This window comes from Flavobacterium sp. KH_035, from assembly GCF_057839565.1.
Window position 1 is genome coordinate 633180 of the sequence record NZ_CM174492.1, and the last position, 230686, is coordinate 863865.

A 230686-nucleotide genomic window follows, 5' to 3' on the forward strand; every position below is an offset into this window, starting at 1 on the left:
TTCCCAATTATTTTTTTGCTGCGCCAAAGTATTAGCATTTTCCTGTTTTTTAATTCGGTCAAATTCGGCACGCAATTCTGTTGGCGGAATAATATCATAAGAAATATAATCACGAATATCTTCCAGAACAATCAACGAAGTATTCTTTGTAATGATTCCGTATTTCTTGCCCAGAAGCTCGATTTCATCTGCATTTTTGTCATATTGAAAATCAAGATTGGCAATTTTTTTCTGTGCCCAAAGTTTCTCAATATTTACTTCTTTTGTATTTTGAATACTGCCATCTAGAATTATTTTTCGTTCTAAAACAGCTTCGTTATTATAACCAAACAACAACGTAATTTCATTTTTTGGTTTTAAAGAAATCCCTGAGAAACTAAAACTTCCGGAGGCCGAAGTTCCCGGCATCGGAAACAAATCAGTCACTGTATAATTCTCTTTTATTCCTAAAAACTTTAAATTTGTATTCACCAATTTATCTAAAGCATTTTCCGGATTAACCTGATTTAAATTGATAAAACTACCGCCTGTTTGCATCGCCGAATAATTCAGGAAAGAAAAATCAGCAGAAACAGATGATGTAATCGTATAAATTGGCTTTTTAGTTTTTGGCAAAACATTGTCGCTTAAAGATGATAATCCATCCGAAAAAAGCAAAAACTCATCATGAGGCAAAAGATTTATTTTAGAAAATCTTGTTCCTCCATCGTACTTGGCATTTTCTAATACGGTTTTTAATTCAGACCAATTTCCGCTTGTAATGGTATATTCTTTTTGTTTTTCGAAAGTATAATTCAAAAAGTATAAGATTACTTTTGTATTTTTTATTTTCTGAAAATAAGCATTAAGCAAAGCCATTTCCTTTTTTAAGTCTCTCGTTTTACAACTCAACGAATTATCCCAAATTAAACCAATCGAAGCTGGATTTTTCTTTGCTCTTTTATTGCCTTCTATAAAAGTATTTCCGTAAAAATAATGCTGACCGCTAACATCCTGCATCAACACACTTGGAATGTTCTGCTGAATTGGAATTTTAAAAACTAATTTCTCAGTAGGCTGATAATTTTCTTTTTTGATAGAAGTCTGAAAAGATTGATTCCATTTTGAAAAAGCAATTTCATCACCTGAATTTTCTGCCACAATTGGAGCAGATTCAGTTCCTAAAATCGAAACATTCATCTCAAACTGATCCAGTTTTTTAGGATAACGACTTACTAATTGATACACCAAATTATTTTTATCGAATGCCGAAAGTTCTTCTTCGTAACCTATTATAACAGTTCGTTCTCCGTTTGGCATCAACGGATAAATTCTGGTTCTAAAATTATTCCCATCTACTTTCTCCAGTAGTCCCGGATCAACACGACGGTGTTCGATAGCTTCGAAAACCTGTTTGCCTTTATTTTTATTTACCGGAACAGCTTCACGCATTTTTCCGTTAATATCAATAGCATATCTGGAAACGGAGACATTCTCTGGTAACGGAAAAATAAGTTCCGCTTCCATCTGACGGGTTCCTGAATTAAAAAAATGCATTTCGGCAGTAGTGTAAGCAATATTACCCACCACTTTTACATTAACAATTAATTTATTCATTCTCACTTTTTCAGCTTCATCGCCTTTCACCGTTAGTTCGGGACTTTGCGCAAAAGATTTTGCTCCTAAAAACAACAAGAAATAAAACAATACATTCAAATTAATTTGAAGAATATTCGGTACAGACAAAAACAATTTTGACTTCATGATACGAAAATTTAGGTTTATACTTTTATAGAGAACAAAAAACATCAAAAGGTTGGGAAGGTACTATTTATTTCAAAAAAAAATCTCCAAAGCCCGAAAGCAAAGGAGATTTAATGTAAAAAAACAATCTATTTTTAAAATGATGACATAAGACAGTCATAGAATAGAGTTAAAAAAAACTCCAATTAACTTATATCACTTATATGTTTTTAGAAAAAACTATGCATTGAATACTTTTTCCTGATGACCAATACTTTCCTGGTGGATTGCCTTAAACATTCTCAAAACAAACTCTTCTGTAAGTCCTTTTTTCTCACCTTCCAAAATCATTTTTCCAAGGATTTCATTCCAACGGTTGTTTTGAAGAATTGCAACGTTTGCATCTTTCTTCACCTGTCCAATTTCATCCGCTACTTTCATACGTTTTCCTAGCAACTCTAATAAGTTAGCATCTAAAACGTCGATATTCGCTCTTAATTTTTTCATTTTTTGGTTGTACTCATCTGTAGTATCATCCGTTTTTCTGATTGTCAAATCTTTAATGATCTGTTTCAATGCATCTGGAGTTACTTGTTGAGCAGCATCAGACCATGCGTTGTCCGGATCGTAGTGCGTTTCGATAATCATACCATCGTAATTCAAATCTAAAGCCTCTTGCGTCACTTCAAAAATCATGTTACGATTTCCTGTAATATGAGACGGGTCGATGATTAATGGCAGATCAGGGAATTTATTTTGCAATTCGATAGCAATTTGCCATTCCGGAATATTTCTGTATTTTGTTTTTTCGTAAGTCGAAAATCCTCTGTGAATCACTCCTAACTTCTCAATTCCGGCCATGTGTAAACGCTCAACACCACCTAACCATAAAGCTAAATCAGGGTTTACAGGATTTTTAACCAAAACGATTTTATCAGTCCCTTTCAAAGTATCAGCAATTTCCTGAACTGCAAAAGGGTTTGCAGTTGTACGGGCACCAACCCATAAAACGTCTATATCATGTTCTAAAGCCAATTTACAATGTGCTGCAGTTGCAACCTCAGTACCCATCAACAAACCGGTTTCTTTCTTTGCTTTTTGCAACCATTTCAAACCAATTTCTCCAACACCTTCAAATCCTCCCGGACGTGTTCTTGGTTTCCAGATTCCTGCTCTGAATACACTAACTTTTGAATCTTTCAATTCGTGTGCAATCTTCAATACCTGATCTTCTGTTTCTGCGCTGCATGGCCCTGCGATTACAAGTGGGTGATTTAAATTGAAATCTTCTAACCACTTTCTCATTTCTTTTTTATTTTCCATCTTTATTATAGTTTTATTTTTTAATTGTTAATCCGTTTAGTATCTCTTTAATTTTATTGGTGCTTTCCATTTCATCAAAAATGGCACTGTAATCTTCTTCTTTTAGCAAATCCCTAAACCGACTGAGATTTGAAATGTATTCTTCTAATGTTTCCAGAACATATTCTTTGTTTTGCTTAAAAATTGGCGTCCACATTGCAGGCGAGCTTTTAGCTAAACGAACGGTACTTTCAAATCCGCTTCCCGCCATATCAAAAATATCCTGTTCGTCTTTTTCTTTATTCATTACCGTTTTTCCCAGCATAAATGAGCTAATGTGTGACAAATGCGAAACGTAAGCAATATGTTTGTCATGTGAAATTGGATCCATATAGCGTATCCTCATTCCTATTTCGGCAAAAAGCTTTAACGCCTTTTCCTGCAATTTAAAAGTGGTTTTTTCCACTTCGCAGATAATATTTGTTTTTCCCTTAAACAAACCTTTAATCGCCGCCGAAGGCCCTGAGAACTCTGTTCCGGCAATTGGATGCGTGGCAATAAAATTCCGCCTTTTTGGGTGGCTCGCTACTACATCACAGATTGGTTTTTTCGTCGACCCCACTTCAAAAACGATTGTTTTGTCGCCAACTAAATCCAATACTTTTGGCAAAACTACAAGTGCCACATCTACAGGAACCGAAACAATTACAAAATCAGCTCCCGACAGATCTTCAAAACTTCCTGCTTCGTCGATAACTCCTAAATCAATGGCTTCCTGTAAGTGTTTTTCGTTACTGTCAATTCCAAAAATGGTCGAATCAGGATGTTGATCCTTGATGTCCAGCACCATCGAACCGCCTATTAATCCTATTCCTATTACGTATACTTTCATATTTCTTTTTATTAGAAGCTATTTCCTGCTATCCGCTGTATCTTTTTATGGTCTCGTTAGAAAAAAAAAGAGACCATAAAAGGATGCCGCTTCTATCAGGGCTAGGGCTTCTCGTTTTTTAAGACCTTTATCGTTTTCCGTCTTTTTTATCATTTCGACGAAGGAGACTCGAGCGATAGCGAACAGACGAAGTAAATCTTCGCAAGTAACTCCGCGACGAAAATCCAATCTTTGTAGAGCTTCTCGTGGAGATTTCTCCTTCGTCGAAATGACAAACTGTTGAGAAAAATCTAAAATCGCTCTATCGCTTCCTGTATTTTTTCTTCTTTCACACACAATGAAAATCTGATATAACCTTCACCGTTGCTTCCAAAAATGGTTCCCGGCGTGATGAAAATATGTTTCTCATATAATATCTCGTCAATGAACTTTTCTGATGATTCAATTCCTTCCGGAAGTTTTGCCCAAACAAAAAGTCCAACTCCTTCTTTATATACTTTGCAGCCTAATTTTTCCGCTAACTTTTCCGTTAGTTCTCTACGACCTCTATAAATTTTGTTTTGATCTTCGAACCATGATTTATCACAATTTAGAGCCGCGATTGCACCTTTTTGAATTCCGTAGAACATACCGCTGTCCATGTTACTTTTTACTTTTAGAATTGCATCAATAATTTCAGGATTTCCTAAAACCATCCCCACTCTCCAGCCTGCCATGTTGAACGTTTTACTTAATGAATTCAATTCTAAAGCTACATCCTTTGCACCTTCAACCTGCAATAAACTCATTGGATTATCATTCAAAACAAAACTATACGGATTATCGTTAACTAATAATATCTTATGTTTTTTAGCAAAAGCAACCAATTTTTCAAATAATGCCAGACTTCCCCTTGCTCCTGTTGGCATGTGCGGGTAGCCCAACCACATAATTTTTACTTTCTCCAGCTCTAATTTTTCTAAAGCTTCAAAATCCGGCTCCCACGCATTTGCTTCTGTCAAATCATAATAAACCGGAACTGCCCCAACCAAATTGGTTACCGAAGTATAAGTTGGGTAACCCGGATTCGGAATTAAAACATGATCGCCTTCATTTAAAAACGCCAACGAGATATGCATTATTCCTTCTTTCGAACCCATCAAAGGTAAAATTTCATTATTCGGATTCAACGCAACACCAAACTGGTTCTGATAAAAATCAGCCATTCCTTTTCTCAATTCCGGCAATCCCTGATAACTCTGATAGCCATGTCCATTTTCATCCTGAATTGCTGCGGCTACCGCTTCAATTACTGCTTTTGACGGACTCAAATCAGGGCTTCCGATTCCCATATTGATAATAGGTTTTCCTTCAGATTGCAGCTGACGAACTTCTCTTAATTTTGAGGAGAAGTAGTATTCTTCAACTGTATCTAATCGTTTTGCTGTTGTTATCATTTTTTTTATTGCTTTAGACTTTAGGTTCTTATAAACTTTTTACTTTGCTTTCTACTTTTTGGACTTTAAGACTTTCCAACTTTAAGACTGACTTAAAGGCTTGGTATTTTTATATTCTCCTAATACTTTAAAATATTCTGCCATAATGTTTAATAACGATTTGGCTTTTGCAAAATCTTCGTATTTCTCGAATGTTACGTCTACGAAAAACGAATATTTCCAGGGTGTTTCAATTTTTGGCAACGATTGAATTTTTGTCAAATTCAGTTTGCAGTCGCTCATCACATTTAAAACTGCTGCCAGACTTCCTCTTTTGTGATCCAGTTCAAATTTGATTGATGCTCTGTTGATTTCGTTTTCCGGCAGAAATGAATTCTGTTTTTTAATAATCACAAAGCGGGTCATATTATTCTTGATCGTTTGGATCTCAGGAGCGATAATTTCTAAACTGTACATTTCAGAAGCCGTTTTACTGGCGATTGCCGCAATTCCTGTCAATTGTTTTTCCTGAATTCTTCTCGCAGTCTCGGCCGTATCTTTGTCCTCAACCAACTTAATGTTTGGATATTGTTTCAGGAAATCCATACATTGCAATAAGGCCATCGGATGTGAATGAACCTCTTTTATATCTTCAATTTTCTGCCCTTTTAAAGCCATTAAGTTTTGATGAATGTTCAAATAATGCTCTCCAATAATGTGTATATTATTCTTATCAATCAAAGCATAATTCGGAATAATTGGTCCTGCAATCGAGTTTTCAATCGCCATTACAGCCTGGTCCGATTTTCCGGAAAGCAGACTATCGATTAATTCTTCAAAAGACAAACATTCATCAATATCCACATTTTCAGAGAAATACTCCTTCACTACCTGATGATGAAAAGATCCTTTAATACCTTGTATTGCAATTTTCGTTGTCATATATTCAAAAAAAAATCCTGATTTGCATCAGGATTGTATATTAGTTTTATTTGTATTTTAATTTTCTCAAATAACCATAGCACAATCCTCACTTCTACTAAAGAAGAAATAAAAAGAGTTGCTAAAATAAAAACGGTTATTAGTCATTTTGTTTGTGTTTTTCAATAAATTCTTTGCGAATGTATAAATTATTTTTACTGTACCAAAAAAAATAATACATTTTATGAAACAAAAAAGGATTTCTTAACAAATTTATGATGTTTTGTATGATAATACAAAAATATCTCCTTAAAATGAGATATTTACAATGGGGATTTGAAAGTTCTGAGATTGTGAGTGGCTAAGATTCTATTTTTTTTTCGCCACGAATTAACGAATTAACGCAAGTCATTGTCATTTTACAATCCAATTTCTCGAATTAAATCAATGTATTCCTTACTCCTTGTCATTCCGAGGAACAACAAACTAGACGAAAATATTGTTATGTAAATAATTAGCCTAGCCCCGATTGAAGTGGAAATCCTTTTGTGTCCGCCGCGGCGGACACAAAAGATTGTAACGAAAAGCGGGAATAGCTTCTAAAAAACTAAAACAGCCCAGAAACCGGTTTGTTCACAATCCCAATTTTAGTATAATCGAAGTTCATTTTTTGCTGTAGTAATGAAGCATAAACACTTCTGAAATCAATTTCATATTTTAAATCCCCATTATCCAAATTAGATAAATCAGGATTGTTGCCTAAAATTGTTCCTTTATTACTTCCGCCAATTATAAACATTGGCGCGGCAGTTCCATGATCTGTACCGTTTCCATTATCTTTTACACGTCTTCCAAATTCAGAAAACACCACAACTGTTACATTCTCTAGCAACTTTGACTGTTTCAAATCCTGGTAAAAACTGTACAAAGCGTCGTTCAAATCCGCTAATTTCTTTTCGTGTATAGCAAGTTGATTGTCATGCGTATCAAATCCGCCTAACGAAGTATAATACACTTTTGAATTTAAGTTTCCTTTGATCAGTCGACCAATCCATTCCAGGTTCTTAGACAATTCTGTCTTAGGATAACTAATTTCCGACTTGGATTTCGCCAATGCTTTCTGAATTTCATCAGATCCTTCTGTAACCGAATTGGCTATTTTTCGAACAAAATCCAATTGCGGATTATCGGACAAGGTTACATTTTCTTCTTTATCAGATTTCACTTTAAATCGATTTGGATCTTTTACCGTGATAAAATTGGGTTCATTACCTTTCAACGCCAGATTATCGATCGAATCCAGATTTATTCCTGCGGTGGCCTGATGCCCATTGCACTGCAAGTCTAAATAACGTCCCAACCAGCCTTCATTAATGTATTTATTAGAATCTGTGGCCGTTTGCCAAATTTCCTGACTTCTAAAATGTGATCGAATGGGTTCGGGATATCCAACATTCTGAATTACGGTCAGATCACCATTTTGCTGCATTTGAGCAAAATCCTTTAAAGCCGGATGAAAAGCCATTCCTTTATTTTTCCCAATGACAGTATCCTTATTCAAAGCTATTTTAGTACGTAAATCATAATACAATGGATTATCATACGGAATGAAAGTATTCAAACCGTCATTTCCTCCATTTAACTGAACAAACACAACACATTGCTCGCCGATTATCAAATTACCCTGCGAACCAAATGCATGTAAAAAATCAGGAAGCACCAGCATTCCGCCAGTAAGAGTTCCTGTAAGCGTTAGAAAATTTCTTCTGTTCATAATTACAGCTTTCTAAATTAATTGATATTCGGGCAGTTTGGTTATATAATTAAAGAGTCGGATTACAGCAAAATTGGCATGTGCCTCTTTTGGATCAAAATCGTATTTGAGTAAGTTCTCCATGTCTTTTTGCACCGAATCATTTACTTTAAACAATAATCTGTTTGACAGATCAGTGATGATCGTTTTGTTATTTCCGTTGGTATCAAAGTCAATTTTTACTTCAACTTTTTCAAATTCTGATTTTGGTTTTTCAGCTTCGGAAGCCATCGTATTCAGAACTTTACGGGTAATACTTCTCCCGCTGCAAAGCAAATCGGCGGTATTGTTGCGCTGCAGGTAAATTTGAGAGGTCAGCCAGGAATTGCCCCCATCCCAACCTTTTACATTAACTTGGTTGTATAAATCCATTCCTTGCTGCTTCAGAAAGAACAGAATCATCCCATCGTCAAGATCATCGATATGCAACTCATCCAGTAACTGCAAAATATAAACTAAAGGATCTTTGATTTTTGTTCCTGAATTTTCTTTCTTATACTCTTCGGTAAAGATCTTGGTCAATAAAGGCTGAATTTCAAATTTCACTTTTCTAAAATAATCCCCATAATAAGTCACCAGATCTTCGGGTGGATTGTCATACACAAACCATTCGAGGATTTTTCGGGTAATCAGATACGGAATGTTTTTCTGTTCAAAAATAATATCGACCAGATCATCTGCTTTCCAATTTCCGGTTTTACCAAAATAGGTTTTATCAGTGTCATCTTCAGCAAACTTCCTGTAAGCAGCTCTGTTGTCTCCATAATTTAGCCCTGCCAAAGCTCTTGCTCCATTTTTAATATCGCTTTCGGTGTAGTTTCCAATTCCGATGGTGAACAGTTCCAATAATTCGCGACTGAGGTTTTCGTTGTATTTCCCTTTTTTGTTGTCGACATTATCAAGGTACTTCACCATTGCATTCGATTTCAAGATTTGCTTGGTGAGTTCTTTAAAGTTCCCAAAAGCATGTTCCCGCAAAATCATATTGTGCTGGTAAATCCAGTAATTGACTTTTACCTTCTGCGTGGTGGATACAAAGTGATTGTGCCAGAAGCAAACCATATTTTCACGTAGCGGAAATTCATCATTACGCATTTTGCCAATCCACCACTTTTTTAGTTCTACTGCGGAGTAGATTTCTTTTTTGAGGACTTTCTTTTTTTCCTCTGAATCTGCAGCTTTAATTGACTCCCGAAGCTCTTTGAGTTCTAATAATGTCTTAGGATCATCCTCTAAAAAAGCGGGGAGCTGTGTGTCAAATTTGGATTCATAGGAATGCTTTAGAAATTTTTCTAATCCTAGTTTTTCAATTGCATCGGATTCTTTGCCGGAAAAACCCAATCGTAACGACCAAAGATTACTTTTTTTCATAATTCAGAAATTATTACAATAAGACTTGACTTTCTCTTAAAGGTTTAATGAAAGGTTCTGAGGTACTTAGATACTAAGGTGCTAAGTTTTAAAATCTTTGGTAACAATTAAACGGGTTTTTTTTTTGGGATATTGCTTTACTCGTTTTGACACGAAACAGACAGAATTATCCAAATAAAAAACTATAGTAAATATCCACTTGTAAAACCTTAATTTTTATTCCAAACGATATCATGACATAGCCAGAGGTTTCAACCTCGGGTTACAGATTGGATCAGAATCAAATTACATGGCATTGTATTCCACAGGTTGAACCTTGGGCTACAATAAAAGATTGAAGACTGCTTGTTGCTGGTATTGATAACAAAAAAAAAGCAGCTATCGAAATGATAACTGCTTTCTATAAACTTTAAGAATAAAAAAATCTCTACTCTATTTTCTTTCTTCTGAAAATCATTAAGATCCACACATTTCGCAATCTTCAGGGTCTGCTGCTTGTGCTTTTAAAAGCATTGCTTTATAATCCTCAACGCTGATTGCTTCCGTTTCTGCAACTAATGTTGGAGCTGTTTCTTCTTTTTTATCATTGTTTAGCGTGAACTTAATGGCATCAACTGCCGATTTTGTTCTTAGGTAATACATTCCTGTTTTTAAACCTGATTGCCAAGCGTAGAAGTGCATTGATGTTAATTTAGAATAGTTAGCATCTTGCATGAACAAGTTCAAAGACTGTGATTGGTCAATGAAGTAACCTCTTTGACGTGACATATCGATAATGTCTTTCATCGACATTTCCCAAACTGTTTTATAAAGATCTTTCAGCTCTTGCGGAATAATATCAATATTTTGAACTGATCCGTTATGACGCATAATTTCCTGTTTCAAATCTTCGTTCCATAAACCAAGTTTTACTAAATCTTCCAGTAAGTGCTTGTTTACTACGATGAATTCTCCAGACAATACACGACGTGTGTAAATGTTTGATGTATAAGGTTCGAAAGCTTCGTTGTTTCCAAGAATCTGTGAAGTCGAAGCAGTTGGCATTGGCGCTACTAACAATGAGTTACGAACCCCATGCTCCATTACTTCTTTTCTTAAAGACGCCCAGTCCCAACGACCTGATAATTCTTCATCTTTCAATCCCCACATATTGTATTGAAATTCCCCTTGAGACATTGGAGAACCTGCAAAAGTTGAATACGGTCCTTCTTCTTTCGCCATTTCCATAGAAGCGGTTACGGCTGCGAAGTATAATGTTTCGAAAATTTCCTGATTTAATGCTTTTGCCTCATCACTTGTAAAAGGCATACGCAACATGATAAAAGCATCTGCTAAACCTTGCACCCCTAATCCTACCGGACGGTGACGAAGGTTAGAGTTTTCGGCTTCTTTAACAGGATAGTAATTTCTGTCGATTACTTTGTTTAGGTTACGAGTTACACGTTTGGTAACATTGTAAAGTGCTTCGTGATCGAATTTACCGTTATCAATAAACATTGGCAACGAAATAGAAGCCAGGTTACAAACTGCAATTTCATCTTTAGAAGTATACTCCATAATTTCAGTACACAAGTTAGACGAACGAATAGTTCCTAAGTTCTTGTGATTTGATTTACGGTTTGCCGCATCTTTATACAGCATATAAGGTGTTCCTGTTTCGATTTGTGATTCCAGAATTTTCTCCCATAACTCACGTGCACGAATCGTTTTTCTACCTTTTCCTCTAAATTCATAATCCAGATATAGTGCTTCAAACTCTTCTCCATAAACATCATACAGACCAGGACACTCGTTAGGACACATTAAAGTCCAGGTAGTATCTTCCTGTACACGTTTCATGAATAAATCGGAAGTCCACATTGCGAAGAATAAATCTCTTGCACGCATTTCTTCTTTTCCTGTATTTTTCTTTAAATCCAAGAATTCGAAAATATCAGCATGCCAGGTTTCGATGTAAATCGCAAAACTTCCTTTACGTTTTCCACCACCCTGATCTACATAACGAGCAGTATCATTGAATACTCTCAACATCGGAACAATTCCGTTTGAAGTTCCGTTTGTACCGCGAATGTACGATCCTGTCGCACGAACGTTATGAATTGAAAGACCAATTCCTCCCGCTGATTGCGAGATTTTAGCAGTTTGTTTTAAAGTATCATAAATACCATCAATACTATCATCCTGCATAGCCAAAAGGAAACAAGAAGACATCTGAGGTTTTGGAGTTCCTGCATTGAACAACGTTGGTGTTGCATGCGTGAAGAACTTTTTAGACATTAAGTCGTACGTCTCAATTACCGATTTTAAATCATCAAGGTGAATACCAACCGAAACACGCATCAACATATGTTGTGGTCTTTCAACGATTTTACCATTAATTTTCAGCAAGTAAGAACGCTCTAAAGTTTTAAAACCAAAATAGTCGTAATTAAAATCTCTTGTATAAATGATATGAGAATCTAAGAAAGCTGAGTTTTCCTGAATTACTTTAAATACTTCATCCGAAAGTAACGGAGCATCCTGTCCATTTCTTGGATTTACGTAATTGTACATATCTTTCATCGTTTCTGAGAACGATTTCTTGGTATTTGAATGTAGATTTGAAATTGCCACACGCGCTGCCAGTTGTGCATAATCAGGATGCGCAATAGTCATAGAAGCCGCCGTTTCTGCTGCAAGATTATCTAATTCAGAAGTCGAAACCCCGTCATACAATCCCTCGATAACTCTCATGGCTACCTTAACAGGATCTACAAGTTCATTTAAACCGTAACACAATTTTTTGATTCTTTCTGTAATCTTATCAAACATTACCGGCTCTTTATGGCCATCTCTTTTTACTACATACATAAGCTTACTATTTAAGTTATTGAAAAAATGAAAGACTCTGGAATAACGATTTCCAAAGCTTAAACATTGTGTGTTTCCTAATTATTTTTTGAGAATTGTAGGATTCTCAATAGTTGTCTGTTTCCAATCCGAAAAACAGATTGAAAGGCATTAAAAATTGTTCTTGAATCAACGATTTGGGATGAAGATTCAATCTTAAAAATGATTTATTTTTTTAGTGTTTTTTAGTGTCCACTAAAACTATTCTTGTTGTCTAAAAATCTGCATCAAATGAAATTTTTTGTGCATCACTGTCTGTGTTCATTACACCTGACTTTTGATACTCCGCAACACGTTTTTCAAAGAAATTGGTTTTTCCCTGAAGAGAGATCATGTCCATGAAATCAAACGGATTCGCTGATCCATACACACGCTCACAACCTAATTCTACTAATAATCGATCTGCAACAAACTCTAAATATTGCGTCATTAAAGTAGCATTCATTCCTATTAAACTTACCGGAAGAGATTCTGTTACAAACTCTCTTTCGATATTTAAAGCATCAACAATGATTTCTTTAATTCTGTCTTTTGGCACTTTATTAACCAGGTGATGATTGTGCAGGTGTACTGCGAAGTCACAGTGTACACCTTCATCACGTGAAATCAACTCGTTCGAAAAAGTCAAACCTGGCATTAAACCACGTTTTTTTAACCAATAAATAGAACAGAAAGCACCTGAGAAAAAGATCCCTTCCACTGCTGCAAAAGCAATTAGTCTTTCAGCAAATGAATCAGATTCGATCCATTTTAAAGCCCATTCCGCTTTTTTACCAATTGCAGGAAAAACTTCCAAAGCATTAAACAATTCTGCTTTCTCTGCTTCATCTTTTACATAAGTATCAATTAACAAAGAATACGTTTCACTATGTATATTTTCCATCATGATCTGGAAACCATAGAAAAATTTAGCTTCAGCATATTGAACTTCATTTACAAAGTTCTCAGCAAGGTTTTCATTTACAATTCCATCAGAAGCTGCAAAGAATGCTAAAATGTGTTTGATAAAATATCTTTCGTCGTCACTTAACTTATTATTCCAGTCCGTCAAATCCTGGTGCAAATCGATTTCTTCTGCAGTCCAGAAACTAGCCTCCATCTTTTTGTACCATTCCCAAATATCATGATGTTTAATAGGAAAAATAACGAAACGATTTTTATTTTCTTGTAATATTGGCTCGACTTGTGACATGAAATTTTGCTTTAATTTTTATACTAAATTTTTGCTAATTCAGTAGACTACAAAGATTGTCATTTGTTGCCAAAAATAAAAGCCAAACTTATTCACAATCGGGCGTAGTTTTTAACAACAGCAGAAAATTGAGATATTTTTCATACAACAATTAAAATACTGTAAATGAGTAAATTAATCCTTACATTTACTGCTCATTTTGCTGTAGAATATAGACTTTTTAAAATAAAAAGCAAGAAATTTTTAAATGTTTTTAAAAGTTTTTTCCCGGCTTCTTCTCTCTTTTTTTAATCAAATCTTGAGTACTTCCCAGCAACGGTAATAGCTACCGATTTTTTAAGATTTTTTAAGATTTTTTAAGTTCTTCTGCGACTTTTTCAAGCTCCAAATACCAGTCTTGCCCAAAGCGGCGAATTAGCGCCTCTTTGACAAATTTATACACCGGAACCTCCAACTCTTTACCTAACGAACAGGCATCGTCGCAAATATCCCACTTATCGTAATTCACTGCAGCGAACTCTGTAAAGTCTTTCACTCGTATTGGATATAAATGACAGGAAACCGGTTTTTTCCAATCTACGATTCCCTGATTATATGCCTGCTCAATTCCGCAAAGCGCAGTCTTGCCATCAAAAATAACGTAGGCACAGTCTTTATTATCAATCAAAGTCGTTTCAAGATCACCATCCGTCCCCTTTACCCAGGTTCCCTGAGCTTCGATCGCGGCAATTCCTTCTTTTCGCAGGAAAGGTTTAACTTTAGGATAAATTTCTTCCAGAATTTTAGTTTCCGCTTCACTCAAAGGCGCACCGGCATCTCCATCAACACAACAGGCTCCTTTACAAGCTGACAAGTTGCACACAAATTCTTTTTCAAGAATATCTTCTGAAATAATGGTTTTTCCTAATTGAAACATGATACTTAAATACTGTAATTTATAAAGTGCAAAGATACGCAAAGAAAGCAGATATTCCTTTTATTCTTTCTACGCACTTATCCGACAAGATTCTGCACAAGCGGCATTTATGAATCTTTTGTAAAAAACCGTTGCAATACTTTAGCCCAAACGCCTTGCAAATATGCAAAACAACCGACTTATTGTTACAAAAATCATTTTTTTAAGCAGATATACGTGTTTTTATAACAAAAATACTCTCCGTTTTATATATCATAAAAAAGCATTAACTTTATTATCTACTTTTGCACATCTCTAAACTCTAAATAAAAAAAATTATGTTAGAAATTGATTTTAAGGAAATTATCACTGTTGGAATGGTACTTTTTGCCGTAATCGATATTGTAGGATCAATTCCGATTATTATCAATTTAAGAACAAAAGTAGGACATATCGAATCTGAGAAAGCTTCAATCGTTGCCGGTTTGATTATGATTACTTTTCTTTTTATCGGAGAGGGCTTCCTGCAGCTTATCGGAATTGATGTACACTCCTTTGCTGTTGCAGGCTCATTTGTATTATTCTTTTTAGCGCTGGAAATGATTTTAGGCATTCGGATTTATCGTGACGAAGAACCGGGATCGGCTTCTATTGTTCCTTTGGCTTTCCCTTTGATTGCGGGTGCCGGTACGATGACTACTTTGTTATCGCTTCGATCTCAATTTCACACGATTAACATCGTCATTGCAATTCTACTGAATATTTTTCTGGTATACCTTGTTTTAAAATCTTCTAAAAAAATAGAAAATTTATTAGGAGAAAACGGACTCGGTGTAGTTCGCAAGACATTTGGAGTCATACTTTTAGCAATTGCTGTTAAATTATTTGCTGCGAATGTTAAAGGTTTGTTTGTCTAACATTTATTTTTATAAATTTACCCCATAAAATTTCTAAAATACAACTTTAAGATATTTTTCACATCTCAAGGTTCTACTTTATTATTTTAGACAAACAAACAACCATTATGAAAATCTTTACTTCCATCTTAGTGCTTCTGGCATTAGCTTTAATCGTTTTTAATATTACGTTGCTAGACTTCAAAAATCCTTTTCAAGGAGACAGTGTAGTAGCTTTTATTGGAATCGCAGCTTCATTTTGTGCCGTTTTAATTCTTTTGATTTTTAGAATCTCAAAAAGAATTGAAGAAAAAACAAACGGACGATAACAATATGTTTGACGTTTTAATTATTGGCGGAGGTGTTTCAGGCATGTCTTGCGCCCTCGTCTTGGGATCAGCTAAAAACAAAGCTTTTGTAACCGATAAAAAAATCGGAATTTTTACTCACCAAAAAAACTCTTCACTTCAAGAAGCCATTTTTTACAATGCTTATGGTATTACACCTGGCAAACTAGGATCTGATTTACTTCTGGAAAGCACCAAGGATTTATCCAGTAGTTATCCGCACATCATTCAGATCGAAAATGAAAAAGTAGTTAAAGTCGAAGGTACTTACCCCGATTTTACAGTAACTACGAACAAAAACTCTTATAAAACAAAAAATATCGTCATAGGAATTGGCTCTGCGAATACTTTTGACATAGAGGGCTTAATACAGTATATTGAACCTCACAAAAAAGCACTTCCCGAAAAACAACGCATCCAGCTTAAAAACGACGACCACAAAGTAGCCGACGGTATTTATGTTATTGGAACTTTAGCAGGCTGGAGAAGCCAGTTAGCGATTGCAGCCGGAAGCGGCGCCGCTGTAGCTACAGATATTCTGACTTTATGGAACAACGGCGTGCAGACTCATGCACACGACAGCATTCGATAAAACAAACCTATCTACTAAACAAAATAAAACCATTAAGAAATCCTCTTAATGGTTTGAAACTTTTATACTTTCTTATTCCACCGAAATAATCTGCGTTACCTTAATGTGGCTTTCATCTTCGGTTTTCCAGATTTCTCCTTTTACCGAGACAACATCACCTATTTTTAAGGTTTTGTAATTTTGTGGGCCACCCACATTTACAATGCTAATTGTTGCAAAATACACTTCTTTAGCAGCTGTTGAGATTTTTGCCGTATAACCATCCTTTCCCGACTCGATTGCATCTACTTTACCAGTAATCGTACTATTATTATTATTTTTCATAGAAGCACAGGAAATCACTAGAACCAACACAACAAACAGCAAGCTTATTCTTTTTAGATTTTTCATATAGATAGTTTAACTCCGGACTTAAGGAGATTTGATTAAAACTACATTGTGATGCTTTTATTGCAATTGAGTACAACTACCTGCAATTACTTTCAAATTCTCTTCAAATTGTTTCCAAACCCTGATGTATCGAAAAGTTCCGCTTACGGGATTGTGATTAAAATTTCCTTTCAATAAAATTGTTACCGCGACTACAGCCGAATCATTAATTACAGTTATAATCTGATCCGAAGCTTCTAATACCTCAATTTGCATTTTACCTGAACGATACGTATTCAAATCAAACTCTTTGGTAATCGTTTGTCCGTCCGGTAAATTAAAAAGCAAATCATCATGCAATACATTTTCCAGCGTTGGAAGATCCGCATTTTTCATGGCTGTCAACAGTTCAATCTCAGCATTTACAATAGTTTCTATTTTCATCTGATAAAGGAATTAAAGATTACTTTTTTGGACTCAAAACAGCCCTGATCATGGCATCGTCTTTTAAAATAACATCGTAGTAATACAATTCGCCATATAATTGTCTGGCAAATTCAGCAGTGATATAACGATTAACCAAAGTTTTGGTTTTGTCAAATTTCAAATCCAAACCGGTTAACAAAACATACGTTTTAAACTTTTTAAAATACAAATCAGAGCCTTTCATCTTTGCTAAAAATTCATTAAAATGAAGTCCGGCAAAAGCCTCTCTGTTTTTATCCAATTCTTCAAAAACAAAATGCCCTACAATTCCGGTCTGCAATAGATAGGCTACATTTTCATTCCCGTGTTCAGCCTCTATCGGCACAAAAACATCGGGCACAATTCCACCGCCACCATATACAATTTTTCCTTTAGGTGTCTTAAACTTTAAAGAATCGGCCACTTTTATACTGTCTTTCGCATAAAGTTCCCCCGATTTTATACGGGCTTCAGATTCTTTAAAATACTCTTCATTTCCTTTTTTATAAGGTTTTTGAATCGATCTTCCAGTTGGCGTATAATATCGCGCCACCGTTAATCTTACCGCCGATCCATCGTTAAAATCCATTTCACGCTGTACAAGACCTTTTCCAAAAGAACGTCGGCCTACAATCGTTCCACGATCATTATCCTGTAATGCTCCGGCAAGAATCTCACTGGCCGACGCACTGTTTTCATTAATCAAAACATACACTTTCCCGGCTTCAAAACTACCCGCGTTTGTTGCATAAGTCTTTTCAGTCGTACCGTTTTTATTTTTAGTAAAAACGATCAGCTGTTTGTCTTTTAAAAATTCATCTGCAATTGCAATGGCTTCTTCCATATAACCTCCGCCATTATCCCGAAGGTCGATGACAAGTGACTCGATTCCTTTTTGTTTCAATCTGGCCAAACCGCTTTTAAATTCATTAAAAGTTGTTTCCGCAAAACGATTGATTTTGATGTATCCGGTATTATTTCCAAGCAATAAGGAGACATCGACGCTTTTTATCGGAATGACATCTCTTTTAACTTTAAATTTGAGTTTCTTCTGTTCTGATTTTCTAAAAACGGTTAATTCAATCTCAGAGCCTTTTAATCCTTTTAACTTCGAAAACAAACTATCAGAAGGCAATCTACGGCCAAACAATTTTGTTTTTCCGGCAAATAGAATTCGATCTCCTGGCTTTATTCCCGCTTTCGCTGAAGGTCCGTTTTCGATTGGTTTTATAATCGCAACAGAGTCTTTATACATATAGAAATTAATTCCTATCCCCACAAAATCACCTTTCATACTTTCGGCTACCTCAGCTTGTTCTGTTGGAGGAATATAAACGGAATGCGGATCTAATTTTGATAAAATATTGTCGACTGTAAGATTAACAATTGAATCGGTATTGATGCTGTCGACATATTCATTATTGATAAAGTCGATCAGTTTATTCAATTTTGTTTTTGAGTAATTTTTAGCCAAAAGCTGATCGTCTGCGGGAGCATTCATCAGGCTTCCGAGAACTATACCCAGAGCTAAGGTCGCTCCGATAACGAGTGGTAAATATTTTGAATTAAATTTCATTTACTCTTCTAAAACAGGAATATGTTCAACTTCAACACCTGCTTTTATTAAAAACTGAATTCCGGAATCGTCACGATATCCGTCATGATACACCACTCTTTTTATACCAGATTGGTGTATTAACTTGCTGCATTCTTTACAAGGTGAAAGTGTAATATACAAGGTCGCTCCCTCACAGGATTGTGTTGACCTTGCTACTTTCAAAATTGCATTTGCTTCTGCATGAAGAACGTCCCAGCGGGTTAGCCCTTCTTCGTCTTCACAGCAGTTTTCAAAACCAGATGGCGTACCATTGTATCCATCCGAAATAATCATTCGGTCTTTTACGATGATAGCCCCTACCTGCTTTCGTTTACAATACGACAGTAAACTCCACTCTTTGGCAATCCTCAGATAAGCTTTGTCGTATTTATTTAATTTTTTTTTCTTCATTTATTTTATCTGTTCCAAATAGGACTTTCAATAATCATTGGCACAACCACTCCGATAATAAAAGCCGACATTACAAGTGCCCAATCGCGTTTTGAAAAACGAAATACGGTTTGTACAACATAAGATAGTATCAAAACTACAAACACCACAACTAGTTGTGCCGCTTCAATTCCTAAGGCAAACTCGCCTAAAGGTAGTAATTTTGAACCAGCCGACCCTCCTAAAATTGTTTTGAAATAATTCGAAAATCCAAGTCCGTGTATAATTCCAAAAAATAAGGTCACAAAAAACACTAAATTCAAACCGTCATTCTTAGAATTCTTTCCGGCAGTAAAGAGATTAAAAACCGCAGTTATTAAAATCGTTATCGGAATTAAAAATTCGACAGTATTGACTTTTATCGCAATAATTCCGTAAACCGAAAGCAATAAAGCCAGGGTATGACCAATTGTAAAAACAGAAACCAGCAACAAAATGCGTTTCCAGTCTTTAAACAAATATGGGGTTGTTAAGGCAATTAAAAAAAGAACGTGATCGTAAGCGTTAATATCTAAAACGTGCTTCAATCCTATTTGAAAATAAATCCAAAATTCTGACATAAGGGTACTATAATTATAATGATTAGGGGTTGTAAACTTACGATTTATTTTGAAAAATCATTGCGGTCTTAAACTAAAACAACACATAAAAATTAAGTTAAATTTTATGAGAACTTTAAAATTAATAATTTAAAATAAAAATTATCTTTGTAGGATAAAAAAACCATAATTATGTCATTTTCAGATTTATTTGATAGCGAATTCAAACAAAGAAATAAAGGTCACTTTTCAGCTATTGTTCGTGTAGCATTAGCCGATGGCATTGTGCATCCTGAGGAAAAAAGTTTCTTAGACAAATTGGCTGCACGTTTAGAAATTTCAGAAACTGAATACGAAGAAATTCTTAACGACCCATTAAAATACCCTATCAACCCTCCTTATTTGCACGTACAGCGTTTAGAGCGTTTGTATGATCTAACAAGAATGGTACACGTTGATCACCATCTTGAAGACCAACAAGAAGTGATGTTAAGAAAATTAGGTATCGCTTTAGGCTTTACTCCAAGCAACGTAAATTATATCATTGCAAAAGCATTATCATTAGTCGATAAAAAAGTAGACGGTGACACTTTTGTTTACGAAATGCAACACATGCATAAATAGTATTCAGTCGCAGTTTTCAGTTTTCAGACTGATAGCTAAAACTAAATAAAAAATAAACCCGACAGTTTTGAAACCTGTCGGGTTTGCTGTTTCTAGTCCTACCTTAAACTGCCACTAAAAAAATTGTTGGCTACAACTGAAAAAACCTGACAGATTTTTGAAACCTGTCAGGTTTAAACTCAACTAAAAACTGTGACTGTAACTAAAAACTAAAGCGCTTCCGCCATAAATTCTTCTGCTTTTTCTACCATATTGTAGCTTCCGCAGAAAAACGGAACTCTTTGATGTAATTCAGTTGGCTGTATTTCCATAATTCTTCCAAAGCCGTCCGTTGCTTTTCCTCCCGCCTGTTCTGCAATAAAAGCCATCGGATTACATTCGTACAACAATCGCAACTTCCCTTTTGGTGCTTTTGAACTGGTTGGATAAATATAAATTCCGCCTTTGATCATATTTCGGTGAAAGTCAGAAACTAAACTTCCAATATATCTTGAAGTATAGGGTCTGTCCTCTTCTTCCCTCTGACAATATTTTATGTAATTTTTTACACCTTGTGGAAAGTGTACATAGTTCCCTTCATTTACAGAATAGATATTTCCATTTTGTGGAAATTTCATATTAGGATGTGAAAGATAGAATGTTCCAATCGCAGGGTTTAAAGTAAATCCGTTTACACCATGACCTGTTGTGTATACCAACATTGTTGATGTTCCATAGATTACATATCCTGCTGCTACCTGATTGACTCCCGGCTGTAAAAAATCCTCGCTTGTAACCGGAGTTCCGATAGGTGTAATTCTTCTGAAAACCGAAAAAATGGTTCCTACAGATACATTCACATCTATATTTGAAGATCCGTCAAGCGGATCCATTAAGATCACGTACTTATTGTTATGACTGTTGTCGCTCCCCTGAACAGTAATAAAATCGTCGTTTTCTTCTGAAGCAATACCACAGACAATCTCACGGTTAATTAACGTCTGAATAAATACTTCGTTTGCATACACATCTAATTTTTGCTGGTCTTCACCCTGAATATTCTGTTCGCCTGCAGCGCCAATGATATCCACTAATCCAGCTTTGTTTACTTTATAGTTTACGACCTTAGCCGCCAAACGTATAGAATTGATAATTCGGGAAAGCTCCCCCGACGAATATTGAAATGCTTTTTGGTTCTCAATAATAAACTCTCCCAGTGTTTTATTGCGTTCTTCCATTACTAAATCGTTGTAGTTTTGTTTTTAAGTCACAAATATCGTTTTTTTTGTGAGAATGGTTTAAAAATTATTTCGTTAGTTTGCCACTATTGTATATTTGCTAAACAAAGCCCTAAAGTACTGAGCAAAAGAATACTTTTTTAGCTAATAAACGCTTAATAATAAGAATATATGAATATTAGAAAAGGGAATCCTGAAGACATGAAATCGGTTCTGGGATTAATACAGGAGTTGGCAATATTCGAAAAAGAACCGGATGCCGTAGTGATCACAGAAGCAGATTTAATACGTGACGGTTTTGGTGAAAAACCACTGTTTCATGTGTTTGTTGCAGAAATTGATACTGACGAAAATCATAAAGAAATTGTTGGAATTGCCTTGTACTATTATCGATACTCAACCTGGAAAGGAAAAACAATACATCTTGAAGATCTGATTGTAAAAGAAAAGATGAGAGGAACTGGTTTGGGGTCAGCACTTTATGCCGAAATAATGAAACAGGGAAAAAGAGACAATGTTCGCAGAATCGACTGGAATGTACTGGACTGGAATACTCCTGCCGTAAAGTTTTATGAAAATTCGGGCGCAAAGATTCTTGAAGGCTGGCAAGTTGTTCAAATGGACGAAACGGGAATGAATTCGTTTTTAGAAAAATTATAAAAATATATTTATCCACAGACTAAAATGATTTACACAGATTTTTTCAGCCACGAATTAGCACGAATTAATTAGTGTAAATTTGTGAAATTCGTGGCTAAAGAAGACAAAGATTTTATAATCTGTAACAAAAAAAAGAAGCACCGCAGTGCGCCTCTATAAATTACGATTCCATGAAAATTGGAATTTGGAACTTAAAAAATTGGAATTTTATAAAAAAACAGCATATATAACAAAATGAGAGTATTTAAATTTGGTGGAGCATCTGTTAAAGATGCCGAGGGAATTAAAAACGTATACGACGTTTTGCAAAAAGTAGGTTATCAAGATGTCATTTTGGTCGTTTCGGCAATGGGAAAAACCACAAATGCTCTTGAAGTGGTCATTAAAAATTATTTTGACAAATCATCAGAGCTGAACTCTTCTGTACAGGAAATAAAAAAATACCACAATCAGATCTTACTGGATTTATTTGAAAACGAAGAACACGCTGTTTTTGCTGCGGTAAAAGCATTGTTTTCTGAATTAGAATATTTCCTGGCACATAATAAATCGCCAAACTACAATTTTGTTTACGATCAGGTTGTGAGTTTTGGAGAACTGATTTCGACTACTATCTTAAGTCACTTTATGAATTTCATGGGAATTCAGACGCAATGGCTTGATGTTCGAAATTTCATAAAAACCAACGCCAATTACCGTGATGCTGAAGTAGACTGGGAAATTACACAACAAAACATCAGTAAAAATGTACCACGTAAAATTTTAAACATCACTCAGGGATTCTTAGGTGCCGATGAGAACAACTTTACTACCACTTTGGGCCGTGAAGGTTCTGATTACACTGCAGGAATTTTTGCATACTGCTTAAATGCCGAAAGTGTTACGATCTGGAAAGACGTTCCCGGGGTTATGAATGCTGACCCTCGCTATTTTGAAAATGCAAGTTTATTAAACCAGATATCCTACCGTGAGGCGATCGAACTGGCATTTTACGGAGCAACTGTAATTCACCCGAAAACGTTACAGCCGTTACAGAAAAAGGAAATTCCATTATATGTAAAATCATTTATCAATCCGCTTTTAAAAGGAACCTGTGTTTCTAAAGGTGTTGATCTGGAACCACAATATCCTTGCTTTATCGTAAAAAGAAACCAGCTTTTGATTTCTTTATCTTCGATCGATTTTTCTTTTATAATGGAAGAAAACATTAGCGAGATTTTTGCGTTGTTTCACCAATTCAAAATAAAAGTTAATCTGATTCAGAATTCGGCGATTAGTTTTTCGGTTTGTGTCGAAGATAAATTTGAAAATTTCAATGAGTTGAATGCGATTCTTTCGAAAAAATTCAAAGTAGATTTTAGTGAGAACGTAACTTTGTATACTATTCGTCATTTTACAGAACAGGCAGCTCAAACAGTAGAAGAAAACAAAGCCGTTTTATTAAAACAGGTAAGCCGCGAAACGATGCAGATTGTAACCAAAGAAATCAACTAAACTTTCTTTAATACGTTAATTATACAATTCAACTATATTCAGAAAAGGCTTCCCGTATTGGTGAAGCCTTTTTTACTTTTATCTTGCCCTGTTATTTTCGCTTTGTTCGATCTCTGTTTTCTTAAATGCCTGTTTCTTTGAATTTCCGAAGCTATATGTTGCTATCAACCTAAAATAATTTGTTGTATAGGTTCTGTGATAATAGATTTCGGTTTGTCCAACATTGTAATTTCCTGAAACCATAAATTTATGAAAGATGTCATTGGCTGTAAAATTGAGTTTTAGAGCCTCTTTAAAAAAGTTTCTTTCAATTCCAATAGTTACTGTCGACCGATTATTATCATGGCCCAATCCGTAGCTTCTATCTCCCAAATACCAGGCAAGCAACTGAATTTTGAAAAGATTTGGGATTGTAAACGTATTGTTCGAATACAAATAGACCTGTGGTTTTACCGCACCTAACACGTACGAGTAAACATTATCAAAGGCTTTGCTATAATTAATACTTATGGTATTGGTAGAGTTCCACCATTTATTTGCAAATGACCTTGAAAGCGAACCGAAAAAACCATTTTCTTTTTCTAAATTTAAGGATCTCAAAATATAACTATTTGGGTTATCTCCTCGCAAAGCAGCTCCTGAAATAGGATCGATTTTATAGGTATAACCTACTCTAAAATCAAACTTTTTATATAGGGCATCAATTTCAAAAGCATGAACTTTTTCGGGTACTAGATTAGGATTTCCTTCTATGGTCGTAAACGGATCCTGATAAATAACAAACGGATTCAAGGCCTGATATCTGGGTCTTGTTATTCTGGAAACGTAAGACGCATTTAACTTTAAATCATCTGAAACGGCGACATTTAAGAGAACATTCGGGAAAAAATTAAAGTAGTTTTTACTAAAACTCTGACTTCCATTTGCACTTGTATATAAATTATAACTTGTGTTTTCGGTTCTTGCACCAATCGAAAAATTGATTTTCTCTCCTAATGTGCTTCCGTAATTAAAATAGGCTGCACTAATTTTTTCTGTATAACTAAAATCACTCGAAAGTTTATCATCAGACTCAAAATCCATACTATTCCCGTCTGTCACTAAAAAATCTGTACCTGATTTTATAGTCGCGTAACTCACTTTTGCTCCAATTTCAAACTTTGTTTTTTCATTTATTTTTTTTGAATAATCCGCTTGCGCTGCAATTATGTTAATGGTATTACCAACATTATTTTTCAAATATTTCTCTCCATCAATTTCATCAACAATACTATTCTCTTCGATAAAATCTTTTACGGTTCCGTTATAATTAGAATATTGTGTCCCTATAAATACTGACGAACCGCGATCATCGGTTATTAAATTATAGTTTAAATTGAGGAATTGATTGAGTGAGACATCGTTTTTAGCAATATCGGTCGCATAAAAAGCAGTATCCGCATTATTTGTTATCGCATTCTTGCTTTCAACTGTTCCTCCCAAATCCCCTATATTGCCACTATATACGAATGACAAATAGTCTTTTTCAGAAAAATTATATTGTAATCCTAGTCCATAATTAGAATAATTATTAAAGCGTCTTTTCCAATCTGTCGTTAGTTCTGATCTCATATATTCATCCGGATTTGGTCTTACTCTAGTGGTATATAATAATTCTCTGTTTCGGCCCAATTGCAATCCGTAATTGGTTATAAACGAAAATTTTCCTTTTGTATAATTAAAATCGAGAAGCGTATTCGTACTCATTCCTCCAAATTCTGAAATCGTAATTTGCTGACTTGCGCTTCCTAATATTCCGTTTTCGATACTTTTTTTGGTAATAATATTAATAACCGCTTTTCCTTCGGCATCATATTTTGACGATGGGTTTGAGATTACTTCGATCTTTAGAATTTGCGAAACCGGGATTGCCGCGAAACGTTCGTAATTAATCAAAATTCCGTTGAGATAAATAATAGCTTCTCCTTTTCCGAGAACACTTATTTGTCCTTCGGCAACAATAACATTGGGAACCCTGCTCAATAATTCGTTGACCGAACTACTTGTCGAAAGCAACGTGTTGGCAACGTTTACATCAAGCGTTCCATTTGCTGCATATTTTACTAAGGACGCCTGTCTTTTGATAACCACTTCGTTTAATTCATTATTAGGTGTTGCAACCTTTTCCTGAACTGATTTTGAAGATTGGGCGTTTGCAGTAATAGCATAAGGAATCATGCAATACATGTAAATAAAAATGGCAACTGGAAATCTCATGAATTTTGGCGATTAAAATTTGACTTATTTTTGAAGCAAAAGTCAGCTGTTAATCACAATAAGAGGTAACCAAAATAGATATCAGGAGTACAAATTTATAAACTCACACTTTCCATTAAGGTCGTAAAGCCTGATTTTGATAATTAGAAGGGGTTGTTCCGGTATACTTTTTAAAGGCAGCAAAAAAAGTCGATTTAGAATTAAACCCCACATCGTAGCCAATAGATTCTAAGGTAAGTTTATCGTTTAAAGCTATAATTTCGCAAGCTTCTTTTATTCTAAACTCATTTACAAAACTGGTAAAGTTCTTACCAAGATTATTATTTAAAAGTTGGGATAATTGATGACTTGATATATTTATTTCTTTAGACAAATCCTGTAATGTAAGATTAGGATTTTTATACAATACTTTTTCATTCATTACACTTTCAAGTTTTTGTGCAAAGATCTCGGCTTCGACCGAATTTATTTTTTTACCTGAATTCTTTGATCCGTTTAATAAAAACAAATCATCGGTTTTTTTGCGATATAAAAGGATAGAAATAATTAAATAGAAAAGAAGAGAAAAAACAATTGCTCCACTAATATAAGTAGCAGCCGGACCATGCATTATGGCAAGAAAATAAAAAAAGAACAAAAGAAAATTTCCCAGAAAAAGCATCCCAAACCACATTTCTGACGGAGTTGCTTTGTGTTTCCTACTTATGATTTTTTGTAGAATGCCTTTAATCATAAATCCGGAAACAACAACATAAACAAACCATTGAAAATAAATCGCTTTTACAAAATACTTTCTCCACAGTTCGGGATAATATTCGTAAGGATATAAAAATCCGATTGTACCTATAAACAAAGCCCAAAACAAAAGGGTGAGTTTCCAGGATTTTGGCATTATATTAATTTCAGCAACGGCTGATTTCAGGAAATAATACAAACACGGACCAATAAAGAAACAAGCGGTTAACCCAATTTGTAAATACATTTTTGGCAACGTGGGATGAAAATACACAAACACCGATTTTCCAATTCGGATGCTTAGTGCGAATAATAATGCTCCCAAAAAATAATTGGTCAGGAACTTTTTCGTGGTAAAGAAGAAGAAATACACACTTAAAATAACTCCATTAAAAACTCCTAATGCACTAAAAAAAAATAAAAGTTCCTTACCGGTGTCCATAATTCAAGTTTGTTTTATTCCCACAAAGCTAAAAAAAATTATGTCTTTAATGTCTTTTATCCCTCTTCAGATTCTTAATTACTTTTCTCAGTTCTTTTATTCGTTCTTCATATTGTTTGATTACTTTATCAGATAATTGAACCCCGGTTTCTACGGAAAGTTTTTCTTTACGATCTACATCCAATTTTAAATCTTCTACTTTCAATAATTCTTCCGGTGCTATTTTGAAAATCTCGCAGATTTTTAGAATATGATTAGCCCATGAACTACTTTCACCACTTTCCATCCTGGCATAAGCCGATTGCGAAATATGAAGGCAATCTGCCACTTCTTCCTGCGACAGTTTTTTATTCCTCCGAAGTATTTTAAGCTTGTTTCCTACAAGAATATTCATGGTTAAGCAAAGTTTTCCGTCCAAAACAATAGAGGACACTTTTATAAATATATACTCACAAAAATTACATTTTTTTAAAACAAAAAAAATAGCCTCTAATTTCTTATTAAAAATACCCGAAAATCACATAATATAAAACCTTATAAAATACTAAATTGGTCCCACCAAAAAACAAATAAATAACACTATGTGTACAATCGGAATAACCATCTGATCAACACTAAAACCAAAAACTATGACCCGTCCTGTCTTATTCCTGTGTCTTTTAATCATTATTATTGCTTTAGGGTATCGCTTTAGCAAAAAAAACACCTAGACTATTTTATCACAGTTGCCCCACCTGATAAAAAAACTTAGACTTTTAAAATAATGGATTTCAATACTAAACCTACAAAAGAGACCCGAAACAAATGGAACCGTGATCCAAACAATTGGATTTTGGGAATTTTCTATTACAATCCTCAGGACAAAAGATTGTTCCCTTCAAAAAGAATCAAACTACTTGGATGGACGATAAATTTTGCAAACCCTAATTCAATATGCGCTGTTATTGCAGTAATCGCCTTCATATTAATTCTCATAGGAGATTCTAAACCATAATCTCAAAACAACTAATTGCCGTTTTTTAAACCCTTCATTGAAAACATGAAATTCTTTATCTTCAAATATAGCATTGCAATTGCAAGCTGTCTTTATCTTGCCTACTTTTTCTACAATCCGGAGCGTATGGGCAACATGATCAAAATGGGCACTGCGCTTGTTTTGGCGCTTTCTATTTTTATTACGATGTGCAATCAGATCAAAAGCAGAAGATAGTGCCTGGACACAAGTATAAAAAGTAACATGTATTACACAAATTGCCACTAATTTGATTGTGGAATTAATTTCACAATCAAGGTTAGCCTATTAAAACTTGTGCAAATTAATGGAATTTGTGCTCAGCCAGTAGTACCAATTGCCATCTTTTACAATTGAACTGACAACCTCTGGGGCTGAATCACAGACGCATTATTTCCCAATTATAAATACTACTTTTGATTTTTGAGAGTTAAAGTATTTATGTTGAAAAAATTACTGGTTCTAACATTTTTTATTTGGTTTTCCGGGCTTCAGGCTCAGGAAACAATATCATCGTACAAAACCAAAAAAATAATTGCCAGCCGCGATACTATTCATCTCGAAGAAGTAAGTATCAATTCGGGATTCTTTCAGCTTTTCAATACCAAAAACGAACCTCTAGATTCCTCCTTTTATAAAGTTGATTTTAAAAGAGGAACACTACTTCTAAATGAAAAACTGGCGACAACCACAGATACTTTAATCGTAAATTATTTAAAATATCCTGATTTTCTAACCCGGGAATATACCTTATACAAATCAAATCAGGTCGTATCAAATGACATTGGCTCTGAAAAGTTGTATAAAATTGATAACGCTGTGGTAAAAAAAGTAACTCCTTTTGATGGTTTAAATACTTCGGGAAGTATTACAAGAGGACTCACCGTTGGAAATAACCAAAATACAGTTTTAAACTCCAATCTGGATTTGCAGATTACGGGAAAAATATCAGACAAAATCAGTTTGCGGGCTTCACTGCAAGACAGTAATATTCCGCTTCAGGATGGTGGTTACTCTCAAAAACTGGATCAGTTTGACAATATATTCATGGAGCTTTTTACGGATGACTGGAACATCCGGGCAGGAGATGTTTTTTTAGAAAACAGAAAAACCCAGTTCTTAAATTTCAATAAAAAAGTTCAGGGACTTTCTGCCAGCTTTAATTTTGGTACAGAAGAAAGTAAAACCAATATTTTCGCTTCAGTGGCTTTTGTAAAAGGACAATATGCCAAAAGTACTTTTACTGGTCAGGAAGGAAATCAGGGCCCTTATAAATTAAAAGGACAAAATGGGGAATTGTATGTTCTTGTAATTTCGGGTTCAGAGCGTGTTTATGTAAATGGCATTTTATTGAAACGCGGAGAAAACAACGATTATGTGATCGATTATAATGCCGGAGAGATTACTTTCACCTCTCTTTTTACGATTACTTCCGAAATGCGAATCAATGTAGAATATCAATATTCTGAGCGAAACTACAACAGGCTCGTGACCTACGCGGGCGGAACACATGAAAACAAAAACTGGAGTTTTGGCGGTTATCTCTATTCGGAGAATGACATGAAAAACCAGCCTTTACAACAAAACCTCTCAACAGCTCAGGTTCAGGTTTTGAGCCAGGCCGGAGATGATCCAAATCTAATGAAAGCACCATCAGCATATGAAGATACTTATGCCGACAATAAAATACTGTATAAAAAAACACTTGTCAGTTCCGTTGAAATTTATGAGTACTCTAAAGATCCGACTGCAGTTTTATACAATGTAAAATTTAGTCTTGTCGGAAACAATGCCGGCAATTATATCATCAAGAACAACAATTCTGTAGAACGTATTTACGAGTATGTGCCTCCTGTTAATGGAGCCCTACAAGGAAATTATGAGCCGATCGTGAATCTGATTGCACCAATCAAATTACAGGTAGCTACTTTTTTAGGAAAATACAATCCGGACGAAAAAACTCTGGTTGACTTTGAAATTGCAATAAGCAACAATGACAAAAACCTGTTCTCGAAAATAGATGACGCTAATAATGACGGTATCGCCATTAAAACCAATATTAAAAAACGTCTTTTTACACGAGACTGGACATTAGATGCCTTTGCCAACTATCAATTTGTTCAGGAAGATTTTAGATCTGTAGAACGTTTGTACAATATCGAGTTTAATCGCGACTGGAACTTAACCGAAACTCTTTTAGGAAACCAAAGCATGTTAATCACTGGATTAAATTTTGATTTATTTACTAAAAAGGAAACGTCCAATATTGGCTTGTTTACCTACCAATTTGAGAAATTAGATTACTCAGAGAGTTATTCCGGATCGCGTCATACTACAACGGCATTGTTTAAGCTGCAACACTGGACCATCGAAAATCAGGGTAGCTTCCTGAATTCAGATGCCACAAATTCTACTTCAAAGTTTATACGAAACCAAACCAGAACCAAATATCATTTTGGCAAAAACTGGGTTGGGGCAAGTATGCAGTTAGAAAACAATCAGCAGAGAAATAAAATCACCAATCAATTTTCGGCATTAAGCCAAAGATTCTCAGAATATGGCGCCTTTATTGGTCGTGGTGACAGTACCAAGGTTTTTGTTGAAATTGGCTATCTGCAACGTCGAAACGATAGTTTGCAAAATGGACTGTTGCAGCACGTAAACAACTCTCAAACCTATTTTTTAAAATCGAAATTAATACAGAATAGAAAAACAGATCTGGCAATATATGCCAGCTATCGCAAATTAGATTTCACTGATGCAGCCCGAAAAAATGAGCCCTCATTAAATTCCCGAATACTTTATAACGATCGTTTTTTTAATCAGCTGCTGCAAATTGGTACCGCTTATGAGACCAGCTCCGGAACAATTGCCCAACAGGAATTTACGTATATTGAAGTTCCAACGGGGCAGGGAGTTTATACCTGGAACGATTACAACGGAAATGGAATTCAGGAACTCGAAGAATTTGAAATTGCGGCTTTTCCTGATCAGGCGCGATTCATCCGAATCTTTCTGCCCAATCGGATTTACATCAAAACCAATCAAAATAAATTCTCTCAATCTATGGCCTTAAATCCATTGCAGTGGCAGAATGAAACCGGTTTTAAAAAACTCCTCTCCTTCTTTTACAATCAGACTTCCTTTATTATGGACCGAAAAGTAAAAAGTCAAGGAGAACGTTTGGAACTCAATCCTTTTAATTCTTTAGAAGAAAATATACTCGGACTCAATTCGAGTTTCAGAAATAGTTTATACTACAATCGTGGCAAACAAAAACATTCCGTTACCTACACCTATCTTGTCAACAAAGGAAAAAACCTGCTTTCAATTGGGTCGCAAAATGTTCAAAACAATTCTCATCAATTGCAATACACCCACCTCTATCAAAAAAGCTGGCTGTTTAATTTCTTCACTAAAACGGTTAAAACCAATTTGGTTTCTGAAGATTTTGTCGAAAAAAACTATGACATAACAGGATATCAGCTAGCGCCTAAAGTGAGTTATTTGTTTTCGAAAAACACCAGTCTGGATTTCTTTTTTGAATTTCAGAATAAGGAAAATCAAATCGGAAATTTTGAAACTCTGGTTCAAAACCGACTGGGGACTTCCTTTTCATTTGCGGGAGAAAAAAAAGTTACCCTGAACGGAGAATTTTCTTTTTACCAGAATAAGTTCACAGGGAATGAATTTTCATCTGTCGGTTTTCAAATGCTTGAAGGACTTCAGGCAGGGCAAAATCTGGTATGGAAATTCCTTTTACAAAAAAACATCACTCAGTTTTTAGATGTGAATTTAAATTATCAGGGAAGGAAAAGCGAGACAGGAGCAGTGGTTCACACCGGAAACATACAGCTTCGCGCTTATTTTTAACACTTTACCAAAAACCTATTTAAAAATTGTTTAATTTTAATTGAAATTTAAACTTGTAACATTATGAAAAAATTATTAGTACTTTGTTTTGTAGTTCTTCTGTCTTCTAATTTCTATGGACAAGAGTCAATTACAAAAGCAGCGAAAAGTAAAACGGAAGCCGCTGCTAAAAAGAAAAAAGCGGAAGCTGATAAGGCAGCAACAGCTGCAAAAAAAGAAACTGCAAAATCTAAAAAAGCAGCTAAAGAGGCCAGCGATGCGGCAGCAAAAGCCACAAAGGAATCTGCAAGTGCTGCTAAAAAAACGGCCGACAAGCAGGCTACTAAAGCAAAAAGTGAAGCCGCAAAAGCAAAAAGTGATGCTGCCAAAGCAACAAAAACTGCTGACAAAGCTGCCAGTACAAAAGCCGCAAGCACAAAAGCGGATGTAACAAAAGCAGCAGCAAAAGCGACTGAAGCATCAAAAACAGCTAAAAAAGAGGCTACAGCAGCTAAAAAAACAGCCACCAAAACCATAAAAGAAACGAATGAAAAAGCTCCAAAAGTAGCCGACAAAGTAACGGGCGAATACAATGGAAAAAAAGTATATACCGGACCTAAAGGCGGTAAATACTACATTAATAAAAATGGTAATAAAACCTATATTCAGGAATAAGTCTAATCTTACTTACCCCTATAAAAAAAGGAGTGGCTTTATAGTCGCTCCTTTTTTATTGAAAAATACTCATGAAGTCCAAATATTCGTTAACACAACAGTAACGTATCTTTTCAAATGTCGCTTTCCCTCAGATTCTTAGGGCGATTTACAAGGCCTGCGCGTCATTATAGAGTTAATAATTTAGTAATACGTACGAAATATCATAAAAAACATATTTCTTTATCTTCGTTTTTAAAAAGCGTTACACCATGAGCATTGATTATTCTGCGAACAAAACAATTTTAGTTGCTCCACTAAACTGGGGATTGGGCCATGCTACAAGATGTATCCCCATTATAAAAGCGCTTCAAGAAAACAATTATATTCCTATAATCGCTTCTGACGGTATTGCGTTAGCATTGCTGCGAAAGGAATTTCCATACATTCAAACCCTTGAATTGCCGTCTTACCATATAGAATATGCGAAGAATGCTAAAAACTTCAAATGGAAGCTGATTAAAAACCTGCCAAAAATGATCATCGCTATTCTTGACGAGAAAAAAATAGTAAAAAACTGGATCAAAAAACATGGAATAGACGGAATTATCTCGGATAACCGACTGGGGGTTTTTAGTAAAAAAGTTCCCTCTGTTTTTATGACGCATCAATTGAATGTAATGACAGGAAACACAACCTGGTTTACCAGTAAATGCCATCAGCATATTATAAAAAAATATACCGAATGCTGGGTTCCGGATACTAATGATTCCGTTAATCTAACCGGTGATTTAGGCCATCTGAAAACGAATGATCTAAACTTAAAATATATTGGTCCGTTAAGCAGAATGCGCAAAAAGGATACTCCGAAAGTGTACGATTTGATGATTATCCTATCGGGGCCTGAACCTCAACGTACTTTTTTGGATGAAAAACTACAGAAAGAAGTCGTCAATTATAAAGGCAAAGTAGTGTTTGTACAAGGCATCGTTGAGAAGACACAAAACAAATGGCAAGCCGGAAATGTTACCTATTACAATTTCATGAACTCTAAACAACTGGAACAGACTTTTAACGAAAGTGAATTTGTGTTATGCCGTTCGGGTTACACCACCGTTATGGATCTGGCTAAATTAGGCAAGAAGGCCTTTTTCATTCCAACTCCAGGGCAATACGAACAGGAATATCTGGCGATAAAACTTCAGAAAGAAAATTTGGTACCCTATGCAATGCAAGACGACTTTACCATTGAAGATCTTTCAAAAGTAAAGTCGTTTAAAGGTTTGACTCAATTTAACGATACAATAGACTGGGATTCTTTATTTACCGTTTTTGAGGATGAAGTCTAGAAGTTAAACTGCGCCTGTAAACGCAATAAATTTCCTTGCTGTCTGTTGATCGGAAGTGCACTGTCCTGGAAAGTTCTGTCGGCAATAACATATTCGGCAGTAAGTTCAAAGGCTTTTAGAGGCTGCCATTCTATACCAAATTCATAATCTCTAACGACATAACTTCTGGCATCTTTCTCATATTTCTTCCCTCCGTCGTAATATTGAAATTTGGCGAAAGGATAAATATGCTGCTTTTTAATATCTAATTTGTAATTCAGTAATACATAACCACCATCCAAATCTGTTTCATCGACTGCGTTAGTTACTGAATTGTATCTTGGTCCTTTTCCGATATTGTACTCAGTCTGAATTCCAAAAGGTCTTGGATATAGTACGAATGTTGCTCCTACCCTTTGATCTTTTATGTGCTGTGAATTGTTCACTTTAACTCCTGATGAAATTTCACCTGAAAAAGCCCATTTTCCGGCATAAGCCTGAATTCCGGGTTCGATAATCTGACTTCCAATTACAAATGGGTACGTTACTCTTGCCACCACATTCAAATCTCTGTTTCCATCTAATCTATTCGCAATTTGACCATTGTAAACTCCAAAAGCGAAAACACCATAATCACCTGATCCTTTATAACCGTCTTTTACCAACATTTCAAAACGCTCTCTAATTTTAGCCGGTGCCCAGTAAAAGAACATTCCTAAATCACGTTCATTTAATATTGCACTGTTCAACGCATCGTTTCGATCTAAAGTTAAACGCTGTCCACTTGACTGCATATTCTCGAAACCGTATGGTATTTTACTCTGCCCGACACGTAATCTGTACTCTCTCTTCTTATCAAAAGAAAGATCAAAATATAAATCCCTAACCTGAACAAAATTCTGAACTCCTGTAACCGGAGAACTCGCAAAATCAGGTTGAAAATAGAAAAATACATTTGGATGAACCTGACCAGAAAATACTAAACGTGCACGTCTGATAAATAAACCATTGTTTGCTTTTGCATCCGGGGCTGTAGAAGTTGTCCCCCAAGATCTGTCGCACTGGTCACAGGAGACTTTATCGTTTGTAGAAAACAAACCGTTGTATCGTATCTGTGCATAACCTCTTAAAGAAATCTTGTCGTACCAACGGTCCTTATCCTTTTCATCATCACCATTCCCGGATTCCGTATCCGGTAACTTTGCTTTGTTGATTGAATCAAGAAGACGAATTACTTCTTTTTTTACATCTTCTTTCTTTAAGTCCTGTGCATTTGACACACAAGTAATTAGCAAAAAAACTGCTATTAGCTTTACTTTCATTCTTTCTATTTTCTTATGCCTTATTTTTCGAATGCAAAGATCTGCCACCTATGTTAAGATATCATTAACAAGGTGTTACTATAATAAAAAGGAATTGTTGCGAAATAGTTACGCAAATTGAGTTAGTGTTAAAACACTCTGTTTTACGGTACTTCGCTCAAACAAGCTTACAATTATTTAACTTCAGCTTTTACTGTTTTATTTGCTTTTTCAAGCGTAAAAGAAAATTCAGAACCAATTCCGAACTCACTTTCTACATATACTTTCTCTTTATGTGCTTCAATAATATGTTTTACAATGGCCAATCCTAATCCGGAACCGCCTTCTGAACGGGTTCCACTTTTATCCACTCTGTAAAAACGCTCAAAAAGTCTTGGGATATTTTGTTTTTCAACACCTTCCCCATTATCACTAATACGGATTAAGACTTTTTTCTTGGTCAGATTAACCACTCCTACTTCCGTCAAACCACCTTCTTTACCATACTTAATAGAGTTTACAATCAGATTTTCTAAAACCTGTTGAATTCTGTCCTTATCTCCGCGAATGATCACTGATTTAATATTCTTACTTTCAAAAGCCAATTTAATTTTCTTCTTGTCGGCTTTCATTTCCAGTAAATCGAAGACATTCTGAATCAGTTCTACAATATCAAAATCAGTCATGATTAAATCCAGATCTCCTGATTCCAACTTGGTGATCATATCCAGGTCTTCGACGATATAAATCAATCGTTCCACTCCTTTTTCAGCACGTTTTAAATATTTTTTTCGAATATTTTTATCTTCCATTGCACCATCTAGCAAAGTCGAAACATATCCCTGAACGGTAAACAAAGGCGTTTTCAGCTCGTGTGATACGTTTCCAAGAAACTCACGTCGGTATTGTTCCCTGATTTCCAGCATTTCAATTTCCAGCTTTTTATCTGTAGCAAACTTTTTCACTTCACGTGAAAGCGTTTCCATATCCGTAGTTATAGGCTGATTGATAAGTGTTGTGGATTCTAATAACGAAACCTCATCGTATATTTTTTTAACTCTTCGATAAATAAAACGTTCTACACGATATTGCAAAACCAGGAAAGAAAAAGCGTAAATTGATATTATAAAAATTATTCCAAATGCAACTTGATGCTTCAATTGGTTTTTATAAAATAAAGACAATAGTATCATTACAAATCCTGTTGCAAAAAGACTTATATATAATGCTGACTTTACAGCAAACTTGTATGTTTTTTTAAAATTAATTTTCATTTGAAATTATTGAACCATTAAGAGATTAAGAAAATTAAGTTTTGTTTTGAGCGCTATTCTTTTGGGCAAAAGCAAAAAAGGAATAACTCAAAAACCATATAAGAAAATGAAGATTGCACAAACTTCAATTCTTATATGGTTTAAATGTATTGAATACTTTTAAAGTAATTGGAATGAATTTAAATTCTTAACTAAAATTCTTAGCAACTTAGCTTCTAAAAACCTCAGCATCTTAAAAATCTAAACTTCAAATTTATAGCCTACTCCTTTTATGGTTTTAAAAAGGTCTTCTCCTATTTTCTCACGAAGTTTTCGAATATGAACATCAATAGTTCTTCCTCCTACTACAACCTCGTTTCCCCAAACTTTATCCAGAATTTCATCTCTTTTAAAAACTTTCCCTGGTTTTGAGGCCAATAAGTAAAACAATTCAAATTCCTTTCTCGGCAAGGCGATCTCCACGTTTCCTTTGATTATTTTATATTCTTCGCGGTTGATCTCGATTCCTCCCACATTTAAGGTGTCACTTACAACTTCTTGTTCTTTTAACCTTCTTAACAGCGCCTTTACTTTGGAGACCAATAATTTCGGCTTTATTGGTTTTGTGATATAATCATCTGCACCTGCATCAAAACCAGCTACTTGTGAATAATCCTCACTTCTTGCCGTAAGGAATGTTATGATAACATTATTTAATTCAGGAATTTTTCTAATGTGTTCGCAGGCTTCCATTCCGTCCATTTCTGCCATCATTACATCCATAATAATCAAGTCCGGCAATTCTTTCTGAGCCTTTGCTATTGCTTCTTTTCCGTTAGAAGCAGTTACAATCTGGTAGCCCTCCTGAGCAAGGTTATAGCCAACGATTTCTAAGATATCTGGTTCATCGTCAACTAGTAAAATCTTGGTTTGTGTTTTTTTCATAAATAGCAAAAATTGAGATTTTTACATCAAATTTTCTTTATTATACATTCGATGATTTTCATTTGAGATGGTAAATATACTAATAAAACAACCGTTAAAAATTGCGGTTAACGGTAATTTAATCTGGTAACAATTTGATAATCTACGCAACACGAAAACATAACAAGTGCCTAACATGAACTTTACACAGCGTTTCTTTCTTTGCACAAAAATAAATTAAACACAACACTGAAATGAAATTCAATTTAAAATTTCTATTTATCACATTATTCATCTGTACGATTTCGATCGCACAAAACAAAGGTACGATTTCTGGTGTATTAACCGACAAAGAAACCAACAATGAAGCTTTACCTTTCGCAAATGTTTTATTAAAGGGAACTAACATTAGCGCGAACACTGACATTGAGGGAAAATATTCCTTAAATGTAAATCCGGGAAATTATATCATTATTTTTAGTTTCGTTGGATATGAATCTATAGAAAAGCCAGTAACTGTTAAAGCAAATGAAACTCTTACGGTAAATCAGGTACTTTCATCAGGAAGTTTTACACTTAAAGATGTTGTTGTAAAATCGTCTGCAGTAAACAAAGAAAAAGAAACCGCATTATTACTCGATCAAAAAAACGCTGTCGTTATCAAACAAAGTATTGGAGCACAGGAAATGTCAAGAAAAGGTGTTAGTGATGTTGAAGAAGGTTTGACAAAAATCACCGGAATTACAAAAGTAGGATCAAGAGGTTTATTTGTTCGTGGATTAGAAGACCGATACAACAATTTATTAATCAACGATCTTGCCGCTCCAACAAACAATCCTTTTTTAAAGATTATCCCATTGGACTTATTTTCAACTGATATTGTTGGTGTTATAGAAGTATACAAAACTTTCAACCCTAATATATATGGTGACTTCGCTGGAGGAACATTTAATATTCAGACTTCGAAAAACACAAAAAGCATTACAAAAATTAATATCGGAACTAGTTATATTGCAAATAGTAATTTTAAAAGATTCTCTCTTTCTAAAGATGCAGACTCAGCAGAAGGCTTCTTTGGAATGACAGGAGACAATAGAAAACTGCCTTCATTATTAGGAAGTACTCCTTCCGGACATGTTTTTACTCCTGAAGAATCGTTAAATTCATTTCAAAGTGGTTTTGATGTTTCACCTATAAGAAGTCCACTAAACACAAGTATTGGATTCTTACATTCAGAAAAATTCGACTTAGGTAAAGACAGAAACTTTTCTTATATATTTTCGATAAATGCTGAAAACAGCTATGGAATTCAAGAAGGAGTAGACAGAACTTTTGCCTATCAAAGTACCGGAATCGCTTACAAAACTGACTTTGTTACGACAGACAACCATTATAAAACTTCTTTAACTGGTTTATTAGGCTTAAATTATAGTACCAGAAGATTCAAATTAGCTTACAATAGTCTTTTTATAAGAACTACTGACAATTTAATCAAAGATCAATTTGGTGTTGCAAATGCCGAAACAGGAACAGGGACAAACAAAACTCTTATCCGCACGAATCAATTAGACCAATCAAATTATTGGAATAATCAACTATTAGGAGAATACGCATTAACTGAAGACAAGAGTCAGACTGTAAAAGCCGGTATCTCTTATGCAAAAACAAAATACGATCAGCCTGACAGAAAAGCTTTCTCAGGTGTAAAAACTGAAAATGATGGAATTATAGCTTCAATTGCCGGAAATAACTTTATCAAACAATATCTGGAAATTACCGGAAATTCATACTTCTCTGGATTAGCAGAATACAACTTAAAGTTTGGATCAGACAAAAACCATAAGCTTACAGTTGGATATAACGGAAATAAATCAGATATGGAATCTTCTTATCGTTTTATCTCACCAACTACAGGTCCAAATGTTGATGCTCCTTTGAATAGTATTGACAATCAATTGAACGGCTACATAGCTGGAGGTGCTTTTAACTACAGAGAAAGTTCTAACTCAACTTACAAAGCAATCCTAAAAGAAGGAACCAATGCCGGATATGCAAATTTACTTTATAAGTTCAATGAAAAACTTGAGGTGAATGGTGGAGTAAGAGTAGAAAATGCAAATAGAACCACTAAGTACAGACAACAAGGTTCATTTGACGAACCATTCATAACTTTAAATTACGATAAAGTTTATTTTCTACCTTCGGTAAATACCAAATATAGTATTAATGAAAAATCAAATATTCGTTTAGCTGGTGGTGTAACTTATACAAAACCTGTAATAATGGAGGCCTATCCAATTGAATACATCAATGCCGATGGAACTTCTATGAAAGGAAACCCATATTTAGTAAATAGTGATAATTACAATGTTGATTTAAAATACGAGCTTTTCCCAACAGCAAAAGAAATGTTTGCAGTTGGTCTTTTTGGAAAGAAAATGAAAAATCCAATTGAAAGAACATTAACCGCTAATGCCGCAGGTTCTACAATCATTACCTATTTAAATTCAGACAATGCCGTTCTATACGGTGCAGAAATTGAATTCATATATGATTTAGGAAGACTTACTAATACTTTTAAAGATTTCTCACTAGGATTCAACACTTCATTAATGAGTACAAAAGCAGAAGTAAAACCTTTTATCACAAATCCTGACGGAAGTACCTCACAATCAATAGAAACTCATAGATCAAGAGATTTACAAGGTGCTTCAAAATGGTTGATTAATTCTGATTTAAAATATCAATTTGACATTAATAAGAACTGGAATAATACTCTTTCATTAGTATATTCAGTATTTGGAAAGAGAATCTATGCGGTAGGAACAAATGGTTTAGATCATATTTACGAACTACCAGTACAACAATTAGATTTTGTATGGAGCAGTAAAATAAATGATCATTTTGATGTAAAATTCTCAGCAGACAACTTAATTGACCCTGCTCGTAAATTTGAAATAGGAGATAACAGCGTAACTCCTGTTGTAGGAGATCCGATAACAAGAAGTTACAAAAAAAGCCGAGGGTTTTCTTTAAGCCTGGGATACACATTCTAATCCTATTTACTTTTATAAACACAAAGCTCTATTTCGATAGGGCTTTTTTTATACTCCATTATAAATCAACTTAACATTAAATTCATATTTAAGAGATTTTATAATAACAGTATTGTAATACTTAGCTAACACACATGAAGTATTCTCATCCTAATTTTGTCAGCAAAGAAATAAACTATTAAAACACAACTATGAAAACTAAATTTTTCGCTTTAGCCCTTTCTATTGGCTTATTATTTTCATCATGTAGTAGCGACAACGATCCGGCTCCATTTACTGTAGCTCCTTTAACAGGAACTGAAAGTATTGTTGTAGGAGCGACTACCACTTTTAGCAGTACAACTACTGGCGGTACTTACACAAGTGCTACACCTGCTGTTGCAACTGTTGCGGCTTCAACTGGGGTTATCACAGGAGTTTCTGTTGGTACTTCAGTTATTACTTATACAGTACAATCTGTTGCTGTTACAAAAACTGTAACTGTAACTGCTGTACCTGTGGCAACTGGAGAAATTACAGGTCCAATTACAGCTGATAAAACTTATGCTTTAGGAAACTATACTATGAAAGGTATGGTAAAAGTTAATTCAGGTGTAACATTAACTTTTGAAGCTGGTTCAACTATTACAGTTGATAAAACTACCGGAGATAATGCATTAGTAGTTTTAAATGGTGGTAAACTAATTATCAATGGTACTGCTGATAAACCGGTTGTATTTACTGAGAAATCTAAAATAGCTGGTTCTTGGGGAGGTATCATCATGTATGGTGACGCGCCAATCAATGCTATCAACGGTGTAAAAACTTCTACTTCAGAAGACGGAAATGCTTTACCATATGGAGGAACAAATGCTGCTCATAACGGTGGTTCATTAAAATATGTAAGAGTAGAGTATGCTGGTTCTAAATTAGCTGACGGAACTAAAGAATTAAACGGATTCTCTTTCTACTCTGTAGGATCAGGAACAACTTTAGACCACTTAGTATCTTACAAAGGTGCTGATGACGGATTCGAATTTTACGGAGGAACTGCAAGTTTAACAAATGCGATCTCTTACGAAAATACAGATGATTCTTTTGACTGGCAAGATGGATGGCAAGGTCAAGCCAATTCAAATTGGTATGCACGTCAAAATGTAAAAGGAAATTTCGGAATTGAAATCGAATCTTCTAAAAACAATAACGCTTACTTCCCTAAAGTTACAAATATCACTCTAAGAAGAATTGCTGGTACAACTCCTGAAGCAGTTGGAGATGTTCAAGTAGATGCTTTCCAATTCAAAAATGAAGGAAATGGTGATTTCAGTAACATTATCATCGATGGTTATGGTGACTATACTGAAGCTGGTAAAGTTTACACTGGTGCAGCTGTAAAAATACAAGATGCTTCAACAAACACAAACCAAGTAAACGGTGGTAAAATTAAAATTACTAAAGTTAAAATTACTAACACTTCTAAAAACATCTTAGGTGTAGTAGTAGCTCCTTGGGACGGTATTGTTGCATTCCCAGCTGGAAATTTCGTAACAGATGATACTGCTACTGGAGCTTCGATAACTGGAGGTGCTTGGGCAACAGTTAATGGTGTTGATTTGACTAAATAAAAGTTTAAAAAATAATATTGTTAAAAACATCCTAAAAATTTAGGATGTTTTTTTTTGGTGTAATTTTTGTACTTTTTTTTGTATATTTACAGTAACCAAAATAACGCGATGGCAAAAAATTACTTTTATATTACTTTCTTATTGGCTTTTTTCTTTACTGTAAGTGTTTCAGCACAAGACAGTAAGCAATTACCAAAACCTCAACAGACCGCAACCATTGAGGGTTTAAGCTTGTACCCTAATCCAGTGACTGGTGGAAAAGTAACTATCTCCTCTAAAAATGATTTAGAAAAAGAGATTATCATTTTTGATGTTTTGGGTAAAAAAGTACTTCAAACACATTTAAGTTCACGAGAATTAAACGTTTCTGATTTGGTTCCTGGTGTTTATATCATCAAAATAAGTGAAGAAAACAATTCGGCAACACGAAAACTCATTATTCGATAAAAAAAGCTCCTTTTGGAGCTTTTTTAGTTTTCAGTCGCGGTCTCGGTTTTCAGTTTGGGCGGAACTATAAAAACGACAGCCGAAAACTGCAACCGAAAACCGAGAGTATATACTAAAAACAATATCTTTGCACAAAAAAAGTTTTGATCACAGCCAACGATATCTTTACCATTTCGAGTCAGAAACAATTTGAAAAAATAGCACTAAAAGTGTTTCGTTTTCAGCATGAAAATAACGTTGTGTATCGTGACTTCTGCGATTTTTTAAAAATAAATCCGCAACAGGTAAAAGCATTAGAACAAATTCCTTTTTTACCCATTCAGTTTTTCAAAAGTCATAATGTAGTTTCCAATACTGATCCGGCTCAGGTAACTTTTACAAGCAGCGGAACAACCGGCATGATTACCAGCAGGCATATTGTGACCGATGCAACCCTTTACGAAGAAAGTTATCGTAACGGATTTTCACAATTCTATGGCAACATAGAGGATTACGTTGTTTTAGCGCTTTTACCGTCCTATCTCGAACGCGATGGGTCTTCACTAATCTATATGGTCGAAGATTTAATAAAGCTCTCCAATCAGCCTGAAAGTGGGTTTTACCTGCACAATCATGATGACCTGATTAAAAAGCTTACTGCTTTAGACGAATCCGGTCAAAATGTAATCTTAATTGGTGTTACTTATGCCTTACTGGATCTGATTGAAAAACATCAATTCAATCTTCAGAACACTATTATTATGGAAACTGGTGGTATGAAAGGCAAACGTAAAGAAATGATTCGCGAAGAATTACACGAACAGCTTTGTGCAGGTTTTGGCGTTTCGGCCATTCATTCAGAATACGGCATGACCGAACTTCTGGGACAAGCTTATTCCCTGGGCGAAGGTATTTTTGAGTGTCCGTCGTGGATGAACATTTTGGTTCGTGATCCCGAAGATGCACTCACTTACGTCAAAGACGGAAAAACCGGTGGGATCAACGTTATCGATTTGGCCAACATCAATTCGTGTTCTTTTATTGCTACCCAGGATTTAGGCAAAAAATATCCCAACAACTCTTTCGAGGTATTGGGACGTTTTGATAATTCTGATATTCGTGGTTGTAACCTGATGGTACTTTAAATGTTGAATCGTTGAACCGCTCAATTGTTCTCTAAACCGATTAAACAATCTAAACCACTCTAATTACAAAATAGTTTTTCTTTCCGCTTTGTAATAACACAAACTGATCATTGATTAAATCATTTACTGTTAACACAAAATCTTCTTTTATTTTTTCTCTGTTTACTGAAATTGAATTTGCAGTCAAGGCACGTCTTGCTTCTCCGTTTGACTTAAAGAAACCTGTTTTTTCATTTAAAACCGTGATAATCTCTAAACCGTTTTCTAAATCAGTTTTTGCGATTTCTGCCTGAGGAACACCATCGAAAACTTCCAAAAAAGTAGCTTCATCCAATTTCTTCAAATCTACAGCTGTAGAATTTCCAAACAAAATATTCGACGCCTGAATAGCTTTTTCCAATTCTTCTTCAGAGTGAACAAAAGTGGTAATTTCTTCCGCCAGTTTCTTTTGCAAAACTCTTAAATGCGGAGCTGCCTTATGCTCTTCGATTAAAGCTTCAATTGTAGCCTTGTCTAAGAAAGTAAAAATCTTAATATATTTCTCCGCATCTGCATCAGTTGCATTTACCCAAAACTGGTAAAATTTATACACCGATGTTTTATCAGCATCCAGCCAGACATTTCCACCTTCAGATTTTCCGAATTTAGATCCGTCTGCTTTTGTAATTAATGGTGTTGTTAACGCAAAAGCTTTAGCATTCTCTCCCCCCATTCTACGCACTAATTCTGTTCCGGTGGTAATATTCCCCCATTGATCAGAACCTCCCATTTGCAAAAGACAGTTGTTGTTTTTATATAAATGATAAAAATCGTATCCTTGAATTAATTGATAAGTAAATTCTGTGAAAGACATTCCTTCACCTTCTCCGTTAATTCTTTTCTTAACAGAATCCTTCGCCATCATATAATTTACCGTAATACGCTTTCCAACCTCACGGGCAAAATCAATAAACGAGAATTCTTTCATCCAATCGTAGTTATTTACCATAATTGGAGCGTTTGGTTCATTTGAATTAAAATCTAAGAAACGAGACAGAACACTTTTAATTCCAGCAACGTTTTTAGCCAAAGTTTCTTCATTCAGCAAATTTCTTTCGTCAGATTTCCCAGAAGGATCACCAATCATTCCGGTCGCACCACCCACAAGAGCAACTGGCTGATGCCCAAAATTCTTTAAATGAACCAATAAAATAATCTGAACCATGCTGCCAATGTGCAGTGAATCTGCCGTTGGATCGAAACCAATATAAGCAGCAGTTACTTCTTTTAGCAATTGTTCTTCCGTTCCTGGCATGCTATCATGATATAACCCGCGCCACTTTAATTCTTCAACTAGATTCTTCATTTTTTAAATAATTTGTGCAAATATAATCAATGGCAATGGCAATGACAAAAAGCAGTTCCAATATCAATACTAAAAAGCAATTTCAGCATTAAAATCCATAGCCACAAAGAGGACACACCTTAGAACTTTAGCTCTTCAAAAAAAACTCCAATTAAAACATATATAACTTTTACATTTTACATACAACCTATAACTTTTTATTTATTTTTACCTCAACTAATTAATAACCATCCAAAAATTACCTTTATGAAAAAACTTTTGCTTCTTGCAATCTTACTTTCTTACTCCTTTATTAACGCCCAGATCTCTTTTGAAAAAGGATATTTCATATCTAATAATGGAATCCGGACAGAATGCTTCATCAAAAACATAGACTGGAACTACAACCCAACAGATTTCAAGTACAAAATAAATAGCGAAGACACCGATACTAAAACCGAAACAATTACAAATATTCAAGAGTTTGGAATTGAAAACCATACGACATACAAAAGAGCAAAAGTCAATATCGACATTTCAAGTGATGTATTGGAAAGCTTTTCCACAGACAAAAATCCGATTTGGAAAGGGCAGCTCGTTTTCTTAAAAGTTCTGGTGAAAGGCGACGCCTCTTTATACTACTATGCCAATAACGACATAACACGATTTTTTTATGAGACTGCCGAAAGACCTCTGGAGCAACTTGTACGCAAAGAATACCTTGCTCAATTAGACAACTCCAAGGCAACAGTGGAGAACAACTACTTCAGGCAACAATTATTCAACAATGTAAAAACCAATAACACAACCGAAAATGACGTCAAAAATTTACCTTATAAAAAAGACGCTTTGATGAAATACTTCCTGAAGCACAATAATGTTCCATCGAGTGACATCGAAAAAACAATTACTTCAGCAAACAAAAGCATTTACCTCTTAAAAGTAACTTCCGGTATCGGTTTTTCTTCGATCTCAATCGATGGCACAAATAGGGATGGATACAATAGTGTAGACTACTCTCAGAAAGTAACTTTTAAAATAGGCCTTGAAGGTGAATTTATACTTCCATTCAACAAAAACAAATGGAGTCTTTTTGTAAACCCAACCTATCAACAGTACGAAAACAAGAGCGAAACCGGAGTAATAAGTCACATGAATGATGGTATGAAAATCGATTTCCCTTCAGAGGTTAAATATACTGCCATCCAAGTTCCTTTTGGAGTACGTTACTATTTTTTCTTAAACAACAATTCCAAAATCTTTACTAACGCCGGTTATGCCATTGATGTAAGCGGTAAATTAAAAATCACCAGCAAGCCAACCAACCTGGAAAGTTCAACAAGCGGTAATTTCCTGTTTGGACTTGGTTACAATTTCAAAAACAAACTAAGTGCGGAAGTCAGAGTAAGCACACGTAAAGAAGTTCTTAACGCATATACCTTTTATGGTGGTGGTTACCGGTCATTAGATTTTATACTTGGTTACACCATTTTCTAAAAAGCCCTTCTAAAGCCAATAAGTCAATGAAAAACTTGCACCTTTAAACCTGTCTCTCTTTGCACCTTTAAACCAAAGTACTATCTTTACAAGATGGTATTAGTAACTGGAGGTACAGGTTTAGTTGGCGCACATTTATTGCTTCATTTGATTGAAAATGGAGAAAATGTCCGGGCTATTTACCGAAATCTGAATAATATTAAGAAAACCAAATCGGTTTTTGAATTGTATAAAAAAGGAGAACTGTTTGAAAAAATCGCATGGGTCGAAGCGGACATTTTGGACGTCCCTTCTTTAGAAATTGCTTTTTCAAACATTGATTATGTGTATCACTGTGCAGCACTAATTTCATTTGATCCCAAAGATGAAGAAGCACTCCGAAAAATCAATATCGAAGGAACTGCTAATGTGGTTAATTTCTCTATTACCAGGGCGGTAAAGAAGTTCTGCTTTATAAGCTCTATTGCAGCTTTAGGTGATTTAGCAGCTCATGAAACTTACATTACAGAAGAAACAGACTGGAACCCCGAAAAACCTCATAGTGATTACGCAATTTCTAAATACGGAGCCGAAATGGAAGTTTGGCGTGGCTTACAGGAAGGCTTAGACGTAATTATCTTAAATCCGGGTGTTATTCTGGGGCCAATCCCGAAGAACAAAACAAATGTACAAGGAAGTGCAGAACTCTATGCCAAAGTTGCCAACGGACTTTCTTTTTATACTCTTGGAAGTACCGGTTTTGTTGCTATAAATGATGTGACAAAAATTGCCAATGAATTAATGAAAAGCGACATTAAAAACGAACGCTTTACTTTAATTGCCGACAATATTGTTTTTCAGGATATCCTAAACACGATTGCTGATACTTTAAAAGTAAAAAAACCAGGCATTCATGCTACACCGGTATTCATGAATTTCCTTTGGATCGTCGATACGATTTTTTCGACTTTATTTTTTCAGAAAAGACGTCTTACAAAAGCAACTGCAAAGGCCTCCTATTCCAACAATCTGTATTCTAATGAAAAAATAAAAACCGCTCTGGGAACGGTTTTTCAGGATGTACATGAGTACATAAAAAATATTTCAAAACTTTAACAACTATCGATCTAATCGTTTTGTTTTTCGGATAGAATCCAGTTTCACCTTTGTTAGATTATTCCCTACTGTATCTTTAAGTTTGGTTTTCTTTGCTTTTGCTGCATTTTTCTCTTCAATTTTTAATATAGAATCTACAGCTCTTTGATTAACAGCCAAACGTTTTCCAACTTCGTCAAACATGCTTTTGTAATTCTCATAATCTGCCGCATAATAGCGGTTACTCTGTGAAAATTGCAAACTATCAATTTTGTACTTTTTCAGAATAAACACTGTAGGGCTTGTTTCAACTGAATCTACCGAAACAGGATGCTGATATTTCATAGCTTCAATAAGAGACAGATCATACATAATATCGACCATTTTATCTTTCTCGATAAGCTTTGCAGGCTGTTTGACCAGCTCTTTTTTACAACTTACAGAAAGAAACAACACCAATATTATTACTATAAAATTTTTCATCTCAGCTTTTTATCTGTCAAACAATAAACGTTTTCCTGCGCGAATATCTTTTACTTTAAAGTTATTGTAAACCATTTCACCGTTTACAAAAGTATGAGTAATTCTAGACTTAAAGGTAAAATTCTCAAAAGGTGACCATCCGCACTTAGCTAAAATATTCTCCGGTTTCACGCTCCATGGCAAACTTGGATTTACAATCACTAAATCGGCATAATAACCTTCTTTTATAAAACCTCTTTTTTCTATTTTGAAAATTTTAGCCGGATTGTGGCACATTTTCTCTACAATTTTCTCTACACTGATTTTCCCTTGATGATGTGCTTCAAACATGGCCACAACAGCATGCTGTACAAGCGGCCCACCGGATGGTGCATTCAGATAAGGCTGCATTTTTTCTTCTTTAGTATGTGGCGCATGATCTGTAGCAATTACATCGATACGACCATCATTTAGAGCTTCCCAAAGCACTTTTCGGTCGTTTGCTGTTTTTACAGCAGGATTCCATTTAATAAAATTCCCTTTGGTTTTATAATCTTCGTCTGTAAACCATAGATGATGTACACAAACTTCAGCGGTAATTTTTTTATCTTCCAATGGAATTTTATTGGTAAACAATTCCATTTCTTTCGCAGTCGAAAGGTGAAAAATATGCAAGCGCGCTCCTGTTTTCTTAGCTAGTGCCACTGCTTTTGAAGAAGAAATATAACACGCTTCTTCGCTGCGTATTAAATGATGCGCCGTAACCGGAATATCATCACCATACTGTTCTTTAAACTCCTTTAAATTATTCTGTATAGTGGTTTCGTCTTCGCAATGTACCGCGATTAACATTGGCGTACTGGAGAATATCTTTTCTAAAGTAGCTTCATTATCTACCAGCATATTTCCGGTTGAAGAACCCAGAAAGATTTTTACTCCCGCAACATTCTTTGGATTTGTTTTTAGAACTTCTTCGAGGTTATCATTGGTAGCTCCCATCATAAACGAGTAATTCGCAAATGATTTTACTGCCGCAACCTGATATTTGTCTTCAAGTATTTCCTGAGTTACAGCATTTGGAACTGTATTAGGCTGCTCGATAAAAGAAGTGATTCCACCAGCAACTGCAGCTCTTGATTCTGACTCAATGTCTCCTTTGTGCGTTAGTCCAGGCTCTCTAAAATGTACCTGATCATCAATAGCCCCCGGAATTAAATAATTTCCTTCGGCATCTATTACTTTACAATCAGATGTTTTTAAACTGATACTGTCTGCCACTTCAACAATCAGGTCATTTTCGATCAAAACATCTCCTTCAAAAATAGACCCTTCGTTTACAATCCTGGCATTTTTTATTAGAATCTTATTCATTTTCATAACTTTATAAAGTATTGACTAGTTTTTTCAATCGAAGTGAAATTACTCCCAGTATAGCTTCTTTAATAATAGCATTGCTCATTTTAGAAACTCCCTTTGTTCTGTCTGTAAAGATAATTGGAACCTCCTTAATTTCAAATTTAGCACAATAGGTTCTGTACTTCATTTCAATCTGAAAGGCGTAACCCACAAATTTAATTTTATTAAGGTTGATTTTTTCCAACACTTCTCGTTTATAACAAACAAAACCAGCTGTTGCATCATGTATCTTCATCCCGGTAATAAACTTCACATATACCGAAGCGAAGTAAGACATTAAAACACGGCTTAACGGCCAGTTAACAACGTTTACACCTGTTACATAACGAGAACCAATTGCTAAATCTGCTCCACCAAAATGACAGGCATCAAACAATTTTTCGAGATCATTTGGATTATGTGAAAAGTCGGCATCCATTTCAAAAATGAAGTTATAGTGACGCTCTAGTGCCCATTTAAAACCATGAACATAGGCCGTTCCTAAACCAGATTTTTTAGCCCTTTTTTCTAAAAACAACCGGTCCGGAAACTCTTCCTGTAAAGCAACTACTTTATTGGCAGTATGATCAGGCGAATTATCGTCAATGATTAAAAGATGAAAAGGTTTGTGTTGCGAAAGTACAGCTCTAACTATACTTTCAATATTTTCGATTTCGTTGTAAGTGGGGATTATGACAATACAATCATTCATTTTTCTGAGTAATTTCACCGCAAAAGTAAACTTTTTATAGCATTTGATTCATAATAAATATATAATAAAAGTATTGATACAAAAAATTACTAATTTTGCATCGCTATGATTGAACAACTTCATCCCCGAATTCTGGAAAACAAAGACTGGGCAACACTTTTATTTGTGTTGACCTTTGCGGTTGTTGCTATGACTAAATCAGCTTACGAAACAAGATTTAGCGAATTCAGCAAGCTTATTTTTTCAGACAAATACGCCAAAATCTATCGTGACAATAATCATTTAAGAAGCAGCTTTACTGTTGGTTTATTTTTTGTACAAATTGTTTCGTATGCTTTTTTCATACAACTTACGATGCATATCTTCGGATATGCTTCTAAAACAGACTGGGTTTTATTCATTCAGCTTGCCACATTTTTACTTTATTTTATTCTGGGGAAATTTTTAATTGAGAAAATTGTAGCAACTTCATTCAATATCGACGAATTTGCAGACCTTTTTAACTTACAAAAAGTAACTTATAGAACTTATATAGGCGTTTTAATCCTTCCCATCAATGCTGTTTTGTTTTATTATGACAATATTCCGAAAATTGTACCCCTAGCAATAATAGCCATTTCGCTGTGTATAAGCCTATACTCATATTTTATTTCAATAAAAACGTATCAAAATGCAATAATCAGCAAGTTATTTTATTTTATTTTATATCTTTGCGCTCTTGAAATAGCCCCTTATTATTTCATGTATTATTGGATTACAAAAGAGGCGGCTTAGTAAATGTTTATAATATGAAAGTGAAAACAATTTTGGTGTCACAGCCTGAACCTAAAGTGGAAAATTCTCCTTACTTTGAGCTCCAACAAAAACACAAAATAAAAATTGATTTCAGACCATTTATTCATGTGGAAGGGGTTAATGCAAAAGAGATACGATTACAAAAAATCGATCTTAATCACTATACTGCAATCATTTTGACGAGCCGTAATGCGGTAGATCATTTTTTTAGAGTAGCAGATGAAATGCGTTATAAAGTTCCTGAAGGATTGAAATATTTCTGCCAATCTGAAGCTGTTGCATTTTACCTGCAAAAGTATGTTGTGTATAGAAAGCGTAAGATTTACGTAGGAGCAAAAGATTTTGCAGATTTATCTCCTCTTATCAAAAAGTATAAAGACGAAAAATTCCTGTTACCTGCATCTGATCAATTGAATGCTGACGCACCTATAACTTTAAACAATCTAAAAGTAGACTGGGCACAAGCTGTTTTTTACAAAACAGTTATGAGTGACTTATCTGATTTAGCAGATGTTTACTATGATGTTTTGGCCTTTTTTAGCCCAACCGGAATCAAATCTTTGTTTAAAAACTTCCCTGATTTTAAACAAAACGATACCAGAATTGCTGTTTTTGGAAGCACTACTCAAAAAGAAGCGCTTGATCATGGCTTAAGAATCGATATTCTTGCTCCAACTCCTGAGACGCCTTCAATGACTATGGCTTTAGAAAAATACATTAGCGAAGCAAACAAAGGAAAATAAAACCTTTTAGGAAATAACAATATTTAAATTCCAAATTCCAACTTTAGAGTTGAAATTTGGAATTTTTCTTTTTTGTCCTGTCGCTTTTTTTTACGTATAATCTACCGTTTCAGCCCTTGCTGATAATTTCATTATTATCTCCAGTACCCCCCCACGATCGAAACCAAACCATAACTTATTCCAGATTTGAAAGTTGAAGTTTGGGATTTGAAAGTTGAAAGTTGGAAGATGTAATTTTCTTTTTCAAATCATTATGAGTACATTTGATTTACATCTAAAAGCAGATCACTAAATTTAGTTTCAAATCACAACTCCAATGAAAATCAACTCCCTTATAATTGAAATTGACGGCATCGATAAAGAAATCCTACGCTACCTAATGGATGATGCCAGAAAACCCATTTTACAAATTGCCAACAAAATAGGTATTTCAGGAGCCGCAATTCATCAGCGTTTAAAAAAATTAGAACAGTCGGGGGTTATTTCAGGCTCTAAATTCACTGTCAACCCAAAAGTACTAGGATACAATACCATGGCATTTGTTGGTGTCTATCTGGATAAAGCCTCCAGAAACTCCGAAGCCGTAAAAGATTTAAAGAAGATTCCCGAGGTTTTAGAGTGCCACTACACCACAGGAAACTGGTCGGTTTTGATTAAAATCATCTGTCGTGACAACGAACATTTAATGCAACTTTTAAACACTAAAATTCAGGCAATAGAGGGTGTTTCAAGAACAGAAACATTTATTTCGCTGGATCAGCAAATCGATAGACAAATTCAGCTTTAGAAACTCTTTAATGTGCCAATTAGAAAATAAGATAATTCTTCTACCCTTATAAACAATTAGACCCGACAAGTTTTAAAAACCTGCCGGGTCTTGTTTCTATCAAAAATTACCTAATTGACAAATTACCTAATTAATTCCTTCTGCTTCCGGAATAAATCGAAATATAATACAACAACGTCGCAATTGATCCGATTGCCGCTACAACATACGTTCTGGCAGCCCATTTTAAAGCATCTTTAGCCCCTGCCTGTTCTTCTTGTGTTAACATATGTTTATTTTCCAGCCAGGCCAACGCTCTGTTACTCGCATCGTATTCTACCGGCAAAGTAATAATCGTAAACAATGTTGTCGCTGCAAAAATGATGATTCCAATCAGCAATAACCAAGGAAAGGTTCTGATCATCAAAATTCCGGCTAACAGGATCCATTGCACATAATTTGACGCTACACTTGCAATTGGCACTAATTTAGAACGCATTGTAAGCCATTCGTAACCTACTGCATGTTGCACAGCATGACCACACTCGTGCGCCGCCACCGCAGCAGCAGCAGCATTACGCTGGTTATAAACTGCCTCACTTAAATTCACTGTTTTATCTGCAGGATTATAATGATCCGTCAACTGACCCGGTGTCGAAATAACACGAACATCTCTAATGCCATTATCAGCCAGCATTTTTTCGGCGATTTCAGCACCGCTCATTCCGTTTCTCAATTGCAGTTTAGAATACAACTCAAATTTACTCTTGAGTCTTGAACTCACTAACCAGCTGAACAACATAATTGCCCCAGCAAGAATTAAATATCCACTTCCCATATCTTTATTTTTTTTGATTGATTATTAAATTTACAAAACAAACTGCAAATTCTGAACCAAATTCAAAAAATGTCATTTTGACATTTAAAGTCAGGACATTACTGTAATATTTTCATAAACATCACTAGCTTTTTTTTACAACTCCAGTTGTTTGTTAACCTCATCAAACTTGTCGATCAGGCTGTTTATTTTTTCCTGTTGTTTTTTAATTTGTTTCGGACGAATATAAAACCAGTTCACTCCCATCCAAACTAGTGTTAGCCCATAAGTTAGCCCTGCATAAACAAGAGTCATTCTCGAAGCGTATTCATACATGTACAAGCAAATTCCAACACCCAGCAAAACAAAGTACAAGTTCAGAACCGTAGACTGCAGGTATTGCTGTTTTTTTCGAATTAAAATTAGTCGTTGTAGGTAGTCCTGATTGGATTGTGTCGCATCAATATTTTTATAACCCGCCAACAATCTATTGTAAACACCTACATACATAATCATAGCCAAAATCACCAGTACGATTCCTATTTTGGTCGAAATGAATTCCGGTTGATAATAGTACCAAATAAAAATAATAAAAGCAGTGGTTGCCAGGAGCAGTATATTGGTGATCCACAATTGACGTAAACCGGCAGCTTTAAATTGTTTCAGTCTCAGCAGCAAATCCTTCATATCAGGCTGACTTACGGTTTGTTTTTTCCATAAATCTTTAAAGTCTATATTGTTATTGTCGTCCATTTTCTTTAATTTTTTGAGTCAGTTTTTCCTTTATCCTGTGAATTTTCACTCTTGTATTCGCTTCTGAAAGCCCTACGATTTTGGCAATTTCTGCCTGCTTAACCTCTTCAAGTTCGAGCGAAATAATAATACGTTCTGTTTCCGGCAGTTCAGCAATACACTTGTACAAAAACTGGATTTGCGGCTCTAACGATTGTTGTTTTTCTTCCTGCAAATTAACCGGAAGATCTGACTTAAGAAAACGTTTGTCTTTTTCAATTTGCCGCAAACAGTTATTAGAGGCTATCCTAAAAATCCAGGTCCCAATACCCGACTCACTTCTAAAAGTATCCAATTTTTGCCATACAATAACAAAAGTCTCCTGAGCCAGATCCTGTGCGATATCATAGTCGTTTACAAAACCCATGCAAAGCCTGAAAATTCTATCCCAATATTTTTTATAGATAACTTCAAATTCCATTATTACGATTTTACGAAATTACTCACCTGATTTAAATACCATGCTGCATCATCATACATGATAAAATGTAGTCCTTTAGCAGCATATTGAAAGTTTGCATTTTTTAAATTCTGATACTGTCCTTCAATAGCAGGTTTTAAATTTACAAAATATGACTCCAGTAAAATTAATGATGGACATTTTACGTTCGAAATTTTTTCTCTCAAATCGGTATTAGAAAAATCACAATACATTTCAGCAAATGTTTTTCGGTCTGATTTCACGCTCCAGTCTACAATCATATCTATTTTTGAAGCATCCTGAACAAGACGTGGCATTGTTTTTTTCTGCATGTCCTGAAACTGAGTATCTGTCATTGTCGTCATTTGATTCACCATTGACGAACAGTCGTTATTTTCTTTTGCTTTGAAAGCAGGATCCATTAATGCCGCCATACATGGAAGCGCATCAACTACAATAATTTTACCAACCAATTCCGGATAATCTGCTGCTAAAGCCAATGCAAATCCTCCACCCATACTATGACCAACTATGATTGGTTTTTCGATTTTATTTGTTTTGATAAAACTGGCAATTTCGGTTTCCCAGTTTTTAAAAGAGGCATTCGGTTGTGGTTTTACCCCTGCAAAACCAGCCATTGTAAGTGTATAACAGGTAAACTCTTTTTCAAAATTAACTCTGGTATCCTTCCACACATCTCCTGAAGAAGCAAATCCAGGAATGAAGAGGATAGCTTGTTTTCCTTTTCCGGTTTTAAGAACTTCAAACGGATAGGCTTTTGTTTGTGCAAATACATTTAAACATACAGCTGAAAATAATAAGGCGATAACTAGGATGATATACTTTTTCATTTTTAATAGATTTAAGTTGTTAAATGGTTTATTAGTTAAATTCGCCTTTTGGATACGAGAAGTTTCAAAATGTTACAAATCATTTTAAAAAAAAATAAAAATTAATCTTCAAATTCCAAATTCCAACCTTCAAGAATAAGCCAGAACTCCAATATCCACAAGGGATGAAGAATACTGAGACGTCGATTATTTTTTTTAAAATTGTTTCAAGTTTTTTTTTTCGCAACTAACATTTTGACCATCCATTTAAAAAATGAAGCAGCAGCAAATGCAATAGAAAAATCCCAAATCTCAAATCCCAGCAAAAAAACCGAAACAACTACACCCTATTGTCATTTTGACCGAAGGGAGAAATCACATAAGAAACTCCGCAAACTATGTCGACAATCTTTGTCGATTCACTAATGCGATTTCTCCCTTTGGTCGAAATAACAAACTAAACGCAAAAAATCAATTCATGTAAATTCGTGTAATTCGTGACTGAAAAATAAGTGCAAAAAAAAATCCCAAACCCCAATCGTAAAATTGGAATTTGGAATTTATAATATTGAAAAATTTATTTACCCTACAAGATTGATAATCTTACCAGGAACAATAATCACTTTATTTGGAGTTCTTCCCTCTAACTGACGTAAAGTTCTTTCGTCTTTCATGACAATTTCTTCGATTTGCTCTTTGGTTAAATCCAAAGGCAATTCGATGGTGAAGCGCATTTTTCCGTTGAAAGAAACCGGGTATTCTTTGCTCGTTTCTACCAGATGTTTTGCTTCAAAAACCGGGAAAGAAACTTCTGAAATCGAAGTTGTATTTCCTAATTGCTGCCATAATTCCTCAGCAATATGCGGTGCATAAGGCGAAACTAAAATAGCTAACGGCTCTAAAATGGCTCTTGAATGGCAATTTTGAGCAGACAACTCGTTCACACAAATCATAAACTGAGAAACAGAAGTATTAAAAGAGAAACTCTCGATGTCTTCTGCTGCTTTTTTAATAGTTTTATGCAATGATTTTAAGTTGTCTTTTGTTGGTTCGTCGTTGTTTACGATTAAGCCATTATTTTCATCAAAATACAATCTCCATAACTTTTTCAGAAAACCAAAAACTCCAGAGATTCCGGCAGTATTCCAAGGCTTAGCTTGTTCTAATGGCCCTAAAAACATTTCGTACAAACGCAAGGTATCCGCTCCGTATTCATTACAAATATCATCCGGAGTTACTACATTATAATACGATTTTGACATTTTCTCCACCTCACGTCCAACGATATATTTTCCGTTTTCATCAAGAACAAATGCTGCAGTATTAAAATCTTCTCTCCAGTTTTTGAACTTTTCGATATCTAACTCGTCCGAAGAATTCACAAAATTTACATCTACGCGTAATGGTTGTACATTTTGATCTCCAATTTTATTTTTAGACACAAAAGTATTCGTTCCTTCCAATCTGTAAACATAGGCAGTCGTTCCCAAAATCATCCCCTGATTGATCAGTTTTTTGAATGGTTCTTCGGTTGGAGCAAAACCTTTGTCTTTTAAGAATTTGTTCCAGAAACGGGAGTACAATAAATGTCCGGTCGCGTGTTCGCTTCCTCCAATATACAAATCAACACTTTCCCAATACGCTAGCGCTTCTTTGCCTGCAAACTCAGTTTCATTGCGCGCATCCATATAACGCATCCAGTACCATGAACTTCCTGCCCAACCCGGCATGGTATTCAATTCTAAAGGAAAAATCGTTGCATGATCTACTAAATCGGTATTAACGACTTTATTGTTTCTTGTATCCCAGGCCCAAACCGCTGCGTTTCCTAATGGAGGCAAACCGTCTTCGGTTGGTAAATATTTCTCTACCTCAGGCAAAATGATTGGCAAATGTTGTGCCTCGATCATCTTTGGCAAACCATTTACATAATATACCGGGAAAGGCTCTCCCCAATAACGCTGACGGGAGAAAACTGCATCACGCAAACGATAATTGGTTTTTCCGACACCTTGCCCTATTTTTTCCAACTCAGCAATAGCGACCTGAGTGGCTTTTTTATAATTTAATCCGTTTAAGAAATCAGAATTAGCGATCTCCACATTGTCTTTTGAACCGTATGCTGCTTCTGAAATGTCAACGTTTGCAAAAATATTTTTGATCTCCTGCATTCCGTTCTGACCCTTAAAGAAATTCGCAAAAGCATAATCTCTTTCGTCTCCGCAAGGAACCGCCATTACAGCACCTGTTCCGTAACCTGCCAAAACATAATCGCCAATCCAAACCGGAATTGGCTCTTTTGTAAACGGATGTTCTGTATAAGCACCGGTAAATACACCCGATATTGTTTTTACATCGGCCATACGCTCACGCTCTGAACGTTTCGCTGTTTTTTCGATATACGCCTCAACCGCTTCTTTTTGCTCCGGACTTGTAATTTTAGCCACCAAATCATGCTCGGGTGCCAAAGTCATAAAAGTAACTCCAAAGATGGTATCAGGGCGGGTTGTGAAAACGTCAATTACTTCATCGTGATTTTTCAATTTAAAAGTAACCATTGCGCCTACCGATTTTCCAATCCAGTTTCTTTGTGATTCTTTTATCGATTCACTCCAGTCGATCTCGTTTAAACCCTGCAACAAACGCTCCGCATAAGCCGAAATACGCATGCTCCACTGGGTCATCTTTTTACGGATTACCGGATAACCTCCACGTTCTGACACTCCGTTTACGATTTCGTCATTAGCCAAAACAGTTCCCAAACCAGGACACCAGTTTACTTCGGTTTCTGCCAAATAAGTCAATCTGTACTGCAAAAGAATTTTCTCTTGTTTGTCAGCTGAAAAAGAGTTCCATCCCTCAGCCGAAAAAGCTTCGATATTATCATCAGAAACCGCATTTACAGTTGTATTTCCTTCTTTTTCAAAAAGAGCAATTAAAGTTGCTATATCTTCTGCTTTATCAGCATTTTTGTTATACCATGAGTTAAACAACTGAATAAAAATCCATTGTGTATGTTTGTAATAATCCGGATTTGAAGTTCGCACTTCACGGCTCCAATCAAATGAAAACCCAATTTTATCCAACTGCTTTCTATATCCTGCAATTTGCTTTCCTTCTTTGTCTACTCCTCCGTCAATATTTACGCGTGTTGTATCTTCAGGACGTTGCCCCGTTTGTATCGCATATTGTTCAGCAGGCAATCCAAAACTATCGTAACCCATTGGGTGCAAAACATTGAATCCCTGATGTCTTTTGAAACGAGAATATACATCTGAAGCTATGTAACCCAGGGGATGTCCTACGTGCAATCCCGCTCCTGAAGGATAAGGAAACATGTCTAACACATAATGTTTAGGTTTTTCAGAATTGTTTTTCGCCGCAAAAGTTTGGTTTTCTGCCCAATACTTCTGCCATTTCGTTTCGATTTCGTTTGGATTGTATTTCATTTCTTTGAGTTGCTGAGTTACCAGGTAACCTAGTTGCTAAGTTTTGTTGTACTGAATTATTAAGTCCGCAAATTTACATTTATTGTACGAAAGTTAAAACTTTGAACGTTATTAACTTCATTTAAAGAAATTCTTTATTATTTTTACCCCATAATTTAAGCAAACTATGAGTTCTAACTTTGATAAATTTCAAAAGCGCAGGTTAATTTCCTCTTATTTTTCGGTTGTATTAAGTGTATTTCTGGTTTTATTCCTTTTAGGAGTACTGGGATTATTCATTATCAACTCTAGAAAACTGGCTAATGATTTTAAAGAAAAAATCGCGATGACGGTTTTCTTTAAAAACGAAGCCAATGATAGTGTGATAAAAGCTTTCAATACCGATTTAAAAAGAGCTCCTTTTGCAAAATCATTCGCTTATGTAACAAAAGAGAAAGCGGCAAAAGAACACACTGACATTATTGGAGAAGATTTCCTGACTTTCCTGGGAGAAAACCCATTATTGAACTCTTATGACATTCACTTAAAAGCGGATTATGTTGAAAGAGACAGCATCCTTAAAATAGAAAGCAAACTGCGTCAAAACACTATGATTGAAGACATTGTTTACGACAAACAATTGGTGAATCTGGTAAATGACAACATCAAAAAAGTAAGTATGTGGATTTTGATTATTAGTGGTTTCCTTGCGATAATTGCAGTTTTATTGATCAACAGTTCATTACGATTATCCATTCACTCTAATCGTTTTATCATCAAAACCATGCAAATGGTTGGGGCAACAAAATCGTTTATTCGTAAGCCTTTTGTAATGCGTAGTGTAAAACTGGGAATGTTGGGTGCCGGTTTGGCCATTATAGCTCTAATTGGACTTTTATTTTATGTAGAAACCAATTTCCCGGGATTAGGTATTATAGAAGACAAAGCCTTAATTGGATTGGTATTAGTCGCCGTATTCGGATTAGGGGTTTTGATTACCTGGGTAAGTACTCACTTTGCAACACAACGTTTCCTGAATTTAAGAACCGACGATCTTTATTAATTTCAGGTTACAGACTGTAGATTTTAGATTTAAAAAAACACCTCCGACTATACTGAGACTTACAAAAGAAATAAAATGAAAAACAACAATAAAGAAGAACAAGCACCAAAACAAGAATTCCTTTTTGACGGAATCAACTACAAAATTCTATTAATCGGAATTGGAGTTATAGCTTTAGGTTTTATCTTAATGTCCGGCGGAGGAAGTAACGATCCGAATGTTTTTAATGAAGATGTTTTCAATTTCCGACGCATTCGTCTGGCACCAACAACCGTTTTAATCGGCTTTGGAATTACTATTTACTCAATTTTCAAAAAATCTAAATAGACTTTATTTAGACTCCTTAGACTTCTTAGACCTTTAGATTATTTTGATAATCTTTTATAAAATCTAAGAAATCTAAGGAGTCTAAAATTCTAACAATCTCATAAATGAATACATTACAAGCTATCGTTCTTGCTATTATTGAAGGAATCACCGAGTTCTTACCCGTTTCTTCAACAGGTCACATGATTATTGCATCTTCCTTTTTTGGAATTGCTCACGAAGATTTTACCAAACTTTTTACAATTGTCATCCAGCTTGGTGCTATACTTTCAGTAGTTGTTTTGTATTTCAAACGTTTCTTTCAAACACTTGACTTTTACTTTAAACTTTTAGTTGCCTTTATTCCGGCTGTAGTATTAGGTTTATTGCTAAGCGATTTTATAGATGGCTTATTAGAAAACCCTGTTACAGTTGCTATTTCTCTTTTAATAGGAGGATTAATTTTACTAAAAGTTGACGAATGGTTCAACAACCCAAATGCCACCGAAAGTTCTTCGGAAATTACGTATTTACAAGCTTTTAAAATTGGTTTATTCCAATGTATTGCCATGATTCCGGGGGTTTCAAGAAGTGGAGCCAGTATTGTGGGGGGAATGTCTCAAAAATTATCCCGCACCACAGCAGCGGAATTCTCTTTCTTTTTAGCCGTTCCGACAATGTTGGGGGCAACGGTAAAAAAATGTTATGATTATTACAAAGCCGGATTCGAACTCTCTCACGATCAGATTAATTTATTGGTGATTGGAAATGTCGTTGCTTTTATTGTAGCGCTTTTGGCAATCAAATCCTTTATTGGATTTTTGACCAAAAACGGTTTTAAAGTTTTTGGTTACTACCGAATTATCGCAGGAATCGTTCTCTTACTGATTCACTTTTTCATTCATCCTCTTACGATTATATAATGACTCCTGAAGAATATTTAGACGGACAGGTTTTATTGATTGACAAACCTTTAAAATGGAGTTCGTTTCAAGCTGTCAATAAATTAAAATACCTCTTAATTAATAAAGTTGGACTTCCTAAAAAGTTCAAAATTGGTCATGCGGGAACTTTAGATCCGTTGGCAACAGGGTTATTACTCATTTGTACCGGAAAGTTTACCAAAAGAATTTCGGAGCTGCAGGGTCAGGCTAAAGAGTATACAGGAACTTTTTATATTGGAGCCACCACTCCATCTTACGATTTAGAAACCGAAATCGACCAAACTTTTCCAACCTCTCATATTGACGAAGCGTTGATTCACGAAACAGTGAAACAGTTTTTGGGCGAAATCGATCAGAAACCGCCTATTTTCTCTGCGATCAAAAAAGATGGTGTTCGTTTGTACGAGCATGCACGTGCCGGAGAAACGGTAGAAATTGCCAGCAGAAAAACGACTATTCACGAATTCGAAATCACCCGAATTGCTTTACCGGAAATCGATTTTAGAGTCGTTTGCAGCAAAGGAACCTACATTCGTTCTTTGGCTTTTGATTTTGGAAAAGCAATGAATTCAGGATCTCATTTAACCGTTTTACGCCGAACTAAAATCGGTGATTACGACGTAAAAAACGCAATCGACATTACTCTTTTTGAAGAAAGCCTTCAGACGGAATAAAGCTTAACCTTTTTTAGCAACATTTAGCAAACCTGTATCTTTTCATTTTTTTGTATTTTAGGCGGAGATTAAAATACCAAAAAAATGAAAAACCACCTTTTGTTATCATTCTTTGCCTTTACGATATTCACTTATAGTCAAACCGGCAATCAGAAAATTGTTTCCTTTGATATTGATAATTTTTGGAATGCCTACGACAAAATTAGCTCTGAAAAAGACAGTATAAAACAGTACTCCCTTTTAAAAGAACTATACATCGACAAAGCCTCTCCAGGCTTAAAAAGCTTAATTGAAGTTCGCAATTACACCTCTAAAGACTTTATCGATGGGATAAACAAGTATCCCAAATTCTGGAATTCTTTAAAACCAAATACTTTAAATTCCAGCGAACTTTACCCGGAAATCGATGTCGACATCAGCAAGCTGAAACAAGCTTATCCCGATTTAAAGCCATCGACCCTTTATTTTTCGATTGGAGCATTCAGAACAAACGGAACGATTCAAGATGATCGGATTTTAATTGGGAGCGAAATGAGTCTCGCAGATGAAACCACTATTATTGACGAACTGCCTGTGTGGAGACAGCCTTTTTATAAAGAATACAATCCGAGAAAAAACATAGCACTGCTCTGCACACATGAATACGTACATACACAACAAAAAGAATTGGTAGAAAATTTACTTTCGATGTGTTTGTATGAAGGTGTAGCCGAATTTATTTCCTGCAAAGTAACCGGTAAAAAACCCAATACTCCTGCAATCGAATTCGGAAAAAGCAATCAACAAAAAGTAATCGATCAGTTTATTACGGACTTATACCTTAGAAGCAACAATTACAATTGGATCTGGGGTGAAAACAAAAACAGCTTAAAAGTTAGAGATCTGGGTTATTATGTGGGTTATGAAATTTGCGAACGTTACTACAATGCAACCAAAGACAAAGCAAAAGCGATAAAAACGCTTATCGAACTGGATTATCACAATGAAAAAGAGGTTGCCCACATTGTCGATGGCACAAAACTATTCCCCCAAAGTCTGAAAAAATTGCATCAGAATTACGAAAAGCAAAGACCAACTGTTCTCTCTCTATCCGCATTTAAAAACGGCAGTCAAAAGGTAAAACCAGGAGCTGTGGAAATTACCATTACCTTTTCGGAACCACTAAACGGGCGCAGTACTGGCGTCGACTTCGGTCCTCTTGGTGAAAACTTTTTTCCAAAAATAAATACGGAAAGAATCTGGTCCTCGGATATGAAATCGTGGACTATCAAAGCTGATTTAGAACCCGATCATCATTATCAAATTCTAATTTCAGACAATTTCAGAAAGCAAAATGGTACAAGATTGAAGCCTTTTTTAATCGATTTTAAAACAGCTAAGTAATACAGAGAAAAAATTACAACATTATTTTTACAGGAAAAGAAAGCGCTTGTTTTTAAATTCTCCTGTTTAACAAGCTCAATACAAATAAATATGAAATGTTGCGGGCTGATAAAAACCATTCCGTTTATCATACAAAATGAAAGAAATCTTTATGGATTAGGCTTTCGCCCTTACAGGGCTTAAATATTCATCATCATTATTCATGATGCTTCGCACCATGCTATTGCCAAAGCTCTTTCAGAGCAACGGGATTCAATCCTTTTATATCTTACCGATAATTGGTTGCATATTAAATCTTTTACAACAAGTGATTTTAAAAATGATAAAGGTTTTTAGGTATAATAAAAAGATCTGGTCCGCATCCTTAACGTTCTTCACAGTAAAAAAGAAAGAGTATGTATTTTATCTCTTTGCTACTTCTGAATCTGATACCTCAATGCGATAAGGTTAAAAACAAAAAAGCACATTACATCATGAATATCCATAGTAATGTGCCAACTTCTTGCAAAGTAGTTCTATTTCATAAGCTCTCGTTTTTTGAAGTTAGTAATGAGATACATTCTTTCCTCCAAACAACAAGCCCGAAACAAAATCGTAAAATCTTTCGAATAACTTTTTCATGATAGTGTATTTTTTAATTGTTAAACATTAAATAAACACCAATAAAAAGAGTAAATAAGAAAATGAATAATAGAAGTGGGATTACTCTGGCAAGATACAAAAAATTAAAATAGTACAAAATATTTTAATATATTTTTTATTACTAAAATTCTTATTTACAGCGCATTACCCGATAAATAAGGGTTTCAACGGTTTATTTTTAAAAATTTCAATTATTTGTTTTGCTATCCGTCACCACCCTAAAAGAGCTATAAGAAATCAAAAAAATGCTTGTTTTTAAGTGTCTCGAGTATTTCCGCTGATGGCAAATTGCCTCTGTCAATAAAACTCTTCATTTCGGAAATGTTATCACAGAAAATGATATCTAGAGAAAATCGATCATTTCCATAAATTCCGCGATGAATCATATTGGCAGAAAAAATCAATAGATCTCCCCGATTCAATTTTATAATTTTTCCCCGTTCCAAATCATCACTTTGGTGGTAGCCGTTTAAAGAATTCCGAACATCAAACTCTTTTGGCAAATCCCATTCTCGATGCGTTTGTGGGATCAGTTCGACCCCGTGTTCGCTTTTCATCGGAATCCTGAAATGCACCACATTCTGAGTTTTAATTGCTTTCTTTTGATCTTCAATTGACATTCCTGTATATTGAATATCGCGATGCCAATAATTTTTTTGGTCTGCATTCTTTGGATCAAAAAAAAGCTGCGTGTTCAAGAAGATAGGAGTCTCTGGAAAGATCGTTTTTAGCAATTCTGCAAATTTGTTCTGAGAAATAAATTCAAAAAGAGCTGTTTTTTCTTCTCCATTGAGATATTCCCCAGAAGTAAGACTATAACTGTTTAAAATTCCATTTTCATAATGCGCTGCATTGTCAAGCAACCAAAGTTCATGAAATTTAATCAGTTTTTCTTCAATATCGACAAGTTCCTCTTCAGAGAAAAAATACTCCAGATAGGCATATCCGGTTTGTTCATACCCATCCATCATTCACGAATTTCGAGCAAACGCATTATTTCCATAAGCTCGTTTTGGGTACTCAGTCCTTTATCAGCCAAATACCACAATTGCAAATCGGTTTTGATTTTTTCATCAATTACACCAAACTCCTTTTTATAGTTTGTCATTAATTCACTAGCTCCTCTTGGTCTTGGTCCCCAGTCAGCGCGAGCGATACCTGTTTCTTTACAAATCACAATCACTTTTGGAATTGCTCTTCCGCCATTCGTTAGATACTGATTCATTAGCGCTTCATTTTCATCGCGGAAAACAATTCGGAGATCGATCTTTTTGTGAGAGGCCAAAGCCATTTTATTAATAATAGGTAATATTTGCGCTGCATCACCACACCAGCCTTCCGAAATTACCAGCCAGATATAGTTGTGCTTTAAATTTTCTAATTCTAAAAGTACCTCATCGGAAACTTTCATGGTCTTCTCCAGTCGGTTCATTCTGGCTTCATTCAGCTTACTGTAATTGGTTAAGCTTTCAGATTGCTCATTGCCGGTTGATTTCCCTTCTAACAGTAAATCTGTGACTATTTTTCGATATTCGGCATACGAATGACTGTTGAATAATGCTTTGGCTATAGTACTTTTCATATTTAAAGTTTTTTTGAATTGTCTAAAATTACAACTTTTAAGAAAACTTAAAAAATGACTTTTGTCACATTCGTAGAAATCCCGAAGATCTACATCAATTTAAAACGAAAAGAACTATTATTTTTTTTAAAACATTATTTCTAAAAATCAGAATATGTCTATATTTGCACAAATTAACGCAACACAGAAATGAAATATAAAAGAATTCTTCTAAAACTTAGCGGCGAAGCCTTAATGGGTGATTTACAATACGGTATTGACCCTAAAAGATTAGCCGAATACGCTGAAGAAATTAAGCAAATTCACAACAAAGGAGTAGAAATTGCTATTGTTATTGGCGGAGGAAATATTTTTAGAGGCGTTGCAGGTGCAAGTGCCGGTATGGATAGAGTACAAGGTGACTACATGGGGATGCTTGCTACCGTAATTAACGGAATGGCTTTGCAAGGTGCACTTGAAGACAAAGGAATGAAAACACGTTTGCAGACTGCTTTAAAAATGGAATCTATTGCAGAACCTTACATCAAAAGAAGAGCAGACCGCCATCTAGAAAAAGGAAGAATTGTAATCTTTGGTGCCGGAACCGGAAATCCATATTTTACAACCGATACAGCAGCCGTTTTAAGAGGAATTGAAATCAATGCAGATGTAATCTTAAAAGGAACCCGTGTCGATGGTGTTTATGATTCTGATCCGGAAAAAAATGCATCAGCTGTAAAATTTGATTTTATCTCGTTTGATGATGTCCTTAAAAAAGGATTAAATGTAATGGATACTACAGCTTTTACATTAAGCCAGGAGAATAAATTACCAATCGTTGTTTTTGATATGAACAAAATCGGTAATCTTTTGAAAATCTGTGAAGGTGAAAACGTTGGAACAGTAGTGAACATTTAGACTACTTAGATTGTTAGATTTTTATAAATTTTGACAATGTTTACAAAGTATTCATAAAAATAAAATAAATTAGTTAGTAAATTAGAGGAGTATTTTCTTTAAAACTTGAAAACCCAATCCTCTAAAATCTAAAAATCTAAAAAAAATGACGGAAGAAATAGAATTTATATTAGATAGTACTGAAGAATCTATGAATGGTTCGATCGCACATTTAGAGAAAGAATTTCTTAACATTCGTGCGGGAAAAGCTTCTCCGGCAATGCTGGGAAGTGTTTTTGTAGATTATTACGGATCTGCAACACCACTTTCACAAGTGTCAAAAATCAGTGTTCCTGATGCCAGAACCATCACTTTGCAGCCTTTTGAAAAAAACATGCTGCAAGTTATCGAAAAAGCGATCATGGTAGCCAACATTGGTTTTAATCCAATGAACAATGGAGACGTTATCATCATCAGTGTTCCGCCTTTAACAGAAGAACGTCGTAGAGACTTAGCCAAACAAGCAAAATCTGAAGCCGAAGATGCTAAAATTGGTGTTCGTAATGTACGTAAGGATGCTAATACTGATATCAAAAAATTAGAAAAAGAAGGAACCTCTGAAGACATTTGCAAATCAGCCGAAGAGCAGGTTCAGAATTTAACTAATACTTACATCAAAAAAATCGATGAATTACTGGCAGCAAAAGAAGCCGAAATCATGAAGGTGTAATCTATTCAACACAAAATAAAAATCCGTTTAGTTAAATTATACTGAACGGATTTTTTTTATTCTTATTTTTGCATACCATTTTTACATTTTGTCCGTTTTTGAAACTATAACATTCTCTATGAAGCTACTTTGTTTGTTGACTTTGTTTTTCACGCTTACCATTCAGGCGCAATTTCAAATAAACGGAATTGTAACGGACTCCAATAATAAACCGCTTCCTTTTGCAACCATTACAACCTCCGACAGCAACAATACAATTACAGATGTTGACGGAAAGTTTATTCTGAAAATGTCTGTAAAACCAGCCAATTTTACTGTTTCGTATATTGGTTTTCAAACAAGGATCATCGCAGTTACTGATCATAAAACTTTTTATCCCATCTCTCTTTCTCAAAAGACCGACGATTTAAAAGAGGTGGTGGTTTCAAACGAAAATCCAGCCTTAACCATAATTAAAAAGGTAATTGCGAATAAAAACAAAAACAATCCGCAAAAAAAACTCAACAGTTTCGAATACAAAAGTTACAATAAGCTTATAGTAACCGCCAATCCTGACTCGATTGACGGCAGAATCGACTCGACTGCTACTTATAAAAATTTAGACAAAAAACGCATCAACATTGATTCTTCTGATTACAAATTCAAAGAAATAATCAGCAAGCAGCATTTATTTCAAACCGAAAAAGTTTCCCAATATCAATTTGGCAATCATAAATTAAAAGAAACTATTCTGGGGACCAAGATGGCGGGGTTTAAACAGCCTATTTATGAAATTATTGCTTTTAATCTACAGTCGATTTCGATTTATGATTCGAAGTACGAGCTGTTTGAAACGAAATACGAAAATCCAATTTCAGACAACGCTCCTCAAAGTTACAACTACAAGATCCTGGATACCGTAAATATAAAGGGCCGCGAAACGTATATGATTTACTTTAAAAACAAACACAGAAGGAAATCATCGGGACTAGAAGGCGTTTTCTACATCGATCAGGAAAATTTTGCTGTTGCCAAAGCCGTAATGCGTATCAAAGGAGTTCTGGACATTAGCGGAATTCATGAATTTGAATATGTACCTAACGAAAAAATATGGTTTCAGAGTAATACTACCTTTAAAATTGTAAAAGGAAAGAACGATGATGACATTAAGATCTTAGGAGGAACGATTCAGTTTGACGGAGACGTTGAAGATAATTTCGAACCCAGAAAAAAATCGGCTTCTGACTTTACCTATCTGCTTTCTGAGAGCAACAATTTTGACATTCGTTACAATACGACCGCACCTATAAAAAACCCGGCACTTTACATCGAAATTAAAGACGACGCCAATAAGAAACCGGAAACTTTCTGGGAAGAATACCGAAAAGAAAGCCTAGATCTAAAAAGCCAAAAAACGTATCAGCTAATAGATAGTCTTTCGATAAAAAAAAGAATTGAAAATCGTTTAGGATTAGGACGTAAAATAATCAACGGGTATTTCCCGATTGGTCCGGTCGATCTGGATTTAAAGAAAATCATCAGTTACAACAATTACGAGGGTTTCAGACTCGGGCTTGGCGGTATTACTAACGATCGTTTTTCTAAAAATTTCAGAATCGAAGGATACGGTGCTTACGGAACAAAAGATGGTGCCTTCAAATACAGTCTGGGAACAGGAATTTTATTGGACAAAAACACCAATACGTGGGTAAACGGATACTATACAGATGACGTTAGGGAAATTGCGAGTACCGTTTTTGCAGTTGACAAACGTGTTTTTAAAATTTACGACCCACGCCCCATCAACATTAGTACTTTTTATAAGTACGTAGGCTGGAAAGCAAATATTCAGACCAAAATCATTCCGAAAACAGAAGCAATTCTGGAATTTTCAAGAACCTATATAGAACCTAAATTCGATTATCTTTTTAATTACAATGGAAAGTTATATTCGGATTATGTCATGACTACCGCAATGGTTTCGATTGTTTGGGCACCCTTTAGCCCTTTTATGCAAACCCCGACCGGAAGAACTGAGACAGATAAAAAATTTCCAAGATTTACTTTTCAATACACGCAGTCGCTACCCAATGTTATGGAGAACGATTTTACTTTTGGAAAAATAGATTTCAAAGCGGAATATGAAAAGAGTTTTTTAAATGGTCAGAAAACGAGTTTACTGCTGCAGGGCGGTTATGCTACTGGTGATGTTCCAATTACTCACCTGTACAATACAATGCCTAATAACTTGACAAAGGAAACCGTGATTCAGCGTATTACTTTTGCCGGACGAAACAGTTTTGAAACTATGTTTTTTAACGAATTTTTTTCCAGTCAATATGTATTTTTCCAAATCAAACACGGTTTCGACCGAATCAGAATACTCAAAAAAGTTCGTCCATCTTTAGTACTAGTTACAAGAATGGCTTGGGGGAATATGGAGAATCCACAACAACACGTAGGTCCAACTTATAAAACTCTGGACAAAGGTTTTTTTGAATCTGGAATCGAACTCAACAAGATTTACAAAGGTATTGGTTTAGGCGGTTTCTATCGATATGGTCCAAACCAACTACTGAAATTTGAAGACAACATTGCCGTTAAGATTTCTTATGTGCTGGATTTGGGATTGTAGGATTCCAATTCCGACAAATTTAACCGCAAAGTTCACAAAAGTTTTACGCAAAGATCGCAAGGCCTTTTACCTCATTTTTTATCTTCCTGAGCAAAGTTGAAAGATTGGCATACATTCTACAAAGGCAATCTGTAATAATTAGAAACGTTCTATTTGTCATTCCGAGGAACGAGGAATCTCCGCAAGTAACTCCGCAACGAAAATACAAGTTTTGTCGAGTTTCTCGTGGAGATTCCTCGTTCCTCGGAATGACAAAAATGCGAACAAAACTCAAATAAAAAATCCCAAACCCCAACAAAATTGGAATTTGGAATTTTAAAAGAATTGTAATCTTAAAAAAAATGTAATTTAATCCCTTATTATGGTTTCAAAATCAATACAGAAGGTGTATTGTTCAGCCAGGTACTTTGAGATTCTATTAATTTCTTCCAGCTGTCTAAACTAATAATCATTAAGTTCTGATTCTCCAAAAACTCTTTTTTAATTGTTCTGTCGTGCATAATCATAATGTGATTCGGTGCAATTTGCTCGATAGAACGAATAGTTTCCTGAATGTCTCTGGTGTTTTTAACTTCACCGCTGGCATCCAAAACGGTAATCTGAGATCCGTTATTGTTGATTAGTTTTTTGGCATAATCAATTAAAAAAGCATCTTCTTTACTAAAAACCGGCATAAAAACCTGATTGACTTCTTCTAGCTTTTTATCGATAAAAATCCCAACTGGCATTTTACTTTTTGCGATAATATGGCGCGTCCTTTCGTCAAAAGGAGAATTTTCAAACAGTCCCTCCTTACCTGTAAACTTATCGATTAAACGATCCGGATTTACGATTCTGGTTGTAAACCCAAGAATTTTACCCAACAAGGTTCCTTCAAAAATAGACTGCCCTAATCCAACTAACAATAAATCATATTCGCCCTGATTTGCCGTATCAATAATATCAGTATCGATATCATTTGTCACTTTAAAAACACTCACCATATTCTGATTCAGGCGTTCTGATTCTTCAATAACCGGTAATAACATTTTGCGTTCATGATCTTTTACATCAAACGAGTGTATTTCGGTACTCAATGATAAATGCATCGCGGTTACTATAGAATTATCTGCTTGTTTTTTAACCAGGCTATTGGCCAGTTTAAGTAATTTTTTTCCTTTTTCAGGTGTAGCGAAAGAAAGCAGGATTTTATATTTACTTTTATTTCCAATTTCCTGCGGAATGGCGGTTATCTTATCTTTAAAAACAAAACCTATCAAATCCAGCGCTGGACCAGTCATGAAGGTGGTTACCAAAGCCATGATCACCATCATCGTAAAAATTTCTGTGGATAAAACGCCTAAATCATAACCGATATTTAAAACTACCAGTTCCATCAAACCACGGGTATTCATTAAGGCCCCGATTGCCAAACTGTCTTTCCAGCTTTGTCCTACGAATTTTGCAGCAAAGGCACTTCCGAAGAATTTTCCTGCTACGGCTACTCCAATAATTACAGCAGTTACTTTCCATAAATATGGGTCGTTCAATAAGCCAATTTGTGTACGCAAACCAGTAAATACAAAGAACAATGGCAGTAAAACGATAATCGCAACGTCTTCTACTTTTTCGATAAAAATATTTCTGAATTTATTGTTTTCAGGCATAATTGCTCCGGCTAAAAAAGCCCCAAACAAAGCATGAATTCCAATAAGTTCAGCGGCATAAGCAGAAAACAAAAGTGTTAAAAAGAAGATCGCAACAACCGGTTTGTTCAGACTCTCACGTGTTGAGTTTAAATCACCCACACGTTTCAGGAACGGACGAACTACTTTCAGCATGATAACTACATACAATAAAGCCAAACCAATTACATACAAAGCACTCGTAAACGAACCTGCTTTTACAATCGCAATTACCAGAGCCAAAATACACCAGGCAGTAATATCATCGGCGGCAGCACAGGTAATGGCTATGGTTCCGAGTTTTGTTTTTTGCATTCCGCGTTCCTGCACGATACGAGCCAGAACTGGAAATGCTGTAATACTCATCGCAATTCCCATAAACAATCCGAAAGAGGCAAACTCGACACCAACCGGTGCAAAAGTATGGTAGATAAAATAAGCTAATGATAGACCCAGGGCAAAAGGGATTACAATACTTGCGTGACTTATAACTACAGCATCATGTGCTTTATTTTTCAAGACTTTCAAATCCAATTCCATTCCAATTACAAACATGAAAAGAATCAAACCAATCTGACTTAAAAATTGCAGGTTTCCTAAAGATTCTTTTGGGAACAGAGCCGCTGAAAATTCAGGGAAATACATTCCGACCAAAGAGGGCCCTAAAACAATTCCGGCAATCATTTCTCCAATTACAGATGGCTGTCCTATTTTTCTAAAAACCCATCCGAACAAACGCGCTACTAAAATAATCGTCACAATCTGTGCTAACAAAATAGCCAAAGGATGTTGAAGGTTCTCTACCATCGAATGGAGAAAATCATTCCAATGATTACTTTCTATTTTTTTATGAACGATTCCGCGTCCGGCCTCAAGCGAAGCCCCTTTTGAGATTACCCAATATATCAGGGCCGTAAAACCTCCAATAACAGTAACGTAAAACAAGGAGTTTTTAATATTATTCATAACTCGTTTTTTTGATTTATTGCTGCAAATATCAACACTCCAACCGTAGTGCAAAAGTAAATTTACCGCTAATTTTCAATCCATGTAACAAGTCCGAAAAACTTTGTAATAACTTATTTTATTCCACAATAACCAACTGGCATTCTGAGATAAATCGACTGCTTAATTACAATAATCAGGGGGTTTTGACACTGTCGGTCTTACGTGTACTAACTGAGATATAAATGTTAAATTTTTACTCTTTTCAAAAAATCGGCACGGTAGGTTTCGCTTAAAATTAAAGAGCTGTTTTTACCGTCTTTTTCTAAATGATGTAATACAATTTCGTTATGATTAAAATACTTTATCGCTTTTACTGCCACAATTTCTTTTTTGTTGACACGGCAAAAATCAGTCTCGGGAAGTTCCTGTAAAAGAGTATCAAATTTCACGTTCTTTAAGTTCAGCAAGCTACCATCAACAAGCAGTACGGTTTTATCACGACTGTCACTAACTGCCGTTTTGATATACTGAATCTGATTAAAATAAAGTAACGTTTTACCTTTATCGGTATTTAACTGAATGAATTTTTTAGCGGTATCCGGTTTATCGAAACGTTCAAAAGCTTTTGAGATCGCTTTTTGCAAACGTTCGAGTTTTACCGGTTTTGTAATATAATCTACGGCATCAATATTAAAAGCATCAGCGGCATACTCTTTATAAGCGGTGCAGAAAATAACCAGCTTATTGTCGAGGGTTTCTGCCAGATGCAAACCGTCGATTCCGGGCATTTCGATGTCTGAGATCAACAAATCAAAATCGAGATTCGGGATTTCAGCGAGGAGTTTTTCGGGATTGTTAAACGTTTTTACAATTTCTACCTCGGGAATCTGTTCGCAAAGCATTTTCAGATACGTTAAGCCCGGCAGCTCATCGTCCAGCAGCAAGCATTTCAGTTTTGTATTCAAGTAAATCTATTTTTAGATGAGCAATATAAATGTCATTTTCGACAAACCGGTCGAGTTTGAAGTTGTTTTTGTAAATAATTCGCAAGCGGTGTTCTAAGGTGGCGTGACCAAAACCGCTTCGTTCTTTTTTCAATACTTTCTTATCCGATATTTTATTGGAAACTGTCATAGAAAAAGCATTATCCCTGAACTCAAATACAACCGAAATAAAAGCATCGGCACTCTGTAAGTCGGCATGTTTAAAAGCATTTTCGATTAAATCAATCGAAATTAACGGTGCCAGTAAAGGCTGCTCGTACAACTTGTCTTCTTTATTGATGTTTGTTTTGATTTTCAATTCAAAAAGCGGACTGATTTTGATTTTATTGATTTCGATTAAATTGAGTGCAAAATCAATTTCTTCTTTTGCCGTCACAAATTTTTTCTTACTCTCGTAAAGAATATAGTCCAGTACATTCGCCAGTTTATCTAAAGCAAAATAAGTTTGATAAGCATGTGACTGAATCGAATTTAAAATATTTTTAAACAAATGCGGATTCAGTTTTGACTCTAAAGTTTCCAACTGCAAATCGTTCACCTTCATTTCGAGTGCATAAAAGCTTTTCTCGGCATCGTCTTTTGCTTTTTTGAACTGCAGCAGCTGATACATCAAAAAACAAATGATAGCGATAAGCAATAAGAGAATTGCCAGAAATATAAAAGTGATCGTATTGTCTTGCATTGTTTATGTAAAGTTTAAAAGTTTTTTTGCCCACAGATTTTAGGGATTAAAGTGGTTATCACAGATTTTTTTAAGATTGGATTGTGTTTTAAATCGTATAAAAAATAAACCATTCAGTGTAAATCTGCAACCCGAGCGATAGCGAATTGGCAAAGCAAATCTGCATGCTATTTTTTTCGCCACGAATTTACTCCGTCTGTTCGCTGTCCCTCGAGTCACGAATTAGCACGAATTAATATCAAATCAATCAGTGTAAATCCGTTTAATCTGTAAAATCCGTGTGCCAACATTCTTTAATGACTAGAAACGAACTTCAATCCAATAATCGAAGCAATTAAAGTCGAAAGAAAGAAAATTCTCCAGAAAGTGGCCGGTTCTTTAAAAACCAATATTCCAACCAAAACAGTCCCAACTGCTCCAATTCCTGTCCAAACCGCATAAGCAGTTCCAATAGGCAATACCTGAGTGGCCTTATACAACAAAAACATACTGATGGAAAGACAAACAAAAAAACCAATCATCCAATAGGTCGAAACCATTCCTGTCGTTTCTTTGGCTTTGCCCAAACAAGAGGCAAAAGCAACTTCAAAAAGTCCTGCGATTATTAATAGAATCCAATTCATTTTCTACCTCTTTTTAAATTAGATACAAATATGAGAAAAGCTAACGTAGAATTCTATAAAATATCACATTTTTAAACATTGGCATCGTTTCAATTGTGTTAACAAACCGTAAAAACCAAGCCGAATATTTAAGATTTCGAGCACTTTTCACTACATTTGCATCCATTTTACAAATTTTATGAAAAACGTCACACAAGTTGGATTTTGGGAGAAATTAGCCAGAATCATACTTAAAAACAGAATTTCTATACTCGTTGGGATCGCTGCCCTGACTATTTTCCTTGGTTACCAATGGAAAAACCTCTCTATGACTTATACTGAAGCAAATTTGCTTCCTAAAAACCATATTGCCAATAAAGATTATCAAAAATTTCTGGATAAATTTGGGGAAGAAGGAAACCTGGTTGTGATTGGTTTTCAGGATAAAAAATTCTTCACGCCAAAAAATTATGCTGCCTGGAATGAGCTCATGACGGGTCTTAAAAAATCGAAAGAAGTAGACTTAGTGGTTTCCTTAAACGATTTGAAGAAACTGGAAAAAGACACGGTTAACGAAAAATTTGTTCTGGCTCCGTTTATCGATCAAAGCAAAGCAACTAATCCTGAATATTTGAAAAAGGTGCAATATGATTTATTTCATAATTTACCTTTTTATGAAGGATTGCTTTATAACAAAGAAAGCGGTAGTATCCGTTCAGCAATTTACATCAACAAAGCGCTTGTAAACACTGCTGAAAGAAAGACATTCATTCTGGAAAATCTGGTTCCGAAAATTGATAAATTCGAAAAAACCACAGGAATTGATTTGCGTGTATCGGGAATGCCCTACATCAGAACGATCAATGCGGACAATATGAAAGGCGAAATCGGACTTTTTATTGGTGCGGCCTTACTGACGGTTTCTTTGATTTTCTTTTTCTTTTTCCGTTCGTACCGAGCAACCTTTATTTCGATCTGTATTTTAATTGTGGGGGTAATCTGGTCATTTGGGACTTTAGGATTGTTTCATTACAAAATCACAATTCTAACCGCTATTATTCCGCCATTAATTATTGTAATCGGAATTACAAACTGTATTTTCCTGATCAACAAATACCAGCAGGAAATTAAACTGCACAACAATCAGGCAAAAGCATTGCAGCGAATTATCTCTAAAATTGGAGTTTCGACTTTAATGACCAACCTAACCACCGCAATTGGTTTTGCAACGTTTATGATCACCGGAAATGATTTACTTTTTGAATTTGGTCTGGTTACCTCGATCAATGTAATTTCTGTGTATTTACTGACGCTTTTAATTGTGCCGATAGTGTACAGTTTCATGTCGGTTCCGGGAGAAAAACATTTGTATCATTTAACCAAAACTTACATTTCTACCTTACTGGATTTTGTTGAATATGCGGTAAAAAGCAAACGAAAAGTAATTTATACAATTTATGGCTTACTATTGATTTTTAGTGTTATTGGAGTTACTCAAATGAAAGTTTCGGGAAGTTTGATTGGTGAGATGCCAAAAAGCGCCTCTTTCTTTAAAGATATTCTCTTCTACGAAAAAGAATTCAATGGTGTAATGCCACTTGAGATCATGATTGATACCAAAAAGAAAAAAGGTGTCATGAAAGCATCGACCATTCGTAAAATGGATGAATTGCAAAACACAATCACAGAAATGCCTGAACTGGCAAAACCGGTTTCGATAGTAAATCTGGTTAAGTATTCGAAACAGGCTTTTTATAACGGAAACCCTGAATATTACCAATTACCCACTTCACAGGAACAAACTTTTATTTTATCCTATGCTAAAAATGCAACCAAAAACAGCAAGGAAAACCTAATGAAAGCCTACGTAGATTCGACTGGGCAATATGCACGTATTACCACTTTTATGAAAGACATTGGTACGGATGAAATGGCTAAAGTGGAAAAAAAGCTTCACAGCAAGATTGATGAAATTTTCCCGAAAGATCGTTACGAAGTTACGATAACCGGAAAAGCACTGGTGTTTCAAAAAGGAACCTCTTACCTGGTTGACAATTTAATCGAGTCTTTGATTTTTGCGATACTTGTAATTGCTGCGCTGATGCTTTACTTGTTCCGATCGTTTAAAATGGTTTTTGCCTCGGTAATTACGAATATTTTACCGCTTTGTATCACTTCAGGACTGATGGGATATTTTGGAATTCCATTAAAACCTTCGACGATTTTAGTGTTTAGTATTGCATTTGGTATCTCGGTAGACAATGCGATTCAGTTTATGGCGAAGTACCACCATGATTTATTGCAGAATAACGGAAAGGTAAAAAAATCCGTTTTCAGTGCTTTAAGAGAAACCGGAATCAGTACTTTTTATACTTCTGTAGTTTTGATTCTTGGATTTGCCACTTTCACGCTTTCAAGCTTCAGCGGAACCATTGCATTAGGAGGTCTAATCTCCTGTACATTGGCCTTTGCGATGTTTGCTAACTTATTGGTTTTACCGGCCTTGGTCTTGACTTTCGAGAAAAAGAAGGCTAAGAGAGAGGAAATGGAGGGATTGGAAAAGTAAGGTTTCATAAAGTACACTAACAAAAGTCACTCAAAAGTATGAAAAAGATAATCCTGTTAATTCTTATATTGAATATCAACTCAACATTCTCTCAAAATTATGTTGCGAATCTAAACTTAATGTCTTCTCAAAATTATTTTGAGGGAAAAAATTTATACTGCAAATCTGAGAATTCTGAATCAATCAGACTTTTTAATCTCGGAATTGAAACTCTTTATCTAAATAGATCTTTAGATAAAAAATATCTTAAGATTACGTCAAAAGTTTTTTTTGATGCATATAAGAAAGACACAACATTTTGTGACGCTTTGTTTTTTACCGGATATACATTAAGATTATTAGGAGACAAGAATGCATTGCCCTTGTATATAGCAGCAGATAGCTCGTATAATAAATCGCTTGAGTTTAAAACAAATTTAGCTGCTGAATGTTTAAGATATGGCAATGAAAAAACCGTCAAAATTGCCAGAAAAAAATATACTGAAATAATAAAGCTATTTCCTGAAAACCCTGAGGGTTATTACGGATTCGCAATTACTTCACCAATTCTTGGAGATCACGAAAAAGGATTAGAAAATATAAATATTGCCATTGAAAAATACAAAAATGTAAATCAAAAATTAAAGGATGATGTAATTTTCTTACAGGAAATTTTACTTTCAATGAACAATAAGCATAATGAGGCCTTGGAAAACTTTGACAAAGTTTATTCTTTTTATAAAAAAGACTTTAATTTCAAGGTTTATTATTCTTTGTCACTTTTAAAAGTCTCCGAAGAAAAGAAAGATGAAAAAATGAAAAAGAAGGCATTAGGTATCTATGAAAAAATAAAAGAGAAAGATCAAATTCCGAAGGAAATAAAAGATCAATTAGTTTTTTCTTCTTAATTGAAGAAAAAATAATTCCACGAGAAGTCCGACAACGATTAGCGAATTTCTTTACAGACTTTATAGTGCGATTCCTCTTTCCTGGGAATGGCAAAAAAGAGAATAACTAACTTTATAAAAACGATTGCCCTAGCCCTGATAGCAGCGGTATCCTTTTTCTGACTTCTTTAGGAAGAAAAAGATATAGCGGATAGCAGGAAACAGCTTCTAATTTTAATTATTATCGTTTATATTTGCAGTTATTACACAACAAATAATTTAATTTCAATAGTATATATAAAATGAAACACACAAAAGTTAAAGACTTATTAAACAGTACGACGACGCTTCAGGAGGTTAATGCAAAAGGATGGGTGAGAACTTTTAGAAATAATCAGTTCATCGCGCTTAATGACGGTTCTACCATTAATAATATACAATGTGTTGTTGATTTTGAAAATACACCTGACGAAACTTTAAAAAGAATCACTACTGGTGCTGCGATTTCTGTAATTGGAACCTTGATCGAAAGTAAAGGTGCTGGTCAGAAATATGAAATTCAGGTGAATAAATTGGAAATCTTAGGAGATTCTGATGCAGAAAAATTCCCAATACAGCCAAAAAACAAACCTAGTTTAGATTTCTTACGCGAAAATGCACATTTACGTGTTCGTACTAACATGTTTGGTGCAATTATGCGTGTGCGCTCAGTATTGTCGTTTGCGGTTCACAATTATTTTCAACAAAAAGGTTTTGTGTATGTAAATACGCCAATCATTACAGGTTCTGATGCTGAAGGTGCAGGAGAAATGTTTAAAGTTACGGCTTTACCTTTTGACAACACGCCAAGAACTGAAGACGGAAAAGTAAACTATAAAGAAGATTTTTTCGAAAAAGAAACAAACCTAACGGTTTCAGGACAATTAGAAGGCGAAACGTATGCGATGGCTTTGGGTCAGATTTATACTTTTGGACCAACTTTTAGAGCTGAAAACTCAAATACTTCTCGTCACCTTGCAGAATTTTGGATGATCGAGCCGGAAGTTGCTTTCAACAATCTTGACGACAACATGGATTTGGCTGAAGATTTTATTCAGTACGTAATTAAATATGCTTTAGACAATTGTCAGGATGATTTGAAGTTTTTAGAAGGAAGACTTTTAGACGAAGAAAAATCAAAACCTCAGGCAGAAAGAAGCGAAATGGCTTTGTTAGAAAAATTGAACTTTGTATTAGAGAACAACTTTAAACGTGTTTCTTATACAGAAGCTATTGACATCCTGAGAGATTCTACTCCAAACAAAAAGAAAAAATTCCAATACCTCATCAACGAATGGGGAGCTGATTTACAGTCAGAACACGAGCGTTATTTGGTTGAAAAACACTTTAAATGTCCGGTAATCTTGTTTGATTACCCAGCAAATATTAAAGCATTTTACATGCGTTTGAACGACAACACGGAGCCAGGAAGAGAAACGGTTCGTGCCATGGATATCCTTTTCCCTGGAATTGGAGAAATCGTTGGTGGATCTGAAAGAGAAGAGCGTTACGACGTTTTGATCGAGAAAATGAAAGCCCTGGAAATTGACGAAGAAGAATTATCATGGTATTTAGATACTAGAAGATTTGGTTCAGCAACTCACGCAGGTTTCGGACTTGGATTTGAGCGTTTGGTATTGTTTGTAACCGGAATGACAAACATTCGTGACGTAATTCCTTTCCCAAGAACTCCTGGGAATGCAGAGTTTTAAAAAAAGGTTCTAAGGTACTGAGATACTGAGGTTCTAAGTTTTTAAATATAATAAAATTTGTTTCAAGTTTCAAGTTTCAAATTGTGGCACGTTCTACAACCTGAAACCTGAAACTTGAAACTTTTAACAAAATCAAATGCTAAAGCAATTTTTAAATTTAAAATTATCCCAAAAATTATCTCCACAGCAAATTCAGCTGATGAAGTTAATTCAATTGCCTACGCAAGCTTTTGAGCAACGTTTATTAGAAGAAATGAACGAAAATCCGGCACTGGAAGCCGGTAAAGAAGACGAATACGAAGCCGATGAATTTGCTAATGAAGAATACGACGATTATGACGATGCAGAAGGTGACAGAATCGAAGCAGACGACATTAATATCGACGAATATTTAAGCGACGACGATACGCCCGATTATAAAACTCAGGTGAATAACTATAGTGAAGACGAAGAACGCGAAACTCCTTTTGCTTCACCAATTAGTTTTCATCAAGACCTAATCAATCAGCTGAATACTTTTATTCTGAATGATGAAGAACGTGAAATCGCCGAGTTCCTTGTTGGAAGTATTGACGATATGGGTTATATCCGCAGAAGCGTTCCCGATATTGTAGATGATATGGCTTTTACTCAGGGAATTTATACCGATGAGAAAATGGTCGAAAAAATGCTTCAGGTCATTCATGAACTCGAACCTTCGGGAGTTGGAGCTCGTGATTTACAGGAATGTTTATTGCTTCAATTAAAACACAAAACACCAACAGAATATATCGATTTAGCCATTGATATCATCGAAAATCAGTTTGACGCTTTCACCAAGAAACATTACGACAAACTTTTACAGAAATACGGAGTTTCGAACGAACAGCTTAAAAAAGCCATTCACGAAATCGAAAGACTGAATCCAAAACCGGGTGGATCTTACACCGGAAACAATAAAGTAACGGAGAATGTAGTTCCCGATTTCGCTATTAGAATTGTAGATGGCGAACTGGAACTAACCTTAAACGGGCGAAATGCTCCTTCCCTGCACGTTTCTAAAGACTATCAGGAAATGATGCAAACGTATAAAGATTCGCGCGATAAGTCGTCGGCACAAAAAGATGCGGTTCAGTTTATCAAACAAAAACTGGATTCGGCCAAATGGTTCATTGATGCAATCAGACAGCGTCAGGAAACACTTTTTGTTACGATGAATGCGATTATGCATTATCAGGAAGAATATTTCTTAGATGGCGACGAAACCAAACTAAAACCAATGATCTTAAAAGACATTGCAGACATGGTTGGCTTAGATATTTCGACCATTTCACGTGTTGCCAACAGTAAATACGTTGAAACACCATACGGAACAAAGCTGATCAAAGAGTTTTTCTCTGAAGCCATGAAAAATGACCAAGGAGAAGATGTATCAACTTTAGAGATTAAAAAAATCCTTCAAAACACCATTGAAGAAGAAGATAAAAAGAAACCTCTACCTGACGATCAATTGGCCGAAATTTTAAAAGAAAAAGGCTATCCAATTGCCAGAAGAACCATTGCAAAATACCGCGAACAATTAGATATTCCGGTAGCAAGAATGAGAAAGAAAATCTAACAAACAAACCTAACAGTACTTTAAAAAAACTGTTAGGTTTTTTTATATCCCATAAACAAAAAAACCGACAAGCTTTTGTGAAGCTGTCGGGTTTAGTTTATAGTATTGTTAAATTATTTGTATTGATTCGGCGTAATGGTAATCTGAAACAAATAATTTTCTTTTTTATCATCGTAATTATAGATCAGGGTAAAATCACTGTCCCGAAAAGCTTTAAGCCCCGGATTTGCCTTAACCGTACTCAGAAGACTTGCTTCAATATTTTGTTTTATTGTTTCAATTTCTGCAGTCTCTTTTTCAACATTTAACAGAGTCAAATTGTACTGGACCACTTTATCTTTAGGCAAAGTAACATTATCCAAACGAATTCCCTCCTGAATGACTAAAGGACAATTTTCATTGTATTTAGCAACCAATTCGATCATTCCTTTATCTGTCACAGGTTCTTTAAAAGAACGATACGAAATTAAAGCCAGCAATAATGCCGCAATTGCACTTACTATTAAAATAGTTGAATTCTTTTTTTTAGTTGGTTGCTGCATCTTTTAATTTGTTTTGTTAGAAAGAAAAAAATTTTATTTGTCCTGAATCTTTTTCATTGCATTATAATAAGCAGCACGACTTAGCGGCTCATACTCTTCGGTTTCACCCAGCATTACTAACTTATCGTTATCTGTTTTGCGAAAACTATAGTTGGCAAGATTTCCTGTACGGGTGCACACTGCATGTACTTTGGTTACATATTCGGCTGTTGCCATAAGTGCCGGCATAGGACCAAAAGGATTTCCTTTAAAATCCATATCAAGTCCTGCAACTATCACACGTATTCCCTGATTGGCCAGATCGTTACAAACCGTAACAATTTCATCATCAAAAAATTGTGCTTCATCAATCCCGATAACATCACAGCCTTGTGCTAGAATAGAGATATTGGCAGCTGCCGGAACCGGAGTAGAACGAATTTCATTGGCATCGTGAGATACCACCATTTCGTCATGATAGCGGGTATCAATAGCAGGTTTAAAGATTTCGACTCTCTGTTTGGCAAATTGGGCGCGTTTTAATCTGCGGATTAATTCCTCGGTTTTACCCGAAAACATTGATCCACAAATAACTTCAATCCAACCAAATTGTTCTTTGTGATTTACTGTATTTTCGAGAAACATTTTGTATTTTTCTACCTTTAAAAATGAATAGTTTTTATTACTTTGTACTGGTAATAAATCGACGTGAAAATTTGCGGTTTTACACTTTTTCAAAAGTAGAAAATTTTTATCAAATCGAAGATTCGCAAACGCTTATTAACAGAAATAAAAAAATATCTTTCAGATTTCGATCACGAATAAAGACATTCAAATACAAAATATACTAAAATACCGTATTCACTATAATTTCAACAGTTATGAAAAAAAAATTGGAAGCCGATTTAATCAGCATTGCACATCGAATTTTAAAACTTAAAAACAAATCCGATATCAATCAATTGTATCTTGAAACGCAGAAGTTATATGAGAAATTAGCGGTTTTAAAATTTGTAGACGAGAATTTCGATACTCTGAAACCAACAATTGGTCACAACCAAATCCATTCTGAAATTGAATCTATCTTTAAAAAAGAAGAAACAATCGCAACAGAAGTTAAAATTGAAACTCCAATAGTAACGGAAGAAATAGCAACAGAAGAATATATAGTTGCTGAAGAAATTGCGGCTGAAGAAATCGCTGCAGAACCTGCAGAAAATCCAAATCCGGAACCAGAAGCTCCCGAAGAAGTAATTTCTGAGCCTACGGAAGATGCAAGTCCGGAGCCAGAAATTCTTGAAGAAGTAACAGCTGAAATTCCTGAAGAAACAGCAGCAGAACCAATTGCTGAAACGATTCCGGAAACTGTTGCCGAAATCACAGAAGAACCGGTTATCGAAGAAATCGAAGAACCGATTTCAGAAACTACAAAAAAAACCGAAACTGCCGAAGAACTTTCATTCAGAACTGTTAGTGATTTTAAACCGATTCCAGATTTTATCCCGGCTTTCGAATTAGATAAACTAGAAGAAGTGGAAAAAGAGGAAGAACCGAAAAAAGAAGAACCAAAAACGGAAACTTCTTCAAAACCGGGTCCTGTTCACATTTCTTTTGAAGAAATATTAGGTATTAACTACGCTGATGCTCATTTTGTAAAAGTAGACAGTTTCGAAGCGGTTTCTTCTACTCCAACACCATCGATCAGTGAGTTAAAAGAACAGAAAACTATCGAAACAACGGTATTAGAAACTCCTGTTGAACCCAAAGCAGTTACGTTAAATGAAAAACTGGCAAAAGGTTTCCACATTGATTTAAACGATCGTATTGCTTTTACCAAAAATCTTTTCGGAAACAGTTCTGAAGATTACAGTCGTGTTTTAAATCAGTTATTAACTTTTGATTCTTATGGTGAAGCCAAAGAATTTATTGAAGATATGGTAAAACCGGATTACAACAACTGGGACGGAAAAGATGATTATGCCGAACGTTTCTTAGATATTGTAGAAAAGAAATTTTCATAAAAAGTAAAACACAAATTACACGAATTAGCACGAACTTTTTTGTTTACGAAATTTGTAAATACCCTTAAAATTTGTAAATCAATTAATGAAACTCGTGTCTCATAACTACATTTAGAATTCAGAAAAATTATGTCTAAATTATATATCGTTCCTACGCCAATTGGCAATCTTGAAGACATGACTTTTCGTGCCATCCGGATTTTGAAAGAAGTCGATTTGATTTTGGCCGAAGACACCCGTACCAGCGGCAAATTGTTAAAGCATTTTGAAATTGGTACGCACATGCACAGTCACCACATGCACAATGAGCATAAGACCACCGAAAACTTAATCGCACGTCTGAAAGCCGGCGAAACCATTGCTTTAATTTCTGACGCCGGAACTCCCGCAATTTCAGACCCTGGTTTTTTACTCACACGTTCCTGTGTCGAAAATAAAATTGAAGTCGAATGCCTTCCCGGAGCAACAGCTTTTGTGCCCGCCTTAGTCAACAGTGGATTACCCAATGATAAATTTATCTTTGAAGGTTTTCTCCCTGACAAAAAAGGGCGTCAGACCCGTTTCCTGACTTTAGCCGAAGAAACCAGAACTATGATTTTGTATGTTTCACCACATAAACTGGTAAAAACATTAGCCGAATTCATTCAATATTTTGGAGAGGACAGACAAGTTTGCGTTTCGAGAGAATTATCGAAACTGCACGAAGAAAACGTACGCGGAACAGCAAGAGAAGTTCTGACTCATTTTGAAAAAACAGCACCACGTGGCGAAATTGTCGTGGTCGTGGCCGGAAAAACCATAACAAAAGAACCTAAGAAAAGTAAATTTTCGAAGGATGATGACGAAAAAGAAGAAGATTAATTTTCGCCACGAATTTTACTAATTTCCCGAATTAGAGCTCGAACTTAAATTAAAATTCGTGGCAAAAAAACTAATACACAATAACATGAGCATACAAGCATTTTTAGAAAAAGTAAAACAAACTCCAAACGAAATAACATTCCCGGAAACTATTGCCGTAATCGAAGAGAATTACATTTTTACTCCAACAGCTTTCCAAAACGGAACGCAACATAATGCAGCCGGAGAGAACTCCGGTTCATGCAAATTATTTTCTTTCGCAAAATTGCAAAACTTGACTAAAGACGAAACTTTGACTTGTTTTGGAGCTTTCTATTTTGATGAAGTTCTAGGAGATCCAAACGGAACAAACCATCAAAACATTAGAAATTTCATCAACTTAGGCTGGGACGGAATTCAGTTTCAAGGAAATCCTTTAGAAGCGAAATAAATACTAATTTCTTTTTAAAAGTTGCTAAATGAAGGAAAGATTAAAAGAAATCCCAGTTATAATATTTCTGCTTATAATTGGCATTCCTTTGGCTATATTATTTATTCCTTTAATTATGCTTTTCTTAGTATTTGAATTTTTTCGAAAAAAGCGATTCAAAAAAAGATATAATAATTATTTATTATCGATTGAAGGAAAGAAATTCTTCTGTTATAACAATCGAAAAAACAATCATCATTATTTAGAAAAGAATATTATTCCAAATCTTAAAGATAATATTGAATCTGTTTTTGTTGAGGGTAAACGCATTAGAAACGAAGACAATCGAGAATATATTTCACATATGTTATTAAATGTTTCCGAACGAAAAGGATTTCCATATTTAATCAAAATTAGCAATGGAAAGGCAGTAGATAAATCAATAAATAATGAATTTTATAACTTCAAAAGTCAAAATAAAAATCCTGAAGATTTACTAATTTTAATAAACATTATTTTCGACACTCTAAAATCAACACTCTAAAATCTAAAATCAACCATGCGTTGGACCTTAAAACCAAAACCTTCTGAAGAAAAAATCAAACATTTGGCTCAAGCTTTAAATGTAGAAGACTTTGTAGCAACGCTTTTGATTCAACGCGGCATTGAAACTTTTGACGAAGCAAAGGATTTCTTTCGTCCTTCACTAGAACAACTGCATGATCCGTTCTTAATGAAAGACATGGACAAAGCGGTTTCCAGAATAGAACTGGCCATTAAAAATCAGGAAAACATTTTAGTTTTTGGTGATTATGATGTCGACGGAACAACCGCCGTTTCCTTGGTTTCATCCTATTTGAAATCACATTATCCCAATATCGCAACTTATATACCCGATCGCTACGATGAAGGTTACGGAATTTCTTTTAAAGGAATTGACTTCGCCGATGACAACGGGTTCTCATTAATCATTGCTTTAGACTGCGGAATAAAATCCATCGATCATATCGCTTACGCGAAAGAAAGAAGCATAGATTTTATCATCTGTGACCACCACAGACCTGGGGAATTTCTTCCCGATGCCGTTGCTATTTTAGACCCAAAAAGAAACGACTGCTTCTATCCCTATGATGAATTGTGCGGCTGTGGTGTTGGTTTTAAATTGATTCAGGCTTTAGGAACAAACCGGAACGAAACCATTCAGGATCTCTTGCCATACCTCGATTTAGTTGCAACAGCAATTGCTGCCGATATTGTACCAATAACAGGCGAAAACAGAATCCTGGCTTTTTACGGTTTGCAGGTAATCAATTCAGATCCGAGACCCGGAATTAAAGCTTTAGTGCATCAGGTAAAAAAGAAAACGTTAGACATAACCGATGTCGTTTTTATCATTTCTCCCCGAATAAATGCCGCAGGACGAATCAAACATGGTAATCACGCTGTTGAATTACTTACAGAGTTTAATTTTGAACAGGCCCAACAATTTGCATCAGAAATAGAACAATACAATGCAGACCGAAAAGATCTGGATAAAAAAATAACCAAAGAAGCTTTTCAGCAAATCTCAGAAAACAACGAACAAGACCGGTTCTCCACCGTTGTTTTTCAGGAAGACTGGCACAAAGGGGTCATTGGAATTGTAGCTTCCAGATTAATCGAAACTTACTATCGCCCGACTCTAGTTTTTACCAAAAGCGGTGACAAATATGCGGCATCCGCAAGATCTGTAAAAGGTTTTGACGTTTACAACGCTCTTGATGCCTGCTCAGAACATTTGGAACAATTTGGAGGTCACATGTACGCTGCCGGAATGACCCTGAAAGCAGAAAACTACCAAACCTTTAAAGAAGCCTTCGAAACACAGGTATCTTCCACCATCCTTCCGGAAATGCGAACTCCGGAAATAGAAATTGATGCCGAAATAAATTTCAGCGACATCACTCCAAAACTAATCCGCATTTTAAAACAATTTGAGCCTTTTGGCCCTTTAAATATGACGCCCGTTTTTATGACTAAAGACATCAAAGACACGGGATACGCTAAAACATTAGGAGCAGAAGAGGAACATTTGAGGCTTTTTGTAAAACAAAATAATTCAGATGGAATCGCTGCGATAGGCTTTGGACTTGGAAAAAAATTAGGCATCGCAAAAAATCAAACTCCGTTTCAGCTGGCTTATTCACTAGCTGAAAACGAATGGAACGGAACTGTTTCTAACCAACTTATGCTTAAAGACATCAGAACAAATGAAAACTAAACCACACAAGCAAGATCCTTATCAGGCGTTGCGCTACAGAGAATTTAATGTATTTCTTATTTTGCGTTTTGCGATGGTTTTTGCCTGGGCAATGCAGTTTATTGTAATCGAATGGGAAGTTTACAGTATCACTAAGAATCCATTATCCCTCGGAATTATTGGTTTAATGGAAGTTATACCGGCTGTTTCAATGGCCTTATTTGCGGGACACATAGTCGATCAGAGAGAGAAAAAAGGCTTATTAGTAAAATGTATTTTAGGCTTCTCCGTAATCAGTTTTGGATTATTTTTAGTAACCTGGCCTAAAGTTGTTGGTGGCTTATCTTCCAATGTGATCTTATATTCCATCTATACTTTAGTCTTTTTGGGTGGATTAGTCAGAGCTTTTCTGGGACCTACTATTTTTTCTCTTTTATCACTGATAATTCCTAAAAAAGTATACCCAAATGCTGCAACCTGGAGCAGTTCTGTTTGGCAAATTGGAGCCGTATTAGGTCCAGCAGTTGCCGGTTTTTCGATCAATTGGATTGGAGTTCACTGGTCAATGTGTCTTGTTTTCGGATTCTCTATACTTTCCTTAATTGCGTTATCACAAATCAGTAAAAAGCCAATTATAAATCCAAAGATTGGGGAATCGATAAAAGATAGTCTAACAGAAGGTTTAACGTTTGTATTTCGAAACCAAATTGTATTAGGGGCTTTATCTCTCGATATGATCGCGGTACTTTTTGGCGGTGCCGTTGCTTTATTACCAATCTTTGCACAGGATATTCTAAAAGTTGGCTCAGAAGGTTTTGGTATCTTAAGAGCTGCTCCGGCAGTGGGTTCTTTTATAACGATGCTCATTTCTGCCTATGTACCTTTGTATAAAAACGCCGGAAAAAAACTTCTAATTGCCATATTTATCTTTGGATTATCCATTATTTTATTTGGCTTCTCTACCTATTTCTGGCTCTCCGTTTTTGCTTTATTTTTAAGCGGACTTGCCGATGGAATTTCAGTAGTAATCCGCCAAACCATTTTACAGCTTAAAACTCCGGATCATATGCGTGGCCGCGTGGGGGCTGTAAACTCAATCTTTGTTGGATCTTCTAACGAACTAGGAGCCTTTGAAAGTGGCGCAACTGCCAAACTAATGGGAACCGTAACTTCCGTAATTTTTGGAGGTAGTATTACACTCCTGACCGTTTTAGGTTTCGGGCTAATATCCCCTACGTTTAGAAATTTGGACCTTCAAAAAGACATGGACGATCATCAAAATATGGACTAATGAAACATTTGCTATTAACTTTCTTTCTTGTTACATGCTCTTTAGTGAGCGCGCAAAATCTCTATATTAAAACATATGGCAACAAAAAGGACAAAACAATAATTTTTATTCATGGCGGCCCAAGTGGAAACGCAACATTGTTTGAAGGTACAACTGCTCAAAAATTAGCTGATTTAGGTTTTTATGTAATTGCCTACGATCGCAGAGGCGAAGGAAGATCTAAAGACACTACTGCGACATTTACTTATGATGAAGCTTTCCGCGATTTAAATACCATTTATAAAAAATACAATATCAAAAAGGCAACACTTCTTGCCCATAGTTTTGGAGGTTTAGTAGCGACTCTTTACACAGAAAAATATCCTCAAAATGTTAGTGCACTTGTACTCGTCGGGGCTTTATTTTCACAGCAGGAAACATACGATCACATCTTAAACTCTCTAAAGATAAGCCACAAAGGTGATTCTAAAACCCTCAATAAAATAGCTTATATAGAAAGTCTGAACAAAAATTCTGCCGGATACCGAAAACATTGCTTTGATTTAGCAAGTGATAACGACTATTTTAAAATGCCAAATCCAACCAAAGAATCAAAAAAATTGTATGCAAATTACGAAAAAGGTGTTTTTTTTAAAACCAATATTCGAAACAAAAATGCTCCTCTCCTTTTCTATCAAAATGAAAAGCAAAATAATATAGATACAAGATCATCTCTAAAGAAAATAAAAGCTAAAGGAATTTCTATTTTTGCAATTTACGGAAAAGATGATGGTATCTTTTCAACTTTTCAAATCAACTCAATCAAAAACTTAGTAGGAGAAAAGCATTTTGACTTACTACAAAATTGCTCCCATTATCTTTTTGTAGATCAGCAAGTATCGTTTCTTTCTCAAATCAAAAGATGGATTAAGTAAAACTTCAAATTGCAATAAATTTATGTGACTTATAGCCAATTTATTTTTTCCAAATTTTAAGACTTTTTTATTTAGAATTAATATAAATAATATTTATATTTGTTGAAATAAAAGGATCTGTAATGAGAGAAATAGAACAATTATACCACAATAACTTTGGAATTGCCTTTTACTGGAAAAAGGAAAACGAAACCATCACTGACAAAATACAATTGGTTTTTAAAGAAACCGGATTTTACTTCACGGTTCAGGAACTCAATTATTTTTGTGATTTAATTGAAGACAGTATGATTGAAAATGCCTGTTGCGAAGCTTGCGAACTAAAAAACTCTTGTCACAAATTCTTACTTAAAACCCCATACGCAGCAATAGATTTAGCCGTTTCTATCAAAGAGTTAAAATCGCTAAAAGATTTAGTTGAAGGTTCTTTATTTAGAATTGAGCTAGACGAATATGTTTATGGAGTTGGTCTAAATTAAGAAGCATTCTAAATATTTTAACAACATCTTTTCATTATTGAAATATATTTTGATTGTATTCAAAAAAAAGTATATTTACAACAATGAAAAAAATACGCATTCTTTTTGCTGTTGCTGCATTACTCTTTTTTGTAACGGGTTGCAAGAACGAATCTGACAATTACATTGACCCAAGAGGAACTGATTATGCAGGTTCTGAAAGCTGTATTCAATGTCATAAGGTGCAATACGAAACTGCTTTTCACAGTTCACATTTCAAAGCAACCTCACCCGCTTCTAAAGAAAACATATTGGGCCATTTTACAGAGGGGCACAATACTTTCGTGTATGACAAAACCACCAAATTAGTCATGGAAGAACGCAATGACAGTCTGTACCAGGTACTTTACAAAAACGGAAAAGAAATCGAAGCCTATCCGTTTGATATTCTTTTTGGTACTAAACATGCCCAAACAAGCGCATTCTGGAAAAACCATACTACTTACGAGCTGCCAATATCGTACTACAAATCACTAAACAACTGGGCAACAAGTCCTGGTTATCCTGCTGACGCAGCTAACTTTACCAGAGAAATCCCCAAAGATTGTTATGCTTGTCATAGTTCAAATATTGCAGGCAGTTTTGTAACCACAAGTTCGGATCGGGTTAAAGGCATGGCAATGGAAACGGAGCCTTTCCTGAATAAAAAAACTTTGATCTTCGGAATCGACTGTGAACGTTGTCACGGACCCGCTAAGCAACACATTCAAACCCATTTGAAATTTCCTGATTTAAAAAACAAAACCCAAAGTATTATTTCTTTTAAAAAGCTGACCAGACAACAAAGATTAGATGCCTGTGCACTCTGCCACTCCGGGAACGACAAATTAAAAATGAAATCCCGTTTTCAATTTAAACCCGGGGATAATATTACCGACTATTTCAGAGCTACTCATGCCTCAAATGACAGTATTCATTTTGATGTACATGGCAATCAATTAGGCTTACTTGCTCAAAGTAAATGTTTCCAGAAGAGCGAAACTATGGATTGCATGACCTGTCATAATCCACATGCAAATGCTTCGTCGAATCTTGTGAGTTATTCTAAAATATGCATGAGTTGCCATCAGGACTTAAAACACAACGCAACAACGCTAAAAAACAGTTCCGAACAGTTATTGGCAGACAATTGTGTAGCTTGTCATATGCCAAAGCAGCTGTCGAATGCCATTACATTCCAACTTTCCAACAACAAACAAAAGTCAAATTACGTTTTGAGAACACACAAAATCGGAATTTATCCAGGTAATAAAAAATAGCTGCTATTCGAACTTTTTAAGCTCAAAGGTCTCTCCGTCAAAAACTCCGTAGGTAAAATAACCAATCCAGTCGCCCAAATTAGCATATTTGGAGTCTTCTCCAACCGGAATAACCATCGGTAAATGGCGATGGCCAAAAATAAAATAATTGTAGTGTTTGGTCTCCAGTTTGCGTTTGGCATACAAAACCAGCCACTCGTTTTCTTCTCCCAGGAATTTCACATCTTCATCACCCGAAATCAATTTGTTTTTGACTGATAAATACTGCGCTAAACTTACGCCAACATCAGGATGAAGCCATCTAAACAGCCATTTTGAAAAAGGATTTGTAAATACCTTTTTCATTCGTTTGTACCCCTTATCACCAGGCCCTTTTCCGTCACCGTGACCAATTAAAAATGTTTTTCCGTTAAAAGTAAATTCCTTATTGTCATGATACACCGGAATATTCAATTCGGTTTCAAAATAATCATTCATCCATAAATCATGATTACCCACGAAAAAATAAATAGGAACACCGCTATCCCGAATTTCCGCCAGTTTCCCTAAAATACGAACAAAACCTTTTGGAACGACCGTTTTATATTCAAACCAAAAATCAAACAAATCTCCTAATAAAAAAATAGCTTCGGCATCACCTTTCACCTCGTCCAGCCATGCTACAAATTTCTTTTCACGCGGTAAGCTCAACTCTGGCGTTGGAGCTCCAAAATGCTGATCAGAAGCGAAATATACTTTTTTCATTTATTTTTTTGTGAGATATGAGATGTTATTTGTGAGATACCAAATGTAAAATGTGAAACGTCTAACTTTTTACATCTCACAATTTACTTTTTTACAAATTATCTGAAGCGTACCATTCTGCAAATGAAGATTCAGTTTCCTGAAGTTTTAAAGAGAAAAGAGAAATTTCTTTAGGTAAACGTGCCGTGATTCTATCGGCAAAGTCTACGACCATATTTTCACTAGTTGGCTGGTAATCCACTAAAATAACATGATGTCCACGATTTTTTAGTTCATTTGCCAATTCGATATGTGGTGTTGTTTCATTAAAAACCGTAGCATGATCAAACTGATCGACGATTTCTTCTTTTACAATTTTCTTTAGATCCGAAAAATCAATCACCATCCCGAATTTCACATTCGATCGGTCTGTAATTGGCGAACCAATCACCGTTACCGATAATTTATAACTGTGACCATGAACGTTCTTGCATTTTCCGTCGTAACCGTATAAAGCATGTCCGGTTTCGAAACTAAATTGTTTTGTAATTCTGATATTACTCATCGATTTGAATTTTAGGTTGCAAATTTACAAATTAATAACCGTTCTCGTCTCTTTTTTTGGCTCTGTTATACATCCAATACGCAATTCCGATTAAAACTACGAAAGGAATGAAGGATCCGATTACTACTCCAATCTGATAACTGCTGTCCGGAGCAGTCTTAATTTTCTCTGCAACATCAATTTGTTGCAACAACGAAATAATTCTCATCTTGATTTATTGTTTATGTTCAACCGTAAAAAAAAACTCAAAACCTAAAAAAATTAATCTCGATCGGTGCCTGAAACCTTTTTAACAGTTTTCAAAATTATACTTCTTCGCCGCTGCGACCAATGACAAATATCATAATCCGAATCTCAATAAAGAACCTAATACTATTAAAGTCTCTACTATTTCTTAAACTGCTCTAGAGCTTTTCTGCTAAAATCAGACAAAACCAATTTTCCTGTTATTCCTGCACGCTCGATAAGCAATGATTCCCAATGTTCTGTTCCTTCCCAAATAATTTTCTTCATTTCGTACAAAGCATCGGGATTATAAGAACTTAATTGTTGCGCAAAATTTACCACTGCGGTATTTAAATCTTCCGCATTATGAATTTCCGTAAACAATTTGTTCTCTAATGCCCACGCTGCCGATTTCCATTCGTGTGCTGCCAAAGTCATTTCGGCCATTGCTGCTTTTCCAATCTTACGCGAAACGGCGGGTTCAATCACAAAAGGACCAATTCCGATTGCCAACTCTGACAATTTAACCGCACTTTCAGTAGTCGCCAAAACATAATCACAAGCCGAAATAATTCCAACACCGCCACCAACTGCTTTTCCCTGAACACGAGCGACAATAATTTTAGAACAGTTTCTCATTGCGTTTAACAAATGAGCAAAACCAGAGAAGAAGTGTGTTCCCTGCTGCTCATTCTTCACTGCCAACAGCTCATCAAAAGAAGCACCGGAGCAAAAGACCTTAGCCCCTAAACTTTGCAAAACAATAACCGAAACTGTTTTGTTCTCACTTAAAGCATTAATTTCTGAAGTTAAACGATCTAATAATTGTCTTGGGAAAGAATTGCTGGCCGGATGCCCAAATTCAACCGTTGCAACAGCATTATGAAAAGTAGTTTGTAAAGAACCGTCTTGTTTTTCTGCACTCATAAAAAATAAATTTGATCGTAAAGTTACGGTTTTGAAAAATATTTTCGGTTGAAGTGATTTGAAATTTGCTTTTTGAAAATTAATTGACTTAATTTGCTCTCGCTTTTGGGGGATTAGCTCATTTGGCTAGAGTACTTGCCTGGCAGGCAAGGGGTGACCGGTTCGAATCCGGTATTCTCCACAAAAAAACCGTATTACTTTATTGAAATACGGTTTTTTTTATTTTTAAAGAAAACTTCTTAATGTTCATTCGCAGAATCTTCGGCATCTACTCTTTCTTTCTCCGCTTTCTTAAAATCGTTATTTAATAAGTCTGTCAGTTTCTTTTTCTCTTTCTGATTTTTCTTGATTGTAAATACGATCACGACTATTACGACGGCTGCTACAATTCCTATTACTACCCAATTGATTTCCATAACTTTAATTTTGAGTTAAAAATAAAGATTTAGATTTTTTGCAACATTACCAAAAGGTTAAACCTTAATACTCCATTTTTTATCATTTTAATTCAAAAAATCACCTTTATAAACTCAACCGGAATTTATCGAATTATACCCTTAATGTTTTAAATAAAAAAAACATCCAAAATTGAATTCTTACAAAAAAACAAGCTTGTTACAGTCAGACACTAAAAAAACAACTTCCAATTAGTTTAATCATTATACAAATTCAACCATTTTAAAACTACTTACAAACTATTGATCTTTAATTAATTGATCTTTACTAAATCACATCCTTACCTACCAAAATTGTTCTATTACAAAAACAGAATCATACAAGATTAAATCTTCAAAAATTCTTTTTTGTTAAAAAAAAGCAACATTTTTTTTGTAAGTAAAAATTACGGGATTCCGTAAAATAGCTATTAATTTGACGAATTAACAACAATAAATGTCGCAACAGTCTTAAAAAATTAAGAATTCAATAAAATAAATACAAGAATTTTCTTTGTTAAGAAAAATAAAAAACTACTTTTACGGAAAAATTTAACAAGTCTTTCCATGGTAAAAAATAAGAGCAGTTTGTTGCTCATTTTCAATTCCTTACTAATTTTCGCACTAATTTTTTATGTAATTTTTACTCATTTTACATCTAGAATAAAAATAGTCTATGTTAGCAATGTAGAATTATTTGATGGTTTTGCAATGACCAAAGAATTAAAACGAACAGGGGAAAAGGAATTTAATACCCGAAAAACGGCTTTAGATAATTTATACGCAAAAATACAATCAAAATCTATCAGCAATTCTGAGAAAGAATCTTTGATGAAAGAATTTATAAAAGCGAAAGAAGAACTTGAACAGTTCAATCAAGTATTCGCTTCAAATGAATCTCAAAAGATCTGGTCGAGAATTCATAACTACACAGAAGACTTCTCTAAAGAAAATGGTTATCAGTTAATCATCGGCTCAGATAACAAGACAAATGTTTTGTATGCCGATGAGAAAATTACAATAACAAAAGAATTACTTACATACATAAATAAAAGATATGAAGGACTTCAGTAAGTTACTTTGTATTTTTTGCTTTATTATTAGTTTTTCCTGCAAAAAGGAAGATAATAATAATTCTAAAGACTCTGAAATCAGAGACCGCTACTTCAACTTAGAAAAAATAGGTTGGAAATCTCGCGCCTATACCCAAAAAGCAGACGATATAGGCTTTACTGCCATTGAAGTCCCAATTCAATATTACTTATTAAAAGATTTAGGAAGTGAGAACCTGGTTCCTGTCGATTCTCTCTACGAAGCCAACAAACGAGAACGTATCATTGAATTTACTTTCCAGCAAGACGAAGAAAAAGATTTACTGGCAAACGAATTTACAAGCATGGAATATACCGACGCTGTAAAATATATGTCGTTTGGTTTAGAAAAGGATTTCTATGTTGTTACTTCAAAGAAAGACACCATTACCTGTTCAGGAGTTACCTATGAACGCAATTACAAAATTGCGCCTTACCAAAGAGTCCTATTATTTTTTTCAGGCATTGATCCCAACGAAAAAATACAATTAATCTATAGTGATTACCTTTTTCAAAAAGGAACATTAAAATTTCAATTTAAAGACACCTATACTCAGATAGCCTTATGATTCAGTCAAAAACCAGTAAGTTTAAAAAAACTGTTGCCATTTACTTAGCAATGATGATTCTTTTGGAAACCTTTCAGCCTATGCAAATTTATGCATTGACTGGTGGTCCATCGCAACCGGAGTTTGAATCCTTTACTCCTATTGGAACTTCAGACATGGTTGATTTGGCGAGTGGTGACTTTAATTATAATATTCCAATAATGGATGTTGGCGGATATCCGCTCAATCTGGCTTATACTTCAGGAGTAAGTATGGATCAGGAAGCGTCATGGGTTGGATTAGGATGGGATCTGAACGTAGGACAAATCACCAGACAAATGCGTGGTTTACCTGATGATTTTAATGGTGATGAAATGACCTATGAAAACAGCATGAAACCTAATGTAACTGTTGGATCAAACTACAATTTTTATGTTGCTGCTTTTGGAGTTAATGAAATCACACCAAGTGTTGGAATGAATATCAAATATAATAATTATGACGGATTTGGCGCCACTGCAACTGGTGGAATAAGTGCTCAAATTGCTGGAAATCTTGGCGTTGGAGTGGATTTTTCCTCTTCAGCATCTGAAGGTGTTTCTGTCTCACCAAGTATAACGTTTGATACTAAAATTAAGGGTAGTAAAACAAGAGACAATACTTTAACAGGTAGTCTTGGTGTGAGTTACAATAGTAGAAAGGGGATAGAATCTACAACTTTATCTGCTTCCGTAAAACGTAAAGAAGGTAAAGTTGCAGCCTATAAGATGGATGCAACTTCATCTTATATTGATGCCTCTTACACCCCAACAAAAAGAGCAGCAATGGTATCCTCAAATTTTATGTTTAATATGAATATAGGACTCGAATTTTGGGGTGTTGAGCCAGGAATGAAATTTTCGGGATACAGAACCAGCCAGGGAATCAAAGAATCTGAAAAAAACAAAACAGAAAAAGCATATGGTTATGAAAATACTTACAATGCCTCTGATACGGACATCTTAGATTTTAACAGGGAAAAAGACAGAACGTTTAATAAAAATACAACTTCTTTACCTATTACTAACAATACTTATGATTTGTACAACATTCAGGGACAAGGTATTTCCGGAGCATTCAGACCTTACAAATCTCAGGTAGGGTATGTATTTGACAAAGAAACAATAGACGACAGCCACGGAGGAAATCTTGGTATAGAAATAGGTGTCCCGTCATTAACTCACTGGGGATTTAATGCCACAGTAACTTTAGGCAAAAGCCGTTCGTCAGTTTGGAGTACTTTAAATCCAGCTTTAGGAAGATTCAGAGAGAAAAAAACAGGTAACAGGCCTGATTATGAAAAAGTATTCTTCAAGAATATCGGAGGAAATCATGTAGATAAGGAACTCGACTTGTTCGACACAAAATTAGGCCGTTATGACGCTATAAAACTTGGATTAAATGGTGGTAAGTTCGCCAGAAGTACCGATATAAACTATTCCAAAAATAGTGGCTTAATAGCATACACCGGATTAGTAAAAAGAGAAGCGTCACGTTTATCGAGAAATCAATCTATTCAAAAATTAACGAAAGTTGAAGCAAAAAGATTCGGCTCAAAAAATCAGCCAAGTCAATTTTCAAGAGACCATCATACCACTGAAATAAGAATTACAAAAGAAGGGGGTGAGCGCTATATTTACGGCAAAGCTGCTTATAATAAGATCAAAAGAGAAGTAACATTTGACGTTAGCGACAAAAACAGAGATCCAAAAGATCTGGACTATAAAAACGGACTAATCAACTATAGTCCTGGCGTTGATAATTCGATAAAAAATAATAAAGATGGTGATCAATATTTTAATAGAGTAACAACACCTCCGTATGCACACTCTTATTTACTAACATCAGTATTATCTTCAGATTATCAGGATTTAAGTAATGACGGCCCGACAGATGACGATTTAGGATCTTATACAAAATTTGAATACGAAAATAAAACTACTGACCAATTATACAAATGGAGAGTGCCTTTTAAACAAAACAAAGCCAACTATGATGAAGGCCTACGTTCGAGTAAAAAAGATGACAAAGGAAATTATCAATATGGGGAGAAAGAACTTCATTATATCAAAAAAATAGTAACTAAAACACATATAGCAATCTTTCATCTCTCAGAACGAAATGATGCTTTGGGTGTTATTGATGAAAATGGAGGAACAGGGGTAGCAGGAGCAGGTTCCCAAAAGATGTATAAACTGGACAAAATTTCGCTGTATTCAAAACCGGAATATCTTGCAGCTGAAGACAAAGCAACTCCAATAAAAGAAGCCCATTTCGAATACAATTACAGCTTATGTCCAGGTATTGACAATTCTGTAAACAATGAAGGAAAACTTACTTTAAGTAAAGTTTACTTTACTTATAAAAACTCTAATATGGGGAAATACACCCCGTATGTTTTCAACTATGGATTCAACCCAAAATACGACATGAAAGCTTATGACGTGTGGGGGAATTACAAAGAAGTGAAAGAAGGTGTAAATGAAGCTACAACAGCACAACTATCAAATGCGGAATTTCCATTTGTAAACCAAAGTAATAGAGCTCAGGCTGATGAATATGCAAGTGCCTGGCTTCTTAAATCTATTCGTATGCCTTCCGGAGGTACTATGGAACTCAATTACGAATCTGACGATTACAGTTCTGTACAAAATAAGGATGCTATGCAAATGTTTAAAATTGTTGGAAGCGGTACGAAAGAAGAACTTACAGCTGCCAATATTTCAAGCGGAATTGAAAAGAAGGCACTTGATAAGTATATCTATGTTGAATTAGACCATAAAATTGATAATCAATTGTCTATAACTGATCCTAAAATCCCTCAGCTGTTTTATGATAAGTATTTAAAAAATATCGGAGGCGCTGAAAATCCGTTGTATTTCAGGTTTCTGCTGAACATGGTAAATCCAAAACCACTACCCGGAATAGACGGAACTGATAAATATGATTATGTTACAGGTTATCTTAATACAGAGAAAAAAGATGATCCTGCTACCGGAAAAAAGAAAAGCATTGTTGATTGTGGCTTTCTGGAATTAAATGGCAAACACTATGTTGCACTACCTGTTGATTATGTAGGTAAAGGTGATGGCTTTAATGCTGATTCTCATGAAGTAAACCCTATCACAAAAGCAGGCTGGAACTTCGGAAGACAAAATTTAAACAGACTGGTGTACAGTATGCATAACGAAGAGGATACCACTGACCTGAAAAGTATTGTTATCGAAATGATTGGGTGGATTCCGACACTTTTAGATATTTTTAAAAGTCCAAATGCCAAATTAGAACAAACCGGAATTGCAAGCCGATTTGTTACCAATAAATCATGGATCAGACTTACCCAGCCAAGCGGAAAGAAAATTGGAGGCGGTACACGTGTTAAAGAAGTTGCGATCAATGACCAATGGAATGTTATGACCGAAAATACAGAAAATAAACTGTACCAACAAACTTACGGACAACAATACGCTTACGAAACTGAAAATGGAAAATCGTCCGGTGTTGCCACTTATGAACCATTGGGATGCAAAGAAAATCCTTTTGTAAAACCTTTTTACGATCTAAGCAAAAGGGATCTGCCACTTGGTCCGGACAATACCAATTATGTTGAAGAGCCTTTTGGTGAATCTTACTTTCCATCTCCAAAAGTTACCTACAGCAGGGTAACCGTAACTAATTTACCAAGAGACAAACGGAACGATCCCTCCCCTGTTAACAGTGTCGTAAAAAAACATGCTACAGGATCTGTGGTAACAGAGTTTTATACCTCTAAAGATTATCCAACAATTACAGATCGCACCACGCTATCTTCTAATTATGACAAATCATCGACATTAGCCAATCTTCTTAACTTAAGAGTAAGAGATCATATTACCTTATCTCAGGGGTTCTCTGTTCATACCAATGATATGGATGGTAAGATGAAAAGTCAGCGTGTATATGGAGAAGGTCAAAAAGATTTTATCTCTGGTGTTGATTATAAATACAATACCATAACTAATGCAAAAAACAGAAATGAAGGCAGACTAAACAATACTGTTCAGACTGTTGATTCAAAAGGCAAGATAGCTTCTACGTTAGTTGGGGTCGATTATGATGTAGTTAACGACTTTAGAGAGAGTAAATCCAACACAGATAATGTGGGAATTCATTTTAATACAGCCGGGATACCCTTATTGTTTGTCATTCTCGTTGTACCTGTTCCACTACCTAGCTATTCCAAACACGAAAGTCAGATTAGAACAGCTGTAACCACTAAGGTGATCCATACGACGGGTATTCTATCTGAAAAAATAGCTTATGATTTGGGTTCAAAAGTATCGACTAAAAATCTTGCTTTTGATGCTGAAACCGGTGATGTTTTATTGACTGAAACGATCAACGAATACAACGACAAATACTTTAATTTTAATTTTCCTGCTTACTGGAGTTATGCCGGAATGAGCCAGGCTGCCAAAAATATTGGGTTAGAATCAAATATTATAACAACAGGAAATAACCAATACCAATTTAAAGAAGACTTTACTGAATCTGACTATTTAATTGATGGTGACGAATTATGGGTTAATGGTTTAGCTCCGGATGGTAAAACCAGAACCATGATGAAGGGATGGGCAGTTCATGTAACCGGTTCCAACTTTAAACTTATCGACGAAAAAGGACTCCTTATTAAACCAGATGTTATTACTACAGCAAAAATAAAAGTAATTCGTTCCGGATATAGAAACATGCAAATGGCTTCTATGGCGAGCGTAACTTCTATGACTAATCCATTGTACGATTATGATGGGAATAATAAAATAACTGAAATAAAAGAAAACATAGGAAAAGAACCGTTTATGTCTTCTACTTCCAGCAACAGAATTGTAAACGCTTCCGCGGTACAGTACAATGATATTTGGCCTTCTCAGTGTGAATGTAATTTGCCTAAAATGACTTTTGAAAACGGTAAATTAAAATTTGAATACGAGAAAGAAAACAATACTGCAGAGGAAGATGATATTATAAAAAGATCATTCAATCCTTACCTGTATAACATTTTAGGAAACTGGAGAGCCAACAGATCATACGCTTACTTAACAGGAAGAAACTATACAACAGATCCAACACCTCGTAAAACAGGGTTCTTTAATGATTTCTCTCCTTTCTATGTATTTGAACCTGAAAAAAATACCTGGGCAAAAAACACTACCAGCGACAAACTCTGGACTTTTGCCTCTGAGGTAACCCAATACAATCCGGCGGGACAGGAAGTTGAAAATAGAGACGCCTTACAACGTTACTCTTCGGCTTTATACGGATACAACAATCGTTTTCCGGTGGCTGTAGCTTCAAATGCTAAATATACAGAGCTTGCCTCAGATGGTTTTGAAGATTATGATTTGTCGAACTGTGGCAATGCCTCTCACTTTGACTTTCAGGCACAACTGAAAATCAATGAAGTTAGTGTTTCTGACAGGCAATCGCATACCGGAAGAAAAAGTTTGAAAATCGCACCAAAACAAAAAGCAGTAATCAAAAAACAGGTGGTGTCTTGTACAACCGCTACTACCCCTGCCCCAACCGCTAAAAAATAATTACGAGCCAGATGAAATTAAAATATACATTACTTTTTACTATAATTAGTTTTTTTATTACTACCACAGGGTTTTCGCAGCAGTATAGCGATCAGGAGATTGGGTTTGATGTGGAAAAATGCACTAGCTTTTTAAAAGAACGTGGCGTACTAGTCCCAGATATCCCTAGTCAATTAATTATGATTCGCGAATCACAGCTACGTCAATATACTCATATCAAAAAAAATCAAGATGCAATTCTACAAAAAATAAAAAAAGAACAGCAAATAAAATCAATATCACATAAATCTGCAAAATCAAAAGTGGCCACTGATATTTCTGTAGAAGAAAAAAATGCCTTACTAGCATTCTACAATAGTACCTCAGGTCATAACTGGGGTGCCTCATCAAACTGGGACTTTAGTACACCCGTTACTACCTGGAATGAAGCAACGCAAACTGGATGGAAAGGAGTTACCGTTACAAACGGAAGTATAACTTCACTATATCTTCATTTCAACTCTTTAAATGGTAACATTCCAAGTGAAATAGGTCAATTAAAAAATTTAGAAATTCTTTTTTTAGCAAACAATAATTTGTATGGTTCGCTACCTCCTGAGATAGGTCAATTAACTAAACTTAAACACATCGTTTTAACTCATAATAAATTAGAAGGCCCACTACCTATTGAAATTACTCAATTATCCAATCTTGAATCAATAGATATCTATAATAATCATTTTAACGGTCCCATACCTCCTCAAATAAGTCAATTAACTAAACTTACTAATCTTAATTTAAGTCGTAATAATTTTTCAGGTAGAATACCTGTAGACCTTGCAGAATTATCTAATTTAGTACGACTTGATATTGGGCAAAATGAATTAACTGGGCCAATCCCCTCACAATTAGGCCAATTAAGTAACTTAAGATATCTAGGGCTTGGTTTTAATCCACTAAATACAACTATACCACCAGAACTAGGTCAATTATCCAAGTTAGAAGATCTTGGTCTCGGAAACAGTAATCTTACTGGAAGTATACCTCCTGAATTAGGTAAACTCAATAAATTAACAGTATTATCCTTAGAATTTAACAAACTAAATGGAGTTATCCCAATTGAGTTCGCTCAATTATCAAGCATTAGCGCTTTTTTCCTATATTCCAATGAGTTAACCGGATCAATTCCAACAGAATTTACTTCGTTAACTAATCTCTATGACTTTAATGTGACCAGAAATAAACTAGAAGGCCTCGTTCCTAAACTAACAAATTCGCCATATTTAGGAAAGTTAGCAATAGGACAAAATAAATTTCGCTTTATTGATTTTGTCGATCAGTACCAATTTTACCTCTCTAAATTATCTAACCATTTCTATTATGCTCCACAAGGTAAAACGGACACAGAACAATCTATTGTTGGTGTTCCAAACGGGTCAGTCACTTTTACTATGTGTGAGGATAACAGATATATAGAAAATATCGATACTTTTCAATGGTATAAAGGAATTTCTCCAAATGGAGTTCCTATAGAGGGTGCAAATGCGAGACAGTATACAATCTTTCATCTATCATCTGCTGATACTGGTGATTACTACTGTTTATCAAAAAATGCCCAAATAACAAATCCAAATGGAATCTTGGGGCAGCAAGACCTAATTCTAGAAAGAAACAAAATTCATCTCACTGTAAATGATTGTGTAAATGGAAGAATTGTTATTACTCCCGAGAATCCCAGTCTAAATTCTATCTTAAATTTTACTTTAGAAACGACATCTACAAATTTAACATACAAATGGACATTATTTAATTTAGATGATAGTATAGCATCAGTAGAAACTACCAGTAGTGTCACAAAAACATATACAACAATTGGAAATTATAAGGTTAATCTAGTAGTCACTGATGAAAATGGATGCACAACTAGTTTTAATCAAATTATTTCTATTTGCTCACCGATTACAGGAACGATAAAAACTGGAGCTAATAATTTATTTGTAAATGCTAATTCTTCATTTTATTTTGATTCAGCCTTAAATTTCTCATCGTATGAATGGACGTTTTATGATCTAAATAACCAGATCGATGAAACTATGTACGGTAACTTTAGAATAAAATCATTTAATGCACCTGGAAATTATAGAGTTAGTTTAACGGTAACTGACCAGAATAGATGTAAAACCACCATAGATAGAATTATAACTGTTGCTCAGCCACAAGCTTGTACATCACAAGAAACTGGAACTATTTTTTCTGGAGAAAATGATAGTGTTTATATTAACACTGACAATCAATTTTATTTTAATACAAATTCAGATCAAGACCTACATTATAACTGGACCATTTATAATCCTGACAATACTATATATAATACTTTTACTGGTAGTCAAAACTATATACCTGGACTAAATTTTACAACTGCAGGAACGTACAAAATCGCATTAAAAATAACAGATATTTCTGGATGTACAGCCACTTTCAACAAAACGTTTACTGTAATATATGATTGCATAACAAGTGGAATGATTAAAGATGTGAATGATACGCTTTCAAATGAAGGATTAAAACAAGTAGTAGCAAACACCTCATTATCCGTTTTATATTATTCCTTTGTCTCCGATTTATCAAACATCGAATTCTCGTGGAGTTTTCTAAGTCCAAATGGCGATATTATTAAAACAGGAAATGGACAAACTTTTGATGTTATGCCTACAACATTAGGCAATTACAAAATACTAGTACGACTCACAAACACAGTTACAGGATGTGTTAACAATTTTGACGCCATTTTACCATGTGTTGATGAGTGTGAAATGAGTCATTCAGAACGTGGCGGTAAAATTACCGTTAATGGCGATTATGAGACCTCACAAGAGGCCGTTTTTGTTGAACTTAATCAACCAATTGATTTAGGATTAAATCGCACATATTTCTCAGATACAGGAAGGCCATTAAGTTTTGAATGGAGTTTACTTGATCCAAATTCACAGGTAGTGAGTACTGGAACTGACAAGCTATTCTCTATAGCATTAACATCTCCTGGATTCCACAAAGTCGTTTTAAAAGTCACTGACGCTTTTAATGGGTGCAGCACTCAAGTTACAAGAGCGTTTGCTAATCAAATGACTAATGGTTGTACACAAACAAATGAAAGGTCATCTCAGGTACAGGAGCTAGCCAAAGCTTTGGCAAAAAAACTTCTTCATCGTACTGCAAATGGTGAAACTGATATCCAAATAAACAACAGTGGCATAATAGAAGAATTTATTTCTTTGAAACCATTCATAACAAATTCTCCTAAAGACAAAATATACAATTACAAAACGGTCAGGGATAAATATAATGCTATAATTAGCATGAGTTATTCATTTTCACCAAATAGAGAATATGATTTCCATATCTCAATCAGGGATGGACTGTATACAAATGGTGTTACACCTGATTATTTAAATTATTCAATTGATAAAGCAACTTACATCAATATTAGTCAATTTGTTTCTTCTAATGATTTTCTTGTATCATGTTTGACTTACAATCAAAATGGACGTTCAGCCAAGTCAATTTTAGAACCAAAAGATTGCCAATACTCCTCTGAAATTAAAAATATTAATTTTTGCCCTCCAACATGTACTCCAATTACCGGAACAATAAAAACATCTAATGAGAACATATTTACTAACTCAAATACAACTTTCTCTTTAGAGACTACTGCAACAGATCTAACCTACCTTTGGACAATTCAAGATGTAAATAATGCAAAAACTTTTGTAACGAATACGGCAAATCACACCTACAATGCACTGGGAGATTACAATATTGCCTTGGTGGTAACGGATCAAAATGGGTGTTCAAACACATTTGAAACATCAGTCACAGTCCGTGACAAACCAGCTTGCGTAGCTGTTGTCGGACAAATAAAAGCTCCAATTGAAGCAATAGCGTTGAATCAAAACAAAACCTTCTCGTTTGAAACGGTAGCAACAGGTTTAACTTATAATTGGATATTTTATAATGCAGACGGTACCGAAAAAGAAAGACAAAATACAGCTGCCGCAAGTCAAACCTTTACTAGCTATGGGAATTACAAAATAGATCTAATTGTTACAGACACTAATAATTGTACAACTAATTTCTCAAAAACTATAAACATAGCGCCAATCTGTACTCCTATCGATGGAGCGATTAAAATAACATCCAAGCACATATTCGCCCGATTTAATACTAATTTTTCTTTTGAAACAAGTCTTACAAACTTAGTCTACGAATGGACATTTTACAGAAACGACAACGATGCTCCAACTATTTATAACACCAAAACAGTAAAACATTTTTATGGCACTCCTGGTGACTATAGAGTAAAACTTGTAGTGACAGATCCCGGTAACGGATGCTCAACAACTTTTAATGAAGTAGTACCTGTCTCTGTACAGCCTGCTTGTGTGAATATCGTTGGAGCAATAAAACTTCCTGAAGGAACAATGCTGACAGGAGAAAACCAGACTTTTTCATTTGAAACGACAGCAACAAACTTTACGTATCAATGGACTTTATATGGTTTAAACGGAGTCCTTTCTACGCCAACAACAAGTACTGCGACACAATCCTATCTTGCTCCCGGTGATTATCAGATCGTTTTGATAACCACAGATGATAATTATTGTACCTCGTCTTTTTACAAAAATTTTAAAGTAGTTAAAACATGTACTTCAATTTCTGGTGCAATACAAATTCCTACAGAAACTATTACAACCAACCAAAATGTACCTTTTAGTTTTAATACTACGGCTACCGATATTTCATACGAATGGACATTTTATAATTTAGATAATTCTGAACGCTCAAAAGCGACGACAAGTACAGTAACCAAGTCCTATACATCCCCTGGAAATTACCGCGTTAAGTTAGAGATTACAGGTCAGGATGGATGCAAAATTTATTTTAACAAAACCGTTACTATAACTGGTGAATGTAGTATTATTGGGTCTTTGAAAATGGATCCTGAAAATGTAAGTTTATATTCGTCTGCAAGATTTACATTTGAAACCGATGCTACTGATCTAAAATATAGCTGGAAACTTTACGATCCTACCAACTACATGGGAGCTCGAGATGATTGGAAATCTCCAAATTTTTACTTTCAAGCAGGTGCAGGTGACTATAAAATTACATTAGAAGTTACCGATTCTAATGGCTGTACACGAAATCTTGAAAAGATAGTAAACGTTCAATACGATTGTAGTAAAACTACTCCCATAAGTGGAACATTATACAACAAAAGTCACTATGCTTATTATAGCCCTAATATATTAATTGATAAACCAAATAAATTTACTTTTTGGCATTATAATGTTAGTGCGACTGATTTGACCCTGAATTGGGAATTGGCAAAACTTGACGGAACCGTTATAACAACTGCAACTGGTGAAGAATTTACTTTTACTCCAACAACATCAGACAATTTAAATTTAAATTTAACAATTATTGACCGTAACGGTTGTCCACATAAATTCTCAAGACAACTCGAAGTATTGGATGCCTGTATCTATAGCGGTGAAACAGCAACTGGATCCATAAATTTTGATAATGAAAACAGTGTAGAAACTGCTTTTATAGGAATCAATCAGACAAAAGATTTGGTGTTCCGTTTTTCTAAAAAGACCGAAAGAGTATATAAATACCACTGGAACATTTACAACTCAAATAACATACTAATTGCTTCCGGAGATCAGGAGAAATTTACAATATCTTTAAACACAGCTGGTTTTTACAGAGTGACTCTTGATCTCGAGAATGAATTTGGTTGTAAATTACCATTCTCGAAAAGTATAGGCTGTACCATTGAGAATTCATGTACTAACGGAAATCCTAATTCAGAAATTGTAAAAAAATTATACATTGCTTTATTAAAAAATCTTATATCGAGATCTCTTAGAAAAGAAACAGATCATGAGATTAATATCAGCCGCGGCGCATTAGCGGAATTTGATGCCTTAAAACCACATATCACAAATGGTGTAAAAGATAAAATATACAACTATGCTACTACCCGCAATGAGCAAGGGAAATTAACCAGTATCAGATTCTCCTTTTCTCCAGATAGAGATTACGACTCTCAGGTATTATTCGCAAATGGATTGTGGGATTATGATCCTATTATGGATGATACTGTCTATGAATTTACGTCACGTCTTGAATCTGAAATTTACTTCAACTTAAGTCAATTTACCTCTCCGGATGAGTATTTGATTTCTTGTTTCGCTCAGATGGCTCAAATAATGAATACTCCGTCTCCTGAGAGAAAAGAAAAAACAAGCAAAATCACTTTAGGCCCAAATGATTGCTATAAAGAAACAGAAATCCGATACATCGATTTTTGCCCTGCCACAGCTTGTCTGCCTACTATAGGAGTCATCCAAAGCGGAAGAGACATCTTGAAGCCAAAAACACCAGTGAGTAAAACTTCAAAAGGTCTTGGTTTAAAAAATTAACTTATTTAGGATAAAAAAATTACTGTTTGTTACCAAAACAAATAGTATAAAAACAACAGATAATTAGATTATGGTAAACAATCTTAAAATAAAAAAATACTGGATAGTCACAATCTGCATGATACTTTGCTCATTGGTTTCTTTTTCACAAAATCTTAGCGATAAGGAAATAGGTTTTGATGTCATGAAGGCGACTATTTCCCTAAAATTACACGGTGTTAAAAATGAAGATCTGGCAGCAGAAATCTCGTCAATGCGTAAAATGTATACCGATCAGTATCACACCACACAAAAATATAAAATTGACAATGTCCAAGAAAAAAAGGCCAACCAAAACCTAAAAGAAGGTTCTAAAATCAATACTTCTAAAACAACTTTACAACAAGATATTTCGCAATCGCAAAGAATTGCTCTTACTGCACTATATAATAGCACAGGAGGTGCAAACTGGAAGACCAAATTTGGTTGGGTTAGTCTTAACGATCCTAATATTCCCATAACATATCTATCTGGCGTTACAATAGAAAATGGAATTATTGTAAAAATCGGTTTGTCCGGTAATAATCTAAATGGAACAATTCCCGCAGAAATAGGACTGTTAACAGGTCTTAAAGAACTCAACTTAGGAGATAATAATTTAACTGGTGTAATTCCTTCTCAAATTGGGCAGTTGCAAAATCTGGAGGAACTTTATCTATATCGTAATAAGTTGACCGGAACAATCCCTACACAAATTGGACAATTAACCAGTCTTAAAAATCTGGGTTTAAGCGAGAACCTGTTGACCACATTACCTGTTGAAATTGGTCTATTACAAAATCTGGAAACTCTTAGTTTAAATAATAATGAATTAACAGCGAACATTCCTCCACAAGTTGGACAATTAGCTAAGCTTACAAGCTTACAATTGTCTGTGAATCAATTTAGCGGAACAATACCAACTGAGTTACTGTCTTTACCTAATCTTGCAGAGCTCGACTTGAGATCCAATCTATTAAGTGGTCCAATTCCTTCGAAACTAAGTCAACTACAAAATCTCGTAAGATTAGATTTAACAAGTAATGACTTTACCGGAATAATTCCGTCTGAGCTTAGTAAATTAACTCTCCTTACTACACTTAACTTAGGGAACAATCAGCTAACCGGCCCAATACCTACTGAATTTGGGCTACTTACAAAACTTAGAGAGCTTAATTTAGATCAAAACCAATTATCCGGTACAATCCCCTCTCAAATTGGGCAATTATTAGAACTCAGGCAGATTTATTTAAGATACAATTTATTAAACGGGACTATTCCTGTACAATTAGGACTCCTAAATAATCTTCAGGGTCTGGGTCTGTCAAATAATAATCTGAACGGTTCAATACCTATTGAATTAAGATCTCTCTCATCATTACGATCTTTTGATCTTGCGTATAACAAACTAGGAGGAACTATTCCTGATTTTACGACTTTAGCTGACCTCTCTAGCATTGATATATCATCAAATCAATTTCGATTTGTTGATTTTGCAGCGCAATTTGATTCCTACAAAAAATTATACTCTTTTAAATATTCGGGACAGGGTTCCACTGATGAAGAAAAGACAATTAATACCTATTATGGTAAATCCTTAACTTTAGAGATGTATGCTGACGGCCGTTTTACAGGTCAGGAAACTTATCAATGGTACAAAACTCAAGCTGGAGGAGGCTTCTTTATTCTACCATCAGAAACATCTAGACAACTTAAAATCCCAGTACTCAGTGCCAGGGATAACGGAGTTTATTTTTGTCAATCTAAACATCCACAAATAACAATACCAAACCCTCAAGATCAATCCAAAAACCTTGAACTTTTTACTGCTTTAATACATTTAAATGTAACTGATTGTAATCCGTTAATTACCGGAACAATCAAAACCTCTGTTGCAAATCCTTCCTTGGATGAAAATATCAACTTTTCATTTGAAACCTCTAATACTGGTCTAAGCTATAAATGGATATTTTATAATTTAGATAATACTACCGAAATGGGTACTGCAACAACTCCACAAGTATCCAGGTCTTATAATGCCATTGGAGATTATAAGATAACTGTTGTTGTAACTGATGCAAATGGCTGTAGTACCAGTTTTAATAAAATCATTAAAGTTGTAAAAGTATGTCCTACAATTGATGGAGTACTAAAAACAAATCCTGAGAATCCTGTTTTAAATACAGTAACAAACTTTTCTTTCGAAACTACAGCCACAGGGCTTACCTATAACTGGACATTTTTCAATACAGATAACTCTGTTAAGGAGGAACAAACTACGTCTACTGCAAAACAAACTTACACTAGTAATGGCGAATATAAAGTACGTCTGGCTGTCACTAATACAGCTACAAATTGTACTACTACTATTGATAAGATAATTTCGTTAAGACCTGATTGTAGCTATTCATGGGATCGCTCAGGGGAGATTTCTGTTCAATCAGAATCATACGGAGATAACAGTGGAGCCTTTATTAATACTACAACAAATCTTACTTTCGGTAAAGGATACGGGTCTCCTGTTAGGGGTCTATCATACAAATGGAATCTATACGATGCAAATGGCTTTTTGGTAACAACTGCCAATACTCTTCTATTTCCTATCACACTTACAAAATACGAAAGCTATAAAGTAACACTTATCGTTTCAGATTCTTCGGGTTGTTCATTTTATGAAAAAACAATTACAGCAAGAAACCCAAATGCATGTGTTGTTCCGTCTACAGAACGTTTTCAAGGCCATCTTGACATTTCAATTCCGGATTGGAGAGGTGTCGCTATAAACATAGAATCGGTTTTACAAGTAAACAATATTAACGGTTATAAAGAAAGTGACTTTACTTTTATCTGGAAACTGCATAACGCAGCCGGTGCATTGTTAAATTCAGGAAGCCAACCTACATTTCCAATCACATTAACAACGATTGAAGAATACAAAGTCGTTTTAGAAATAAAAGATAAAAGAGGTTGCACAACCACTTATACCAAGTTAATTACTCCTCTTGATACCTGTAAATTTACAGAAAGAGATCGTGAAGGTTATATTGCTACAGAAACATCATCTTCCAATAGCACCATAGGAGTTTACGAAAACGAACTTACTAGCTTCGGTTTTAATTCATATGGTAATCCTGCAGAGAGTTTCACCTATGAATGGGAATTATTTAATTCAAAAGGAGTTTCTATAGGCCAATCAAACTTATCCATTTACCCTTTCACATTCACTGCTGGCGGAATGTATAAAATCAATGTAAAAGTAACAGATCCAATCAATGGATGTTATTCAGAATATACTCAGGACATACAATGTTTTATTACAAGCTCTTGTACCAATTCTAACTCAAGATCACAAAAAGTAAAAGCCCTATACGATGATTTACTGATAAGTTTAATTTCAAGATCTATTCAAGGTGAAACAGATGCTCAGATCAATGCAAGCGCACCATCTGCAGAATTTTTAGCACTTAAACCTTATATTACTACTGGTCCTAAGGATAAGATTTACAATTATGTATCTATTCCCCGAGAATATACTTCTGAAAATGGCAGACCTAAAATTAGAGGTGCTCGCTTTTCATTTGCACCAAGCAGAGAATATGATGTTGAGGCTTTAATTGGATGGGGTATTGGATATAGCCCGCAAAAAAGTACTGTAAAAGAGCTCTATACAAGTATACGAGACTCTCTCTATACTGATTTAAGTCAATACTTTACCCCAAATGAATTTTTAATTTCCTGTAAATCAAGAGGTGGAGGAGAAAGCAGATCTCAAAGAAGAGCTTCCTCAGCTTTAGATTATTGTGATTATGGATCTCAAATTAGATTTATCGATTTCTGCCCAGGACTAGAAAATACTTGTGACCCGGCAATAGTAGGTCACATAAAGCTTCCTGTAAATACTATTTTTACTAGTGACGATAATCTGTATACATTTCAAACAACAGTTCCTAATCTTACCTATACATGGACGGTAACAACCGAAAATGGAGAAATAATTGGCAATAGTGAACCCGACATAATCACACCCTTCATTTATAAATTTATACACGAAGGATCTTACAACATTAAATTAATTGCAAAAAACTCATCAGGTTGCACTGCTATTTCTAGAGCAGCTGTATATGTTCGTGATACCCATTGCATAAATAAGCCTTATAATTTCAAATTCGAATCAGCTGAAACCAATCTCAGTTACATCTGGACGGCTACCAATAATGCTAGCGGAAATATAGTTGACACTGCACGTAATGCTACGAACACCTATACCTTTACCCCAACCCTGGCAGGAAACTATGAGATAACATTAGCTACAAATAATGCTGGAGGATGTACAACGATATTTTCCAAATATATCCAAATTACATCTTGTGGGGGATCAGTTTCCTGTACGCAAAATAATCCGCTTACTCCAAAAGTACACCGCTTGTTTATGGACTTAATAAACAAACTGGTAAGTACTCCAAACGGAACAGATGTAAATGTATATGCGAAAAATGAGATTGCCGGACTACGTCCTTACACACTGGGAACAGAGGCAAAAATTTACAACTTCATTAACAATAGTGAACAGCTGAGTTTCTCTTTTTCAAATAACTCTCAAAGTGATGTGAATCTACCAAAATCTACTTCCGGATCGATCACAAGTATTGACTTGGGCAACTATAAGAGTTCGCAAGAATCCACTACTATTACTACCAATTATAGTGAAGGATCCTCAAATACCACAATTGGAAAAGTTAGGAATATTGATTTCTGTCCTGCAAAGGAGTGTACCCCAATTGTTGGAACGCTAAAGTTTGTCAATACTTCCGCTCCTACTGCAGTAGAAAAGAAGGCGACAAAATCTAATTCAAAAATATAATTTACACAAGACAAAGATTTAATAATTGTTTGGATGCAAACAGTATCGACAAAACAATAGACAACTCGATTATGGTAAACGATTTTAAAATAAAAAAATGCTGGATAATCACCCTTTGCATGATTTTTTGCTCGCTGTTTTCTTTTGCGCAGGAATTAAGTGATGCTGCGATAGGTTTTAATGCCGATAAAATAAGAGCCGCTTTGAAAGAGAGAAAACTAAACCCTTCGCAAATAGAAGAGGTTCTTAAAACACAAAGAAAAACGTATCAAATCAGGGCTGCTCAATTAGAGAACATCCTTAAAGAACAAACATTAAAATATTTTCCGGAAATAAAGGAAAGCACTAAAAGAAGTACTCAAAGTAAATCTGCGGTAACAGACGTTCCGGCAGAAGAAAGAAATGCCCTAATAGCATTATATCGCGCCACACAAGAAGAAGGACCTTGGCACAATAGAGGAAACTGGGACACCAGTGAACCTGTCAGTTCCTGGCAAGGTGTAACTGTTGTAAACAATCATGTGACTGAACTAAACTTGCCCTACAACAATATGAAGGGCACAATACCAGACATAAGCGGGTTGAAAAATTACCTGACTACTGTAAGTCTTAACGGTAATAATTTATCAGGTAGTCTTGAAAATTTAGGAAACTTAAAAAATCTGCAGCATTTAAATTTAGACGGAAATAAATTCGGCGGTGCTTTGCCTCAAAATTTTCAGAATTTAACCGGCCTTAAGTTTATAACAATGAACAGCAACGAAATCACTGACATATCAGTATTAGGTACGCTAAATCAATTAGAAAATATTTGGTTTGATCTGAATAAAATAGAAACTAATTTATCAAATTTCAGCAATTCAACGAACTTAAAAAGCCTGTCATTATCATTAAACAAAATCACCGGAAGCATTCCTGCTAATTTTTCGAATTTGCAGAAGCTTAATTCAATATCGGTAGACTTTAATAGTCTAGGAGGTAATGTGCCAAAGATTATTTTTAATGAAGCTGGAAATAGCCGTCGTTTTAATATACAGGGAAATAATTTTCGCTTTATCGATCTTAAGGACAGCTTTGCTTTTTATTCAAACTTAGGTCCTTATACTTATTACTATTATCTACAATCAGAAACTGACACTGTACTTACTTTGAACAAAGCAGAAAACGAAACGGTTACTTTAGAGATGTGTACAGACAATCGTTACCTGCTGGAAGATACCTTTCAATGGTATAAAGACGGGAAAGAGATCCCCGAAGCAAAAAGCAGAACTTTCACCATCAATTCCTTTAATAGTGCAAACGACAAAGGAGTTTATACCTGCTTGTCTAACAATTCCATGGATCCTTATTTTACTTTATCTAGGAATAGAATTTACTTGAACGGTTCTAACTGCTCTGAAGTCCAAGGAGAAATAATCACTTCCGATCAAACCAAATTAGAAGTAAACCGAATTTTAAACTTCAAATTCCAAACCACAGCAACGAATTTAAAATACCACTGGAAGATATATTCATATGCCAACGACCTTATTGATCAAAGTAGAGATCCTAATTTTTCAATTATATTAAAAGAAAACAATTGTAAAATTGAACTAAACCTAACGGATGAAAAAGGATGTAAAACTTCTTTTACAAAAGTACTACGACTTGACTTTGGGTGCACCATTGGTAACAATCATAGCGGATACATAGATGGAAAGGATAGTGATATCTGTGTAGGGGATGAAGTAGTGTATACTTTTGACAAAGACAATCCCGAAATCCCTTTAACGTACAAATGGCTTTTATATAATAGAAACTTTGAATTGGTAAACACAAGTGATGAGCCTGAATTTAAGGTATCCTACAATTCCGTTGATAGCAATAAAATCAAACTATACGTCACGGACCAAAATGGTTGTAGTAAACAATACACCAGAGACATTTCATTGAAAGTTTGCAGTTCTTGTACCAGTACCAATGCAAAATCAATAGTTGTTAAAGAATTATTCACCAATTTATTAAAAAGCCTTACTCTTAAAGCGGCACGCGGAGAAACAGATTCACAAATTAACGGAACTAATCCTCCTGAACTTATTGCGCTTAAAGAATACCTAAAAAATAGCACTGCGGATAAAATATACAATTTTGCTACAACCCGAAACGACAACAATCGAATAACCAGCGTACAGTTTTCTTTCGCACCGGAGCGCGAGTATGATGTCTATTTTGTTCAGTCATTGGGCATGAATTATGATCCTGAAGAAGATCATATTTCTGAATATTATTTTGAACTGGACATAAGCCAATATACAAACTATAATGATCTTCTAATAAACTGTGGCGAGGCTGAACCAACCAGAATGTCCACTGCAAAGAGTAAAAAAGCACCATTTGAAAATAAACTAGGCTGTTATAACGGTATGTCCATTCGAAATGTGGATTTTTGTCCTGAAAAGCATTGTACCAATGAACCGGTAAGTTTAGCATTTGAGACTACAACTCCTAACCTAAACTATACCTGGACCACTACAAATGCCCTTGGTGCTGTAGTAAACGAAGTAACCAATACAACCGGTCTTTATACTTTTACACCGGAATTACCGGGTACCTACGAGATAAAATTGACCGCTAATGGAACGGAAAAATGTGATTTAGTTTTGAGCAAAACATTTACTGCTGAGAATTGCACGCCACCCGTAGTAGTTTCCTGTACCCAAAACAATCCGCTTACGCCAAAAATACATCGTTTATTTATGGACTTAGTAAACAAACTGGCAAGTGCTCCGAATGGAACAAATGCAAATGTGTATGCAAAAAATGAAATTGCCGGATTAATCCCGTACACCCTGGGAACAAATGCAAAAATTTACAGATTTACAAATAACAATGAATATTTGAGTTTCTCTTTTTCAGAAAATGAATTACAAAGTGATGTACACATCCCTAAATCTCCTTCTGGATCGATTACCGGTATTGATTTAAGTAAGTATCTGAATTCACAGGTAGTTACTGCTGTCACCACCAATTATAGTGACGGTTCTTCAAACACAACGATGGGGAGAGTTAAAAATATAAACTTCTGTCCTGAGACAGAATGTATTCCAATTACGGGAAATATCACTATTGTTAAAAAACCAACTACAAATCCTCCAGTTGATCCATTGCCTACAACTGTATACCGCTATGAAGGTTTATGGCTGGCAGATGATCTTGTAAATCAACCTGAAATTAATTCATGGGTGGACTATAAAGACGCTTCTGGCACACAAAAAAGAGTGATTGTAGGAGCCATAACAGAAGGATGTAAAGAAATTACGGCTTCGAGTATTATCAACACAAATGGTGTTGGCGAATGTCTTCCTTGTCAGGAACTACATTTTAGGGGAAAAAATAGTGAAATATGTTATAAAGTAACTTATCTGACCTGTATGGGAGGAACAGAAACAATTTTTACTTATGAAGAAATCTCATTTGAGGGTAAAAAAATCATAAGTACCCAACAAGGGTGCGATTCAACTGATCCAACTAATCCAACAAATCCAGGAGAATCAAGTAGAATGAAAACAAAAACCAGTTCAAAAATATAACTCACTTACGAAAAACACACTAATTGTTTTAGACAAACAAGTAGTTATAAAAAAGATAATTAGATTATGGTAAACAATCTTAAAATAAAAAAATACTGGATCATCGCTCTTTGTTTGGTGTGCTGTTCCTTGTCTTCCTTTGCACAGGAAATAACAGAAAAATATTGTACAAAAGAACCTGTTGATTTTGCATTTACTACTACCAACACCAATTTAAATTATACCTGGACGGCTACAGACTCTGCAGGAAGTATTGTTCACACAGCAACCAATACAACAGGTTTGTACACTTTTATTCCGCAACTGCCCGGCAAATACGTAATCGAATTAGTTGCTAGTAGTCCTACCAGTTGTAGAACATTGTTTAGCAAAGACATCACGATCGACGATTGTCTACCATATATTTCTTGTACCAAAGACAATCCTCTTTCTCCGGAAATACATCGTTTGTTTATTGCTTTAATTACTAAACTGGCAAGCACACCAAATGGTACTGATGTAAATGTTTATGCTCAAAAAGAAATTGCGGGATTAGCGCCATATACCAAAGACAAAAAAGCTAAAATCTACAACTTTATCAATAACAGCACCACCATTAGTTTCAACTTTACCGAAAACAGTGCCGAAACTGAAGTGTACCTGCCTAAAGCTGCTTCGGGTTCAATAACAGCTATAGATTTAAGCAAGTATAGAGATGCAATGACAACCACGAATGTTGCCACCAACTATTCAAACGGAACCACCAATAATTCTGATGGACACGTTCGTAATATCGATTTCTGTCCTAAAGAATTGTCCTGTGTATCGCACATTGCTCTTGTCATAGACGAATCAGGTTCTATTAGCCAGACCGAGTTCAATAAAATCAAAAAACAATTAAAATTGTTTGTATTACAACAAGCCAAAACAAATGATAGAATCGGGTCTAACATTTATGTTTCGATAACCGGAATGTCTGATAACGATGAAAATATAAGAACGGATGCCATCCTACCGACAAAAATGACCATGGGCAGCCTAAGCCAATTTAATGGCTGGATCGATGAATTGGGGAAAAGATATGGAAAAATGAATGGAATTAGCCAGGCTTCTGATTACTGGAGAAGTGGATTAGAAGGAGCATTAGCTTACAACATGAAACCAAATTTTGTTCTAATGATCACAGATGGTGCTCAAACCAATAATTTGGCTAAACTAAAAGAAACTCTTGCAAAATTTGACAACAACAATAAAACAGTAACAGATCCTAAACTTCCACACCTTTATGTTGTTGGAATTGAAAACGGATCATATATCTACGATGATTCATACACTAATAACGGACTAACCAGAGATTCTGATCCAAATTATAATCCTTCTTTAAGAGCCAAAAACAATTTAACGGCCAGAACAACGCCATTACTTACAAAATCATTACAATTTTTGTTAGGTCTTTCGTCTACTGAGTTTCCAGTGTCTAATATCAATCAATTTAAGATCGGTACTTATTTCGGACATGACAACTTTGATCTGCTGGCTTCAGATGAAACTTACTTTGCAGACAAAGTTGTTGAGGGAGAATTTGCTTGTGGGACACCTGCTATAAAAGATTTCTGTGATGACTGTTTCTCTTTCAAACCTGAACCTGGAAAAGAATATATCCTAAGTGCATGGGTAAAAGAAGAATCTTTTGAACAAGTCAAAAACTATCTAAATCCAGTGATCAAAATTGTGTTTTATAACAATATAAAAGCATTAGACGATCCAACACAAATAATTGATTTTGTATCTATAAAAGCCAATGGCGATATCATTGATGGATGGCAGCGTGTGGTACAGAAGTTCAAAATACCAAACCTTACCAAGACAATAGGCATAACATTAGAAAACCTGAGCCCAAGTATTCCGGTATACTTTGATGATATCAGAATTCACCCTCTTCAGGGTAGCGTAAAATCATTTGTCTATGATCCTGAAACTTTCAAACTAATGTCTGAACTGGACGAAAACAATTACAGTACTTTTTATGAGTATGACAATGAAGGCGGTCTCGTCAGGGTTAAAAAAGAAACCGCAAAAGGAGTCAAAACAATTCAGGAAACACGTTCCGGAAGTTTCATAAATGTTGATGGAAAATAATATGTTTTATAAAAAAATAATATTCGTATGGGCGTTATTCACTTGTTGTTTAGCACATACACAGACCGTAAATGAAGTTTTTCAAAGGTTAGCCAAACAGTATAGTTTGGCCAAACCTTTACAATACAAATCAAATTATACTTTGTATAAAGATTTTAATTCTAAAAAAGCAGAACAAAACTATAAAGGCATCTATTATAAAAATGCACTCAATGAAGTCTATACTAAAATAGGAGATACCGAAATACTGAATTCAAAAACAGTATACCTTAAAATCAGTAATACGGAAAAGGCGCTTGAAATTTTACCTCCTGTCAAAAATTACGCTGGAGATTTTGATATGAAACCTTTGCTGGATGTCTGTAAAATTGAAAAGTTTGTCGATTACAAATCGTATTGGGAAATAACTCTAATAGCAAAAAACTACTCCAGCCTGCCCTACTCCAAAATTGTTGTTCAGGTCACAAAAAATTATTTTTTGCAAAAGCAGACTTTTTATTACAGTACTGTAATTAATTTCTCTAAAGATTACAAAAGTCCGGATCCTCATTATCCGAGATTGGAAATAGTCAATACAAATTTTAACAGAAGTCCGGTCAACGCTTCGATATTTAGTACCAAAACATACTTTACAACATCTGCTAAAAAGCAAATTATTTTAGCCGAAAAATTAAAAAAGTATGAAATTATCGATCAAAGAGTTGTTTCTCAATAAATAAAATAAAAAAAGAGATATATGTATATCAACAAGCATCTAATAGCATTTGTATTTACCCTGTTCTCCTTGTTTGCATTCAGTCAGCAAGAAGAATTTGCAGGAGAAAGAAAACAAGGAACTGAATTAAACGCACGTCCATCATTAAAGATAACTGATCCTAAGATCAACAGTATCGATCAACAAAAAATTTTTACATCTGTAAAACCTGCAGTGTCTATTCATTTTGGATTTGATGACGTTTTAAACACTCCTGAAGCGCTGGCTAATTATGGCAGTGTTTACTATTGCGAAATTGTATTGACCGTTATACCGATGGATAAGGCCGGTAATCCTATTACTACCTATTTGGATGATCAGAAAAAGACAAAATCATTTCTAAATTCTTTAACCTTAAAGATCAAACACGATAATAAAACAAAAGGACAGTCTTTAAATGATTATGCGGTTTATCGATTACCGGGAATCCACAAAGCCGAGGTAAAAGTTGAATCTATAAAATATTACAGTTCTGACGTGAGTACTAGCGCCAACGAGGTAGTAGTTCCTAACTCTACCGCTTTTGTAGCTTTGAAATTCAATACAGACCGCTACTATAATATGCAGTTGAGTAGCACAGAATATACCTCTGTGTTTCCTATTTCACATCAATTTATAAAATACAATGGCACAAAAGAAGAAACTGTTTCTAAAGTTAGTGATGGTGCAGAAGAATTAGTAATCAACTGGACGAAAGATGCAATTGCACCCGCCGTTGAGTATGAACTCGAATGGACCTGGATTGATAATTACAAAAAAGAAGGTGGTAAACTAAATCCAGATCAAATTAGACTGACGGAACAGGATTTCAAACGAAACAGTACTAGAATTCAAACAAAAGAGGTCTCTTACCGAATCCCTCTTGTTTACTCTAACGGATATTTGATTTACCGAATCAGACCTGTTGGGCGATTTTTAGACAACACTTCCAAAAACTTTTATGGGGTGTGGTCTTCAGGTATCACTGATTCGTTTAAAAGTATAGTTAACTGGCCTCAGGAACAGGTAATCGAAATCGATCAGGCACATGAAAAAGGAAAAAAGAACTGGCAGTATCAGGCCACTTTTGCCGAAGATGGGAAAAAGAAAGAAGTGGTAAGTTACTTTGACGGAAGCTTGCGAAATCGTCAAACGGTAACCAAAACAAATACTACGGAACAAAAATATTCAGGAGCAACTTTAGTTACCACTCAGGGAAAAGCTATTGTTGGAGAAGTTATTTACGATAATCAGGGAAGAGCGGCTATTGAAGTTTTACCGGCACCTGTAAATTCATCAGGAATTCATTTTTACAATAATCTAAATAAAAATGCCAATAATATAATATATACTCACAATGATTTTGATTGGGACAATCCTTCTGTTCTAAACTGTGCTCCTGTACCGGTATCAACTATGTCAAATACAGCCGGGGCAGGTTTATATTATTCAGAGAACAATCCAATTCTTGACAACCATCAGGATCTTGTTCCTAATGCCGGCGGATATCCTTTTTCTCAAATTGAGTATACTCCGGATAATACCGGAAGAATTAAAAGAAAAGGTGGTGTTGGTGCCGATCATCAAATTGGGACTGGTCATGAAATGCAGTATTTTTACGCACAGCCAAAACAAGAAGAATTAAATCGTCTTTTTGGTTATAAAGTGGGAGATTTTTCACGCTACAAAAAGAATATTGTAATCGATCCTAACAAACAGGCTAGTGTAAGTTATCTGGATCCTCAAGGCAGAACAATTGCGACAGCTCTTGTAGGAGATAACAATCCAAATCTCTTACCTCTATTAGACGAAACTACTGATGAACTACATCTTTCAACAACCACTAACCTATTATCAAACAATGATAAATATGCATCTGGAAATAATGGTATTGAGGAAGATGGTATTCGACTTAACACAACTGTTTCTGTAATTAAAAAAGATGAAAACATATTTGAATATACATTCGAAAAGAATATAGGCTCCTATACCGATTTGTGTTTAACCGGAAAACAATATCCATTTGTTTACGATTGGTCAATTGGTTTAAAAAATGATTGCGCTGATGAATTACTTACAGGTTCTGATCCTTTACGTTCGAAAATTGGTATTTTCAGTTTAGAAACTTTTAGTCCTGTCTCTTTAAGCATACCAAAAAGAGAATACAAAGGATTACATCTGAACGAACATCTAAAAGTAGGGACTTATCCTTTAAGTAAAGATCTTAGGGTAGATTATGATGTTTTAAACAAATACGCAGATGATTATATTGCCCAATTAAAAACAGATAAAAAATGCCTTCCTGATTTTGCAGGTCTTGAACCGGATATTAAGGAAGAAGATTGTAACGTGACTTGTAAAAGTTGTGAACAGGCCTTAATATGTGATAATTTAACGCAAGCAGAATGTGACGCTTTCAAACTAAAGCTATCAGCTGATGCTTCTTCTCTTGGAAACGTTGCTCAAAGAGAATCTCAAGTACTTGATGCCGAAAAACAATACGTGATCAAGAACCTAAATGCCTTTTACGTTGGTAATACCTTTACTTACAGCGGATCTGAGTTTGTCACGGCAAAAATTGATCAAAAAGAAATAACTCCAAAGGTAACAGCTTTTAAATCTCAGTTTAGAGGTTTGTTATCCGGTTGTCGTGAATTATGCGCACAGCCTATCGATGTTTGTAATCTTAATTTAGAGATGTTACTGGGTGACATGAGCCCGCACGGTCAATATGGTTCGGTAGAAGGATTAGAATCTGAAGATGCCGAAATCGAAAATCCGGAGTCGAAAAAAATAACCGATCCGTTAAGTATTTTTAACCCAAACAATCAATTATTATATGGTGGTTATACTACAACTTTAGAAAAAGATCCTGATACCGGGGCTGACGTTGAAGTTAAAGTTTCTAACTACAATTGGAAGAATCCTCACGGAGGATCTTACAAAGAAGAAGACGGATCAACATCAAAGGTCAGAGTACGATACCTTGGAGAAAATCTCTACAAACCTAGTTTGTCTGATGATGCCGTTGTAACAGAGAACGATCCGAGTAGTGATGATCCTAATGTATTTCTGGTTGAGCCAAAATATTTACGCTATATCGCTGATTTCGTTCCATTATGGAAAACGAGTTGGGCCAATGCGCTGCTACCCTATCACCCGGAATATCAATACTACGTTTATAATTTAGTATTATGTGAGAATTTAAATTCCGATGGGGATAATTCTGACGCGTTTGATGAAAAATTAAGAACGCTAGATTACTATGATAGTGAAACAAAACAAATCAAAGACACAGACAATAAAATTTTTGCTCCAGCTGATGGTATAATTGCAAAATTATCTAAAATAGATGGAAACGGTCCAGATGGTGATCCTTACTATACATTAACAAATAAATTAGAAATTGGCGATGAATATGAGCTCAAAAAATTCCTAAAATACGAAGCAACAGATGGTAATTTTGAAGGTATCATGCTTAGTAATGGAAAAAGGCTGAACATGCTTCAGGTGTCTTATTACTTTGCTTTATATAACAACGGAATTACACCGGAATCAGAATATGAAGACTTTGTAAATCTTTCGATACCTAATTTATTGGCGAAAATTAATACCATTCAGAATCCGGTATTAAAACAAAGAATCTGGACAAACTTCAAAACAAATTATATTTCCTTTAAGCAGAAAACCAGAACCGTTTTCTCTCATATCTATGCCGCTAAAAACAACAATTATAATGACTGTATTGGCAATGTAGAAAGTTCAGACACTTTTGTTACTTTGTTCAAAAAATATGACCAATATAGAATTGGTAGAAAGACCAATTACTTACGAATAACAACGTTAATAGACAAAATTCTACACGATCCTGTAATACCAACAATCCCTCCAAGTGAAGGAATTGCCTTGGCCTGTTCGGAGGAAACTGCTTCTTTATTTGCAAAAAAAGAAAAACGCTTTGTACCGGCTGATTTTGGTTTTGACTCCGCACTTACGGATGACCAGATTATTGCTGACCTTAAACCCAGCTCAGAATCGGCCATGTACATGGAAACCGGAAGATGCCCTATGTCATTTGAGGTGGAGTATTTCTTAAAAGGACTGGTAGACCCAACCATTCAAAGTGAAGGTTTAAGAGTTAATGGACTCAAAACTACCAGTATGACCTATCTGACCAAGAATTTGTTCAATGCTCAGGTTAATCCTGACTTTAATCTACAAACGGCGACAGAAACACCAAAGATCAAAACTACCGAAGACAGTGCAGGTACTTTAAATATTGGGTTTACTTATCAAAATCAATCTATTTCAACACCAATTGAGTTGAGATTTATAAACACATCAAACTATCAGGATGCCTGTGGCAATTATCTAAACCCGCCTAAATGGGAAGAAATAGTTGAATTTAAAAGTTTTTACTACATTCCCGGATCTTATGATAAAATAAGTAAAACCTACCAATTCCAGATTCTGGGTATTGTAAAAAGAACAGGTGCTGCATCAAACTGTAATTCTCCCGAAGAAGTCCTTATCGAAGGAACCACTAAAGCCAATATTGGTGAGTGTTCGAATTTGACAATAGTACCATGTGATAAAAAAGAAAAATTCGATGTAGCATTCAGAAATTTAGTTTTTGATTTACAAGCTTCCGGGACAATCCGCGAGGCAGACTTAAATATTACGGCCAACCCTGCTTTTACTGGTGGATATTTATATACTTACTTTGACGTTAAACCAAATGATCTTGTAAAATGGAAAAATACTTCAGAAGGGGTTTCAATTTTTGTTAATGATGTAAGACGTGTTGCTTTAAATCTATCAGGTTATACCCTGGGAGCAGATCGTATTTCAGGTATTTCAATTGGAAATTTACAAGGAAACTACAATATCGTAAGAATAAAAACCAAAAGAGGTGGCTTTAGCAACAGACAAGTGACAGCCAAAATCACCTCCGGTGACACAAACAGACCGTTGTACTTGACCTGCTGTTCTCCTTGTGGTGAGTGGGACCGTAACGGAAATGGTCTAGGCGATAACTGTGAAGAACAATTTTGTGGAACAGTAGATACTGACGGTGACGGAATTTTTGATAATTGCGATAACTGTGTAAATACACCAAATCCTAATCAGGAACCGTGTAACGACTATACTCCTGTTACTTCTTGTACAGTAGTTGCTGCCGAAGAGCTTGCTTATGAAAATAACGTAAAAAATGTACTAAACGATTTCTTACTTTCAAGAAACCACGAAGTAAATGCTGACGGAGATTTCTGGAAATCAGGAACCGTATCCAGCTATAGCCCGATAAATACTTTTGTAAGGGATTCAAAATTAGTATCTCATTTTCAAAAACAAAGAACAAGATATACAGAAAACAATTTCCGTCCGGTTGTGATAGACCGATACTCTATTCTTGCCGAAAACAATTTATTAAGTATAACATTTGACGAAAATTCAGGTTCTATCAATAACAAAAATTTTATTAATTTTTATGATATCAATCTAAAAAATGCCCGACGTATTAATTATATCGATGTAACAAGTGATTTATCATTCGTTATAAGTTTTATAAACAATCAGGGTAAAACAGTAATACAAAAAGGTACCAAAATTTCTCATTATACCTTTACTAAAATAACCAGTTCAGAAGCTAAAGCTCCCGCTGTGGCGTTTTGTCCGTTTGTATCAGAAACCTATCCTCCTAAAACAACCGGCAGAAAAGCTGTTGATAATTCAGATGATTTGTATGTTTCTATTTTTGCAGATGGAACAATACAATTCCAAAATAACAAACCTACTTTATCTTCTAAAACTGGAAGACGTGCTAGTGTTATATCGTTAGAAACCACAACATCAGCGTTTAGCTGTTCTAACCTTTGTATTCCTTCTGTAGTTGCTCCAATAGTTTGTGGTAATCAATGGCGTACTTTCAAACAAGTTATAAGCGCACAGGTTCCGGACTATAAGCTGTCTGAGGAAATGAATAAAGATGCTAAATATTTCTGCGAAGGAAATTTTGGTTACATCAGTACCGATTACCTGAATTATTTAACAAAACTGGAAATTACAAGTATTGAAAACCCATTATTTGTGTCGATTAGCGAATTTGGTTCAACCAAACTAAGATATGGTAATAGTACTACAAGTACCGTTATCAATGAATTCTATGCTTATGTGCAGTCACAAATTGCAAAGCCAACGGAACAGTTGTTAATCTGGCCTCAGTTTGCCGATAAATATGTTGCCAATAATAAGATCTGTCCTCCGGCTATAATGATTCCTACATTCAGTTTAGTAATTCCTCCTAAGCCAGGAACGAAAACACCATGCGAAATATATGCTGCTATTGTAAAAGCAGCAAACAAACAGGCAATTGAAAATGCCTTCTATGAAAACAAAAAAGAAGAATTTAGACAAAACTATCTTAAAGCTGCCTTAAGCGGAATAAAGGAAACTCTTACTCAAAAATCACGAGATAAAGAGTATCAATATACACTGTACTACTATGATCAGGCTGGAAATTTAATTCAAACCGTTCCACCAGAAGGAGTACAAAGGTTAAAACCTAACTCAGATGTATCAATAACGAACGTTAGAGCAAAGGATCCTGAAAAAGTAGATCTTGGGCTTGTTGATGGTGTACCTGTTGCTCCTGAACATAAAATGCAAACACAATACCGTTATAATTCATTAAACCAACTGGTATGGCAAAAAACACCGGATGGTGGAGAAACCAGATTTGCGTATGATGCGTTAGGAAGAATTGTGGCCTCACAAAACGCTAATCAGGACAAAGCAAAAAACCTTTTCAGCTATACGCGTTATGACGGTCTTGGCCGAATTATAGAAGCCGGACAATTTGAAGTTAAAACTGGTACTTCCTTATCTATCAATGAAAACGGAAGACTAATTTTTACCAACAATAAGGAGCTTGTACCTGTAGATGCCGTTTCAGATAAATTCCCTTATAATCAGGGGAAAACTTTTGATCAGGTGACCAGAACGCTATATGATATCCCGGTTGAAAATACTGCTGATTGGTTTACTTCTTATGACTCTGATAATAGTCATAAAAGAGTGACTGCTGTACTTTATTATGATAAATTAACCGAAGAAATAAAAGAAACAAAAGCGGCGGACAAGTATAACAATGCCATATTGTATAATTATGATGTACATGGAAATGTAAAAGAACTAGTTCATCATACCAACAACAATACAGAGCTTAACACTCTTAAACAAGATCGTAAAAAAGTCGTGTACGATTATGACTTAATTAGCGGGAACGTAAACAGAGTGACGTATCAGCCAAACAGTACTAAAGACCAGTTTATACACCGTTACGAATACGATGCTGATAATAGGATCAAACAGGTTTATACCAGTAAAGACAATGTTATCTGGGAGAAAGAAGCTAACTATCTGTACTACGAACATGGTCCATTGGCGCGTGTAGAAATTGGAGATAAAAAAGTACAGGGTCTGGATTATATCTATACCCTACAAGGTTGGTTAAAGGGTGTGAACTCAGAAAAACTTGGAGCAGATTATGATGCCGGTAAAGATGGATTAATCGTTGCCAAAGACGCTTTTGGTTTTGCCTTAAACTATTATAAGGGAGATTATAAATCCCGTTTTAGCACAAACAACAGTGCTATCGACAACAAAATTTTTGCTTTCAGTAAAGGAACTAATGCTCTTGAGGGAGATTCTAACTTATACAATGGTAACATCAAAGAGATGGTAACATCCTTGTTAGACGATTCACAACAGCCAATTCCTACGCAGTTTAACTATTACAAATACGATCAGCTTAACCGTATCAAAAGCATGAACTCTAAGGCAATTTCATATGCCACAGGAGGTGCTGCTAATGACCCTGTAGACGGATATAAGAGCAACTACAGCTACGACCGAAATGGTAATCTTACCTTTCTTAATAGCTGGGCTCCATTGGCAAATGGCGCGTTAAACACAACTCAGATGGACCAGTTAACGTACAACTATTTAGCCGGTACCAATAAATTGACACATGTTAACGATGCTGTTCCTAATAAAGCCTTTAGTAATGACCCACATAATGATAATGATACTTCACTGGATATTGACAACCAAGCTCCAGGAAACTATGCTTATGATGAAATTGGTCAGCTGATTAAGGATGCTAAAGAAAATTTAGACGAAATAAAATGGAGAGTTGACGGTAAGGTAGAATCTATTACCAAAAGTAAAGGTCTGGCCAATCAGGTAATTATTAGTTTTGAATACGACGGTTTAGGAAACCGTGTTGCAAAAACACTAACGACCACTTCAAAAGCAATTACCACTTATTACCAGCGTGATGCACAAGGAAATGTGTTGAGTACTTATGAAATGATTAAAGAAGGAGGAACTACCAAATATTTCCTAGTTGAACAGGATATTTACGGCAGTAGCCGTCTGGGAGTTGAAAGTGGAAGAAGAGAAATCACAAAAGATGTTGACTCTGCCCTTAAGAATTCAAAAGTTGTAACGGCCAGTGCAAAAAACACTATTGTTGCAAAGGTAGCCGCAACAATGTCACCAACAGCAACCTGGGGATTAGGATTTGATTCTACAACTGGACGCACGGAATGGCCTATAAATAATAAAAATGCTATAAACTTATTTGACAACAAATCGCCAAAAACAGAGGCGGTATCTGTAAATGCACATTTCAAAATAGATTCGAATAATACGAATGAAACGAATATTCCGGAAATCAAAACTTTAGCCGTATTCCACGGATCATCTGTAGAAGGAGATCATCCGGGTGATAATTCATTCTCTTTCAGAAGTTCGATCGTTATCGGCGTCAAAAAAGTTGGAGATCAGTATACTCCGGTAATTTCATTAATTAAATACCGTAGAAATCATAATAAGTACAAGGCTGTTATAAAACTAAAAAAACGTACCCGTTACTCTTTTAGAAGTTATGCATCTGCTGTTGATTATGTGTTGAGCCCTATTAAGGTGAGGCCTGATGCCCCTGATTATATAATTACAATACCGGAAAAGGAATGGGATTTCAAAGCAGATATTAAGCTTAATCCTAATACCTCCAACTATGACATTCAAATTAAGCTGAATGATAATATTTATACAACGGTTGCGGCATCTCGTTCTATCTTAAATGGTGAAGAAAACAAAGGTTACAATGGTGGAGACGGAGGGCTTAATATCGCTGTACCGCCAAACAGCCTTGGCGCCGCTACAATAAAATACAGACCAGATCACGAAGTGTCTTACCAAGCCTTAAAATCAGAATTATGCGATTTCACTTATAGTATCAATAATGGCGAAGATCCGGAAGATCTTAAAATTAATACATTCAGTTTTGACGAAGGACCGGGACAAAACTCCACAAACAATCCTAAATCGAATACCGGTATTCCAATGACACGATCTGGCGTTAACTATGCCGATACTTTTTGCAGTAATCCTAATGAAGATACAGACGGAGATGGTTATATAAATAGCATAGACAAATGCCCGTTCATATTCAACCCTGACCAGAAAGATTCAGATGGAGATGGTGTAGGTGATGTATGCGACAATTGTATTGCAATAGCAAATGGTAAATTACAGGAAAACCTTGCTGGTATCGGCAATCAATTAGACGCTGATGGTGATGGTGTAGGTGATGCCTGCGATAATTGCGTAAAAACACCTAACTTTGATCAGATAAATTCTGATGAAGATCCTTTTGGTGATGTTTGTGATAATTGCAGAACAAAAACCAACCCGCTTCAGGAAGATATCAATAATAATGGAATTGGAGATGCCTGTGAAGGTTTAGACCAAGGAGAAGGAGATGGTTCTGTAGTAACAAGTCCGTTGACATCTTACCGTTTTGTTGGAGATAAAACCTATGAGTTGTCGAACCATTTAGGAAACGTATTAAGTGTAATTAGTGACAGAAAACTTATTAGAACTGCTAATGAGCCACTTCAGGAAACACTTAATCAATACGACTTTACAGGTTGGACAAGTATCAAAAATGATAATAACTGGAACTTACTTGGTGTTTCAACAGCAGTAAATACAAGTAGCAACAAATTGGTAATTAACGTAGAGGATGCAACTTATGGAATATCTTATTCGATGAGTACTGTAGCTGGTAAAAAATATACCGTAAGTTATGACCTGGAATTAATCTCAGCGCCGGAAATTAAAGTTAAAGCAACAAACTTTTCGAACCCAATAATTCAAAAAATCGATGGAGTTTCAGGCAGACAGAGTATAACATTTACTGCAGGAAGTCCAGTGACAGTAATTTATTGGGCCCGAACTAAAAATAAGGATGGTGTCACGGAAACATTTACTTTAGATAACGTAACAACAAGCGTAGAGTCGACAGAAAATAGAGTCGCTACTACTTCCTTTGTTCCGGACGTTCTTAGCTTCTCAGATTACTATCCTTTTGGAATGCTGGTGCCAAACCCAAACAAACTTAAAAATAATTACCGTTACGGATTCCAGGGACAGGAAAAAGATAATGAAATTAGAGGTGGCGAAGGAAATTCGTTGAACTATACTTATCGTATGCATGACCCTAGGATTGGTAGATTTTTTGCTATTGACCCATTATCTAGAGATTACCCATGGAATTCTCCTTATGCGTTTAGTGAAAATAGAGTTATTGACGGTGTTGAATTGGAAGGTTTAGAATTTAGTAAATATTGGAACAAATCTCAATTCTTAAACAGAACCAAGGAACTTATGAAAAACCCTATTTCTATAAATCAAGGAGGGGGGGGTACATGCGCTATTGCAGCTATAACATATTTATGGATTATTAAAGACAAAGCTGGATATTATAACACAATGTTAAAACTTTATTCTAATAATAAAGCAAAATATAATAATTTTGAGATTGAACCTGATAGCCATTTATTTGATTTAGACCCTAATAAAACTAAAAATTTAACACATGACCCTAAAACTCAATCTGCCGATTGGATTGGTTTATCCAGTATTCAAGATTCAGTTAATAGATTTTATGATTATGATGGTACAAAAGGAGATACATCTGGTGAAGGTAACTCTATATCAGTTATTAAAGACTTAATGAAAGATTTATTAGGATTCAAGAATGTTGAATCTTTTCAGCCTACTGCTATTGAAAGTGGGGAACAATTTCTTAAAAAAATTGATAAAAAAAGCCAGCAAGGATACAGTATTATACTTTCAGTTAATAGCTGGATAATTAATGGTGACGAGGTTCGTAATGGAGAACATGCAGTAACATATTTAGGAAACCTTAAACAAGAAGCTTCTTTTGGTGATATGAAGTTCTTTTCATTTGATGTTCAATCATGGGGAAAAGTTTACAGGATTCATAGAACTGAAAAAGATTTAAAACAAGATATTCATGTAGTAATTATTGGAGAAGATGACATTAAAACAGATAAAAAATAGTGTTTTTATTTTAATTATTATATTTTTTAGTTATTCATGTAACGAGAAATTAAAAAAGAAAAAATTTATTAAAATAAGTAAATTTATGCCTTATCTTCATACAGATTTAGAAATGTCAAAGATAGATAGTATAATTTTAATTAAATATACTCGAAGTGAAATCAAAGACAGCTCTAGGGTTTGTGTTAAAAACAGATACATAGATAACGGAGGCTATAAAAAATGGCGTTTTATGTTATGTGATAGTTTTGAGGTAGGGTATAATTATAAAATTAAAATAGTACTAGATAATATGGTTTATTCTTATAATTTTGAAAAAATTGTTTACGACACAATTAAATCATATGAAGGTTACAGATATGATACAAAGAGTTATTTTTTAAATGGGATAAAATTTGAGAATCAATATTGTGATTATGTCCTTCCAGACATCAATCCCCGATAAGTCGGATATGTCAACACAACTATAGCGCAGATTTACAATTTGTGCCCGCTAAGTAGAGGTACACAGCTAATCTATAAAACAAAAAAACTGCAACTGGAATTCATTTTCTGGTTGCAGTTTTTTATGTTTAAAAGCCAAAAATAGTTTTTTCACCATACAGATAGGCACCCTTTATAAAGCTTTCGGATACGTAACAAGCTTTTAGCCCGCTCTACAAAGAGTTCTAGTGAATAAATAAATTTGTCTTGTGTGTTGTGCGAATGTCTCCGACTTCGCACCCACAACGATGAGTTATAAAGAGCGTTGAGGAAAAAAGGGAATTATCCGAAAATTAAGTTCTTACTATTCTTTTTTTATCAAAAGCGAATAAGAAAAACTACAACCCTAAAAAAGTTGTAGTTTTTTTATTTATACCTACTTTCTGTGTTATTTTCGCTTAAAATTATATTTTTTTAAAAACCACGTAATGAAAAAAACGAGTGCAATTATTCCCTTATTCAAGCAGTTCATAAAAGAAACAGAAACGGGTAAGCGACTCAAGAAGAATGGTGAAAAAATAAAATCAGGTTCTATAGACAATTACAAATATGTTTTGCAGAATTTAATTCAGTTTTCAAATGAAACTAAATTTGAACTCCGTATCTGCGACGCGTCAAGACTCGATAAACGGGAATTAACATCTGAGAAAAGCTATTGGAAAAAATTCTATCAAAAGTTTACTGATTTTTTATATAAAAAAGGCTGCCACGACAATTATGTTGGTGCTAACATTAAGGTCATTCGCGTATTTTTTAATTACCTGAAAAATGACAAGGATTTAAATACAGGTGATTTTCAGCGTTTATTCTATGTTCGAAAAGAAGAAATAGAAATATTTGTCCTTTCTCCGGAACAGCTTAAATTTTTGATTCACGATAAAGAATTTGAAGAGAAACTTATTCCGAGCTACAAGCGAATTAAAGATATTTTTGTTTTTGGCTGCACTACCGGTTTACGTTACTCGGATATTTTTTTACTGACTAACAAAAACTTTGAAAAGATGGAAGAGGATTGGTATTTAAAGCTTAAATCGAAGAAAACCAAAACCTTTAGTTTCATTAAACTTTCTGCCTATGCAGTAACCATTTTTCAGCGTTATACCACCACAAACAATAAGACCACACTTTTTGGAAATACCAGTTTGTTCAATTTTAACAAGAGCCTAAAGCAAATTGGTGAGCTTGCCGGTTTTACAGCTCCAATCGAAATTACCCGCGAAAAACTAGGTAAGACGCAACCTATAACAAAGAAAACAGATTACTCTAAAAATCGTTTCTGTGATAAAATGAGTTCACACATGATGCGACGAACTGCCATTACAACTTTATTGATTTTAGGCATGCCGGAACATTTAGTTCGCAAGATTAGCGGACATAGTCATGCCAGTACTTCTTTCAATCGTTATGTGCATTATGCACAAGCCTACATGGACAAAGAAATTGAAAAGGTATATAGCAAATTGGAGAGCTATTAAATAAAGAAACCTAATGCCAGAATTATATCTGACATTAGGTTTTCATGTTTTCATAAATACTCTTTGCGGTTTATAGTTGCGAGTGCTAAGTCAGGAGACATGTACAGGATATACCACAAGTTTATTCTTTAATTAGAACTCTTTGAAGAGTTGTTTTTTACTTTCTAATAATCGTTTTTTTTGTAAAATGTTCAAATTTAATCTCTTCTCCATCAATTGAATAATGCTTTTCCACGCCATTAATGTTTCCGTTTGAATAATTTAAAACGGCCTTTAAATTACCATTAGCATAATAGTAGGTTTCAGTTCCATGCTTGATTCCTTTAACATAATTGCAGGTCCATAATACAACACCATTTTCGGCAAATCTTTTTTGCAATCCATGTAATAAATTTTTCTTGAAAAAGTTTACGTCTTTAATCTTATCATTTGTATAATATGTTATAAACCTTCCTTTTTTATCACCATGATTATATTCACCTTCAAATATTAATTGTTTGGTTTCATTATCAAACACTCGCCAATATCCCTGCTTATGACCCTTTTTGTCATATGTTTGTGCATTTGAGAAATGGAAGAAAAAACAAAACAACAGTAGTAAGTACAGTCTACTCATCGTATAATATCTAAAAAATCTAAGATATTGCCTAAATTAAAAAAAGAGCTTTTCTTTGATTTTTCAAACAAGTGTTCTCCTATTAACATTTTTATCTCATTTTTACTGGTACCTAGATCCAAATGATAGATCTCTTTTTGTCTGGATTGAATTTTTATCAATCCGTTTTCAAGTTCCGTAAATGATAAAAGCTCTTTTTGAGCTTGAAAAACCAATCTGTTTTCATAATTAAATAGTCTAATCATATTTTCATCAATTTCTAATTCTGTAATTTTATTTTTATTTTTTAAATAAATCTTATACGCTTTATAAAAGAAAAATAGTGAAAAAATAAAACTTAAAAACTTATACCCCTTAAAGGAGGCAAGAATTGCTAAAAATAGAAGAACAACTACTACAAAATATTGCAATGAAGAAATATTAGTTGAAACTTTATAACGATTTATCATAGTTTATTTGGGTTTAATCAATTTTTTTTACCTCTTCAAAGGTATTAGAATTTTCTTTATTATCAATAATGTTTTCAAAGGGAACATCAATTTCTTGAGCTTGACGTATCATATCACCTTTAACATTTGAAGCTTCAAAATACATTAATATTTTTATTCCAGTTTCATTTTCAACAAATTCAACTTTTGATTTAAAACTTGTTATGTCAGATATTTTATTATTCGCATCAGCAACAAAAGCATCATATGCTAATTTTGCAGAAGTATCTATTGCTCTTGAAAAATTCTTACTAACTTTTCCGTACGCCATATATCGACCAAATGTTGATGTGCCTTTAGCTGTTAATTTAAATAACCCCGCAGATAAGTTTGAAGATATATCTATTGCTTCACCTGTATAATAACCTACATCACCTGCATAAGGCATTCCCTTAGCTTCTAAATCATTACCTGCCATTTGAAGAATATTATTTGAATTATCAAACCTCGAATCACTCTCTTTTCTATGAGCTAGTGCAATTTTCCCAATTCCATATCCTGTTTGAGCTACACCATAAGTAATTGCAACAGCAGCTAATCCCTGAAATCCAGGCACGGCAGCTAAAGTTATACCAGCACTAGTTGTAACAATTCCTCCCAAAGTTGTAGAGTATGCATCAATATACGTTTCATATTCTGTGTATAATTTTAATGCCGAAGTACCATAATTCTGTAAAGTTTTCTTCGCATCGCCAAGGGTTAAACATTCAAGACCCTCTAACTCAATAGCATCTATCACACGATTTTCTGAAAATGCATAAGGACTATTCCAAGGATACTCTTTTGCCAAAGGATCCACTGCAAAAAACCTACCAATCCTTGGGTCGTGCATACGATAGGTATAGTTAATCGAATTTCCTTCACCACCTCTAATTTCATTATCTTTTTCCTGTCCCTGGAATCCATAACGGTAATTATTCTTAGGTTTGTTTGGGTTTGGCACTAGCATTCCAAAAGGATAGTAATCTAAAGTAACATAAGACCAATAAAAATAGGAACTCTCTTCAAAATAAAAAACAAACAAAACTGCACAAAAAGGCATTTTTAAGCCTTTCAAAGATAGAAAAATAACTAAAAAGAAACTTGTTTTTAAGCGTATCCAGAATACCATTTAAATCGTCCTTTTGTACCAATACTTTATCATTAAAAAACCTACAATATTTGTTTGTAAAAGAATTTTAAAAGTTTATCTTGCCCCAGTTTTATTAAAAAAAATACCACATTGAAAACAAAAGTATTACCCGTTTTTTTTCTGTTCTTTTTAAGTCTCTTTTTGGTTGCATTTTCAGATCCATATATGATCAAACGCATTTCTGATGCGAACTTCAGATATGAATTTTATACAACCGATAAAAAGATCAAGGTAAAAGACCATAAAGTATACTATTGGTTCAAAGGAGGTGCCATCCACAGTGCTGAGTCGGGCATTGCAGGAACTTTACTTGACGATAAGTTCGTTAAAATGTATCACAGCAATCAGCTGGCTGAGCAAGGTCAGTTTAAAGAAGGACTTAAAGTCGGGCTTTGGAAAACCTGGCATCCTAACGGTACCATTGAAACCATTCAAAATTGGAAAAAGGGCTTTAAGTATGGAGATTACTTCCGTTACGACCAAAACGGTGCTCTGGCCGAAACAGGCAAATACAGTAAGGATTTAAAAAGCGGGAAATGGGTTAATTTCGAAAAGAAAGATACTCTTGTTTATAAAAAAGGAATTCTTGTTCCTAAAAAACAAAAACTTTCAAAATCTCAGGAATACAAACTGAAGGAAGAGCAAACAAAATTAGAGCAATCTCAACAGAGAGCCAAAGAACTTGAAATCACACAGGATACCAACACCCTTACCTCATACAAAGCCGCAACGAAAGAAAAAGAAAAAATAGCAAAAGAAAAAGCGGCAAAAGAAAAAGCTGCCGAAAAGGAAAAGAGGGCAGCTGAAAGAGCTACAAAAAAAGATTCCAAATTAAAATCTTTCTTCAAAAACTTATTTAAGAAAAAGCAATAAACGAATGGTCAAAGCTCACAGTTTATTGTATGCCATCTATATTTGCCTGATCATCTCCATAATTTGTGGAGCATTATTGTATTTTGCAAATTTGTACAATCAGCTTAACCTGTACTATAATCTCCAGGAAGAACTGTACATACAAAACCAGTCGGTTGTGAACTTTGCTTTAGGAAATCAAATCATCCCGCAGGAAATCGAAAAAGATGAAAATACGGGAATCGAAGGAAGTTATACCACAAAACCCTATGGCCTGCTGACTCTTTTACTGGCAGAATCGTCGGTAGGCAATGACACCGTTACCTCGGCACATTTTGTTGGAAGTTACAATACGGATAAAACGGCCATTTATTTAACAAACTTATCTAAATCACTTTCGTACTCAGGAACGGTTAAACTAACCGGAAATAGTGAACTGCCTTCTACTTTTATTGAGACGACCTATCTAAACAATAGCCCCAATAAACTTATTAATAACGGAAAAGTAACGGTTTCGGATGTTAGCTTACCGGAGATAAATCCGGACTTCAAAAAAATATTCGAGACTATCTCTGGTCAAAAAACAGCCTTAAAAGAGATTGAAAAAGCAAAAGATTCGTTATACTACAATTCCTTTTTTAACACCACAAAAGAAATCTCTGTAGCGTCAAGCCTTTCCAACATAATATTTAAAGGCAATTTCATACTTCGCTCCAAAGATTCCATCCGAATACAAAAGAACGTTGTATTGGAAGATGTAATTGTAATTGCACCAAAAATAACTTTTGAATCCGGTTTCAAAGGAACTGTTCAGGCATTTGCCACCAAAGGCATTGACCTTGAAGAAAAAGTCACTTTAAATTACCCTTCTGTTATTTGCGTATACAACACCAAGGAAGAAGAAAGTAAAATTAGAATCAAAAAAGAAAGCACAATAACCGGTGCCGTTATACTTTTTGGCAATTTAAACGAAACAATAGATAAAAACAGCATCGACATAGCCCAAGAAGGTTTAATCTACGGAGACATTTACTGTTCTGGCAAATTATCATTAAAAAGCACTGTTTATGGTGCCGTTTATACCAATCGCTTTTTTATAAAAACTCCGGCCTCAACATACGACAATACGATCTCAGATATTGAGATCAATACAAATAAAAGGCCCAATTATTTTATTTCGATTCCGCTATTTACCAATCAAAAAACTGCTTATGGTATCCTTAAAAAAGTATTGTAGCCTAAGAGCAAACTCCATACTGGAGTCGGTAATAGCATTAACGATAATCTCGATCTGTCTGTACTTTGCTATATTAATTTTTGCCTCGGTATTTACACCAAGAACATCTGCCAAGTTTTACAGCACACAAAACAAAGCCAATGAATTGTTTTTTTTATCACAATTAAAGAACGATTCCCTGCAATATGAAAGCGAAAATGAAAACCTTCAGATTGAAGAAGAAGTTGTAAACGATCATCTGAAAAAGGTATTCATCCAATATAAAGATAGCACACAATTTAAATTTGAAAAAAGTTTTTATGTTGAGAACAATCCGTAGTGGCACAAATTCAGTTCCGGCATTCTCAATCATAGAAACGATTGTAGGTATGGCAATTTCGGCAATTATTATGGGGATATTGTTTGTTATCTTCACTATAGTGTCCGACAGAATGATCGATTTTAGAAACCAAAATCAACTTGTAAATGACCTTAACAGGCTAACATACAGCCTTAATAAAGATATTTTCGAAAAAGAAAAAATGAATCAGATAGATCATGAATTATTTTTCATAGGATACTCCGGAGAAAAAGTAACCTACAATTTTCAGGAAGATTTTACAACAAGAACAAATGAAACCTTTGTCGATACTTTTAAAATAAAGCTAAAACAAATTGTTATTGATACAGTCAAAAACAAATCGGAACAATTACTGTTTCAAAAATTAAAGCTAAACACAGAAATTAATGACAGTCCCTCTTCTCTAAACTTTTACAAAAGAGTTTACGCGAATGAATTATTACAAAAAACAGCACGAAGATGAGTTTCGATTTAAGTACATACAAAGCTCCGAAAAGAGAAAAAACCGATTTCAAAATACCATCGGGTACTACCTCGTTTCAGTTCTCAAAAAAACTTTCTGACAAGAAAAAAGAAATATTTTACAGAGAACTGGGAATGCTGCTTAAATCCGGGGTTGATTTCAAAAAAGCATTAGAAATTTTAAGCAATCAGTCGACCAATAATTTTGAAAGAGAAATCATAATACAAATCAAAGACAAAGTTATTGAAGGAAGAAGTATCTATGAATCAATGCGCGAAACGAATCAGTTCTCTGCATACGAGTATTACAGCATTCAGATAGGTGAAGAAACCCGGAAACTTGAAGAAGTGTTAGGCGAACTACAGAAATATTTTAATCGAAAAATTCAAATGAAAAGACAAATTGTTTCGGTTATGACCTACCCTACCATCGTAATGCTGGTAACCATTCTGGTGCTCTATTTTATGCTAAACAAAGTGGTTCCTATGTTTAGCTCTGTATTTAAACAATTTGGAAGCGAATTGCCTAAAAGCACACAGATTATTATAAAAATATCCAATCATTCCGGCGCTATTTTTACGCTCGTCATCGCGCTGCTTGTTGGATTGATAATCATACATACTTTGCTAAGGGAAAAAGATTTTTATAGAGCATTTACTACACGAATGGTGCTGAAAATACCCTACTTTGGCAACCTTATCAGAAAAATTTACATCTCTCGTTTTTGTCAGGCGATGAATTTATTAATTACTTCAAAAACTACTTTAATAAACTCCCTATCCTTAACGGCAAAAATGATTGGCTTCTATCCGATCGAAATAGCTATTCAGGAAATAAAGGACGACATAACACGCGGAGCTTCTTTAAATGAGAGTTTAAAGAAACATAGTGTCTTTGAAAATAAAATGGTTTCGATGGTCGAAGTGGCCGAACAAGTAAACCAACTTGAAACAATGTTTGAGCGACTTACAGAGCAATATAATGAAGAAATAAGCCATCAGACAAAAATGATTGGAGTCATACTCGAACCTATGATAATCATTGTAATCGGAGTAATTGTGGGGGTAATTATGGTATCAATGTATGCCCCAATGTTCGATTTAAGTAAAATAATAAATAAGTAACAATAGTTTCGGTACAATTTGTATTTTTGCCACCGCCAAATTAACATATTTTAATAAATAAATGCATACAAACAAGTCAAATAAGATAAAAACACTATTAAGAAATAGTAAAAAAGCTACGGTTAAAGCATATTCATTAACAGAAATTTTAATTGTACTATGCATCATTGGAATATTACTGTTAATGGTACTACCCAATCAAACTTCTGTAATTGGTCAGGCAAAAGCGATAGAAGCCCAAGCTATGCTGAATCAGGTGTATGGTTTAGAGAAAAGTTATTTCTACAGACACTCAAAATACTCTAATAGTCTTGAAGAACTGGGGTTTGAGCAAGAGCAAACTGTAGACGAAGGAGGACAAGCCGTATATAAAATTGAAATTATCGACGCATCTAATGATTCCTTTATTGCAAGAGCAACTGCAACCTCTGATTTAGATGGAGATGGCAGTTTTAATACCTGGGAAATCGACAGTAAAAAGATGTTAACTGAAGTAACAAAAGAATAAATTTGAAAATAGCTTTACTCTTTTTGTTATTGGCTTTAATACTTGTGTTTTTCCAGGACTGGAAATACAGACGTATTCACGTACTGTTACCATTCGGTATTTTTATTGTTTCTGGCTATATCACCTTTTCTAATCCTTTAGGTCTGAAAAACGTCGCTCTAAACGTGGCCTTTTTTCTGGTTACATTAAGTATCCTTGTGCTTTACATGAGCATAAAAAACAAGGGGTTTTTAAATCCTTTTAAGCACTATTTCGGATTTGGTGACTTACTCTTTTATATCGCGATTACTCCCTTGTTCATTTTACCAAATTTTATTTTATTCTTTATCCTTTCAATGATCTTTGCACTTCTTTTACAAACTAGTCTTAAGAGATTCATAAACGTAAATACTGTCCCCTTGGCAGGATTTGCTGCATTGTTTTTATGCATTGTTCTGATAAAAGATTTCTGCTCTTTTTATCAAAAAATCACTTTAATATAAATCATGCAGGATATTATCGTTCTTTCCGAAAACCAACATATCGTATCAAGCGATTTGGCCAATCAATATCGTATTCTTCCTAAATCTGTTTCAGAAAACACATTGGAATTGTACATCGATGAATCTTTTAAAAACAATGACGCCAAAGAAGAACTGGAGCTTTTTTTAGGAAAAAACATTACTTTCAGCCCTGTCGAATCCTATGAAATAGAAAAAGCACTTTCTATTTACTATCGCAAGGAACGATTGACTAGCTCAAATAAATCTTTAAATTTTGACAGAGGTGATTTTTTAGAGAATTTACTCGAAGAAGCAAAATCGCTAAAATGCAGTGATATCCACTTTGAAGTTTACGAAAGTTCTTCCAGAATAAGATTTAGAATTGACGGACAATTAATTGAACGTTATAAAATAGAACGTGAAAATTACCTTGAGATCGTTAATAAAATAAAGATAAAAGCCAAACTTAATATCACCGAAAAAAGACTGCCACAAGACGGAAGAATCACCAATGAAGCTTTCGACATAAGGGTATCCATATTACCAACTCTTTTTGGCGAAAAAATAGTAATGCGTTTATTAGGCCAGGATGCTTCAAACATTGATTTAAGCACGCTAGGTCTACAGGAAGAAGAACTGGAGCATTATCTTGAAGCCGTAAAAAAACCAAACGGAATCATATTAATTAGCGGCCCAACCGGTTCGGGAAAAACAACAACCTTGTATGCCACCTTACGATTACTAAATGATAGCAGAAGAAACATTGTAACTGTAGAAGATCCGATAGAGTACACACTAAAAGGAATTAATCAGGTACAATTAAAAGAAGACATCGGTTTAACTTTTTCATCGGCTTTAAAATCATTTTTAAGACAAGACCCTGACGTAATTATGCTAGGAGAAATCAGGGATTCTGAAACCGCCTTAATGGCCATCAGAGCCTCCTTAACCGGACATCTGGTACTGTCTACAATTCATACCAATTCAGCAATAGGAACAATCTCCAGACTGATTGACATGGGAGTACCCTCCTACTTAATAGCCGAAACTCTAAACCTGTCAGTCGCACAGCGTTTGATTAGAAAATTATGCAATCACTGTAAGAAGGAAGTTCCTTGTACTAAAAAAGACTTCCCTCTCAACTATCAATTTCCTTATGAGATCAAATCTTACTACAAATCCGTTGGTTGTAATCAATGCTTTCATACCGGATATAAAGGAAGAACGGCCATATATGAAGTGTTAACCATTGACTCATTAATTGCCGAAGCGATAAAAAACAATACCGTTGCCAAATTATTTAGTAACGATGAAAACTATAAATCATTATCAGAAAAAGCTTTTGACATCCTGGCCGAAGGAGACACAGCTTTAGAAGAAATATACTCTATTTTAATTAACTTATAAATAAATGTTTAAAAAATTAGGTTACGTAATTGTTCTACTATTCATAACCAATAGTAGTATTGCACAACAAGATATCAACGAGCTAAGCAAACAATTTGATGCCATTTCAGTGCAAAAAAAAGGTCTGAATGAATCCATTAAAATAGATGTTTCAGGATTAACACTACACGATTTCATTTCTTCTATTGCCGAAGAACATCAGTTGAATATCGATGTAGATACTGAATTAAATCAGCCTGTATCGAATAACTTCTTTGATGTAACCGTAAAAGACGTATTTATACATCTGGTTCAGAAATACGATCTGGAAGTTACTTTTATGAACAATATTATAATTTTCAAAAAAAGAAAAGCGGTAACCGTTGTCGAAAAAAAACGACCAAAAGTAATTGATGTAACCTACAATAGTCAAAATGATTTTCTATCTGTAAAAGTAGAAAACGATACCTTGTCAGCTGTCGCAAAAACCATCATTGACAAATCGGGTAAAAACTTAATTCTGGCTACGGAAGTTAAAAATCTACGTATTTCTGCCTATATTCTGAATCGCCCATTTGATCAGGTGATAGAAATGATGTCTAAGTCAAATGATCTAATCGCGACCAAAGATGATAACGGCTTTTATTTTATAGAAAAAAATAAAGATGCAGCCGTTTCCTTAAGCAGTACCGGTCAAAAAACAAAGCAGCCTAAAGCAAGTAACGGATTACCCGGATACTATGACGTCAATTTAAACAAAAACGGACTTTTATCTGTAAAGGCCTACATGGCTGATGCCACCGATTTATTAACAGAAGCAGCAGAAAAATTGCACATTAATTACTTCCTATACAATAAACCGGAAAATGAAAAAACAACACTTTCGGCAGATAATATTACTTTCGACGAACTGTTAATGCACATTTTCAAAGGAAAAAAATACACCTATAAAAAACAAGATAGTTTATATCTGATCGGAGAAGAAGCAACCGAAGGCCTAAGAGCTACAGAAATAATTCAGTTAGAAAACAGATCTATCGAATTAGTACTTCCTTCCTTACCAAAAATATTCGCAGAAAAGCTTGAGATCAAAGAATTTGTTGAATTAAACGCCTTAGTTGCGTCGGGATCCAAATCAATTCTTGAAGAATTAAAACTATACATCAAGCAAATTGACAAAGTAGTACCTATGGTACAAATAGAAGTAATTATTGCGCAGTACAACAAAGGACACGATGTACAAACCGGAATGAAAGCCGGCTTGGACAAAATCAACAAACAGACAACAGGAGGAACTATTTTTCCAACAACAGATGTAAATATAAATTCTACTTCTGTAAATAGTTTAATAGACGCTTTTAATGGCTTCGGAATTTTTAAGCTTGGAAAAGTAACTGAAGCCTTCTATATGAACCTGAAATTATTGGAAAACAATTCTATTGTAAAAGTAGAATCCACTCCAAAAATTGCCACAATAAGCGGTCACGAAGCAAAACTGTCTATCGGAGAAACAAGTTACTATTTTGAACAAAGCAACCGTTTAATAAACAGTAACATTGGAAATGACATTTTAAACTCAGGTACATGGAAATCAACAGATGCTAATTTAAGCCTCTCCATAAAACCTTTTGTATCTATTGATGAAAATGTGACACTTACCATAACTGTAGAAAAAAGTTCCTTCTTAGGGAGAGCCGGAGAAACTGCTCCTCCAGGAAAAGCTACACAAAAATTTGAATCCTTAGTTCGTGTTAAAAACAGTGAGATGATTTTACTGGGAGGTTTAGATGAATTAAAAAGAGAAGATTCCGGATCAGGAACACCTTTATTGTCCAGAATACCAATTATTAAATGGTTTTTCAGTAGTAGAAAAAAAGCAAAAACCAACTCAAAATTGCACATTTTTATTAAACCAACCGTGGTATATTAATGATTACGTTTTTATCTAAAATAATAAAGCTAAACAATTTACATGTAATTGGAATCATTAAAAAAGATAATGAGGAGACTTACAATGTCCTGACCGTAAAGAAGAAAGGAAATAAAATTGATATTATAAGAACTGTTTCTTTTGATTCTTTTGAAAAAATTGCACGAAACATTGACCTAAAAATTCCCGTAATTTTAGCTATAGACGGTCAGGGAATTTTAAATAAAGAAATTAATTTTAATGATGAAAGCGATGTCAACTGGTATAAAAACATTGATTTTGAATCCATCTATCATACAAGTCTAGTTGGCCAAAGCAGTAGCTTTATAAGCTTTTGCCGAAAAAATATCATTCAGGAAACAACTGAAAAATTTCTTAAAAAGGGTTTTCAGCTTGCCGACGTATACGTTGGTGCTTTTTTATCAGCTCTCCTTTACAATGCAATCCAAAAAGACTCTATTATTTCCAATGATTTAGTTTTGGAGTTCAACAATGGTAAACTAGCCGGTTTTACGAAACAACCAGAAATTTCAAACACCGAAAAATACACCATTGGAAAGGAAACAATATCGAGTAAATATATTTCGCTTTACGGAATTATCGTTCACTTCTTTCTGCAGCCAAAAGAAGTTTCGAAAACCAAAAACGAAGCCTTAAACATTGAGGAAATTATATACAAAAAAGCATTCAATATCCTGGGAATTTCAATGCTTGCAGGATTTTTAACCAGTTTACTAATAAGTTATTTGCTTATACAATATTATGGATCAAAAAATGCAGAGCTAAATCTTCAAAATGTATACTCAAATCAATCTTACCAACTTATACTTGATTTAGAAAAACAAAAAGAAAAAAAACAACAGCTTTTAAAAGAATCAGGCTTTCTGTCTGCAAAATTCCTTTCTTTTTACAGCTACGAAATAATCAAAGGAATACCACACGATATCTCTTTGACTAACTTAAATATAATTCCGGTCGAAAAAGAAATAAAGGCAACCCAAAAAATAAGCTTTGAGCCAAAATCTATTATAATAAAAGGCGAAACTTTTAATGAATCTTCCTTTAATGATTGGATGGAAGGTTTAAAAAAAATGAAATGGCTTAAGAATTTTGAAATTATAAGCTTTAAAAAAGACAAAAAAAACAAATCTCAATTTGAGATAAAAATTATCCTTAAAGATGTTTGAAAAATATTCCTATAAAAAGAAATTTACAGTATTGGTTATTGTCTTTTTTATGCTTTTAATCACAGCATATAAAAGATCGTTTCATACTTTATTTCAGGTAATCAATGAATATAAAGCATTATCTATAAAAACAAATGACATCAATAAAAAAGCCAATAATACTGATAAACTGACAAAAGAGATTAATTACTTAGATCGTGTTATCGGTAAAGAAGGAATTACAAAAGAAATGGTTCAGCAAGGAATAATTACTTTCGCCTCGACCGAAAACCCAACAGTTTCAATTCATGATCTACAACCTACTCATGTATTCGCTGACGAAAACTACCGAATCATAAGCAATCAGCTTGACGTAACCGGCACTTGCAACCAACTGCTAACATTAGGATATGATTTTGAGAAAAAATTTGATTATTCGAGAATTGTCAGCCTGAATTTTTATACAACAAAAAAAAGTAATACTTCTCAAGTCTTACACCTAAAAATGATCTTTCAAAACTATGAAAACAACAAATAAAATTATACTACTTCTTTTAGCCATCTTAGTAATTTCCTGTGAAGATATATTTGAAGAAGACATTTCTGATGATAAAGTCGAAACAATTTCACCAAAAGACAGCACAACTATTGAAAGCAATGTCATTAATTTTCAATGGAATACTCTTGATGGAGCAAAAAAGTATCGTCTGCAGGTACTAAATGAGAACAAAACTATTGTACTAGACTCTTTGGTGAGTAAAACAAGTTTAAATTGTCCCTTACTAGCCGGAAAATATCAATGGCAAGTTAGAGGAGAGAACTTTGCTTACGAATCGAAATACTCAAATCCTTTAACTTTTTCTATGGTTGTCTCTAATGATTTATCAAACCAGCAGGTTGTTTTGTCAAGTCCGGATAACAATAGCTACAAAAACAATTCAAACATAACGCTAAAATGGCAAAAGCTGGCAGCAGCTACCAGTTACAGTGTTCAGGTACTGAACACCACAACAGGCGAATCTGTATATACTGCCGAAAACATAACCGAAACCTCAGTCGTATTAAACAACAGTACAATTACAAAAGATGCCAACTACCAATGGAAAATCAGAGGTGTAAACAGCACAAGTCAAACAGCACAATTCTCTTCACGAAATTTCATGATTGATACCGTTGTTCCCAATTTACCGCAAAATAGTCTGCCTGCAAATAATTCAGCTGTTACCAATAATGTTTCAACTACCTATACCTGGATTTCGCCAACAGACACGGGTGTCGTTCAGTCTCCTCTTTTGCATACTATTGAATTTTCGACTAGCAACACTTTTTCAACAATCCTTTTCAAAACAGATAATGCAACTACATCTTACAAGCATACTTTTACCGTAATTGGAGATTACTACTGGAGAATCAAAACTACAGATACCGCAGGAAATGTTACCGCATATAGTGCTCCATTTAAATTTTCAGTAATTTAAAAAAATGATGAAAAAAAAAATAAATATTATCTTAATACTAGTAGTCTTAGGATTATGGGGATCTGTATTTTACAGAACCCTTAACCAATACTTTTTTTCAAAAGAAATAGCAATTAGTTCTACACAAACCTCCGGTAAACTACAATTAAATCAAATTAACAAAGATACTTTTGCATTGCAAACGTTATCCAGAGACCCTTTTCTTAATAAGCAGACACAAATAGTTGTTTCTTCTCCTGTGAAACAAACTTCAAATAGTAATACCTCTTCAATCAAGAAAGCAGACAATGCAACATACACAAAGCCTAAACAAATAATAGCCTGGCCATCTATTTCATACCACGGTTACATTAAGGACTCACGTGGCGAAATGGTCATCATTAAAATCAATCAAAAAATGTTTCGTTTAAGAAAAGATGCGCTGGTTGAGGGCCTTATCATAAAGAAAATTTCGAGTGATTCTTTAGAAGTTGATTTTAATAAAGAAAAGAAAACAATAAAAAGGTTTAAAGTGTAAGTCCCCTTGTATATAGGTCTAACGATTTTATAAAGACGGAAACCAGACCTATAAATAAAAGTTAAATGTATCAGAAGAAGAGAGTCCGGAATTGTTTTTGTTAGGTTTAGGTAATACCACTTTTAAGTACCAAAAAAATGAGAAATTTAATTTTACTACTGAGCCTTATTTTTATTACTTCTTGTTCGTCAAGTGACGAAGATACACAGGGAGTTTTTCATTCTCCTTCCTGGATACAGGGGACCTGGAAAGATAATACAACCGGAGCTACTTTAACTTTCACAAAAAATGATATCAAATATAATTTGAACGGAAGTACCTATTCTTTCAGTAAAAATCAGATTAAAACATCAACAAATCGAATATTTCCACAGCAAATAGCGAAAACCGATGATCTATATATTGTAGATTTTGGTCAGGGTCTTGAGGGCTCTTTAATCAGATTTAACTTTTTGAAAAAAACGGATAATACAATAGAGTCAAAAGGGCATTTACCCGGCAACTATATCCGGCAATAAATCCAGATAAGGCAAGTAAACAACACAAAATGCACCACCTAATAACAATAGTACAAAGACAAAACTTTGCGCCTTAGCGTCTTTGCGAACCAAAAACATCCGCAACTCAAAAAAACTAATTCAACAAATACCCAAATCGAATCGACCCGTAAAAATACCCCGAATTGGTATTGATATCCGGATCTTTTAATTCTCTGCCTCGGTACATAAACGAATACGACATATTGAAGTTATTGTGGCGTAATTTTATACCCGCCTCAGCATTGAAACGAAGTGGTTCCAAATCAAATGTCAACGGACTGGTATTGCTAAACATACTGCCTTCGATTGTAGCATCATAAAACTGGTAATTGACACTTGGCATCGCATAGAAATAAAATTCACGAACATCATATTGCAATACATTGCTTACAGAAGCGTCATGCAAATTAGAGTCATAAATTGGGCGTAATTTTTTGAAACCAATTCTAGTCAGTAACCCTGTTGAAACACCTGTAAAAATAGTCCCTACATTTGCTTCCGACTGAAAGTGAAGATCGACAAAATCACTATGTTTCGTTGGAAATAGTTTCTTCGAATACATGACATGCGCCTGAACCGCCAATGCATTGTGCAGCTGATTGTCCCAGCCAAACACATTCTTGTAACCAATAAGATGGTGAAAACTTTCCTGAGTTTCCCTGCCAAGCGCATTGGGTCCCATAAAACCGAGCTGAAAATCTGTTTTTAAAACCGATTCGCTTTTATAGAAAAAACTTCGTCCCGCTTCGGCAAAAAGATAACCGGTAAAAGGGCGGTCATTAATAGTAACTGCCCCTTCGTTTATAAATCTCGGATTGTAAATATACTGTCCGATACGAAATTCAGTGATTTTCTTGCTGATTTTTTCGTTATTATTTTTGGATAAAAAACGATAGAAAAGCTCAATACCATTGGTGTAGTACATATCGTTTTTAGACGAAGTATACAAATCGTTATCTGTAATTAACCCAATTTCTGTGGTTTTTGTCTGTGCAAAACTCAAAACTGTTGTCAACAACAAACATAGAAAAAAAGCTTTTTTACTTCGCATTGTAATTTATTTTCCCAACCGAACGCATTTCACGAACAATTCGTTCTTTTCTTCGGTTGATATAACTGGAAGATCCTGTCGCTTTAAACTTTCTTGGATTTGGCAATATTGCTGCAATTCCTGCAGCCTGCATAGGTGTTAGACTCGAGGCATCACGACGGTACCAATGTTCGGTTGCAGCATAAGCACCGTAAACCCCATCCCCCATTTCGATGCTGTTCAGATACACTTCCATAATACGTTCCTTACCCCAGATCAATTCAATCAAAACGGTAAAATAAGCTTCCAGTCCTTTACGCAGATAACTTTTGCCCTGCCATAAAAATACATTCTTGGCAGTTTGCTGTGAGATGGTACTTCCTCCACGAATTCTGCGTCCGCGTTCATTACTTTTATAGGCCTTTTGCAGTGCTTTGAAATCAAAGCCATTGTGCTTTAAAAACGTTCCGTCTTCGCTGGCGATAACTGCTTTTTGCAGATTCATTGAAATTTTATCGATTGGCTCCCAGTCGTGATCAAAATAAACTTCTTTACCAGCCATTTTGTTCTCGATAGCACGAATGATCATTAATGGCGTAAAAGGCACGGGCACATATTTAAAAAATACCACCGACGCAATTGAGATTCCGAAGAACCATAAAAATAATTTGATGAAAAACCATTTTACTTTTTCACCAAAAGTTCGATTGCCTTTTTTAGCTCCCGGCTTTGGTTTAGTTGTGTTCGTTTTTTTTGGTAACGGTTTTTTGGTTGCTGCCATTATATTAAATCTGCTAATTCTGTTCCTATTAAGCTTCCAATTGCTACTCCCATTCCGCCTAATCGAACGCCACAGAACACGTTTTCAGACAATTGAGTAACAACAGGGTTTTTACTATTTCCGATTCCCATGATTCCGCTCCAACGATGGGCTATCTGGAAATCCTGATTCGGTAAAATTACATTTTTAAGTAAATCTTCCAATTTATTTTGTACAATTTTAGTCTGACCAAATTCTGTTGTAGTTTCGGTCTCAAAATCAAGATTTCGTCCGCCTCCAAGCAAAATTCGATCACCAATATTTCTGAAATAATAATACCCTCTATCGAGATGAAAAGTACCTTTGATTGCTAAGTTTGCGATGGGTTCCGTAATTAAAACCTGTGCTCTGGCAGGCTTTACTGCTCCTTTTGTTAGTTTATTTGCAAAACCATTGGTTGCAAAAAGTACTTTTTGGGATTTAAAGCTAAAATTTTCCAGTACAAGTTCAACCTGACTTCCAAGATCAGAATAAGCGGTAAGAGTTTGCTGGTTCAAGATCAATATATTCTCCGAAACAGCTTGTCGCAACAATTCCTGCATCATATTTCCGGTATCTATTTGCGCTTCAAACGGATTAAAAATTAAATCGTTCTGAATATTTCCAAACCCAAACCGGTCCGTTTCTTTAGTAAAAACATCAGCTTTGAAAAGCGGCCTTAAAATTTCATTGACAAAAGACAGTCTCGAAATACTTGCTTCAAAATTAAGTTCATCTTCTTTTAAAAACACTTCATATCCTCCGTAAGGTTTAAAGTCTATCGCGGCATCACCGAGTCTTTTCCGCAGCAATTGCAAACCCTTCCATCTTTTTTCGACAAGCTGAATCACCTCTTCTTCTGAATGTGTTTTGAGATCTTCCATAATTTCCGAAAGACTACCAAAACAAGCAAAACCAGCATTTTTGGTACTTGCGCCCTGAGGCAACATTCCTTTTTCCAATACCAGAATTTTTGCTACCGGAAACCTTTCGCGTAAGCGTAATGCGGCATGTAAGCCTACAATTCCACTTCCAACAATAGTATAATCAACATTTGTAAACCAATTTTTAAGCTCCCAATAACTTAGTTCCATCATAAAATAATAAATTCCAATTAGTTAAAATCCAAATCCCAATTTAGGAAATAAATTTAAGATAGAAATTTCTATTTTTAAAAATCCAATTCTTCAAAATTCCAAAACGCGTATTAAAGTTTTCCGCCACGAATTCACGAATTTTTTATTCTTTAAAGATTCCCAAAAATAATTCGTGAATTCGTGCCTTATAGAAGTTCACAGTAAGGTTTAAAACTCAACGCCATAAACTTTAACAATTTTTGGAATTTGGAATTTAGCTAATTTGGAATTTAATTGTTGTATTTTTAGCCCACGAAAAATTAGAATTTTATTATGAAAAAAGTATTATTTACAACCTTAATAATGATGAGTTTAAACGCTATCGGACAGAATGTAATGTCTCCGGAATTGTTATGGAAATTAGGACGAGTAAGCGCACTTGGGCTTTCGAAAGATGCGAAAAATGTTGTTTTTAAGGTTTCGACCCCTTCTATTGAAGAAAACAAATCGTCTTCTAAATTTTACATCATTCCTGTAAATGGTGGAAATGCTACCGAAATCAAAGACACCAAAGAAGTCTTGGCTGACAAAAACGTTTCGCCTGACGGAAAATTTTTAGTGTACAACGAGGAGGTAAAATTAGAAAAAGTTTTAGGTAAAGATTTTTATCCAAAACTGGATAAATCAGATGCTCAGATTTATGACGGATTGGACTATCGTCATTGGGATACCTGGAATGAAGGTAAATTCAACCACGTTTTTTACAAAGAAAACAAAGAAGGTGCAGCCGGAATTGACATCCTGAAAGGTGAAAACTTTGATTCTCCGCAAAAACCTTTTGGTGGTGACGAAGATTACATCTGGTCTCCTGACGGAAAAAGCATCTTATATGTATGCAAGAAAAAAGCAGGAACTCAATATGCAATTTCTACTAATACGGATATTTACGAATACAACTTAGAGACTCAGAAAACGATAAACAGAACCGAAGGTAATTTAGGTTACGATACAGCTCCACAGTTTTCTCCAACAGGAAATCTAACGTGGCTGCAAATGAAACGTGACGGTTACGAAGCCGATAAAAACGATCTTATTGTTGAATTTAAAGGTATCAAAACAAACCTTACAGCAAACTGGGATGGGACTGTAGATAATTTCATCTGGAGTAAAGACGGTAAAAACGTGTTTTTTGTAGCTCCGGTTGATGGTACAAAACAGCTTTTTTCTGTTAATTTCCCGGGATTAACAAAAATTGCAATTCAGGTTCGTCAATTGACTAATGGAGATTTTGATGTGAATGATTTAGTAGGTTTTGCTGGTGACGACATTATCGTAACCAGAAACGATATGAATCACGCTCCGGAAATTTATTCTTTTAACTTAAAGAAAAATATCTGGAAACAGATCTCAAATGTAAATACAGAAACTTACAAAACATTAGCGCTTAGCAAAACGGAAAAACGTTATGTAACTACTACAGATGGTAAAAAAATGTTGGTTTGGGTAATTTTACCTCCAAATTTTGATGCTACAAAAAAATACCCAACTTTATTATTCTGTCAGGGAGGGCCTCAAAGTGCCTTGACACAATCGTATTCTTTCCGTTGGAATTTTTCATTAATGGCAGCAAAAGGTTATGTGGTTGTAGCACCAAACCGTCGCGGAATGCCGGGTCATGGTGTTGAATGGAACGAGCAAATCAGTAAAGACTGGGGCGGACAGGTTATGGACGATTACCTGTCAGCAATCGACGATGTTTCTAAAGAAAATTATGTAGACAAATCCCGTTTAGGCTGTGTAGGTGCCAGCTACGGAGGATATTCTGTATTCTATTTAGCCGGAATTCACAAAAACCGTTTCAAAACTTTTATCGCTCATGATGGTGTTTTCAATACCGTGAGTATGTTAGGAACTACCGAAGAGGTTTTCTTTAACAACTGGGATTTTGGTGGTCCTTATTGGGAGAAAGACAATGCTGCAGCTCAAAAATCTTATACTGTCTTTAACCCTGCAACTTTGGTTCAAAACTGGAACAAACCTATTTTAATTTTCCAGGGTGGAAAAGATTTCCGTGTGCCAATCGGACAAGGACAAGAAGCTTTTCAAGCGGCTCAATTAAGAGGGATCAAAAGTAGATTTGTGTATTTCCCTGATGAAAATCACTGGGTTTTACATCCGCAAAATGCTCAGGTTTGGCAAGGTGAATTTTTCAAATGGCTGAACGAAACGCTTTAAATCGAAATACTTAAAATAAAAAATAGCCGCAGGTACTAAAATCTGCGGCTATTTTGTTTTTCAAATCTTTTAATTATATAAAACATTAGCATTATTTTATATTTATAAAACCGAAATTTTAAATAAATTGCGGTTGTTTCCCCAATAAACTTCCTAAAACTTATAACACTACCAAATGGAGAGTAAAAAAAGTTACATGCCGATAAAAGTACTCTTCAGTTATATTGCTTTACTGGGATTGGTTGTCACCGTAGGATGGTTCCTCTATTCTGAAAATGTGGTTTACAACAAACTGGAAAATAAAATTGCTTTTGAAAAGACCAAAATACTAAAAGTAAGCAAACTATTTTCAAATGTATATAAAACCGAAAGTTTAGCGAGAAAAACCATTCAAACCAATTCGGAGGAAGATTTCAAAAGCTACCTTACCGAAACCGACTCTTTGAAATCCAGAATCGATACCTTAAAACAAATTGTTACTACGCAATATCAAAAAACACTATTAGACAGCGTTACCTATTTATTGTCAGAAAAGACAAAAAACATCAGACAATTAAAAACCATAAAAAATAAAGCCGACGATGAAGTTTCAGTTAATACAGCAATCGATGAAATTACCAAAATGGAGTTTAAACTCCGTAAATTAGAACTTCAGGATTTTAATAAAAACCCAAATCAATTGGGGAGTTATCAGCGAAATGTACTTCAAAAATATGTAGACTATCTCAATCAGAATATTCCCGATGATAGTACCAACACCTTAAGCAAACAAGCCTCGGATTCCATTCTGGCCAATTCGAAAAAACTGCTAAGCAATGTAAAACTGAAAGCCGAAAAGAAAAAAGAATCACTGAATTTTGAAGAGAACAAATTACTAAAAAATGAAATTGCCATTTCAGATCAGCTTCGAAAAGTACTTCGGATTATCGAAAGGGAAATCATCATCAATTCGATAAAAAACAACTCTTTAAAAGAAAAATCACTTAAAAAAGTGAATGAAATTGTAACAGCTTCGGCCATTATTGGTTTGGTTTTGACACTGTTCTTCTCGATTTTAATTGTAAGCGATTATTCTAAATCGCAGGTTTATAAAAAGAAACTCGAGATCGCCAATTTCAAAACAAAGAACCTGCTCAAAAGCCGCGAACAGTTAATCTCAACAGTGAGTCACGATTTAAAAACACCTTTGAGTACGATCGTAGGATATTCGGAACTTCTGGGGAACTCTGACGTGAACACCAAGCAGTCTTATTTCATCAAAAACATTAAAAATTCTTCTGAATACATTACGCAGCTGGTTCAGGATTTACTGGATTTTTCTCAGATCGAAGCCGGAAAAATTACCATTGAAAAAGTCCCATTTCTATTACCGGAAATAATCGATGAAGTCGCCAAAAGTATCCAAACCGTATACAAGCAAAAAAACATCGATCTTATTATTAATATCGACGACAAACTGAATACCCGTATTATAGGTGATCCTTTCAGATTAAAGCAAATTTTAAGTAATATTATCGGAAATGCTTATAAATTCACCGAAGAAGGTTTTATAAAAATCAGTGTATACGTTACTGAAAACAATGACTTTTTCATTGTTTCAATTCAGGATTCAGGAATTGGAATCGAAAAGGGAAATCAGAAATTAGTTTTTGAAGAATTTGCACAAGCAAATGAAAGTATCGAAAAAAAATATGGCGGAACCGGTTTAGGATTATCCATCTGCCAGAAAATAATTTCGATTTTGGGCGGAACCTTAAACCTTGAAAGCACTTTTGGAAAAGGAAGTACTTTTCAAATTCAGCTTCCTTTATTATTTGATGCCAGTCAAAACGCGGCTATCGAAGAAAAACAACCCATTATCCTGAACACCCAAAAACAGACATTTATTGTTCTTGACGACGACATCAATCTTCTAAACTTAACAAGTGGTGTTTTAAGACAGGAAAAACACCAGGTATTTTCTTTTAACAGCGCCCAAAAAGCTTTAGAAGCAATTGAGAGCACCCCTTTCGATTTTATCATTACTGACATACAAATGCCAGAGATGGACGGTTTTATGTTCTTGGAAAAACTAAAAAATAGCGGTTACCCGACTTTTAAAAACCAACCTGTAATTGCTTTAACCGGAAGAACTGATCTGGATGCTACGGTTTACACCGAAGCCGGTTTTACTACGGTAATTCAAAAACCATATTCACCTAAAATACTACTGGAGACGATTCATCTTATTCTGGAACATGACACATTACCAAATGTGGATATCAACAAGAACGAAGAGACTGTTAGTTCAGAATTGTATGCTCTTGACACTCTGAAAGAGTTTTTAGGCAATGATGAGGAAGCACTGAAAGAAATTCTGAAAGCGTTTATCGAAAACAGTTCTCAAAATCTGAACGCTTTAGAAAATGCTATTGAAGAAAAAAATACGGACGAAATTAACTCGATTGCACATCGAATGGCTCCTATGTTCAAACAAATTCAAACACGCGAAATAGGCGAAATTTTAAGGGTTCTGGAAAGCAAGAATCTTGACATATTGGAGGCAAAAGGCATTTTTAATACTTTGAAATCAAAAACAGATCTGCTTTTTAATGCCTTACGTCAGGAAATAGTTTAATCGATGTTATAGTGCTTTAATTTATTATAAAGCGTTTTTCTCGTAATCTTAAGCAATTTAGCCGCCTCCGATTTATTATTCTGTGCTTTTGAAAGTGCCTGAATGATGGCTTCTTTTTCATTTTCAGATAACGAAAAACTACCACCTGAGTTCGTCTCTTTCTGTATTTGGAAAAACTCTACAGGCAACACATCACTTTCGATAAATTCACCTTTAGACAGCAATGTCGAACGTTTGACACAATTTTGTAATTCGCGTAAATTTCCGGGCCAGTTGTAATTCTGAAAAATGGCAACCACTTCTGGTGAAAAACCAATAACCTCTTTGTTCAGCTGTTGATTTGCTTTTTCCAAAAAATAATCAGCAAATACCATCAGATCTTCATCTCTTTCTTTTAAAGATGGTGACAGTATCGAAAACTCGTTGATTCTATGGTATAAATCTTCTCTAAAATCGCCGTTTTTTACTGCTTCGCGCAAATCTTCGTTTGTAGCAGTAATAATGCGTATATCGACGTTTATTTCTTTATTACTTCCAACGGGCTTAATTTTTCGTTCCTGAAGCGCACGCAGCAATTGAATTTGGTTTTCATAAGACAGATTCCCTATTTCATCCAAAAAAAGAGTTCCGCCATTGGCTGCTTCAAAATAACCCATTTTATCACTGATCGCTCCGGTGAAAGATCCTTTTAAATGCCCAAAGAATTCACTTGCTGCCAGTTCTTTTGGAATAGCACCACAATCGACCGCAATAAAATTGTTGTTTTTTCTTAAACTTTGCTGGTGAATACTTTTAGCAATGATTTCTTTTCCAGTTCCGCTTTCTCCTATAATTAAAACCGACATATCCGTTGGGCTTACCAATTGAATATGATCCAGTAGTTTTTTAGAAGCTACAGAAATTCCTTTTACAAATTCGTTTTCACTAGAAGTTTGTTTCTTCACCACTTTCTTCTCCTTTACAGGAATCTCTTCTATTTCGGTTTCTGAAGTTTTTAAGGCATTTGTAATCACCAGTAAAACTTCATCGGGATTGAAGGGTTTTGAAATATAATCGGCTGCACCATTTTTTATAGCTTTCACAGCAGTATTAACATCCGAATAGCCTGTCATTAAAATTACAGGAACCTGAGGATATGTAGTTTTGATTTCCGTCATTAGTCCAATACCATCAGAATCAGGCAAACGAAGGTCTGTTAAAATCAAATCGAAAGATTCTTTTTTGATCGCAATTCTGGCTTCGGCAGCCGAAAAAGCAATAGTTACATCGTACGCTTTTTTGATTAGAAATTTTTCTAATAATTTACAGAACGAAATATCATCTTCTATCAGTAATATCTTTGGCATTTGCTTTTGAGGACTTTTTTGCTAAAATAATACTAATAAAATTGTCTTTTCACAAAATTATGTAAAAAAAAAGAGATTGCTTATCGCAATCTCTTTTTCACCAAAAACATAAATCTAAATTCACCTAATTATATCTTCAACCAGTTGCCATTGACATCTGAAAAAACAGTAGCCTTTTGGTCACCAACTGATATCTCAAGTTTGTATTCTTTTTTCTCGTTTACTGCTGCCTTCACCAGTTTAGCACCCGGATAAGCGGTTTGCAATGCTGTTTTTACAGCGGCAGGTACAGCATCTGCACTAACTTCTGTATATTCTGTCTGAACAGAAACAGTTATTTTTTCTAATTTTGGAGTGGTCACTTTATAAGCATAAATTGACATACTACCTAAAACTATTGCTGCTGATAAGATTAACTTTTTCATAGTGCTTTCTTTTTAATTATTTTTTAAGAATGTTCCCGGAAGCATCTGTAAATACAGTGTACTTTTTATCTCCGGTTGAGATCTCCAGTTTGTACTCGTCCTTTTCGTTTTTATACGCTTTTTCAAGTTTCGTATTTGGAAAAGATTTTTCGATTGTCGATTTTACTGCTGCAGGAACTGCATCTACACCAATCTCTTTGTATTCATCCTGAACAATTACAGATTGAATACCTAATGTTTGCATTACCGGACTTGCTGCCTGAACTGACAAACCTCCCAGAACAATTGCTGCTGATAAGATTAACTTTTTCATAATAAATGGTTTTTATGGGTTACTAATAGTTATTTTTTAAGAATGTTTCCCGAAGCATCTGTATAAACTACAGATTTTTCACCTCTAACGGTTATTTCTATTTTATACTCTTTCTTTGCATTTACATAGGCTTTATCCAGTTTCACACCCAGATAAGCATTGTCTAACGCAGTTTTAATTGCAGCCGGAACGGCATCAACTTCTTTATATTCGTCCTGAACGCTTGCAGTTTGTATCATTGAACTTTTCGCAGTTACATTTCCTGCCTGCATTGACAAACCACCTAATAAGATAGCTGCCGATAAGATTAACTTTTTCATAATGATCCTTTTTTAGAGTTCTTTATTAATTATTTTTTGATCCAGCTTCCGTCTGCATTTGCAAAAAGAGAGCCTACTTTGTCACCTACAGTAACATCAAGTTTATACTCTGTTTTTGCGTTTTTGGATGCTTTTGAAAGTATTGCATCCGGATACGCTTTTTTAAGAGCTTCGATTACAGCAGCAGGAACTTCTTCTACTTTAATTTCAGTGTACTCATCCTGGATAACTACTGTTTTTACGATTGTATTTGATATTGGTGAAGTTGAAGCAAATGATGTTAAACCTCCCAAAACGATTGCGGCTGATAGAAATAAATTTTTCATAGTGTGTATATTTTAGTACTCTTAATTTTATTTTGGTATTCTTAACTTGAATAAACATAAGAGCTTTTTTAAATTATTTTTTGATCCAGGTTCCGTCTGCATTAGCAAAAAGATTACCTACCTTTTCTCCTACAGTAACGTCTAGTTTGTACTCTGATTTTTCGTTTTTATATGCTTTTGTAACTACTGCACTTGGGTATGCTTTTTTCAAAGCTTCTGTAATAGGAGCAGGTAATTCTTCTAATTTGATCTCTGTATATTCGTCTGCAACAGAAACCGTTTTAACGATAGTGCTTGCTATTGGAGCGTTTGATGCAAATGATGTTAAACCTCCTAAAACAATTGCGGCTGATAGAAATAAATTTTTCATAATGTGTATATTTTAAATTATTAATAGTTGTTTACGCTTTAGATAATGAAATTATTATGCCGTAACGAAAACGTTGTATCTACATTCGCTTAAATCCTTATTTTTAAAGGGATTAAACCATTTGTGCCAGAATTTAAGATTTACAAAAAGTGTGTAACTCGGGCAAAACATGTATAAAAAATACACACCAGAAGTGTTTACTTCACTAAAAAACAAGCCCGATAGATTCTTAAAACCTATCGGGCTTACCATTTGGTAAAATAAAAAAGGCCGTCGAAATCGACAGCCTTCAGTTTTATTCCTCTATAGGTTTCATTTTAAATGTATCCATAAAAGCAGTAGTATAATCTCCTGCAATATATCTTGGGTCATCCATTAATTGTCTATGGAATGGTATTGTAGTTTTGATTCCTTCGATAACAAATTCATCCAAAGCTCTTCGCATTTTGCTTATTGCTTCTTCACGAGATTGTGCAGTTGTAATTAACTTAGCAATCATCGAATCATAGTTTGGTGGAATTGTATATCCAGAATAAACGTGAGTATCTAAACGTACTCCGTGTCCTCCTGGCATGTGAAGTGTAGTAATTTTCCCTGGTGAAGGACGAAAATCATTATAAGGATCTTCAGCATTAATACGACATTCGATAGCATGTAATTCCGGTAAGTAGTTTTTTCCTGAAATTGGAATTCCTGCCGCTACCATAATTTGCTCACGAATTAAATCGTAGTCAATTACTTGTTCTGTAATTGGGTGCTCTACCTGAATACGGGTATTCATTTCCATGAAATAGAAGTTTCTGTGTTTATCCACTAAAAACTCTACTGTTCCAGCTCCTTCGTACTTAATGAATTCTGCCGCTTTTACAGCAGCTTCTCCCATTGCTGTACGCAATTCGTCTGTCATGAATGGTGAAGGTGTTTCTTCGGTTAGTTTTTGGTGACGACGTTGTACCGAACAGTCTCTTTCAGAAAGGTGACATGCTTTTCCGTATGAATCTCCAACAACCTGAATTTCGATATGACGTGGCTCTTCGATAAGTTTCTCCATGTACATTCCGTCATTCCCAAATGCAGCGGCAGCTTCCTGACGTGCACTTTCCCATGCTTTCAATAATTCATCTTCTTTCCATACAGCACGCATTCCTTTTCCACCACCACCGGCAGTAGCTTTAAGCATTACCGGATAACCAAATTCTTTAGCTAATTTTTGTGTTTGCTCGAAAGATTCTAATAACCCGTCAGAACCTGGTACACATGGAACTCCTGCTGCTTTCATTGTAGCTTTAGCAGAAGCTTTATCTCCCATTCTATCAATCATTTCAGGAGCTGCACCAATAAATTTGATTCCGTGTTCCTGACAAATTTTTGAGAATTTAGCATTCTCAGAAAGAAAACCATATCCTGGATGTATTGCGTCTGCGTTAGTAATTTCGGCAGCAGCAATAATATTTGACATTTTCAAATACGATAAGTTACTTGGAGGGGGACCAATACAAACCGCTTCATCAGCAAACTTAACATGTAAACTTTCTGCATCGGCTGTAGAGTAAACTGCTACAGTTTTGATTCCCATTTCTTTACATGTACGAATTACACGAAGTGCAATTTCTCCTCTATTTGCAATTAATATTTTTTTAAACATCTTATTTATATTAAAAATTACAAATTCCAATCTCCAAATTCCAACAATTGGATTTTGTGATTTCTCTATTGGAATTTTTAAAAACTATGATGGATCAACTAAGAATAAAGGTTGGTCAAATTCTACAGGAGACATATCGTCAACAAGAATTTTTACAATTTTACCTGAAACTTCTGATTCGATTTCATTGAATAATTTCATTGCTTCAATTACACAAAGAACATCACCTTTTGCGATAGTGCTTCCAACTTCAGTAAATACTGGTTTGTCTGGAGATGGTTTTCTGTAAAAAGTTCCAATAATTGGAGATTTAATAGTAATGAATTTAGAATCTTCAACAGCAGCAGGCGCCTCTGCATTTACATTTACAACTACCGGAGCTGTTTGTTGAGGAGCAACTGCTTGCGGCAATGCAGCCTGAGCTGGCAATTGTTGTACATAAGTAGCTTCAGTTACATTTGTTTCTAAAGTTGTTCTGATCGTGATTTTCACGTCATCCATTTCCAACTTTACTTCTGCAACTCCCGAATTTGCTACAAATTTGATTAGGTTTTGAATTTCTTTTAAATCCATAATGATTCGTTTTTAGTTTTGATTTATTTTTTATCGTATGCCCATTTTAGGTAAATAGATCCCCAAGTGAATCCTCCACCAAACGCGGCAAAAATAATATTATCTCCTTTTTTAAGCAAGTGTTCAAAGTCGCTTAATACTAATGGTAATGTAGCTGAAGTGGTATTACCATATCTTTCAATGTTCATCAATACTTTTGATTCTTCAAGATTCATTCTGCTTGCAGTAGCATCGATGATACGTTTGTTTGCCTGATGTGGTACTAACCAGTTTACGTCTTGATTGGTAAGATTGTTTCTTTGCAAAATCAATTCGCTGGCATCGGCCATATTTGTTACAGCATATTTAAAAACGGTTTTTCCGTCCTGAATAATATTGTGCTGTTTATTTTTTACGGTCTCTTCTGTAGTTGGTGTTAGAGAACCTCCGGCAGAAATTTTAAGAAAATCGCGTCCTACACCGTCGCTTCTTAAGTATTCATCTTGTAAGCCTAAGCCTTCATAATTGGGTTCGAATAAAACGGCTCCCGCTCCGTCACCAAAAATAATACAAGTTGCTCTGTCTGTATAATCTACAATTGACGACATTTTATCGGCACCAATTAATAGTACTTTTTTGTATCTTCCTGACTGCACATAAGCTGCAGCGGTTGACATTCCGTATAAGAAACTTGAACATGCCGCTTGCAAATCGTAAGCAAATGCATTGGTAGCTCCAATTTCTGTTGCAACATAAACTCCGGTAGAGGCTACCGGCATATCTGCTGTAGCTGTTGCCATTATAATCATATCAATCTCTAACGGATCGATATTAGCTTTTGCTATTAAATCCTGTGCTGCTTTTATAGCAAGAAACGATGTTCCTTTATCAGCATCTTTTAAAATCCTTCTCTCTTTAATTCCGGTACGAGTAGTAATCCATTCGTCATTAGTTTCGACCATCGTTTCCAATACCTTGTTCGAAAGTACAAAGTCGGGAACGTAAGCTCCGACAGCGGTAATTGCGGCTGTGATTTTATTCATTATATTCTATTATTTCGTTTCAAATACAGTGTATTTGAAAAATTTTTAAAAGACTTGAAAATTACAAAAAAAAACGAAATTAATTTGTAGATATTTTCTTAAAAAAAGAAAATTATAACCAACAAAAAAAACTCTCACTATGTGAGAGTTCCAGTATCATTTACAAAAACGTATTAAGCAACCGCTACAGATTTATCGATAACAACTTGCCCTCTGTAATACATTTTACCTTCATGCCAGTAAGCTCTGTGGTATAAATGTGCTTCTCCAGTAATAGGACATGTAGCGATTTGAGCTACAGTAGCTTTATAATGTGTTCTTCTCTTATCTCTTCTTGTTTTCGAGATTTTTCTCTTAGGATGTGCCATTTTACTATATTATTTATCCGTTAATAGTTGCTTTAATTTGTCCCAACGCGGGTCAATATCTTCTTCTTTTTTACTCTCTTCTTTTTCTTCTTTGACTTCTTTTACAGTCAATTCATTTAGTTTCTTCAAGGCGTCAGTTTGTAAACTTCCGTCTTTTACTCCTGGATGAACTCGTTTTAGCGGTACCGAAAGTGCAATCATTTCATAAATGTATTGTGCTACATCTATTTCATGCTCTCCATGCGGCAATATTAGAAGCTCTTCATTATCGTTATTGAATTCATCTCCAAAACGAACAATTAATTTCATTTTACCCTTTAAAGGCAAATCAAAATCTTCGCTTGTCAGATCACATGGCACATTTACCGTCCCTTTGTGTTTGAATTCCAACTCTAACATGTTGCTTTTCTTATCTAAAACTAAACCTACTTTGATATCCGAACTTTGAAATTCGTCGTAATCAAAGTTCGCAAAGAACGTGTTACTTATTTGATACTCAAAATGGTGTTTTCCTAGTTTTAATCCTATGAAAGGAATTAAAAAATCTTTTGTTTTGCTCATTTCAACATCAATTTGACCAATCAGTATCTAAAACTCAGATACCTGAATTGGGGTGCAAAGATATAAAATTATTATAAAACTAATAATCTTATTCACCTTTTTTTGTTTATAACTGTTTTTCTTTTATTTTGAGTGGTTTTTCAGTAATCTCCTCATACTGATTACGCGAGCGAAAAATATCTAATGCTAGATAAACTGCTTCTTTAAACGAGTTGAAATCAGCCATGTCTTTTCCGGCAATATCATAAGCCGTACCGTGGTCTGGCGAGGTTCTCACCCTATTTAAACCCGCTGTATAATTCACCCCTTTTCCAAACGATAATGTTTTAAACGGAATCAATCCCTGATCGTGATAAGTCGCTACAATTGCATCGTATTTTTCATACTGACCGCTTCCAAAAAAACCATCTGCCGAAAATGGACCAAAAACCATCGTACCTTTTTCAAAAATCTTCTTTAATGTTGGTTTCAAAATCAAATCTTCTTCTTTACCAATCACTCCGCCATCACCACTATGCGGATTCAATCCTAAAACGGCTATTTTTGGCTTCACAATACTAAAATCCTGAATCAGAGATTTTCTGATGGTTTCAATTTTTCTAACGATCAACTCTTCTGTCAAATGCGAAGAAACCTCACTCAACGGTACATGATCTGTTAGCAATCCTACTCGCAAATTATCCTGAACCATCATCATTAAAGCATTTCCTTCCAACTCCTGATCTAAATAATCTGTATGTCCCGGAAATTTAAAATCTTCTGATTGAATATTGTATTTATTAATTGGAGCTGTTACCAGAACATCCACCAAACCTTCTTTTAAAGCTTTGGTAGCTGCAACAAATGATTTAATCGCATATTCGCCAATTTTTTCATCATTTTTACCCAGATTAATATCAACTCCTTCTTTCCAAAGATTAAAAACATTGACTTTTCCAGGCAAAACCTGCTCCAACTTGTCTACACCATGAAACTGAACTGAAGATGTAAAACTCTTCTTAACAAAAGAAAGTATTTTGGCGTTTGCAAAAATAACTGGCGTACACATCTCCAACATGCGGGAATCTTCGAATGTTTTCAATATAACTTCGCTTCCAATACCGTTTAAATCTCCAATTGAAATTCCAACAATTATATTTTCTGCTTTTTTATTCATGAGCTCAGGTTATTTATTACTAATTTTGATGTGCAAATTTAGTAAAATAAAACAACAATGTTCACAGGAATTATAGAAACCCTAGGAAGGATTCACGAAATAAAAAAAGATCAAAACAATCTTCACATCACAGTTGACTCATCTATTACAAATGAATTAAAAATTGATCAAAGCGTTTCCCATAACGGAATCTGCCTTACAGTCGTAGCCATAAAAGACTCATTTTATACTGTAACCGCTATCGATGAGACGATTTTAAAAACAAATATCGGTGACTGGGAAGAAGGCGATATTGTAAATCTGGAAAGAGGAATGAAGCTTGGCGATCGTCTGGACGGACACATCGTACAGGGACACGTTGACCAAACCGGAACCTGTATCAAAATTGAAGAAGCACACGGAAGTTGGAATTACACTTTTGAATACGACAAAAACCTCAGCAATATTACCATCGAAAAAGGCTCTATTACGGTTAACGGAGTAAGCTTGACGGTTGTAAACTCGAAAACAAACGAATTTAGCGTTTCGATTATTCCGTATACTTTTGAGCACACCAATTTTAAAAATTTCAAAGTTGGAACCAAAATAAACCTTGAATTTGATGTTGTTGGAAAATACATCTCAAGACTTTATGCGATAAACAAATAATACTTAAAATCCGCTCATAAAAAAAGCTTCAATCTAAATTGAAGCTTTTTTTATTTTATTTCTATATATGATTGTAATTCCTAAAACAACAGCCAATATTGCCAAAAAAAGTAAGTGATCATCTATTGGTACGATGTCAGGATCATCCGGATCATCTGGTGGTGGCGGTATGGATTGTGCCAAAGCACTAAACCCACATATCAAACTCAGGCAAAATGTAAAAAAAACAGTCTTGATTATCTTCATAATTTCAACATGCTGCAACACAGCACGGTAGGTTGTTAAATTTATCTATTTTCATATAATTCGCACAAAAACAGGGGCTTACAACGAATTATTCGGCAAATGTATAAGTTTTTTGCAAAAACACAAGATTTAAAACAAAAAAAGAAAAACAAAAATAATACACTTATCCTGACACAGGAAAAACCCCAGAAAACATTAATCCTTACCGGTACTTACGTATATTTTTGTGGTTTAGATTTTTTTTCTACAAATCTAAACTTCGATTCCAACAATAAACCCAACTTCTACCATCTCAGAGCACAAAATCCATCTGAATGATTCATAATCTGTTACTTCAAATAAAACCTCTATCGCTCCAAAATAACTTAAAGCATAAAAAAAAGACCGTTTCGGATTACGAAACGGTCTTTTCTAAACTAGCTAAAGGTTATTTGCCTTTTTGTGCTTTTTCCAGATATTCTACTTTTTCTTACATTCAAAAAGGCAATTATCGCAAATTGTTACCCATGGTTTCAATCACCAGATTTGTGTTGTAATCATACATTGCGTTCACTTTTTGTTACCAATGGTTGAAACCATTGGCAATACTTCTACTTGCCCATAATTATGTACAATTTGTTTTTTTTTGAGCAATCTTACCTTATTAACCTGATCCATTTTTCTTAAAAAGTAAATGGCTAAATATTTAAACTATTTAGCCATTTATGAATATTACAAACAATTTGTTTTCTCAGTCTAATAAACTATTTTTTAAAATTTATAGTTTAGACCTGCACTTACAATTCCTCTATATCCGAATCCGACTTCTGCAAACACACCAAGTTTTTTACCTACACGTATACCTGCAGGATTAACCTGGAAAGCAAAATCAGTAGCATTGTCTTTAACGGCAGCTCTATTAGGTTCTGTTTGTGTATATTTTTCCAGAACAACGCCTGCAGCTGCTGAGCCATAAAAATCCAACCAATCTGTTTTTATGTAACTAAACGCTATCGTTGGCATTACCATTAAATAGCGATTGGTTCTCTTACCAATAAATTTGTTATTTTTATCGCTTTGCTCGGTTTGTTCCTGCTGAAAAGCGATATCACCACCTACTCTTATTCGTTCGGTGATTTGATTTCTATAACCCAAACCAAAATTCCCAGAAGATGTTGTCTTAGAATTTAGTTTTTGTCCCAGAATTGCGGAAGATAATGCATCTGAAAAACCATCTACAAAAGTCATTGGTATACCATCGCTATAGGTTAGATTTACTTCATGTTTACCGGTTTCTTGTGCTTTTACTACAGTTGTACCGAATGTTAAAAAAATTACGCATACAATAATTGACTTTTTCATTTGTTTTAATTACTTTATAGTTAATAAATTTAAATTTGTGGCAAGAATATCTTACACTGCCTTATTACTAATACGCCAAAAATCAAAATACCCCTATACGCTGCAATAAAAATTTAAAATCTCCCTACTTTTTATGATATGAATGAGGACCTAAAGCATTTTAAACAATTGTTCAGCGAGCTTTATCAGCCCTTATGCAATCATGCCTATAAATACCTTCAGGATCGGGATGAAAGTGAAGATGTGGTGCAGGAACTGATGATTAAAATATGGGAAACCCGCAAGGATTTACTTTCTGAAAAGAGCCTTAAATATTACCTGTATATTGCCGTTAAGAATCGGTGCATATCTATTCTGAGAAAAAAAATCTATATGTTTGACATTGACGAAATGTCTGCCGATATTGCCGAAGAAATTCCCGAAACAAAACCCTTATCCGATGCTAACCAGCTTATAGAACAAGCATTTAATGGAATTCCACCAAAATGTCTTGAAATTTTCAAACTGAGCCGTCTTGAAAAATTAAGCTATAAACAAATTGCAGAAAAATTAGAAATATCAGCAAAAACAGTAGAAAACCAGATGGGAAAAGCCATCAAACATATACGGGAGTTTGTCAAACAACATCCCAACCTAATTGTTTTCTTTAAAATATGGTATTTTAGTCATTACATAGTGGGGGTTTTAAAAGAATTTGTGTTTTATTTAAAAGAGGTTTAACCATGGACAACCAAGATATTAATGTATTACTGGCAAAGCATTTTTCAGGAGAAACGAACCCTGAGGAAGAAGCTGTGTTAATGAATTGGATAAAAAACAATCCTGATGAATATCTCTCGCTTAAAGTTTTTTTTGCAGAAAGTCAGCCATTAGACTCCCCTCAGTTATTTGAAACAGCTAATGCATGGAACCGCATAGCACCAAATTTATCATCCACGAAGCCAACCGTATTTCAGCTGTACAAAAAACACCTATACGCAACAGCAGTTGCAGCCGTTTTTATTTTAATAAGCACGTTCGCTTTCTTGTATGCGAATGCCGACATAACTGTTCAAACAGCTAATGGACAGGTAAAAAGTGTCGAATTGAGCGATGGTTCTTTAGTTACTTTGAACGACAACTCGAGTATCACCTATAGAAGATTTCTATGGAACAACCGTACTGTCAGCTTAAATGGAGAAGCTTTCTTTGAAGTAAAACACGACGAGAGCAAGCCTTTTTCTGTAAATACAGGCACACTAGCCGTAAAAGTTTTAGGAACCTCTTTTGTTGTAAAAACAACAGAAAAAGAAAAATCGGTAGCTGTGATTACAGGAAAAGTCAAAGTTACCGCCACTCCTACCAGTCAAACAGTCGTTTTGGAGAAAAAGCAGGCGGTTCATTACGCTTCCAGCAGATTAATTAAAAGTGAAAATGAAGACGAAAACTTACTCTCCTGGAAAACAAAGTCTCTTTCTTTCAAAAATACTCCACTTCAAAAAGCCTTTGAGGATATTGAAAATTGTTATCATATTAAAATACAGGTAGAAGGCAAAATCTCTGATTCCTGTACCGTTACCACAAATTTCAAGAACGAATCTATAAAAGAAATACTAGAAGAATTCCGTTTATTGTTTGGGCTTAGTTATACACAAAAAGGCAATACTGTTTGGGTGAAAAACATATCGTGTGAAAAGTAATTCTTTTATAAATAACCGGTTAATCATTATATGCTCTTTTGTCCTTTTCTTTTGTGCCGGATCTGTACAAGCACAAAAAACAAGCTTGCTGAAAAAAAAGATCACTATCCAAATAGAAAATGATAGCATCGGATCTTATATTTCCACCATAATAACACAAGGCGTTAATTTATCCCTAAGTAACAACAAGCTCAATCTTGGCAAAAAAACAAAGATCAGCAAAGGAACTTATGAATTGAAAACGCTTCTAAATCTTCTTTTTGCAACAGAATCAGTAAAATTTCTCGAAAAAGACAATAAAATAATTATCTACACGGTTTCGCGAGCTCCTGACCCATTTACTATTAGTGGTTTTGTTTATGCAGGCGACAGTAAAGAAGCGCTACCCTACGCTACCGTACGAGTTTTAAACACAAACATTGCTGTTAATTGTAATGATTATGGCTATTATACGCTAACATTGCCAGAAAACAAATACATCATAAATGCGAGTTATACCGGTTTTACTTCACAAACAGATACGATACTGGTAAACAAAACCATTAAAAAAAACTTCAATCTTGAAATGGGACTATCCCTTGCTCCGGTTGAAGTTAAGTCATCCAAAAAACCTTTAAATGAGATTTCCAGCATAATCGATACGCAGCACGTTAACGCTCTTCCATTTCTAATGGGGCAATCAGATCCGTTAAAACTTCTTACGCTAAAATCAGGCACCTACGGCACTTCTTTAAATGTAAGAGGAGGTTCAAGCGATCAGAATCTGGTTTTATTAGATGGTGTTCCTATTTACAACTACAATCATTTTACGAGTTTGTTATCTATTTTCGATTCGCAGGCCATCAAACAAATAAGTTTTTACAAAGGCGGCTTTCCGGCCCGTTACGAAGGAAGGCTATCGTCGGTCATAGATGTTAAAACAAAAGATGGAGACATGCAATCCTACCATGGGGCTGCTAATATTGGTTTGCTAACAGGTTCTGCGATGATTGAGGGACCTATCATAAAAGACAAGATGTCCTTTATGATTAGCGCAAGGAGAAGCTGGATTGATGCTTTGACCAAAGCGATTTTTGATCAGGATATTAATTTTAAATACCGAATGTATGATGCCTATTTTAAAATTAACTATTTTATTAATTCCTCCAACCGACTGTACCTTGGTGCCTATACCGGCGGGGATCTTATTCGTGTAAATTTCTTTTCTTCCGAAGCACCTCAGCTTACCTGGACCAACAAGACACTTTCTTTGCGGTGGAACAGGGTATATAATCCCAGACTGTTTCAGAATTCGGTTCTACTGCTAAGCAACTACAATAATCAGTTTGCTAATGCAGATGAAGAAGGAACCAGAAAGTTTCGTATTACAGATATAGGTATCGAAAACAACCTGAACTATCACTGGTCGTCATTCCTAAATAGTGCTATAGGCTTACGAATAAATATGACTAATTTTTCTAATAACACTATTGACCGTGATCAATTGATAAAGTCATTACATTTCAAAACCTATTGGGACAATGATATAACACTGTCTGATAAAGTTCGAATAAAAGCAGGTCTTCATTATGCAACTTTTTTAACTAAAAACAAGGTTTATAATTCTTTTCAGCCCCGTACCAGTTTGGTTTACAAGTACAGCAATTCTAATAGTCTCTTTGCCTCCTATGCCATAATGGAACAGTTTTATCATCAAATTGCCCAGAACACTTATGCCTTACCCTCAGACTTACGAATGCCGAGTACAGATCAGTTGCCTCCGGAAAAGGCTTTTATTTATGAAGCAGGCTATGAAAAAACTTTAAACAAAGGATACATCAGATTACAGCTTTATGAAAAAAAAGTATCCAATATTTTAATGTACCAACCCCTTTATGATGTTTCAGATCAGGACAAAATACAATCCCCTCTAATCGGGTTTGGCAATTCAAGAGGCTTGGAACTTGAATTTTCTAAGCAGTTCAAAAAGTTTGATGTACAGGCATCGTATACCCTGAGCAAATCGACATTGCGATTTCCCACAATAAATAATGGTCAGACGTTTAATTCTCCAAACGATATAACCCATCAAATAAAAGGAGCTGTTACCTGGAATATTAATCAATCCTGGGTCCTATCCACTATGTTTAATTATAGTTCCGGCGTTTTAATCTCGGCACCAGATTCTTTTTCCTATAATGACAAAAAAGACTCGTACCCAGTAGACCCAAACCAAAGCAATGAAATATCAAGACCTAATAACTACCGTCTACCAAGAAATTACAATCTCGATATTGGTGTCTCAAAAACAAAAAAATTGAAATCCGGCGACCAAACCAGATTGTACTTTGGAGTAAATAATCTGGTAGGACAGTCTCCGCCATTTCTCATCGACACAAGCTTAGATAATGGTACATTTAATCTGGAACAAGCGAAGATGTTTAAGTATTTTCCTTACGTAGGATATACTTATATTTTTGGAGCGAATAATTAAAATTAATTCCCACAATCTCTAAAAAGCAAAGCAGAAATAAAATCAACAACCTGTTTTTGTTAGTTTCCCCATAATAATTAAGCTTTAATTCAAAGTTTAACTTTACAAATTGATTTTCTGACATTCGTAAAATGTTCACAACATAGCACAAAAAAAGCCTCTACATTACTGTAAAGGCTTTATTCTAGTAGTGGTCCCACCTGGGCTCGAACCAGTTAAGATAAAATACTATGATTTAACCCCTTATGTATGCTTGTTTTTACTAGGCTCCCGAATTGTATTCCTTTTATATTAATTCATCTTTAATATTCGTTTTAGTAGTTATTTTTCAATCTTACGATATTTAAGCTCTATTTCAATTCTATAAAACCTTCATTCTCTTTTCTCCACCTAGCTTTAACTAAATCTTCAAACTTAGCATTATTAAGTTTTAAATTATCAGCGTGATCTGTAATAATTATTTGTGGCTTAATACCTGTGTCTGTAAGTGTGTTATCACAAAATTTAACAAGTTGATCAAATAAGTTTGTAACGGCATTGATATCTTGATTAAATTCCTCGTCACTTTGATCAACATTTTTAGATGTTAGCTTTTTCAATTCTTTACCATTAAATTCTAAAGAATTGTCAATTTCAGTAGGAAAATAAACTTGACTTGGTTGATCTATAAATAATATGGTCGGTATTAAACATTTTTCTTTTAAACTACAGAAATAATATAAAAGACTTGTAAATAATGAAACGTGGCTTGATAGCCAATTTGCTCCACTTCCCATTGATCTTAAATAGATTTTTTTGTCATCTTTTCCACCTTTTGTTGTCTGCTTGCAAATTCCGGTTATATTGATCACCCCATTCCGTTTTAAAGTGAGCACCTTATTCCAGTTCAAAATGACCACCTCCGTTTTGATTAAAAACTATATTTTTTCATCTGTTAATTAGTATTCAAATATAATAAAATATCACTCTTTGTTTATTCCTCTTTTCTTTCTCATGGATTCTCCATGTAATTCAAGCCTATGAGATTGGTGTATAAGTCTGTCTAATATTGCATCGGCTATCGTTTTTTCTCCAATTATATCATACCAGCCTTGAACCGGGATTTGTGATGTCACGATTATAGAGCCGTTATTATGCCTGTCTTCTATGATCTCCAAAAGAGTAATTCGGTTATGGCTGTCAAGTGCCTGGAGTCCAAAATCATCAAGTATGATAACATCCTGTCTTTGTATTTTGGTAAGTTCCCGCAGATAAGTGCCATCTGCTTTAGCCATTTTTAGTCTAGCAAACAATTTTGAGGTATTAAAATAACTTACCTTAAAACCCTGTATACAAGCTTGATAACCTAATGCGGTACCTAAATAACTTTTACCGACACCGGTGCTTCCAGTGATTAAAATGTTTTCATTTTTCTCTATAAATTCGCATTCTGCCAGACGCAGTACCATGTTTCTGTCCAGATTACGTGATACATCAAAATTGATACTTTCAATATTTGATTTGTAATGGAATTTGGCATTAGTGATACTTCGTTCAATACGACGATTGTACCTTTCATCCCATTCTGCATCAATAATCATCGATACAAACTGGTCAAGGGTATAATGATCTGTTTTTCCGCTTTCAATGGCTGTTTTAAAAGCATTAAACATGCCATAAAGCCTCATTTGTTTCATTTTGGTTACTGTGGATTCATTCATTTTTTCAAGATTTAATTTAGTTATAATAGTGTTTTCCTCTTATATTACTGTGATCGGGAAGTTCTTGCTCAGGTTCTTGATCAAAATCAATATGATCCAAGTTGTTTTCTAAAATATTTTGTATGGTCTTAAAATTGTAAATTTTAAAATCAAGTGCCCGCCTGCAGGCATTTATTAATCGCTGTCTGCCTACCTTTTTTTCAAAATTCAGTATTCCTAAACAACTTTTATAAGCCTGTTCTGGATGATTTCTGCTTTCGATTATCTGTATTATATATTCTCCCACTGACTCATCAATATTATTAGCCCATTCAATGAAGCGGGCAGCACTCCATTGGGCTACAAATTGATGTGTACTGGCTAAATGCTCAGGGGTTGTTGTATAGACATAAGGTTTGTAGTTTCTTGGATGTACAGCTATTCGATTGTATTTAAAATAAATCTCTACCGTTGATTTGGTATATAACAGCTTTGCTTTCTTTTTTACATATTGATACGGAACGCTGTAATAGTTTTTGTCCTGGCTTAATTGAACATGACCGTTTTGCATTACTGTTGCAAAAGATTGGTATTTAATTTCAAAACGATCTTGTGGCAGTGGACGCAGTTTTTCTTTCTCGTCTTCTAAAAATAATTCAAAGCGGGAATAAGGGCGTCCTGTTAGTTTTCTGTTATTATGAGAGTCAAGTAAATCCCAGATCTGCTGATTTAATTCTTCCAGAGAAAAGAATTTGGTTTCTTTTATGGTTACATAAATCCTTCGATATAATATCTTAACAGCTCCTTCAACTAATGATTTGTCTCTGGGCCTGTAAGCTCTGGCAGGTAAAATTGTAGTTTCGTAATGTTCTGCTAAATCAGCCAGGGTTTCATTGATTGTCGGTTCAAAACGACTGCTTTTTATTACTGCAGATTTTAAATTATCCGGAACAATGGCAGCAGGAGTACCTTCAAAAAAGCGCATGGCATTCTCTACTGAGTCAACAAAGTTTTCCTTTTGCTGGCTCATGGAAGCTTCAGCATACGTGTATTGGCTAGCGCCTAATATTGCTACAAAAAATTGTACTTCTTTGACTTCTCCGGTATCTATATCAATAATTGAGAGTGTCTTTCCGGCATAATCAACATACATTTTATCACCAGCCTTATGGTTCATATGCATGACCGGATTGACTCGCTTGCCCCATATATTGTAATGATAATGAAATTGTGAAGTTCGATAACCATCAGGATTTACAGCAATATATTGTTCCCACATATGCTGTACGGTAACGCCAACTTTTTTTAGTTCACGTTCCATTTTAGGAAAAAAATCATAAAGTGTCTGTAATCTCGGGCTAATGGCCTCTACACTAGTCTGGGAGAATAAAAGTTCCAGCTCTGCATCGGTTTTTTGGTCGATTAATTCTAAGCTTAATCCGAGAACTTCAAATAAGGAAATATATTTCTTTACCGTATTTCTTGAAAGGGATAAGTAGCTACTTATAAATAACTTACTCTTTCCATTACAATAGAATTTAATTACTTTTCTAATTTTACTCATGTCTGTTATTTTGTTTGCCATAATCCGTATATTTTTAACGAATGTATGGTTCTAACAACATGAAAAAATGAATAGTTTTTAATCGTTAATTAACCACAAAACCTGGTGGTCAATTTGCTCCGGAATCAGGTGGTCAGTTTGCTCCGGAACGGGTGGTCAAATTGACCGGTTTTTCCAGTTTACCAAGGTATTTTAAGTAAATATCATTTGCATCAAAATCTTCCGTTTCTAATAGAATTGACAAATAAGAGTTCTTGATTTTTTGCTTAATTAATTCTAGCTGAGCATTATCATTAATAGCATTAGGTAATTTAGAATTGATTAACTGTCTGCTTGCATCCCAAGCCTTTGGTTCTACAAAATAACCAGTTGCATTTTCTTTACGAACACCCCTATAGGTAATCCGTACATTAATAGGACATAATCCTTTATTGTTTAGTCTATTTTTTTTAACGACAAACAAAATTGTAAAATTTTCTTTTTTCATAGCTAATTGATTTAAAGTTAATTAGCATACTTTTAGGACTTAAAAAATGTACTCCTCGTAAATTGAGATTGCACCCCGAGTAGCACCCCTCCCTTTTCATCAAAAAAGTTGACAAATAGATTTTTTTCAAAGCCATCTACTTTTCAATATCCTGATTAAGTTGAGTTTACCCCACAAAAAAAAGCCTCTACATTTCTGTAAAGGCTTTATGTGGTCCCACCTGGGCTCGAACCAGGGACCACCTGATTATGAGTCAGGTGCTCTAACCAGCTGAGCTATAGGACCGGTTTGAGGATGCAATATTACTACTATTTTTCATTCGCTCCAAATATTTTGGGAGATGATTTGCATTTAATTTCAAACGACAGCCTGTGTTTCCTAAAACACAATTGATTTTCAACTGCTTATTTCGAATCAGAAAAAGAAAAATTTTTATTTAATTTCCTGACAAAGCTCGACCAAAACACCATTTGTGTTCTTCGGATGTAAAAAAACCACTAATTTATTATCGGCTCCCTTTTTAGGAACGTCGTTAATCAGCACGAAACCTTCGTTTTTCAAACGGGCAATTTCGGCATGAATGTCTTCGACATCAAAAGCGACATGATGAATTCCTTCTCCCTTTTTCTCCAAAAACTTCGCAATTGGGCTTTCAGGATTCGTCGCCACCAAAAGCTCGATCTTATTGGTTCCGGTTTGAAAGAACGAGGTTAAAACCCCTTCGCTTTCTACCGACTCCATTTTATAGGACGGAACGCCCAATAATTTTTCGAACAACACATTGGCGTCCTCCATATTCTTCACAGCAATTCCGATATGCTCAATTTTATTTACCATAACCTCTAAATTTTAATTTCAATTATTGATTTACATACGTATTAAAGTAACCGCATTCGGCAATAACATCCTGATAATACTTCGTATCCGAATAGTCTTTCTGCAACGCTTTAAAACCGCTCCAGGCAATAAAATTAATTTTATCGTCGTCAGCTTCCCACCAGTTTTTAAGGTTGTTGTACTTATTATTGTAATATTCATTTCGTTCGCATTTGGCCAGCATATAAATACATTTTGCTTTTTGCTCTTTTGTTGTTGCCGCTTCCAACGCTTTTTGGTAGTACATTTTAGGAAGATCACAATTGGTTATCATTCGCTTCATCGAATCTCTGAACGAATACGGACTTGAACCGTAACCTATAATTGTGATTTCATAAAAAGTTCTTCCGTTTCCGAAATGCGTAATATTATAAAAGGCGTTACCCAACAACAAGCTATTCGTGTACACGTCTTCTTTTTGAGCCAGTTTACCCTGCATTTCCTTTACGGTAGTCAGGAAATCCATAAAAGTATATTTTCTTTTTTGATACGCCGTGTGATCGCAGTCGTGGCAGTCTTTTATACTTCCGTTAAACGGATTCCCCAGAAACTTGCTGTATTGAACCGAATCGGTTTGTTTCATGTACTCAATAGCTTCCGGAATTTTATTTTTAAAGGTTGCCTCAACCGCCTGAAAATTATTGATATCTTTTAGTTTCAAACTATAAATCCCAGCTCCGATACTTTCAATTTCAGATTTATTGGATTTAGACAAGAAAGCTTTCATGTCCAATAAAACTTTTTCATTGTCGTAAAATGAATTTCCATCGTTCCAATAACTGTAGCGCGATTCGCCATAAATTTCAGCCATTACCGGATTTCCTTTTTCCCTGTAAAGCGTTGACAAATAACTTCTGCTCCAGGAAGAAGCATTCTGATAACGAAATTCCTGCCCTTTGTAATTCTTTGGAAGTTCAAAATACAGCCAGTTTAAATCGGCGAGAATTGTTTTTTCGTTTTTATCCGTAAGTTTATCTATTTTGCTCAAATTATTTACAAAACGAAGCAAACGCAATTGCATTCCTGCCAGTTCTGTTTTAGGAAGCGTTTTTACCGCCTTATCAAAATTCTTATCTGCACTGGCATAATCTCCTTTTAAAGTCTGTAAATACCCCAGAGACAAATCCCATAAGTAAGGTCGGTCTGTATTTCCTGCTGCCGAAATTTTAGCGATTAAATCCAATGTTTTTTGATCCACCTTAACCTGATTTTCGGTTTTGTTTTCAGCCACACTAAGTTTTTTCATAGGCTGATTTTCTCCTCCATCCTTCTGAAACGAATTGTTTATCGCTTCCTCTTGTCTGTTCACTAATCGTGTTGCCAAATAATTCAGATGTTCGCTTTTAGGATCTAATTCATAGATTTTTTCAATGGACTGTTTTTCGTCTTTGTAGTAACCACGAACAGCCCAAAGCGCTTCTTTTTCCTTATTATTTTTAGCCATCGTCAACGCTTTATTCCAGTCGGTTTCATTTTTTGGCCTAAAACAATAAGCGGTAACGATTCTCAATTCCGGGCATTTATCAAAAACCTGTGCGTACAAATAGTTTGAAGCTGCAAATTTATTTTGCTTGTGATTCACTCCTGCCACGTAGGAAAGTGCTCGGTAATACAGCACATTTTTAGGAACCGATTTTTCTGTTTTATTAAAAAAATCAACGGCTTTTTGTTTGTTATTGCTGTAAAAACGAGCTTTCATAGTCAAAAACCAATATCTGTTTTTCAGAAAAGGATCCGAAGTCGTGTTGTACACATTCTCGATAGACTGAATCATTTTGGCATCGTTGAACGTTTTTGCCTCCACCGGATCGTAACTCCAATAATCTCTGTTAATAGAAACGGTTTCTATTTTTTGCGCCAGATACAAAAACTCGACAAAGCTTTTTACTTTATCGTCCTTCAGCGAAATCTTTTTCCCCCATTTCAAAGAGGATTTATTTTCCTTTTTGCTTTTATAATACACATGAAGATCTTTGATTTCTTCCTTGTTTTTTATCGCACTTTTATTCTCCGAATAATAATCCGGTTTTTCATCTCCAATTAAAAAATAATTTACGGTAGTGGTATCGATTTTCCCTTTAAGATACGTTCCCCAATCGGACTTAATATCTTTATTGAAACGGGAATTGTGCTCGGTATCAAAACCAATTCCGTAGAAAATTCCACCCGACAGGAAAAGCGGTGAATACGATTTGTCTGCAAAAGTTTCGGGAGTAAAATTAGAACTGTACGATCCAAAATAATCCCAATCGCCATCTGCACAGGCATAAATTACTCCGTATGCAAAAAGTAAAACCGCACTAGAAACAAGAAATAACTTGTTCAAAAATATTCTTTTCATAGTTTTTTAAATTGAATTCGTCTAAATCGTAAAATATAATTTCTTTTGGCTGCTGCGCGGTATTCTCGCCCAGTTCTTCCGCCATTTGTTTTAAATCTTCTGCCGTAATTGCTTCCATTTTTAAGAGGTCATTTTCTTCGTAAAAAACTCCATTCTTATAATTTGATTTTTTCGCTTTAAAAAAGATTCCGCTTAGTTGTTGAAAATCTGGATCCCTTTTGAGTTCAGCTACATTCATTTTAGAACGTAAACCAATTACTTTTTGGTTTCGGATATGAATTCCCCAAGAATATATAGGTAGGGCAAAATCGAGATGCATCGGATACTTTTTCAGACTTTTTAAATAGCGTTCTGCAATTTTCTGATCGTATATCGAATTTAAGGAATCGGGAGCAATTGACCCCATGTTGTAGTACATCAAAACTCCGGAATCTACGTTCGGAATTTTAGTTTTCTTAAAATATTTTACCTGATGCAAGCGAATTGTTGCGGAGAGTTTTTTTCCGGAAAGCTTTTTAACACTCTCAATAAATTTAAGATAGTTGTCTTTACTTTTAAGGGTCCAGTCGCAATCGATCTGAATTTCCTGAGACGTAATTTTGTTCTTCGTGCTGATTTCTTTAATCAAACGAACTGTTTTCTGTGCCAGATCCTCCACATCAAGGGGGGAAGACAACATGATTTTGTTTTGAATAAATACTACAGGTACAATTTCGAACTTGGTTACGTCATCCTGAAAACGAATTGGACTAAGCGGAATGGGTTCTTTTGTCTCGGGATGCTGGCCAATATCAAAATACCGAATATAAAGTTTAGTGACTTCATTGTGCTTCAAAGCAAGCTTCTCCGTTTCAGATAATTTCAGAATGGTTTTCCAGTAATAAAAAGCAACAACCGGCTTTTCATTCTTACTACAGGAAATCAGAAAAAGAATTAAGAAACCAATAAAAAATCTTTTGATCAAAACTTAAGAAAAATTACATTTTAAACCCAAAAGTAAGAAATTCTTCCCTGTTATGGTTTTCAATTTAAAAAAAAAGAGCAATTTGCAAAAGCTGTGAATCCTAATAAATGGCTAAAAAGTTTCAATTAAAGCAAATATAATTGTTATTTTGTGCAATCAAATTCAGAAACCGTTATGTTGAAAAACAACTTTAGATATATTGCATTTTTAATGGTCTTTTTTATGTTAAGCTGTGCCAAACGCGGAAGCATTACCGGCGGACTAAAAGACACGCTGGCTCCGGTTTTAAAATACAGTTCCCCTAAAAATTTCAGTACTAATTTTACAGGAAATGAAATTATTCTGGGATTTGATGAGTATGTAAAACTTAAAAACCTCAACAAACAGCTTATCATTTCACCTCCTATGAAACGTGAGCCGTTAATTTTACCAACTACTGCAAGTAAAGTAATCACCATAAAAATAAAAGATACTTTACAACCAAACACTACTTACAGTTTTAACTTCGGACAAAGTATTGCAGACAATAACGAAGGAAATTCGATAAACCAGTTTAAATATGTTTTCTCGACAGGCCCTTATATTGATTCTCTTTCCATAAGTGGGCAAATCAAAGATTCGTATGAAAAAAACGTTGATAATTTTGTTTCGGTAATGCTATATGAAGTTAACGATACATATAAAGATTCTTTGATTTACAAACAGAGTCCACGCTACATTACAAACACACTGGACAGTTTACGCACTTTTAAATTAGAAAATTTAAGAGCCGGAAAATACCTGCTAGTAGCAATGAAAGACAAAGGAAACAACAACAGATACAACCCTAAAGACGACAAAATCGGGTTTATCAAACATTATATTACAGTTCCGAACGATACTGTTTTTGAGCTTGAATTGTTCAAGGAAACACTTCCTTTTAAAGCTTTAAAACCAATACAGGCATCAGGAAACAAGCTTTATCTTCCTTATGAAGGCAAACAAAACTTCAAACTTTCTAAACCCAAAGTTGTCCTGAAACACGGCAATGAAACTCTGCAAACGATTGTTACCGCTTTTCCTAAAAAAGATTCCTTACAAATTTGGTACAAACCTCTAAAAGCAGATTCTTTATCTGTAGAAGTCAGCAAAGACAAATACAACAAAAGATTTAGCCTAAAAATTAAAGACCAAAAGAAAGACACTTTAAATATAACTGCCGTTCAAAACGGAAACATCAATTTCAGAGATCGTTTTACCTTAGAATCAGCCACTCCACTAGTAAAGTTTGACAAATCAAAAATTAAACTGGTTAACAAAGACTCGGCTGCTGTAGATTTCACCACAGAATATGATGAATTTGAACAAAAATTCTATGTTGATTTCAAAAAAGAGCCTGTTGAAAAATACAATATAACCTTTTTCCCGGGTGCACTGACTGATTTTTATGAAAAGTCTAACGACACCCTGGCCATTAAACTAAGCACAAAAGAACCTGCCGACTACGGAAATCTTGTTTTGAACCTGCAAAATGTGAAACGTTTTCCAATTATAGTCGAAGCGACTAACGCTAAAGGAGATGTGGTATACGCAAGTGATTACTCGGAAGGCAAAACTAAAATTGAATTTAATTTATTAGTCCCTGATAAATTTACGATTCGAATAATCTATGACGACAATAAAAATAAAATATACGACTCAGGAGATTTCCTGAATAAAAAATACGCTGAAGAAGTATTCTATTTTCAAACCAATGTAGACGTCCGAACCAATTGGGATGTCGATCAGGCCATTGATTTAAGTGTTCCTTACAATCCTGAAGTGGAGAAAAAACAGATCGAGAAAAAGAAAAAAGAAGACGAGAAGAAAAGAAAAGCCTTCTAGATTTTAACGCCTGAATACACCACTATGGAAAACGATTTGATTGAAAAAGAAAACTGGTTAAAAAGAAACTGGAAATGGTTTTTACCTTCAATCCTGATAGCTGTACTTTTTTTAATCGGAATCCTTGCGGCTTCAACTTCTAAAGAAAACATAACCGATATCGCTCAGGCATATTCCGACAATTTGCTTTTTGAACAGGCAATTGAAAAAGCCAACAAGAATCCAAACGTCCTTGAAAATGTTGGAAAAATCAAGCCGATTGATCAATTAGCAATCTTAGAAGGCAACATTGTTTATTCTAACAACCACAATACTGTCCGCTTATCCGTTAGAATCAACGGGACCAAAAGAAAGGGCAAACTAGACCTTTCTGCTATCAAAAAAGGAACTAAATGGGAGTATAAAAAAATCTCCGTTCGCACTAAAAACCCTGAAAACGAGATTGTGGTTTTAGAAGAACTTTAAAAATAATCTTCAAAATTTACAATCAAAAATCAATACTAAACCGGTCTTTATCGCTTAAAAAATCAAGTTTTTTTCGGGTTTCTAACATAGTGTTTTCATCCAATTCAACCACAAAAACTCCTTCGTCCTCTTGCGGTTCCAGAATATAATTTCCTAAAAAATCAACTACTTGCGAATGTCCAATATGTTCGTAATTATTCGCATCCAATCCTACCCTGTTCACGGCAACGACATAACTTAGATTTTCTATCGCACGTGCTTTAAGCAAAGCATCCCAAGCATTGGTTCTTACTTTTGGCCAGTTGGCTACATACAACAACAAATCATAATTCTCAACATTTCTTGCAAATACCGGAAATCTCAAGTCATAACAAACCTGTAGGCAAATCTTCCAATCGAGATATTCTACAATTACTTTTTCGTTTCCGCTGGTATAGAATTGATCTTCTCCCGCAAGTGAAAACAAATGACGCTTGTTGTAATACTGAATTTCTCCTGACGGAAAAACAAACACCATTCGGTTATAATACTTTTCGTTTTCAACGATAACGAGACTTCCTCCGATAGCAACATTCTTCGTTCTCGCCAGAGACTGAATCCACAAAATAGTCTCCCCCTGCATTGTTTCGGCAACTGCAGCAGCATTCATCGTAAATCCCGTCGAAAACATCTCCGGTAATACGATCAAATGGACTTCAGAATCGATTTGATTGATTTTGATTTCAAAGTGTTTTCTGTTCTCCTGAGAATTTTCCCAATAAAGATCTGATTGTATAAGTGCGATTTTCATATCGTAAAAATAACTTTTTTAAGCAAAAGATACAATCCTGAGTTCAGTTTCACAACATTTCAGACAAAAACGACGCAAACCCAGTAAACATCGGATTTTTCAGAATAAAAAAACATTATCTAAAAAAATAATGCAAAATTATTGCATTGTTTGTGCGAAAATATTGCTTACAATGAATATAATTTATATATATTTGAGCGCTAATTAAAAAACACAACCAATTAAAAAACAATAAATTATGAACAAACACCCGATTTTAAAAGGCGCGCCGCCAACAATGATTCTTACAAACTGTCATGAATCAATTGCAATAAAAAAGCAAAATACTAAAAGAACACAAACAGATTCCCTATTCTTTAAAACATAATACTAAAGCTACAAAAAACCACTTATGTAGTAAAAGTAACAGGATTCTATTTCTAATAATTCGTCTTCAGGAAACGAATTAAGAAACTCTTTCACCTCACCAGTGAAACAAAAAAACAACCAATCAATAAACCTCAACTAACTAAAAACCCAAAGAATGAAACAAACTATTTTATTATTTATGTTCTTTTTTGCGATACAGGTCACCCAGGCGCAAGTAAAAACCATCAAAGGAACGGTGACCGACACTAACGGCATATCGATACCGGGAGCATCTGTAACCATAAAAGACGAAAGAAAAGGCACCACTACCGATTTTGACGGTAAATTCACTATTGATGTAGAAAAAGGAAAAACCTTAGCCATTTCGTTCTTAGGACTAGAAACACAAAATATTCTCATAGGCGACTCCAATACCGTTACCGTAAAATTAAAAGAAGCTGCTGCTACAGCACTTTCGGGAGTTGTCGTTACTGCATTAGGCATAAAAAGAGAAAGAAAAGAACTAGGTTATTCCTTTCAGGATGTAAAAGGAAAAGATTTAGCCGACAACCCTACCCTAAGTGTCGCTCAATCTCTATACGGAAAAGTAGCAGGGGTTAACATTTCTCAAACCACAGGAGGTTTTGGAGGTAGTTCCCGTATTGTGATCAGAGGAAATCGATCGATTAGCGGTGACAACCAGCCTTTATTTGTGGTTGACGGGGTTACTTTAGGAAATACCGGACTGGCCGCAATAACCGATTCTAAATCGGGACGATATTCAGAAGGAGCCGACAATGGAGATGGCCTATCAAGTTTAAACATGGATGATATCGAAAACATTTCGGTTCTAAAAGGAGGAGCTGCGAGTGCACTTTACGGCGAACGTGGTGCCAATGGAGTTATTGTTATTACTACCAAAAAAGGAAGAAAAAACTCTTTGAAAGCCGAATACAATGGCACAACCACCTTCGACCAAATCAATACTACTTATAAAGATTTCCAAAGGGAATATGGTACAGGATCCAACGGAGTACTTCCAAATCCAAATGACATTGCGAATGGAAAAAATGCCACTACCAGTGCTTGGGGACCAAAATTCGGGTCGGCCGGCAACACTACAACACGAATCTTTGATGGCTCTTACAAACCTTATGAAAATGTAAAAGACAATATTAAAGATTTTTTCAGAACCGGAGTAAGCGTAAACAACAGCTTTAGTTTATCAGGAGGAGGGGACAACACCAGCTTTAGACTAAATTACTCCAATCTTGACGCTACTGACATCGTTCCTAAAAGCGGTCTGAAAAGAAACACTTTCACGTTAGGGGTTAACTCTCAGATACAAAAGCTAACACTGGATGCCAAATTTAGCTATGTTACAGAAAACACAGACAACAGGCCTTCCTTATCAGACGATGCCGGAAATCTCGGATTATCCGTAGCTGCAATAGCCCCAAACATTGATCAGGCCTGGCTAAAAAATTACGAAGATCCAAATGGCGTATATTACCCATGGAACGCAGACGCCAACAGGTTAAATCCTTATTTTGTTATAAACGAAAATAAAAATGAAACCAAAAAGAACAGAATATTAGGTAATTTCAGTGCTACTTATGCCCTTACCAGCTGGTTAAGTGCTACCGCAAGAGCCGGAATTGACCGCTTTACATTTGAAAGTTCCGATTTTGTCAACGCCGGAAGCACCTGGTTATCCAGACAAAACGGATCTTTAATAAACAGCAACACTACCTTTCAGGAATACAATACAGAAGCCTTATTGAACGCTCAAAAATCGTTTGGCGATTTTAACGTAACCTTTGGTGTTGGAGCCAATCAAAGAAATTCTCAAAGAATCGTTTCCGGAGTTGCGCTTACCGACATGATTACCAACGGAATCAACAAACAAGCCAACTTCCAGTCCAGCATTCTAAATCCGAAAACAAACGACGAAATTCTGGTACGCTCTGTATACTCGTATTTAAGAACCAACTACAAAAATTATTTGTTTTTAGATTTCACCGGACGTAATGACTGGAATTCAACCTTAGCCTCGGCCGTGAGCTCTTCTAACAACAATAATTACTCTTACTTTTATCCTTCGGTATCTTCCAGCTTTATCTTTACGGATGGTTTCGATATTAAAAGTGATGTTTTAACTTTTGGAAAAATCAGAGCTTCCTGGGCAGGAACCGCAAAAGCACTGGAAACACCATACAGCACAGCACTTAATTACAACATACAAACGAAACCGCTTTTAGGAAACCCCATTGGTTCAGTAGCCAACAGTATCATTCCAAACAACACCTTAAAGCCAGAATTCACCACAAGCTACGAAGCGGGAGTTGACTTAGGTTTTTTTAAAAACCGTTTACAACTTGATTTATCTTATTATTATACCAAAACAAAAAACCAGTTAATTGTATTAAATACTTCACAAACTTCAGGTTTTGTTGGTGCCAATGCCAATGCGGGTACCGTTGAAAACCAAGGTTTCGAAGCCTTAATAACCGCCGGAATTTTCAGAAATCCTGATGGATTCAATTGGGACATTACCTTAAACTTTGCAAAAAACGAAAACAAACTACTGGAATTAACCGACAAAACCGACCTTCAGGTGATCTCGAATGCACGATGGGCCGGAGCACAAATTGTAGCCAAAGTAGGAGAAAGTTCTACAGAAATCTACGGAAGAAAATTTCAAAGATCGCCTGATGGTCAAGTAATCATAGGAGCAAACGGGCTTCCACTGTTAACCGATGGCTATGAAAGCTTAGGGAAAACTGCTCCGGACTGGATTGGAGGCGTTACCAATGAGTTTTCTTATAAAGGAATTAGCCTTAGAGCCAATTTCGACATGAAATTTGGAGGCAAAGTATACTCTATGACCAATGCTTATGCAGCTTACAATGGACTATCAGACGAAACCATTGAAGGCAGAGATGGATATAATGCCTGGGTTGCCGCACAACTTGCAGCCGGAAAAACGCTAAATGAAATAGGGCAATTAACCCCAACCGCCGGACTTATTGTAGAAGGTGTAACTGAAATCAAAGACGGTAGCGGTAATGTAACCGGATACCAGAACAACACACGTTATGTTAACCCTCAAACGTATTGGAGAAGTCTGTATGGAGATAATACTACACCGGAACCTTTTGTTTACGATGCTTCTTACGTTAAACTTAGAGAAGCCTCTATAGGTTACGATTTTCCTAAAAAGTGGTTAAAAGGAACCGGACTTGACCGATTTAAATTTTCGGTAATTGGTAGAAACCTGTGGAATATCTATTCTAAAGTTCCAAACATCGATCCGGAATCTACTTACACTAACGGAAATGGACAAGGCTTTGAATACGGTTCTTTGCCTTATCGAAGATCTTATGGTTTCAATCTACAATTATCCTTCTAACCCTCAAATTTGATTCAAATGAAAAAATATATAGTACAATTAACAAAATATACGCTCGGTGCCATAGTACTCCTTAGCACAACTAATTGTGCCGACGACGAACTTTTCAGGGAAACCAATACCAATCCTGAATCATTCGTAACCATAGCTCCTTCAGCACAATTAACCGGTGTTGAAGCTTCCTTCTCAGGTGCAATCTTCGAACAATGGAGAGCCAATCTTATTTACGGAGAAGGATTCATTCAGCATCTTGGAGCTGCTTGGGCAACAGCAACTTTTGGTTCTTTTTACGCAAGCAGCACCGAATACCAGGGAGCACTTTGGAATGCAAATTATGGCGGCGGACTAATACGTAACGTTATGGACCTCAATGAAAGAACCAATGGGAAAGCAGAGTTCACCAACCTAAATGCAGTCGCAAAAACATTGAAAGTTATGGCTTTTCAACGTCTGACAGATTTATACGGAGACGTTCCTTACTCAGAAGCCGGTTTGGGGTACTACCAAAATATCTTCTATCCGAAATACGACAGTCAAAAAGATATTTACACTGACTTTTTTAAAGTTTTGGATGAAGCTTATAGTCAAATACAATCTGGAACTGATCCCATAAAAGGAGATATATTTTATGCAGGGGATGTCTCTAAATGGAAAAAAATGATCAGCTCCCTAAGACTGCGATGCGCGATGCGAATTTCAAAAGTAGATCCTGCCCTCGCCAAAGAGCAAATTCAAAAAGCAGTTGCAAATGGTATCTTCACAAGCAACGATGACAATTGTTATATGAAACACGACGCCACTCTTCCGGAAACAGTCGGAGCGGTGAACAACGGTAACGGACTGTCTCATGCCTTAAAAGGCAACGAACTAACAGACCGTCCTACTACCACCCTATTTGATGCATTGGGAGACGATCCGAGAAAAAAAATATGGTTCTTACCTGCTCCTAACGGTAATTATGTGGCTATTAATCCGAACATGTACGGCTACAATTTCCCAGGCGGAGGCGGTAATATTTCAAGATTGCAGCCCTATTTATACGAGAACAGTGCTCCATACCTGCATCTTACTTATTCAGAAACACAACTGCTTTTGGCAGAAGCTTCTTTTAGAAATCTCTATACAGGCGACACCAAAAATCTTTACAAAAAAGGAATTGAAGCCGGAATCAGACAATGGGTTATTTTTAAAGACGCTTCCATTATCGACAACAATGCCATTACCGCCTTCTTAGCGACAAAAAACCTGACTCCCGGAAAAGAGCTGGAGGAAATTGCCACACAACAATGGCTTACTTTATTTTTAAACGGAATGGAAGCTTACAGCAATCACAGGCGAACAAACTTTCCGGTTTTGGTCAAAATAACAAATGTAGGATCAACCACAAACGGAGTTATGCCTACCAGAATGCCTTACCCTCCTGAAGAATCCACAAGTAACAAAGAGAATTATTTAGCGGCAGGTGCCAAATACAACAATAACAGCTGGCTTGCTAAAGTTTGGTGGGATGTAGATTAAACTGCTAAATTGCATCAAACACAAATCCTTTCATGTTGACCATAATACCATTCGTAATTCATATTGAATTATGGATGGTATTTTTTTAGGCTTTCGCGATCCGAAACGAACTGAATTCCCCAAGCGGCTTATTCTAAAAATACGAATTTTAAGATTAAAACAGGTTCATTCCAAAAAAGCTTATTCTGCAAAAATTTCTCAAAACACCTTTAGAAACCTCATTTCTTTTGGATTAGAAAAATACTTTAGAAAAAAATATTGCAAAAAAAATGCATTTTGTGCAAAAAAAATGCAAACGAATAAAAATAATATATATATTTGATCGCCAATAAAACCAAAATAAAACATGAAAACCAAAGTATTATGAAAACAAAGCTAATTTCATTAGTATTTATTGGGGGAGTAATCTTCTCAGCAAATGCAAAAGAAGCTGCAATTAAAACGCACCTCTTTGAACAAAAAAGCAGTCAGATTGAAATTTCAGGCCAAGTCATTGGTCAGGACGACGGAATGCCAATTGCCGGAGCTACTATTTACGCCAAAGGCAATAAGAAAACAGCTACTATAACCGATGAAACAGGAAAATTCAAATTAAATGTTCCGGAAAACGAAACTCACATTATCGTTTCTTACATGGGTTATGGAACTTTAGAATACAAACTAGACAATGTTAGAGATGTCGTAATAAGTTTAAAGCCTGCCGAAAATGTACTGGAGCAAGTATTAGTAACCGCATTAGGGGTTAAAAAAAGTAACAAAGCAGTTGCCTATGCTGTTACCGAATTAAAAGGAACTGAATTCACCAAGGCAAAAGAAACCAATATCACAAACGCTTTAGTAGGTAAAATTGCCGGAGTAAACGTAAGCAGCTCTGCAACAGGCGCAAACGGATCAACCAGAGTAGTCATTCGTGGAAATGGTTCCCTAAACGGAAATAACCAGCCCATGTATGTGGTAAACGACTTACCAATTGACAATACACAACTTAACCTGCCTGGAACCGGAAACGGAGCAGGCTCACCAAGAATGAACGTCGATAGAGGTGACGGTACCTCTGTTATCAATCCTGATGATATTAAAAGCATCACTGTATTAAAAGGAGGAACTGCAGCAGCTCTTTACGGAGCAAATGCTGCCAATGGTGTAATTCTTATCCAAACCAAAAGAGGAGGCGCACAAAAAGGCATCGGCGTAGAACTTAATTCCTCTTATACTTTTGAAACTCCAGCTGTCATCCCGAACTGGCAATACGAATACGGAGCCGGAGATGCAGGACAAAAACCATTAACAAAAGAAAAAGCTATAGAATTTGGTCGCTGGTCGTGGGGAGCAAAAATAGACGGAACTGATGTTATTCAATTTGACGGAGTAAAAAGACCTTATGTTGCACAAAAAAACAACATCAAAAACTTCTACGAAACCGGAACAACATTTATCAATTCTATCGCACTTTCAGGAGGAACCGAAAAAGCTTCAGGACGTCTTTCCTTCTCTAATACAGACAACCAGTCGATTGTACCAAATTCTGATTTCAACCGTAAAAGTGTCAACATTGCCAGCAATGTAAACTTAACCAATTGGTTAAAATTTGACGTAGTCGCACAATACAATATAGAGAAATCAAACAACAGAATTACGGTTTCAGATGCAGAAGCCAACCCGAACTGGGCCACCTATCTGCTTGCTAACACTGTAGACATTAGAAATCTTTCACCTGGTTATGACGAAAACGGTAAGGAAATAGCATGGAATCCTGTTCCAGTTGCAACAAACCCTTACTTCACCATTAATAAAATCAAAAACAGGGACACTAAAAATCGTTTCCTTGGAATGTTAAACGTAAAATTAAACTTTACACCTGAACTATTTCTTCAGGGAAGAATTGGACAGGATTACACCGATTACGATTACTTTGGATACATTCCAAAGACAAGCCTAAACAATCCAATTGGATACGCACAAGGTTCCCGCGTAAAGCTGTCAAACCTGAATTCCGAAGCTATACTAAACTATACCAAAAAGAACTTGTATAAAGATTTTTCTCTGAATGCATTACTTGGAGTAAACTCCCGTACAACCTTACGAGATGAAGTAAGCCTTGAGGGTTCAAATTTTGTCCTTGATGATTTTTTCGCTCCAACCAATTTTACTACTTTATCGTATACTTATCCTTATGGAAAAACTAAAACAAACTCTGTTTATGCTGCCGCAGATCTGGATTACAAAAATGTAATTTTCCTAAACGTTACGGGACGTCAGGATTGGTTTTCAACTCTATCTAAAGAAAACAATAAAGTATTCTACCCATCCATAGGAACCAGTATCATTCTTTCTGATATTGTAAAAATGCCGGAGTGGATTTCATTTACAAAACTGAGATCTTCGTGGGCCCAGGTTGGAGGCGCTACACCAGATCCATACGCATTAAACCGATCGTATTCAATGGTTCAGGGAGGCCACAACAACCAACAGCTACAAGTCCCTACAGGAACGAGAGTGCCAAATTCTACGTTAAGTCCTTTAACTTCAACCACCTTTGAAATTGGAACTGATATAGGCTTCTTTAACAATCGTTTAAATCTTGACTTCGCCTGGTACAACCGTGCTACCACAAACGACATTGTACAAACAACCATTTCAAATGCGTCAGGCGCAAATACTGCTTTACTCAACATTGGAAAAATGAGAAATGAAGGAGTTGAATTATTAATTAGCAGTAAGATCATAAACAATAGTAACTTCTCTTGGGACGCAAGTATCAACGGAGCCTATAATAAAAACACAGTTGAAGCACTTACAGACAAATTAAACTCGATTACGATGGCAATTTCCGTAAACGATTATGCCCTTATTACCAGTGATGTAGGACGCCCTTACAGTACTATTAAAGGATATAAACCGCTTAAAGATGCAAACGGAAATACAGTTTACAATGTAAGTGGCAATACCGCAACCGTAGCAAGAGGTCCACTTCAGGAGCTGGGACAGGGTGTTCATCCCTGGACAGCAGGACTTAATAATGAATTTAAATACAAAAACATATCTTTTAGCTTCCTGATCGACGGTAAATTCGGTGGTAGTTTATACTCCGGAACTGATTTATATGGAACCCGTATGGGATTAACCAAATTAACACTTGAAGGTCGTGAAAACGGCTTACCAATTAAGGGAGTTGATACTAAAGGAAATCCGGTAGATATGGTAATTGCTCCTAAAGACCTTAGAAATTATTATGATGGACTAAAAAACATTTCATCAGAATTTGTCTACGATGCAAGCTTTATAAAACTAAGACAAGTTATTATTGGATATCAATTCCCTATTGAAAAAATAAGCAGTTTATCAAAACTTCAAAGCATATCCATTTCTTTCATAGCAAGAAACTTATTCATTCTTTACAAAAAGACTCCAAACGTAGACCCGGAATCTGTATTTAGTGCGGGAAATGCTCAGGGTATAGAACAATTTGGAGTTCCGAGAACCAGAAGTTTCGGTTTAAATTTAAATGTTAAATTTTAAACACCCCTTATCCCTAATTTTTAAATTAAAAGACATGAAAAAGATAACCCTATTATACATTTCAGGCATACTGTTGGGTAGCCTGACAGCATGTACCAAAGATTTTGAAGAAATCAACTCCAATCCCAATGCCGTTGAAAAACCAAATACCAACTTTATTTTCAGCAGGGCGCAACTTGACGGCTTAGCCAATAATTATTTTTTTACAAACATGCTTGAATGTGGCGGAATACTGCAACATTATGCCACTTACAAAGAAGTCTCCGGAGTGGGTGATAAATACTTAGATGGAGAAAAATACTATTCCGGTTACTTTAATCAGGCATACCCAACAGCATTAAATGAAACTGAGATCGTAATTAATGCCGTAAAAGACACGCCGAACGACAGCAACAAACTTAATATTGCACGAATCTGGAAAGTTTTTTTATATCATAAAATTACAGATTTGTACGGAAGTATTCCCTACTCCCAAGCAGTACAGGCATACACTACAAATCTATTTCTTCCAAAATATGACTCGCAAGAATTCATCTATAAGGATTTATTAAAAGAGCTTGATGAAGCTGCGACTGCACTGGATCCAGCGAAACCGAGTTTCGGCACTGCTGATTTCATCTATCAGGGAAATGTTGCCAAATGGAAGAAATTCTCTTACTCCTTAATGCTTCGCTTAGGCTTGCGTTTAACTAAAGTGGATCCCGCTTTATCAAAAACCTGGGTTACCAAAGCCATTGCAGGCGGAGTAATCGTTAATGGAGCAGACAATGCCATCATGAACTATAACGACGGACCAAATAACTTCAACAGAAACCCCGTTGCTTTTGACTCAAGATCCGGAGATTATGCAAACGGATCATACGGTCAAACTAATACTGAGGGAGGCAAACTAGCCAAAACTTTCATTGACTTATTAAAAACTACTGCTGACCCGCGAATCAGTGTTTACGCCGGAGTTTGGCAAGGAACTGTACAAAATACTAACCCGGCCGTGCAGAAAGGTTTCCCAAATGGAACCACAACAGCATTAGCACCATTAGAGCAAGCCACTTATTCTGAGCCAAATCAAAATACCATTTTAAGATTCGATGCTCCGCTGGTATTAATAAGCAATGCCGAAACTAATTTATATCTGGCCGAAGCTGCTGCAAGAGGATGGTACACTGCCGAAACCGATAAGGAGTTATATGAAAAAGGAGTGAAAGCATCTTTCCTAAATATGGGAATTTATGGAACATCCTACTCCATTACAGATGCAACTCCTTATTTAACTGCTAATCCATATAATGCAGCAGGGACTTTTGAAGCCAAAATGAATCAAATTCATACCCAGGTTTATGTAGCTTTATTTGTAGACGAACAGGAAATTTATGCCAACTGGAGAAGAACCGGATACCCAGTTTTAACTCCCGTAAATTTCCCTGGAAATGTAACAAATGGCACAATACCAAGGCGTCTTAGATATCCAACCAGTGAATATTCAGTAAATACAACTAACTTAGCAGAAGCAGTTAAACAACAAGGACCTGATACTTTTACTACAAGAATCTGGTGGGATAAACAATAAAATTCCATTGATATAATTAATTTAAACACATAGAGACATAGATCCTGCAATCCTAAAAAGATGTTTCACTTGCATTAATACGCATAGTAACTATGTTTTAAAAAGCTAACTTTTTTTGTTACTCTTTTATTAAGTAAAAAAATCTATGTTGCAATGTGTTTAATCAATTTTATACGAATTACACTCTGCGGAGTTAATAATACAAAAGATAAATGAGCATTTTAATTCTTACGGCATGCATTGCGTTTCTAATCGTCCAGATAGCCTGGCTTAAAATCAATCCGTTTATTGCCTTTATCATTACAGCTTTATTAGCAGGTCTTTTTTTAGGCCTGCCAATAAACACTTTGTCACAAACTGTGCAAAAAGGACTGGGCGAAATGCTAGGATCTATTACGTTGATTATTGTTTTCGGAACCTGTATTGGTAAACTTACTGTTTCATCAGGCGCCGCCAATGTTATTGCCAAAACTGTTATGGGATGGACGGGTAAAAAATACGTTCGCCTTGGCTTAATGATTACCGGATTTATTGTTGGGATACCTCTATTTTATAGTGTTGGTTTTGTTTTGTTAGTACCCTTAATCTTCTCAGTAGCCCATCAATTCAAACTGTCAAAAGTATATCTTGGTATTCCAATGCTGGCGTCGCTTTCAGTAGCACACGGTTTCTTACCCCCACATCCGTCTCCAATGGCTTTAAGCAGTATTTTTAATGCCGATATTGGACTTGTTTTGGTTTATGGAATCATCATTGCGATTCCAACCATTTTTATTGCAGGTTTGCTGTTTTCGAATTTACTCAAAAACATCAAAACCGAATCAGATCACGAGATTTTAAATGTCGAAGAAGTCGCAAACGAAGGCAAACTTCCCAGTTTTTCCCTTAGCCTATTCTCCGCTTTATTTCCGGTTTTTGCTTTAACACTGACTTCGATATTACCTATGATTTCTAACAATGAAACTTTAGCTGATATCTGCAAAACAATTGGAGAGCCTAGCATAATCATGCTGATTTCTTTATTAATCTGTACCTATACTTTAGGGATCCGAATGAACCGAAGCATCAGCTCGGTAATGGATGACTACGCCGTTGCCATCAAAGATGTTGCCTTAATTGTTCTGATCGTTGGAGGAGCCGGCGGCCTAAAAGAAGTCATGATTGTAAGCGGCGTAAACGAAACTATCGTTGCAGCTCTAACACAAATAAACATTCATCCTTATTTACTGGCATGGATGATGGCAGCGATTATTCGCGTTTGTGTAGGTTCGGCAACAGCAGCAGGATTAATGACCGCCAGTGTTTTACTCCCATTACTACAATCAACCGGACTTGATCCTAACTTACTGGTTTTGTCTGTTGGAGCAGGAAGTTTAATGTGCTCACACGTAAACGACCCAAGTTTCTGGATGTTCAAAGAATATTTTAACATCAGCCTGAAAGATACTTTCAAATCATGGACCGTTATGGAATCCTTAGTATCAGTTTTAGGAATCATTTTCATTTTTATTTTAAACTCTATAATACATTAATATCATGAATTTATTACCACAAGAAAAATTTGAAACACTTGGTTTGTCTCTTCCTCCGGCGCCTCAGCCTTTGGGTATATACAAACCCTATTTGGTTGATGGTAAATATTTATACCTTTCAGGTCACGGGCCTGTTAGAGACGACAAATCACTGATCATTGGTCGAATTGGCGATGACATAGACATTGAGGAAGGAAAATTAGCAGCAAGACAAGTCGGATTAACAATGCTTTCTACAATTGTAACCAATTTTGGAAGCCTGAACAAAGTAAAAAAAGTTATAAAAGTACTCGGAATGGTGAATTGCAATGGCGATTTTCTAAGACATCCCTATGTAATAAACGGCTGCAGTGAATTATTTGCCGAAGTCTGGGGACAGGAAAACGGAATCGGAGTAAGAAGTGCCGTAGGAATGGGTTCCTTACCGGATAATATTCCTGTTGAAGTAGAAGCCGTTTTCGAATTATATTAAAAAAAGTTATGCCACAGATTACATAATAAAAAAGGATTATTTTTTGTTTGTCACGAATTAACACGAATTAATTTTTCACGTACTGATTTGCGAAAATTAGTGAAATTCGCGGCGAAAGAATTAAACACATAGAAACATAGATTTTTTTACTTCATTGAGAATAACAAAAAAACTCGTTTTCGCACATAGCTATGTGTATTAATGCAAGTGAAACGCCTATTACAAGGTTTCAAAAACTATGCTTCTATGTGTTAAAAAAAATAATCGCTAAGTTTATAAATCAATATAATCCCGACAGCTATCGGGAGTGGCTAAAAAAAGACAACAATGAATACAAATACCTCACAAACCAGAATTGCAACATTCGGAGAATTATTACTCCGAATGAATGTTGCAGACGGAAATCGATTTACGCAGGCCAATGAAATAAAAATTTACGTTGGCGGCGCCGAAGCAAATGTTTGTGTTTTACTATCCCAATTGGGAATACCTACTGACTACATTACCCGATTACCGCAAAACGACTTAGCACAACTGGCTTTGAATGAACTTCACAAATACAAAGTAAACACCTCAAAATGTGTTTACGGAGGAGAACGTTTGGGTCTGTATTTTGTCGAGGCCGGTAATCAAATCAGGCAATCACAGGTAATTTATGACCGAAGCAATTCGTCTTTTGCAACAATCCAAAAGAATCAAATCAATTGGGATCTGACTTTAGCCGATGTAAACCATTTTCACTGGTCCGGAATAAGTCCGGGAGTTTCGGATGAAGCAGCTCAGGTCTGTAAAGAAGCTATTTTGGCTGCACATCAAAAAGGACTTCCAATTTCTTCTGATTTTAACTATCGTTCTAAACTATGGCAATACGGAAAACATCCCTCTGAAATCATGCCTGATTTACTTCAGTACAGCACGATTACTGTTGCCGATTTAGATGCTATTGAAATTTATTTCGGAATCAAAACAGATCCAAAAAAAGCTGATGCCGATCGTTTTCAAAAAACATTCGAATTGTTAAAAGTAAAAATGCCCATTTTAAAAACACTGGCAATGAGTTTTAGAAAGTCAGACGGACTAGCGCATTTATACAAAGGATTACTGATTCACGAAGGCAACTTTTATCAGACACCCGAACACAAAATACATGTCGTAACAGACCAGATTGGTTCCGGAGATGCCTTCAACGCAGGATTATTGTACGGACTGACCCATAAATTATCCGGTCAGGAATGCATCGAATGGGCAACTGCCTGCGGTGTAATCAAACAAAGTATTCACGGAGATTTTGCTATAAGCACTCTTGATGAAGTAAGTCATTTTATTAAAAACGGCTCAAGTAATAGAATTAACAGATAAAATAAGAACATGTACAGCATATTAAAAACGCAAGGTGTACTTCCGTTAGTCACACAAATCAACATTGAAACAGCCCAAATAGTCTTGCAATCAGCGGCTGATGCTGGCATAAAAATTATCGAGTTTGCTGCGCGTGCAGACAATGCAAAAGAAGTTTTTACTCAAATGATTGCTTTTAGAAAAGCCAATAATCTGCAGGTTAAAATAGCCGTTGGATCTATTCTAAATGTTCATGATGCCGAAACCTTTCATCAGTTAGGGGCAGATTGTATTGTGTGCCCACATACCGATTTCGAAATTGGAAATTATTGTTTTAAAAATAACATTTACTGGATTCCCGGAGCTGCTACCTTAAACGAAGTACTTCACGCCAATAAATTAGGAGCTGAAATTGTAAAACTTTTTCCTGCCGATAAAATTGGTGGTCCCGGATATGTAAAAGCCATCAGAGCTCCTTTTCCGAATTTAAAGATAATGCCAACCGGAGGTGTAACCTTAGAAGAAAGCAATTTGAAATCCTGGTTCAAATCCGGAGTTGTCTGCGTTGGAATTGGTTCTAATTTATTTACAAAAGAAATGCTGCTAAATTTAAGTTATGAGCAATCCTTTCAGGCTTTTCAAAATTTAATTGAAGTTGTCAAAAAAACAAGAACCTAAATTATGCGAAACAATTGGTGGGAAATAAATTCCGAAATACGTGTTGATACTCCATTTTTGGCTGTTTACGAAGATCGCATTCAGTCCAATATTGAGCGTTTGATTGAGTCTTTGAACGGTGATACTCAAAAATTAAGGCCACATATCAAAACCCATAAAATTGGGGAAATTCTGGATTTATTTAAAACTTACAACATCAACAAAATTAAATGTGCTACAATTGCCGAAGCTGAACTTGCCGCCATACACGAAATTCCGGATGTGCTTCTCGCCTATCAACCTGTTGGTGTTAAAAGAGAAAGATGGATTTCGTTAATTCAAAAATATCCAGCTACCGCTTTTTCGACAATTGTAGATAATTTCGAATCGGCAAAAGCACTGGATACCATCGCGCATAAAAACAATCTGACCCTAATTGTATATCTGGATTTGAATACCGGAATGAACAGAACCGGAATCTCAATTTCTAAAAATTGGGGAGCCTTAATTGATGAAATTATTAAGTTAAAAAACATTCATTTCGCAGGTATCCACATTTACGACGGTCATTTAAAAGGTGATGTCGAACACCGAACATCAATAGCTTCCAATATTTTCTTCAGCATCAATGAAGAAATAGAGACTATTCAGAAAAAATTTGATTACGAACTGAAAATTGTTGCCGGAGGATCTAATACTTTTCCATTTTATTCGGCTCAGGAAAATGTAGAATGCAGTCCCGGAACTTTTGTTTTCTGGGATTCCAATTATCAAATTCATCTGCCGGAGCAAAATTTTAAACCCGCACTGGTCATTGTCGGAACCATAATTTCAAAACCAACTCCTTCTACTTTTTGTGTTGATATTGGATACAAAGCTGTAGCTTCTGAAAACCCGATCGATAAAAGACTTGTGATTTTAAACGATGAAAATCTAATCCCGACCGGACATTCAGAAGAACATTTGATTATCGAAAACAAAGGAAAAAACGAGTATGCTATCGGCGATACTATTTACGCACAACCTTATCATGTTTGCCCAACCTGTGCCCTTTATGACTCCGTTCAGGTTGTAAATAATGAACATCAGATCTGCGATCAATGGCAGGTTGTGGCCCGCAGCAGAAAAATTAACATCTAGCTACAGAAAAAAAAGAATAGAAAATAGAGCGAAGAAGAAAGAGAATAGAGTAAAAAATAAAGATTATAGACCTTACAGAAAACCTCTGAACCTTTGTCCCTTTGGACCTTTGTGCCTTAAAAAAAATACTATGTTTATAATAGACGCCCATTTAGACCTTAGCATGAATGCGATGGAATGGAATCGAGATTTAAGAAATGACGTACCTACTTTGCGCCATTTGGAAAAAGGAATGACTGACAAACCGGATCGCGAGCGTGCAACGGTTTCTTTTCCTGATTTGCGAAGAGGAAATATTGGAATTGTAGTTGCTACTCAAATTGCGAGATTTGTAAAACCTGATAGCATTATTCCCGGCTGGAATTCACCTGAGCAGGCCTGGGCACAAACACAGGGACAGCTCGCGTGGTACAAAGCCATGGAAGAAGCCGGAGAAATAACTCCAATTACAGATAAAAAATCATTGCTGCAACAAATCGATTTATGGAATGACGGAACACCGAATGATAAAAAACCCATTGGTTATATTTTAAGCTTAGAAGGTGCTGATTCTATTATTGACATTTCTTACTTAGAAAAAGCACATCAATACGGATTAAGAGCGATTGGGCCGGCACATTACGGTCCCGGGCGATATGCAAACGGAACGGATGCCACCGGAAAAATGCAACAAAACGGAATCGACTTACTAAAAGAGATGGAGCGCCTGAACATTATTTTAGATGCAACACATTTATGTGACGATGCTTTCTGGCAGGCGTTAGAACATTATAACGGACCAGTTTGGGCAAGCCACAACAATTGTCGAAGTCTTGTAAATCACAACCGCCAATACAGTGATGAAATGATCAAAGCCCTGATTTCACGAGGAGCCGTTATTGGAGGAGCTTTAGATGCATGGATGCTGGTTCCGGATTGGAAAAGAGATGTTTCGACCCCAGAAGGAACAAACTGCAATCTTGAGACGGTCTTCAAACACATGGATCATATTTGCCAATTGGCCGGAAATGCAAATCATATTGGTGTAGGTTCTGATCTTGACGGTGCTTTTGGTACAGAGCAATCGCCATATGATTTAAACACCATTGCCGATTTGCAAAAACTAGTTCTGATCTTTAAAAGTCATGGTTATTCAGACGAAGATCTGAATAAAATCTTTCACCAGAACTGGATTAACTTTTTAATAAAGAATTGGGACTAAATAAAAACCAAACTGGGAACTGCCTTCTTATACGCCTGTAGTTTTTCGTGATCGGGATCGACTTCCGTCACCACATAATCAACCTCGGATAAGTTGGCAATTTTCATTTTTAGAACCGTATCCAGTTTTTCAGAAATAGTAAGAATCGCTGTTTTTTCAGAAGCCTGAATCATAGCTTTTTTTACCTGAACCGTTTCCCAGTCAGAATCTGAAAATCCGCCTTCGATATCTAAAGCATTAGTTCCTAATATCAATAAATCAACTTTAATATTCGCCAACTGATTATAGACGTCGCCGCTCACACACATTTGGCTGTACGAAGAAATGCTACCGCCAATCATGATAATTTTAACATTGGGTTTGTCCAGAAGTTCTACTGCCGATAAAACAGTAACCGTAAAAATGGTTAGATTTAAAGTATCCGGAATCAATCGGATGAATTCTCTGATGGTAGTTCCACCGCCAATTAACAAAACCATTCCGTCATGAAGCAGACCTAATGTTTTTTGCGCGATGGTTTGTTTAGATTCGCCTGCATAAGTTTGATTCGAAGAAGAATGGTGATACGCTTTTGTCATTGCACCACCCTTTACTTTAATCAATAAAGACTCTGATTCAAGTTCATTAATATCGCGTCTTACGGTATCTTCTGAAACACATAATTTAACCGAAAGGGTTTCAAAACTTACACGAGTGTGTAGGTTAATCTCTTTTAAAATAAGATTTTTACGTTCTTCCTTGGTATAATTAACCAGTTCATTATCATTATTCATGCAAATTCATTTTTATTAAAGCAAATGTAAACAATTAATGCAATATTATTGCGAAACAAATTAGAATACAATGTAATAAAAAAGTTAATTCATCTATAATAAAGACATTTAAACGTAAATAGCTTTTGCAAAAAAAATGCAAATTAACCAACAAACCTTAAATTTGTTTAACGAACATAAAAAGTAACCATGCGAAAAAATATATTTCTCCTTTTAATATTTTGTTTTTCCTTTGGAAGTGCTCAAACTTCCTCTACTACTAATTCGATAATTCCTGCTCCCAATTCTTATAAAGCAACCGGGGACAGCATTCGTTTAAACGGACAAATTAAAGTAGTTTTTGAGCACAATAAATTCAGTACCAAAGAACAAAAAACTGCGAACCTTTTTGAATCCGCCATAAACACAAATACGCCCAATAAAAAAAGCAACATTGAAGTTTTATTTATTACTAAAAACCCATCTGCATCGTTAAAAAAAGAAGCCTATAAAATAAGTATTACCTCAAAAAAAATTACCGTTACCGGAAGTGAAGAGGGACTGTTTTATGGAGTTCAGAGTTTATTACAAATGCTTCCGAACAAACCCAAAAATCAAGAGGTAAAATTACCCTGTGTTACTATCGAAGACGAGCCCAGATACGGATATCGCGGTTTACACTTAGATGTTTGCCGTCACTTTTTCTCTGTTGATGTTATAAAAGATTTTATCGCACAAATGGCCAGTTATAAATTAAACAACTTTCACTGGCACTTAACTGACGATCAGGGATGGAGAATTGAGATTAAAAAATACCCAAAATTGACCGAAGTAGGATCTAAACGGGCACAAACTTTAGTCGGAAATAAATTCGAAAGATTTCCTTATTTTTTTGACGGAAATCCGTACGGTGGTTTTTATACCCAGGAAGAAATCAAAGACATTGTAAAATTTGCAGAAGAACATTATGTAAACGTTATTCCGGAAATCGAAATGCCGGGGCATGCCACAGCAGCAGTTACCGCTTACCCGCATTTATCCTGTTTTCCGGATCGCCCCTATAAAGTTATTGAATACTGGGGCGTATTTGAAGACATATTCTGTGCCGGAAAAGAAGAAACCTTTACCTTCCTCGAAGATGTTCTAACCGAAGTTATGGCTTTGTTTCCAAGCAAATACATTCACATTGGTGGTGATGAATGTCCAAAAGCAAGATGGAAAGAATGCCCGAATTGCCAAAAAAGAATCAAAGACTTAGGTTTAAAAAACGAACATGAATTACAAAGTTATCTCACCACCAGAATCGAAAAATTCCTGAATTCCAACGGAAAACAAATTCTGGGTTGGGACGAAATGCTGGAAGGCGGACTGGCTCCAAACGCAGCAGTAATGTCCTGGCGTGGAGAATCGGGAGGAATTGCCGCAGCCAAACAAAAACACTTCGTAATCATGAATCCAGAGCAAGTTTTGTATCTTGACTATAACCAAGCGTATTCTCCAAATGAGCCTTTAACCGTTGGAAGATTAGTGACCGTAGAAAAAATGTACCAATACAACCCCACTTCGGTGGACAGTCTGACTATTGACGAACAAAAATACATTATGGGTGTGCAGTCTAATTTGTGGTCGGAGTATTTAACGAGTCCGGCTAAATTAAACTACCAACTTTATCCCCGAATGTTTGCTTTGGCAGAGATCGCCTGGACAGAACCACAAAATAAAAATTATGATAATTTTGTTCTAAATCGAATGCCGCATCATTTAGAAAAACTAGAAGCACAAAAAAGACTCTACAAAGTCCCAACACCCTTTGGCGCAAATGAAACAGCTTTGATCACTTCAAAATACACCTTAGATCTGAAACCAACGATCAAAAACGGGCAAATTTTTTACACCATAGACGGTTATAACCCGGATGAGACAGCAGAACTATATACCAAACCGGTAGCCATAAATATTCCACAAGGAGAATTAAGGACCATCAAAACAGTTCAGATTAGCCCAAGCGGAAGAAGAAGCTCTATCAACAAAATAATAATCCGAAATCCGGATTTAAAACCCGCTTTAGCACAAAAACCGACTAAGAAAGGACTAAAATATGAGTATTTTACAGGAACACTATTCCAACAGGTTCAGGATTTAGATTTAGTAAAACCTGCAAATTCCGGAATTTTTGAAGGCACTGTGAGCAGTGAAAAATGGAAAACGAAAAAAGAGCGCTATATTGGCTTAAAATTCGACGGATACCTCTATATCCCGGAAACCGGAAATTATACGTTTTCAACGCTTTCAGACGACGGATCGAAGCTTTTTATCGACAATGAGCTAATCGTTAACAATGATGGGATTCATTGGCTCAACGAAGCTTACGGAACCGCCAAACTTGAAAAAGGTTTTCATAAAATCAACATCAGTTACTTTGATCAGATTGGCGGAACAACTTTAACCTGTTTCATTCAGCCCGAAGGAAAAGAAAAACAGGAAATAAGTGCTTCGCAATTCTATTATGAGTAGTGTATAAAAAGCACCTACTAAGGTATTTTTTTTGATACTTATTGTTGTGATTTAAAAGTCCCTGCCTTTTAAATCACAACAATAATCAAAAAACAAAACAAATTGGAACATAAACTAAGTCTAGATACTTTGCGCATCACGCAACTTTTAATAGTTTTATTGAATTCATACTTTAACTATTTCTATTCGCAAATTTCTCCATTATTTCTTCGTCATTTTTTTCATTACTTCTTTCCAATGAGTAACAAAAACTTATTGTCGGCTCTTCTTTAAATTTTAAATATAGATTTGATCTCAATATTCTGGTTTTATTGTCGTTAAAAGAAGTTCTGAGTTGATTATCAGGATTTCTTTTGACTTTAAAGCAATATATCTTATTAGGATCCTGATTATCGCTTTTTGATAAACTAAATACCAAACATTGCTTCTGCAGTTTGGATTTGTTAAAATTGATTTGATTTGGTATAAAACTAGAAAAACGTTCAGTAAATTGTTTTATTATTTCACCCAAATTTCTAGAATATTCAATATTGAAAAACAACCTAAACGATTTAATATCTATATCTGTAAATCCTTTTGAATTTACTGAAAGTGTTAAGCTTCTATTGAAATCATCTGCCTTAATAAATTCTGTTTTTAAAAGAGCGTATTTAGGTTTTTCTTCTCCTTTTAAATATAGTTTCGCAAGAACAATGTAATTATTTCCCTTGTAATTGAAATTAAAAGCCTCAAGTATCCAACCGTTATTTTCCAAATCTTCCTTAAGAAACCTAAAATTATCAAATAATGCCATAAATTTGTATTAAGATATTTATAATCTAAACCAAGTAAGAATTACCAATAAATTTAAACCAGAAAAAAATCAAACAATTCTTTATAAGTTATAAATATATTAGAATAAGCTCAATCAACTTTTTTTACCTACTTTATCAAATGTCCTCTCCCATAAAAATAGGTTATATAATTTTTACTACAATCAATCAAAAAGAATTTTAACAATAATTGAGTAAGTCACACAAAAAAAACGCATCCAACTTAATGAATGCGTTCCTATATAAACTAAATGTATGTTTAGATTATCCTTTCAAACTTGCTGATAAATACTCACGGTTCATACGTGCAATATTTTCAAGAGAAATTCCTTTTGGACATTCGATTTCACAAGCTCCTGTATTAGTACAGTTACCGAAACCTTCTAAATCCATTTGGTGTACCATGTTTAAAACACGATCAACTGCTTCAACTTTACCTTGAGGCAACAATGCATATTGAGAAACTTTTGCTCCAACAAATAACATTGCCGATGAGTTTTTACAAGTTGCTACACAAGCTCCACAACCAATACAAGCTGCAGCATCAAATGATTTATCTGCATCGTGTTTATTGATTGGAATTGTATTGGCATCAATTGTATTCCCAGAAGTATTTACCGAGATAAAACCTCCTGCATGCTGAATTCTGTCAAAAGAACTTCTGTCAACTACTAAATCTTTAATTACCGGGAAAGCTTTTGCTCTAAATGGTTCGATAAAAATCGTATCTCCATCTTTAAACATACGCATGTGTAACTGGCAAGTAGTTACTCCTCTATCTGGTCCGTGTGCTTCACCATTGATGAATAATGAACACATTCCGCAAATTCCTTCGCGACAATCGTGGTCAAATGCAACCGGCTCTTCACCTTTATTGATTAATTGTTCGTTAAGAACGTCAAGCATTTCAAGGAAAGACATATCTGGTTCGATTCCGTCAATTGGGTAATCAACTATTCCTCCTTTATCTTGGGCGTTTTTCTGACGCCATATTTTTAATGTAAGTTTCATACTGTTTTAGTTTGAAGGTCATAAAGTCGAAAGTCGAAAGTCAGCTAACATTGAGCCATTTGACTTTAAGACTTTTGTCTCTTGACAAATTGCTATTTGTAACTACGCTGTACTAATTTAATGTTTTCGTAAATTAGAGGTTCTTTGTGTAATACTGCATCACTTGGTTTTCCTTTGTATTCCCAGGCTGCAACGTATGCAAAGTTTTCGTCATCACGAAGTGCTTCTCCCTCTTCTGTCTGATACTCCTCACGGAAGTGACCTCCACAAGACTCATTACGGTGTAAAGCATCTTTCGCGAACAATTCTCCTAATTCTAAGAAATCGGCAACACGTGTCGCTTTTTCTAATTCCTGATTAAATTCGTTAGCGCTTCCTGGCACTTTTACATCTTTATAAAACTCTTCACGTAAAGCAGCAATTTCTTCGATAGCTTCAGTCAAACCTTTAGCATTACGAGCCATACCAACTTTATCCCACATGATTTTTCCTAATTTCTTATGGAAATAATCTACAGAATGAGTTCCTTTATTATTGATAAATCTGTCGATTTGATCTTTTACCGCTTTTTCTGCTTCTAAGAATTCCGGTAACTCTGTAGAAATTTCTCCCATTTTAATATCCGGAGCTAAATAATCTCCAATAGTATAAGGCAATACGAAATATCCATCAGCTAAACCTTGCATCAAAGCCGAAGCTCCAAGTCTGTTTGCTCCGTGATCAGAGAAGTTAGATTCTCCAATTGAGAAACATCCCGGAATTGTAGTCATTAAATTATAATCAACCCAAGTTCCACCCATAGTGTAGTGAACTGCTGGATAAATCATCATTGGCGTTGTATAAGGATCCTCATCAACGATTTTGTAGTACATCTGGAATAAGTTTCCGTATTTACTTTTCACGATCGCAGCTCCTAACTTAGTCACCAAAGCAGTGTCTTTATCATCCAAACCTTTTACGTAAGCATCTTCCGTTCCGTAACGTTGAATTGCTGCTGCGAAATCTAAGTAAACAGCTTCTCCGGTTTTATTAACTCCAAAACCAGCATCACATCTTTCTTTTGCAGCACGAGACGCCACGTCACGAGGTACTAAGTTACCAAAAGCAGGATATCTTCTTTCTAAGAAATAATCTCTTTCCGCTTCAGATAAATCAGTTGCTTTTTTCTTTCCTTCACGAATTGCTTTAGCATCTTCTAATTTCGCAGGAACCCAAATACGACCGTCATTACGTAACGATTCAGACATCAAAGTCAGTTTAGACTGGTGATCTCCTGAAACCGGAATACAAGTTGGGTGAATTTGTGTGTAACAAGGATTCGCAAAATACGCTCCTTTTTTATGTATTTTCCAAGCTGCTGTTGCGTTACTTCCCATAGCATTTGTAGATAAGAAAAATACGTTTCCGTATCCTCCTGAACCTACTACTACTGCATGAGCAGAGTGTCTTTCGATTTCTCCTGTAATTAAATTACGAGCGATAATACCTCTCGCTTTTCCGTTCACGATAACAATATCAAGCATTTCGTGACGGTTGTACATTTTTACTTTTCCACGACCAATCTGACGGTTCATTGCAGAGTAAGCTCCTAACAATAATTGTTGTCCGGTTTGTCCTTGTGCGTAAAATGTACGGGAAACCAATGTTCCTCCAAAAGAACGGTTATCCAATAATCCACCATATTCACGAGCCAATGGCACCCCTTGAGCCACACACTGGTCGATAATATTAGCAGAAACTTCAGCCAAACGGTGAACGTTTGCCTCACGTGCACGATAGTCACCTCCTTTTACAGTATCATAAAATAATCTATAAACAGAGTCACCGTCACCTTTATAATTTTTTGCAGCATTGATTCCCCCTTGTGCTGCGATAGAGTGCGCACGACGTGGTGAATCCTGAAAACAGAAAGCTTTTACGTTATATCCTAATTCAGCCAAAGTAGCCGCAGCAGAACCTCCAGCCAAACCTGTACCTACAATAATAATATCTAAATTACGTTTGTTAGCAGGGTTTACTAAATTAATATGATCTTTATAATTTGTCCATTTGTCCGATATTGGACCATTTGGAATTTTTGAATCTAATGCCATTATAATTGATATTAATTATTGAAATGATGAAATAATGCGATGATAACGAAAAGTGCCGGTACTACAACCGCAAATCCATAACCAACTTTACTTAAGAATCGAGAATACTTATTGTGCATCCCTACAGATTGAAGAGATGAACTGAATCCGTGCCAAAGGTGAAACCCTAACAACACAAATGATATACAATAAATACCTGTACGAATTGGATCATGAAACTTATGCACTAGTTCTCCATAATATCTTGTTGCATCCGGTGCTGTACCTGCAATATACTTATAAGTAACTTCAGGAAACCAAAAATCATAGAAATGCAATCCTAAGAAAGCCAAAATAACCAACCCCGAAATAATCATATTTCTAGAAGTCCATGAAGCATTAGCAGCTCCGTTGTATTTTGCATAAGCAATTGGTCTTGCCGCGCTATTTTGAGCAGTCAATACAAATCCCATTACGAAATGGAAAATTACTCCGATTGCTAAAACAGGTTGCATTACATATTGAATCAGCGGATTGTATCCCATAAAGTGAGAAGCTTCGTTAAAAACGTCTTCACTAATAATAGAAATAAAATTTAAGGAAACATGCAGCGCTAAAAACGTGATTAAGAATATTCCCGAAAGAGCCATAGCCACTTTCTTTAAGATGGAAGCATTCAATAGTGCAGATTGTGCCATAAGTGTTAAAGTAGTTTGTTTTAAAAAATTAGACAAAAATAAAGCAATTAGACATCAACTACAACCATTTCGCTGTTATTTATAATGATTTTAAAGAGCTTTCTCCGATATTATTGCAAATTATTTAAAAACAAGAAAATAGAAATTTTTCGCAAGTGATTTTAACGAATTCCTAGTTTTTATATAATTACCAAATTGTTATTTTTCACCCCTTTTTGCTCTGTTTTCCTCAAAAGTAAAGGGAGCCCGAATTTTATTGAATGAAAACAACTGAATTTTAAGAGCATAATTTTACCTTTATCGGCTTCAAAAAAAATGACAATGAAAACAGGAATTGACGCTATTTCTTTTGATGTAGCCAACATACATTTACCCATAAAAACTTTGGCAACTGCCAGAAATATTGAACCCGAAAAATTAGAAAAAGGCCTTGGACTACTTAAAATGACTTTACCTGATATTCATCAAGATCCGGTAGTTTTTGGCGCCAATGCTTTAACCAAACTTATTCTTGACCACAATATCAATCTAAACGAAATTAGCAGGATCTATGTCGGAACCGAAAGCGCCATCGACAGTTCGAAGCCTATTAGTTCGTTCTTAATTAGTTTGATAGAGCAAAAATTCGGCGAGGATACTTTGGCAGAATGTGATGTAGTCGATTTTACTTTTGCCTGTATTGGTGGTGTTGACGCTTTGCAAAACTGTATTGATTTTGTAAAACTGAATCCAGCCAAAAAAGCAATTGTCGTAACAACCGACTTTGCCAAATACGATTTAAACTCTACCGGAGAATACACACAAGGCGCCGGAGCATTAGCAATGTTAGTGACTTCAAACCCAAGAATCATTGCTTTTGACAACAATTGGGCGACAAGTACAAAAGGAGTCTTTGATTTTTTCAAACCCTACCGAAGCATTTCGAAAGAAACGATTACAAAAAACGAAGACAATGATCCGTGGTTTGATAATTTAGAAGCCGAGATCGAAATCCATAAAGACCAGCCTGTTTTTGACGGACAGTATTCGAATCAATGTTATATGGATCGTACGAGAGCTGCTTATTTTTCATTTAAGAAATTAAAGAATACAACTGAAACTTTATACAATTCCTGGAATAGCATAATCATGCATCTTCCCTACTCTTTTCAAGGACGCAGAATGTTGTCTGAAATTTACGCTTTAGACCACGCTGACAAAATCATTTCAGAAAACATCGAACCTGCAGATTACCAAAACAAAATCAAAGAAGTCGCAAAATCGGATGCATACAGAGAATTCGTGACCAAAAAATTACAACCTGCTGAATTAGCTTCGTCTTTAATTGGGAACCTTTATACGGGTTCTATTTTCATGGGATTGTTATCGACTTTGGCTCATTTTTATGACACCAATAAAGAAATCACCGGAACTCAATTTGGATTTTTAGCTTACGGAAGCGGATCGAAATCGAAAGTTTTTGAAGGTACAATCCAGCCGGAATGGAAAGCTGCACTGGAAAACGTGAAGCTTTTTGAAAATCTGGAAGAAAGCACAGAAATTGATTTCAACACTTACGAAGGCCTTCATAAAAAAGAACAAAAACAAAGTATCAGAACTCCAAAAAACGAATGGATTCTAGACCGAATCGAAAAAGAGATCCCAAATTTGATTGGGGCGAGATATTATAAATGGATAGATTAAGTAAAATTCCAAATTCCAATAAAAAACCGAAGCAGTTTGCTTCGGTTTTTTTATTAGAATTTTTATTCCCTTTCACCGTAGTGTTTTTTTATTTCCTTCAAAATATCATAAACTACAGTATCATTCCCATCATGATATCTTCTAGCCCAAAAACTATAAACTATTATCGCTGCAGCTTCCTCACTACTTCCTCCGATTGCATAGGCTTTCTTCTTTAATAAAGCTAAGGTACTATTGGAAATGTAAGGTGCAATCTTTCGATAGCAATCGGTTGGAGAATCCCTATTCGTCCTGGAAATCATCATGTTATAAACTTTATCCATTGCTTTAGAGGCATCATCTGTATTAGAAACATCATCTCTGCTAGCAATCAACACATCTACAAGCTGTTTTAAATTTGATTCAACGTAAATTTTCTTAGACAACAAAGAATAAATAATAGGGCTGTAACTTTTAAACGATTTTGCAAGAGCCTCATTATCAACTCTCAATACTTTACCCACATGTTTTATTTCTGAATATTCAGCAATCTGAGATTCCGTGTCGATTACATTTTTTGTACTGATATAATACTCTCCTTTTTTTAAATTTAAGAAATCTGCCAGAAAATACTGGATTAGATTTCGCACTTTGGTATCGGTATAACTTCTGTCAAAATATTCCTTAAAAAACCCTGTTGATTTTACACCAGTTGGTTTCATTCTTTTAAAACCGTAATAATCATCCTCTTACTCATCTGATAATTCTTCATCCGTAATTTCGTCCTGCCCAAATGTAGCTGTACTATCAACCATAGTACTGTCTATAGCTGCATAAGCACTATCCTGAGCTACTTCGGTTTCATCAACTTCCGGAACAAAAGGAATCGCTTTACTTATTTCACTTGAGGAATACTGTGGTGAAATTAATTGATTCAATCCAAAATATAAAGAACTTCCAAAAATAAGAACCGAAAGAAGTATCATTAAACCACCTAGAAGTCCGCTTACTTCATTAACCGAATCTTTTATCCTTAAAAAAAGCCCTATAACCAAGCTCGCGATAAACAGAATTCCCAAAAAAATAGAAAATCGTAATCCGAAACCAGAATAGTCTTTTATACCTATTCCAAAATCTATTATCACACAAATAACAGAAGACAGAAATACTATGGCACCAACAACCAGATTCGCAAAAAAAGAAATACGCCAGAATTTATCTTCGTTGCTGTTTTCTAAATCCTCAACCTCTGAATCGGACTGTAAAATAGAAATTATCAAACGCTGAATGAGGATCGAAATACCTAATATCATCAAAAGAAAGAAACCGATTAAAAGTAAAATCAATTTTGGAATAACCGCAAAAGCAATACCATACTCTATATTATAAAGCACAAAACCAAATACAGTTAATACAAAAAACTGAACAATTAAAATTATTTTGTAAGATTTTATCATTTTAAAATTTAAATATAATGTACTCGTATTTCTCTCAAAACCTTATAAACCACATCCTTATTACCTTCCTTATTTCTTCTTGCCCAAAAACTGTAAAACCACACAATATCTGAATTGGACTTATAAAAACCTTTATTTTTTTTAAGCTCTTTTATTACGTAAGGAGAACAAACCTTTTTAATTTCCGGTAAAAATTTTCCAATATTATTTTCATCAGAATCTATATTGTTTTGCATAATCTCGTAAATTAGATCTAGTTTTCCAGCATCTTCACCTACATCGTGATACGTAAATAACAACGCATCAACGACTTGATCAAACTGATTACTACGATATGTTTCTTTCGAAACTGTACTAAAAAGAATCCACTTATAACTTTGAAGCCCATCATAAAGACGCACGGGGCGGTCTTTTAGATGCGAAATAAAATTAATCACACGATAATCATTATCATATGTTTGTCCTGCAAGAACACTATACACATACATCCTAAGTCCCACTAAGTCAAATGAATTTCCGATCTTTTTTACGAAAAAATCATCCCTCATTGCGTTCCATGAATCAACAACCGTTGACTTATCCAATACCAGAGCCTGTAGTTTTTTTACTTCTTCACTTGATTCATAGTCACTTTCCTGGTTTTCTTCACTTTCTTCACTTTCTTCACTTTCTTTGTAATTACTTTCTTTTCCTTGTTCACCATATTCGCCCTCATAACTATCCTCACTTTCTGAATATTCTTCAGAATCTTCCCCTTCATTTACCAAAACTCTTTTTTCATTTTTATGCCTCACATAATTCTCAGAATTATTTATGAATTGCCTTACAAAAACAACGTCAAAAACAAAAGCAACAATAATTATAAAAAAACCAAATATCAGAATAATAGAGGCCAATGTTTTATTTGATTTCCAGTAAATTCCAGATACGAGAAAAAAAGAAGCCACCACTAAACTTAATAACAAAACAACTAAGCATCTTAAAAAAATCAAACTATAGAAAAGAACAGGCTGATCAATTACAAATGAATCTTGTCGAAAAACACCTACTGATACAACTGCAATGAATAACAAAGTAAAAACATTACAATAAAAGGCAAATTTCCAGAAATTCTGTCTGCGTTTTATTTTCAAAATTTCTGATTCATCAACCAAGACATCTTCTTGTTTTGAAAACAAACTAAAAAGCGCAAGAACCAAACCAATACCAAAAACGAATAATGGAATAGCATAACCATAATTAAACTCATAAGGATGAAGTTCTCTAATTCTGATTACTTTTTGACTTTTCGGATTAGAGAGTATAAAAACACCTAATAAAAAAACGGGGATAAACTGAAGTAATAATACGTTTTTAAAAAACTTAGTTTTTTTATTCATAAATTGGGTTAAGAGTTGCGTAGGAATTTGTCCAAAACTATTAAAAAAATTAACATTTACCGTCTGTTTTCTTTTTATTTTTCAAGAAAACAGACGGTCTTTTAGGCAAATACTAGGAAATCAATAATCAATCCTTCTTGTGTTGTTCCGTATAGTTTTGATTTCCTTTAAGAGCTTCGTCATGCACATTCATTCCGTGTGACATTCCCAGCATGAAAGCAGTTAGTATTACTATGAATTTTCTTTTTATCCAATGAAGTGGTCGCTTAGATTGCTCTAAACGTTTTTGATTATTGTGTTTATACATTTTAAAAATGATAAATGATTAGACATTATTTTATCATCGTATGCGTTGAAGCGCATAAAAGCTCAAAAAATTAAGCTATGTATAAACTTGTTTTGAAATTACCGGAATGAATTGTTTCATTTACAAAAACAGATTGTTTTATAAATGAACTTAATTTCTGAAAAAGAAATATTTGTAAATTTTGAATTACCCGAATTTGAAAACTAAAAACATCTTTATTAGAAAGATAATCAAGAACAATCGAAAACATTGTTTTTGTTCGGGAAGTTGATTTTGCAAACTTGTATAATCGGGAACTAGAAAAATCTAATTCTCGTCTCAAAATCACAAATGAAGATTGGTAATAATCTGCCGATTTTGAGGGAGAAACTAAAGTACCATCACTCGCAATCACGACAAAAGCCATAAAGAGCGAAAGTAGGTATTTTGTATAGTTTTTCAATTTTGGTTTGATTTATTATAATTTCATTTCCATAACGGGCATAAACCTGTCTTTTATTGCGGTTTCGAATGCTCCGATTTTCACAAAACCCATTTTTGAATAAAAACCTTCAGCATTTGGCTCTGAATCGAGTTGAATGGTTCGAATTTCAGCTTCTTTCATTCGGTCTAAAAAATCGAGAAACAGGTATTTGCCAAAACCTTTACCAATATACTCAGGCAGGATAAACAGATTATCCATTTTTACATTCTTTCCATCTTCAAAAAGATAAGAATAATAACCAATTATTACGTTATCCTTTACCAATTTGAATACATCATGCTCCCTTATATAATCTTGAGAAATAGTAAGGCTCACCTCCCACTTTTGAATTTGCTCTGCCGAATATCCCCAATAAGCTTTTGACTTCTTGGTTATTTGTGTTAGAATTTCGCTATCGGTTGTATTTGCTTTTTCTATCCTCATTTTTATACAAGATGAAAGCGAAGATATGAATTAAAACAAAAGTTCTAATCTACTAGAAGACTATTTCTCAATTGACTTATACTGTATTTGCTTCCGGGGTCTCTTTTCTATAAAGAAGCAAACCTAATCCTACTAGAAAAACAATACAACTCAACAACATAAAAACGCCATTTTTTAAAATGAAAAATGAAAAACCAACTGCAGGCGCAGCAAAAACAACCATTAAGACAAAGATCAAATGAGTTTTTATAAAGTTTAAAGCATGGATCGCCAAACCTATAAAAAGCAACGAAGGTCCAACAATAATAAACGGATATAAAATCAAGGGTGTATTACTAATATGAATGCTTAAAGCTTCTCTCGCGGCATCGTTATCTCCAAAACTTGACATTATAAAATCAATCGTACAAAGACCAATGTGCGCAATAACACCCATAGTTGTTATAAAAGAGGCTACAGCATTCAACTTATTTTTAGGAAAAACATCATTAAATGCTACCAAAAAACAAGCTCCGACAAGATTGAACCAATGTGCAAAATCAATTGGGCTTTGAATGTCCGGTAAAACTTTAGAAAATAGTAAATAACTGATCCCGAAAAACAGCAATCCGAGGAGGCAAAAATGTTTTGTTTTCATAATTTATTTTAAAAATTGAAAAAACAAACCTAAAACGAAAAACCAGCTTAATTGCCTATTTTACTGACTTAGGTACAAAACATATCGTTTTAGGTACGAAATTATAAGGCCAGTAAATTTTCTTTAAAACTCTTAGAAACCGGAAGTTCAATTTGGGTTAGCACAATCGTATTTTGATTTCTCCAAGATTTAAAATGGAGTGGATTTATCAAATGTGAACGGTGTATTTGAACTAAAAAAGCAAAATCGTCCTGAAGTTTTTTGAGCGAAGTACGAATCAATTTTGAACGCAGCTGATCATTTTCGGTATAAAAAATCTCCACGTAGTTTTGCGCATTAGAGATGCAAACCAAATCGCTTGTTTTGATTTTTAAAATATCTAATTTGTTTTCACCTTTAATAACTAAAAGATCTTCTTTTACCGGAATCAGTTTAAGCAAATATCTTCTGGCCAGAACGATTACGGGAGTTAAAACTAAAGTGACTTTAATAAATATTATAGTGAAGAATTCCGTAAAACGATATCCTCCATTTAAAATCGGGCTTTTGTAATATCCAAAAACTGCAATGAAATAAATCAGGTAAAAAAAGATAAGACTTACTGCTTCGAGACCCATATTCCACTTTGCTATCTTTTTGTAAACCCTCCTTTGAACAATCGCAAGAAAAGCATAACATACCAATGCTGTTACACTAAAACCGATGCTCATTAAAAACCATGTCCAAAAATTCAATGTTCCATCATCGAAAGGTCTTATGATAAAAGCAAAAACAAAAATCCATAAGGCTATAAGCAAACCTACTATTAGATTGTGTTTTAGAGATGTATTCAATTGTTTCATTTAACTAGAGAATAGTTATGTCCTGTTTTTTCCGTTACTTATAAATTGTAAACTTGTTATGCGTTAACCCAAAACCAAGACTTTCGTAAATCAGTACATTTTCCACTCGTCTTTTATTAGTGGTTACTTCAATACTTTTCAAATTATTCCGATCGGCATACTGCAAAATCTCATTTATTAATTGCCTTCCAATGCCTTTCCCGCGATAATTTTGATGAATAAAAAACTCCTGAATTTCGCCCACCAAACCGCAATGATGAAGGAGATTTTGGGTGTGAAAGCTAATAAAACCTAACCCTTCAATTTCATTTTCGGCAATTAGATAAACATTCTTTTTATTTGAAATGTTTTCTTCGAATATTTTCTTAAAAACTTCAAAATCTAAAATTTCATTTTCAAGTTCGTTTATAGCTTGGTAAACAAAATCTAAATCCTGTTTTTCTACTTTTCTGATTTGGATTTTTCGATTTTCCATCATTTTCTGCCCTTCTATTAAAAATAAGTTCTTTCATATACACCAACAACTCCATTAAGTTTTAAAATGTTTACTTGCCATAGAAATACTTACAACAGACTCACATTCCTAAAACTATTTATAAATCCTGCCTATTAATTTTTCGTATCTTCTTTTTTACAAACTCAATAGTATCCGTTTTTCTTGGACTATCCCAACCTATCTTATTTGCAAAATCAACTTGTTCAACTACAACTCCAATCGAATCATTTAGCTTCTTCAAATAAATATCTTTAAATTTTACTTCATTAGATGTTCCTCCAGTAGAATTCAAACTATCTAAAAGCTTAAAAGAAAACGGAACCTCTTTTACATAATGAGATTTGAAATAGATCCTAAACAAAATTTCTTTTCTATAACTTCTCCTGTTACTAAAAGAATCAATAATTGTAACTGCAGAGTCTATTCGTAGTGTTGAATTATCAAGTAACAAAACCTCTTTAACATTAGGCTGAAAAAAATACTTTGTAGAAAATAACAAATGTTTATACCATGCATCTGATGGAAAATAACTTACAATAATATACCCTAAAGAGAAAAAATAGAACCCTATTGTCAAAACAGTATATCTTTTTAAGAATGTGCCGACAATCCTTTTTTTCCAGAATTTCAAAAACAGATATGCTTGAAAAGTAAAGAAAATTAAAAACAATAATATGAAAATCATTTTTTCAATGAAATCATTTTTTCGACTAAAACTCAAAATATAAAAGTTCAGGAAAAAGCTAGTTAAGCACAATAACACAAATATTCCATAGAAAATAAGATTCGATTTTATTATGTCGGAAAAACTTATTTCTTTCCATTTTTTAAAAACAGTGATAATGACAACTGACATCATCGCCGAAACAGCAAATAAACGAAAAGCGACTATAAATAAACTTATTTTAGTATCAATATGGGGCTGGCCGTACAACATTTTTCTTGATTTTTTTTTTAACCAATTCGCTCAAATTTCTGCTTATATTTCACAACATAAGCATTCCATTCCTCTTTATAAATTTCATAATCATAAACCGAAGTTGCATAATCAACAACTTCTTTACTAAAGTGATTCCCAAAAATAGTGTCAAGATGCTGTATTCCGGAATCGATGACACTTTTTAAAATGGATAATTTATCCTTTTCGTTTTCTTTGCAAATCTTGTCGAGCCACAATCCTTTACCAATTTTCACATATGCTTCAAGCAAACTATCGGTGATAAATTCAGCAGGAACATCATTAATGTTCGGTTCGTGTTTACCGTTTTTAAAAGTCGTTATAATTAATTCTTCTGAATAAAAATGACTAGGAATCAATGAAACCAATGTTCCGCTTTGAGCTGCTTGCCAACAAAGTTCTTCGGTTATAAATCGATCGGGAATTACCTGAAGCGCAAAACCATCTTTACTCACTAATTTCTCGCAAATTTCAGGCGTAATAAAATCTTTGTCCACAAACGGTAACGCATGATGGGTGATATTCAGTGCCATCTCGCACAATGCTGCTGTTTTAAACTCCAGCGGAACTATTTTTAAATCTCTGTAATTGGACGAAACTCTCTTTTGCCAATATTCCTGATTTTTCAGCAACGGATTACTTCCTTTTAAAACTAACTCCCCTTTCTCCAACTCTCTTTTTAGTTCTTCAAAAGTTGTTATAAGCGGGTTTTCCAGATGCTTGCGCAATTCCATTGAAATAACTTCCTCGTCACTGTCCTCATCATATTCGGATTCATTTTCAAGGTCCATGTCGTCCGTTTTATCATTATAATAAAACAAGTCATTTTTACGATCCGCAACTGTGGTATAATGATCTTCGACTATAAAAACCGGAGCTTCAATACAGCCCGAACATTTAAAATTACCATGATTATAACAAGTCATCACTACTTCTTTGGCTGTAACATTACCTTCAATTTCGACATACGAACCTCCCAACAGCATGCTTTGACAACTTACATCTCCTTTAATAAAAACATAAGGTCCGTAATCGCCTTCGGCATTTATAATTGTTCCGTTTACAGAGAAATCCCCATCTACTATGACTCCCTCGATTCTAAGATCTCCCATTTCTTTTAAGGGAAGATTTAATACCCCGGCAAGCCATTTTTTCTCTTTATCCTCATAAAGGTCCAAATAAAAATTGCCTTCAAAATTTACACTTTCGGGCGCAACCAAAAAGAAATTCTCCTCTTCCCATTCCTCAAAATAATCGAAACCTTCTCGATCGATTAAAGTTGGATATTGCGATTTGACTTCTTTGATTGTAATTAATTTGAAACCTGAATAATGCATTTTATTTTTTATTGGGCAGTTATTTTATGCTAGATTATACAATATTACGCGATAATGTCATTTCTTCAAAATCAAAACAAGTAAGAAAAGTTGTATTTTTACAACATTGGAAAACAATTTACAAAATGTATCCCACAAGTGAATACTTGTTTTCGACCAAAACCAAAAAATGTAAAAAAAAAATTAAATATCTTTGAATTATGAGCACAGCACCAAAACCTAGACATATCGGTCGAAACATTAGCCGAATTAGAGAACTGAGAGATATGAAACAGGAAGCCCTTGCACAAGCAATTGGCACAACCCAGCAATCGATCTCTATTATTGAAGGAAGCGAAAGCGTTGATGACGAAAAACTTAAAAAAATCTCTGAAGCTTTAGGTGTACCAGCTGAAGTGATAAAAAATTTTTCAGATGAAGCTGTTTTTAATATTATTGGAAACACTTATCATAATGATGCTTCTTCTATAAAAAATAATAATTGCACTTTTAACCCGTTAGACAAACTTCTTGAATCTTACGAAGAGAATAAAAAGCTTTATGAAAGATTGGTTGAAGCGGAAAGAGAGAAAGTGACTCTTTTGGAAAATTTACTAAAGCAAAAATAAGCATAAATAATATATTTATAGAAAACCGAAGTTCTGACGCTTCGGTTTTTTTATGCCACAGATTAAACTGATTTTAAAAGATTTCTTATCAGTACATTGACTGAAAACGATAAATTTCGAAAAACGCTCTGAAAGAGCTTTAGCAATAGGATGGTACAAAGTGCCATCGGGAAAAAACACATTGGCATATAAGCCCTGAAAGGGCGAAAGCCTAATCTCAAAGAAAACATTCTTCAGATCATACATCTTGTTTATTTAACTTACTTCATAATTGCTTTTACCCTTTCAGGGTAATACTTACTGTTCGTTTAGTTTGTAGTACGCTGCACTACGTTGTTGCTTTTGGGCTTTCAGCCAGTTTTAAAAATCTCGAAAACTTATAATCACAAATCCGAGCGATCAGATTAATGTGCTGTATTATTAAATAGAAACAATTTAATATTTTTCAGTTTCTTAAAAAACGAATTCGCGTGAGGGATAGAGGCGGTATCCTTTTATGAAGTGAAACGGAATAAAAGATATAGCCGAAAGCCCGACCCGGAGGGACACGCCCAAATACTAATCAGTTTACTATTTTAATTACGACTGAAAGATCTTATCTGTTTGTAAATTTTCCTGTACAAAAGTAGTTATAGAGACCAAAAAAGGTTTTAGATTTGAACCTAAACCAATACCACTATTTTTGACCTATGAACCTATATCAGAAAAACTTATACTTTGTATGCATTTCATTATTTATAGCCGTGAGTTACATTTTGTATGGTTATTTTTTTAGAAATTTTATTACTCAGCCTGATTTACCTAAAAAATATTTAGCGTATAAAAACTTAGAAGACACAGTAAAATCTACTCATTATGAAATTTTAAGTTTAGGAGATAATTCTCTTAATACGAATACAGTTTACTTTTCGCCATTGTCTGAAACTGTTGTTTTTGAATCGGGAAAGGAAGGTTTTGGTAATGATAATGATGAATTTAGATTGCATTATAAATTCGACAACAAAGGAAAACTAATTGACAGTTTAAAGACGCGCAGATATGATTCGTATGAAATTTATGAATCGTATTTACTTTCGAAAAAAAATTATATCTCGTGGATTATTGACAATGATACTATTCGCCATAACTACATCGAACTTAACCCCAAAGCCGACTGGACTTTTGAACGTACGGAAGAAGAGTACAATAAATTAAGCAAAAAAGCGAGTTCTATTTATTGTTTTAAAGCTCAAAAACTCAATTACAATAGCGATGACGTAGGCCAATATTTTGATAAAGCCCTTTTTTTGATAGATAAAAAATGGTATGCTTTGTATGGTAAAAATTTATTTAAAGAAACTGTTTCTGAACCTTATCAAAAAATATTTGCGCCGGTTTATACACACAAAGTAAGTAAACTTGGTAGTAATTCCTGGCGCGTAAATGCTTTTTATGATATTGTGATAAAAAATGACACTCTGAAATTAAAAACCGAAGTCTGGAGTGATCGCACAGATGTGATTTATTATAGTCATCCAGCAAATCCTGCATTTTGCATTCTAAGGCACTCTACTTATTTTATTATCAGACCAATAAATTAACGCATTATGAAAACAAAACAGCCGATGATGAAAAGTTTTTCTTGCGCCATAATAATTACGTTACTTTTTTTTATCGTTTTTAGCGCTCAAGGAAACGATTCTTTTAATCAAACAATGGGTATACTTGTAGGCATTCCGATTACTTTTATTTGTACAATGTTTTATTGCTTAATAATCATGTTTTTTGAACACGTGAAGGTTATTGCGCCAAGTTTCCTTTACCGTTTTGCCGTTCCTTTTTCGTTTTGCTGTGTAGCTTCGATCCTGATTTGTAATCTAAATGATATACCGGTGGTCGACAATTTTCAGCAGTTTTCGTTTCTGGAATATTGGCAGGAAATAAGCATTCCTATATTGGTATTGTTTACGATCAATATGATAATTGCGGGAATATTATCTGTGAAATAAAATGAAAACAAATAATAAAACTTTAAGAAATCAATTTCATGCTGTTTGCTGAAAAAACGTAATTTTGAAATTCGAAGTTCAAAAACCGAATTATTATGAAATATCACCAAATAAACAGCGCTCTTTTTGTAAAAAACCGCAAAAAATTCACGGCAGAAATGAAACCTAATTCAGTTGCCGTTTTTAATTCCAATGACATTTACCCTGTTAGTGCCGACAGTACTTTGCCATTTGCACAACACAGAGATATTTTTTATCTGAGCGGTGTAGATCAGGAAGAAAGTATTTTGCTTTTGTTTCCCGATGCTCCTTACGAGAGTCAAAAAGAAATTCTTTTTCTAAAAGAAACCAGCGAACACATTGCAATCTGGGAAGGTGAAAAACTGACTAAAGAACGTGCTTTTCAGGTTTCAGGAATCAGAACGGTGTATTGGTTACAGGATTTTCATAAAATTTTGAACGAAATGATGACGTATGCCGATACGATGTACATTAACACTAACGAACATTACCGCGCTACAGTGGAGACAGAAACCCGTGAAGCTCGTTTTGTAAAATGGTGGAAAGAGCATTATCCGGCACACAACGTAGCCAAAAGCAACCCGATTTTACAACGTCTTCGTTCTGTAAAAGAAAGTGAAGAACTTGATTTGATTCAGCAGGCTTGTGATATTACCGAAAAAGGTTTCCGCAGATTATTATCATTTGTAAAACCAAATGTTACCGAATACGAAATCGAAGCCGAATTAATTCACGAATTTATCCGTAACCGTTCTAAAGGTTTTGCTTACACGCCAATTATTGCTTCGGGAAATAATGCCAATGTTTTGCATTACATCGAAAACAACCAGCAATGTAAAGACGGAGATTTAATTTTATTGGATGTTGCTGCCGAATATGCGAACTACTCCAGTGATTTATCCCGAACTATTCCGGTTTCTGGAAGATATAACGAAAGACAAAAAGCAGTTTACAATGCTGTTTTGAGAGTAAAAAACGAAGCTACAAAAATGTTGACTCCGGGAACGCTTTGGAAACAATATCATGTTGAAGTGGGTAAAATAATGACCTCTGAATTACTTGGCTTAGGTTTGATCGACAAAGCCGATGTTCAGAACGAAAATCCGGAATGGCCAGCATACAAAAAATATTTCATGCACGGAACATCTCACCACATGGGACTGGACACGCACGACTACGGATTACTTCACGAACCAATGAAAGCCAATATGGTTTTTACAGTTGAGCCAGGAATCTACATTCCGGCCGAAGGGTTCGGAATTCGTTTAGAAGACAACGTTGTGGTACAGGAAAAAGGAGAACCTTTTAACTTGATGCGCAATATTCCGATTGAAGCTGAAGAGATTGAGAGTTTGATGAATGAATAGATAAGAAAAAAGCCCTTAATAAAATTTATTAAGGGCTTTTTCAATTTTATAAATCAACTATTATGCGATTTTTGCGATTTGCACATCCAACTGGAATTTGCCGGCAGCTTCACTTTCATCAATCAACTCAAAAAGCTCTAAAGCTCTTCTTGCGTTTTTCTCTTCTTCTCTCTGCTCAGCAACATACCACATCATAAAATCTTCTGTAGCATAGTCATTTTCAGCTCTACATTTTGCAATTACTTTATTCACTGCTTGTGTAACTGCAATTTCATTCTGCAAAGCAATTTCAAATACTTCTCTCAAAGAAGCAAATTCCTGCTGCACTTCTGGAATAGACGGCGTAATGGCAATCCCTCCCATATCTGTAATATATTTGAAAACTTTTAGGAAATGCTCTCTCTCTTCTTCGGCTTGTTTGTACAAATAAGATGCTGTATTGGCATAACCATTTCTATCTAACCATGCAGCCATAGCTAAATATTTATTAGAAGCGTCACTTTCTAATTTTGCTTGTAAGTTTAATATATTTTCTACACTTTCAACTAATGAAGTACGTGTTCTTAATAAATCTTTCATATCCTCTAATTTTTATATGTGTAAAATTACAAAAATTAAAGAAGGCTCCTCTAACTGCTTGGAAATTTGGATTTGATCTAAGTAAGAATCTAAATAAGCTCTACGTTTACAATGTTACAAAGCATAGAATGTAACGTGAGTGTAAATTTAGTTCCGTTTAATAAATCTCTTAACTGCACTATTTCACAGATAGTAAGATTTCTGGAAAAATTTCTTTTGGTGGTTTCAATCAATTGTGCGTCTGACTGATCAGATAAGTCATAAAGCATATTAAGAATGTCAACGCTATTAACCTTTCTTTGAAAAATCAAAAAATCATGAATTTTGTAACTTGACACTGTATCAACAAAATTGATAATTATACTATTAGTCAAATCACATTGATAACTATATCCTTTTTCGGTTTCAAATAAAACTTTGGTGGTCAAATCACTAACTAACGCCATTCTGATAAAATATAATAACGTTGCAAAAATATAGAATTTAAAGCAATAAAAAACATAATTAAGACTAATTTAAAATAACAAAATCATTTAATGTTCTTAAAAACAACGATAACTCACTAAAGAGTGTAACATTCTACGGCATTATTAGTCTAATTTTAAAAACAAATAAATTAAGAAATTATGCAAGCACACGAAATAGATTATCATATTTTCGGGGAAGAAATGCAATATGTTGAAATAGAACTGGACCCGCAGGAAATTGTAATTGCCGAAGCTGGCAGTTTCATGATGATGGAAAACAATATCCAGATGGAAACGATATTTGGAGACGGTTCTCAACAGCAAGGCTCAGGTTTGTTTGGCAAACTTTTAAACGCAGGTAAAAGAGTTCTTACCGGCGAAAGTTTATTTATGACAGCATTTTTAAACCAAGGCAATAGCAAAAGCAAAGTTTCATTTGCGTCGCCATATCCTGGAAAAATCCTTCCAATTGATTTAACAGAATTTCAAGGCAAATTTATCTGCCAAAAAAGCTCGTTTTTATGCGCTGCTAAAGGTGTTTCTGTCGGAATAGAATTTTCTCAGAAACTTGGACGTGGTTTATTTGGCGGTGAAGGCTTTATTATGCAGAAAATCGAAGGAGATGGAATGGCATTTGTACATTCGGGCGGAACAATGGCTAAAAAAGTATTGGGGCCAGGCGAAGTTCTAAAAGTAGATACCGGATGCATCATTGGTTTTACCAAAGATGTAGATTATGATATTGAATTTATTGGCGGAATTAAGAATTCTATTTTTGGCGGCGAAGGATTATTTTATGCCACATTAAAAGGTCCCGGAACGGTTTACATACAATCGTTGCCTTTCTCGAGACTGGCTGACCGCATTATTGCATCTGCACCAAAATCTGGCGGAAACAGCCGCGAAGAAGGTAGTCTTCTTGGCGGATTAGGAAATCTTTTAGATGGTGATAACCGATTTTAATTTGTAATGGCTTTCAGAAATGGAAGCCCTTTTTAATTCGTTCACAAACTGTATTCTGCTATAAATAAATTTATTCCAGTTTTAAAGATTTCCCAATTAAATCAAGACATCTCGACATTTTACTTCAGCTTTCTTAACTTTGTGCCTGACAACAAAAAAAGTTCATTTTGAAAACGCTTTTATACAAAAATACCAAAATATCATACTCAGATTCGGGAACTGGAAATGCAATTGTTTTACTTCACGGCTTTCTGGAAAACAAAAAAATGTGGAAAGACTATCTTGATTTTTTCTCCAAAAAATATCGTGTCATTACAATCGACTTATTAGGACACGGTGAATCGGATTCTTTGGGATACGTGCATACGATGGAAGACAATGCCAATGCTGTTCAGGAAGTTCTGAATCATTTAAAAATTGAGAAAGCTATAATCGTTGGACATTCGATGGGCGGTTACGTAGGTTTGGCTTTCGCCGAATTATTCCCAAAAAGCATCCGAAAACTTGTTTTACTGAATTCCACTTCAAAAGAAGACAGTGCCGAGAAAAAAATCAACCGAACACGTGCTATCAAAGCTGTCAAACAAAACTACATAGCCTTCGTAAGTCTTGCCATTGCTAATTTGTTCAGCGAAAACAACCGAACCCGATTAAAAGACGAAATTGAGAAAGTTAAAATTCAAGCCTTAAAAACTCCGCTACAAGGAATTGTCGCTTCTTTGGAAGGGATGAAAATCAGAAAAGACAGAGAAGCGCTTCTACATCAGAATATGTTTCCCGTTTTATTGATTTTAGGTAAAAAAGATCCTGTTTTAAATTATGAAGACAGCATTACCCAAATCAATGATACTACAGCTGAACTGGTCTCTTTTGAAGACGGACACATGAGCCATATTGAAAACAAAGAAGAACTGAAAAAAGCACTGTTTGGTTTTTTCGAATAAATCGGAAAACCGACACTTCCTTATAAAAATTAACTAAAGCGGTAGTTTTAAAAATTCAGATAAACCCAATGAGTACAATTCATTTTAACACATAGAAACATAGGCTCTGTATATATAAAAAAGACGTTTCACTTCACTCAAACACACATATTCTTCTCTGTAAAAGAAATATATTTCTTTTTTACTTCTCTTTTTGCAACTATAAATCTATGTTTCTATGTGTTAAATGATTTTTTTAGTAACATCCAACGGGTTCAGATATTCTGATTCATTAATTTATTTTTTCCTCGAAAGGAATATTCATATTAAAGATTTCTTTTAATAACACAACAATCTCTTCCAGATAACTGTTTAAGATCTCATTCGTAACGGTAACATTCAATTCCTTATCTTCTTTAAATCCAAAAGGCAAGAATCCTGATTTTAGATTTTTAAAAGATATAATCCCAACCTCAATCGGAATATCACCCGCTTCTTTCTCAAACATGAACGCATAGGCCAAAACCTGAATAATTTTATCATTTTTAAGCTCCTGAGTCAATCCATTCCAGGATTTAAGGATTACGTTCATCTTTTCAACTTTTCCGGTCTTATAATCAATAATTCGGATTTTGCCGTTACGCAACTCAATTCGATCTACATTTCCTTTAATCAAAACCGGAAATGGTAAATCCGGATGATGCAATTCACGTCCGTATGTTTCTTCCAATGCAATGATTTTAACAGCATCACCATTCTTAAGAGACTCCAGTTCCATTTTTAAAAAATTGGAAACGTTTCGTTTTGCTACTTCAAAAGCCAGAAGATTACGTCCTTTTTTTATTTCACCTTCTTTATAAACCAGTTTAAATTGTCTTAAAACTTCATCATCCAGTAATTTAAAACAATTTTCAAGATCCGCTTCCGAGATAAACTTACCGATAAAAGGTTCGTACAATGTTTTTAATGTTTCATGAATTATGGTACCAAGCGTATTCAAAGCGATGTTTTCCTCTACCTCTTCAACCTCACGAATTCGAAGTATTTTTTGAAAATAAAAGTCAATCGGATTTCGAATGTAACTCGTCAAAGCCGAAGGCGAAAAACCCGCAAGTGCAATTTCTTTTAAACGATCCATCACAGCCTCGGATTTCGGGACCATCATTGGCTGATAAGCCGTTGTTGGTAAAACCGGGTTATAGATGTCAAAAGTCAAATTGTGTTTGTGTTGTTTTTCTACTTCCAACTGCGTGATGAAACGGCTGCGTTCTCCGGCATCCAATCCGTCATTTTCGGTATTATAAATCAAATAGATGTTTTTAGCCCTCTGCAATAAATGATAAAAGTGGTAGGTATAAATAGCGTCTTTCTCTTTAAAAGTTGGCAAACCTAATTCGTTTTTAACGTCATAAGGAATAAATGAATTTTGAGATTTCCCAGCTGGAAACTTCCCCTCATTCATCGACGTTACAATTACGGTATCAAAATCCAGCACACGGCTTTCGAGAACCCCCATAATCTGCAAACCGCGCAAAGGTTCACCCTCAAACGAAACTTCGGCAACATCAATAATTTGTTTATAGATTGCATGCAAAGTATCTATATTGTCAATATGACTGTGTTTTGTATAATAATTAATCAGCTTATTGATCACCTTAAAAACCGCATAAACAAAAGCCTTCGCAATTTTCTCCTCTTCATTGTCATTGCTGAAATTCTCTTTTATCAGAAGTAAAAGTGCCGAAACATTTTCAAGAACAGCAATCGATCCGTTCTCCCACTTCTGGAAAAGCAACTTAAACAATGGCGACGGATTCAGATTAAGTTCTAAAACCCGGTTATGTGTAATAAAAGTGTAATTATTCTCCTTGATAATCCGCACTAAATTACCGGCATTCGCATACGGCTCAACCAATGGATGTGTCAGAATATCAAGTATATCTTTATAATAAAAAACATAACTTTCTCCTTTACGCGAAAGCGCATTAGTGTGCATTCTGAATAATTTTGCGATTAATATCTGCGACGGGTTGTTTTTCCCTGAATAGCCCATCGTAATATTCAAACTTCCAATCGAAGAAGGCAGCGAATATAAAATTGGCATCAGCAAATTTTCCTCGCCAAGCACAATAGCCACTTTATCAAGAGCAGTTGCTGGGTTTTCTATAATAATATTTTCGATGATACTACCCGCCAATTTTGCCTGTCCGATCGTTTTAGGCGTACCAATTATCTGAATGTTTTTAGACTGCGAAAAATCGTCCACAATCCACTCAAACGGGTTAGCTTTATAATGTTTCCAATTTTCTTTAAAACGTCTGACAAAAAGTCCCGCATCATGATAAGGATCATTCAGGAAAGTCTGATCAACATCCCAATAAATTTTAGCCTGATCCAAAGCCAAAAGATGCTGAACAATTTTTTCTTCAGCTGCATTCAAAGCATTAAATCCGGCAAAAATAAAACTTCGATTTGAAACGGTATTCGAAAAGTGAGTAAGGTTGTTTACCGCCTCACGATAAATCAGTCCCTGATAGCCAATTGATTTATTAAGCAAATGATTGTACAACGAATCATAATACAACGGAAGAAGTTTCCAGAAATCAATATAATTCTCTAAAAGTTTAGTTTTATTCTCTATTTCAATTCCCCATTTTTTGATATCTTCAATATCACTCAAATAGGTCAAAACATGCGAAGGATCTAAAAGATAACGATCGATTTCGTTAAAATCCTGCAGCAGTGTTTTCGCCCAATTAGCAAACAATTCAAAGGACTGCTGCTGTTGTTTTTCGGTAACAGAAAGATAAACTTCATAAAACTCAAACAAAAGTTCGATTGAATCAACTGATCTGATTGACGCGACATCTTGCACAAAATCTTCAATGCTAATAATTTCAGGAGAGAGTATCGTTTTCTTAGTCTCATTTTTCAGGGCTTCGATTAAAAAAACTTTCGCTCTTTTATTAGGCAGAATAATGGTTGTTTCAGCAAGTTTAGCCGAATAATCCTGAATTATAACAGTCGCTATTTTTCCGAGAAAGGAAGTATTTATCATTTGATAAAAATAAAAAAAGCCATTCAATTAAGAATGGCTTTTAGTATTTATTTAGAAAGTAAATTAGATTTTACCTTGGTATTTAGAACCAATGTGTCTAATTTCTGTTCTTCTGTTTTGTGCTTTACCTGCAGCAGTTTTGTTACTTGCAACTGGTTGAGAAGATCCAAATCCTTTAGACTCTAAGTTTTCTGGATTAACACCTCTTTCGATTAATGCATTTTTCACAGCGTCAGCTCTTTCTTGAGAAAGTTTGTCGTTGATTTTTGCAGAACCTGTACTATCTGTGTGTCCTTCGATAGCGAATTTCGCGTTTGGATAGTTTTTAAGGATTTCTTTAATTGCATCTAATCTAGCTGGAGTTTCTTTGTCTCCTGTTTTGAAAGTTGCTTTTCCTGAGTTAAAGTAAACCGCTCTAGCTTGAACTTTAAGATCTTCTAAAGCTTCAGTAGTTACTTCAGGACAACCTCTGTTAGAAGCAGGACCAGCTACTGTAGGACAATCGTCATCTTTATCAGCAACACCGTCTTTGTCAGCGTCTAAGAAAGGACAACCACCATTTTCTCTAGGACCAGCAACTGTAGGACATTTGTCATCTTTGTCAGCGATACCATCACCGTCAGTATCAGGACAACCTTTTAAAGCAGCTAAACCAGCAACATCTGGACAAGCATCATCTTTATCAGCAATTCCGTCTCCGTCAGTATCAGGACATCCGTTTAATGCAGCTAAACCAAATACATCTGGACAAGCGTCAGAAGCATCAACGATTCCGTCTCCGTCAGTATCAGGACATCCGTTGAATTGTTTTAAACCAGCAACATCTGGACAAGCATCATCTTTATCATAGATTCCGTCTCCGTCAGTATCTTTACCTCCGAATTTGAAAACTAGACCAGCAGTGTGTTGAAAGTGAGATGGAGCATCTGGAACACCAGCTTTGTCTGTTCTATCACCATTAACTGACCATTTGTATCTTGTAGCAAGCTCAAGACCAATAGCATCAGTAAACCAGAAAGTAACACCAGCACCTGGGTTAACAGTTCCGTAGCTACTATCTCCGAAGAAAGTATAACCTCCACCAACAGATAACGAAGGATCGATTACTTTAGATTTGATCAATTCCTGGAAGCTATATTTAATAGTAGCATCAATTCCGTAATACATCAAATCACCAGGATTAGTAACTACATTACCTCTACTATCATGACCTGGAGCAGATGGATTGAAAGTAACGAATTTATCAATCTTGTTTACAGATCCTTGTAAACCAACAGAGAAACCACTACCTACATATCTATTCACACCAATGTAAGATAAAGAAGGAAGGATGTTCCAGTTGTCTTTTACAGCGAATGGCTGAGAAAAGTGCTGATTAAAGAAACCACTTCCTGATCCAGAACTTGTTCTAGTATCAACGGCATTAACTCCAAAAGAGATAGCCCATGGATTGTTACTGTCTTGTGCGTGAGAACTTAAACCCATCACCATCATCACAGCAACTAAAAGTTTGTTAAGATGTTTCATACTTAATTTTTTTAATTACAATTTAGTTAATTACAAGCAAAAGTAACACCAAAATTTTTAAATACAAAATGAAATGTTAAAAAAAACCTACAAAAATTTGACCAAAGTGGGAATTATATAACTTTTAACATTTGTCCGACAACTATAAATGCCTCTATAGCCCTGTCTAAGTGCTCTTTTGTATGTGCCGCCGATAATTGCACTCTAATCCTTGCTTTTTCTTTCGGAACTACAGGGAAGAAGAATCCGATTACATAAATACCTTGCTTCAATAACTCATTGGCCATTGTTTGCGACAATTTTGCATCGTATAGCATTACCGGAACAATCGCTGAATCTCCATCAATGATATCAAAACCGGCTTTTTTCATTCCTTCTTTAAAATAATTAGTATTCCATTCTAACTTATCTCTCAAAGAAGTATCTTTTTCCAACAACTCAAACACCTTTATTGAAGCCCCAACAATAGCCGGTGCCAGTGAGTTTGAAAACAAATATGGTCGTGAACGCTGACGCAATAACTCAATTATTTCTTTTTTAGCAGTTGTATAACCTCCCATTGCTCCTCCTAAAGCTTTACCAAGTGTTCCGGTTATAATATCAACTCTTCCCATGACACCTTTGGCTTCAAGAGTTCCTTTTCCTGTTGCTCCAATAAATCCGGCAGCATGACATTCATCCACCATCACCATAGCGTCATATTTATCAGCCAAATCACAAATCTTATCCAAAGGCGCCACAAGACCATCCATTGAGAAAACTCCATCGGTAACAATTAATTTGAATCGTGCACCAGCCTCATTAGCTTTAATTAACTGTTGCTCCAAATCTTCCATATTACTATTTTCATAACGGTAACGTGCTGCTTTACACAAACGAACTCCATCTATAATAGAAGCATGATTTAAACTGTCTGAAATAATAGCGTCGTTTTCTCCCAGCAATGGTTCAAAAACACCTCCATTTGCATCAAAAGCAGCAGCATAAAGAATCGTATCTTCTGTACCATAAAAATCTGCTATCTTTTTCTCCAAAGTCTTATGAATATCCTGCGTTCCGCAAATAAAACGTACCGACGACATTCCAAAGCCATGTGTATCCATAGCATCTTTTGCTGCCTGCACCACTTCAGGGTGTGACGAAAGCCCTAAATAATTGTTGGCACAAAAATTCAAAACTTTTTCTCCTGTAGAAATCGTTATCTCTGCATCTTGTGCTGAAGTTATAATGCGTTCTTTCTTGAAAATTCCATTTTCTTCAATCGTTTGCAACTCATTTTGCAAATGTTCTTTTATTTTACCGTACATTTCTATTTATTTAAAACGTTAAAAATTAACAACTTAAGCCATAAACACCTAACTAAATCCTTAACATCTGATTAATTTTTTCACAAATTTACTATATCGATTTCTGATCCGATGTATACCAATGCTTTTTTTAACACTTTATACCCTAAATCCTCAATAGCCTCCTGATACTCCTGTATTTGCCTGTTGTATTTCGGATTGATCGCTCCCGTTTTATAATCGAGCAAATAGGCTTCTTTGTTGGTCGTTAAAACAATTCGATCAGGTTTTAAGATCCTTCCTTCTTTCTGAACAATTGTCTGTTCGTTCAAAATAGTATCATTCCCGTCAAAACAGATACCCAGTTCAGGGTGATTCACAATTTCCTGAAGCGTCTTCAAAACCGTATCCACCTGGTCGTTAGTAATCAATCCGTTCTCAATCCCTTTTGTAATTGCCAAATCAACATCTGACTTATCCTTAACAAAAGCTAAAATCTCATGAACTATATTCCCATAAGCAATTGCCTCTTGCTGATGCGTCCCCCACATCAAAGCCTCACGCTGTGCGATTTTGATATTTTTTGGGTTTAAAACTTCCGAGACCACAGGAATTACCTTTACCAAATCAACTGACTTTACCGAATTCGAAAGCCTGACTTTATTACCAAACTCATACTCTAATCGCTCCGTTTCATAAATCCCTTTATGAATTAAATATTTAATAAAGAACGAAGCCATATTATTTGGCAATTCGCCATCTTTTCTTTCTTTTAAAGCTTGCGACACAATATACAACTGCTCTTCGGCACGTGTTAATGCCACATACAAAACATTAATGTTATCGAGTAATTCTTCCTGCTTTTTCAAATTAAAAACCGCCGAGGCACTTTCACCAAAACCTTCGACTGCACTACTATTATCAATTAAAGCTTTCGGAACATCCAAATTCACATCTTCGGTATCGAGCCATAATTTATCTTTTGGCTTTCGATTGTAATCTTCTTCTGCAAACGGCATAATTACAACCGGAAATTCCAATCCTTTTGATTTATGAATCGTCATAATTCTAACAGCATTGTTTCCTTCCGGAGACGGAATACTAAATTTCTCTGCATTTTTATCCCAATAACTTAAAAAATCAGCTATTCCAGCCTGATTTCTCATGTCCCGCTCTAAAACAATATCCAGAAAAAACTGAACGTATGCATTCCCCTCGTCTGGAAGTACAAATTTCGAAATTATAATTTCTACCGCTTCGTACAATGATTTTTTACGAACATCTTCAAAAGAAAACGCAACATCAAAAGTCAATAACCACTTTTCAAAATCATCTTCCCTTTTTTGAACCATTCCCAAAGCAATGAAATCATGAATTGGCATTTGAACCTCTTTGTTCGATCCTAAAAAATGAAGAAAATTAGCTTTTGACTCTAAATCGGCACTATTGTTTAAATATTTCAGCAAATGAACAATCAAACGCACCTCTGTAGCATTTTGAATCATTAAAGTTTCCGACGATAAAAGCGGGATATTTTGTTCCGTTAAATAATTCGCGATTGCAATTCCCTGATCTCTTTTTCGGGTCAAAATCACAATATCTTTGTACTCAAATCCTTCGCTGACTACCTTCTGAATCGTATTTAATGTCGCCAAAACATACAAATCCGATTTCTCCACAACTTCTTCTTCGTCTGCAAAATCTAACTTCTCAATTATAGGCAGAAAAGAAATATTGACATATCCTCCTTTTTTCGAATTTACATTCTGAAAACTATGATTTTCATAAAGATCTTTATAATCTTCATTTGTAAATTCAGTCGAAATTAATTTAAAAAAGTCGTTGTTAAACTCAATTACCTCACTATAACTGCGGTAATTTGTATCTAAATGTTTGACTACTTTTTCATGATTAAAAAAAGAAACCTCTTCTTTCCCTAATTCGATAAACTGTTCCGCTTTTCCACCTCTCCATCGATAAATAGATTGTTTAGGATCTCCCACTATCATTAGAGTTCCCTTGTTTCCAAAATCATCCTGACCGGAAAGGGAGTTATGTATTAGCGGAATCAGATTCTGCCATTGCATTTCGGAAGTATCCTGAAATTCATCAATAAAAAAGTGGCGGTATTTCTCCCCTAAACGTTCATAAATAAAGGGTGCGGGCTGATTTTGAATTTCACGATGAATAATCGCATTAAATTCAGAAATAGACAAAATATTTTGTTCCGATTGAATTTTAGCCAATTCGTTACTAACAGTATTCAAAAGCGAAAGCGGTGTAATATTCTTCAGGAACGCTTTATAAAAATCCCTTTTCTCAAAGTTCTTATAGATTTTTTCCAGAATCTGAAGCAGTTCCGGAATTATATTTTCGATTAACGCTCTGTCTTTTGCTGTTTTATTAATCGCAATATCATCAAATTCATGGAACGTTTTATTCCGGGGATTAAATTTTCCATCGCGAATACTCTCTAAATGGTTTGGAAACGTTCCGCGTGAAAATGATTTTAAATCAATTCCGTTTCTATCAATTAAAGCAAGTGCTTCTGTAGCAAAATTTTCATTTTCAGCTTCCAATTCTTTACACAAAGCCTGCATTTTCTTTTTAATGACAACAAACTCTTCAATAGATTTATCCTGAAAATGAGAGATCTCATTCCGATTGTTTTCATTCAAAACCAATCTTCCTGTTTCTAATATTTCACGAGAAACATCCCAACTTTTATCGTCGTCGGTTTTTTCCATCGTAAAATCAATCAGTAATTTAGTCAGTGTTTCATCCTGACCCGCTTGTGCAATAATAGCATCAACAGCTTCAACTAATAAATTTTCGGTATCCAAAGTGACTTCAAAAGTCATTGGCAAATTAAGATCATGTGCGAAAGCACGAATTACTTTGTGGGTAAATTTATCAATAGTAGAAATATCAAAAGCAGCATAATTATGAATCAGATGCTTTATAATATTTTGAG

Annotated in this window: 184 protein-coding genes and 2 tRNA genes (2 of these 186 only partly in view); 92 read left to right on the forward strand and 94 right to left on the reverse strand. The window is 35.0% G+C overall.

The genetic code is table 11. The features are described from left to right. The 10 genes from AC3IS6_RS02920 to AC3IS6_RS02965 form a co-directional block, all read right to left on the reverse strand. Window positions 1-1743, reverse strand: the 5' portion of a protein-coding gene (locus AC3IS6_RS02920) for a DUF2135 domain-containing protein (protein ID WP_489163412.1). 1578 nt of this gene lie to the left of the window's left edge; only the first 1743 of its 3321 coding nucleotides appear in the window; its start codon is at window positions 1741-1743; the stop codon falls past the left edge of the window. A gap of 219 nt (window positions 1744-1962) precedes the next feature. Next, window positions 1963-3045, reverse strand: a complete 1083-nt coding sequence (locus AC3IS6_RS02925; RefSeq protein WP_173965941.1) for a bifunctional 3-deoxy-7-phosphoheptulonate synthase/chorismate mutase type II — start codon at window positions 3043-3045, stop codon at window positions 1963-1965. Between the two features lie 13 nt (window positions 3046-3058). Further along, window positions 3059-3916 (reverse strand): prephenate dehydrogenase, encoded by an 858-nt coding sequence (locus tag AC3IS6_RS02930; RefSeq protein ID WP_489163414.1) that lies wholly within the window; start codon window positions 3914-3916, stop codon window positions 3059-3061. Window positions 3917-4206: 290 nt separating this feature from the next. Beyond that, window positions 4207-5352, reverse strand: coding sequence for a pyridoxal phosphate-dependent aminotransferase (locus AC3IS6_RS02935; protein WP_489163415.1), 1146 nt, complete (start codon window positions 5350-5352; stop codon window positions 4207-4209). Window positions 5353-5433: 81 nt separating this feature from the next. Then, window positions 5434-6273 (reverse strand): prephenate dehydratase, encoded by an 840-nt coding sequence (locus tag AC3IS6_RS02940; RefSeq protein ID WP_489163417.1) that lies wholly within the window; start codon window positions 6271-6273, stop codon window positions 5434-5436. 586 nt (window positions 6274-6859) lie between these two features. Beyond that, entirely contained in the window at window positions 6860-8026 is a 1167-nt protein-coding gene (locus AC3IS6_RS02945; protein WP_489163418.1) for a DUF1501 domain-containing protein, read from the reverse strand. Window positions 8027-8038: 12 nt separating this feature from the next. Then, the gene (locus AC3IS6_RS02950) at window positions 8039-9436 is read right to left on the reverse strand and encodes a DUF1800 domain-containing protein (RefSeq protein WP_489163419.1); all 1398 of its coding nucleotides are present in this window, start codon (window positions 9434-9436) and stop codon (window positions 8039-8041) included. Window positions 9437-9892: 456 nt separating this feature from the next. Beyond that, window positions 9893-12286 (reverse strand): ribonucleoside-diphosphate reductase subunit alpha, encoded by a 2394-nt coding sequence (locus AC3IS6_RS02955; RefSeq protein WP_173965947.1) that lies wholly within the window; start codon window positions 12284-12286, stop codon window positions 9893-9895. 253 nt (window positions 12287-12539) lie between these two features. Beyond that, window positions 12540-13517 (reverse strand): ribonucleotide-diphosphate reductase subunit beta, encoded by a 978-nt coding sequence (locus AC3IS6_RS02960; RefSeq protein WP_089054274.1) that lies wholly within the window; start codon window positions 13515-13517, stop codon window positions 12540-12542. Window positions 13518-13863: 346 nt separating this feature from the next. After that, window positions 13864-14433 carry a DUF3109 family protein gene (locus AC3IS6_RS02965; protein WP_017496181.1) on the reverse strand — a complete coding sequence of 190 codons (570 nt, stop codon included), beginning with the start codon at window positions 14431-14433 and terminating at the stop codon, window positions 13864-13866. Between the two features lie 317 nt (window positions 14434-14750). Between AC3IS6_RS02965 and AC3IS6_RS02970 the strand changes: the two genes are divergently transcribed. From AC3IS6_RS02970 to AC3IS6_RS02980, 3 genes are all read left to right on the forward strand, one after another. After that, window positions 14751-15329, forward strand: coding sequence for a MarC family protein (locus tag AC3IS6_RS02970; protein WP_489163421.1), 579 nt, complete (start codon window positions 14751-14753; stop codon window positions 15327-15329). Window positions 15330-15436: 107 nt separating this feature from the next. Beyond that, window positions 15437-15637: a hypothetical protein gene (locus AC3IS6_RS02975; protein ID WP_017496183.1), complete on the forward strand. Its 201-nt coding sequence runs from the start codon at window positions 15437-15439 to the stop codon at window positions 15635-15637. Window positions 15638-15641: 4 nt separating this feature from the next. Beyond that, the gene (locus tag AC3IS6_RS02980; RefSeq protein WP_489164907.1) at window positions 15642-16247 is read left to right on the forward strand and encodes an FAD-dependent oxidoreductase; all 606 of its coding nucleotides are present in this window, start codon (window positions 15642-15644) and stop codon (window positions 16245-16247) included. Window positions 16248-16319: 72 nt separating this feature from the next. Here AC3IS6_RS02980 and AC3IS6_RS02985 read toward each other — a convergent pair whose 3' ends face one another. Genes AC3IS6_RS02985 through AC3IS6_RS03005 form a run of 5 tightly spaced genes read right to left on the reverse strand, consistent with a single transcriptional unit; the run spans window position 16320 to window position 19688 of the window. Beyond that, complete coding sequence (locus AC3IS6_RS02985) at window positions 16320-16637, reverse strand: hypothetical protein (protein ID WP_489163423.1); 318 nt, start codon at window positions 16635-16637, stop codon at window positions 16320-16322. Between the two features lie 57 nt (window positions 16638-16694). Next, window positions 16695-17060 (reverse strand): nuclear transport factor 2 family protein, encoded by a 366-nt coding sequence (locus AC3IS6_RS02990; RefSeq protein WP_489163425.1) that lies wholly within the window; start codon window positions 17058-17060, stop codon window positions 16695-16697. Window positions 17061-17079: 19 nt separating this feature from the next. Next, window positions 17080-18657 (reverse strand): S41 family peptidase, encoded by a 1578-nt coding sequence (locus AC3IS6_RS02995; RefSeq protein WP_489163427.1) that lies wholly within the window; start codon window positions 18655-18657, stop codon window positions 17080-17082. Then, window positions 18658-19089 carry a deoxycytidylate deaminase gene (locus AC3IS6_RS03000; protein ID WP_017496187.1) on the reverse strand — a complete coding sequence of 144 codons (432 nt, stop codon included), beginning with the start codon at window positions 19087-19089 and terminating at the stop codon, window positions 18658-18660. 5 nt (window positions 19090-19094) lie between these two features. Continuing rightward, window positions 19095-19688, reverse strand: coding sequence for a HupE/UreJ family protein (locus tag AC3IS6_RS03005; protein WP_489163430.1), 594 nt, complete (start codon window positions 19686-19688; stop codon window positions 19095-19097). Between the two features lie 171 nt (window positions 19689-19859). On the opposite strand from AC3IS6_RS03005, the gene AC3IS6_RS03010 reads away from it, so the two are divergent. After that, entirely contained in the window at window positions 19860-20291 is a 432-nt protein-coding gene (locus tag AC3IS6_RS03010) for a tellurite resistance TerB family protein (protein WP_173965954.1), read from the forward strand. A 209-nt stretch (window positions 20292-20500) separates the two neighbouring features. Here AC3IS6_RS03010 and fbp read toward each other — a convergent pair whose 3' ends face one another. Further along, the gene (gene fbp / locus AC3IS6_RS03015) at window positions 20501-21508 is read right to left on the reverse strand and encodes a class 1 fructose-bisphosphatase (RefSeq protein WP_281924437.1); all 1008 of its coding nucleotides are present in this window, start codon (window positions 21506-21508) and stop codon (window positions 20501-20503) included. A gap of 171 nt (window positions 21509-21679) precedes the next feature. Between fbp and AC3IS6_RS03020 the strand changes: the two genes are divergently transcribed. Then, window positions 21680-22168, forward strand: coding sequence for a GNAT family N-acetyltransferase (locus AC3IS6_RS03020; RefSeq protein ID WP_489163432.1), 489 nt, complete (start codon window positions 21680-21682; stop codon window positions 22166-22168). Window positions 22169-22402: 234 nt separating this feature from the next. Next, complete coding sequence (locus AC3IS6_RS03025) at window positions 22403-23662, forward strand: aspartate kinase (protein WP_489163434.1); 1260 nt, start codon at window positions 22403-22405, stop codon at window positions 23660-23662. A gap of 78 nt (window positions 23663-23740) precedes the next feature. Here AC3IS6_RS03025 and AC3IS6_RS03030 read toward each other — a convergent pair whose 3' ends face one another. From AC3IS6_RS03030 to AC3IS6_RS03040, 3 genes are all read right to left on the reverse strand, one after another. Continuing rightward, window positions 23741-25918: a TonB-dependent receptor domain-containing protein gene (locus AC3IS6_RS03030; RefSeq protein WP_489163436.1), complete on the reverse strand. Its 2178-nt coding sequence runs from the start codon at window positions 25916-25918 to the stop codon at window positions 23741-23743. Window positions 25919-26033: 115 nt separating this feature from the next. Further along, entirely contained in the window at window positions 26034-27095 is a 1062-nt protein-coding gene (locus AC3IS6_RS03035) for a helix-turn-helix domain-containing protein (RefSeq protein WP_489163438.1), read from the reverse strand. A 46-nt stretch (window positions 27096-27141) separates the two neighbouring features. Next, a complete protein-coding gene (locus AC3IS6_RS03040; protein WP_489163440.1) occupies window positions 27142-27489 on the reverse strand; it encodes a helix-turn-helix transcriptional regulator in 348 nt (115 codons plus the stop codon). A 369-nt stretch (window positions 27490-27858) separates the two neighbouring features. Between AC3IS6_RS03040 and AC3IS6_RS03045 the strand changes: the two genes are divergently transcribed. From AC3IS6_RS03045 to AC3IS6_RS03065, 5 genes are all read left to right on the forward strand, one after another. Next, window positions 27859-28089: a DUF5808 domain-containing protein gene (locus tag AC3IS6_RS03045; protein WP_489163442.1), complete on the forward strand. Its 231-nt coding sequence runs from the start codon at window positions 27859-27861 to the stop codon at window positions 28087-28089. Between the two features lie 45 nt (window positions 28090-28134). Continuing rightward, on the forward strand, window positions 28135-28305 hold the full coding sequence (locus AC3IS6_RS03050; RefSeq protein ID WP_489163444.1) for a hypothetical protein: 171 nt from the start codon (window positions 28135-28137) through the stop codon (window positions 28303-28305). Between the two features lie 243 nt (window positions 28306-28548). Further along, the gene (locus AC3IS6_RS03055; protein WP_489163446.1) at window positions 28549-31980 is read left to right on the forward strand and encodes a DUF8818 domain-containing protein; all 3432 of its coding nucleotides are present in this window, start codon (window positions 28549-28551) and stop codon (window positions 31978-31980) included. A gap of 63 nt (window positions 31981-32043) precedes the next feature. Then, window positions 32044-32634 carry a hypothetical protein gene (locus AC3IS6_RS03060; RefSeq protein ID WP_489163448.1) on the forward strand — a complete coding sequence of 197 codons (591 nt, stop codon included), beginning with the start codon at window positions 32044-32046 and terminating at the stop codon, window positions 32632-32634. A 251-nt stretch (window positions 32635-32885) separates the two neighbouring features. Continuing rightward, window positions 32886-33962 carry a glycosyltransferase gene (locus AC3IS6_RS03065; RefSeq protein WP_489163450.1) on the forward strand — a complete coding sequence of 359 codons (1077 nt, stop codon included), beginning with the start codon at window positions 32886-32888 and terminating at the stop codon, window positions 33960-33962. Here the strand turns inward: AC3IS6_RS03065 and AC3IS6_RS03070 are convergent. The 3 genes from AC3IS6_RS03070 to AC3IS6_RS03080 all read right to left on the reverse strand — a co-directional run bounded on the left by AC3IS6_RS03070 (window position 33959) and on the right by AC3IS6_RS03080 (window position 37440). Then, window positions 33959-35263 (reverse strand): porin, encoded by a 1305-nt coding sequence (locus AC3IS6_RS03070; RefSeq protein ID WP_489163452.1) that lies wholly within the window; start codon window positions 35261-35263, stop codon window positions 33959-33961. The two genes, AC3IS6_RS03065 and AC3IS6_RS03070, sit on opposite strands and share 4 nt — an antisense overlap. A gap of 173 nt (window positions 35264-35436) precedes the next feature. Then, window positions 35437-36516 carry a sensor histidine kinase gene (locus AC3IS6_RS03075; protein WP_489163454.1) on the reverse strand — a complete coding sequence of 360 codons (1080 nt, stop codon included), beginning with the start codon at window positions 36514-36516 and terminating at the stop codon, window positions 35437-35439. A 240-nt stretch (window positions 36517-36756) separates the two neighbouring features. After that, window positions 36757-37440 carry a response regulator transcription factor gene (locus tag AC3IS6_RS03080; RefSeq protein ID WP_041518469.1) on the reverse strand — a complete coding sequence of 228 codons (684 nt, stop codon included), beginning with the start codon at window positions 37438-37440 and terminating at the stop codon, window positions 36757-36759. Between the two features lie 233 nt (window positions 37441-37673). Here AC3IS6_RS03080 and AC3IS6_RS03085 point away from each other — a divergent pair, with 233 nt between their 5' ends. From AC3IS6_RS03085 to AC3IS6_RS03100, 4 genes are all read left to right on the forward strand, one after another. Next, window positions 37674-40475 carry a TonB-dependent receptor gene (locus AC3IS6_RS03085; RefSeq protein ID WP_489163456.1) on the forward strand — a complete coding sequence of 934 codons (2802 nt, stop codon included), beginning with the start codon at window positions 37674-37676 and terminating at the stop codon, window positions 40473-40475. A gap of 191 nt (window positions 40476-40666) precedes the next feature. Then, window positions 40667-42079, forward strand: a complete 1413-nt coding sequence (locus AC3IS6_RS03090) for a hypothetical protein (protein ID WP_489163458.1) — start codon at window positions 40667-40669, stop codon at window positions 42077-42079. Window positions 42080-42187: 108 nt separating this feature from the next. After that, window positions 42188-42526, forward strand: a complete 339-nt coding sequence (locus AC3IS6_RS03095; RefSeq protein ID WP_173965969.1) for a T9SS type A sorting domain-containing protein — start codon at window positions 42188-42190, stop codon at window positions 42524-42526. A 143-nt stretch (window positions 42527-42669) separates the two neighbouring features. After that, a complete protein-coding gene (locus tag AC3IS6_RS03100; RefSeq protein ID WP_489163460.1) occupies window positions 42670-43650 on the forward strand; it encodes a LuxE/PaaK family acyltransferase in 981 nt (326 codons plus the stop codon). Window positions 43651-43699: 49 nt separating this feature from the next. Here the strand turns inward: AC3IS6_RS03100 and tyrS are convergent, their stop codons facing one another. Continuing rightward, on the reverse strand, window positions 43700-44995 hold the full coding sequence (tyrS, locus tag AC3IS6_RS03105; RefSeq protein WP_489163462.1) for a tyrosine--tRNA ligase: 1296 nt from the start codon (window positions 44993-44995) through the stop codon (window positions 43700-43702). A gap of 246 nt (window positions 44996-45241) precedes the next feature. Between tyrS and AC3IS6_RS03110 the strand changes: the two genes are divergently transcribed. Together AC3IS6_RS03110 and AC3IS6_RS03115 are read left to right on the forward strand one after the other, a co-directional pair. Beyond that, on the forward strand, window positions 45242-46471 hold the full coding sequence (locus tag AC3IS6_RS03110; protein WP_489163464.1) for a porin family protein: 1230 nt from the start codon (window positions 45242-45244) through the stop codon (window positions 46469-46471). Window positions 46472-46564: 93 nt separating this feature from the next. Next, window positions 46565-47566, forward strand: coding sequence for an NAD-dependent epimerase/dehydratase family protein (locus AC3IS6_RS03115; protein WP_489163466.1), 1002 nt, complete (start codon window positions 46565-46567; stop codon window positions 47564-47566). A 3-nt stretch (window positions 47567-47569) separates the two neighbouring features. Here AC3IS6_RS03115 and AC3IS6_RS03120 read toward each other — a convergent pair whose 3' ends face one another. Genes AC3IS6_RS03120 through AC3IS6_RS03130 form a run of 3 tightly spaced genes read right to left on the reverse strand, consistent with a single transcriptional unit; the run spans window position 47570 to window position 50114 of the window. Beyond that, a complete protein-coding gene (locus AC3IS6_RS03120; RefSeq protein ID WP_489163468.1) occupies window positions 47570-48028 on the reverse strand; it encodes a DUF4296 domain-containing protein in 459 nt (152 codons plus the stop codon). A gap of 9 nt (window positions 48029-48037) precedes the next feature. Next, window positions 48038-49378 carry a dihydroorotase gene (locus AC3IS6_RS03125; protein ID WP_489163470.1) on the reverse strand — a complete coding sequence of 447 codons (1341 nt, stop codon included), beginning with the start codon at window positions 49376-49378 and terminating at the stop codon, window positions 48038-48040. A gap of 10 nt (window positions 49379-49388) precedes the next feature. Next, window positions 49389-50114, reverse strand: a complete 726-nt coding sequence (locus tag AC3IS6_RS03130; RefSeq protein WP_489163472.1) for a polyprenol monophosphomannose synthase — start codon at window positions 50112-50114, stop codon at window positions 49389-49391. Between the two features lie 105 nt (window positions 50115-50219). On the opposite strand from AC3IS6_RS03130, the gene AC3IS6_RS03135 reads away from it, so the two are divergent. The 3 genes from AC3IS6_RS03135 to AC3IS6_RS03145 all read left to right on the forward strand — a co-directional run bounded on the left by AC3IS6_RS03135 (window position 50220) and on the right by AC3IS6_RS03145 (window position 52439). Further along, window positions 50220-50888, forward strand: a complete 669-nt coding sequence (locus AC3IS6_RS03135) for a DUF4271 domain-containing protein (RefSeq protein ID WP_291285643.1) — start codon at window positions 50220-50222, stop codon at window positions 50886-50888. Between the two features lie 14 nt (window positions 50889-50902). Further along, a complete protein-coding gene (locus AC3IS6_RS03140) occupies window positions 50903-51652 on the forward strand; it encodes a uroporphyrinogen-III synthase (protein WP_173965978.1) in 750 nt (249 codons plus the stop codon). A 316-nt stretch (window positions 51653-51968) separates the two neighbouring features. Then, window positions 51969-52439 (forward strand): Lrp/AsnC family transcriptional regulator, encoded by a 471-nt coding sequence (locus AC3IS6_RS03145; RefSeq protein ID WP_017496220.1) that lies wholly within the window; start codon window positions 51969-51971, stop codon window positions 52437-52439. A gap of 130 nt (window positions 52440-52569) precedes the next feature. Here the strand turns inward: AC3IS6_RS03145 and AC3IS6_RS03150 are convergent, their stop codons facing one another. From AC3IS6_RS03150 to leuS, 5 genes are all read right to left on the reverse strand, one after another. Further along, the gene (locus AC3IS6_RS03150) at window positions 52570-53256 is read right to left on the reverse strand and encodes a zinc metallopeptidase (protein WP_489163475.1); all 687 of its coding nucleotides are present in this window, start codon (window positions 53254-53256) and stop codon (window positions 52570-52572) included. A 135-nt stretch (window positions 53257-53391) separates the two neighbouring features. Further along, on the reverse strand, window positions 53392-53988 hold the full coding sequence (locus tag AC3IS6_RS03155; protein WP_489163476.1) for a hypothetical protein: 597 nt from the start codon (window positions 53986-53988) through the stop codon (window positions 53392-53394). Then, window positions 53975-54448 (reverse strand): RNA polymerase sigma factor, encoded by a 474-nt coding sequence (locus tag AC3IS6_RS03160; protein WP_489163478.1) that lies wholly within the window; start codon window positions 54446-54448, stop codon window positions 53975-53977. The genes AC3IS6_RS03155 and AC3IS6_RS03160 overlap by 14 nt, the downstream gene beginning before the upstream one ends. Before the next feature lie 2 nt (window positions 54449-54450). Continuing rightward, window positions 54451-55299, reverse strand: coding sequence for an alpha/beta fold hydrolase (locus AC3IS6_RS03165; RefSeq protein WP_489163480.1), 849 nt, complete (start codon window positions 55297-55299; stop codon window positions 54451-54453). Window positions 55300-55859: 560 nt separating this feature from the next. Next, complete coding sequence (leuS, locus tag AC3IS6_RS03170; protein ID WP_489163482.1) at window positions 55860-58727, reverse strand: leucine--tRNA ligase; 2868 nt, start codon at window positions 58725-58727, stop codon at window positions 55860-55862. A gap of 166 nt (window positions 58728-58893) precedes the next feature. Here leuS and AC3IS6_RS03175 point away from each other — a divergent pair, with 166 nt between their 5' ends. The 5 genes from AC3IS6_RS03175 to AC3IS6_RS03195 all read left to right on the forward strand — a co-directional run bounded on the left by AC3IS6_RS03175 (window position 58894) and on the right by AC3IS6_RS03195 (window position 63076). Continuing rightward, window positions 58894-59769, forward strand: coding sequence for a cell division protein FtsX (locus AC3IS6_RS03175; protein WP_489163484.1), 876 nt, complete (start codon window positions 58894-58896; stop codon window positions 59767-59769). Window positions 59770-59844: 75 nt separating this feature from the next. Further along, complete coding sequence (locus tag AC3IS6_RS03180; protein ID WP_173965985.1) at window positions 59845-60096, forward strand: DUF3098 domain-containing protein; 252 nt, start codon at window positions 59845-59847, stop codon at window positions 60094-60096. Between the two features lie 104 nt (window positions 60097-60200). After that, a complete protein-coding gene (locus AC3IS6_RS03185) occupies window positions 60201-60998 on the forward strand; it encodes an undecaprenyl-diphosphate phosphatase (RefSeq protein ID WP_489163486.1) in 798 nt (265 codons plus the stop codon). After that, window positions 60998-61693 carry a tRNA pseudouridine(55) synthase TruB gene (truB, locus tag AC3IS6_RS03190; protein WP_173965987.1) on the forward strand — a complete coding sequence of 232 codons (696 nt, stop codon included), beginning with the start codon at window positions 60998-61000 and terminating at the stop codon, window positions 61691-61693. The genes AC3IS6_RS03185 and truB overlap by 1 nt, the downstream gene beginning before the upstream one ends. Before the next feature lie 84 nt (window positions 61694-61777). Continuing rightward, complete coding sequence (locus tag AC3IS6_RS03195; protein ID WP_489163488.1) at window positions 61778-63076, forward strand: DUF2268 domain-containing putative Zn-dependent protease; 1299 nt, start codon at window positions 61778-61780, stop codon at window positions 63074-63076. A gap of 869 nt (window positions 63077-63945) precedes the next feature. Here AC3IS6_RS03195 and AC3IS6_RS03200 read toward each other — a convergent pair. Then, window positions 63946-64689 carry a phytanoyl-CoA dioxygenase family protein gene (locus AC3IS6_RS03200; protein WP_489163490.1) on the reverse strand — a complete coding sequence of 248 codons (744 nt, stop codon included), beginning with the start codon at window positions 64687-64689 and terminating at the stop codon, window positions 63946-63948. Continuing rightward, window positions 64686-65300 (reverse strand): thioredoxin family protein, encoded by a 615-nt coding sequence (locus AC3IS6_RS03205; RefSeq protein ID WP_489163492.1) that lies wholly within the window; start codon window positions 65298-65300, stop codon window positions 64686-64688. Before AC3IS6_RS03205 ends, AC3IS6_RS03200 begins: the two co-directional genes overlap by 4 nt. Window positions 65301-65489: 189 nt before the next feature. Here AC3IS6_RS03205 and pyrH point away from each other — a divergent pair, with 189 nt between their 5' ends. The 3 genes from pyrH to AC3IS6_RS03220 all read left to right on the forward strand — a co-directional run bounded on the left by pyrH (window position 65490) and on the right by AC3IS6_RS03220 (window position 69520). Continuing rightward, window positions 65490-66197 carry a UMP kinase gene (gene pyrH, locus AC3IS6_RS03210; protein WP_173965991.1) on the forward strand — a complete coding sequence of 236 codons (708 nt, stop codon included), beginning with the start codon at window positions 65490-65492 and terminating at the stop codon, window positions 66195-66197. A gap of 145 nt (window positions 66198-66342) precedes the next feature. Further along, the gene (gene frr, locus AC3IS6_RS03215) at window positions 66343-66906 is read left to right on the forward strand and encodes a ribosome recycling factor (RefSeq protein WP_089353233.1); all 564 of its coding nucleotides are present in this window, start codon (window positions 66343-66345) and stop codon (window positions 66904-66906) included. A 118-nt stretch (window positions 66907-67024) separates the two neighbouring features. Continuing rightward, on the forward strand, window positions 67025-69520 hold the full coding sequence (locus AC3IS6_RS03220) for a DUF5686 family protein (RefSeq protein ID WP_489163495.1): 2496 nt from the start codon (window positions 67025-67027) through the stop codon (window positions 69518-69520). A 359-nt stretch (window positions 69521-69879) separates the two neighbouring features. Here the strand turns inward: AC3IS6_RS03220 and AC3IS6_RS03225 are convergent, their stop codons facing one another. The 4 genes from AC3IS6_RS03225 to AC3IS6_RS03240 form a co-directional block, all read right to left on the reverse strand. Then, window positions 69880-72150, reverse strand: coding sequence for a cation:proton antiporter (locus AC3IS6_RS03225; RefSeq protein WP_489163497.1), 2271 nt, complete (start codon window positions 72148-72150; stop codon window positions 69880-69882). Between the two features lie 227 nt (window positions 72151-72377). Further along, entirely contained in the window at window positions 72378-73097 is a 720-nt protein-coding gene (locus tag AC3IS6_RS03230) for a LytR/AlgR family response regulator transcription factor (protein WP_489163499.1), read from the reverse strand. Continuing rightward, window positions 73060-73818: a sensor histidine kinase gene (locus tag AC3IS6_RS03235; protein ID WP_173965996.1), complete on the reverse strand. Its 759-nt coding sequence runs from the start codon at window positions 73816-73818 to the stop codon at window positions 73060-73062. The genes AC3IS6_RS03230 and AC3IS6_RS03235 overlap by 38 nt, the downstream gene beginning before the upstream one ends. Before the next feature lie 293 nt (window positions 73819-74111). Further along, entirely contained in the window at window positions 74112-74441 is a 330-nt protein-coding gene (locus tag AC3IS6_RS03240; protein WP_173965997.1) for a DMT family transporter, read from the reverse strand. A 178-nt stretch (window positions 74442-74619) separates the two neighbouring features. On the opposite strand from AC3IS6_RS03240, the gene AC3IS6_RS03245 reads away from it, so the two are divergent. The 4 genes from AC3IS6_RS03245 to rpoN all read left to right on the forward strand — a co-directional run bounded on the left by AC3IS6_RS03245 (window position 74620) and on the right by rpoN (window position 81200). Further along, window positions 74620-76986: an efflux RND transporter permease subunit gene (locus AC3IS6_RS03245; RefSeq protein WP_489163502.1), complete on the forward strand. Its 2367-nt coding sequence runs from the start codon at window positions 74620-74622 to the stop codon at window positions 76984-76986. Between the two features lie 38 nt (window positions 76987-77024). After that, window positions 77025-77873: a hypothetical protein gene (locus AC3IS6_RS03250; protein ID WP_489163504.1), complete on the forward strand. Its 849-nt coding sequence runs from the start codon at window positions 77025-77027 to the stop codon at window positions 77871-77873. A gap of 281 nt (window positions 77874-78154) precedes the next feature. Further along, window positions 78155-79603 carry an asparagine--tRNA ligase gene (gene asnS / locus AC3IS6_RS03255; RefSeq protein WP_489163506.1) on the forward strand — a complete coding sequence of 483 codons (1449 nt, stop codon included), beginning with the start codon at window positions 78155-78157 and terminating at the stop codon, window positions 79601-79603. A gap of 136 nt (window positions 79604-79739) precedes the next feature. Continuing rightward, window positions 79740-81200 (forward strand): RNA polymerase factor sigma-54, encoded by a 1461-nt coding sequence (gene rpoN / locus AC3IS6_RS03260; RefSeq protein ID WP_173966002.1) that lies wholly within the window; start codon window positions 79740-79742, stop codon window positions 81198-81200. A 113-nt stretch (window positions 81201-81313) separates the two neighbouring features. Here rpoN and AC3IS6_RS03265 read toward each other — a convergent pair whose 3' ends face one another. Together AC3IS6_RS03265 and AC3IS6_RS03270 are read right to left on the reverse strand one after the other, a co-directional pair. Beyond that, entirely contained in the window at window positions 81314-81742 is a 429-nt protein-coding gene (locus tag AC3IS6_RS03265; protein ID WP_489163508.1) for a hypothetical protein, read from the reverse strand. A 33-nt stretch (window positions 81743-81775) separates the two neighbouring features. Then, on the reverse strand, window positions 81776-82366 hold the full coding sequence (locus AC3IS6_RS03270) for a thymidine kinase (protein WP_099712721.1): 591 nt from the start codon (window positions 82364-82366) through the stop codon (window positions 81776-81778). A 236-nt stretch (window positions 82367-82602) separates the two neighbouring features. Between AC3IS6_RS03270 and AC3IS6_RS03275 the strand changes: the two genes are divergently transcribed. The 9 genes from AC3IS6_RS03275 to AC3IS6_RS03315 all read left to right on the forward strand — a co-directional run bounded on the left by AC3IS6_RS03275 (window position 82603) and on the right by AC3IS6_RS03315 (window position 91233). Continuing rightward, window positions 82603-83742: a DUF8457 domain-containing protein gene (locus AC3IS6_RS03275; protein WP_489163510.1), complete on the forward strand. Its 1140-nt coding sequence runs from the start codon at window positions 82603-82605 to the stop codon at window positions 83740-83742. A gap of 129 nt (window positions 83743-83871) precedes the next feature. Then, window positions 83872-84603 (forward strand): 16S rRNA (cytidine(1402)-2'-O)-methyltransferase, encoded by a 732-nt coding sequence (gene rsmI / locus AC3IS6_RS03280; protein ID WP_489163511.1) that lies wholly within the window; start codon window positions 83872-83874, stop codon window positions 84601-84603. 85 nt (window positions 84604-84688) lie between these two features. After that, complete coding sequence (locus AC3IS6_RS03285; protein ID WP_489163513.1) at window positions 84689-85033, forward strand: HopJ type III effector protein; 345 nt, start codon at window positions 84689-84691, stop codon at window positions 85031-85033. A gap of 28 nt (window positions 85034-85061) precedes the next feature. Further along, complete coding sequence (locus AC3IS6_RS03290) at window positions 85062-85556, forward strand: hypothetical protein (protein WP_489163515.1); 495 nt, start codon at window positions 85062-85064, stop codon at window positions 85554-85556. A gap of 15 nt (window positions 85557-85571) precedes the next feature. After that, a complete protein-coding gene (recJ, locus tag AC3IS6_RS03295; protein ID WP_489163517.1) occupies window positions 85572-87272 on the forward strand; it encodes a single-stranded-DNA-specific exonuclease RecJ in 1701 nt (566 codons plus the stop codon). Further along, entirely contained in the window at window positions 87262-88542 is a 1281-nt protein-coding gene (locus AC3IS6_RS03300; protein WP_489163518.1) for an MFS transporter, read from the forward strand. Before recJ ends, AC3IS6_RS03300 begins: the two co-directional genes overlap by 11 nt. Beyond that, window positions 88542-89456 (forward strand): alpha/beta hydrolase, encoded by a 915-nt coding sequence (locus AC3IS6_RS03305; protein WP_489163520.1) that lies wholly within the window; start codon window positions 88542-88544, stop codon window positions 89454-89456. The genes AC3IS6_RS03300 and AC3IS6_RS03305 overlap by 1 nt, the downstream gene beginning before the upstream one ends. A 122-nt stretch (window positions 89457-89578) precedes the next feature. Then, complete coding sequence (locus AC3IS6_RS03310) at window positions 89579-89935, forward strand: hypothetical protein (RefSeq protein ID WP_489163522.1); 357 nt, start codon at window positions 89579-89581, stop codon at window positions 89933-89935. 83 nt (window positions 89936-90018) lie between these two features. Further along, window positions 90019-91233 carry a cytochrome c3 family protein gene (locus AC3IS6_RS03315; RefSeq protein ID WP_489163524.1) on the forward strand — a complete coding sequence of 405 codons (1215 nt, stop codon included), beginning with the start codon at window positions 90019-90021 and terminating at the stop codon, window positions 91231-91233. A 3-nt stretch (window positions 91234-91236) separates the two neighbouring features. On the opposite strand, the gene AC3IS6_RS03320 is transcribed toward AC3IS6_RS03315, so the two are convergent. The 4 genes from AC3IS6_RS03320 to AC3IS6_RS03335 all read right to left on the reverse strand — a co-directional run bounded on the left by AC3IS6_RS03320 (window position 91237) and on the right by AC3IS6_RS03335 (window position 93673). Beyond that, the gene (locus tag AC3IS6_RS03320) at window positions 91237-91977 is read right to left on the reverse strand and encodes a UDP-2,3-diacylglucosamine diphosphatase (RefSeq protein ID WP_489163525.1); all 741 of its coding nucleotides are present in this window, start codon (window positions 91975-91977) and stop codon (window positions 91237-91239) included. A 91-nt stretch (window positions 91978-92068) separates the two neighbouring features. After that, on the reverse strand, window positions 92069-92521 hold the full coding sequence (locus tag AC3IS6_RS03325; RefSeq protein WP_173966012.1) for a 6-pyruvoyl trahydropterin synthase family protein: 453 nt from the start codon (window positions 92519-92521) through the stop codon (window positions 92069-92071). Between the two features lie 31 nt (window positions 92522-92552). Next, window positions 92553-92729, reverse strand: coding sequence for a hypothetical protein (locus AC3IS6_RS03330; protein WP_489163527.1), 177 nt, complete (start codon window positions 92727-92729; stop codon window positions 92553-92555). Window positions 92730-92908: 179 nt separating this feature from the next. Beyond that, window positions 92909-93673, reverse strand: coding sequence for an enoyl-CoA hydratase/isomerase family protein (locus AC3IS6_RS03335; protein WP_489163529.1), 765 nt, complete (start codon window positions 93671-93673; stop codon window positions 92909-92911). A 107-nt stretch (window positions 93674-93780) separates the two neighbouring features. Here AC3IS6_RS03335 and AC3IS6_RS03340 point away from each other — a divergent pair. Then, window positions 93781-93854: transfer RNA gene (locus tag AC3IS6_RS03340), tRNA-Ala, on the forward strand. A 58-nt stretch (window positions 93855-93912) separates the two neighbouring features. On the opposite strand, the gene AC3IS6_RS03345 is transcribed toward AC3IS6_RS03340, so the two are convergent. Continuing rightward, complete coding sequence (locus AC3IS6_RS03345) at window positions 93913-94089, reverse strand: hypothetical protein (protein WP_489163531.1); 177 nt, start codon at window positions 94087-94089, stop codon at window positions 93913-93915. A 585-nt stretch (window positions 94090-94674) separates the two neighbouring features. Here AC3IS6_RS03345 and AC3IS6_RS03350 point away from each other — a divergent pair. The 11 genes from AC3IS6_RS03350 to AC3IS6_RS03400 all read left to right on the forward strand — a co-directional run bounded on the left by AC3IS6_RS03350 (window position 94675) and on the right by AC3IS6_RS03400 (window position 132524). After that, complete coding sequence (locus AC3IS6_RS03350) at window positions 94675-95181, forward strand: OmpH/Skp family outer membrane protein (RefSeq protein ID WP_489163533.1); 507 nt, start codon at window positions 94675-94677, stop codon at window positions 95179-95181. Beyond that, window positions 95165-95767 carry a hypothetical protein gene (locus tag AC3IS6_RS03355; RefSeq protein WP_489163534.1) on the forward strand — a complete coding sequence of 201 codons (603 nt, stop codon included), beginning with the start codon at window positions 95165-95167 and terminating at the stop codon, window positions 95765-95767. Before AC3IS6_RS03350 ends, AC3IS6_RS03355 begins: the two co-directional genes overlap by 17 nt. After that, entirely contained in the window at window positions 95764-101361 is a 5598-nt protein-coding gene (locus tag AC3IS6_RS03360) for a hypothetical protein (protein ID WP_489163536.1), read from the forward strand. The genes AC3IS6_RS03355 and AC3IS6_RS03360 overlap by 4 nt, the downstream gene beginning before the upstream one ends. Window positions 101362-101372: 11 nt before the next feature. Continuing rightward, a complete protein-coding gene (locus AC3IS6_RS03365; RefSeq protein ID WP_489163538.1) occupies window positions 101373-107828 on the forward strand; it encodes a PKD domain-containing protein in 6456 nt (2151 codons plus the stop codon). A 70-nt stretch (window positions 107829-107898) separates the two neighbouring features. Next, window positions 107899-112707 (forward strand): leucine-rich repeat domain-containing protein, encoded by a 4809-nt coding sequence (locus tag AC3IS6_RS03370; protein WP_489163540.1) that lies wholly within the window; start codon window positions 107899-107901, stop codon window positions 112705-112707. A gap of 29 nt (window positions 112708-112736) precedes the next feature. Next, on the forward strand, window positions 112737-116276 hold the full coding sequence (locus AC3IS6_RS03375) for a leucine-rich repeat domain-containing protein (RefSeq protein ID WP_489163542.1): 3540 nt from the start codon (window positions 112737-112739) through the stop codon (window positions 116274-116276). Between the two features lie 66 nt (window positions 116277-116342). Further along, on the forward strand, window positions 116343-118394 hold the full coding sequence (locus AC3IS6_RS03380; RefSeq protein WP_489163544.1) for a vWA domain-containing protein: 2052 nt from the start codon (window positions 116343-116345) through the stop codon (window positions 118392-118394). A 1-nt stretch (window position 118395) separates the two neighbouring features. After that, window positions 118396-119109: a LolA3 family protein gene (locus AC3IS6_RS03385; RefSeq protein ID WP_489164908.1), complete on the forward strand. Its 714-nt coding sequence runs from the start codon at window positions 118396-118398 to the stop codon at window positions 119107-119109. A gap of 21 nt (window positions 119110-119130) precedes the next feature. Continuing rightward, complete coding sequence (locus AC3IS6_RS03390) at window positions 119131-130566, forward strand: thrombospondin type 3 repeat-containing protein (RefSeq protein ID WP_489163546.1); 11436 nt, start codon at window positions 119131-119133, stop codon at window positions 130564-130566. Window positions 130567-130651: 85 nt separating this feature from the next. After that, complete coding sequence (locus tag AC3IS6_RS03395; protein WP_489163548.1) at window positions 130652-131011, forward strand: hypothetical protein; 360 nt, start codon at window positions 130652-130654, stop codon at window positions 131009-131011. A gap of 466 nt (window positions 131012-131477) precedes the next feature. Then, window positions 131478-132524, forward strand: a complete 1047-nt coding sequence (locus AC3IS6_RS03400) for a tyrosine-type recombinase/integrase (protein WP_489163550.1) — start codon at window positions 131478-131480, stop codon at window positions 132522-132524. 157 nt (window positions 132525-132681) lie between these two features. Here AC3IS6_RS03400 and AC3IS6_RS03405 read toward each other — a convergent pair whose 3' ends face one another. The 3 genes from AC3IS6_RS03405 to AC3IS6_RS03415 are packed head-to-tail and all read right to left on the reverse strand — an operon-like array spanning window position 132682 to window position 134739. After that, window positions 132682-133140 carry a toxin-antitoxin system YwqK family antitoxin gene (locus AC3IS6_RS03405; protein ID WP_489163552.1) on the reverse strand — a complete coding sequence of 153 codons (459 nt, stop codon included), beginning with the start codon at window positions 133138-133140 and terminating at the stop codon, window positions 132682-132684. Continuing rightward, complete coding sequence (locus AC3IS6_RS03410) at window positions 133137-133589, reverse strand: hypothetical protein (protein WP_489163554.1); 453 nt, start codon at window positions 133587-133589, stop codon at window positions 133137-133139. The genes AC3IS6_RS03405 and AC3IS6_RS03410 overlap by 4 nt, the downstream gene beginning before the upstream one ends. Before the next feature lie 13 nt (window positions 133590-133602). Beyond that, a complete protein-coding gene (locus AC3IS6_RS03415; protein ID WP_489163556.1) occupies window positions 133603-134739 on the reverse strand; it encodes an RHS repeat domain-containing protein in 1137 nt (378 codons plus the stop codon). 111 nt (window positions 134740-134850) lie between these two features. On the opposite strand from AC3IS6_RS03415, the gene AC3IS6_RS03420 reads away from it, so the two are divergent. From AC3IS6_RS03420 to AC3IS6_RS03480, 13 genes are all read left to right on the forward strand, one after another. Then, complete coding sequence (locus AC3IS6_RS03420) at window positions 134851-135633, forward strand: toxin-antitoxin system YwqK family antitoxin (RefSeq protein ID WP_489163558.1); 783 nt, start codon at window positions 134851-134853, stop codon at window positions 135631-135633. 4 nt (window positions 135634-135637) lie between these two features. Next, window positions 135638-136849 carry a hypothetical protein gene (locus AC3IS6_RS03425; protein WP_489163560.1) on the forward strand — a complete coding sequence of 404 codons (1212 nt, stop codon included), beginning with the start codon at window positions 135638-135640 and terminating at the stop codon, window positions 136847-136849. Next, a complete protein-coding gene (locus AC3IS6_RS03430) occupies window positions 136824-137168 on the forward strand; it encodes a hypothetical protein (RefSeq protein WP_489163562.1) in 345 nt (114 codons plus the stop codon). The genes AC3IS6_RS03425 and AC3IS6_RS03430 overlap by 26 nt, the downstream gene beginning before the upstream one ends. Further along, window positions 137149-137652 (forward strand): PulJ/GspJ family protein, encoded by a 504-nt coding sequence (locus AC3IS6_RS03435; protein WP_489163564.1) that lies wholly within the window; start codon window positions 137149-137151, stop codon window positions 137650-137652. Before AC3IS6_RS03430 ends, AC3IS6_RS03435 begins: the two co-directional genes overlap by 20 nt. Beyond that, window positions 137649-138776, forward strand: coding sequence for a type II secretion system F family protein (locus AC3IS6_RS03440; protein WP_489163566.1), 1128 nt, complete (start codon window positions 137649-137651; stop codon window positions 138774-138776). Before AC3IS6_RS03435 ends, AC3IS6_RS03440 begins: the two co-directional genes overlap by 4 nt. A 61-nt stretch (window positions 138777-138837) precedes the next feature. Continuing rightward, window positions 138838-139284, forward strand: a complete 447-nt coding sequence (locus tag AC3IS6_RS03445; protein ID WP_395343365.1) for a type IV pilin protein — start codon at window positions 138838-138840, stop codon at window positions 139282-139284. Between the two features lie 485 nt (window positions 139285-139769). Further along, a complete protein-coding gene (locus AC3IS6_RS03450; RefSeq protein WP_489163568.1) occupies window positions 139770-141173 on the forward strand; it encodes a GspE/PulE family protein in 1404 nt (467 codons plus the stop codon). Between the two features lie 4 nt (window positions 141174-141177). Further along, the gene (locus tag AC3IS6_RS03455; RefSeq protein ID WP_489163570.1) at window positions 141178-143082 is read left to right on the forward strand and encodes a type II secretion system protein GspD; all 1905 of its coding nucleotides are present in this window, start codon (window positions 141178-141180) and stop codon (window positions 143080-143082) included. Further along, window positions 143082-144269: a hypothetical protein gene (locus AC3IS6_RS03460; protein ID WP_489163572.1), complete on the forward strand. Its 1188-nt coding sequence runs from the start codon at window positions 143082-143084 to the stop codon at window positions 144267-144269. Before AC3IS6_RS03455 ends, AC3IS6_RS03460 begins: the two co-directional genes overlap by 1 nt. Further along, window positions 144262-144786: a hypothetical protein gene (locus tag AC3IS6_RS03465; RefSeq protein WP_489163574.1), complete on the forward strand. Its 525-nt coding sequence runs from the start codon at window positions 144262-144264 to the stop codon at window positions 144784-144786. The genes AC3IS6_RS03460 and AC3IS6_RS03465 overlap by 8 nt, the downstream gene beginning before the upstream one ends. Next, a complete protein-coding gene (locus AC3IS6_RS03470; protein ID WP_489163576.1) occupies window positions 144770-145726 on the forward strand; it encodes a hypothetical protein in 957 nt (318 codons plus the stop codon). Before AC3IS6_RS03465 ends, AC3IS6_RS03470 begins: the two co-directional genes overlap by 17 nt. A 4-nt stretch (window positions 145727-145730) precedes the next feature. Continuing rightward, window positions 145731-146243 carry a hypothetical protein gene (locus tag AC3IS6_RS03475; protein WP_489163578.1) on the forward strand — a complete coding sequence of 171 codons (513 nt, stop codon included), beginning with the start codon at window positions 145731-145733 and terminating at the stop codon, window positions 146241-146243. 137 nt (window positions 146244-146380) lie between these two features. Next, a complete protein-coding gene (locus AC3IS6_RS03480; RefSeq protein ID WP_173966016.1) occupies window positions 146381-146761 on the forward strand; it encodes a hypothetical protein in 381 nt (126 codons plus the stop codon). A gap of 115 nt (window positions 146762-146876) precedes the next feature. On the opposite strand, the gene AC3IS6_RS03485 is transcribed toward AC3IS6_RS03480, so the two are convergent. Genes AC3IS6_RS03485 through AC3IS6_RS03495 form a run of 3 tightly spaced genes read right to left on the reverse strand, consistent with a single transcriptional unit; the run spans window position 146877 to window position 149705 of the window. After that, entirely contained in the window at window positions 146877-147833 is a 957-nt protein-coding gene (locus tag AC3IS6_RS03485) for a lipid A deacylase LpxR family protein (RefSeq protein WP_489163580.1), read from the reverse strand. Continuing rightward, the gene (mtgA, locus tag AC3IS6_RS03490) at window positions 147823-148593 is read right to left on the reverse strand and encodes a monofunctional biosynthetic peptidoglycan transglycosylase (protein WP_489163582.1); all 771 of its coding nucleotides are present in this window, start codon (window positions 148591-148593) and stop codon (window positions 147823-147825) included. Before mtgA ends, AC3IS6_RS03485 begins: the two co-directional genes overlap by 11 nt. Continuing rightward, on the reverse strand, window positions 148593-149705 hold the full coding sequence (locus AC3IS6_RS03495) for an NAD(P)/FAD-dependent oxidoreductase (protein WP_489164909.1): 1113 nt from the start codon (window positions 149703-149705) through the stop codon (window positions 148593-148595). Before AC3IS6_RS03495 ends, mtgA begins: the two co-directional genes overlap by 1 nt. Before the next feature lie 315 nt (window positions 149706-150020). On the opposite strand from AC3IS6_RS03495, the gene AC3IS6_RS03500 reads away from it, so the two are divergent. Beyond that, a complete protein-coding gene (locus AC3IS6_RS03500; protein WP_489163584.1) occupies window positions 150021-151922 on the forward strand; it encodes a S9 family peptidase in 1902 nt (633 codons plus the stop codon). A 175-nt stretch (window positions 151923-152097) separates the two neighbouring features. After that, on the forward strand, window positions 152098-154539 hold the full coding sequence (locus AC3IS6_RS03505) for an ATP-binding protein (RefSeq protein WP_489163586.1): 2442 nt from the start codon (window positions 152098-152100) through the stop codon (window positions 154537-154539). Here the strand turns inward: AC3IS6_RS03505 and AC3IS6_RS03510 are convergent. From AC3IS6_RS03510 to pdxA, 12 genes are all read right to left on the reverse strand, one after another. Beyond that, window positions 154536-155885, reverse strand: a complete 1350-nt coding sequence (locus AC3IS6_RS03510) for a sigma-54-dependent transcriptional regulator (protein ID WP_489163588.1) — start codon at window positions 155883-155885, stop codon at window positions 154536-154538. The two genes, AC3IS6_RS03505 and AC3IS6_RS03510, sit on opposite strands and share 4 nt — an antisense overlap. Window positions 155886-156013: 128 nt before the next feature. Beyond that, a complete protein-coding gene (locus AC3IS6_RS03515) occupies window positions 156014-156310 on the reverse strand; it encodes a PepSY-like domain-containing protein (RefSeq protein WP_173966022.1) in 297 nt (98 codons plus the stop codon). A 16-nt stretch (window positions 156311-156326) separates the two neighbouring features. Beyond that, complete coding sequence (locus tag AC3IS6_RS03520; protein WP_489163590.1) at window positions 156327-156623, reverse strand: hypothetical protein; 297 nt, start codon at window positions 156621-156623, stop codon at window positions 156327-156329. A gap of 29 nt (window positions 156624-156652) precedes the next feature. Then, window positions 156653-156943, reverse strand: coding sequence for a hypothetical protein (locus AC3IS6_RS03525; RefSeq protein ID WP_489163592.1), 291 nt, complete (start codon window positions 156941-156943; stop codon window positions 156653-156655). A gap of 29 nt (window positions 156944-156972) precedes the next feature. Further along, on the reverse strand, window positions 156973-157269 hold the full coding sequence (locus tag AC3IS6_RS03530; RefSeq protein WP_489163594.1) for a hypothetical protein: 297 nt from the start codon (window positions 157267-157269) through the stop codon (window positions 156973-156975). 73 nt (window positions 157270-157342) lie between these two features. Continuing rightward, complete coding sequence (locus tag AC3IS6_RS03535) at window positions 157343-157639, reverse strand: hypothetical protein (RefSeq protein WP_173966026.1); 297 nt, start codon at window positions 157637-157639, stop codon at window positions 157343-157345. Window positions 157640-157934: 295 nt separating this feature from the next. Continuing rightward, the gene (gene accC / locus AC3IS6_RS03540; RefSeq protein ID WP_173966027.1) at window positions 157935-159284 is read right to left on the reverse strand and encodes an acetyl-CoA carboxylase biotin carboxylase subunit; all 1350 of its coding nucleotides are present in this window, start codon (window positions 159282-159284) and stop codon (window positions 157935-157937) included. Window positions 159285-159368: 84 nt separating this feature from the next. Beyond that, window positions 159369-159857, reverse strand: coding sequence for an acetyl-CoA carboxylase biotin carboxyl carrier protein (gene accB, locus AC3IS6_RS03545; RefSeq protein ID WP_173966028.1), 489 nt, complete (start codon window positions 159855-159857; stop codon window positions 159369-159371). A 23-nt stretch (window positions 159858-159880) separates the two neighbouring features. Next, window positions 159881-160879 (reverse strand): beta-ketoacyl-ACP synthase III, encoded by a 999-nt coding sequence (locus tag AC3IS6_RS03550; protein WP_173966029.1) that lies wholly within the window; start codon window positions 160877-160879, stop codon window positions 159881-159883. A gap of 173 nt (window positions 160880-161052) precedes the next feature. Continuing rightward, complete coding sequence (rpmF, locus tag AC3IS6_RS03555; protein ID WP_007137315.1) at window positions 161053-161247, reverse strand: 50S ribosomal protein L32; 195 nt, start codon at window positions 161245-161247, stop codon at window positions 161053-161055. A gap of 9 nt (window positions 161248-161256) precedes the next feature. After that, entirely contained in the window at window positions 161257-161808 is a 552-nt protein-coding gene (locus tag AC3IS6_RS03560; protein ID WP_173966030.1) for a YceD family protein, read from the reverse strand. Between the two features lie 106 nt (window positions 161809-161914). Further along, complete coding sequence (pdxA, locus tag AC3IS6_RS03565) at window positions 161915-162964, reverse strand: 4-hydroxythreonine-4-phosphate dehydrogenase PdxA (RefSeq protein WP_489163597.1); 1050 nt, start codon at window positions 162962-162964, stop codon at window positions 161915-161917. A gap of 57 nt (window positions 162965-163021) precedes the next feature. Here pdxA and AC3IS6_RS03570 point away from each other — a divergent pair, with 57 nt between their 5' ends. Then, window positions 163022-163612, forward strand: coding sequence for a riboflavin synthase (locus tag AC3IS6_RS03570; protein WP_173966032.1), 591 nt, complete (start codon window positions 163022-163024; stop codon window positions 163610-163612). 33 nt (window positions 163613-163645) lie between these two features. Here AC3IS6_RS03570 and AC3IS6_RS03575 read toward each other — a convergent pair whose 3' ends face one another. Beyond that, on the reverse strand, window positions 163646-163858 hold the full coding sequence (locus AC3IS6_RS03575; protein WP_489163599.1) for a hypothetical protein: 213 nt from the start codon (window positions 163856-163858) through the stop codon (window positions 163646-163648). A gap of 750 nt (window positions 163859-164608) precedes the next feature. Continuing rightward, entirely contained in the window at window positions 164609-165199 is a 591-nt protein-coding gene (locus AC3IS6_RS03580) for a hypothetical protein (protein WP_489163601.1), read from the reverse strand. A 138-nt stretch (window positions 165200-165337) separates the two neighbouring features. Between AC3IS6_RS03580 and AC3IS6_RS03585 the strand changes: the two genes are divergently transcribed. The 3 genes from AC3IS6_RS03585 (at window position 165338) to AC3IS6_RS03595 (ending at window position 169351) form a co-directional block, all read left to right on the forward strand. After that, window positions 165338-165919 carry an RNA polymerase sigma-70 factor gene (locus AC3IS6_RS03585; protein WP_489163603.1) on the forward strand — a complete coding sequence of 194 codons (582 nt, stop codon included), beginning with the start codon at window positions 165338-165340 and terminating at the stop codon, window positions 165917-165919. 2 nt (window positions 165920-165921) lie between these two features. Continuing rightward, window positions 165922-166878 (forward strand): FecR family protein, encoded by a 957-nt coding sequence (locus AC3IS6_RS03590; protein ID WP_489163604.1) that lies wholly within the window; start codon window positions 165922-165924, stop codon window positions 166876-166878. 85 nt (window positions 166879-166963) lie between these two features. Beyond that, window positions 166964-169351 (forward strand): TonB-dependent receptor, encoded by a 2388-nt coding sequence (locus tag AC3IS6_RS03595; RefSeq protein ID WP_489163606.1) that lies wholly within the window; start codon window positions 166964-166966, stop codon window positions 169349-169351. A gap of 350 nt (window positions 169352-169701) precedes the next feature. Here the strand turns inward: AC3IS6_RS03595 and AC3IS6_RS03600 are convergent, their stop codons facing one another. From AC3IS6_RS03600 to AC3IS6_RS03635, 8 genes are all read right to left on the reverse strand, one after another. Beyond that, the gene (locus AC3IS6_RS03600; RefSeq protein WP_489163608.1) at window positions 169702-170202 is read right to left on the reverse strand and encodes a DUF3732 domain-containing protein; all 501 of its coding nucleotides are present in this window, start codon (window positions 170200-170202) and stop codon (window positions 169702-169704) included. A 111-nt stretch (window positions 170203-170313) separates the two neighbouring features. Continuing rightward, entirely contained in the window at window positions 170314-171051 is a 738-nt protein-coding gene (istB, locus tag AC3IS6_RS03605) for an IS21-like element helper ATPase IstB (protein ID WP_489163610.1), read from the reverse strand. Between the two features lie 16 nt (window positions 171052-171067). Next, window positions 171068-172615: an IS21 family transposase gene (istA, locus tag AC3IS6_RS03610; RefSeq protein WP_489159527.1), complete on the reverse strand. Its 1548-nt coding sequence runs from the start codon at window positions 172613-172615 to the stop codon at window positions 171068-171070. A 112-nt stretch (window positions 172616-172727) separates the two neighbouring features. Next, window positions 172728-173081: an Arm DNA-binding domain-containing protein gene (locus AC3IS6_RS03615; protein WP_489163612.1), complete on the reverse strand. Its 354-nt coding sequence runs from the start codon at window positions 173079-173081 to the stop codon at window positions 172728-172730. 211 nt (window positions 173082-173292) lie between these two features. Next, a tRNA-Ile gene (locus AC3IS6_RS03620) sits at window positions 173293-173366 on the reverse strand. Between the two features lie 147 nt (window positions 173367-173513). Beyond that, a complete protein-coding gene (mce, locus tag AC3IS6_RS03625; protein ID WP_489163614.1) occupies window positions 173514-173918 on the reverse strand; it encodes a methylmalonyl-CoA epimerase in 405 nt (134 codons plus the stop codon). Between the two features lie 22 nt (window positions 173919-173940). Then, window positions 173941-176298 (reverse strand): hypothetical protein, encoded by a 2358-nt coding sequence (locus tag AC3IS6_RS03630; RefSeq protein WP_489163617.1) that lies wholly within the window; start codon window positions 176296-176298, stop codon window positions 173941-173943. After that, a complete protein-coding gene (locus tag AC3IS6_RS03635; RefSeq protein WP_489163619.1) occupies window positions 176258-177262 on the reverse strand; it encodes a hypothetical protein in 1005 nt (334 codons plus the stop codon). The genes AC3IS6_RS03630 and AC3IS6_RS03635 overlap by 41 nt, the downstream gene beginning before the upstream one ends. 174 nt (window positions 177263-177436) lie before the next feature. On the opposite strand from AC3IS6_RS03635, the gene AC3IS6_RS03640 reads away from it, so the two are divergent. Both AC3IS6_RS03640 and AC3IS6_RS03645 read left to right on the forward strand, forming a co-directional pair. Continuing rightward, window positions 177437-179125, forward strand: a complete 1689-nt coding sequence (locus AC3IS6_RS03640; RefSeq protein WP_489163621.1) for an Ig-like domain-containing domain — start codon at window positions 177437-177439, stop codon at window positions 179123-179125. Between the two features lie 24 nt (window positions 179126-179149). Then, window positions 179150-179590 carry a cytochrome c oxidase assembly factor Coa1 family protein gene (locus AC3IS6_RS03645; RefSeq protein WP_489163622.1) on the forward strand — a complete coding sequence of 147 codons (441 nt, stop codon included), beginning with the start codon at window positions 179150-179152 and terminating at the stop codon, window positions 179588-179590. A 22-nt stretch (window positions 179591-179612) separates the two neighbouring features. Here the strand turns inward: AC3IS6_RS03645 and AC3IS6_RS03650 are convergent, their stop codons facing one another. After that, a complete protein-coding gene (locus AC3IS6_RS03650; RefSeq protein ID WP_489163624.1) occupies window positions 179613-180380 on the reverse strand; it encodes a nitrilase family protein in 768 nt (255 codons plus the stop codon). Window positions 180381-180903: 523 nt separating this feature from the next. On the opposite strand from AC3IS6_RS03650, the gene AC3IS6_RS03655 reads away from it, so the two are divergent. From AC3IS6_RS03655 to AC3IS6_RS03700, 10 genes are all read left to right on the forward strand, one after another. Then, on the forward strand, window positions 180904-184140 hold the full coding sequence (locus AC3IS6_RS03655; RefSeq protein WP_489163626.1) for a SusC/RagA family TonB-linked outer membrane protein: 3237 nt from the start codon (window positions 180904-180906) through the stop codon (window positions 184138-184140). 18 nt (window positions 184141-184158) lie between these two features. Next, window positions 184159-185658 carry a SusD/RagB family nutrient-binding outer membrane lipoprotein gene (locus tag AC3IS6_RS03660; RefSeq protein ID WP_489163627.1) on the forward strand — a complete coding sequence of 500 codons (1500 nt, stop codon included), beginning with the start codon at window positions 184159-184161 and terminating at the stop codon, window positions 185656-185658. A 363-nt stretch (window positions 185659-186021) separates the two neighbouring features. Beyond that, window positions 186022-189177, forward strand: coding sequence for a SusC/RagA family TonB-linked outer membrane protein (locus AC3IS6_RS03665; RefSeq protein WP_489163628.1), 3156 nt, complete (start codon window positions 186022-186024; stop codon window positions 189175-189177). 34 nt (window positions 189178-189211) lie between these two features. Beyond that, window positions 189212-190744 (forward strand): SusD/RagB family nutrient-binding outer membrane lipoprotein, encoded by a 1533-nt coding sequence (locus tag AC3IS6_RS03670; protein ID WP_489163630.1) that lies wholly within the window; start codon window positions 189212-189214, stop codon window positions 190742-190744. Between the two features lie 212 nt (window positions 190745-190956). Continuing rightward, window positions 190957-192276 (forward strand): GntP family permease, encoded by a 1320-nt coding sequence (locus AC3IS6_RS03675; RefSeq protein ID WP_489163632.1) that lies wholly within the window; start codon window positions 190957-190959, stop codon window positions 192274-192276. 4 nt (window positions 192277-192280) lie between these two features. Further along, window positions 192281-192748: a RidA family protein gene (locus AC3IS6_RS03680; protein WP_489163634.1), complete on the forward strand. Its 468-nt coding sequence runs from the start codon at window positions 192281-192283 to the stop codon at window positions 192746-192748. 327 nt (window positions 192749-193075) lie between these two features. Next, on the forward strand, window positions 193076-194107 hold the full coding sequence (locus AC3IS6_RS03685; protein WP_489163636.1) for a PfkB family carbohydrate kinase: 1032 nt from the start codon (window positions 193076-193078) through the stop codon (window positions 194105-194107). Between the two features lie 9 nt (window positions 194108-194116). Beyond that, window positions 194117-194764 (forward strand): beta/alpha barrel domain-containing protein, encoded by a 648-nt coding sequence (locus AC3IS6_RS03690; RefSeq protein WP_173966311.1) that lies wholly within the window; start codon window positions 194117-194119, stop codon window positions 194762-194764. A 3-nt stretch (window positions 194765-194767) separates the two neighbouring features. Next, window positions 194768-195883 (forward strand): D-TA family PLP-dependent enzyme, encoded by a 1116-nt coding sequence (locus AC3IS6_RS03695; RefSeq protein WP_489163638.1) that lies wholly within the window; start codon window positions 194768-194770, stop codon window positions 195881-195883. Window positions 195884-196013: 130 nt separating this feature from the next. Beyond that, window positions 196014-197084: a dipeptidase gene (locus AC3IS6_RS03700; RefSeq protein ID WP_489163639.1), complete on the forward strand. Its 1071-nt coding sequence runs from the start codon at window positions 196014-196016 to the stop codon at window positions 197082-197084. Here the strand turns inward: AC3IS6_RS03700 and AC3IS6_RS03705 are convergent. Beyond that, entirely contained in the window at window positions 197081-197857 is a 777-nt protein-coding gene (locus tag AC3IS6_RS03705; protein ID WP_173966308.1) for a DeoR/GlpR family DNA-binding transcription regulator, read from the reverse strand. The genes AC3IS6_RS03700 and AC3IS6_RS03705 overlap by 4 nt on opposite strands. Window positions 197858-198046: 189 nt before the next feature. Here AC3IS6_RS03705 and AC3IS6_RS03710 point away from each other — a divergent pair, with 189 nt between their 5' ends. Further along, window positions 198047-200350 carry a family 20 glycosylhydrolase gene (locus tag AC3IS6_RS03710; RefSeq protein ID WP_489163641.1) on the forward strand — a complete coding sequence of 768 codons (2304 nt, stop codon included), beginning with the start codon at window positions 198047-198049 and terminating at the stop codon, window positions 200348-200350. Window positions 200351-200522: 172 nt separating this feature from the next. Here AC3IS6_RS03710 and AC3IS6_RS03715 read toward each other — a convergent pair whose 3' ends face one another. From AC3IS6_RS03715 to AC3IS6_RS03730, 4 genes are all read right to left on the reverse strand, one after another. Beyond that, window positions 200523-201143, reverse strand: coding sequence for a DUF6037 family protein (locus tag AC3IS6_RS03715; protein WP_489163643.1), 621 nt, complete (start codon window positions 201141-201143; stop codon window positions 200523-200525). Between the two features lie 283 nt (window positions 201144-201426). Next, window positions 201427-202173 (reverse strand): succinate dehydrogenase/fumarate reductase iron-sulfur subunit, encoded by a 747-nt coding sequence (locus AC3IS6_RS03720; protein ID WP_173966306.1) that lies wholly within the window; start codon window positions 202171-202173, stop codon window positions 201427-201429. Between the two features lie 92 nt (window positions 202174-202265). After that, a complete protein-coding gene (locus AC3IS6_RS03725) occupies window positions 202266-204266 on the reverse strand; it encodes a fumarate reductase/succinate dehydrogenase flavoprotein subunit (RefSeq protein ID WP_173966305.1) in 2001 nt (666 codons plus the stop codon). An 11-nt stretch (window positions 204267-204277) separates the two neighbouring features. Next, the gene (locus tag AC3IS6_RS03730; RefSeq protein WP_017497708.1) at window positions 204278-204943 is read right to left on the reverse strand and encodes a succinate dehydrogenase cytochrome b subunit; all 666 of its coding nucleotides are present in this window, start codon (window positions 204941-204943) and stop codon (window positions 204278-204280) included. A gap of 321 nt (window positions 204944-205264) precedes the next feature. Here AC3IS6_RS03730 and AC3IS6_RS03735 point away from each other — a divergent pair, with 321 nt between their 5' ends. Then, a complete protein-coding gene (locus AC3IS6_RS03735) occupies window positions 205265-206626 on the forward strand; it encodes a hydroxymethylglutaryl-CoA synthase family protein (RefSeq protein ID WP_489163646.1) in 1362 nt (453 codons plus the stop codon). Between the two features lie 62 nt (window positions 206627-206688). On the opposite strand, the gene AC3IS6_RS03740 is transcribed toward AC3IS6_RS03735, so the two are convergent. The 10 genes from AC3IS6_RS03740 to AC3IS6_RS03785 form a co-directional block, all read right to left on the reverse strand. Then, the gene (locus tag AC3IS6_RS03740) at window positions 206689-207327 is read right to left on the reverse strand and encodes a hypothetical protein (protein WP_489163647.1); all 639 of its coding nucleotides are present in this window, start codon (window positions 207325-207327) and stop codon (window positions 206689-206691) included. 27 nt (window positions 207328-207354) lie between these two features. Next, a complete protein-coding gene (locus tag AC3IS6_RS03745; RefSeq protein WP_489163649.1) occupies window positions 207355-208062 on the reverse strand; it encodes a hypothetical protein in 708 nt (235 codons plus the stop codon). Window positions 208063-208070: 8 nt separating this feature from the next. Further along, window positions 208071-209441: a hypothetical protein gene (locus AC3IS6_RS03750; protein ID WP_489163651.1), complete on the reverse strand. Its 1371-nt coding sequence runs from the start codon at window positions 209439-209441 to the stop codon at window positions 208071-208073. Between the two features lie 377 nt (window positions 209442-209818). Then, entirely contained in the window at window positions 209819-210190 is a 372-nt protein-coding gene (locus tag AC3IS6_RS03755; protein WP_489163653.1) for a hypothetical protein, read from the reverse strand. Between the two features lie 15 nt (window positions 210191-210205). After that, window positions 210206-210655, reverse strand: a complete 450-nt coding sequence (locus tag AC3IS6_RS03760; RefSeq protein WP_489163655.1) for a GNAT family N-acetyltransferase — start codon at window positions 210653-210655, stop codon at window positions 210206-210208. 76 nt (window positions 210656-210731) lie between these two features. Next, window positions 210732-211292, reverse strand: a complete 561-nt coding sequence (locus AC3IS6_RS03765) for a hypothetical protein (RefSeq protein WP_489163657.1) — start codon at window positions 211290-211292, stop codon at window positions 210732-210734. A gap of 101 nt (window positions 211293-211393) precedes the next feature. After that, the gene (locus AC3IS6_RS03770) at window positions 211394-212134 is read right to left on the reverse strand and encodes a LytTR family transcriptional regulator DNA-binding domain-containing protein (protein WP_489163659.1); all 741 of its coding nucleotides are present in this window, start codon (window positions 212132-212134) and stop codon (window positions 211394-211396) included. Window positions 212135-212168: 34 nt separating this feature from the next. After that, window positions 212169-212612 carry a GNAT family N-acetyltransferase gene (locus AC3IS6_RS03775; protein ID WP_489163661.1) on the reverse strand — a complete coding sequence of 148 codons (444 nt, stop codon included), beginning with the start codon at window positions 212610-212612 and terminating at the stop codon, window positions 212169-212171. A gap of 115 nt (window positions 212613-212727) precedes the next feature. Beyond that, entirely contained in the window at window positions 212728-213261 is a 534-nt protein-coding gene (locus AC3IS6_RS03780; RefSeq protein WP_489163663.1) for a hypothetical protein, read from the reverse strand. A gap of 323 nt (window positions 213262-213584) precedes the next feature. Further along, window positions 213585-214925, reverse strand: coding sequence for a bactofilin family protein (locus tag AC3IS6_RS03785; RefSeq protein ID WP_489163664.1), 1341 nt, complete (start codon window positions 214923-214925; stop codon window positions 213585-213587). 200 nt (window positions 214926-215125) lie between these two features. On the opposite strand from AC3IS6_RS03785, the gene AC3IS6_RS03790 reads away from it, so the two are divergent. The 4 genes from AC3IS6_RS03790 to AC3IS6_RS03805 all read left to right on the forward strand — a co-directional run bounded on the left by AC3IS6_RS03790 (window position 215126) and on the right by AC3IS6_RS03805 (window position 218909). Further along, the gene (locus AC3IS6_RS03790; protein WP_489163665.1) at window positions 215126-215533 is read left to right on the forward strand and encodes a helix-turn-helix domain-containing protein; all 408 of its coding nucleotides are present in this window, start codon (window positions 215126-215128) and stop codon (window positions 215531-215533) included. Window positions 215534-216222: 689 nt separating this feature from the next. Further along, a complete protein-coding gene (locus tag AC3IS6_RS03795; protein ID WP_489163667.1) occupies window positions 216223-217113 on the forward strand; it encodes a hypothetical protein in 891 nt (296 codons plus the stop codon). Window positions 217114-217119: 6 nt separating this feature from the next. Continuing rightward, window positions 217120-217521: a hypothetical protein gene (locus tag AC3IS6_RS03800; RefSeq protein WP_489163669.1), complete on the forward strand. Its 402-nt coding sequence runs from the start codon at window positions 217120-217122 to the stop codon at window positions 217519-217521. Window positions 217522-217616: 95 nt separating this feature from the next. Next, window positions 217617-218909, forward strand: coding sequence for an aminopeptidase P family protein (locus AC3IS6_RS03805; RefSeq protein WP_489163670.1), 1293 nt, complete (start codon window positions 217617-217619; stop codon window positions 218907-218909). Between the two features lie 60 nt (window positions 218910-218969). Here the strand turns inward: AC3IS6_RS03805 and AC3IS6_RS03810 are convergent, their stop codons facing one another. Together AC3IS6_RS03810 and AC3IS6_RS03815 are read right to left on the reverse strand one after the other, a co-directional pair. After that, window positions 218970-219488: a ferritin gene (locus AC3IS6_RS03810; RefSeq protein ID WP_263362127.1), complete on the reverse strand. Its 519-nt coding sequence runs from the start codon at window positions 219486-219488 to the stop codon at window positions 218970-218972. An 89-nt stretch (window positions 219489-219577) separates the two neighbouring features. Continuing rightward, window positions 219578-219934, reverse strand: coding sequence for a hypothetical protein (locus tag AC3IS6_RS03815; RefSeq protein ID WP_229354070.1), 357 nt, complete (start codon window positions 219932-219934; stop codon window positions 219578-219580). A gap of 180 nt (window positions 219935-220114) precedes the next feature. Here AC3IS6_RS03815 and AC3IS6_RS03820 point away from each other — a divergent pair, with 180 nt between their 5' ends. Next, a complete protein-coding gene (locus tag AC3IS6_RS03820; protein WP_489163673.1) occupies window positions 220115-220918 on the forward strand; it encodes a TIGR00266 family protein in 804 nt (267 codons plus the stop codon). Window positions 220919-221085: 167 nt separating this feature from the next. After that, a complete protein-coding gene (locus AC3IS6_RS03825) occupies window positions 221086-221862 on the forward strand; it encodes an alpha/beta fold hydrolase (protein ID WP_489163675.1) in 777 nt (258 codons plus the stop codon). A 271-nt stretch (window positions 221863-222133) separates the two neighbouring features. Here AC3IS6_RS03825 and AC3IS6_RS03830 read toward each other — a convergent pair whose 3' ends face one another. From AC3IS6_RS03830 to AC3IS6_RS03845, 4 genes are all read right to left on the reverse strand, one after another. Beyond that, the gene (locus AC3IS6_RS03830; RefSeq protein WP_489163676.1) at window positions 222134-224899 is read right to left on the reverse strand and encodes a PD-(D/E)XK nuclease family protein; all 2766 of its coding nucleotides are present in this window, start codon (window positions 224897-224899) and stop codon (window positions 222134-222136) included. A 63-nt stretch (window positions 224900-224962) separates the two neighbouring features. Then, complete coding sequence (locus AC3IS6_RS03835; RefSeq protein ID WP_489163678.1) at window positions 224963-226426, reverse strand: OmpA family protein; 1464 nt, start codon at window positions 226424-226426, stop codon at window positions 224963-224965. 113 nt (window positions 226427-226539) lie between these two features. Next, window positions 226540-227733, reverse strand: a complete 1194-nt coding sequence (gene kbl / locus AC3IS6_RS03840) for a glycine C-acetyltransferase (protein WP_489163680.1) — start codon at window positions 227731-227733, stop codon at window positions 226540-226542. Between the two features lie 80 nt (window positions 227734-227813). After that, window positions 227814-230686, reverse strand: the 3' portion of a protein-coding gene (locus AC3IS6_RS03845; RefSeq protein ID WP_489163682.1) for a UvrD-helicase domain-containing protein. It continues 286 nt past the right edge of the window; only the last 2873 of its 3159 coding nucleotides appear in the window; its start codon lies beyond the right edge, outside the window; its stop codon occupies window positions 227814-227816.

What these genes read in the sequence shown, in the direction of transcription:
- AC3IS6_RS03615 (WP_489163612.1), bottom strand. Translation starts at nt 173,081, where the DNA reads ATGAAAAAAGAAAATTTTACAATTTTGTTTGTCGTTAAAAAAAATAGA.
- AC3IS6_RS02950 (WP_489163419.1), bottom strand. Translation starts at nt 9,436, where the DNA reads ATGAAAAAAAGTAATCTTTGGTCGTTACGATTGGGTTTTTCCGGCAAA.
- AC3IS6_RS03365 (WP_489163538.1), top strand. Translation starts at nt 101,373, where the DNA reads ATGAAATTAAAATATACATTACTTTTTACTATAATTAGTTTTTTTATT.
- AC3IS6_RS03530 (WP_489163594.1), bottom strand. Translation starts at nt 157,269, where the DNA reads ATGAAAAATTTATTTCTATCAGCCGCAATCGTTTTGGGAGGTTTAACA.
- AC3IS6_RS03075 (WP_489163454.1), bottom strand. Translation starts at nt 36,516, where the DNA reads ATGAAAATTAATTTTAAAAAAACATACAAGTTTGCTGTAAAGTCAGCA.
- AC3IS6_RS03425 (WP_489163560.1), top strand. Translation starts at nt 135,638, where the DNA reads ATGGTCAAAGCTCACAGTTTATTGTATGCCATCTATATTTGCCTGATC.
- kbl (WP_489163680.1), bottom strand. Translation starts at nt 227,733, where the DNA reads ATGTACGGTAAAATAAAAGAACATTTGCAAAATGAGTTGCAAACGATT.
- AC3IS6_RS03510 (WP_489163588.1), bottom strand. Translation starts at nt 155,885, where the DNA reads ATGCCAAAGATATTACTGATAGAAGATGATATTTCGTTCTGTAAATTA.
- AC3IS6_RS03165 (WP_489163480.1), bottom strand. Translation starts at nt 55,299, where the DNA reads ATGAAAAAGTATATCATCCTAGTTATCGCCTTATTATTTTCAGCTGTA.
- AC3IS6_RS03550 (WP_173966029.1), bottom strand. Translation starts at nt 160,879, where the DNA reads ATGAATAAAATCACAGCCGCAATTACCGCTGTCGGAGCTTACGTTCCC.
- AC3IS6_RS03655 (WP_489163626.1), top strand. Translation starts at nt 180,904, where the DNA reads ATGAAACAAACTATTTTATTATTTATGTTCTTTTTTGCGATACAGGTC.
- AC3IS6_RS03085 (WP_489163456.1), top strand. Translation starts at nt 37,674, where the DNA reads ATGAAATTCAATTTAAAATTTCTATTTATCACATTATTCATCTGTACG.
- AC3IS6_RS03145 (WP_017496220.1), top strand. Translation starts at nt 51,969, where the DNA reads ATGAAAATCAACTCCCTTATAATTGAAATTGACGGCATCGATAAAGAA.
- AC3IS6_RS02975 (WP_017496183.1), top strand. Translation starts at nt 15,437, where the DNA reads ATGAAAATCTTTACTTCCATCTTAGTGCTTCTGGCATTAGCTTTAATC.
- AC3IS6_RS03580 (WP_489163601.1), bottom strand. Translation starts at nt 165,199, where the DNA reads ATGAAAAAGTCAATTATTGTATGCGTAATTTTTTTAACATTCGGTACA.
- AC3IS6_RS03440 (WP_489163566.1), top strand. Translation starts at nt 137,649, where the DNA reads ATGAGTTTCGATTTAAGTACATACAAAGCTCCGAAAAGAGAAAAAACC.
- AC3IS6_RS03070 (WP_489163452.1), bottom strand. Translation starts at nt 35,263, where the DNA reads ATGAAAGTAAAGCTAATAGCAGTTTTTTTGCTAATTACTTGTGTGTCA.
- AC3IS6_RS03235 (WP_173965996.1), bottom strand. Translation starts at nt 73,818, where the DNA reads ATGCAAGACAATACGATCACTTTTATATTTCTGGCAATTCTCTTATTG.
- AC3IS6_RS03025 (WP_489163434.1), top strand. Translation starts at nt 22,403, where the DNA reads ATGAGAGTATTTAAATTTGGTGGAGCATCTGTTAAAGATGCCGAGGGA.
- AC3IS6_RS03065 (WP_489163450.1), top strand. Translation starts at nt 32,886, where the DNA reads ATGAGCATTGATTATTCTGCGAACAAAACAATTTTAGTTGCTCCACTA.
- AC3IS6_RS03110 (WP_489163464.1), top strand. Translation starts at nt 45,242, where the DNA reads ATGAAAAAACTTTTGCTTCTTGCAATCTTACTTTCTTACTCCTTTATT.
- AC3IS6_RS03520 (WP_489163590.1), bottom strand. Translation starts at nt 156,623, where the DNA reads ATGAAAAAGTTAATCTTATCAGCAGCAATTGTTCTGGGAGGTTTGTCA.
- istA (WP_489159527.1), bottom strand. Translation starts at nt 172,615, where the DNA reads ATGGCAAACAAAATAACAGACATGAGTAAAATTAGAAAAGTAATTAAA.
- AC3IS6_RS03040 (WP_489163440.1), bottom strand. Translation starts at nt 27,489, where the DNA reads ATGAATATTCTTGTAGGAAACAAGCTTAAAATACTTCGGAGGAATAAA.
- AC3IS6_RS03315 (WP_489163524.1), top strand. Translation starts at nt 90,019, where the DNA reads ATGAAAAAAATACGCATTCTTTTTGCTGTTGCTGCATTACTCTTTTTT.
- AC3IS6_RS03120 (WP_489163468.1), bottom strand. Translation starts at nt 48,028, where the DNA reads ATGAAAAATTTTATAGTAATAATATTGGTGTTGTTTCTTTCTGTAAGT.
- AC3IS6_RS03095 (WP_173965969.1), top strand. Translation starts at nt 42,188, where the DNA reads ATGGCAAAAAATTACTTTTATATTACTTTCTTATTGGCTTTTTTCTTT.
- AC3IS6_RS03035 (WP_489163438.1), bottom strand. Translation starts at nt 27,095, where the DNA reads ATGGACACCGGTAAGGAACTTTTATTTTTTTTTAGTGCATTAGGAGTT.
- AC3IS6_RS03795 (WP_489163667.1), top strand. Translation starts at nt 216,223, where the DNA reads ATGAACCTATATCAGAAAAACTTATACTTTGTATGCATTTCATTATTT.
- AC3IS6_RS02930 (WP_489163414.1), bottom strand. Translation starts at nt 3,916, where the DNA reads ATGAAAGTATACGTAATAGGAATAGGATTAATAGGCGGTTCGATGGTG.
- AC3IS6_RS03785 (WP_489163664.1), bottom strand. Translation starts at nt 214,925, where the DNA reads ATGCATTATTCAGGTTTCAAATTAATTACAATCAAAGAAGTCAAATCG.
- pdxA (WP_489163597.1), bottom strand. Translation starts at nt 162,964, where the DNA reads ATGAATAAAAAAGCAGAAAATATAATTGTTGGAATTTCAATTGGAGAT.
- AC3IS6_RS03055 (WP_489163446.1), top strand. Translation starts at nt 28,549, where the DNA reads ATGTTGAAAAAATTACTGGTTCTAACATTTTTTATTTGGTTTTCCGGG.
- AC3IS6_RS03320 (WP_489163525.1), bottom strand. Translation starts at nt 91,977, where the DNA reads ATGAAAAAAGTATATTTCGCTTCTGATCAGCATTTTGGAGCTCCAACG.
- AC3IS6_RS03730 (WP_017497708.1), bottom strand. Translation starts at nt 204,943, where the DNA reads ATGGCACAATCTGCACTATTGAATGCTTCCATCTTAAAGAAAGTGGCT.
- AC3IS6_RS03820 (WP_489163673.1), top strand. Translation starts at nt 220,115, where the DNA reads ATGCAAGCACACGAAATAGATTATCATATTTTCGGGGAAGAAATGCAA.
- tyrS (WP_489163462.1), bottom strand. Translation starts at nt 44,995, where the DNA reads ATGAAGAATCTAGTTGAAGAATTAAAGTGGCGCGGGTTATATCATGAT.
- AC3IS6_RS03650 (WP_489163624.1), bottom strand. Translation starts at nt 180,380, where the DNA reads ATGAAAATCGCACTTATACAATCAGATCTTTATTGGGAAAATTCTCAG.
- AC3IS6_RS03195 (WP_489163488.1), top strand. Translation starts at nt 61,778, where the DNA reads ATGAAAAACCACCTTTTGTTATCATTCTTTGCCTTTACGATATTCACT.
- AC3IS6_RS03005 (WP_489163430.1), bottom strand. Translation starts at nt 19,688, where the DNA reads ATGTCAGAATTTTGGATTTATTTTCAAATAGGATTGAAGCACGTTTTA.
- AC3IS6_RS03205 (WP_489163492.1), bottom strand. Translation starts at nt 65,300, where the DNA reads ATGAAAAGTACTATAGCCAAAGCATTATTCAACAGTCATTCGTATGCC.
- AC3IS6_RS03570 (WP_173966032.1), top strand. Translation starts at nt 163,022, where the DNA reads ATGTTCACAGGAATTATAGAAACCCTAGGAAGGATTCACGAAATAAAA.
- AC3IS6_RS03675 (WP_489163632.1), top strand. Translation starts at nt 190,957, where the DNA reads ATGAGCATTTTAATTCTTACGGCATGCATTGCGTTTCTAATCGTCCAG.
- AC3IS6_RS03125 (WP_489163470.1), bottom strand. Translation starts at nt 49,378, where the DNA reads ATGAATAAGATTCTAATAAAAAATGCCAGGATTGTAAACGAAGGGTCT.
- AC3IS6_RS03175 (WP_489163484.1), top strand. Translation starts at nt 58,894, where the DNA reads ATGAGTTCTAACTTTGATAAATTTCAAAAGCGCAGGTTAATTTCCTCT.
- AC3IS6_RS03760 (WP_489163655.1), bottom strand. Translation starts at nt 210,655, where the DNA reads ATGAGGATAGAAAAAGCAAATACAACCGATAGCGAAATTCTAACACAA.
- AC3IS6_RS03525 (WP_489163592.1), bottom strand. Translation starts at nt 156,943, where the DNA reads ATGAAAAAGTTAATCTTATCGGCAGCTATCTTATTAGGTGGTTTGTCA.
- accC (WP_173966027.1), bottom strand. Translation starts at nt 159,284, where the DNA reads ATGTTTAAAAAAATATTAATTGCAAATAGAGGAGAAATTGCACTTCGT.
- rpmF (WP_007137315.1), bottom strand. Translation starts at nt 161,247, where the DNA reads ATGGCACATCCTAAGAGAAAAATCTCGAAAACAAGAAGAGATAAGAGA.
- AC3IS6_RS03475 (WP_489163578.1), top strand. Translation starts at nt 145,731, where the DNA reads ATGATGAAAAAAAAAATAAATATTATCTTAATACTAGTAGTCTTAGGA.
- AC3IS6_RS03445 (WP_395343365.1), top strand. Translation starts at nt 138,838, where the DNA reads ATGCATACAAACAAGTCAAATAAGATAAAAACACTATTAAGAAATAGT.
- AC3IS6_RS03325 (WP_173966012.1), bottom strand. Translation starts at nt 92,521, where the DNA reads ATGAGTAATATCAGAATTACAAAACAATTTAGTTTCGAAACCGGACAT.
- AC3IS6_RS03385 (WP_489164908.1), top strand. Translation starts at nt 118,396, where the DNA reads ATGTTTTATAAAAAAATAATATTCGTATGGGCGTTATTCACTTGTTGT.
- AC3IS6_RS03450 (WP_489163568.1), top strand. Translation starts at nt 139,770, where the DNA reads ATGCAGGATATTATCGTTCTTTCCGAAAACCAACATATCGTATCAAGC.
- AC3IS6_RS03395 (WP_489163548.1), top strand. Translation starts at nt 130,652, where the DNA reads ATGCCTTATCTTCATACAGATTTAGAAATGTCAAAGATAGATAGTATA.
- AC3IS6_RS03370 (WP_489163540.1), top strand. Translation starts at nt 107,899, where the DNA reads ATGGTAAACAATCTTAAAATAAAAAAATACTGGATAGTCACAATCTGC.
- AC3IS6_RS03140 (WP_173965978.1), top strand. Translation starts at nt 50,903, where the DNA reads ATGAAAGTGAAAACAATTTTGGTGTCACAGCCTGAACCTAAAGTGGAA.
- AC3IS6_RS03665 (WP_489163628.1), top strand. Translation starts at nt 186,022, where the DNA reads ATGAAAACAAAGCTAATTTCATTAGTATTTATTGGGGGAGTAATCTTC.
- AC3IS6_RS03695 (WP_489163638.1), top strand. Translation starts at nt 194,768, where the DNA reads ATGCGAAACAATTGGTGGGAAATAAATTCCGAAATACGTGTTGATACT.
- AC3IS6_RS03720 (WP_173966306.1), bottom strand. Translation starts at nt 202,173, where the DNA reads ATGAAACTTACATTAAAAATATGGCGTCAGAAAAACGCCCAAGATAAA.
- AC3IS6_RS03435 (WP_489163564.1), top strand. Translation starts at nt 137,149, where the DNA reads ATGTTGAGAACAATCCGTAGTGGCACAAATTCAGTTCCGGCATTCTCA.
- AC3IS6_RS03745 (WP_489163649.1), bottom strand. Translation starts at nt 208,062, where the DNA reads ATGATAAAATCTTACAAAATAATTTTAATTGTTCAGTTTTTTGTATTA.
- AC3IS6_RS02935 (WP_489163415.1), bottom strand. Translation starts at nt 5,352, where the DNA reads ATGATAACAACAGCAAAACGATTAGATACAGTTGAAGAATACTACTTC.
- AC3IS6_RS03805 (WP_489163670.1), top strand. Translation starts at nt 217,617, where the DNA reads ATGAAATATCACCAAATAAACAGCGCTCTTTTTGTAAAAAACCGCAAA.
- frr (WP_089353233.1), top strand. Translation starts at nt 66,343, where the DNA reads ATGACGGAAGAAATAGAATTTATATTAGATAGTACTGAAGAATCTATG.
- AC3IS6_RS03640 (WP_489163621.1), top strand. Translation starts at nt 177,437, where the DNA reads ATGTTGAAAAACAACTTTAGATATATTGCATTTTTAATGGTCTTTTTT.
- AC3IS6_RS03180 (WP_173965985.1), top strand. Translation starts at nt 59,845, where the DNA reads ATGAAAAACAACAATAAAGAAGAACAAGCACCAAAACAAGAATTCCTT.
- rsmI (WP_489163511.1), top strand. Translation starts at nt 83,872, where the DNA reads ATGTCTAAATTATATATCGTTCCTACGCCAATTGGCAATCTTGAAGAC.
- AC3IS6_RS03535 (WP_173966026.1), bottom strand. Translation starts at nt 157,639, where the DNA reads ATGAAAAATTTATTTCTATCAGCCGCAATTGTTTTAGGAGGTTTAACA.
- AC3IS6_RS03060 (WP_489163448.1), top strand. Translation starts at nt 32,044, where the DNA reads ATGAAAAAATTATTAGTACTTTGTTTTGTAGTTCTTCTGTCTTCTAAT.
- AC3IS6_RS03310 (WP_489163522.1), top strand. Translation starts at nt 89,579, where the DNA reads ATGAGAGAAATAGAACAATTATACCACAATAACTTTGGAATTGCCTTT.
- accB (WP_173966028.1), bottom strand. Translation starts at nt 159,857, where the DNA reads ATGGATTTAAAAGAAATTCAAAACCTAATCAAATTTGTAGCAAATTCG.
- AC3IS6_RS03430 (WP_489163562.1), top strand. Translation starts at nt 136,824, where the DNA reads ATGGTATCCTTAAAAAAGTATTGTAGCCTAAGAGCAAACTCCATACTG.
- AC3IS6_RS03735 (WP_489163646.1), top strand. Translation starts at nt 205,265, where the DNA reads ATGAAAACAGGAATTGACGCTATTTCTTTTGATGTAGCCAACATACAT.
- AC3IS6_RS03560 (WP_173966030.1), bottom strand. Translation starts at nt 161,808, where the DNA reads ATGAGCAAAACAAAAGATTTTTTAATTCCTTTCATAGGATTAAAACTA.
- AC3IS6_RS03485 (WP_489163580.1), bottom strand. Translation starts at nt 147,833, where the DNA reads ATGCGAAGTAAAAAAGCTTTTTTTCTATGTTTGTTGTTGACAACAGTT.
- AC3IS6_RS03090 (WP_489163458.1), top strand. Translation starts at nt 40,667, where the DNA reads ATGAAAACTAAATTTTTCGCTTTAGCCCTTTCTATTGGCTTATTATTT.
- AC3IS6_RS03050 (WP_489163444.1), top strand. Translation starts at nt 28,135, where the DNA reads ATGAAATTCTTTATCTTCAAATATAGCATTGCAATTGCAAGCTGTCTT.
- AC3IS6_RS03415 (WP_489163556.1), bottom strand. Translation starts at nt 134,739, where the DNA reads ATGGTATTCTGGATACGCTTAAAAACAAGTTTCTTTTTAGTTATTTTT.
- AC3IS6_RS02925 (WP_173965941.1), bottom strand. Translation starts at nt 3,045, where the DNA reads ATGGAAAATAAAAAAGAAATGAGAAAGTGGTTAGAAGATTTCAATTTA.
- AC3IS6_RS03270 (WP_099712721.1), bottom strand. Translation starts at nt 82,366, where the DNA reads ATGTTTCTCGAAAATACAGTAAATCACAAAGAACAATTTGGTTGGATT.
- AC3IS6_RS02940 (WP_489163417.1), bottom strand. Translation starts at nt 6,273, where the DNA reads ATGACAACGAAAATTGCAATACAAGGTATTAAAGGATCTTTTCATCAT.
- AC3IS6_RS03585 (WP_489163603.1), top strand. Translation starts at nt 165,338, where the DNA reads ATGAATGAGGACCTAAAGCATTTTAAACAATTGTTCAGCGAGCTTTAT.
- AC3IS6_RS02985 (WP_489163423.1), bottom strand. Translation starts at nt 16,637, where the DNA reads ATGAAAAATCTAAAAAGAATAAGCTTGCTGTTTGTTGTGTTGGTTCTA.
- AC3IS6_RS03150 (WP_489163475.1), bottom strand. Translation starts at nt 53,256, where the DNA reads ATGGGAAGTGGATATTTAATTCTTGCTGGGGCAATTATGTTGTTCAGC.
- AC3IS6_RS03345 (WP_489163531.1), bottom strand. Translation starts at nt 94,089, where the DNA reads ATGGAAATCAATTGGGTAGTAATAGGAATTGTAGCAGCCGTCGTAATA.
- AC3IS6_RS03590 (WP_489163604.1), top strand. Translation starts at nt 165,922, where the DNA reads ATGGACAACCAAGATATTAATGTATTACTGGCAAAGCATTTTTCAGGA.
- AC3IS6_RS03380 (WP_489163544.1), top strand. Translation starts at nt 116,343, where the DNA reads ATGGTAAACAATCTTAAAATAAAAAAATACTGGATCATCGCTCTTTGT.
- AC3IS6_RS03405 (WP_489163552.1), bottom strand. Translation starts at nt 133,140, where the DNA reads ATGAGTAGACTGTACTTACTACTGTTGTTTTGTTTTTTCTTCCATTTC.
- AC3IS6_RS03330 (WP_489163527.1), bottom strand. Translation starts at nt 92,729, where the DNA reads ATGAGAATTATTTCGTTGTTGCAACAAATTGATGTTGCAGAGAAAATT.
- AC3IS6_RS03355 (WP_489163534.1), top strand. Translation starts at nt 95,165, where the DNA reads ATGAAGGACTTCAGTAAGTTACTTTGTATTTTTTGCTTTATTATTAGT.
- AC3IS6_RS03240 (WP_173965997.1), bottom strand. Translation starts at nt 74,441, where the DNA reads ATGAATTGGATTCTATTAATAATCGCAGGACTTTTTGAAGTTGCTTTT.
- AC3IS6_RS03575 (WP_489163599.1), bottom strand. Translation starts at nt 163,858, where the DNA reads ATGAAGATAATCAAGACTGTTTTTTTTACATTTTGCCTGAGTTTGATA.
- AC3IS6_RS03815 (WP_229354070.1), bottom strand. Translation starts at nt 219,934, where the DNA reads ATGGCGTTAGTTAGTGATTTGACCACCAAAGTTTTATTTGAAACCGAA.
- AC3IS6_RS03275 (WP_489163510.1), top strand. Translation starts at nt 82,603, where the DNA reads ATGAAAAAAAAATTGGAAGCCGATTTAATCAGCATTGCACATCGAATT.
- AC3IS6_RS03740 (WP_489163647.1), bottom strand. Translation starts at nt 207,327, where the DNA reads ATGAAACCAACTGGTGTAAAATCAACAGGGTTTTTTAAGGAATATTTT.
- asnS (WP_489163506.1), top strand. Translation starts at nt 78,155, where the DNA reads ATGAAACACACAAAAGTTAAAGACTTATTAAACAGTACGACGACGCTT.
- AC3IS6_RS03115 (WP_489163466.1), top strand. Translation starts at nt 46,565, where the DNA reads ATGGTATTAGTAACTGGAGGTACAGGTTTAGTTGGCGCACATTTATTG.
- AC3IS6_RS03715 (WP_489163643.1), bottom strand. Translation starts at nt 201,143, where the DNA reads ATGGCATTATTTGATAATTTTAGGTTTCTTAAGGAAGATTTGGAAAAT.
- istB (WP_489163610.1), bottom strand. Translation starts at nt 171,051, where the DNA reads ATGAATGAATCCACAGTAACCAAAATGAAACAAATGAGGCTTTATGGC.
- AC3IS6_RS03660 (WP_489163627.1), top strand. Translation starts at nt 184,159, where the DNA reads ATGAAAAAATATATAGTACAATTAACAAAATATACGCTCGGTGCCATA.
- AC3IS6_RS03080 (WP_041518469.1), bottom strand. Translation starts at nt 37,440, where the DNA reads ATGAAAAAAACACAAACCAAGATTTTACTAGTTGACGATGAACCAGAT.
- AC3IS6_RS02965 (WP_017496181.1), bottom strand. Translation starts at nt 14,433, where the DNA reads ATGTTTCAATTAGGAAAAACCATTATTTCAGAAGATATTCTTGAAAAA.
- AC3IS6_RS02970 (WP_489163421.1), top strand. Translation starts at nt 14,751, where the DNA reads ATGTTAGAAATTGATTTTAAGGAAATTATCACTGTTGGAATGGTACTT.
- AC3IS6_RS03130 (WP_489163472.1), bottom strand. Translation starts at nt 50,114, where the DNA reads ATGAATGATTGTATTGTCATAATCCCCACTTACAACGAAATCGAAAAT.
- AC3IS6_RS03500 (WP_489163584.1), top strand. Translation starts at nt 150,021, where the DNA reads ATGAAAAAAGTATTATTTACAACCTTAATAATGATGAGTTTAAACGCT.
- AC3IS6_RS03725 (WP_173966305.1), bottom strand. Translation starts at nt 204,266, where the DNA reads ATGGCATTAGATTCAAAAATTCCAAATGGTCCAATATCGGACAAATGG.
- AC3IS6_RS03360 (WP_489163536.1), top strand. Translation starts at nt 95,764, where the DNA reads ATGATTCAGTCAAAAACCAGTAAGTTTAAAAAAACTGTTGCCATTTAC.
- AC3IS6_RS03790 (WP_489163665.1), top strand. Translation starts at nt 215,126, where the DNA reads ATGAGCACAGCACCAAAACCTAGACATATCGGTCGAAACATTAGCCGA.
- AC3IS6_RS03670 (WP_489163630.1), top strand. Translation starts at nt 189,212, where the DNA reads ATGAAAAAGATAACCCTATTATACATTTCAGGCATACTGTTGGGTAGC.
- AC3IS6_RS03835 (WP_489163678.1), bottom strand. Translation starts at nt 226,426, where the DNA reads ATGAAACATCTTAACAAACTTTTAGTTGCTGTGATGATGGTGATGGGT.
- AC3IS6_RS03705 (WP_173966308.1), bottom strand. Translation starts at nt 197,857, where the DNA reads ATGAATAATGATAATGAACTGGTTAATTATACCAAGGAAGAACGTAAA.
- AC3IS6_RS03290 (WP_489163515.1), top strand. Translation starts at nt 85,062, where the DNA reads ATGAAGGAAAGATTAAAAGAAATCCCAGTTATAATATTTCTGCTTATA.
- AC3IS6_RS02945 (WP_489163418.1), bottom strand. Translation starts at nt 8,026, where the DNA reads ATGAACAGAAGAAATTTTCTAACGCTTACAGGAACTCTTACTGGCGGA.
- AC3IS6_RS03470 (WP_489163576.1), top strand. Translation starts at nt 144,770, where the DNA reads ATGAAAACAACAAATAAAATTATACTACTTCTTTTAGCCATCTTAGTA.
- AC3IS6_RS03410 (WP_489163554.1), bottom strand. Translation starts at nt 133,589, where the DNA reads ATGATAAATCGTTATAAAGTTTCAACTAATATTTCTTCATTGCAATAT.
- mce (WP_489163614.1), bottom strand. Translation starts at nt 173,918, where the DNA reads ATGGTAAATAAAATTGAGCATATCGGAATTGCTGTGAAGAATATGGAG.
- AC3IS6_RS03400 (WP_489163550.1), top strand. Translation starts at nt 131,478, where the DNA reads ATGAAAAAAACGAGTGCAATTATTCCCTTATTCAAGCAGTTCATAAAA.
- pyrH (WP_173965991.1), top strand. Translation starts at nt 65,490, where the DNA reads ATGAAATATAAAAGAATTCTTCTAAAACTTAGCGGCGAAGCCTTAATG.
- AC3IS6_RS03300 (WP_489163518.1), top strand. Translation starts at nt 87,262, where the DNA reads ATGAAAACTAAACCACACAAGCAAGATCCTTATCAGGCGTTGCGCTAC.
- AC3IS6_RS03185 (WP_489163486.1), top strand. Translation starts at nt 60,201, where the DNA reads ATGAATACATTACAAGCTATCGTTCTTGCTATTATTGAAGGAATCACC.
- AC3IS6_RS02990 (WP_489163425.1), bottom strand. Translation starts at nt 17,060, where the DNA reads ATGAAAATAGAAACTATTGTAAATGCTGAGATTGAACTGTTGACAGCC.
- AC3IS6_RS03045 (WP_489163442.1), top strand. Translation starts at nt 27,859, where the DNA reads ATGGATTTCAATACTAAACCTACAAAAGAGACCCGAAACAAATGGAAC.
- AC3IS6_RS02995 (WP_489163427.1), bottom strand. Translation starts at nt 18,657, where the DNA reads ATGAAATTTAATTCAAAATATTTACCACTCGTTATCGGAGCGACCTTA.
- AC3IS6_RS03020 (WP_489163432.1), top strand. Translation starts at nt 21,680, where the DNA reads ATGAATATTAGAAAAGGGAATCCTGAAGACATGAAATCGGTTCTGGGA.
- AC3IS6_RS03350 (WP_489163533.1), top strand. Translation starts at nt 94,675, where the DNA reads ATGGTAAAAAATAAGAGCAGTTTGTTGCTCATTTTCAATTCCTTACTA.
- AC3IS6_RS03225 (WP_489163497.1), bottom strand. Translation starts at nt 72,150, where the DNA reads ATGAATAATATTAAAAACTCCTTGTTTTACGTTACTGTTATTGGAGGT.
- AC3IS6_RS03800 (WP_489163669.1), top strand. Translation starts at nt 217,120, where the DNA reads ATGAAAACAAAACAGCCGATGATGAAAAGTTTTTCTTGCGCCATAATA.
- AC3IS6_RS03455 (WP_489163570.1), top strand. Translation starts at nt 141,178, where the DNA reads ATGTTTAAAAAATTAGGTTACGTAATTGTTCTACTATTCATAACCAAT.
- AC3IS6_RS02980 (WP_489164907.1), top strand. Translation starts at nt 15,642, where the DNA reads ATGTTTGACGTTTTAATTATTGGCGGAGGTGTTTCAGGCATGTCTTGC.
- AC3IS6_RS03710 (WP_489163641.1), top strand. Translation starts at nt 198,047, where the DNA reads ATGCGAAAAAATATATTTCTCCTTTTAATATTTTGTTTTTCCTTTGGA.
- AC3IS6_RS03690 (WP_173966311.1), top strand. Translation starts at nt 194,117, where the DNA reads ATGTACAGCATATTAAAAACGCAAGGTGTACTTCCGTTAGTCACACAA.
- AC3IS6_RS03250 (WP_489163504.1), top strand. Translation starts at nt 77,025, where the DNA reads ATGAAAAAGATAATCCTGTTAATTCTTATATTGAATATCAACTCAACA.
- AC3IS6_RS03160 (WP_489163478.1), bottom strand. Translation starts at nt 54,448, where the DNA reads ATGGAATTTGAAGTTATCTATAAAAAATATTGGGATAGAATTTTCAGG.
- AC3IS6_RS03770 (WP_489163659.1), bottom strand. Translation starts at nt 212,134, where the DNA reads ATGAAACAATTGAATACATCTCTAAAACACAATCTAATAGTAGGTTTG.
- AC3IS6_RS03495 (WP_489164909.1), bottom strand. Translation starts at nt 149,705, where the DNA reads ATGGAACTAAGTTATTGGGAGCTTAAAAATTGGTTTACAAATGTTGAT.
- AC3IS6_RS03505 (WP_489163586.1), top strand. Translation starts at nt 152,098, where the DNA reads ATGGAGAGTAAAAAAAGTTACATGCCGATAAAAGTACTCTTCAGTTAT.
- AC3IS6_RS03335 (WP_489163529.1), bottom strand. Translation starts at nt 93,673, where the DNA reads ATGAGTGCAGAAAAACAAGACGGTTCTTTACAAACTACTTTTCATAAT.
- AC3IS6_RS03010 (WP_173965954.1), top strand. Translation starts at nt 19,860, where the DNA reads ATGTCATTTTCAGATTTATTTGATAGCGAATTCAAACAAAGAAATAAA.
- AC3IS6_RS03155 (WP_489163476.1), bottom strand. Translation starts at nt 53,988, where the DNA reads ATGGACGACAATAACAATATAGACTTTAAAGATTTATGGAAAAAACAA.
- AC3IS6_RS03245 (WP_489163502.1), top strand. Translation starts at nt 74,620, where the DNA reads ATGAAAAACGTCACACAAGTTGGATTTTGGGAGAAATTAGCCAGAATC.
- recJ (WP_489163517.1), top strand. Translation starts at nt 85,572, where the DNA reads ATGCGTTGGACCTTAAAACCAAAACCTTCTGAAGAAAAAATCAAACAT.
- AC3IS6_RS03265 (WP_489163508.1), bottom strand. Translation starts at nt 81,742, where the DNA reads ATGCAGCAACCAACTAAAAAAAAGAATTCAACTATTTTAATAGTAAGT.
- AC3IS6_RS03645 (WP_489163622.1), top strand. Translation starts at nt 179,150, where the DNA reads ATGGAAAACGATTTGATTGAAAAAGAAAACTGGTTAAAAAGAAACTGG.
- AC3IS6_RS03765 (WP_489163657.1), bottom strand. Translation starts at nt 211,292, where the DNA reads ATGAAAACAAAACATTTTTGCCTCCTCGGATTGCTGTTTTTCGGGATC.
- AC3IS6_RS03000 (WP_017496187.1), bottom strand. Translation starts at nt 19,089, where the DNA reads ATGAAGAAAAAAAAATTAAATAAATACGACAAAGCTTATCTGAGGATT.
- AC3IS6_RS03285 (WP_489163513.1), top strand. Translation starts at nt 84,689, where the DNA reads ATGAGCATACAAGCATTTTTAGAAAAAGTAAAACAAACTCCAAACGAA.
- AC3IS6_RS03030 (WP_489163436.1), bottom strand. Translation starts at nt 25,918, where the DNA reads ATGAGATTTCCAGTTGCCATTTTTATTTACATGTATTGCATGATTCCT.
- rpoN (WP_173966002.1), top strand. Translation starts at nt 79,740, where the DNA reads ATGCTAAAGCAATTTTTAAATTTAAAATTATCCCAAAAATTATCTCCA.
- leuS (WP_489163482.1), bottom strand. Translation starts at nt 58,727, where the DNA reads ATGAAATACAATCCAAACGAAATCGAAACGAAATGGCAGAAGTATTGG.
- AC3IS6_RS03220 (WP_489163495.1), top strand. Translation starts at nt 67,025, where the DNA reads ATGAAGCTACTTTGTTTGTTGACTTTGTTTTTCACGCTTACCATTCAG.
- AC3IS6_RS03465 (WP_489163574.1), top strand. Translation starts at nt 144,262, where the DNA reads ATGTTTGAAAAATATTCCTATAAAAAGAAATTTACAGTATTGGTTATT.
- AC3IS6_RS03460 (WP_489163572.1), top strand. Translation starts at nt 143,082, where the DNA reads ATGATTACGTTTTTATCTAAAATAATAAAGCTAAACAATTTACATGTA.
- AC3IS6_RS03775 (WP_489163661.1), bottom strand. Translation starts at nt 212,612, where the DNA reads ATGATGGAAAATCGAAAAATCCAAATCAGAAAAGTAGAAAAACAGGAT.
- AC3IS6_RS03390 (WP_489163546.1), top strand. Translation starts at nt 119,131, where the DNA reads ATGTATATCAACAAGCATCTAATAGCATTTGTATTTACCCTGTTCTCC.
- AC3IS6_RS03305 (WP_489163520.1), top strand. Translation starts at nt 88,542, where the DNA reads ATGAAACATTTGCTATTAACTTTCTTTCTTGTTACATGCTCTTTAGTG.
- AC3IS6_RS02955 (WP_173965947.1), bottom strand. Translation starts at nt 12,286, where the DNA reads ATGTATGTAGTAAAAAGAGATGGCCATAAAGAGCCGGTAATGTTTGAT.
- AC3IS6_RS03135 (WP_291285643.1), top strand. Translation starts at nt 50,220, where the DNA reads ATGATTGAACAACTTCATCCCCGAATTCTGGAAAACAAAGACTGGGCA.
- truB (WP_173965987.1), top strand. Translation starts at nt 60,998, where the DNA reads ATGACTCCTGAAGAATATTTAGACGGACAGGTTTTATTGATTGACAAA.
- AC3IS6_RS03750 (WP_489163651.1), bottom strand. Translation starts at nt 209,441, where the DNA reads ATGAATAAAAAAACTAAGTTTTTTAAAAACGTATTATTACTTCAGTTT.
- AC3IS6_RS03515 (WP_173966022.1), bottom strand. Translation starts at nt 156,310, where the DNA reads ATGAAAAAGTTAATCTTATCAGCAGCAATAGTTTTAGGTAGTATGTCA.
- AC3IS6_RS03830 (WP_489163676.1), bottom strand. Translation starts at nt 224,899, where the DNA reads ATGATAAATACTTCCTTTCTCGGAAAAATAGCGACTGTTATAATTCAG.
- AC3IS6_RS02960 (WP_089054274.1), bottom strand. Translation starts at nt 13,517, where the DNA reads ATGTCACAAGTCGAGCCAATATTACAAGAAAATAAAAATCGTTTCGTT.
- mtgA (WP_489163582.1), bottom strand. Translation starts at nt 148,593, where the DNA reads ATGGCAGCAACCAAAAAACCGTTACCAAAAAAAACGAACACAACTAAA.
- AC3IS6_RS03685 (WP_489163636.1), top strand. Translation starts at nt 193,076, where the DNA reads ATGAATACAAATACCTCACAAACCAGAATTGCAACATTCGGAGAATTA.
- AC3IS6_RS03810 (WP_263362127.1), bottom strand. Translation starts at nt 219,488, where the DNA reads ATGAAAGATTTATTAAGAACACGTACTTCATTAGTTGAAAGTGTAGAA.
- AC3IS6_RS03680 (WP_489163634.1), top strand. Translation starts at nt 192,281, where the DNA reads ATGAATTTATTACCACAAGAAAAATTTGAAACACTTGGTTTGTCTCTT.
- AC3IS6_RS03480 (WP_173966016.1), top strand. Translation starts at nt 146,381, where the DNA reads ATGAGAAATTTAATTTTACTACTGAGCCTTATTTTTATTACTTCTTGT.
- AC3IS6_RS03200 (WP_489163490.1), bottom strand. Translation starts at nt 64,689, where the DNA reads ATGATGGATGGGTATGAACAAACCGGATATGCCTATCTGGAGTATTTT.
- fbp (WP_281924437.1), bottom strand. Translation starts at nt 21,508, where the DNA reads ATGGAAGAACGCAATAAAACACTGGGAGAGTTTATTATTGAGAACCAA.
- AC3IS6_RS03630 (WP_489163617.1), bottom strand. Translation starts at nt 176,298, where the DNA reads ATGAAAAGAATATTTTTGAACAAGTTATTTCTTGTTTCTAGTGCGGTT.
- AC3IS6_RS03700 (WP_489163639.1), top strand. Translation starts at nt 196,014, where the DNA reads ATGTTTATAATAGACGCCCATTTAGACCTTAGCATGAATGCGATGGAA.